Raw genomic sequence first — 228,763 nt, 5'->3', positions numbered from 1 at the left:
GCCCCTGCTGTCCCTGCTGCCCCTGCGGCGGCTGCTGCCCGCCGCCCGGGGTGGCCGCCGGCGCCGTCACCCCGGCCGGCCCGCTCTCGTTCACCGTCTCGTCCACGAACAACAGCCAGGGCTGGAACAACGCCAGTGCCACGGCCGCGACGACCGCGAGCACCACCAGCCCGACCCACACCACAGGCTTCCGCAGCAGCGCGACCATGACCATCTCCCAACTCGGGCGACTCCGCCGTACATCAGACTTGGACGCCGCCATCACACCGGAAGATGCCGCCGGAATCCCTTACAGAACGGTGACATCCTGCGTTCCCGTGAGATGCGGGCCCGTCAGTGCGCGGCGAAGCCGCCGTCGACGAACAGGGTGTGCCCGGTGACGAAGGCGGCGGCCGGCGACGCCAGGAACACCGCCGCCCCGGCGAAGTCGGCGGGCAGCCCGTTGCGGCCGATCATGGTCCGGTCGCGCATCGCGGCCACGCGGACCGGGTCGGCGGCGGCCTCGGCGGTCAGCGGGGTGATGACGAACCCGGGCACCAGGGTGTTGCAGCACACCCCGTGCGGTGACCACGCCTCGGCCTGGGATCGGGTCAGGGCGACCACCCCGGCCTTGGAGGCACCGTAGGCGCCGCTGTTGCCGAACGCCCGGAACGCCTGCTGTGAGGCGACGTTGATGATGCGCCCCCACCCGCGTTCGGCCATCCCGGGCCCGTACCGCTGGCCGAAGAGATAGGGCGCCCGCAGGTTGACCGCCATGGTGGCGTCCCACTGGTCGTCGTCGAGGTCGGGCAGCGGCGGACGCAGGTTGATGCCGGCGGAGTTGACGCAGATGTCGGGCTCGCCGAACACCTCGGCGGCCCGGTCGGCCGCCTCCCGCGCCTCCTCCGGCCCCGTCAGGTCGGCGGCGACATAGGCCGCCTCACAGCCGTGGGCGCGCAGTTCGGCCACGGTGTCCGCCAGCGGCCCGACCCGCCGCGCCACGATCACCACACGCGCGCCCGCACGGGCCAGGGCCTCGGCCATGGCCCGCCCGATGCCCGAGCTGCCCCCGGTCACCACGGCCACACGCCCGCTCAGGGAGAACAACTCAGCGAGATACGACGGCACCGATGTCACACCGGTAACCCTAGAAGCCCGCAACACCCCCGCGAACGCGGTGATCGGTCATCTCGCCCACAGAGGGCGTACCAGGGCGTGTCCCACGGAAAGCCGGCCGCCGTGCCCGCTGCGCGGGCGGTAGCGTTCGGACGGTGAGCGACTTCGAACGCGCCACGAAGGCGGGCTACGACGCCATCGCGGAGCGGTACGCCGAGCATTTCAGCGGGGAGCTGTGGGGCAAGGAGTCCGACCGTGACGTGCTCGTCGCCTACGCCGAAGGCGTCCGGGCGGCCGGTGGCGGCAAGGTCGCCGATGTGGGGTCCGGGCCCGGCCGGGTGACGGCGTTCCTGCACGAGCTGGGGCTGGACGTGCACGGCATCGACCTGTCGTCCGCGATGGTCGCGCTGGCCCGGCGGGAGCATCCGCATCTGCGGTTCGAGCAGGGGTCGATGATGGCGCTGGACCTGGCGGACGGGGCGCTGGCCGGGCTGGTCGCCTGGTACTCGATCATCCACGTCGTGCCGGACCGGCTGCCCGAGGTGTTCGCCGAGTTCGGGCGGGTGCTCGCGCCCGGGGGCCGTCTGCTGCTGGCGTTCCAGGTCGGGAACGAGCCGCTGCATTTCGACGAGGCGTTCGGCCACCGGGTGGACCTCGACTTCCACCGGCTGGATCCGGAACGGGTCACCGGCCTGCTGGCGGCGGCCGGGTTCCGCGTACGGACCCGGCTGGTCCGCCCTCCCGTGGGGCGGGAGAGCACCCACCAGGCGTTCATCGCGGCCCGCAAGCACGATGAACGCCCGGCGGCTCAGCGGCTCACCCGATGAAGCGGATATCGGGATGACGAGGGGACGGCCGATCCAGCCCCTCCCGCGCCACCTGGACGAAGTCGCCCTCGGAGTACTGCATGGTGCCGTCCATGTCGATGCCGGCGTCCACGCGGCGATCCACCCGCATCACCTCGGCCGGGCGAGGGGTGGTGCCCGCGGGTTCCGGAGCCGGGTAGGGTGGGCCGCGGCGAAGGGGAGTAGTCCCGATCCGCTGAGCGGTCGACATGCTGGCGTGCCCTGCCGGAGACGGCGGGGAGGCCCGGTCCTCAGGCCGTGACCTCAGGTCACGGTGGACGAGACCTTCGGCCTGGTCAGACGTGCCCCCAGGGGGCGCACACGTCCGGCCGGGCCGAATCGGTCCTCCCGCGCTGATCCCCCGGCGCGTTCGTCGGCCGGAGCGGTCCGGCCACGAGGGGAAGGCCGCCGCTGCGGATGACTTTCAACCTGGTCACGTTCTTCACCGCGTTCGTCGTCATCTTCCTGGCCGAGCTGCCGGACAAGAGCATGTTCGCCTCGCTGGCCATGGGCACCCGGATGCGCCCGCTGTGGGTGTGGCTCGGCACGACCAGCGCGTTCGGAATCCATGTGGGCATCGCCGTCGCCGCCGGCAGCGTGCTGTCGCTGCTGCCGCGCACCCTGGTCGGGGTGGTGGCCGCGGCGCTGTTCGCGTTCGGCGCCTATACCCTGCTGCGAGGCGGTGACGAGGACGACGACGGCGAGGCCGGCGCCCGGGCGCCCGTGCTGGGGACCTGGGCGACGTACGCCACGGCGTTCACCGTCGTGTTCGTCGGGGAGTGGGGCGACCTGACCCAGATCGCCACCGCGAACCTGGCGGCCACGCGGGAACCGCTGCCGGTGGCGCTGGGCGCGCTGCTGGCGCTGATGGCGGTGTCGGCGCTCGCGCTGCGGGCCGGGCGGTTCATCGCCGACCGGGTCCCGCTCAAGGTCGTGCGGCGGATCGGCGGCCTTGTCATGCTCGTCCTGGCCACCTGGACGCTGGCCGAGGCGGTGTTCGGATGACCTGCCGCCCCGGGGGCACGGCCCCCGGACTCCCGAGACCGGACCGAGGAGGTGCCCGTGGGCGCTGACCACTCCCACTCCCACCACCGGACGGCGCCCGCTCCGCCGGGTGCGGTACGGGCCATGCTGGCGGTCATCGTCCCGCTGGCGGTGGTGACGCTGGCCGCGCTGATCTGGATGTGGCCGGACGGGAACGCCGCCAAGGCCGCCGGGCAGAGCCAGGACCCGGTGCAGATGACCCGGGTCACCGGCACGGTCACCGCGATCGCCCACAAGGACTGCGCGCAGGCCGGGGAGTTCGAGGGGGACTGGCTGGCGCCCACCCCGCAACCCGGCCAGAAGTGCGGCGACGCCACCGTGCGGCTGACCTCCGGGCCGCAGGCGGGCGGCACGGTGCGGGTCTCGCTGCCCACCGGGCCCGGCTCGCTGGAGTACGACCCCGGCGACAAGGTCGTGCTGCTGCACATGCCGTCCGGCGCGGACGGCGGCGTCCCGCCGTACCAGCTCACCGACCACGACCGGTCGAACGGGATGTGGCTGGTCGGGGCGGCGTTCGCGCTGGCGGTGATCGCGTTCGGCCGCTGGCGGGGGGTGACCGCGCTGGTGGGGCTGGCGATCACCTTCCTGTTGCTGGTGAAGTTCCTGATCCCGGCGATCCTGGCCGGACAGCCGCCGCTGCTGGCCGCCATCGTCTGCTCCGCCGCGATCATGCTGGCGGTGCTGTACCTGACGCACGGCCCGACGATGGCGACGTCGATCGCGCTGGTCGGAACGCTGGCCAGCCTCGCCCTCACCGGGGTGCTGGCGTCGGTGGCGATCGGCCTGACCCGCCTGTCCGGCATGGCCGACGAGAGCGCCCTCAACCTGGGCCTCAGCTACGACGTCAACCTGCAGGGCCTGCTGCTGGCCGGGATCATCATCGGCTCGCTGGGCGTTCTGGACGACGTCACCGTCACCCAGGCCGCCACGGTCGGGGAACTGGCGCACGCCAACCCCGCGTACCGGTTCGGGCAGCTCTACCGGGCCGCCGCCCGGGTCGGCCGGGCGCACATCGCCTCGGTGATCAACACGATCATCCTGGCGTACGCGGGCTCCTCGCTGCCGCTGCTGATCCTGATCAGCGTCGGCGAGCAGCCGCTCGGCCAGGTGCTGACCGGGCAGATCCTCGCCCAGGAGATCGTCCGCAGCGTGGCCGGCACCCTCGGCCTGATCGCGGCCGTCCCCATCACCACCGCCCTGGCGGCCCTGGTCCGTTCCCGCAGCGCCCCGGTGGAGGACGACCCGCACGACGCGACGCCCGCGACGCCCCGGCCGCCCGCGCCCGCCGGGGAACCGGACCTGCCGCCGCACGGCTGGCCGTACTCCGACCGGTACGCCTGACCTCACACGGAGGTCTCCGCACGGCCGCGGGCGGGGGTCCTGCCGCGCCACAGCAGCGCGTCCAGGCCGAACCGCCCGCTGCCGGTGCCGGCCAGCAGCAGCGCGGTCGCCGCGACGAGGAGGACGAACTCGAAACCGCCCTCGTTGACGAAGAGCCCGTCGTCCCGGTGCACGAACCAGTACGCCCCCGCCATGTCGAGGGCGATCAGCACCCCGGCGACCGGCACCAGCAGGCCGAGGATCAGGGCGAGGCCGCCCAGGATCTCCACCCAGGTCGCGTAGTAGGCGGCCAGGGTGGGCAGGGGGATCCCCAGGTCGTCGAACCCCCGGGCGACGGCCCCGAGCCCGATGTCGGTGAGCTTCTGCAACCCGTGCGCGAGGAGGATCACCCCGAGGGCCAGACGGCCGATCAGGAGTCCGATGTCGCGGAGGACGGGAAAACGGTCGGCGAAATTCATGGTGGATCCAGGAGAGTTCGGTGTGCGTGGGCCGGCCGGGCGCCTCGGCCCGCCGCCGGCGGTGCGGGCCGCCTGTCCCGGCCCGGCCTGGTTGAAAGAGGAATCACTACCCGGCGCGGGTGCCGTCAAGCGGCCCCGGGCGAAGACGCCGGCACTAGAGGTCGGCGGGCGTGCGCGGGTCCGGGGCGCCGGGGGGCAGGACGCCGTGGCGGCGCAGCACCCGCCCGACCGCCGGGCCCCAGGCCGGGCGGAGCCGGGCCGCGCGCAGCAGCGCCTCGTCGGTGAGCAGGTCGGCGGCCCTCCCGGTGTGCAGGTGGCCCTCGGCCAGGATCGCGGCGTCGTCGGCCCAGCGGTGGGCGAGGTCCACGTCGTGGGTGGATGCCACGATCGTGGTGCCGGCGGCCTGCAGGGCGGCCAGCGTCGCCAGCAGCGCGTCCACCCCGGCCGGGTCCAGCCCGGCGGTCGGCTCGTCCAGCACCAGCACCGCCGGGCGCAGCGCCAGCGCCCCGGCGATCGCCACCCGCTTGCGCTGGCCGAACGACAGCAGATGGGTGGGCCGGTCGGCCAGGTCGGCGATCTCCATGGCCGCCAGCGCCTCGGCGACCCGCGCGCGCACCCGGTCGGCGGGCAGCCCCAGGTTCAGCGGGCCGAACGACACGTCCTGCACGACGCTCGCCGAGAACAACTGGTCGTCGGGGTCCTGCAGCACCAGTTGGACGCGGGTCCGCAACTCGGTGAGGCCCCGCCGCGAGTACGACACCGGCGACCCCCGCCACAGGACCTGTCCCCGTGACGGCCGCAGCCCTCCGGTCAGCAGCCGCAGCAGGGTCGTCTTGCCCACGCCGTTCGGCCCGAGCAGCGCCAGCGTCCGTCCCTCCGGCACCTCCAGCGACAGCCCGCCGAAGACCGGCGGTTCGCCGTCGTAGGCGAACGAGACCTCCCGGGCACTGAGGATCGGCGTCACGGCGGACCTTTCAAGACGAGTCACAGCAGGCGTTCCAGGGCGAGGGTGGCGGTGACCGCCAGGGCGGCGGGCAGCGGGGCGGCCAGCAGGAACGGCGTCCGCAGCGGGATCGGCTCGACCGCGACCGTCAGGGCGCCGGTGTAGCCGCGCCCGGCCAGGCCGATCTCCAGCCGGCGGGCGCGGTCGAACGAGCGCACGAACACCGCCGAGCCCAGCCCGCCCAGGGAACGCCAGGTCGCCTGCAGGGACCGGGCGCCCAGCCGGCCGGCCTGGGCGTCGCGGATCCGCCGGGTGGTGTCCAGCACCACGAACAGCATCCGGTAGATCAGCGCCGCCACCTCCACCAGCGTCGCGGGCACCCCGAGCCGCACCAGCCGGGGCAGGGTGTCGGCCAGCGGGGTCGTCCCGGCGAACAGCAGCTGGCACAGCACCGCCGCCCCGCACCGGGCCACCACCTCCCCGGCCCGCCGCGGCCCCCCGTCCGCCCAGCCGATCCCGTCCGCGCCCACCGTGACCAGGAACGTCAGCGATCCGGTCAGCGCGAACCCCAGCGGCGTCCGGGCGGCCCGCAGCAGCGTGCGGGCCGGCACCCGCGCCCAGCACAGCGCCACCGCCAGGGCGACCAGCGCCGTCACCACCGCCCCCGGCCAGGGCGGCAGCACCAGCGCGCAGCCCAGCAGTCCTCCGGCCAGCAGCGCCTTGGCGGCAGGGTGGTGCCGCCGCCACGGGCTGCGGTAGGCCGCGGCGTCGATGGCGAGCACTCAGCCGTCGTCCCGCCGGGCGGCGGTCAGCCTGCGCCGCGTCCGGACGACCCCGAGGCAGTAGCCGAGCACGCCCGCGCCCAGCGCCGCCTGCAACGCGAACAGCCCGGACTCGATCTCCCCGGACGGGGGCTCGTACAGCGGGGCGAACCAAGGCTCGTAGCCGGGGTCGTTCTCGGTGATGACGGTCTCCGCCTGCCCGTCCGCCCCGGTAAACGGCTCCTCCTTGCCGTCCCCGGCCCCGATCGCCAGCGGCGCCACCGCGAGCGCCACCACCGCCAGCACCAGCAGCAGGTTGACGATGCGGCCCTTCACGCCGTCACCTCCCTACGATCGCGCGGCACGCGGCACCGGCGGCAGTTCACGATGCGGTCCCTCACGCCGTCGCCTCCGTGCGGTCGGGGCGCAGCACGCCGAGGCGGGTCAGGTCGGCGGCGGCGGAGGTGCGCAGCAGCCGGACGACGAGGACGGTCAGCAGGCCCTCGCTGATCGCCAGCGGGATCTGGGTGACCGCGAAGATCCCGCCGAACTTGGCCAGCGCCCCCGCGAAGCCGGACTCGGCGTCGGGGAAGGCCAGCGCGAGCTGGGCCGTGGTGACGCAGTAGGTGGTCAGGTCGGCGACGAACGCCCCGGCGAACACCGCGGGGAGCAGGCCGAGGCGCCGCACCAGCAGGTACGCCCCGAAGCCCGCCCACGGCCCGGCGACCGCCATGGAGAACACGTTGGCGCCCAGCGTGGTCAGCCCTCCGTGCGCCAGCAGCAGCGCCTGGAACAGCAGGGTGATGGTGCCGAGCACCGTCATCGCCGGCGGGCGGAACAGGATCGCGCCGAGCCCGGTGCCGGTCGGATGCGAGCAGCTTCCGGTGACTGACGGGATCTTCAGCGCGGACAGCACGAAGCAGAACGCCCCCGACGCGCCCAGCAGCAGCTTGTCCTCGGGGGAGTCCTTGACGCGGCGGCTCAGCACCGTCGCGCCGTGGACGACGAACGGGGCCGCGGCCACGGACCAGGCGACGGCATGGGAGACGGGGAGATAGCCCTCGGCGATGTGCACGGGCGGACACCGGACCTTTCCAGCACCTCGTGGACGGTGGTCGAGCGCCGTGGCCGGTCTCCTGGCTGACGGGTCCGGCCCGCCGCTCCACCTTCCCAGGCGCGGGCGCCCAGTGGCCTCCATGCGGAGCGAGCGGCGGGATCTCCCGATCACAGTGGCGAGGGCCGCTCCGGTCTTGCACCGGAATTCCCGAACACCACGGCCCGGACAGCCTAGCCATACCTGCCCGGTTGCGCAGGTATGGGGATATGGATCTCTGGCACGATGGACAGGTGCATCTGGTTCCCGCCGACCGTGCCCACCGGACCCCCATCGACGACCACCGTCCGTGCGAGGCGATCGCGGCCATCGGCGACCCGGCCCGCGTGGCGGCCTGGGCCCGCCGCTTCGACCTGCTGTCGGACCCCGGCCGGCTCACCCTGCTGCTGGCCATCGACTCCGCCGGGCCGATCAGCGTGACCGACCTGGCCACCGCCTCGGGGATGTCCGACACGGCCGTCTCCCGCGCGCTGCGGCTGCTGCGCACCGCCGGCCTGGTGGAGCCCGAACGCGACGGCCGGATCGTCCGCTACCGGCTGGCCGACCCCGCCATCCGCCCGCTGCTGGCGGCCGCCGCCTCCTGACCCGTTCCCCGAAGACGCGGGTCAGCCGCGCGGCGCGTACATGATCACCGCGACGCCCAGCAGGCAGATCGCCGCGCCCGCCAGGTCCCACCGGTCCGGCCGGAACCCGTCGACCAGCACGCCCCACGCCAGCGACCCGGCCACGAACACGCCCCCGTACGCCGCCAGGATCCGCCCGAAGTGCGGGTCCGGCTGGAACGTCGCCACGAACCCGTACGCCCCCAGCGCCAGCACCCCGGCCGCGATCCACAGCAGGCCGCGATGCTCCCGCCACCCCTGCCAGACCAGCCACGCCCCGCCGATCTCGGCCAGCGCGGCCAACCCGAACAGCACCAGCGAACGCAGCACGGTCATGGACCGCACCCTCTCATCCCGCCCGTCCCGCCCGTGCCCCGGTCGCCGGGGGCTACAGCGGAACGAAGGTCAGGCCGCGCTTCTTGAGCCGGGGCAGGACCTGGCGGAGGGCGGCGACGGTCTGGGAGCGGTCGCCGCCGCCGTCGTGGCAGAGCATGATCGCGCCCTCCTTGGACTCCAGCAGGGCGCGCCTGATCCGGCCGACCCCGGGCCGCCGCCAGTCCTGCGGGTCGACCTCCCAGCCGATCGGGATCATCCCGAACTCGGCGGTCGTCTCGAACACCTGCTTGGACCAGGCCCCGCCCGGCGCCCGGAAGAACTTCGGGGTGACCCCGGTGGCCTGGGCGATCCGCTCGTGGGCCTCGGCGATCTCCCGGCGGATCCGCCGGGAGCCGATCCGGTCGAACGGCGACGGATGGCTCATGGTGTGGTTGCAGATCTGGTGCCCCGCCTCCACGATCCGCCGGGTGATCAGCGGGTACTCCCTGACCATCTCGCCCACCACGAAGAAGGTCGCCGTGACCCGGTGCTCGGCCAGCAGGTCCAGGATCTGCGGCGTGTACTCCGGGTGCGGGCCGTCGTCGATGGTCAGCGAGATCGTCCCCGGCGGCCGTCCGGGACCCAGCTCCCTGAGGTTGGTCACCGCCTCCTTGCGGCGCGGCGCCGGGGTCGGCTTCCACGCCGGGTGGCCGGGCAGGATCACGGCGGGGGTCACCACCGGGGGCCGCCCGGGCGCGTGCGGCCCGCCGGCCGCGCGCAACGGGCGCGAACCCGAGGGAGCCGGGGTGGGGGTCGGCCGGGCGGCGGGTCCGCGCCCGCCCGTCCCGGCGGCGCCGCGCACGCTGTCGGACGAGGCCGCCACGGCGAAACCGATCGCCCCCAACGTCCACAACAACCGGCGCCGCGTCGGCTCCTTCAAGTCCATGGCCAATAAAGGTATAGGGCGTTTTACCGTCACACCGGCGTGTTCGGCACAGATCGGGCGACGGCGCCCCGGGAAGGCCCGGAACGTCCCCGGGCGAAGGTGAAGGAGGACGATGGCGACGCCCGTGGTGGGGGTGCCGCTGGCGGTGGTGCTGCTCGCGCTGACCGCGGTGGCCGCGCTGCTGGTGCGGGCCGGCGGCATCGGCGCGGCCCGGGAGGTGGCGGTGGCGGCCGGGCGCGCCGCGGGCCAGCTGGCCGCGGTGTCGCTGCTGATCGCCGCGGTGCTGCGGAGCGCGGGCGCCACGGCCGCGTTCGTCGCGCTGATGCTGGTGATCGCCGCGGTCACCGCCGCCGGGCGGATCGCCGGGCGGCGTTCGGCGAGGGCGGCCGGCTGGTCCGGGCTGGCCATCGCCGCCGGGGTCGGCCCGGTGCTGGCGCTGGTGGTGCTGTCGGGGGTGGTGCCGGCCCGGCCGGTGGCGGTGCTGCCGATCGCCGGGATCCTGATCGGCGGGGCGATGACCGCGACCGCGCTGACCGGCCGCCGCACGCTGGACGAGCTGCGCACCCGGCACGGCGAGTACGAGGCGGCGCTGGCGCTCGGGCTGGTGCCCCGGGACGCGGCCCTGGAGGTGTGCCGTCCGGTCGCGGCGCTGGCGCTCGTCCCGGCGCTGGACCAGACCCGCACGGTGGGGCTGGTGACGCTGCCGGGCGCGTTCGTGGGGGTGCTGCTGGGCGGGGCGAGCCCGGTGGAGGCGGGCGCGACGCAGCTGCTGGTGCTGGTCGGGCTGCTGGCGGCCGAGGCGGTCTGCGTGCTGGCGACCCTGGAACTGGTCGCCACCGGCCGGCTGCATGAGGCCGAATGAGCGGGCGGCCGGAGTAACGGCTTTCCAGGCGCATGGGGTGAGGAACGCTGTACGCCTGCTCCGGCCGCCTGCTCCCTCCGGAGTGCCCCTTGCCGTCCCGGCGGTCCGGGGGCGAGTCGGGCCGCGGTCCGGCAAGGGCTTCGACGATAACTCGCGGTATGAAATGCGTGAAGTGACTCACTGTCTACAGTTATTCACAACATGTGTCAGCTTTGGCGGGTCACTCGTTCACGCGTTCCGTCCGGCCGTTCCGTCACGCGGGCGGTGTGCGCGCCGACGCTCCGTGCGCGGTTCCGCAGTCTTGCCGTAACTGCGAACCGTTCGCAATAGTGGCGGCATGGTGTCCCGCCGGGCGGCGCCTCCCGGACCGGGGTCATGCTCAGAACACGTCCCGCACGGTCCGGGAGGCGCCGCCCCGTTCTCTCGGCGGAACGCATCGTCATGGTCTCTCGTTGACCGGGTACGGAAGCGCACGAGAACGCTTCCGCCGACCCCCGGAAGGGGAGGACGACCATGGCCTCGATCGTCACGAAGATCAGGCGATTCCTGCACACCCCGCAGGGCCGCCAGGCCCGCGCCCACGCCGAACGGCTGGCCCGCGACCCCCGCGCCCGCGCCAAGCTCCGCAGCCTGATGGGCAAGCGCGGCGCAGGCGGGCGCCGCCACTGAGGAACCACACGCCGGTGAGCGGTCCGGGGACCGCTCACCGGCCGGCGGGCCACCGCGGTGAGCCCGTCCCCGGAGCGACGGATTTCCCGGGCCTCCCTCTCCAGTGCGGCGGAACTTCTCCGCCCTGCGGCGGAGTCAAAGGGGTGCGGTGTCCCGGTATGGTCCGAAGACCCGGGGAAAGGCGGGGCTGTGGAGCCTGGAGCGGTACTGGACGGCAAATACCGGCTGGTGCGACGGCTGGGCCAGGGCGGCATGGGCGAGGTGTGGGCCGCCGACGACCTGTCGCTCGGCCGGCGGGTCGCGGTCAAGATCGTGCTGTCCAACCTGGGCATCGACCAGGAGCTGATCCGGCGGCTGCGGCGCGAGGCGCAGGCGGCGGCGTCGCTGCAGCATCCGGGGATCACCGTGGTCCACGCGATGGGCGAGCACGAGGGGCATCCGTTCTTCGTGATGGAGCTGCTGGAGGGCCGCGACTTCGGGGCGCTGCTGGAGGCGCACCCGGACGGGCTGTCCGTACCGCACGCGGTGTCGCTGGTCAGGCAGGTCGCCGAGGCGCTGGCGTACGCGCACCGCAAGGGCGTGGTGCACCGCGACATCAAGCCCGCCAACCTGATGGAGCTGGCCGAGGGCGGCGTCAAGATCTGCGACTTCGGCATCGCCCGGTTCGCCGACGCCGCCTCCGACCTCACCCCGATGGGCATCATCGTGGGCACGCCCCCGTACACCGCCCCCGAGCAGTACCGGGGCGAGCGGGGCGACGAGCGCTCGGACCTGTACTCGCTGGGCTGCACCCTCTACGCACTGCTGACCGGCCGTCCGCCGTTCACCGGCCCGTCGATGGCGGCGTTCATGAACCAGCACCTGCGCGAGGCCCCGCCGCAGCCGACCGCGTTCCGGCCGGACGTCCCCCCCGAGCTGGAGGCCCTGACCCTGCGGCTGCTGGCCAAGGACCCCGCCGCCCGGCCCGCCATGTCCGAGGTGCTGGCCCGCCTGACCGCCCTGGCTGCGCCGGTCACACCGGTGATGAGCCCGCCCGCCCCGACCCGCCCGTTCGCCGCGGCCCCGCCGCCCGGCCCGCCGCCGGGTCCCCCGCCGGGCCCGCCGCCCGCCCGGGCGGCCGAGCCGCCCCCGCCGGCGGTGCAGGCGATCAACGGCGCCGTCGCCCGCCTGCAGGGCCGTCCCGCCCGCACCGTGACCCGCGTGTGGAACGCCGTCGCGTCGGCCGTGGGCTGGCTGCTGCGGGCACCCGGCGGCGCCGGCCGTGACGTGGATCCGGCGCAGCGCCGCGACGGCGTCGGCCTGACGCTGGTCATCGCCGCGATCACGCTGGGCGGACTGCTGTGGGCGCGGACGGAGACCACGTTCACGACGGCGGTGGCGGACCTGCTGCGCGGTGCGTTCGGCCTGTGCGCCTACGTGCTGCCCATCGCGGTCGCGCTGCTGGCCGCGCGCGTCTTCCGCCGTCCCGAGCGCCGTACCGGCACCATCCGCATCCTGGTCGGCTCCGCCATCATCGGCATCGGCGTGCTCGGCGTCATCCACGCCGCCGCCGACAGCCCCGACCCCTTCACCGGCATGGACCAGGTGCGCGGGGCGGGCGGCGTCCTCGGCTGGCTCGTCGGCGCCCCTCTGGAGTCGGCCCTGACCGCGTGGGCCGCGATCCCCCTGCTGCTGGCGGTCGGCGGTCTCGGCGTCCTGGTCGCCACCGCCACGCCGCTGCAGAGCGTTCCCGACCGCCTCGGCCGCGTGCTCGGCTTCCTGGCCGGCGGCGGCGACCGCGAGCCCGGGGAACGGAACGCGCAACAGCCCTGAGGGAGCGTTCACCCCAGCCCGCGGGCTGGAGTTTTGTCCTGTGATGCGCTGACCGGCTCAGGTAAGCCGATTCCTGAGATAAAGTTCGTTGGTCTGCGCTTTAGTTGCAGCGTGGAAACTATTCGGCGGCTAGGGTCGGCTGCCGGGAGACGGTTGACGGCGCTGTCTCCCGGCCGACGAGCCGGACAGGGTGAGGACATGGGTGACGCTGCGGTAAGCGAGCGGACCGACGGGACGGTCGGCGAGGCCGAACTGCGGCAGCTTCTGGACGGGCTGACCGCGGTGCGCGACGGGGACTTCGGGACCCGGCTGCCCGACGACGCCGACGGGCTGATGGGCGAGATCGCCACCGTGTTCAACGGGATGGTGGACCAGTTGTCGCTGTTCACCTCCGAGGTGACCCGGGTGGCCCGGGAGGTCGGCACCGAGGGCCGGCTGGGCGGCCAGGCCGAGGTGCACGGCGTGGCCGGCACCTGGAAGGACCTGACCGACTCGGTGAACGCCATGGCCGGGAACCTGACCACCCAGGTCCGCGACATCGCCCAGGTGGCGACCGCGGTGGCCAAGGGCGACCTGTCGCAGAAGATCGACGTGGACGCCCGCGGCGAGTTCCTGGAGTTGAAGAACACCGTCAACACGATGGTGGACCAGTTGTCGTCGTTCGCCGACGAGGTCACCCGGGTGGCCCGGGAGGTGGGCAGCGAGGGGCGGCTGGGCGGCCAGGCCGACGTCAAGGGCGTCTCCGGCACCTGGCGCGACCTGACCGACTCGGTGAACTTCATGGCCGGCAACCTCACCGCCCAGGTCCGCAACATCGCCCAGGTCACCACCGCCGTCGCCAAGGGCGACCTGTCGCAGAAGATCACCGTCGACGCGCGCGGCGAGATCCTGGAGTTGAAGAACACCGTCAACACGATGGTGGACCAGTTGTCGTCGTTCGCCGACGAGGTCACCCGGGTGGCCCGGGAGGTGGGCAGCGAGGGGCGGCTGGGCGGCCAGGCCGACGTCAAGGGCGTCTCCGGCACCTGGAAGGACCTCACCGAGTCGGTCAACGTCATGGCCGACAACCTCACCGCCCAGGTCCGTTCGATCGCCCAGGTCACCACCGCCGTCGCCAGGGGCGACCTGTCGCAGAAGATCCGGGTCGACGCGCGCGGCGAGATCGCCGAGCTCAAGGAGACCATCAACACGATGGTCGACCAGCTCTCGGCGTTCGCCGACGAGGTCACCCGGGTGGCCCGCGAGGTCGGCACCGAGGGCAACCTGGGCGGGCAGGCCACCGTCCGCGGGGTCTCCGGCACCTGGAAGGACCTCACCGACAACGTCAACGTGATGGCCTCCAACCTGACCGGCCAGGTCCGGTCCATCGCCCAGGTGGCGACCGCGGTGGCGCGCGGCGACCTGTCGCAGAAGATCACCGTCGAGGCCAAGGGCGAGGTCGCCGCGCTCGCCCAGACCATCAACACGATGGTGGACACCCTGTCGGCGTTCGCCGACGAGGTCACCCGGGTGGCCCGCGAGGTCGGCACCGAGGGCATGCTGGGCGGCCAGGCCCGGGTCCCGAACGTGGCCGGCACCTGGCGCGACCTCACCGACTCGGTGAACTTCATGGCGCACAACCTGACCAGCCAGGTGCGCAACATCGCCCAGGTCACCACCGCCGTCGCGCAGGGCGACCTGACCAAGAAGATCGACGTCGACGCGCGCGGCGAGATCCTGGAGCTGAAGAACACCATCAACACGATGGTCGACCAGCTCTCCTCGTTCGCCGCCGAGGTCACCCGGGTCGCCCGCGAGGTGGGCAGCGAGGGCCGGCTGGGCGGCCAGGCCGAGGTCGAGGGCGTCTCGGGCACCTGGAAGCGGCTGACCGAGAACGTCAACGAGCTGGCCGGCAACCTGACCCGGCAGGTCCGCGCCATCGCCGAGGTGACCAGCGCGGTCGCCGAGGGCGACCTGACCCGGTCGATCACCGTGGACGCCTCCGGCGAGGTCGCCGAGCTCAAGGACAACATCAACTCGATGGTCCGGTCGCTGCGCGAGACCACCCGGGCCAACCAGGAACAGGACTGGCTCAAGACCAACCTGGCCCGGATCTCCTCGCTGATGCAGGGCCACCGGGACCTGTCGGTGGTCGCCGCCCTGATCATGGACGAGCTGACCCCGCTGGTGCAGGCCCAGGTCGGCGCGTTCTACCTGGCCGAGGAGACCCCCGACGGCGTCGAGCTGGCGTTGCTCGGCTCGTACGGCTACCCGGCGGGCGGGGACCGGCCGGACCGGTTCCGGCTGGGCGAGTCCCTGGTGGGGCAGGCCGCCCGCAGCCGCCAGCCGATCATGGTGGACGAGATGCCGCCCGGCTACCTGACCGTCTCCTCCGGGCTCGGCGAGACCCTGCCGACCAGCCTGGTGGTGCTGCCGATCGTGGTGGAGGACCAGGTCCTGGGGGTGATCGAGCTGGCCTCGGTGCACCGGTTCACCCCGGTGCAGCGCGACTTCCTGCAGCAGGTGCTGGAGACCATCGGGGTCAACGTCAACACCATCATCGCCAACGCCCGCACCGACGAGCTGCTGGCCGAGTCGCAGCGGCTGGCCGCCGAGCTGCAGGCCCGGTCCGAGGAGCTGCAGATCCGGCAGGAGGAGCTGCAGCGCTCCAACGCCGAGCTGGAGGAGAAGGCCGCGCTGCTGGCCAGCCAGAACCGCGACATCGAGGCCAAGAACCTGGAGATCGAGCAGGCCCGCCAGGAGCTGGAGACCCGCGCCCAGCAGCTCGCGCTGGCCTCCAAGTACAAGTCGGAGTTCCTGGCCAACATGAGCCACGAGCTGCGCACCCCGCTCAACAGCCTGCTGATCCTGGCGCAGCTGCTGGCCCAGAACCCCACCCGCAACCTCACCCCCAAGCAGGTGGAGTACGCCAGCATCATCCACTCGGCCGGTTCGGACCTGCTCCAGCTCATCAACGACATCCTGGACCTGTCCAAGGTCGAGGCGGGCAAGATGGACGTGCAGCCCGAACGGGTCAAGCTGCGCCATCTGCTGGACTACGTCGAGGCCACGTTCCGTCCGTTGACCTCGCAGAAGAGCCTCAGCTTCAAGATCACCACGGCGTCCGGCCTGCCGGTGGAGCTGTACACCGACGACTCCCGGCTGCGCCAGGTGCTGCGCAACCTGATGTCGAACGCGGTGAAGTTCACCGAGAGCGGCGGGGTGGAGCTGCGGATCGAGCCCGCCGACCAGGCCGAGCTGCCCGCCGCGGTCCGCGCGCACGGCCAGGCCGTCGCGTTCCGGGTGACCGACACCGGCATCGGCATCGCCGAGCACCAGCTCGACTCCATCTTCGGGGCGTTCCAGCAGGCGGACGGGACCACCAGCCGCAAGTACGGCGGCACCGGGCTGGGCCTGTCCATCAGCCGGGAGATCGCCCACCTGCTGGGCGGCGCCATCCACGTCGAGAGCACGGTCGGGGAGGGCAGCACCTTCACCCTGTACCTGCCGGTCGCCCGGCCCGACTTCGTGGCGTCGGCCGCCGACGCCGACGACACCGGGACCGAAGGGACCGAACCGGCCGAGCCGCCGGCCGAGTCCGTCGTCGTCGCCGAGCCCCAGCCGGCCCGGCAGCGCCGGCTGCTGGTGATCGAGGAACGGGCGCACGGGCTGCTGTCCCTGGTCGCCGAGAGCGCGGTGAACGACCTGGGCGAGGCCGCCGGCGGCGGTCCGGCCGGGCCGGTCGAGGTGGTCGGGGTGGTCGGCGCCCAGGAGGCCGCCGCCGCGCTGGCCGCCGAGTCCTGCCACTGCATCGTGCTGCAACTGGACATGCCCGGCGGGGAGGCGATGACGTTCCTGGAGGCGCTGGACGGCGACCCGTCGCTGCGGGGCGTCCCGGTGCTCGGGCACAACAACCGGCGGCTGGACCCGGCGCAGGAGCGGGAACTGGCCGAACGCGCCCGCAGCCGACCGCTGGAGCTGCTGTCCAGCCTGGACGAGCTGCGCGAGCGCATCACGCTGCACCTGTCGGCCGACGAGCCGGGCAGCGTGCTGCCGCTGGTGCGGCCCGAGGAGCCGCAGCAGCCGGCGTTCCGCGAGGTGGACGGGTCGCTGGCGGGCCGTACCGTGCTGGTGGTCGACGACGACGCCCGCAACGTGTACGCCATCACCAGCATCCTGGAGCTGCACGGGATGACCGTGCTGCACGCCGAGAACGGGCGGGCCGGGATCGAGCTGCTGACCGCCAACCCCGGCATCGACCTGGTCCTGATGGACGTGATGATGCCGGAGATGGACGGTTACGCCGCCACCGGGACGATCCGCCGGATGCCCGGGTACGCGAACCTGCCGATCATCATGGTGACCGCCAAGGCCATGCCCGGCGACCAGGAGAAGAGCCTGGCGTCGGGGGCCAACGACTACGTCACCAAGCCCGTCGACGCCGACGACCTGATCGCCCGCATCCACCGCTGGCTGAACGTCTGAGTCCCCGGCCGATTGGAGCGATGTCGTGTACACCCCCCAACGGTCCGGGCCGCCCGAGCCCGCGTCCGGCGAGCAGGCCGAGGGCGGTCTCGGCCGGCTCGCCGAGACCGTGCGGCGGCTGCGGCGGCAGATCGAGCAGGCGCACGCCGCCGCCGACGGCCGGTCGCTGATCGAGCTGGCCACCGGCGTGCTGGTGGAACGGCTGCGGTGCGGGCCGGCCGAGGCCGCCCGGCAGCTCGACGCGCTGGCCGCCGAGTCCGGCCGCACCCCGCTGGAACTGGCCGCCGAGATCGTCGACCAGGCGGCGCAGGACCGGCTGACCGAGGCGGCCCGGGAGTTCCTCACCCGCACCGTCGCCGCGCGCTCCGGCGTGGCGGTCCGGCTGCGCACCGCCGAGGTGGGCGCGCTGGCCGCCCCCGACACCCAGGCCGCCGCCCAGTCGCTGCTGGAGAACGCGCTGGCGCCGCTGGGCGCCAACGCCGTCGCGGTGTGGGCGGCCGGTCCCGACGCCTCGCTCACCCTGGCCGGATGGGCCGGGTTCTCCGCCGAGGAGCCCGGCCGCTGGCGGTACGTCCCGCCGGGCGTGGCGACCCCGGCCCGCCATGCCCTGATGGACCGGCGGACCCGCTGGTACCCGCTGCTGTCCCAGGCGGGGCTGCCGTCCATCGGCCACCGCGAACTGCCGGACGGCGGCCGGGTCGTGGTGCCCGCCGGGACCGGCGGGCGCATCCTCGGCGTGCTGGAGATCTGCTGGCCGCACCGGCTGGAGCCGCAGCCGCCCGCCATCGAGCGGCAGGTCGAGGCGCTGGCCGAGCTGTGCGCGCACACCCTGGAGACCCGGCCCGCGCCCGTGCTCAGCCCGCTGCCGCCGTGGACGCCGGAGGTCGACCAGAGCCTGGTGGAGCTGGTGGACCTCGCCGACGGGCTGTACGACCCGGCCCTGGTGCTGACCCCGCACCTGGACGCCGAGGGGCGGCTCGCCGACTTCCGCATCCACCACGCCAACGGGCGTTTCGTCGACCCCGCCGGACGGCCGCGCAGCGCGGTGAACGGCGCGCTGCTGCTGGAGTCGTACCCGATGGCCGCCGGGGAGAGCGGGCTGTTCGAGAACGTCGCCCGGGTGCACGCCACCGGGGAGCCGTTCCGGGCCGAGCGGATGACGCTGACCGCCCTGGTCGGCCAGGTGCCGGTGGCGGGCACCGCCGACATCAGCATCAACCGGCTCGGCGACGCCGTCCTGCTGATCTGGCGGGTGGAGGACGAGGCCGCCCGGCTGGCCCGGCTGCTCCAGCACGCCCAGCGCCTGATCCGCCTCGGCGGCTTCGAGGAGAACGCCCTCAGCGGCGAGATCACCTGGAACGAGCAGCTGTTCGACCTGTTCGGGCTGTCGGCGGGCGACGAGCCGGTGCCGCTGCGGCTGCTGCCCGAGCACGCCCACCCCGACGACGACGACGCCATCGGCCGTTTCCTGCGCGCGGTGCTGCACCAGCGCCGCCCGGCGTCGGCGGCGTTCCGGATGCTGCGCCCGGACGGCATCACCCGGCACATGCGGGTGATCGCCGAGCCGGTGCTGGACGCCCAGGGGCACCTGCTCGCCGTCCGCGGCGCCTACCAGGACGTCTCGGCGCAGCACTGGACCGAGGTCGCGCTGGCCGCCACCCGCGACCAGCTCGCCCAGACCGAGCAGCATGCCGCCGAGCGCAACCGGCTGGCCCGCCAGCTCCAGCAGGCGATCATGCCGCCCTCCCGGGGCCCGGTGGACCTGCTCGGCCTGCACATCGCCACCCGCTACCGGCCCGCCGAGAAGGACCACATGGTCGGCGGCGACTGGTACGACGCCGTGACGCTGCCGTCCAAGCAGGTCATGCTGTGCGTCGGCGACGTGGCCGGCCACGGCATCGAGGCGGCGACCGACATGGTCGTGCTGCGCAACGCGCTGCGCGGCCTGGCCACCACCGGCGCCGGTCCCGCCCAGCTCCTCACCTGGCTCAACCAGGTGGCCCACCACCTGACCGACAACGTCACCGCCACGGCCCTGTGCGCCCTCTACGACCCGGGCACCCGCACCCTGCGCTGGGCGCGTGCGGGTCACCTGCCCCCGGTCCTGGTCCGGGGCGACGAGGCGGCCCCCCTGCCCGCGGTGCCGGGCCTTCTGCTGGGCGCCCTGGCCGAGGCCGACTACGAGGAGGCCGAGCTCCAGCTCGAGCCGGACGACATCCTGCTGATGTACACCGACGGCCTGGTGGAGCGGAGGGACCGTTCGGTGGAGGAGTCGCTGCAGCACCTGCTCGACAACGCCAGGACCCCCACCGCCACGCTGGAACAGCGGCTGGACCACATGCTGACGCACAGCAACGCCGACACCGACGACGACACCTGCCTCATCGGCGTCCGCCTGACCTGATGCGGCCCGGATCGGCGCATGACCATTCGTCGCCATTTCGATTGATGACCCTTACCGGAGGTCGGCTCGATATGCCGCAGGGCGTTAGAATCGCTTTCTTCTGAAACCCCACCGCAGAGGTGCTCCTATGGACAGGCTCTGGCTGCGGGCTCTCGCTTACACCGCCCTGGTGATCGTCGTTGTCGGCGCAGTCGGGGCGGTCTTTGTGCTGTTGATGTCCACCGGTCCCGGCGGGACGGTGGTGGGGATCGTGGCTCTGTCGGTCGGGCTTGCTTACGTGGGGACCCTGCTGGCGCTCAAAGGCTACTGACCGAGCACTTCGTCAACGGTTCGCGGGCGAGGTGAACGACGAGCTCGGAATGGAGCGGTCCGCTCTCGTGTTTCGCATTCGTAACGCCTCTTGACGATCTCGGACCGAGGCGGGAGGGTACCGCTGGAAAAACACGACGGGACGGGGGCCCGCTGGACCGCAGGGAGCTCAGCGTGGAACGTGCAGTCGCGTTCGGAGGGCGGTCGCCGTCGAGCGGCCGACGGTCGTCGTTCCGCCGTTCCGGCCGGGCGGGTTGATGGCACGGACGGCTCGGCGCCCGGAGTCCGCTCCGCACCGGCCCAAGCACGCCCGTATCGTTCCACGGCGCCCCCGGCCGGTCGGCGGCTCCCTGGCCACGCTCGGCGGGGTGACCGTCATGGCGGTCGCGTTCCTGCTGGCGGTCGTGTCGGTGGCGGCCGACGACGATGAGGGCGCGCCCGTCACGGCGCCGCCCCTGCCGTCGTCGACACCGTCTCCCCCGCCGAGTGCGTGGGCGTCGCCGACGCCCACGCCGTCGGAGAGCGAGAGCGATCCCGGCCCTGCCGAGACGGCCGACCCGCCCGCCGGCCCTCGACCCGCCGAGGAGCCCCCCGAGCCGGACCGGGAACACCGGGCCAGGGTCACGCTGACGCTCCCCGAGGACGGCCAGCGGCTGGCCGACGACCGCGACTTCATGGTGGAGGGGACGGTTCGCGACCTCGGCGACGACGACCTGCGGATCTTCATCTACGCCGAGGACCGCCGGACGTTCTATCTGGCCGACTACCGGCCCGAGGACATCGCCGGGAACGGCCGGTGGACCATCCGCTCCACCGGCATCGGCCAGGACTGGGGCGGCGACGGCGACACCTACCTGGTGAAGGCGGTCCTCGCCGCCCCCTCCTGCCAGCGGGTCCTGGACGACTACGACCTCGGCCAGGACCAGTACCCGGCGTTCCGCTCCCTCCCGGACGGCTGCCGGATCGCCGCCCGCACCCGCGTCGTCGAGGACTGAGCGGGTCAGAGCGTCTGGTAGCAGGGGGCGGTGAAGACGTACGAGGAGGCGGTGGGACCGGCGGAGAACTCCTTGACGACCGTGATGCCGGTGTACGCGCCGGGGTCCGGGCGGCCCAGCACCGTCTGCCGGAAGGCGTTGGCGTTGGGGTCGCCGGAGAAGTCGCCGGCGGTGGCGGGCAGGATGCCCTCGTAGTCGATCGTGGTGATCTGCTTGAGCGCCCGGAACACGCCCTCGCGGGTGAGGTCCCCGTTCGCGGCGGCCTTCTGCAGCACCGCCTTGAGGGGGTAGGACAACACCCAGCCCGAGGTCATCGCGTCGCTCGGGGTCACGTCGCCGACCGCCAGCCGCATCGCGGCGTGCCCGGGGGAGTCGACGGCGAACGGCTTCCAGGGCGCGGACTGCAGGTAGCGCTGCCGCAGCGCCGGACCCGCCGGGCCGTCCAGCATTTTCCGCTGCCACGTCGGGTTGGAGCCGATGAAGTGCCCCGGATAGCCGCGCCGGACCGTCTCCCCGACGATGGCGGCGGCCTCCTCCGGCCCGGTGGTCAGCAGGACCACGTCCGGGGCCTCCTTGACGATGGCGTCGATCACCGGGGCCTGCGCCTGGCGGCCCCGCCCGGTCACCCGGTGGGCGAAGTCGAGTCCGCGCCGCTCCGCCGCGATCTTCGCGCCCGCGGCGGCGTCGTCGCCGTAGTCCCCCGGGAAGTGCACGGCCATGACGCTCTCGGCGGAGAACGCCTCGACCGCGTAGTCGACGGAGTTCATCGCCTCCACGCAGTAGTTGGCCCCCGACTCCAGGATCACGTCCTCGAACTCCCAGGCCGAGGTCCACGAGACCGGGGTGGCCACGATCTTGTTCTTGCGCAGGTCCGGCAGGATGGCCGCGGTGGTGGGCGAGCCCAGCGTCTGGGCCAGCGCCAGCACCTTGTCCTTCATCTGCTCGTACATGGCCTTGTGGGTGGCCGGGTCGTACTTGGAGTCGCGGGTGTGGGTGGTGACGTCGATGTCGTAACCGCCGATGCCGCCCTGCTGGTTGACCCGGCGCCAGAACGCCTTCTGCGCGTGCGTGATCGGCTTGCCCAGCTCGTGGAACGGCCCCGCGCTCAGGTCGGAGATGATCCCCAGGTAGATACAGCCGTTGTCGGGGTTCACCGCGTTCGGGCACGGCTCCCGCGTCACGCCGGGTCCGCCGGGGGCCGCGTCCGGGTCCGCGCCGCCCCCGCAGGCCGTCAGCCCCAGCACCAGCGCCACCAGTCCGCCGACGATTCCGTGCCCGCGTCGCTTCACTGACCCTCCATCCGCTCGCCATCGGCGTCCATCCCGAGCGCGCCGAGCCCTGGTCTCGGTATCGGCGAACCGAAAGTCTGGCCGGATGTGCGACAGATCACAACCGCTATGCCACAACATGTGCGACCTCGCGGCATACGCGCGGTTTCGTGCGGTCCGCCGTGGGTCAGTCGCGGCGGTGCCCGGTGTCGCGGACGCCGAGATCGCCGGCGGCGCGGTGGATGGCCTGCCCGATGTCGGCGACCCGGTCGGCCAGCAGGCCCAGGGCGCCGACCGCCCGGCTGACGGCGTCGTCGTCGCCCCCGCCCAGGGCCTTGGCGCGCAGGTAGGACTGCTTGACCTCGTGCCAGCGGGCGGCCTGCTCAGGGGTGAGGGTGCCGCGGAGTTCGGCGAGCTTGAGCAGGTTGGCCTCGGCGCCGGAGGCCAGGGTCTGGGACTCGGCCAGGTAGTGGTCGTCGACGAGGGCCTCCAGCTCCTCGTCGTTCATGACCGGGACGATGCGCTCGGCCAGCTTGTTCATGTCGCGGTAGGAGCCCTGGAGCTGGAACGGGGGCTCGGTGCGGGAGTCGTCGGACCGGGCGGCCGAGGCGATGTAGGCCCGGTTGGCGGCCAGCACGATCCGCTGGACGCGCAGCAGCTTGCGCAGCACGGAGACGATCTGGTCCAGCTCGACCTGGGAGTAGGGGTGGGAGAGCCGGTCGGGACGGACGGTGCCGTCGTCCTCGGCCAGCCGGATCAGCAGCTCCAGGTCGCCGCGGTCGCGGGTGGACAGCGGTGACAGGATCAGGTTGGAGGTCAGGGCGTTCTCGATGTAGCTGAGGGCGAACAGGTGCTCCTTGCCGGACAGCACGTCGCCCAGATTCCACACGTCGGCGCGGTTGGCGAGCATGTCGGGGATGCGGAACCTCCTGCCCGCCTCGGTGTACGGGTTGCCCGCCATGCAGACGGCGAAGCGCTTGCCGCGCAGGTCGTAGGTGCGGGTGCGGCCGTTCCAGACGCCCTCCATGCGGCGCTGGGCGTCGCACAGCGAGATGAACTTCTGCAGCAGCTCGGGGTTGGTGTGCTGGACGTCGTCCAGGTACAGCAGCGTGTTGTTGCCGCACTCCAGGGCGAACGAGATCTTCTCGATCTCCTGGCGGGCGGTGGCGCCGGGCGCCTCGGCGGGGTCCAGCGACGTGACGGAGTGGCCGAGCGCGGGGCCGTTCACCTTGACGAACACCAGGCCCAGGCGGCTGGCGACGTACTCCATCAGGGTCGTCTTGCCGTAGCCGGGCGGGGAGATGAGCAGCAGCAGGCCCATCTGGTCGGTGCGCTTGGCGTCGCCGGACGCCCCGAGCTGCTTGGCCAGGTTGTCGCCGATCAGCGGCAGGTACACCTCGTCCAGCAGCCGGTTGCGGACGAACGCGCTCATCACCTTGGGCCGGTACTCCTCCAGCCGCAGCCGCTCCCGTTCCCGCGCCACCAGCTCGGTGCGCCTCTTCTGGTACGCCCGGTAGGCGGGGACGCGCTCGCCGCGGAACGCGCGGGTGCGGGCCAGCACCTCGTCGAGACGCAACTCCAGACGCCGGTCGGCGACACGTGGATGCGCGCCGAGCAGGCCCTCGACGGCGGCGGTCAGCGAGGCGGACGAGTCGTGCCGCTGGACGGCGGCGCCGGCCAGCTCGATCGCGACGGCTTCCGGCAGGTCCATCCGCAGGGCCTCGCCGTCCTGCCCGGCGTCCAGGAACGCCAGCAGCCAGGACTCCACGAGCTGGTGCCGGGCGGCCAGGTCGTCGCCCAGCGCCCGCTGGTCGTCGGTGAACTCGGCCAGGGCACGGGAGCCCGCGCCGCCGAGCGCCCGGCGGAACCGGTCCAGCAGCGTGCGCGCGCCCGCCCCGGTGACGAACCCGGCGGGCGTCGAAGCCAGCTCCTCGAACAGGTACTCCCCGGCCAGCGGGTCGACCCGGCGCGTCGGGGCGTCGGGGGAGCCGGGCCGCCCGTCCGAGGGCGCCGTGTCGGCGCGGTGCCGGTCGGTCGCCGGGAGCGCGGCGTCGCCGGACGCTTCGGCGGGATGCCGGCCGTTCGCCGAGGGCGCCGTGTCGGTGGGGTGGGCGTCGTCCGCCGGACGGACGCCGGGCGGCGAGAGGGGCAGGCCGTATCGCGTGGCGAACGCCGCGATCGCCTCGGAGAGCTCGGCGCACAGCTCTGCGATGGCGGGGGAGGCGCCGAACGCGGTGCGGGCGCGGGCCAGGGATGCGGCCCGGCGGGTCCAGCGGGTGCGGTCGGCCTCGTCCGTTCCGTACGCCCAGAAGAGCTGGGCGGCGGCGCGGGCGGCGGGCGGGTAGCGCAGCAGCCCGGCGGCCGAGTGCAGGCGCAGCAGCGTCCCCAGGATCAGCGCGGCGTCATGGTCGTGGACGCCGCGCTCGTACCCCTCGTCGTAGCGGGACTCGGCGACCCGCCGCACGATCGCCGTCAGCTCCCCCTCGGTGGCCGCGGCCTCGTGCAGCGTCTCCAGGGAGAGCCCGTCCGCCCCGGCCTCCGCCAGCGCCAGGATGGACGTCGCCAGGTATTCGGCCCGGTAGACCTCCGGCGACTCCGACACCAGGAGCTGGTCCCAGAACGCCCGGGTCCGCGCGAACTCCGGATCCCGCACCGGCGACCGGTAGTCCGTCCCGGTGATCGCGTACGCCATGGCCCCGTCGTGCGGGACGAGGGTCAGGTCGATCGGCTGGGTGTTGACCGCGAACCGGTGCCGCCCCAGCCGGATCGACTCGCCTCCGTCGGCGAACAGGTCCTGGCGGTCGCGGAGGGAGCGCCCGGCCTCCTGGCGGGCGGCCTTGAGGCGCCCCTCCAGCTCCTCGGCCCGTACGGCGTCGCCGATCTCCCGCAGCTCGGCGGCCACCCGGCGGAGCTTGGCCACCATCGGGTCGGCGGCGAAGTAGGCGTTGATCTCGTCCAGCGAGGACAGGTTCGCCACCCGGCGCCGCACCCCCGCCAGGGTCCGTGCGGCGGAGGCGGCCAGCCGGTCGGCGCGGCGGGCCCGCTCGTCCAGCAGCGCCTGCTTGCGGGCGGAGAACGCCTCGTACACGTCCTCCCGCTTGGCGGCCAGCTCGGCGGCGAAGTCGTCGAAGTCCCCGAACCGGGTCTCCAGGTCCTCCAGCCGCAGCATCAGCCGGCCGAGCTGCTCGTCGCAGCGGTCCGGGGTGTCGGCGACCGCCAGCGCCCCGGTGACCGCCTGCCCCAGCAGCGCGAACTCGGCGGCGAACGCGGCCCGCCCCTCGGTGGCCAGCAGCTCCCGGCGGCGCGCCTCCAGGGTGGCGCGGGCCCGGTTGAGGCCGCCGAGGACCTCGCTGATCCGTTCCAGGATCCGGGTCCGCACGGTGGCGTCGGCGATCTGCAGCGACCCGACCACGTCGGTCACCGTCTCCAGCGCCGCCGACCGCTCGCCGAGCCGCCGCGCCAGCGGCTCGGCGGCGGCCACCGAGGTGATCCCGGACGCCTCGGCGACCAGCCGTTCCACCTCGTCGTGGTAGCCGGTGAACGCGTCCTCGCCCTGCAGGAACGCCACCGCCCGCCGCCCGGAGGACGCCAGCTCGTCGTCCAGGTCGGCGGCCAGCCGGTCGAGCCGTCCGGTGTCGGCGTAGCGCATCTCGCGCAGCGTCACCAGGTGGCCCTGCTCGCGGCGCAGGGCGGCGAGCCGGTCCACCCAGGCGTCGGCGGTCTGGGGCGCCTCGCCGCGGACCAGCCGGACCAGCGAGGCGATCTCGCTCGCGGCCTCGTCCACCGCGGCGGCGGCCTGCGCGGTCAGCGCCTGGACCTTCTCGAACTCCTCCAGCACCTGCTCGGCCGCCGACCGCACCGCCGCCAGCGGGGCCCGCAGGTCGCCCAGCTCCGGCTCGCCCAGCCAGTGGTAGTGGTCGAACACCCGGACGCAGGCGGCGATCAGCCCCTCGTACACCGCGGCCGACGGGGTCATCTCGCCGACCATCCGGGACACCGACAGGCAGTCGGAGATGCCGCGCACCAGCTCGGCGTTGCCCACCCGCTCCAGCGGGCCGGTGCCGACCGGCTGCGCGGCGGCGTAGGCGTCCGACAGGTACGGCGTCTGCCACACCTGCATCGGATGCACCCGGGTCGGCTCCTGTGACGTCGCCCGGAACACCACCAGCGTGCCGTCGTCGAACAGCGAGTAGCCGTGGCACACCAGCGGCGCCGCGACCTGTTTGCGGATCACGTTGTACGGCAGCAGCAGGGTGCGGCCCTCGGCGTGGGCGTGGAAGACGTACAGCACGTCCTCGCCGTTGGTGGACCTGATGACCCGTTCGAACTCCAGGCCGGTCACGTCGGTGTCGAACGTCCGCGCCGCCCCGGTCGTCAGGTAGTAGCCGCCCGGGAAGATCAGCCCGTGGTCCTCGGGCAGCCGCCGGCAGGACTGCCCGATCCCGTCCAGCCGCACCACGTCCTTGGTGCGGGTGTTGAAGACCAGGTGCCGCCACTCGTCCTCGTTGTACGGGCGGATCCGCAGGCAGATCAGCGATCCGACCCGGGCGTAGTGCACGTCCGCGTCGGCCAGGCTCTGCAGCGGCTCGTCCACCGGTTCGCTGTAGACGCCCTCGCCGGTCTCGGTGTTGTTCTCGATCTTGATGGTGAGGTCGCCGCCGACCGTCTCCACGAACACCTCGTCCTCGATCGAGATGTGCGGATACCGGCCCATCACGTGCTGCTCGCGGGTGGTCTCCACCCACTCGAAGTCGTGCGACGGCGGGAAGACGTGGTCGCGCTCGCCCCGGGCGTCGATGTACTCGACGGTCCCGTCGGCGTCGACCTTCCAGCGCAGCACCCGGATGTCGGTGGTCCGCGCCCCGGTCTGGAAGACCGCCAGCAGCTTGCCGTCCAGCCGCCGCAACTGCATCAGCCGGGTGTCGCGGTAGTACCGGTACAGCTCCGCGAAGTCCTTGCGGAACCGCGGGTCCAGCAGCAGCCCCGGCACCTGGTCGGGGGACACGCCGGTGAACCGGAACGCGTCCCCGTCCCGGGTGAACCGGTGCACCGAGAACACGTCGTCGACCGTGGTCTCCGGCTTGAGCCCGATGAACACGTTGTAGCCGAACAGCATCAGCCCCGACTGCCGCCCCGGCGCCGGGTCCGCCGGGTCCACCGGCACCGCCGCCCCCGCCACCGGCACGATGTCGCGGGGCACGCAGTTGTTGTCGGTACGGATCCGCTCCGTCCCCAGCAGCCGCAGCTCGGTGCCGCCGAAGACCTCGATCCGCCGCGCGTTCAGCCCCTCGGCCCGCCGCGCCAGCTCCGCCGCCTGCTCCTCCAGCCGGGCCCGCAGCACCTCGTACGTCCCGGTGTCCATGCCCGCCTGCACCCCGGCCTCGGCAGCGGTTTCCGTCACGGGCGTCTCCTTGCGTCCTACTCGTGCGGCTGGTCGTTCCAGGTCGTTGTTGGTTGCGGGTGACCCTCAGAGCCTCGCCCCCGAGGCGCTGAGGGCCACCCGCGAGCGGGCCCGCGTGGTCGTGAGGAGGAGCGGTTCAAGATCGCGAGGAACGAGCGATCTTGAACCGCGACGACGAACGGCCGCGCGTCCCCAGGCCCGCGAGCCGCCGCGCCGGAGGCGCGGCCAGAAGCTAGACCACCTTGGCCGTGGTCACCACGGGGGGCTGGAGGGTGCTGACCGGGGTGTCGGCCAGGCCCATCGTGGTGGCGGTGTTCAGCAGTTCGGTCAGCTTCTCGGTGTCGGGGCCGCCCGCCTTGATCAGACGGAGCAGCAGGGCCGACAGGGTGAGGTCGCGGACGCCGGCGGTGTCCAGGCCGGACAGCAGGCGGGTGATGTCCTCGGTGAAGCGGCCGTTGCCCTCCAGCCAGGGGCCGGCGAGGTCGCGGGCGACCTTGGAGTTGTCCACGAACTGGTCGATGCCCTTGCCGAGGGCCACCGAGCCGACCAGCTTGTCGAAGAAGACGCTGTCGCCGCCGACGATGCTGATGTCGGCCTTCTGCAGGCCCGCCGCGATGACGTTGGCCTGCTGCTCGGCGACCTGACGCTGGACGTCGATGCCGGCCAGCCGGATGTCCTTCTCGGCCTCCAGCCGCAGCCGGTACTCCTCGTGCTCGCGGGTGGCGTCGGACAGCCTGGCCATCGCCTCGGCCTTCTCGGTCAGACCCGCGGCCTCGGCCTTGAGCTTCTCGGCGATGCCCTCGGCCTGCGCCAGCGCCTTGTCCTTCTCGCCGTCGGCCTCGGCCTGCAGCCGGTCCCGCAGCGCGGCGGCCTCCACCGCGCGCTGCTCGCGCTCGACGGCGGCCTGGGCGAGACCCTCCTTCTCGATGGCGGCGGCGTTGCGCTCCCGGATCTGGGCCTCGATCAGGCCCTCCCGCTCCCGGATCTCGACGTGGCGGGCGCGGATCTGCGCGTCGGCCATCCCGGCGGCGGCCTTCTCGGCCTGGATCCCCTCGGCGAGCCGGATCTTGGCGCGGGCGTCCAGGTCGGCGGTCTGCTGCCGGGCCTCGGCCAGCGTCAGCTCCTCGCGGGCCTTGAACTTGGCGGCGGCCTCCGCGGCCTCGGCCGCCTTGATGTCCTTGACCAGCGCCTCCTGCGCCTCGGCCTCGGCGGCGATGACCAGGGCCTGCCGCTCGCGCTCGGCCTCCTCGACGGCGCGCAGCCGCTTGATGGCCTCCTCCTGCTCGGCCACCGTCCTCTCCACCGCGATCCGCTCGCGGACGACCTCGGCGATCTCCCGCTTCTCCGCCTCGACCTCCTTGTTCGCGGCGATGCGGGTCAGCTCGGTCTCCCGCTCGCGGGCGATGACCTCGAGCATGCGGTCCTTCTCGATCCGCTCGCTCTCGATCGCGATGACCCGCTCGCGGTTCTTCTCGGCGACCGCGATCTCGCGGGCCTTGTTCTCGTGCTGGACGCCGAGCTGCTCGTCGGTGCGGATGTGCGCGGTCTGCGCCCGCAGCCGCTCCTCGGCCTGCACCCGCGCGATCTCGGCCTCCTCGCGGGCCTTCATGGTCTCGATCTCGCGCTTCTGCTTGATCTCCGCGTCGGCCTTGCGCCGTTCCAGCTCCAGGATCGCCTCGGCGGCGTCCACGTTCTGGCGGGTGATCTCCTTCTCCTCGTTGCGCTGGAACTCGTTGGTGCGCACGTGCTCGATCGCGGTCAGCTCGGTGATCTTCCGGATGCCCTGGGCGTCCAGGATGTTGGCCGGGTTCATCTCGCTGAGCGGGGTCTGCTCGAGGTAGTCGATGGCCGCGTCCTCGAGGCTGTAGCCGTTCAGGTCGGTGCCGATGACGCGGATGATGTGGTCGCGGAACTCCTCGCGCCGGGTGTAGAGGTCGACGAAGTCCAGTTGCTTGCCGACGGTCTTGAGCGCCTCGGAGAACTTGGCGTTGAACAGCTCCTGCAGGGTCTCCTGGCTGCTGGCCCGTTCGGTGCCGATCGCCTGGGCGACCTTGATGACGTCCTCGACGGTCTTGTTGACCCGCACGAAGAACGTGATCCGGATGTCGGCGCGGATGTTGTCCCGGCAGATCAGGCCCTCCCGGCCGGTCCGGGCGATCTCGATGGTCTTGACGGAGATGTCCATCATCTCCGCCTTGTGCAGCACCGGCAGCACCACCGCGCCGGTGAACGTCACGTCCACCTTGCGCACCTTGGAGATGATCAGCGCCTTGCCCTGCTCCACCTTGCGGAACAGCCGGCTGACGACGATCACCATGCCGAGCGCTATCAGCAGGACGACGGCGATGAGCACGCCGAGCCCCAGGGTTATGGATTCCATGCGTACGTCCCTTCGAGGGGTCGGTCGGCCCGCCCGGCGCGCCGTTACGGCGGGCGGTGGCCGCAGGGGTCCAGCGGGTTACCAGGGTTGGTGGGGCATGACCCGGAAGAACTCGCCCGCCTCGTCGTAGTCGAAGATCAGCGCGGTGCTTCCGGTGGTGAGCGGCTCGGCCAGCGGGTCCTCGACGTCCTGGCGCACCTGCACGATGACGGTGGAGCCGTCCTCGGTGGTGACCTCGGCCTGGCCGAACGCGGCGTCGACCCGGGAGGTGCGGATCACGCAGGGCCGCCCGACCAGGTCGCGCCGGGACGCCTCCTTGGTGCGCGGCAGCGCCCGCCGCAGCGGCATCACCACCAGGCAGGCGGCCAGCCACCCGGCCACCACGGCCAGTGCCAGCGCCACCAGGCCGAGCGCGATCTCCAGCGGCGAGGACAGATCGAACGAATCCAGCACGACGGCACCGACCAGAGTGAAGAACCAGGAGAACGCGATCAGCAGGGAGAGCGCGACGGTCACCGGCACGTCACCGAGCCGCAGCGCGCCCAGCACCCCGCCCAGGCCGTCCGCCGCCGCACCGCCCGCGTCGCCGTCCAGCAGTTCCGGGTCCGCCGCGCCCAGCACGACGAACGCCCAGTAGCCGACGACGACCAGCAGCGAAAAGGTGAACAGCACGGTGGGGAAGGAGAAGACCAACCCGATGAATCCGCCCACGGCCCAGCCGACCTCCCCGTGCCGGGCCCGCCGCCCAGGGGGCCCGCACCGTCGCAGGAACCCGGCCGCGGGCCGGGCCTTTCACGGGGACGGCAGAAAGGCGCACGGTCGCACCGGACACGAGCCCGCTCGGCCATCCCTGCCGACCAGACTTCCCGGCACACCGTTGAGCGGACTCTAACGGGATGCCCGATTCGCGTCCATCGATTTTCCGGCCGCGGACCCAGGACCGGGCCGCCGCCGAGGACGTGCCGGCACACCGCCGCACCGTCCCATTCCGCTCATGCACGCCGATTACGACGCGCCCCGGCGGAGAGCGGTTTGAAACCCCTCTGACCGCATATGGCCAGCCGTAGAAAGCCGAAGCCGGCCCTGGCCCACGGGGGCCAGGGCCGGCCGGCGGCGTCGGGGGTCAGGCGTCCCAAATCTTGCGGATCTCGTCGATGGCCGAGGCGGCCTGGTCGAGGCCGGCCTGGAAGCCGGGGCCGTACAGGGCGGGGCTGAGGATGTCGGCGCCGAAGGTCTCGATGGCGGCCTGGTCCGGGCCGATCGCGGCGACGCGGGCGTCGCCCAGCTCGGCCAGCTCGCGCCGCAGCGTCTCGCGCGGCGTCAGGTGCCCCATCGGCTCGAGGATCACCACCGCCGAGGCGCCCTTGGCCAGGTCGGCGTTGGTCACCGAACGGGTGCCGCCGTCCATGTACCTGCGGCCGCCGATCTCCACCGGCGGGAACACGCACGGCACCGAGCAGCTCGCCCGTACCGCCAGCGCCAGCGGCACGCCCGAGCCGGCGTCCCAGGGCGCGAACGAGCCGTCCTCGGCGTCCACCCCGGTCACGATCAGCCGGCGCTCCGGCCACTCCTGGCCGGGCAGCATCCGCCCCAGCTCCTCCAGCACCACGCCGCGCTCGGCGACCGGGGCCTCCAGCGCCATCCGGCCGAGCCGGGCGCGCGCCTCCTGGGGCTCGAGCGTCTTGTCGTACAGGATCGCGAACGCCGACAGGATGACCTCCGGGTCGACCCCGCCGGAGGTCGCGGCCGACTCGCCCTGCGGTCGTTCCCGCATGGCCTTGACCGCCGCCGCCAGGTCCGCCCCGTACGCGGCGAACGTGCCGACCACCGACCCCGCCGAGGTCCCCACGATCAGGTCGGCCGCGGTCAGGTCCACCCCCTGCTCGGCCAGCCCGGTCAGCAGCCCGGCCTCCCAGGCGATCCCGGCGACACCGCCGCCGCCCAGCACCAGGGCGCGCCCGCCGTCCATGGTCATCCCGTGTTCCTCTCCTCGTCCGGGGTCACCCGGCCATCAGTTTCCGCATCGCCGAGCGCATCGGCTCGTCGATCGGGACGGGCCGGCGCGTGTCGCGGTCGACGAACACGTGCACGAACCGCCCCTCGGCGAGCGGCGTCGCACCGTCCTCGCGGAACAGCCCCACCTCGTACCGGACGCTGGAACGCCCCAGATGACCGATCCGCAGCCCGACCCGGAACGCCTCGGGATAGGAGATCGAGCCCTTGTAGACGCACTGCGACTCCACGCACAGCCCGATCGACCGGCCCCGGTGGACGTCCAGCCCCGCCTCCCGGATCAGCCAGTTGTTGATGACCGTGTCCATCACCGAGTAGTGCACGGCGTTGTTGACGTGGCCGTAGACGTCGTTGTCCTTCCAGCGGGTGGGGACGGTCTCCCAGTAACCGAAGTCGGCGCTCACGGCGAGCAGTTTATGTTTCCATGTCCGACCGTGACCGTTCGGCCCCGTGCACGGCCCGGACGGCCCGGTCAGGTCCTCGATGACGCGTCCTGGCGTCCCGCCCGCCTGGCGGGACGGCCCCGGAACGCCCGGTCCCCGTCGCGGCGACCCTTCGCAGGACCGCCGGGCTCACATCGAGATGCGGGAGGGACTGTGGTGAAGTCATCGGAGCCGCTCGACCGTTCGTACGGGGTGGGATCCCGTCCCCACGGGGTGGGGCCCGGCGGTGCGGGCGGCGATCCGTCCGGCGGCCTGAAGGGCCTCAAGCGGTTCGCCGTGATGATGGTGGCGATCATGGTGCTGGCCCCGCTCGGCACCGCGCTGTACATGCATTTCTTCCTGGGGGATGCCGAGGACGAAAAGCCCGCGGCCCCGCCCGTGCGCAAGAGCGCGCCGTTCACGGCCGAGACGTTCTTCGGTACCGGCACCCGGTTCAAGACGCCCGGTCTCGACTACGACCGCACGGCGGCGGCCGTCGCCGACGGGGCGTCCGGTTGCCAGGCCGGCGCCGTCGGCGCCCAGGCGCGTGCGCTGCTGCAGCGGCTCGGCTGCCGGGGCCGCGTCGAGGGCGCGTTCGTGACCGTGGACCGGAAGTTCCCGGTGACCGCTCATGTGCTGCGGTTCGACGACGAGGCGGCGGCCCGCCGCGCCGCCGCGACGCTCAAGGCGGAGCAGATGAGGTTCCTGCAGGACGGCCGGACCTCCGGCGGCCGGCGCCACGGCGATGTCAGGCCCGAGAACCGCTTCGTGGTGGTCACCATCGCGCAGGCGCCCAAGGGGGCCGTCCGCGCCGCGGCGGAGCACCTGAACGCCGAGGTGAACGCCGTCATCATATGGACGTACTGACGATCGGGCCACGCCGCCCGGCGGATGAGCCGCGTCAGGGCGCTGGGTAATGTCTGGGGGCATGACCGTCCCGAACCCGGCGAGACGCACCAGCCCCCGTTCCGACCTCACCACCCCGCCGCCCGACGCGGCCGAGCCCCGGGTGGACCCCAAGGCCGAACTCGACTTCTCCGAGATCGGGGACGTGCTGGGCAACGCCTGTTTCGGGTGCGGGCCGGAGGTGCCGCACGGGCTGCGGATCACCCGGACCGGGCACGAGGGCTCGACCTCGTACGGGGAGTTCACGGTGATCCCCGAGCACCAGGGGGCGCCGGGGCTGGCGCACGGCGGGATCCTCGCCGCGGCGATGGACGAGATCCTGGGGACCTCGGCGTGGCTGCTGGGCGGCCGGTATGTGACGGGACGGCTGGAGACCGACTTCGTGCGGCCGGTGCCGGTCGGCTCGCGGGTCCACCTGACGGCCCGATGCACGGGGGTGCACGGCCGCAAGGCCTACATGGAGGGCGAGGGCCGCATCGGCGGTCCGGACGGGCCGGTCGCGGTGCGGGCCGCCGCGGTGTTCATCGAGGTGCCGCTGGAGCACTTCACCGAGGAGCGCTGAGGTGGGCGGCGTCCGCGTCGAACGCGACGGCCCCGTCACCACCGTGATCCTGGCCCGGCCCGAGGTGCGGAACGCCGTCGACGGGCCGACCGCCGCCGCGCTGGCCGAGGCGTTCCGGGCGTTCGACGCCGACCCGGGCGCGGCGGTCGCCGTGCTGTGGGGCGAGGGCGGGACGTTCTGCGCGGGCGCGGACCTCAAGGCCCTCGGCACCGAACGCGGCAACCGGGCCGACCCGCCCCCCGCCGACGCCCCGATGGGCTGCACCCGGATGCGGCTGGGCAAGCCGGTGATCGCGGCGGTCGCCGGGCACGCGGTCGCCGGCGGACTGGAACTGGCGCTGTGGGCGGACCTGCGGGTGGCCGAGCCGGACGCGGTGTTCGGGGTGTTCTGCCGCCGCTGGGGCGTGCCGCTGGTGGACGGCGGAACGGTGCGGCTGCCCCGGCTGATCGGCGCGAGCCGGGCGATGGACATGATCCTGACCGGCCGCCCCGTGGACGCGCGGGAGGCGTACGAGATCGGGCTGGTCAACCGGCTGGTCGGTGCCGGCGAGGCGCGGGCCGCCGCCGAGGCGCTGGCCGCCGACCTGGCCCGCTTCCCGCAGACCTGCCTGCGCGGCGACCGCATGTCGCTGCTGGAGCAGGAGGGCATGACCGAGGCCGGGGCGCTGGCGAACGAGTACCGGCACGGCATGCGGGCGATGGGCGAGGCGATCGAGGGCGCCGCCCGGTTCGCCGCCGGCGCGGGCCGCCACGGGGACTTCACCGATATTTGAGGTCACCGGGGAAGCATCACGGGCTGCTCTCGACGTGCCGGCCGCACTGGTCACGGCGGTGATGCCGGGGTGTCACGTCTCCCGTCGCCAGCACCTCGGCCAGCGCGGCGGCGAACGCCTCCAGCGCCTCGACGCGCCTGGAGTGGATCACGAAGTCGACGACACCGTGAGCCAGTCGTGCGCCCGGTCCATCAGGTCGGCGACCTCGGGCGTGGACCGGTAGTGGCTCATCCGCCCCAGCAGCACGCGGACGTCGGCGGGTAACGGTCAGGTGCCGGCGGCCAGTGCCTCACCGAGTTCGGCGACGTCCGAGCGGCCCGGCCAGTCATCGGCCAGGCGGCGGTGCAACCGGCGCACGCGGCCGATCAGTGACTCCGAGGACGTGGCGTGTGCCACGGCCAGTGCGTCGGAGGCGACCGCGACGGCCGACTCGGCGTCTCCGGCCTCCAGGTGCGCGGCGGCCTGGTGGCACAGGTAAACGCCTCCCCACTCCGAGCCGCGCATGTCGGCGGGCAGCGCGGCATGGCCGGTGGCCAGTTGCTCGATGGCCTGCTGGGTGCGCGCCGGGTCGTTGCGGCCCATGTACCGCAGCGCCACCCCCCGTTCCAGATTCCAGAAGCCGGGAGCGAAGTAGTAGTACTCCCACTGGCGCGCATCGGCGGGCCGGGCGGCGGCGACCGCCTCACACGCCGCGTTCAGGGCACGGTCCGCAGCGGCCCGATCGCCCACCAGCGCGTGCCCGCGGGCCTCCATGTGCAGGTCGTAGGCGCGACCCGGGCCGCTGCGGTGGCGCTGCGCCGCCTGTGCCATGCCGATCATGGGACCGAGGTGGCCGGCGTGCTCGGCCAGGTACCCCTTCCATGAGGTGATGCTGTCGGTCAGGGCGAGATCGCCGACCTCGATGGACCAGTCGGTCGCCCGGTTCAGCCATTCGCGGGCGGACTCCAGATCGCCGGTGGCGATGTGCAGCCACCCGGCGAACTGCGCCCACTGTGCGGCGACGTTCACGACCTCGGGACGGATCGGGCCGCGCGCCTCGATGACCAGTTCCTGGATGGTGGCGAGCTGGGCGCGTACCGGCTCGATGAGGGCGGCCGATCCGATCATGTCCTCGGTGCGGCGCTGTGCGGCGAGGATCGTCGCCAGCGACTCGACGACGACCGGGTCCGCGCGAACCGGTCGCCGTGCGGCGAGGATCAGACGCTCCTCCTCGTCCGGGCCGAGCTCACCGTCCAACGCCGGGGCGCGCCACAGCGATGGCGGCGCCGAGCGATCCGGGGCGAACAGCTCGTTCTCGTCCATGCCGAAAACGGCGGCGTAGGCGGTGCGGTAGCGGGAGTCGGTGACGGGGACCTTTCCGGACTCCCACCGCTTCACATAGGTGACGAAGCTGGGCAGTTCAGGCTTCTGGGGATCGTCGACGGCATCACGTAGGAAACGGGCCATTTTGCGTTGGCCCCATCCGCGGCGCTCGCGTTCAGCCTTCAGACGCGCTGCTATGGCGCGCTGCTCGGCGGTGGTCATGGTGCACGCACACCTTTCTCACCGAGTTACCCGGGGAACATCCCCAGTGTTACCCATGATGCCGCTTGATGCACGGCGTGTGCCGCGGTTTCACTGAATGCATTCACCGCCCCGACGTCCGGGAGGGATCGTGCATCGCCGAGAGCAGGAATCGTCAGCCACCGGAGGGGCGGCCTTCCTGGACAAGCACGAAATCCCCTTTGGGCGGCCGGGTCGCACCAGGCCACGTTCTCACAGCACTTTGATTGCCGCCGGGCGCATGGTCATTTCCGCATATGCAAGCGGCGCCGGCCCGACGTGCCCGCGTCGGGGGTTCCGGGGCCTGGCCAGGAAGCGAGGTTCCTGACGTGAGCACAACCCTAGCGCCGCCCGTGTGGCCGATCCCCGTCCCCACACCGGATGAGGAGCGGTCGAAGGAGGAGCGACGGCAGCGGCAGCTCGCCGCGCTGCACGCCCGGTTCCCCGACGCTCTCGCCTGGTACGGGCCGAAGTCCGGCCTGTGGCTGGCCGCGCCCAGCGGCGCGGTCGTGCTGATCCAGGCGACGAGCGCCGCGGACCTGGCGGCCCAGCTCGCCGCGTACTACAAGGCGCTCGCCCAGGCATCCCGCCGCCGGGCCGTCACCGCGTCCTCGGCGGCCCCCCAGACCCCCCGCCCGGCGTTCGCGCAGCCGACCCAGCGCCGCACGCCGGGTGGGGCTGCTGACGGCGCGGTGGTGCGGTCGACGCCCCCGCAGCAGGCGTCCTGCACCACCGCGCCCACCAGCCCGCCCCGGCGGCCGACCCAGGCGGGTCCCCGGCACGCCGGTCCCCGGCACGTCGCCGAGCCGACGCCCGGCAGGTTCCGGCGGTTCATGTCCGGCCTCGGACTCGTGGCGGCGGCATGATCACCACCGCCGAGGAGCGCAGCAGGGCACTGGGCGCCCTTGCCGCCGCGCTGCGCGGCCAGGCGTACCGCGTCCTGGTGGTCGGCCACCACCTGACCGTCACCGACCAAGAGGGCCGGAGGGCCGAGGTGTGGGTGCAGCGGCGCGCCTCCGACAACGGGCGGCTGTGGTTCACCCGTGCCGGCGGCGCTCCGATCTGCGAGGTGAGCCGGGTGATGGACGCCGTGGTGGACGTCAAGGGCCGGTTCGCGAACACCCCGGACGGCACCTGAAGGGAGCGCGGCATGAACGCCATCGGACAGGTGACGGATTTCTGCCGGTGACATCTCCAATGACCGCGACCACATTGCCCGCGCAAGGAAGGAACCGACCTATGGGAAAGCACAACGGCCCGCCGACGGATCAGCCTTTCGACCCGTCCAAGGGGCCGCAGCCGTCCAAGGACGGCAGCAGTGGTGACAGCGGCGGTGGAAAGGGCGGCGGGAAGGGCGGCAAATGATCGCCCCTGATCCACGGGCGGCGATCGACGCCCTCGCGGACGCGGCCGACGCCACCCCGGCATGGCGCGACGCGATGCACCGGGCGCCCCGCCACGCCTTCGTCCCGGATCGGATCCTGGCCGGGCCTGCGTCCGGCCCGGACCGGCTGATCGACAAGGCCGCCGATCCCGATGGCTGGTGGCAGGCCGTCTACTCCGACCAGCCGATCGTCACGCAGGTCGACGACGGGACCACCGACCTGCCGGACGGGCGTGACTACACGTCCTCGTGCTCGCAGCCGTCGCTGGTGGTGTCCTTCCTGCGGCTGCTGGAGGTCCACGACCATCACCGGGTGCTGGAGATCGGCACCGGCACCGGTTGGACCGCCGGTCTGCTGTCGGCCGCCATCGGCGACCACAACGTCACCAGCATCGAGGTCGACCCGGTCCTGGCGGAGCGGGCGACGGCGAATCTCGAAGGCGTCGGCCTGCACCCGAACCTGATCGTCGGGGACGGCGCGGCCGGTCACCCGGACACCGTCCCCTTCGACCGGGTCCACGTCACCTGCGGAGTGCGGAGCGTGCCGTATGCGTGGGTCGAGCAGACCCGGCCCGGCGGGATCATCGTGCTGCCGTGGTCGCCGGGCATCGGCTGGGGGCACCAGCTCGTACTGCACGTACAGCCGGACGGCACCGCCCTCGGCCGCGTCGGCGACTCGGCCGACTACATGCTCCTCCGGGCTCAACGGCGCGACCTGTACTTCGGCGGGGAGCACGAGGAGACCACCACCCGGATCGACCCGCGCACGCTGGCGTGGGCGCCCCGGGGCGCCGACCTCGCCATGGCGGCGCTGTTGCCGGGCGTCCGCGCGTTCGAGCGGGAACTCCAGGACGACGTCATCGACTGGTGGCTGAGCGACCCCGGATCGCGGTCATGGGCGGTGGCCCGGTACGTACCCGGTGAGACCGAGTACCCGGTGCGGCAGCACGGCCCCCGCCGCTTGTGGGAGGAAGCCGAGGACGCCTACTTCCGCTGGCAGTCGTGGGGGCGACCGGGCTGTGATCGGTACGGCATCACCGTGAGCGCTGACGGTTTCCATCTGTGGATGGACGGTCCGGCGCACCGCATCGCCTGATCTGGAAAGGGTATGACCGAGGCCGGGGCGCCGGCGAACGAGTACCGGCACGGCATGCGGGCGATGGGCGAGGCGATCGAGGGCGCCGCCCGGTTCGCCGCCGGGGCGGGACGCCACGGCGACTTCACCGGCATCTGAGGCCACATCCGGCCATGTCCGGCCATGTCCGCGACGAGCGGCGATCCGGAAGATCATCGCCGTAGTAGATTTCGGCGATGCTTCAGCGCAGAGATCGTTTCGCCGTTCTGGGGACGGGCCTGCTGCTCGCCCTGACGGCGGCCTGCGGCGGTTCCGGCGGTTCCGGCGACGACGGCCGGGTCACCGCCACCAAGGAGCCCGGCACCGCCGCTCCCGCGACTCAGAGCCCCGCGGCGGGACCCGCGGAGGTCCCGGCGGGCTGGCGGCGGCACGACGGGACGGGGTTCACCCTCGCCCTGCCGCCGAGCTGGCAGACCATCGATCCGACCGCGCACGGCGCGCGGTCGGTGCGCCGGTCGTTCGGCCTGGAGGGCGGGGAACTGCCCGAGCTGGTCGAGGTGGCGCTGGGAGAGCTCAAGAAGCACGGCGCGGTGTTCGCCATCGAGACCGCCACCGAGCAGGCCTCGTACGCCAACCACCTGCAGGCCGTGTGCGGTCCCGGCGGGATCGTCGGCAACGACCTGGAGGCGCTGCGGCGCAAGGCACAGGCCCTCAACAAGGACAGCAGGAACCTGCGGATCACCGACGTCACCGTGGGCGGCAGGCAGGGGCTCCGGATCTCCTACACCAGCACCGGCTCCAACGGCGTCACCCAGGACACCATCGAGATCCAGGTCCCCGGCACCGGCGACGACGTGTGCGAGGTCGCGATCAGCACGGCGCCCGGCAGCCCCGCCAAGGAGGGCGAGCAGATCCTCGCCACGTTCCGCCTGACCTGACGGCCGCTCCGGAACACGCCGGAAGGGGCGGCCACCGTGTCGGCGACCGCCCCCCGGAACGGTGTCGGGATCAGACCGCCACCGCCTGCACGGCCGGGGTGCGCAGCGTGCGCCCGGTGGCGGCCAGGCTGGTGACCATGGCCAGCGCCGCGGCCACCGCGACGATCCCCAGGAACGTGCCCGGCCCGACGTCCGGCACCGCCGTGCCGGTGCGGGCGTAGTTGAACGGCAGGATCGTGAACAGCGAGGCCACCAGCCCGAACAGCACGCCCGTCACGGTCAGCACCGCCGACTCCAGCGCGATCATCCCGTACACCTGGCCGGGGGTGGCCCCCGCCAGCCGCTGCCGGCCGAACTCGCCGCGCCGGTGCACGGTGGTCGCCACCAGCGTGTTGATCAGCATGATCGCGGCGAACAGCACGATCATCCCGATCACCACCAGGTTGAGGGTCTCGATGTTCTTCTGCATGTCGTTGGGGACGGCGCCCTCGGCGGCGATCGCGGCGCTGTCGATCTGCTGCATGTACAGGGTGCCGGTGCCGATCCCGGTGAACAGGATGATCGGCGCCAGCGCCCCGGCGAGCTGGTGGGCGCGCCGCCGGATGTTCTGCACCGCCAGGTGGCCGCTGCCGCCGCCGAACCGGGCCAGCGGGGCCGCCGGCAGCCCGGCCACCCGCCGCACCAGCACCGGGCCGAGCAGCGCGAACCCGATCGACGCCCAGATGGAGGTCTGCCCGGCGGTCTGCATGGCCTCGGTGCCCTCGCCGCGCATCACGGTCGCGGTGATGACCGCCAGGTCGGTCGCCAGCAGCAGGAAGCCGATGCCCCCGACGATCCGCTTCCTGCTGGTGCGCCGCGGCCCGGCCGCCGCGTCCAGCAGCGACTCGGTGACCCGCATCCGGACGGCGCGGCGGGCGGTCAGCAGGGCCGCGCCCATCGAGGCCGCGAACGTCACCCAGAACCCCATGGCCAGTGCCACCGGCCCGAACGCGTGCTGGACCGTGGCCGTCACCTGGTCGGTGTCCTGCAGCAGGGTCAGCAGCGCCCGGCCGCCCAGCAGTCCCGGAACGATCGCCAGCGCGTAGGCGGCCAGCGCCAGCACCGCCGTCTCGCCCAGGATCATCCGCCGCACCTGCGCCGGGGTCGCCCCGACGCTCTTCAGCAGGGCGATCTCGGCGGCCCGCTGCCGCACCGCCAGGGTGAGGGTCGAGGCGACCGCGAACAGCACCAGGATCAGGCCCCAGCCGCCCACCACGGACGCCATGGTGACCAGGGTCTCCTCGTCGGCGGACGAGACCCCCGCGCCGCCCGCGGTGTCCAGCATCGACGCGAACGCCATGATCATCGTCGCGCCCAGCAGCATCGCCAGGAAGCTCGCCGCGAACGCCGGGGCGCGGTGCCGCAGCGAACGCATCGCCAGGGAGAACATCGCTCAGACCTCCGCCATCCCGCGCCGCGCGGCGACCTCGTCGGCCAGGTGGGTGAGCCGTTCGGCGACGGCCTCGGCGGTGGGGTTCGCCAGATGCCCGACGATCTGCCCGTCCGCCAGGAACAGCACCGAGTCGGCGTGCGCGGCGGCCACCGGGTCGTGCGTCACCATCACCACGGTCTGCCCGTACGTGTGGACGGCCCCCCGCAGCAGGGCCAGCACCTCGCGGGCGCTGCGGGTGTCCAGCGCCCCGGTCGGCTCGTCCCCGAAGATCACCTTCGGCGAGGTGACCAGCGCCCGGGCGATCGCCACCCGCTGCTGCTGCCCGCCGGACAGTTCGGCCGGCAGGCGCTCCAGCCGGTCGCCGAGCCCGACCCGGCGCAGGATCTCCACCGCCCGGTCCCGGTCCACCCGCCGCCCGGCCAGCTTCAGCGGCAGCGTCACGTTCTGCAGGACGGTCAGCGTCGGCAGCAGGTTGAACTGCTGGAACACGAACCCGATCCGCTCCCGCCGGAACTCGGTCAGCGCCTTCTCGCCGCCCCCCGTCATCTCGGTGCCGTCGACGAACACCTGCCCCTCGGTCGGCCGCTCCAGCCCCGCCGCGCACTGCAGCAGCGTGCTCTTGCCCGACCCCGACGGCCCCATCACCGCGGTGAACGTCCCGGCCGACAGGCTGAGCGACACCCCCGCCAGCGCCGTCACCGCGTTGTCCCCGCTCCCGTACACCTTGCGCACCGACACCAGCCGGAGCGCCTCCGCACTGCTGTGCTGTCTCGTGTTCATGGCCCCGAGGTTCGAGGACCCCGCTGACCGCCCGCGCACCCGCCGCTGACAACGACTGACCACCGCTGACGGCCCGGCGGCCGGGGACCTCGGGCGTCCGAGGTCAGGGGCGCAGGAGGAGTTCTCCGGCCAGGTGGACGGCCTCGCGTCTGGTGCGTCCGGGATGGTCCGCGGCGATGAAGTGACGGCCGATCGCGAGCGCGAAGGTCAGGATGCTCCGCGCCTCGACCTCGTCGGGGTCCTCGATGAAGCTCCCGAACATCGCGCGCAGGAAGTCCATCCGGACGTTGTCGACCCGCCGCAGCCGCGCCGCGACCGACGGGTCGTGGCGGGCCCACTCGCGGACCGCGAGATCGATCCGGTGCAGGTCGTCGGAGAAGGTCAGCTGGCCGGCGCGCCGGATCCGTCCGGCGGGGTCCCCGCCTTCGGACTCGACCTGCTCGAGGATGTCGTCGGTGCAGCGGCGTTCCCACTCGTCGAGCATCTCGGCGAGCAACGCGGGACGACCGTCGAAGTACCCGTAGAAGCCGCCCTTCGTCACCCCGAGTTCGGCGGCCAGGGCCTCGATCCGGACGGCGTCCGGCCCGCCCCGGGCCAGGGCGTCGAGTCCGGCTTCGATCCAGCGGCTTCGTGGGGTACGGGCGGTGGGAGGCACCTGCTCACCTGTTCTCGGGGATGTCCGTGTCGAGAGAGTGTACGGTACCGTACAAATGAGATGTACGGCTCCGTACAGAACGAGAGGTCCCACTGTGGCACGACTCGCGAAGTCCACTCACACCGAGCATCCGTGGCGCATCCACGAACTCACCGGCGACTTCCGGGTCGAGGACGTGTGGGCGTTCCGCACCCCCGGAGCCGGACCCGGCGACTTCCCGGCGATGCTGGCGGCGATGCGGACCGGCGGCGGGCTCGCCGGACAGCCCCGGCCGGTGCGGTTCCTGTTCGCCGTCCGGTGGAGGCTCGGCGCGCTCCTCGGCTGGGACGACCCGGCGACGGGCGTCGGTGCGCGGGTCGCCTCGCTCCGCGACCGCCTGCCCGACGACCTCCGCGATGCGCCCCGGGGCCGGGACAGCGACGCCATGCCCCTGAAAGGGGTCTACGAACTCGCCACGGAGTCCGCCCGCGAACTGGCGAACAAGACCGTGCACACCGTGATGCACCTCGGCTGGGCGCAGGGCGCGAACGGTGACCACGAGTTGCGGATGGCCGTTCTCGTCAAGCCCAACGGATGGTTCGGGCGGCTCTACATGGCCGCCATCGCGCCCTTCCGGCACCTCGTCGTCTATCCGGCCCTGACCCGCCGGTGGGAACGGGCCTGGCGCGAGCGCGGCGACCTCGCGGCGCGGCCTGGTGAACGGGGCCGGCGATGAACGCCGCCAAGCGACCGCTGCGCTGGGCGAGCGGCATCATGCTCGTGCTGGGGACGGGTCACCTGCTGTTGCTGACCCTGCTCGCCCAGGAGGACGTCACCGGCTGGGTGGATCGGGGGGTGTGGGCGGCCGTCCCGCTCGCACTGGCGGACGGGGACGCCGGGTCCCCGCAGAACCAGCTCGCCTTCTGGGCCGGTCCGGGAAGCTTCGCCGTGCCCCTGATCCTCCTGGGCTGCCTGACATGGCACCTCGCCGGACGCGGGGTGGCCGTGCCCGCCGGGATCGGCTGGGGCCTCGCGGCATGGTGTTTCGTCGGCGGCGTCCTGCTCGTGCCGTCCCCGTACTTCGCGGGCGTCGTCTCCGGCGCCCTCATCATCCTGGCCGCACGGAAAGAACCCCGGCCACAAGCGACCCGAACCCGCCAGAACGACCTGCCGTGATCCCCACCCGCCCGCCGCCGGACGCCGACTGGCCGGGGGTTCGCCACGGGCATCAGGCTCAGGCGGTGCGGATTGCCGGCCACTGGAGTGGCCACCTCCGTGGCCACTTGTCAGGGGGCACTATGGGTGCATGACGCTGGGACCGCTGATCCGCGATCTTCGCGAGGCATTGGGGTACTCCCAGGGCCGGCTGGCCGAGTTGCTTTGTGAATCAGCGGGGCGTGCCACCGTGTGCCGTGAGGACATCTCGCGGTGGGAGAACTCCAAACGCACCCCCGGCCCGTTCTGGCTGCGGCACCTGGCCGCAGTGCTAGAGGTTCCCCTGACCGTTCTCGAGGACGCTAAGTTGCACAGGCGCAGATTCCTCACGGACATGGCCGCGACGGCGATCGCGCCCGTTGTGGCCGCCGACCTGATCAGCTCCGGCTTTTCCGCCGCCCTGGCCGCCGATGGCCTTCCCCTGGACTACTGGCAGGACAGGCTGAACGTTTATGGCCGTGACTACATGTCACTGGGGGCGGCCGAGATCCAGCGGCGCCTGGCCCACGATCTGGTGGTCCTGCAACAGCATCTGGATCAGCCCGGCATGTGGGAGATCGCGGCCAAGCTGATGACGCTCTACGGCAAGACCTTCCCGGGATCCGACGGCGCGAAGGCGGCCAACTGGTATCGCATGGCGGCGAAGGCGGCCGATCGTTCGGGCGACGACGCGGCCCGGGTGTGGGTGCGCGGGCGTGCGGCGATCGCCCTCGGGTACGAGGGCGCCTCGCTGGGAATGGCCGAGATGTTCGCCGAGCAGGCCATGCAGATCAGCGACGTTCCCTCGCTCGGGCGGCTGAACGCGCTGATGGGCAAGGCGCACGTCGCCGCGATCAGAGGTGATCGCGGCACCGCCCTGTCCTTGCTGGATGAGGGCCGCCGGGTGTTCGACAGGGCGGGATCACAGGAGCAGACATCGGACTACGCCGTGCCCTGGTGGCGTATGAACGTCTTCGTCTCCCTGCTGGCCGCCCGGCTGGGTGAAGAACGCCTGGCCGTCACGGCGCAGGACGCGGCCCATGCCGAACTTCCCGAGAGCCTGCCCAGATTCGCAACTCACCTCGAAATGCACAAAGGGCTCATGCTGGTCCGCGCGGGGGACAAGTCCGGCGGAACGGCCTATGCCCGGGCCGCCCTTGATCGGCTTCCTCCCGAGAAGCACTCATTGACGCTGCGGCTCCTCATGCAGGAGATCGAGAACGGTGGCCACTGAATAGGCCACTCCCCGTGCGGAGCCGGGTGCCTACCGTTCCGTTGCATGAGCTTCGACAGAGGACGGCGCGCGGCGGGCAAAGGTGACCGGCCGGTATTGGTCAATGACAGGCGTACCTTTCTGCAGGCGCTGGACGAGGCCGTTCGGGGGAATCCGGGGCTGGCGTGCGGGATCGTGACACGGGACGGCGTTCCGGTGCTGTGCGTGATCAATTCCGAGATGCCGCAGTACAAGGCCGAGATCGGCGCGGACTTCATCGATGGCGACTGGCGGTTCGTCTGGGCGGTGTCGGGGGAGGCGATCGGGCCGGTGGACGACCTCGAGGGGGCGGTGGCGGCGATCGCCCGCGCCGTGCGGGTGAACGGGCAGGCCCGGCCGTGATGGTCGGTCCGGGCGAGCTGGGCGAGATCGCCGTGCTTCTCGGGCTGTACGGCGCGGTGTGCGTGGCGTTCGGGGCCGTCTTCGGGGTGGCCGCAGGGCCGACGATCGCGCGAGCGTTCTTTTCCCTGCTCCGACGTTTCCAGACCACTCCGGGTGTGACTCGTCCTTTCGTGATCGGCATGAGGGGCACGATCAGGGGAGCCGGCCTCGCACCTTCGCAGGAATAGACGCCCCGGCCCGCCTTGACGGCGCGCGGGCGGGCCGGGTCTGTGAAAGAAGACGCGCAGGCGCAAAGCGAAGATGCTGGGATGCCTCGATGGGTGGGTGGAATCGAGACCTGTCCCTGCTGAGGAAACAGCCTTGCTTAAAGTGGGTGAACCGCTGTCCTGATCCCGATGCCGTGGGCTGGATGCGGGGGCGGGCGTACACTGCGGTGAATATGTCGAGGGGAGAGGTGAGGTGGGCAAGGGCAAGGATTGGGGCAAGGACGGAGAAGGTGACCGCGGGAAGCACCGGAAGAAGGTGACGTGTTCGGGGTGCAGGGGTGACAAGACCGTCGAGGAGACCAGGGACGGAAAAGTGGTGAAGCGATCCTGCCCGCTGTGCGGGGGAAAGGGCTACGTGTGAAGTCCGCACGGGAGGCGCTGCGCGCGGTGCCCCGCGATCTCTTCATCCCCGATGTGATCTGGGTGGACGGCGAGGACGGATACATGAGGCCGTTGAGCCGGTCGGCCGAGCCGGACAGGTGGGCGACGCTGGTCCACTCCGACGAGTCGGTCATCGTCCAGGTCGACGACGGTGCGAAGGACCGGGGATTCTGGTCGACCAGTTCCAGCAGCGGACCGCCCATCATGGCGAAGATGCTGGACGCCATGCGTCTCGAAGAGGGGATGCGGGTCCTGGAGATCGGAACGGGGACGGGATACAACGCGGCGGTGCTGGCCCATCTGATCGGCGCGGAGAACGTGACCACGATCGAAGTCGACGCCGCCCTCGCCGAACAGGCGCGGCAATCCCTCCGCAAGGCCGGTTACCCCGTCCAGGTGGTGACGGGGGACGGCGAGGAGGGATATCCGCCGAATGCGCCGTACGATCGGATCGTCGCCACGGCCGCCGCGCACACCGTTCCGTACGCCTGGGTCGAGCAGACCCGGCCCGGCGGGCTGATCCTGGTGCCGTGGGCGGCCACCTTCCATCCGGACTGCCCGCTGGCGGTGCTCACCGTGCGGGAGGACGGGACCGGGACCGCTGAGGGACGCTTTGCCGGCCCGTCCTGGTTCATGCCGCTGCGCGGTCAACGGCAGTCCTACGCGGTCGCCCGGGAGGCAAAGGAGCGGTGGGAGAAGGCGGGAAGGCCCGATTCCACGCGCTTCGGCGTCACGGTGACTCCCCAGGGCCAACGGGTCTGGCTGGACGACCCCGGCAACGTCATCTGACCGTGCCCGCCCACCTGCGCCGGTGGGCGGGCGCAGGCTCCGGGTCAGCGGGAGAGGGCTCCGCCGCCGGTGAGCAGCATGGTCAGCTCGACGCGGGAGCGGATGTCCAGGCGGGCGAAGATGTTGCGCAGGTGGTGCTCGATCGTGCGGGGGCTCAGGGTGAGCTGGGCGGCGATCTCGCGGTTGGTGGCGCCCTCCGCCACCAGCCGGGCGATCTGGAGCTGCTGGGGGGTCAGCAGGTCCAGGCCGGCGGGGGCGGCGGCGGGCTCGACGGTCTCGCCGGCGGCGCGGAGCTCGGCGCGGGCGCGTTCGGCCCAGCGTTCGGCGCCGTACTCGGTGAAGATCTGCAGGGCGTTGCGCAGGTGGTCGCGGGCGGCGCGGGGCTGGCGGCTGCGGCGCAGCCGGTGGCCGTACAGCAGGGCGGTGCGGGCCTGCTCGAACGCCGAGTCGGCCGAGGCGTGCAGCCGCAGCGCCTCCTCGAAGTGCCGGATCGCCGTCTCGTCGTCGTCGGCCAGCAGCGCCCGGCACCGGTTGGCCAGCGCCAGCCGGTTGGGGCTGCGGGTGCCCTCCGCCCACGCCTCGTACGCGGCCAGCGCGCGGGTCGCCTGCCGCCGCTGGTCGCAGCGCACCGCCGCCTCCACGTAGTGCGGGATCGCCAGCGTCCGGATCACCCGGTGCTGGGCGCCGGTGGCGGTGCGCAGCCGCAGCCGGGCGGCGGCGTCGGCGGGCCGGTCGTCGGCCAGGTCCAGGCAGGCCAGCGCCCAGGCCGCGACGGTGGCGGGCCGGCTGAGCCCGCGCACCCCGACCGGCTCGGTGATCTCCGCCAGATGCGCCGTCGTCGTGTCCCGGTCCCCGAGCTGCGCGCTGACCAGCGCCATCAGCGCCAGATGGTCGATCGCGCAGTTCTCCTGCCCGGCCGCCCGGGCCAGCCGCAGCCCCTCGGCCGAGTCGGCCAGCGCGGCGTGGAACCGGCCCAGCAGGCACTCCGACAGCGACAGGATCACCAGCGACCACGGCAGCAGCGAGGTGGAACGGGGCCGCCGGGCCCGGTGCACCGCCTGCGCCGCCAGCTCGTAGGCCCGCTGGTCCTCGCCGAGCGCGATGGCCGCGCTGCCCGCCCAGGTCTTGGCCACCGGGTCGGTGCCGGCCTCGCCCAGTTCCACCACCCGGCGCAGCGCCGCACGGGCCTCCACGTGCCGGCCGTCGAAGACCACCGCCGCCATGCCGGAGAAGTGCGCCAGCATCAGCTCGGTCACCGGGGGCTCGGCCGGGTGCCGCAACCGGGCGGCGCGTTCGGCGGCCTGCCGGTTGGCCCGGCTGTCGCCGATGAGGTCGGCGGCCTCCGCGGCCCGCATCAGCGCGGTCAGCGCCAGGTTGCGGCGCGGCGCGGCCAGCCGTTCGGCGGCCTCCAGCAGCAGCCGGCGGGCGGCCACCGGATGCCCGTCGCGCAGCTCGATCTCGCCGTGCAGCAGGTCCGCCCGGCCGGCCAGCTCGGGGGTGCGGGCCAGCGGCCGGGCCAGGCGCAGCAGCGTCCGGGCGGTGTGCGGGCGGCCGGCCCGCCAGGAGTCCTCGGCGGCGGCCAGCAGCCGGTCCGCCTTGACCCCCGGGTCGGGGGTGAGCGCCGCGGCCCGCCGCCAGGCGCGGGCGGCGTCGGCGTGGTTGCCCGCCGCCCCGGCCAGCGCGGCGCCCGCGCACAGCTCGTCGGCCAGCTCCGGATCGGGACCCTGCACCGTGGCGGCCCGGTGCCAGGCCCGGCGCAGCCGGTGCCACGGCCGGTCCAGCACCCGGGCCAGCAGGTCGTGCACGGCCCGCCGTTCGGCCAGCGTCGCGTCGGCGTACAGGCAGGTGCGGGCCAGCGGGTCGGGCACCCGCACCGTCTCGCCGTCCACCCGGACCAGCCCGGACCGCTGGGCGCGCTCCCACTCGGCCAGGTCGACCCCGGCCTCGGCGGCGGCCCGGGTCAGGGTGTCCAGCTCCAGCCGGTCGTCGGCCACCGCCAGCAGCACCAGCGTGCGGGCCCCGGGCCCGAGCGCGTCCAGCCGCCGCCGGAAGTGGGTGCGCATCCGGCTGTCGCGGGGCAGCGCGGCGGGCGGCGGGGCCTGCCCGGTGAGCTGCTCGGGGGTCAGCTCGGCGGCCAGCTCCACCAGCGCCAGCGGGTTGCCGGCGGCCAGTTCCACCAGCTCGGCGGCCGGGTCGCCGCACACGTCCGGGATGTGGTCGCGCACCACCTTCAGCGCCGCGTCCGGGTCCAGCGGATGCAGCCGCATGGCCGGGATGTCGGCCAGGCAGTCCAGCCGGTCCTCGCCGCGGTCGTCACCGGCGAACAGCAGCACCACCGGCTCGTCGGCCAGCCGGCGCGCCGCGAACGTCAGCGCGTCCAGCGACGGGCGGTCCAGGTGGTGGGTGTCGTCGACCCAGCACAGCACCGGGCCGGACCGGCCCAGCTCGGCCAGCAGCCCGAGCACCGCCCGGCACAGCGCGAACGGGTCGGCGGCCGGGCCGGGCCCGCCCGCGCCGGTCAGGAACGCCAGCGCGGCGGCCTCCCCGGCGGGCAGCCCGGCGGTCGCCGAGAACACCGGCCGCAGCAGCCGGTGCAGCCCGGCCAGCGCGAACCGGGACTCGCCGCGGATGCCGCGGGTGCCGATGGTCTGGAAGTCGGGCGCGGCCTCGCGGACGGCGGCGTCCAGCAGCGCGGTCTTGCCCATGCCCGCGCCGCCCACCACGGCGAGCGCGCCGCCGCGGCCCGACCGGGCCCGGGCGATCAGGGCGCGGACGGCGGCCAGTTCCTCGTCCCGCCCGTACAGCGCGGGACCGGGGGAGGCGACGGGCTCGGCGGCGACGGGGGCCGGAGCCGGCGGTTTGGGGGGTGCGAACAACGAGTCGGGTGGCATGTCGTTCCTTCCCGCTCAGAACTGGACCTCTTCCGGCGTGTCCGGGGGTCGCGGGGTAGCGGACACCGGCGCTCCGGCGGACCGGAACGCTGTGGAAGGGGTTCACCTGCTCAGCTGGGTGGGGTGTATTTCTCCGCCAGCGGGGACTCCACGGGCTGGCGGTGTATCTTCAGCCCGCCGAGTTCGTCGCGGTCGGGCTTGAGCACATAGGCGGAACGGGCCGCCGGGACGGTCCACCGGGAGTAGTCCTGCGCGGGACCGCCCAGCCCGGTGAGGAACTGGGAGTTGGAACGGTGCGCGGCCACGATGCCCTCACGGCTGAGGTCGCGCATGGAACAGGCCTTCTTGAGGGCCTCCCCGACGGTGGCGGCCGCGCCGTACCCCGCGATCACCGCGAGGTCGACCGGCTGCCCCCGGTAGGTCTTCCGGTAGTCACGGGCGACCTGCCGGATGCCCTCGATCGGCGCGGACGGCGGGGCCGCCGCGCTGAGCACGTAGAAGTCCTTCTCGAAGTACGGGCCGACCGGGGTGTCCAGCAGTTGCTCGGCGAACGCCGAGTTGCTGGCCACGAAGGGCACGTTCAGCCCCTTGGCGGCGGAGGCCCCGACCAGCGAGGCCGCCTGCAGCGGGCCGACGCTCACCAGCACCGCCCGCACGCCGGCCCGGCGGAACGCGGCGACCGCCGCGGTCATGTCGTTGTCGGTGGGCGCGACCTCGTGCTCGACCAGCTCCAGCCGGGACTGCCGGGCGGCCCACCGGGAGCCGGTGACGGCGCTGTCGCCGTAGTCGCCCTGCAGGTACAGGTGCCCGATCCTGTCGCCGGCGCGCAGGCCGTGCTCCTTGGTCAGGAACTCGACGCCGTTGACCATGTCGACGTCGTAGGTGGTGCCCACGATCTGCACGTACTTGCTGCCGAGCAGGGTGTGCGCCCACGCCTGGGGCACGGTCAGCACCCGGTCGGCCTCGATCCGGGCCCGCAGCGCCGCGGTGATGGGGGAGCCGATGATCTGCGGGATCGCCGCCGAGTGCGGCGCGACCTCGGTGTAGGCGGTCACCGCCTTGCGCACGTCGTACCCGTGGTCGCGGACGACCAGCTCCACCTTGCGCCCGCAGGCCCCGCCGGCGTCGTTGAACCGATCGAAGTACAGCCTCTGCGCCTGGGTCACCCCCTTGCCCAGCGGGGCGTAGGGGCCGGTCAGGTCGGTCAGCGCGGCAACGGTGATCTTGTCTGCGGCCACACCGGGCCCGGTCCGCATGGAGTCGGAGTACTGCGCCGTCGCCTTGCCGGCGCAGCCCGCGAGCCCGGCCACCACGAGTGTGAGGGCCGCCAGACGGACCGGACCACCGTGGAAGCCGGGGGGGTGGAAACGTGGAGCGAGCACGTTGCCTCCTTCGGGGGTCGGTCGCACACCAGCATGGACGACGATGATGGTCCAGTGTCACGAATGAATTAAGGGAGGCGGCTCAACGGTCCGGGTTCGCGGTTGTGTGCGCACACAATCGTCGCTTTTTGTTGGATCGCTGATATAGCGCGGCCCCTGACGCGGTGGCAGCATGGCCGCACTCATCGAGGGAGGTGGCGCATGGGCGTACTCACAACCTCGCCCGCCAAGGCCGACCGCGAGATCATCAGGCGCGCGGTCCGCAGGCTGTCGGACCAGCTTCCGCAGCTGGCGGACCGGCTGGTCAATGAGATCCTGGCCGGTGAGGGCGGGGATCGTCCAGCCGAACTGCGGGCCGATTTGTGGGAGGTGTCTCACATCGGCCTCGGCCACGGCATCGAGGCGATCCTGGAGCCCGGCCGCGGCCGCCCCGACCTGCGCTGGGCCGAGGAGCTGGGCCGCCGCCGCGCCGAGCAGGGCCTGCCGCTGGACCAGCTGCTGCGGTCCTACCGGCTGGCCGGCTGCGTGTTCTGGGAGGGTCTGGTCGAGGTCGTCAGCGAGGAGGACCCGGCGTACGTGCCGATGCTGGTCCGCCACGCCACCCAGACCTGGCACACCATCGACCAGCAGTCCACCACCGCCGCCGAGGCCTACCACCGCACCGAGTACGAGCTGCTGCGGCGCAGCGAGGAACGGGTCGCCGCGATCGTCGACGCCCTGCTGGAGGGGCGCGGCACCGACCCGGGGCTGCTGCCGTCGGCGACGCGGGCGCTCGGGCTGCCCGCCCAGGGCCGGTACGCCGTCGTGGTGATCGACCAGCGCGACGTGCTGGACGGCCAGCGCTTCGTGCGGCCGGTGGACGGCGGCGGGCTGCGGTTCATCTGGCGGATGCGCGCCGACACCCAGATCGCGGTGGTCTCCCTGGGCAACGCCGACCTGTCGGACCTGGTGGAGACGCTGCGCCCGCGGGTGCACAGCCACGCCGGGATCAGCCCGGTGGTGGACGGCCTGGCCGACCTGGGCAAGGCCCGCTGGCTGGCCGAGCTGGCGCTGCGCACCTGCCGGGAGCCCGGGGCGGAGATCGCCCGGCTGGACCGCCGGCTGCCGGACGCCCTGGTGGTGTCGCAGCCGGAGCTGGCCGACCGGCTCGGCCGCGGGGTGCTGGGAGCGTTCTCCGACGTCAACCCGGCGTTCCGGGACGTGCTGGTGTCCACCCTGACGACCTGGCTGGAGTGCGACGGCTCGGCGTCGCGGGCGGCGAGCCGGCTGTACTGCCACCACAACACGGTGCTCAACCGGCTGCGCCGGATCGAGCAGCTCACCGGCCGTTCCCTGAACCGGCCCCGGGACCTGGTGGAGGTCGTGCTCGCGCTGAGCGCGCTCAAGCTGGTGAACAGCAGGGACCCGGCCTCCCGCGCCTGACGGCGCCGGGGGCCGGGTCCCCGCCGGACCGGCCGGTCCCCGGCGTCAGCACCTGGGCGAGCAGATCCGCCGGGACGTGCCGGCCAGGAAGATCCGCTCCATGTCCTTGGCGGTGTGCGCGATGTGCACGCTGCCGCCGGTGGCCCTGGCGATCCGGTTCAGCTCGTTCCTGTCGACCTCGTCGCCGAAGCCGATGATCACCACCTGGACCGGGCGGGCCGGGTCGGCGCCCTCCCGCAGCCGCCGCAGCGTCTGCTCCAGGGTGGGCCCGTCGGCGTCGTCGTTGCGCCCGTCGGTCATCAGCAGCACGGTGTTGACCATGTCGGGCTTGTAGGTCTCGCGCATGTACTCGACCGCGGCGATCACCGAGTCGTACAGGCCGGTGTCGCCGTCGGGCTTGGGCCGCAGCGAGGACAGCGACGACAGGATCCGCTGCCGCCGGGTGACCGAGCCGGTCCGCTCGCCCAGCGGGCCCAGCTCCACGGTCTGCCGCCAGTCCCGGCGGCCGTCCATCCTGGTGGAGAACACCCACTGCCCCAGCTCGGTGTCGTCCGGCTGGTACGACAGGCCGAGCTGGGCGGCCTGCGCGAGCACCTGCATCCGGGTCTTGCCGCCCGAGCCGGGCACCTTGGCCGCCATCGACCCGGAGACGTCCAGCACCGACAGCATCCGGCTGGTCAGCGACAGCTTGGCCCAGGCCTGCAGGGTGGCGCGGACCTCGGACGGCTCGGGGTCGGGCAGCAGCCGGATGCCCTCGGTGTCCGGGCGGCCGGTGCGGAACCCCAGGCCGCGCAGCGCGGCGCGGGTGCGCTCGGTGCGGATCTCGCGCTCCAGCAGCCGGGCCGCCTCGGTCCGGTCCTCGGCGTCGGCGACCACCGTGTACGGGTAGTCCAGCGCCAGCGTGCCGTCCGCCGGCCAGACCACCTCCAGCGGCTCGGCCGGCCGGTCCCGGTTGTGGCTGCGCACCGCCTGCTCGGAGGCGATCACGAGCCGGCCGCGCGGGCCGGAGAACAGGGTCCTGGTGTCCTGGACGACGCCCTCCCGGGCGCCGCGCACGATGCCGGTGAACTTCTCGGTGGCGGCGGGGTCCTCGGCCAGCAGGGTGCGGACGATCATCAGCAGGCCCATCCCGGCCGCACTGCGGCCCGGGTCGGTGACCCGCGCCTTGGGGTGCTTGCCCGCCAGCAGTTCCAGCCACTTCGGCGGGCTGCCGGCGGTGGGCCTGCCCTTGGCCGACACCGGGACGCCCGCCACGATCGGCGACTGCGCGATGGAGAACCCCGGCTGCGGCATCCGCGCCTCCCCGCCGGGGGCGGCGGCCGACCACAGCGACGAGTCGGGGATCCACACGTCCGGCTTGCGCTCGAGGACCTGGGAGCTGCCGGTGCCGGACAGCATGGCGGCCACCGCGGCGGGCTCGGCGGTGGTGACGACGGCCCGCACGCACTTGCCGCCGGCGACGTGCCGTTCCCCGGTGAAGCGGTCGGCGGCCGGCCGGATCGCGGGCTCGATCTCGGGCGCCACCGCGACGTGCAGGTCGACGGTGCCGCGGGCGGCGCAGCCGAACGACCCGGCGAACGCGTAGCACCCGGCCCCTATCAGCGCCGTCGCCACGGTGGCCGCGGCGACGGCGGTGAGGTTGCGGCGGCCGGGACGTCCCGGCCGGGTGCTGTGGCGTCCGCTCACGGATTGCCCCCTTGTCGACCCGGTCCCTGGCCCCCCGAAGTGCCAGAAGATTCGTGCGTGGGGGTTGGCCGGTCAATCCGAATTCCTCAACACTGTCACCGGTCACCATCGAAAGCGGCCCGGTGGTGTGTTCGCTCACAGTTCCCGCCGCGCTTCCTGGGCCGATGCAGGGCACTGGTGATTTCACCGATGCCGAAGGAGTGTGACGCGTCCAACACTCCTTTCTGCCCCGGCATCCCCCCCGTGCCGGGACGGTCCAGGAAAGGACGCAGATGAAGACGAACCTGGTGCGCAAACTGAAGATGCTGCCGGCGATCGTTGCCCTGGCGGGCAGCGGCATCGCGGTGGCGCCCGGCACCGCCGCCGCGGCCGACAACCCCTACGAGCGCGGCCCCAACCCGACGGAGTCCCTGATCGAGGCGGCGCGCGGCCCGTTCTCGACCTCGCAGACCACCGTCTCCTCGCTGAGCGTCACGGGCTTCGGCGGCGGCGTGATCTACTACCCGACCGACACCAGCCAGGGCACCTTCGGCGGCATCGCCATCTCGCCCGGCTTCACCGCCTCCTGGTCCAGCCTGGACTGGCTCGGCCCGCGCCTGGCCTCGCACGGGTTCGTGGTGATCGGCATCGAGACCAACAGCCGTCTGGACCAGCCGGCCAGCCGCGGCGACCAGCTGCTGGCGGCGCTGGACTACCTGACCCAGCGCAGCTCGGTGCGCAGCCGCGTGGACGCCACCCGCCTGGCGGTGGCCGGCCACTCGATGGGCGGCGGCGGCAGCCTGGAGGCCGCCAAGGACCGCACCTCGCTGAAGGCCGCGATCCCGCTGGCGCCGTGGAACACCGACAAGACCTGGCCCGAGGTCCGCACGCCGACCCTGATCATCGGTGGCGAGTCCGACACCGTGGCCTCGGTGTCCTCGCACTCCATCCCGTTCTACAACAGCCTGACCAACGCCCGTGAGAAGGCGTACCTGGAGCTGGACAACGCCAGCCACTTCTTCCCGCAGACCAGCAACACCACCATGGCCAAGTACATGATCAGCTGGATGAAGCGGTACATCGACAACGACACCCGCTACGAGCAGTTCCTGTGCCCGGGCCCGTCGACGGGGCTGTTCAGCGACATCTCCGACTGGCGGCAGACCTGCCCGGGCAGCTGACCCGCTGACCCCAGGGCGTGACGAGAACGGCGGCCGTGCCCGGCACGGCCGCCGTTTCCCGTTTTCAGCCCCGGGGCCAGATCAGCTCCATCACGCTGCTCAGCCCCTCGAGCCCGTGCCCGGCGGCGTCCGTCCTGGCGTACAGGTCGCGGATCGCCTCGGGCACGCCGGTGTCCAGACCCGCGTCCCGGAACGCCTCCACCACGTGGGCCATGCCCACCGCCTGCATGTGCAGGCTGTTCTCCTCGCCCGGGTACTCGCGGGCGTCGATCTCCCGGGTGAGGACGGACAGGAACCCCATCGGCCCGTCCCCGGTGAGCTGGTCGAAGATCCGCGCCGCGAACGGCTGCAGCTCCTTGGCCGCCGCCCCGGCCGTCCCCACCAGCGCGGCGGCGTGGAAGTAGCCGACCAGCGAGGACCAGAACAGCATCAGCATCGCCTGGTAGAACAGCATCGCCAGGCCGGGGTCGGCGCCCATGTGCCGGACCTCGCCGAGGACCTCCAGCGCCTCGCGGTGGGCGTTCAGGACCTCCTCGGAGCCCGCGTAGAAGACGTAGGAGTCCGGCGTCCCGATCCCCGGCGGAGGCACCATGATCCCCCCCGGTGATCAGCTCGGCGCCGTGCCCGGCCGCCCACCGCGCCGCCTCCCGCAGCTCGTTCGGCGTCCCCGAGCTGAGGTTGACCAGCACCTTCCCCTTGAGCGCCGCCTCCGAGCCGGCGAACGTGTCGTACATGGCGGCGTAGTCCACCTGGCTGATCACCACCAGGTCGCCCGCCGCCAGCGCCGCCGCCGGGGTGGGCGCCTGCTCGGCCCCCTGCTCCACCAAGGGGGCGGCCTTGGCGGCCGTGCGGTTCCACACCGTTGTGCGACGTCCCTGCCCGAGGAACGCCGCGGCCATCGCCGACCCCATCGCGCCCAGTCCGATCACCGTCACCGGTGCGTGCATCATCGCCTCCAAAGTCTGTGTGCGTTCACAACCCTGCGCGCGGGCGCTTCGGGAACCCTTCGGGAGCACTACGGGCGGGTGACTACGCTGGCGGTGTGCGCTTCGGGGTGCTCGGCCCGCCGGTCGTGTGGACGGACGGCGGTGAACCCGTCACGGTGCCCGAGGCCAAGGTCCGCCGCCTGCTGGCCGACCTGCTCGCGCACCGGGGACGGCCCGTTCCGGCCGGCCGGCTGATCTTCGACCTGTGGGGGGACCGCCCGCCCCGCAACCCGTCCGGGACGCTGCAGGCCCGCGTCTCCCAGTTGCGGCGGGCGCTGGAGGACGCCGAGCCCGGAGCCCGCGCGCTGGTGGTGTCGGGTCCGGCCGGGTACGCGCTGCACGTGGAGCCCGAGGCGGTCGACGCCGACCGGTTCGCGGCGCTGCTGTCCCGGGCCCGCGAGGCCGCCGACCCCGCGTCCCGGGCACGGCTGCTGACCGAGGCGCTGGCGTTGTGGCGGGGTCCGGCGTTCGACGGGGTCGCCGACGAGGACTTCGCCCGGGCGGAGGCCGCCGGGCTGGAGGAGCTGCGGCTGCTGGCGGTCGAGGAGCGGGCCGAGGCGCGCCTGGAGCTGGGCGAGCACGCCCAGGTGGCGGCCGAGCTGGCGGTGGAGGTGGCCCGCCATCCGCTGCGCGAACGGCTGCGCGCCGCCCACCTGCTGGCGCTGTACCGGTCCGGGCGGCAGGGCGAGGCGCTGGCCGGCTACCAGGAGCTGCGGGAACGGCTGGCCGAGGAGCTGGGCGCGGACCCCGGCCCCGAGCTGGCCGCGCTGCACCGGGCGATGCTGCGCCAGGACCCCGCGCTGTCGCCGGACCCCGAGCTGCCCGTCCCGCTCACCGAGCTGATCGGCCGGGACGACGAGATCCGCCGCACCGCCGAACTGCTGGCCGGGCACCGGCTGGTGACGCTGACCGGTCCCGGCGGGGTCGGCAAGACACGGCTGGCCCTCGCGGTCGCCGGGCGGGCCGCCCACCCGGACGGCGTGCGGCTGGTGGAGCTGGCCTCGCTGCCGCCCGGCGCGGGCGAGGAGGAGGTCGCCGAGGCGGTGGCGGCGGCGCTGGACGTCCGGGACGACCACGCCCCCGGACCGCGGCCCGCCCGCGGTATGCGGCCGGTCGACCGGCTCGCCGCGGCGGTGCGCGCCCGCCGCATGCTGCTGGTCCTGGACAACTGCGAGCACCTGGTGGAGGCCGCCGCCGTGGTGGCGCAGCGGCTGCTGGCCGCCGCCCCCGGGCTGCGGGTGCTGGCGACCGGCCGGGAACCGCTGGGGCTCGCCGGCGAGCGGGTCCTGCCGGTGCCGCCGCTGGACCTGCCCGGCCCGCAGGACGACCCGGCGGAGTCCGGCGCGGTACGGCTGTTCGTCGCGCGGGCGACCGCCGCCGACCCGGCGTTCGCGTTCGATCCCGGCGCCGCCCCGGCCGTGGCCGCGATCTGCACCCGGCTGGACGGGCTGCCGCTGGCGCTGGAACTGGCCGCCACCCGGGTGCGGGCCCTCGGCGTGCACGAGCTGGCCGCCCGGCTCGACGACCGGTTCCGGCTGCTGGCCGGCGGGCGGCGGGACGCCCCGGCCCGGCACCGCACCCTGCGCGCCGTGATCGACTGGAGCTGGGAGCCGCTGCCCGAGCCGGAACGCGCGGTGCTGCGCCGGCTGGCCGTGCACGCCGACGGCTGCACCCTGCGGGCGGCGGAGGCGGTGTGCGCCGGCGACGGCGTCCCGGCCGCCGACGTCCCCGAACTGCTGGCCCGGCTGGTGGACCGTTCGCTGGTGGTGGTGACGCGCACGCGCGGCGAGACGCGCTACCGGCTGCTGGAGTCGGTCGCCGCGTACTGCCACGAGCGGCTGGAGGCGGCGGGGGAGACCGCACGGGTCCGCGCCCGGCACCTGGACCACTACCTGGACCTGGCCGAACGCGCCGAGCCGGCGCTGCGCGGCCGCGCGCAGCGCCGGACCCTGGCGCTGCTGGACGCCGAGAGCGCCAACCTGCGGACCGCGCTGGAGCACGCCGCCGATCCCGGACGGGCCCTCCGCCTGGTCAACGCGCTGGCCTGGTACTGGTACCTGCGCGGGCGGATCGGCGAGGCCCGCCGTTCCTTCGCGCAGGCGCTGTCGATCGACGGGCCCGTCCCCGACGACCTGCGGGCACAGGCGCTGGCCTGGCAGGCGGGCATGGTGATGGCCGCCGGGGAGGACCCCGGTGAGTTCCCGCCCCCGGCGCCGGGGCCGGGCGGGGCGCGGGCGGAGTGGTTCCGCACGTTCGTCTCCTGGGCCTACCGGGACCTGCGCGAGCACGAGGAACGGGTCGATCACGTGCTGGCGGCGTTCCGTGAGTTCGGGGACCGGTGGGGGGAGGCCGCCGCGCTGGTCGTCCGCGCGAAGCTGGCGCTGGGACGCGGGAGCCTGACCCGGCTCGAACGGGACGCCGAGCACGGCCTGGCGCTGTTCCGCGAGCTGGGCGACGACTGGGGGGTGAGCGAGGCCGTCGACACGCTGGGCATGTACGCCGAGATCGTCGGCGACTACGACCGCGCCGCCCGGCTGCACACCGAGGGGCTGCGGCTGGCCGAGGCGCACGGCATCCGGACCCGGGTGTCGTTCGCGCTGTCCAGGCTGGGGCGGATCGCGATGCTCACCGGAGACCTCGACCGCTCCCGGGACCTGCACGAGCGGGCCGCCCGGCTGGCCGCCGAGCACGCCGACAAGTCCGCCGAGGAGTTCGCCGGGGTCGGGCTGGCCCTGGTGGCGCGCCGCCAGGGCCGCCTGGACGAGGCCGAACGCCGGCTGCGCCAGTGGCTGCCCTGGCTCCGCCAGATCAACGGCGATCCGGGCGTGTCGTTCGTGCTCGCCGAACTCGGCTTCGTCGCCGAGCAGCGCGGCGACGCCGCCGAGGCCCTGGAACTGCACCGCGAGGCCCTCGCCGCGGCGGGCGGCACCCGCCTGCTGGAGGACGGGACCCTGCCCGGCGACGCCGAGCCCCGCGCGGCGGCCCTCGCCCTGGAGGGCCTGGCGGGCGCGTACTCCCTGGCCGGAGACCCGCACCGCGCCGCCCGGCTGCTGTCCATGGCGGCCGGCATCCGCGCGTCGGTGGGCGCGCCCCTGCCCGCCGGCGAACGCGGCGACGTGGACCGCATCACCCGCCGCATCCACGACATGCTCGGCGCCGAGGCCGTGTGACAGGCCGGGGCCGGCGCCTTCCGGTGGACGCGCCCGGCCCCGGAAGGGTCAGCGATCAGCCGGCAGAGGAGTCCAGGGCGTCCAGGACGTCCTGCGGGGCCTTGCCGAGCCGTTCACGCTGCGGGAAACGGCCGGTCGGCACCTGTGCGACCTCCCGGGCGGTGCCGTAGTCCACCACCGAGATCCGGTCCTTGTTGCTCAGCGACACGAAGCAGTGCCCGCCGTCCACGCTGGTCTGCGCCCAGTACGGCAGCGAGTCCGTCGGGTAGTGCACGAACCCGTCCGTGGTCAGGCCGGGCCGCGACACGATCGCCGTGTAGTCGTCGATGGTGCCGGCCATGCACAGCTTCCGCTCGTCCGGAGTGATCGCCAGGCCGTGGTGCGCGGAGTTCATCGGGTAGTCGTCCGGCGACATCTGGCTGGCCTTGGCGCTGTAGGGCATCTGGACCGTCCGCAGCGTCCGGCCGGTGGTCAGGTCGAACTCGATGAAGCCGTTCAGGTACGACAACTGCGAGTACATGTACCTGTTGTCGGCCGTGTAGACCGAGGGCCGGATGCCGAAGTCGAACCTGTGGGTCCGCACGACCTGGAAGGTCCTCGCGTCCACCACCGTGACCTGCCGGGGGCCTTTCAGGGCGTTGAGGGCCCGGGGCAGCGAGACGTTCCCGATCGACTGGTTGTAGAGCAGGGTGCCGTCCGGGCTGTAGTCGTTGCCGTGCGGATACGTCCCGGTCGGGAACGTGGTGACGACCTGCCCGGTGGCGGTGTCCAGCACCTCGACCTTCGAGGCGGTGAGCGCCGACACCACGAATCTCGTCCCGTCCGGCGACAGCGCCGCGTGGTCGGCCTTGAAGCCCTCCACCTTGTGCCGCCACTTCATCTGCCGGGTCCTGACGTCGAACGCCACCACGTCCGCGAGGTTCCCGCGCGACACGTACAGCGTCCGCCCGTCCGGGGACAGCGCGATGTCGTCGACGAACTTCTTGTAGCCCTGCAACTGGTTGACGGTCTCGTACCCGAGCCGCTCCACCAGCGTCATCGAGTCCAGCCGCTCCTGCAGGTCCGGGATCGCGTTCAGCGACCCCAGGTTCTCGAACGTCCGCCCGTCGATGAAGCTGACCGTCCCGGCCTGCGCGTTCCCCACCAGCAGCACGTCCCGCATCGGGGCGGCCTGCGCCCCCGGCACGGTGACGGCGGACAGCGGCAGCAGCGCGAGCACGCCCAGCGCGAGCGCCTTCCATCGGAATCCGACCATGTGCAGTCCTCTCGGTCCGGAAAACACCGTGAGCACCGCGCCGGGACCGGCACGACCCGTCCACGGTCCGGCGGCAGGGGCGTGCCGCCGGACCGGCCGGCACCGGTCCTTTACTCGAGGACGGTAATCCGTCACCGAGCCGCGCACTTGGGCCGCGCGGACAAAAATCCCCGCCCGCTTACTCCGCTCCGGACAAGTCCCCGGCCGGATCCCGGGAAGGCGGCCCGGAAGTGATGAACGGGCGTTCACCGAGATCGCCGGCGGGCATGAATTCCGCACCTGAGTGACAAAAGCCGGTGACGGGTGCTGAGTCCGCCCCATGGCGGGCGGCCGGTCGCGGTGCCTAGTCTCGGCGGTCGTCGGCGGTGGAACGGAGCGCATGGTGTCGGAGGCGGCAGGAATCGGGGAGCGGGCCGCGACGGTGCTGCGGGTCGCGGTCATGTTCGGGCGGACCGGGCTGTGGCGGCCGGGCCCGCCCGCACGGGTCGCCCGCCAGCTCGGCGCGCTGCGGCGGTGGGGCACCACGCTGGGCGGGTCGTGGATCTCGGCGGCGGCGCGCGACCCCGGACGGCCGGCGATCGTCGACGAGTACGGAACGCTGACGTACGGCGAGGTCGACGCCCGCACCGACCGGCTCGCGGCGGCGCTGGGCTCCGGCGGCGGACGGCCCCGGGTGGCGGTGCTGTGCCGCAACCACCGCGGCATGGTGGAGACGCTGGTGGCGTGCGGCAAGCTCGGCTCGGACGTGGTGCTGCTCAACACCGGGATGGGCACCGAGCAGACGATCAAGGTGCTGCACGAGCAGGAGGCCGAGGTCCTCGTCGCCGACTCGGAGTTCGGCGAGATCCTGTCCGGCGCGCCCGGCGGGGTCCGCACGCTGACGGCCGACGGACCCGGCTGTGACCTGGCCGCCCTCATCGACACGCCGGTCGCCGCCGACCTGCGGCCGCCCCCGCGCAACGGCCGCATGATCGTCCTCAGCTCCGGAACGACCGGACAGCCCAAGGGGGCGCAGCGCAACCCGAGCCCCGGCCTGGGCGCGCTGGCGTCGGTGCTGTCCAAGATCCCGCTGCGGGTCCACGAGACGGTGCAGATCGAGGCGCCGCTGTTCCACACCTGGGGGTTCGCGGGCCTGCAGATCGCCATCGGGCTGCGGGCGACGATGGTGCTGCGCCGCCGGTTCGACCCCGAGGGCTGCCTGCGCGCCGCCGCCGGGAACCGGGTCACCGCGATGATCGCCGTCCCCGTGATGCTGCAGCGGACGCTGGAATGGCGGGACGGCGGCGGCGAGCTCCCCGACCTGTCGGCGCTGCGGGTCGTGGCGGTGAGCGGCTCGGCGCTGCCCGGCGGGTTCGCCACCCGGTTCATGGACGCGTTCGGCGACGTCCTCTACAACCTGTACGGGTCCACCGAGGCGTCCTGGGTGACGATCGCCACCCCCGAGGACCTGCGCGCCCACCCCGACACGGCGGGCAGGCCCCCGAGCGGCACCCGCCTGGCGATCCTGGACGACGAGGGACGTCCCGTCCCGCCGGGTGAAGTCGGCCGCATCTTCGCCGCGAACGAGCTGCTGTTCGCCGGCTACACCAGCGGCGCGACCAAGGAGACGGTCGACGGCATGATCGGCCTCGGCGACCTCGGCCGGCTGGACGAGCACGGCCGGCTGTTCGTCTGCGGGCGCGCCGACGACATGATCGTCTCCGGCGGGGAGAACGTCTTCCCCGGCGAGGTCGAGGACGTGCTCACCGAGCTGCCCCAGGTCCGCGAGGCGGCGGTGGTCGGCGTCCCGGACCCCGAGTGGGGCCAGCGCCTGGCCGCCTACGTCGTGCTGCACCCCGGTCAGACCCTCACCGCCGACGAGGTCCGCGACCTGGCCCGCAGCCGGGTCGCCCGCTTCGCCGTCCCCCGCGACGTCCACTTCGTCGACGAACTGCCCCGCAACGCCACCGGCAAGATCGTCCGCAACCGCCTCCCCTGAACGCCCGCCACCGGCGCACGGATCCGACGTACCGAGGCCGGGTTCGCGCCCGATGCGCAACGACGGCCACCACGCTGCCGACGGGTGCGGGGATCCGACGTACCGGTGCCGGGTTCCCGCCTCGGTGCGCAACGGTGGCTACCAAGCCGCCGAGGGGTGCGCGGGTCCGGTGTGCCGAGGCCGGGTTCGCACACCGTGTCGGCGTTCGTTTCCGGCGGCGGAAACGTCTCCGGCCGCGGGCCGTCAGGCCGGGACGGGATGGGGGCGGGGCGGGATCAGCAGGTCCAGGTCGGCGCGGGTGACGCGGGCGTCGGTGGCCAGGCGGTCGCGGTCGGTGCCGGCGGCGGCGGCGAGCTCCACGGCCTTGACGAGCATGGTGGGCGACTCCAGGGGCCGGGTCAGGCCGGGCTCCTGGCGGCGCCAGCCGTTGGCGCTGAGGGTGCTCATCGCGTTCCGGTACACGGACTCCGTCATCACCCGGAGGGTCCGGGCCCGGTAGAGCAGCGCCGCCATGCTGACCCCCCACTCGGCCTTGAGGGCGGCCAGCTGGGACCAGTCCGCGGTGCGGGGGAGGGCGTCGGCGATGTCCTCCTCCGGCATCAGGAACTCGGCGGCGAACCGGTTGGCCTGGTCCTCCACCACCTTGCTGCCGGGCTCGGCGTCGGCGTGCATCACCAGGTGCCCCAGCTCGTGCGCCCCGTCGAACCGGTTGCGCCAGTAGTCGCCCTTGGCCGGGTTGAACATCACCATCGGCCGGGGATGCGCCCCCACGCTGAACGCGTCCACCCGTTCCGTGGACGGGGGCAGCACGATCACGATGACGCCGCGGGACTCCAGCAGCCGGACCACGTGGGGGACGGGCCCCGGCGACGCCGCCATCGCCGCCCGCGCCGCGCGCGCCGCCAGCACCGGCCCGGGCCCGCCGATCTCGTCCGGGTGCACCGGGTGCTCGGGGATGTCCACCGCGGGCAGCTCCACCAGCGCCTCCAGGGCCGCCACGATGTCGGCGGCGATCCGCCCGTACGCCAGCGCCTGGTCGCGTTCGATCTGGGTGGTGGAGCGCAGCGAGCGGAAGTGGGCGTGCGCCGAGTCCAGCACCCCCGTGCCGTGCCCGGCGTGGAAGAACTCCACCGGGACGCCCAGCGCCATCGCCAGCCGCGACAGCGTGACCGGCGACGGGCGGTGCACCCCGGCCTCGTACCGGCCGATGGCCGCCGGGGTGGTGCCGATCGCCTCGGCGAGCTGGTTCTTGCGCAGGCCGCGCAGCCGCCGCGCCAGGGTCAGCCGTTCGCTGTCGAACCGCAGCCCGGCCTCCTCGGCGCGCCGGGCCGCGCGCTCGTGGTCGTGGTCGTTCACCGTGCCGCTTCGGCCGCCGTTCCGTCCGCCCGGGCGCGCAGCCGCAGCGGAACGACATCGTCGTCGTCGCTCCACAGCGGCATGGTGCGCTCGGTGACCTGCCGCGGGTCCGGCCCCAGGGTCTCGGCGGTGATCGGCCGCCGCCAGTGCCAGGGCGGTCCGGCGTCGGCGTTGTAGCGGGGCCGCCCGATGAACAGCTCGGTCTCGATCGGGGCGTCGGTCGCGCTGTGCGCCACCACCAGGGTGACCGGGCCCGCGGGGGCCGGGGCGACCCCCAGGTCCAGGGCGAGCTGCGGGTCCTCGGCGAACTCCTGGCGGGAGACGGCCTGCTTGGTGGGGCTGGACTTGTCCCAGCGGATGGCGTCGACGGCCCCGAACTCGTGCCGCTTGAGCAGGATCCGGTAGTTCCCCAGCCGCCAGCCGGGCGAGCCGTTGAGGTTGTCGCGGACCACCCGCCCGGCGAGCGGCCCGCCGCCGGAGTCGCCGTCCAGGCCGAACGCCTTGTCGAGCTGTGACTCCAGCACGTCGAAGGAGGTGTAGCCGAAGGAGCGCTCCTTGAAGCCGGCCGACCGGCTGAGCGACCCGAGGACGATCCGGGTGGTGGCCTCGTGCGCGTCGCGCACCGCGTGGAGGAAGCCGGCCTCCAGCAGGGTGTCCCAGGCGTCCTGTGCTTCGGTCATGCCCTGGGACTGTAGTCAACGCCGGCGTGCGGTGTCCGGGAATGCAGCGGTGTGTCCCGTCCGCGTGGTCCGCCCGGGGCCGGGAACGCGCAGAGGGGCCGGCGCCAGGCGCCGGCCCCTCCGATGGAACCGAACGTCAGTCGATCTCGGTGTTGCCGATGAGGCAGTTCTGGTCGACCGAGCCGAGGATGCCGCCCAGGGCGTTCACGCAGTTCAGGATCGCGACGGTCTCGTTGTCGACGTCGACGTCCTTCTCGAACGACTTGAAGTCGAGCTCGAACTTCTTGTCGTTGTCGTACTTGTAGTACTTGTCCCCGCCGGCCATCGCGGGCGTGGCGCTCATCAGCACGCCACCCACGGCGACGGTCAGGATGCCGGCCGTTGCCAGTCGCTTGAGCACGATGTCTCCTTCTCGGTGAGTGTGGAATGCCGACGCGCGCTTAATGCAGCCTCGCCGGCCACGTGTCATTGGTAACACCTGCCGCGCCCGGCGTCGACGTGAGATCGGCTGCTCTGACCCATTGTTTCCGAAGTCATTGTCATGACGCCGGTCGCTGTGCCCGAAAATTGCGGAACCAGCGGCTCCGGACGATTCGATCGAGCCGCCGGAAATGTCCAGAACAGGTTCGCGGCGGATACCGAAAAGGGGCCGGCGCGCCGCGCCGGCCCCTCCGCTGGACCGAACGTCAGTCGATCTCGGTGTTGCCGATGAGGCAGTTCTGGTCGACCGAGCCAGCGATGCCACCAGCGATGTTCACGCAGTTCAGGATCGCCAGGGTCTCGTTGTCGACGTCGATGTCCTTCTCGAACGACTTGAAGTCGAGGTCGAACTTCTTGTCGTTGTCGTAGTTGTAGTAGTCGTCCCCGCCGGCCATCGCGGGCGTGGCGCTCATCAGCACGCCACCCACGGCGACGGTCAGGATGCCGGCCGTTGCCAGTCGCTTGAGCACGATGTCTCCTTCTCGGTGAGTGTGGAATGCCGACGCGCGCGTAATGCAGCCTCGCCGGCCACGTGCAATTGGTAACACCCGCAGCGGGCCGCCGTCGACGCAAATCGGCTAATCTGACCCATTGTTTCCGAAGTCATTGCCAGGACGTCGTCCCATGTGTCGTGAAATTCCGGAACCGGGTGCCGTGACCGCTTCGGCCGAGCTGTCCGTAATGTTCGGAGCGCCCTCGGCGGGCAACGAAAAGGGGCCGGCGCGCCGCGCCGGCCCCGGTTGACCACCGCGGTCAGTCGTCGCCGTTGTGGCCGTCGCTCTGGGTGTTGCCGATGAAGCAGTTCTGGTCGACCGTGCCCAGGACGCCACCGACCAGGTTCACGCAGTTCAGGATGGCGATGGTCTCGTTGTCGACGTCGATGTCCTTCTCGAACGACTTGAAGTCGAGGTCGAACTTCTTGTCGTTGTCGTACTTGTAGTAGTTGTCGTGGCCGCCGGCCAGGGCGGGCGTGGCGCTCATCAGCACGCCACCCACGGCGACGGTCAGCACGCCAGCCGTTGCCAGTCGCTTGAGCACGATGTCTCCTTCTTCTGATTGCGGAATGCCGATCTCGACGCGCGGCGTGATGCAGCCCGCCGGTCACGGTTATAGGTAACACTGCGAATACCCGTGTGTCGACGCCGATCGGGGCGGCCGCGAAATCTTTTCTTGCGCATTACCATCGGTGATGTCTCGGACGACGGTAATTGCGGTAAAACGACGTAGATCTGCGAACTGTCGGGTAATCCGGATGGTGCGGATGGGGGATTCGTCCCGGTTTGCGGCGCGCCGGCCGAGGTGCGCGCCAAGATATGGTCAAGTGGAGATCGACCGAGGGTCAAGGACGAGGTCGGTGACGGCGGCGGCATGGGACGCTCGGACGGCCTGTCGGTGACCGTCCGACCTGCGCCGAGCCGGGACCTGGGGTCGCTCCCCCGAACGACAGGAGAACGACGACCACCACCATGCCGTGCCGGCCGTGCCGTGGCCGCAGGACCGTGCGCCCCCGCCGGCGACCTGCGCCGGGCGCCCGCGTCCGCACGGGCGACAAGGAGTGACCCGCAGGTGTTCCAGCGACCCGCGCGCACGCCGTTGATCCTCATGTACCGGGCGGTGGACCGCGTCGCCCGCGACCCGCTCCGGCAGGCGGTCGGCCCCGAACTGTTCGAACGGCAGATGGACTGGCTGCACCGCAACGGGATGCGCGGGGTGTCGGTGGGCGAGCTGCGGCACGCGTACCGGGCGGGCCTGGCGCGCGGCCTGGTCGGCCTGACGTTCGACCGCGGTTACGCGACGTTCGCGACCCGCGCGGTGCCGATCCTGCTGCGCCGGGGGTTCACCGCGACCGTCTTCGTCTCCGCCGCGGAGATCGGCGGCCGCGCCGATCGCGACCCCGGCCCCGACCGCCCGCTGATGACCGAACGGCAGATCCGCTGCGTGGCGGGCAAGGGGATGGAGATCGGCTCGCACGGACTGCACCACGTTCCCCTGCCGAGCCTGGACGACGAGGAACTGGCCGAGGAACTGACCCGTGCCCGCGCCGTCCTGGAGGACGTCACCGGCAGGGCGGTCACGGGCTTCGCCTACCCGTACGGTCACGTGTCCCCGCGCGAGATGACCGCCGTGCGCAAGGCCGGCTACGAGTACGCCTGCGCCGTCCGCCGCGGCCCCCTCGACGGCGACCACGCGCTGCCGCGGACGCGCGTCGACGACCGCGACGGCCGGATCCGCCTGCGGATCAAGGTCCTCCGCCACCAGCTCGCGATCTGAGGCCCGCGCCCGCCGGCCGGTTCGCCCGGTGTGCGGGGGACCGGGCCGTCCGGCGGGTAAGCGGCGCGTCATGTCTTGGTCAGGCCGCGGGGAAGGCGCGGGCGAGGCGCCGGAGGCTGTCAATAGTGTGCCGAGCCGGCCGCCGTGCCAGGACCGACCCGTACCACCGACCACCATCGAAAGGCATCCATGTCGAACTGGACCAAGCACACCGCCCGCGCCGCTCTGTGCGCCGCCCTGATGCCGGTGTTCGCGGCGGCGGGCGGCGCGCTCGCACACGCCGACACCGCCGGAGAGCCCGGCGCGCCGGTCTCCGTTCCGATCGACGTCTGCGGCGGCGCGTACGCGACCAGCGGGCTCGTCGGCGCGGCCTGCGAGGGCCACGAGGGCCTGTCGGACGCGGTCGCGTGGGACGAGTGGACGGCCCTGCGGGCGCCGCGGGCCGGGACCGACGAGCGGCGGGCGCGGCGGTCCGACCGCGATTGGCACCAGGTGGTGCGGACGCCGCTGACCGGGCCGCTGCGGGGGGTGCAGGACACCGCCATGGGGGTCACCTCGCTCCTGCCGCGGCTGGTCGACGAGAAGGTGCGGCAGCCGCTGTCCGGGCTCGGCGAGGCGGCCGGGAGCGCCGGGGCGGCCGGTCCGGCCCGGCCCGTCCGGCCGGGGGCCGGAAAGACCGGCGGGCCGGTGCGTCCGGAGGACGCGGCCGTGCCGGCCCTGCCGGGAACGGGGCTGGGACTGCCCGTGCCGGGCGGTTTGCCGATCGGTGGCGGGCTGCCTCTTCTCGGGTAATGGAGTAATGCGTGAACGGGGCGCCGGAAGGAGACCGGCGCCCCGTTTCTTTTGGGCTCGGGAACCGGGCCTTCGCGGGCGCTCGCGGCATGTGGGGCAAAAGGTGCACATCGCCCGGGTAGGGGGTGTGACCAGCGAGAACTCCGGTCATCAACGCCGCTTGGATCGAACTTGACCCATTGCCGAGTGTCCGTCCCCACCGCGCGGGTATTTTTCCCGTCAATCGATTGCCGCCGCATTCTGGCGATCCCGATTTCACGCGGACGGGCAATCGATAATCGCGTCGGCGAGGTGCGATATCCCGCGGCCTCGTCGGGTTTTCGGTCCATTTGGCTCGCATCCCCCGGGAAGGGTCTTCGAGGGCTCATGAGACACCAGCGCCGGCGTCAGCCGCAGTCCGCACGCACCCACGACGCCGCATGCCCGCCCGCCCTGCGGGTCCGCGTGCACCGGACCGGCAGCGACCTGCTGGTCCAGCTCAAAGGGGAGATGTGCGCGCGCACCGTCGAGATGGTGCGCGCGCCGCTGGCCGCCGCCCTGCGCTCGGCGCCGGCCCCGCGGCTGCTGCTGGACCTGTCCCGGGTCCGGCTGAGCGACCGGTTCGGCCTCGGCCTGCTGGTCGCGCTGCGGAACGCGACGGGCCGGGCGGGCGGCCGGCTGATCCTGGTGCGGCCCGCCCCCGACCTGCAGGCGATGCTGGCCGACACCGGCCTGGACCGCCATCTGCAGGCCTGTGCCTCGCTGGAACTGGCCGGGACGCAGGTGCCCATCAGCACCCGGCCCGGCCGGCTGCTGCCCCTGCGCGGCCCCGGACCGGAGGCCCTGCCGGTCGCCACGCCCCAGGAGGTCGCCCCGGAGGCCGGAGAGGCCTGAGCCACCCACCCCCTCCTCACCGCGACCCGCCGGAGACCCTCCGGCGGGTCGCTCCTTTCCGGCGGGTCCTCAGCGGACGGCCTCGACCAGGGTGGGCCCCGTCGGCAGCTCCGCCGTCCGCACCGGGCGCAGGTCCGCCCGCTCCAGCAGGCCCAGGTAGGCGTCCCGGGTGCGTTCATGGCCGTCGCCGAACATCGCCAGCATCCGCACGTCCATGTCGTAGCCGAGGTGCGGGCGTTCCGGAACGTCCGGCAGCAGGACGTCCAGCAGCAGCACCCGGCTCCCGGCGCCCATCGCGTCCCGCACCGTCCGCAGGATCTCGATCGCGGTGCCGTCCGGCCAGTTGTGCAGGATGCTCGCCAGCAGGTACACGTCCGCCTTGGCCGGGACCTCCTCCAGGAAGCTCCCCGCCACCACCTCGCAGCGGTCGGCCACGCCCTGCGCCTCCAGGTAGGTCGCCGCCGCCCGCGTCACGCTCGGCAGGTCCAGCAGGACGCCCCGCAACCGCGGATACCCGGCCAGCACCTCCGCCAGGATCGTCCCGACCCCGCCGCCCACGTCCACCACCGTCCGGGCGTCCCCGAAGTCGTGCACGGCCAGCAGCCCCCTGGCGAACTCGTGCGACCGGGCCGTCATGTAGGCCGCGAACGCCCGCTCCAGATCCGGGTGGGCGGCGTAGTACTCGTACAGGGAGCCGTACCGCTCGGCCACGGGGGAACGGCCGGTCCGCACGGTGTCGGCCAGCCGGCCCATGGAATGCCAGGACATCTCCTCGCCCAGCACCACGATCCCCGGCGCCATCGAGTCGGGCGCGTCGGAGCGCAGCGCCTCGCCCGTCGCGGCCAGCGCGCAGGTGCCGCGTTCCGGATCGAACGCGACGACGCCGAGGGCCGCCATGGCGCGCACCAGCCGGGCCAGGGACGGCCGATGGGCGCCGCAGCGGGCGGCCAGTTCCGCGACGGTGAGCGGGCCGCCCGCCAGATGGTCCGAGCAGCCCAGCGCGACCCAGGCGTGCAGGGCCGAGAAACGCCACCAGCCGCGGATCAGCTCCCAGATGCGGGCGTGCGGCTGCGCGGGCAGCGGGTCAGACATGAGCGGGCTCCCTGTCGTCGAACCTGGTGTCGAGGGCATGGCGATGGCGGGCCAGCACGACCCGTTCGCACAGGTCCAGCGCGACCGCCAGGACGTACCCGAGCGCGCCGAGCACGCAGATCCCGGCCCACATCGCCGCCATGTCCCAGGTGCGCTGCGCGTCCAGCAGCAGCGAGAACGCGATGCCGTCGGTCGAGCCGGTCATCTCCGACACCACCATCAGGATGACCGCCAGGCCGAGGGACACCCGCAGCCCGGCGAAGATCTTCGGGGCGGCGGACGGGACGATCAGCCACACCGTCCGCCGCAGCGGGCCGAGCCCGTAGATCCGGGCGGTGTCGTACTGCACCGGCTCCACCGACCGGGCGCCGTCCATGGTGTTCAGCAGGATCGGCCAGACCACCCCGAACGCGATCGTGACGAGCTGGGTCTGGGTGCCGACGGCCAGCAGCGCCACCCACAGCGGGGCCAGCGCGGTCGGCGGGACGGCGCGGGCGAAGTGCAGCACGGGCTCCAGCGTCTCGGCCAGCCACCGCACCCGCCCGATCGCCAGCCCCAGCGCCACGCCCAGCACCGCGGCGATCGCCCAGCCCGCCAGCAGCCGCAGCACGCTCGGCGGGACGTTCTCGATCGCCGCGTCGGTCAGCCAGAGCCGTTCGGGCGGGCCGGACAGCCACAGCTCCCGCAGCCGCCCGGCGATCCGCGACGGCGGCGGCGCGAACGGGTTGCCCGCCAGCCGGGTCCCCGCCTCCCAGCAGCCCACGGCGGCCGCCACGGCGGCCAGCCCGGGGAGGTTCATGACGCGCGGGCCGCCGGCTGCCAGTGCAGCAGGCGGCGGGACGCGGCGGACAGGACGGTGTCGAGGACCAGCCCGAGGATCCCGGCCCAGACCACCGCGGCCAGGATGACGTGGGTCCGCCCGGCACCAGCCCCGGCCTCGATCAGCCAGCTCCCGATGCCCTCGCCGCCCCCGGCGTACAGTTCGGCGGTCACCGTGACGATGAGGGCGATCCCGGCGGCCACCCGTACCCCGGTGGCGATGAACGGGGCCGCGCCGGGCAGCGCCGCGTACCACAGCACGGCGGCGCGGCCGAAGCCGAACGTGCGCAGCGTCTCCACGGCGAGCGGGTCGGTGGCGCGCAGGCCGCGGATGGTGTGGATGAGCATCGGCCAGGAGCAGGCGAACGCCACCACCGCCACCGCCATCCGCCCGGTGTTGCCGAACGCCAGCAGCGCCAGCGGGATCAGCGCCACCGGCGGGATCGGCCGCAGCATCTCCAGCAGCGGCCGGGTCAGCCGGTCGACCGGCGGCAGCGCGCCGATCACCACCCCGGCGGGGACGGCCGCGCACACCGCGATGGCCAGCCCCGTCGCCCACACCCGCAGCGTGGTGACCAGGGCGGTGCGGAAGTCCGGCTCGGCGGGCAGCCGGAACGCCTCGGCCAGCACCGTGGACGCGTGCGGCAGGACGTCGGGGTCGATGAGGGCCCGCCCGGCGATCTCGGCGGCCACCAGCAGGCCCGCGGCGCCGGCGGCACCGCGGACCAGGGTGGAGGTGGCGGGTCGGGTCACGGCCCCGAGACCTGCATCGCGGGGATGTTCAGGCCGCCGGGGTTCCTCAGGTAGCCGTAGTTGCCCATCAGCCCGGCCAGCCGCTGCAGCCGGGTGGGGTTCTGGCTGGTGGGGAAGGACCCGAGGGTGACGACCTGGGCGGTCTGGGCGTCCAGGCCCTTGACGAACGTGGGCAGGGTCCGCGCCACCAGGCTGCGGTCCTCGGCGGCCATCCGCTGGGCCCTGGCCATCGCGCGCTGGAACGCCGCCACCGTGTTCGGATGCTCGTCGGCGTAGTCGCCCAGCACGCCCCAGCCGGAGATCGGCAGGTTCTTGGTCGGGCCGCCGGGGTCCATGGTGTCCAGCACCGTCCGGCCGCCCTGCCGGTTGAGCTGGGAGATGAACGGCTCGGCCAGCCATGCCGCGTCCACCCGGCCGGCCTCCAGCGCGGGCAGCATCTGCGGGAAGGCCATCTCCACGTACTGCACCGAGTCGTCGGCGATCCCGGCGGCCCGCAGTGAGGCGCTGACCGCCAGAGTGGCGATGGACTTCAACCCCGGAACGGCGATCTTCTTGCCGGTGAGATCCTGCGCGGACCTGATCGGGGAATCGGCCGCGACCCCCACCACGAAAGCGCCTTTTTCGCCCTGGTAGGCGTCGGCCACGAACTTCCACTTGACCGCTCCGCCGCTTTGCTCCTGGGCCAACAGCGCGGCGACGTAGTTGGTCAGTGAGATGTCGAGTTTGCCGCTGCGCAGCAGCGGGACGGCGGCCGCCCCGGTCTGGATGAACTGGGGCGTGACCTCCAGTCCCTCCGCCTTGAACAGGCCCCGCTGGATGGCGATGTAAAGCGGCGCGCCCTCGGGGACCGGCAGCAGGCCGACGGTCAGCCTGGTCTTCTCCAGGCCGCCCGATCCGCTACCGTCGGAGTCGGTGCCGCCACAGCCCGTCAGAGCCACCGCGGTCACCAGGGCGAGCGCCGCCGCCAGCAGCCTTGCGGGCAGCCGCCCCGGCGGTCCGGTTATTCGGGAGCGCGCCGGCCGCCGCCGCGGCGGCCGGAAGAAGTGATCTTCGTAGGACATGCCCGGGACGTTGGCCCAGGGTCACCTGACATCGCTATGACGTCTTTTTGACATCTGCCGACATTTCCCGACGTATGCGGACGTGTAGGGTTTGCGGTTGATCGCCACCCCTAGCGTGATCACCCGAATCGGACTGCCGGTTTGTGGCCCGAGTGGAGACCGCGCGATGAGCCATCCGACCCTGCTCGCCCAGATCGCCGCGAAGCGGCGGTGGTCCAGTGACGACGGGGCCCGGGCGTTCCGGGCGATGGCCCGGGAAATGGGCGAGGACGTCGAGATCTCCGAACGGACCTGGCACCGATGGTGCCGCGGCGGACTGCGCCGCCGCCCCCGGATGGCGTGCTGCCGGGTCCTGGAGCGCATGTTCGGCCACCCCGTGGAGGTCCTGCTGGCGCCCGTCGAGGTCGCCGACACCGGCGCCGCCCACCCCGGGCCGGACGGCATCCCGGACGTGCTGGCCACCGCCGCCGAGGAGTCCACCGCCCATCTGGCGCAGGTCGAGTCGCTGGCGCTCGGCCCCGTCACCCTGGAGCAGGCCGGGGACGACGTGATCCGGCTGGCCCGGGGGTACGCCACCGCGCCGCCCGCGCAGATGCTCGCCCAGGGGGCGCGGCTGCGCCGCCGGATCGCCGACCTGCTGCCCCAGACCACCCGCCCGAGCCAGCACCGCGAGCTGTACCTGATGCTCGGGGAGCTGTGCGGGCTGCTGGCCGTCGCCTCGTTCGACCTGGGGGACACCGCCGCCGCCACCGCCCACGCCCGCGCCGCGTGGGGCTACGGCGAGCTCATCGAGCACGACGCGCTGCGGGCCTGGGCGCGCGGCACCCAGGCGCTGCTGGCCTACTGGGAGGGACGTCCCGGCGCGGCGGTGCGGCTGGCCCGGTCGGGCCGCGGCTACGTGAGCGGCGGCACCGGCCTGGTGCGGGTCTGCTACATCGAGGCCCGCGCGCACGCGTGCCTCCGCGACCGCGACGGCGCGCTGCAGGCCCTGAACGACGCCCGCCGGGCCGCCGACGCGGGCGGCGGGGACGAACTGCACGACGGCATCGGCGGCGAGTTCGGCTTCGGCCCGGTACGGCAGGCCCGCTGCGAGAGCACCGTGCACGTCCGGCTCGGCGACGGCCCGGCGGCCGTCCGGGCCGCCCGGCGCGCCCTGGCCGCGCACACCGCCGTCCAGCGGAGCGCCAAGCTCCTGCGCCAGGCCCAGGCCGACCTGGCCGCGGGCCACCTGATCCAGGACAACCAGGACGCAGCCGCCGAGCACCTCCAGGACGTCCTGAACGTCCCCGTCCAGCACCGCGTCACCGGCCTGATCGAACGGGTCCGCACCGTGCACCGCCTCGTCGGCGCGACCGGCCGCCCCCCGGCCCGTCCCCTCCGCGCCCTCCTCGACCAGCTCCACGACTTCCTCGCCGCCCCGGCGGGCCGCCCCCTCCACTCCTGAGACGTCCCACGCCGGATGCTCGTCCGGTGGACGGTGGTGCGTGTGGCGGCCGGGGATCGCGACGAGGCGACCGCCGTCCGGAGCGACCGGCAGGACCGTCCGCCGAACGGCGAACGCCGGGCCGGGGACCGGTCGCGGTCCCGCGGCCCGGCGTTCGGGCGCGATCAGTGCGGGTTGGCCGCCAGCAACTGGCCGAGGAGGTCGTCGAGGGTGACGATGCCCCGGATCGTGCCGTCCGGGGCGGTGACCACGCCGAGCTGGGCGCGTTCGCGGCGCAGGCGGGTGGCCGCGTCCAGCACGGAGGTGGCGTCCTCCAGGGAGGGGATCGGGTACGCCATGTCGGCGGCGCGGCTGCCGTTCTCGGCGGTGATCGCGTCGCGGACGTGGGTGACGCCGAGGATGCGGCCGTCGTCGGTGCGGACCAGCATCCGGGCGTGCCCGCTGGCGCGGGCGGCGCGCCGGATGTCCAGCGGCCCGGCGGTCGCCGGGACGGTGGTGACCTGGGCGACGGGCACCGTCAGGTCGGCGATCGGGGCCTCCCGGACGGCGATGACCCGCCCCAGCAGGTCGTGGTCGCGGCGGTCGATCAGGCCCAGACGGCGGGACTCGCCCAGCAGGTGGCCCAGCCGCTGCGGGTCGGTGTGGGTCTCCAGCGCGTCGCGCGGGGTCACCCGGATCAGCCGCAGGAACCCGTTGCTCATCCCGTTCATCAGCGCCAGCACCGGGCGCGCCACCCGGGCGAACGCGCGGAACGGCATCGCCAGGACCAGCGCCGAGCGTTCCGGATGCGAGATCGCCCACGACTTGGGGGCCATCTCGCCCACCACCATGTGCAGGAACGTCACCACCGACAGCGCCACCGTCAGCGCCACCACGTGCGAGGCGCCCTCCGGCAGGCCCAGGTCGTGCAGCGGCCCGGACAGCACCTTCTCGAACGCCGGCTCGGTGACCACGCCCAGGCCCAGCGTGCACATGGTGATGCCGAGCTGGGCCCCGGCCAGCATCATCGACAGCTCGCGGATCCCGGCCACCGCCGAGGCGGCCGGGCGGCTGCCGGCCCGGGCGGCCCGTTCCAGCCGCGGGCGCTTGGCGGCCACCAGCGCGAACTCCGAGGCCACGAAGAACCCGTTCCCGATCAGCAGCAGCACCGTCAGGGCGAGGGCGGTCAGCGGATCCATCAGCCCTCACCCCCCGCGGCCGCCAGCATCCGGATGCGGACCTTGCGCGGCACCCGCCGGGCCACGCTGAGGACCTCCAGCTCGACCTCGCCGGTCTGGCCCTCGATCTCGTCCAGCGCCACGGTCACCCGGTCGCCGCGCCGCGGCAGCCGGCCCAGCCGGGCGATGACCAGCCCGCCGAGGGTGTCGTAGGCCTCGTCCTCGGGCAGCGCCAGCCCGGTCCGCCCGGCGACCTCGTCGATCCGCAGCGCCGCGTTCACCGTCCAGGCCCCGTCCGGCGCGGGGACGGGGGCGGCGTCCACCAGCACGTCGTTCTCGTCGGTGATCTCGCCGACCAGCTCCTCGGCGATGTCCTCGAACGTCAGGATCCCGGCGAGCCCGCCGTACTCGTCCACCACGCAGGCGAACTCCTCGCCGGTCTCGCGCATCCGCTCGATCACCCCGTACAGCGGCTGGGACCCGGGGACCAGCAGCGGGGTACGGGCGACGCGCCCCACGGGGGAGTCCGGCGCGAGGGCGTCGTCGGCCAGCTCGCGCACGCCGACCACGCCCACGACGTCGTCCACGTCGGTGCCGTACACCGGGTAGTTGGTGTGCCCGGAGGTGCGGATCCGCTCGGTCAGCTCGGCCACCGTGGCGTCGGCGTCCACCGCCACCACGTTCGGCCGCGGCACCATCGCCTCGTCGGCGGTCCGCTCGCCGAACGTCAGCGCCCGCTCCAGCACCGCCGACAGGTCCGCGGGCAGGTGCCCGGACTTGTAGGACTCGCCGATGATGTCGCTCAGCTCCTCCAGCGTGGCCCCGTGGTGCAGTTCCTCGGCGGGCTCGATGCCGACCGCCCGCAGCAGCCGGTTGGCCGACGCGTCGAACAGCTTGATCACCGGCCCGGCCACCGCCAGGTACACCAGCGTGGAGGAGGCCAGCGCCCGGGCGATGCCCTCGGCGCGGGCCAGCGCCCAGTTCTTGGGGATCAGCTCGCCCATCACCATCTGCACGACGGTGGCGATCGCGAACCCGACCGTCAGGGCGATCGCCCCGACCGCGCCCTCCGGGACGCCCGCCCAGGTCAGCGGCGGTTCCAGCAGATCGGCCAGCGCGGGCTTGGACAGCAGACCCACGATCAGCCCGGTGACGGTGATCCCCAGTTGCGCGCCGGACAGCATGAACGACAGCCGGCCCATGACCTGCAACGCCCGGCGGGCCTTGGTGTCCCCCCGCTCCGCGGCGGCGGTCAGCGCGGCCCGGTCGGCCGCGACGAACGCGAATTCCTGCGCGACGAAGTACCCCGTCGCCGCCGTCAGCACGAACAGCGCGACGACGCCCAGCACTATGCTCACCATGAGCGACCCGCAAGGGTGCCGGGTCTATGACTGGAAGGGTCCGACATAGCGGACTCTCAGCTCCTTTCCGCTACGGCTGTAATACCGGCAACGTACCATCCGACCTGCGTGTTCCCCAGACCTGCGGGCGTATGAACGTGCCATGCCCTAGAATTCGCGCCCCCCGTCCCCCGCGCCCCGGCGAACGGGCAGGTCGTGCCCTCCGCCGACCCGCGTCCACGCCCTCGGACGCCCTCGGGATCGGCGGCCGCGGGGGGCCGCGCACCGCTCCCGGCGGCCGGCCGCGGGCGGCCGCGGGCGGATCATCTTTCCGCCCGAAACGCCGGCGCCGGACGGTAGGAACGGTCGTGTGGGATATGCGACGGGTTATCTGCTGATCCACGGCCTCGGCCGGGAGGAGGTGCTGCGCCGCCGGCCGTGGTGTCGGCGGTGTGACCGAGGTCGTGGGAGTCGCACGGCGGCACGGCTTGCAGACCCTCGTGGACGGGGCGTGGATGGGGCGGGCTGTGGACGGGGCGCGCCGGGTGGTGTGCTCGTCGTGGCGCCTGTGAGGCGCCTATGGAGATGGTCGTGTGCTCGCTTCGGGTTCTGGGGCGGGGTGGGCTTCGGCCGTCGTCGGATCGGGCCGGGGCGGGTCCTCGGGGCCGAGCGCGGGTGAGGGGGCCGTGGCCGGGGACCGTGCGGCGATGCGGAGGGCCTCGACCAGGTCGCGGTAGAGGGCGTCGTGGGCCAGCAGGTGCTCGTGAGTGCCTTGGGCGCGGATGCGGCCCTCGTGCAGGACGACGATGGTGTCGGCGTCCACGACGGTGGACAGGCGGTGGGCGATGGTGACGACGGCGCCGTGTCCGGCGCGTTCGCGGACGCATTCGAGGACGGCGGCCTCGGTCAGGGCGTCCAGCTGGGCGGTGGCCTCGTCGAGCAGCAGGATGTCGGGGGTGCGCAGGAGGGCGCGGGCCAGGGCGATGCGCTGACGTTCGCCGCCGGACACCGCGGTGCTCGACAGGGGGGTGTCCAGGCCGTCGTCCAGTGAGTCGATCTTGTCGGCGAGACGCACCTCGGTCAGGACGCGGCGGAGTTCCTCCTCTGTGGCGGTGGGGTGGGAGAGCAGCAGGTTGTCGCGGATGGTGCCGGGCACCACGGGGGTGTCCTGCTCCACATAGGCGAGCCTGGCGCGGATCCGGTCGTGGGTCAGTTCCCGGTATGGGCGGCCGTCCAGGAACAGGTCGCCCTCCTGCGGCTCCAGGAAGCGCAGGATGAGGGAGAACAGGGTCGTCTTGCCCGCGCCCGACGGGCCGACGATCGCGGTGTGGCCGCGCCGGGGGACGACCAGGTCGATGCCCTTGACGGCGGGTTCGCCGGCGGGATCGTAGCCGGCGGTGACGCCGCGGAACTCCAGGATGGGGCCCGCCTCGCCGCCGGGCGGGGCGGCGGGGCCGCGGCCCGCGGCGGCCTGGGGACCCGCGGCGGCCTGGGGGCCCGCGGCGGCTTGGGTGTCCGCGGTGTCCGCGGTGTCCGCGGCGTCCTCGGGGGCCTCGGGGGGCGAGAGCGCCGGGGCGCCGCCAGGTGGTGCGGTGGAGGCCGTGCGGGTGTCCGACTCCTGCGGGAGCGCGTCGATGTCCCGGATGCGCCGGGCGGCGGCCAGACCCGACTGCATCGCCGTGACGTTCTGGCTCAGCTCGGTGATCGGCTCCATCAGGCCGAACGCGTACAGCAGGAAGGCGATCAGGCCGGAGACCTCCAGGTCGCCCGCGGAGACCCGCCAGGCGCCGATGCCGAGGACCATGATGATCGCCAGGTTCAGGCCGGACCAGGCGATGACCCAGGCCGTCGCCTCACGGCGGATCGAGCGGACACCGTGGTCGGCGGAGGCCCGCGCCTCGGCGACGAGCCGTTCGGCCAGGCGGTCCTCGGCGCGGCCGACCTTGACGGTCCGGATCGCCCGCAGGGCGCCCTCCAGGATGCCGCCGAGCAGGCCGATGTGGTCCTGGGCCTGCCGCTGGGCCCGGGCGATGCCGGGCATCAGCACGGCGAACAGCAGGCCGACCGCCAGCAGCGCCGCGATGGTGGCGGCCAGCAGCACCAGGTCGAGCACGGCCATCAGCGCCAGCGTCCCCACCAGCATGACCGCGCCGTTGATCAGCCCGACGATGCTCGAGGCGGCCGCCTCGCGCAGCAGCACGGTGTCGGAGGTGACCCGGGTGACGTACTCGCCCGCCGGGCGCCGGGCGAGCGCGGGCACCGAGGCGTGCAGCAGCCGCCGCAGCATCGACTCGCGGGCCTCCCGCACCACCCGTTCGCCCAGCGCGCCCAGCATGGTCCACTGCCGGTGGCCGACCACGGACCCCACGACCAGCAGGCCGAGCAGGGCGGCGATGGGGCCGGCCAGGGACGTCCCGGCGGCCAGGGCGTCGAGCACCTGCTTGGTGACCATCGGCGTGGCCAGGCCCATGGCCGATCCCGCCAGGGCGAGCAGGAGGCCCAGCGCGAGCGTGCGGCGGTGGGGGCGGGCGAACGACCAGAGGACGGAGAGGTCGGAATGGATCGGGGCGGTCACGCTCTCGATTGGAACACATGTGTTCCACGACGGTCAAATCCTTTCCACGGCAGACGGCGGACTACCTTTTCCCCATGGCCGACACCACCGTTCCGCCCGCCGAGACGGGACCGCGGGCCCGAACCCGCCGCGCGATCCTGGACGCCGCCGTCTCCCTGCTGTCCAAGAACCCCGCCGCCTCGCTCGGCGACGTGGCGGCGGCGGCCGGGGTCGGCCGGACGACGGTGCACCGTTACTTCCCGGAGCGTTCGGACCTGCTGACCGCCATCAGCGCCGACCTGCTCGCCAAGATCGCCATGGCCACCGACCGCGCCCGCGTCCACCGGGGCACCGCGCTGGAGGCGCTGGAACGCCTCTGCCAGGAGTACTTCGAGCTGGGCGACGGCCTGCTGCTGGTCTTCGAGGACCCCGAGATCATGAACTGGGAGGGCTGGCAGGAGGAGACCGACGCCGACCGTGCCCTGCTGGGGCTGGTGGAACGGGGACACGCCGAGGGCTCCATCGATCCGGCCATGGACCCCCACTGGGTCCAGCAGGTGATGTGGAGCCTGCTGTACGCGGCCTGGCAGCACTCCCGCGACGACTGCGTCCCGCGGCACGCCGCCCTGGCCGCCTGCCTGCGCACCCTCAAGAAGGCCCTCGCGGCCTGAACCCGCCGGGCCGCGCACGAGCGGGCCAGCGGAGGTCGTACGTGAGTATGAGACGGCGGGTCCGTTCCTGGGCGGGAGGCGTTCCGGCGGGGCCGTCCGTAGCTTCGGCGATGTGATCGGGGTGTTGCGTCGCCGGGGCTCCCGGCCCGTCAATGGGAGTGTGGCGGTGCGCGCGGTGTGGGACGACCTCAGGCCCGGTGCCGTGGGGCCGTTGCTGCCGCTGTCGCCCCGGTCGGGGTGGCTGCCGCACTGGCTGGTGGGGGCGGCGGCCGTGATGCTGGCCGGGTTCTCCTGGCACACGCTGCTGATGGACTACCGGCTGGCGAACGGCGAGGCCGCGGTGCTGGGCGTCACGCATGCGCTGACCCTGGTGATGTGCCTGTTCCGGCCGATGGGCGGCTGGTGGGCGTCGCTGGCGATCGTGGTGGTGACGGCGGTCGCCGCCGCGTCCGTGCCGCCCGTCGCGGCGGGCGGGCCGTTGTGGCCGGGGCCCTCGCTGGCGGTCTACCTGTGCGTGCTGGCGTTGGCGGGCCTGCGCGTACGACCCCGCGTACTGGCGGAGATGTGGCTGCTGACGGTGGTGGCCGGGGCGGCGCTGGCGGCGGCGTTCCCGCAGCGGGAGGCGTTCCCGGGGCGGCTGGAGCCGATGCTGCTGGCGGGCGCGGTGCTGGTGGCGGCCGGCGCGCTGCGGGGACGGGGCGAGGCGCTGCGGCGGCTGGCCCAGCAGGAACGGATCAACGAGCAGGAGCGGTCCCGGCGGGCGCTGCTGGAGGAACGGGCGCGGATCGCCCGTGAGCTGCACGACGTGGTGGCGCACCACATGTCCGTCGTCGCCGTCCAGGCGGAGGCCGCCCCGTACCGGGTGCCGGACCCGCCCGAGGAGCTGACCCGCAGTTTCGAGACCATCCGCGCCAGTGCCCTGGAGGCGATGGAGGAGCTGCACCGGATCCTGGGCCTGCTGCGCGACTCCGCCGCCGAGGAGGAGCACGGCCCGCAGCCCACCCTGGACGGCCTGGACGAGCTGGTCGGCAACGTCCGGGAGGCGGGCCTGGCCGTGGACGTCCGGACCACCGGGCGGCCTCGTGCTGCGCTGCCTTCGGCGGTGGGGTTGTCGGCGTACCGGATCGTTCAGGAGTCGCTGAGCAACGTCCTGCGGCACGCCCCCGGCGCCGACGTGAGCATCGGCATCGCCCATCATCTGGACCGGCTCGAGCTGACGGTGGCCAACGGCCCGGCCGCCGAGACGGCCGTGCTCGGGAAGGGCTCGGGTCACGGACTGGTGGGGATGCGGGAACGGGCCGCCATGCTGGGCGGTGAGCTGGCCGCCGGTCCCCGCCCGGACGGCGGCTACGAGGTCAGGGCGACGCTGCCGCTGCCGGGGGAGGGCGCATGATCCGCGTGCTGATCGCCGACGACCAGGAGATGGTCCGCGAGGGCTTCGCCGTCCTGTTGAACGCCCAGCCCGACATCGAGGTGGTCGGCGAGGCCGCCGACGGCCGTGAGGCGGTGGCCAAGGTCGCCGAACTCGACCCCGACGTGGTGCTGATGGACGTCCGCATGCCCGTGATGGACGGCCTGGAGGCCACCCGCCACGTCGCGGGCCGTGCCCGGGTGGTGGTGCTGACCACGTTCGACATGGACGAGTACGTCTACGAGGCCCTGCGTTCGGGGGCCTCGGGCTTCCTGCTCAAGAAGTCCTCGGCCCGGGAGCTGGCCGACGCCGTACGGGTGGTGGCGGCCGGTGACGCGCTGCTGGCCCCGTCCGTGACCCGCCGCCTGATCGGCGAGTTCGCCCGTCTCGGCGGTCCCCGCGCGCCCAGCCGGAGCCGCCTGGAGGGCCTGACCGAACGGGAGACCGAGGTCCTCGCCCTGATCGCCGGCGGCCTGTCCAACGCCGAGATCGCCGCCCGCCTGGTGGTGGTCGAGCAGACCGTGAAGACCCATGTCAGCAACATCCTCGCCAAGCTGGGGCTGCGCGACCGCACCCAGGCGGCGATCTACGCGTACGAGACCGGCCTGGTCAGCCCCTCCGGCAACGCATGACGCACCCGTTCAGACGCGGGTGTAGCAGGAGTCGACGGCGGGCTGGCCGGTGTAGTTGGGGCCTGCCCGGTCGTCCGCGCCCAGGTAGCGGTAGGGGAGGGTGACCCGGCCCCGGCCCTGGCGACTGATGCGGCGCGTCCGGGGGTCGTAGGTGAAGCCCTGGTCGCGGAGGTGCTTGAGGAGGGGGCGGCCGGCTCGTCCGCCGTTCTCGAGGAGGACGCTGCGGGCGTCGAAGTTGGCGGCGAACCGTCCGTCCTCGGTCAGCCAGGACGCGGCGCGGGCCAGGACGCCGAGCTTGTCGCCCACGTAGTGCAGGCCGTGGACGGAGGTGACCAGGTCGAACGGGCCGTCCGGCGTCCAGGTCGCGATCGAGGCGGTGACCAGGCGCAGCGCGGGCGGCCGGGCGGGGACGGCGAAGGCGTCGACCAGATCCACGCCGACGATCTCGACGCGTTCGGGGAAGAGCGCGGCGGCCTCCGCGAGGGCGCGGCCCGATCCGCAGCACAGGTCCAGCCAGCGGACGGCCGGGCCGCGGGACAGGCGGTCGCGGAGGAACGCCGGGATGTCCAGGCCCAGCTCACGGCAGTAGCCGGTCAGCCGCCGCTCGCGGTTCATGGCGCAGTTGGCGACGACCGGCGACCACTCCAGCGCGTTGTCGTCCAGCAGGTCCACACGGCCATCCAACCGGAGACGGCCCGGACATGGGGGCTACGGCATGTTCTGGGCGGGGAGTTCCGTGACGGGCCGTCCGGGGTGGACGCCGCCCGCCGAACGAGGCCGGCGCATGGCGGGGAGGGACCGCCATGCGCCGGTGCGGGAGGGGAAGGGGATGGTCAGGTGCCGATGACGCCGCCGTCCTTCTTGCGGATGACGACCGTGGCCGAACGGGGACGGCTCGCGGAGTCGTGGTCCGGCCAGGAGCTGACGGCGTTCGGGTTCTGCGGGGTCGGGGCCGCGCCCCAGAAGGGGGTGGCCTCGCCCGGGTGCTGGATGTTGACGAAGAGGGTCCGCTGGTCGGGGGTCATGGCGAAGCCGGTGACCTCGCAGCCCCGGGGGCCGACCAGGAAGCGGCGGATCTCGCCGGTGCCCGGGTCCGCCACCAGCATCTGGTTGTTGCCGATGTTGTCGTGCTGCCGGTCGGGGCGGTTCTGCACGGAGTTGGAGACGTCGGTCTGGATCCACAGCCGCCCGGCGCGGTCGAAGCCCAGGCCGTCGGGGGAGCCGAACACGTCCTCGGCGGCCAGCTCCACCCGCGGGTCGTACTCGGGGTCGCCGGCCAGCAGGAAGATGTCCCACTCGAAGGTCAGGGCGGTGTTGTCGCCACCGCGCTCCCGCCACCGCACGATGTGGCCGTACGGGTTGGGCTTGCGGGGGTTGACCGCGTTGTTCCAGCCGGAGCCGTTGGTGAGGGTGAGGTAGACGTCCTTGTTGTCGGGGTGGACGGCGACCCACTCGGGACGGTCCAGCTTGGTCGCGCCCACGGCGTCGGCGGCCTCGCGGGTGCGCAGCAGCACGTCGGCCTGGTCGGCCCAGCCGTTGGCCTCGGTGAGCGGGCCGGTGCCGTGCTTGAGCGGCAGCCACTCGCCGGAGCCGTCGTCGTTGAACTTGGCGACGTACAGGGTGCCGTGGTCCAGGGGGCTGCGGCGCAGGGCGCGCAACTGCCGCCAGGGGGCGCTGCCGACGAACTTGTAGACGTACTCGCCGTCCTGGTCGTCACCGGTGTAGACGACGATCCGGCCGCGCGACTCGGTGACGGTGGCGCCCTCGTGCTTGATGCGGCCGAGCGCGGTCCGCTTCACCGGGGTGGAATCCGGGTCGAACGGGTCGATCTCCACGACCCAGCCGAAGCGGTTGATCTCGTTCGGGTTGACGGCCACGTCGAACCGGGGGTCGACGGTGTGCCACCGGTAGCCGGAATTGGCGGCGACGCCGTAGCGGGCCTGCTGGGCGTTCGGCTTCCAGGCGGCGTCGGTGGTGCCGAAGTAGCCGTTCCAGTTCTCCTCGCAGGCCAGGTAGGTGCCCCAGGGGGTCTGGCCGTTGGAGCAGTTGTTGAGGGTGCCCATCGGCGGGTTCTCGGCCTGGAGGGCGGGGTGGTCAGGGCCGACCGGGCCGGAGAAGGTGACCGGCGTGGACCCCGTGACGCGCCGGTTGTACCTGGAGTCGGCGAGCTTCCACCCGTCCTTGCCCTGGACGACCTTGGCGATGGTCACGCCGTGCGCGGCCAGCGCCTTGTCGACCTTGGCCTTGGTCATCTGGGCGTCGCCGTCCGGGAACAGCAGCACCTGGTCGACGTACTCGTGGTTGAGCACCAGCAGCCCCTGCCGGCTGCCCAGCGGCCCCGCGCCCAACGGGAAGAACGACATGCCGTCGTGGTGCATCCCGACCTGCGCGGCCTGCTCGGCGGCGGTGTTGGAGGCGTCCTTCCTCCACTGCGGGCCGCGCGAGTGCAGCGGCGTGCCCCACGGGATCAGCACCTGGGCGGTGTAGCCCTCCGGCACCGCGATCGCGTCCGCGGTCCCCGCCGGAACGGCCTTGAACCCCAGCGGCCGGGGCTTGGACCCGCCGTGCCGTTCCGGAGCGGCGGCGGCCGTCCCCGTGCCGACCCCCGCGCCGAGGAACCCGGCCGCCGCCACCACGGTGCCCCCGCGGATCACCGACCGCCGTGACATCCGCGCCTGGGCGACCTCGCGGAACGTGGCGTTCCCCGAGGGGTTGGAACTGATGTCATCAGGGTCCGCGACCGTGCGGACGTCCTGTGCGGTCATGGCGACACCTCGTTGAGCTCGTTCACCTGGGCATTCGGTGCCTCAACGTAGAGCGCTCCAATGGCCGGTCAACGGACGCCAGGTGAACGCGCCCTGACCAAACCCCGTTCGCTCGCGCCGGTGGGCCGCGGGCTTCACGACGGCCAGTTCTGGAGCGTGACGTGGAGGGCCTCCAGGGCGCGTTCCCAGGAGGTCTGGACGTCGCGCGGGTGCCCGAACCCGTCGCCGGTCTCCAGGAGGATGTAGCCGTGCAGGGCGCTGCGCAGCAGCCGTACCGCGTCGGTCACGTCCGGCTCGCGCAGCCCGTAGCCCTGCAGCATCGCGTAGACGAGCTCGCCGCCGCGCATGCTCTGCGGCGACTCGGCGAGCAGCTCGGGATCGACCTGGATCTGCGTCGCCGCGTAGCGCCCGGGGTGTTCGTGCGCGTAGCGCCGGTAGGCGTTGGCGAACGCCACGAGGGCGTCCCTGCCCGACAGCCCGGCCACCGCCAGCGCCAGGCGTTCGCTCTTCTCGCGCGCCGCCAGCAGCGCGACCCGGCCGCGCAGCTCCGTCAGGTTCCGCACGTGGGAGTACAGGCTGGCGTCCCGTACGCCGAAGCGGCGCGCCAGCGCCGACATCGTGACGTTGTCGAACCCGATCTCGTCGGCCAGCTCCGCCGCCGCCCGCACCAGCCGCTCGACGGTCAACCCGGCTCGGGCCATGCCTAGGGCTCCTAAATGATTTGCTAATGCCTCTAGGCAAGATTAGCGTGCCCGGCATGGACATCGCCAACGAACGGGACGTCCGGGCGTCCTTCGTCAACTGCTCCAAGGGAGAGGCGAAACGGCTGGCCCTGCCCCGGGACCTCGACCACCGCCCCTGGGAGGACCTGGACTTCCTCGGCTGGCGAGACCCCGGCGCCCCCGACCGCGCCTACCTGGTCGCCGAACACGGCGAACGGCTCGTCGGCATCGTGCTCCGCCTGTCCGACGCCCCGCGCGGCACCGCCCGGCGCAGCATGTGCTCGCTGTGCCTGACCACCCATTCGGGCGACGGGGTGGCGTTGATGACCGCCCGCCGGACCGGGCAGGCCGGGCGTGAGGGCAACTCGGTCGGGATCTATCTGTGCACGGACCTGGCCTGCTCGCTGTACGTGCGCGGCAAGAAGGACCCCGGACCGGGCGGCCGTCTCGTCGAGACGCTGTCCCTGGAGGAGAAGATCGCCCGCACCCGGGCCAACCTGTGGGACTTCCTGGACAAGGTCACCGCCTCCTGAGCCGCTGGCGCGACGGCCGGGAAGCACGCCAACGGCTTGTAGGGGCTCACCGTTCACCGTGCCGTCGTGCAGGCGGCTCGGGGCCGGTGAGGGTGGTGTGCTCCGGCGGTCGGGGTGAAGCGATCGTGCGGATCGGCCGGGGCGTGTCGTTCATCGTGACGGCCCCTGTCTGGAACGCGGTACGGCCGTGCTCGTGCCGTACTGCGGAACGTGCACCGCCAGGAGGCGGTCCGAAACGGCGTCCGGCCGGTCGGGGACGGTCCCTCCGCCCCTGCGAGCGCGTCGATGGGCCAGCAGGTCGAGCAGGGCGGACAAGAACAGGACGGTGACCAGGCAACCGGCGAATCCGGCCATGAGCCCGAGTCCGCCGCCGAGCTTCAGCCCCTCCCAGAAGGCGTCATCGGTCATCACAAGGTGCTCCCCCCATGCGTTGTCTCGCCGGTCGGCGGTGATCCCGGTCCGCGGAACGGTGGCGTCCCACGGCTGACCTTCCGCCGTACGGCTCGGATCAGGTGCCGGTGTTCAGTGCGGCGCAGACCCACTTGCCGCCCCCCTCGGGGTCCACGTCCATCCAGAACGCCCGGGAGAGGGCCTGCACCAGCGGAAGCCCCCAGCCTCCGGGGTCGTTCGGAACGTTCTCGATCCGCCGGGGATCGATCTCCGGCATGATTCCCGGCACCGGCTTCTCCGGGCTGCCGTCGTGGACCGCCACCACGAGGCAGTGACCCCGCCGGCCACAGAAGACCGTCATCACCTCCCCCGTCCGGTGGACGACCGCGTTCGTCGCCAACTCGGACACGATCAACTCCGCGGTCTCGATGACCTCCCGCGGCTGCCCCAGATTGGTCAGCCGCCCCCGCACGTACGTCCGCGCCAACGGCACCGCCGACGCCCAGGCGGGCAGCCGCTTCGACAGCGCCCGCTCCGGCACCCCCGTCCGTGTCATCCGCGTCCCTTCACCGAATGTGTGGTTCGGGACACAGCGTGCTAGGTTGTCACGTGTTCGTGAAACTTCTGAAATTCGCAGAAACCCGGAGGTGATCGTTGCCCACCAATCCGTCACCGGATCCGCGCAGCAACATGTGGAACCTCATCGCCTATTACCTGCGCTTCTGTCGGGTCCAGCGAGGACTTTCGGGTGAAGACCTAGGGAAGATCATCGGGGCGTCCAAGCCCACAGTTTCTCGAATTGAGAACGGCACGAAGCGCCTGGACGAAACCGACGCGAGCAAGATCGACCGTGCCTGGAACACCGGGGGCCTGTTCGCCTTCATGGTCTGGTACGCCACGCTGGGGCATGACCCGGAGTGGTTCCAGGAGTACGTGAAGTACGAGCAGAGGGCCGAGGTGATGAGGATCTTCGAGGCGAACACCGTCCCCGGCCTCCTCCAGACCGAGGACTACGCCCGTGCTGTGCTGGAGGGAGGTATGCACCCCAACCCCATGGAACTGTTCCGCGAGCGCATGGCGCGGCAGGGCATTCTGAACGCTGACCGCGAGACCCCGCCTCATCTCGTTGTCCTTCTCTCACAGGCCGTCCTTGACTGGCCGATCGGCGGGGTCGACGTGTTGCGGGAGCAACTCGCCCACCTTCTGGAGATGGCCGAACGGCCCCACATCACGATCAACGTTCTGCCCCGCACTGCGGGGGCACATCCCGGCGTGGACGGGTCGTTCAGCATCATGTCGGGAGACTTCGGAGATGTCGCTTACACTGTGTCACCCGGAGGTGGACGGCTGGTGTCCGCGCCATCTGACGTACGGCGCTACGCCCTAAGATTCGACCGGATCAGCGCCAAGGCCCTCCCCGAGGGACCTTCCCTGGACTTGATCAAACAGACGATGGAGGCGATGACATGAGCGGTCCCACCTGGCGCAAGAGCACCTACAGCGGCAGCGAGCAGAACGCCTGCGTCGAGGTCGCCGACCTGGCGGACGGCATCGGCCTCCGTGACAGCAAGAGCCCTGATGCCGGTCACCTGAAGATCTCGGCGGAGTCGTTCGCCGCCCTGCTCCACCAGATCAAGCAGGGCTGACCGAGCTTTCCCAGTGACCGAACGCCCTCCCCGCGGAGGGCGTTCGGTGTTTTCGTCCGGTGTGCCACTGCCCGGTGCGGAGGCCGTGACTCCAGCAACCGCTCGCCGAGCGCGATGTCACGGGGGCCGATGCTTCTCCGTTACGTTGGTGGACGTTCAGACAGGTGCATCCGTCCTGCTCACGAAGGAGCGATGGCAATGGCGTCCCAGCAGTTCGAGCCGCCCTCCGGAACCCGTGACTTCCTTGCGGGCGATCTTCGGCAGCGGGAACGGGTGTTCGCTGCGGCCCGTGAGGTGTTCGAGCGCTACGGGTTCGAGCCGTTGCAGACTCCGGCGTTCGAACGGCTGGAGACCCTTACCGGCAAATACGGGGACGAAGGCGACAAGCTCATATTCAAGATCCTGCGGCGGGGCGAACACGAGGCCACCGGGGAGGCCGACCTGGCCCTGCGGTACGACCTGACCGTGCCGTTGGCGCGCGTGGTCGCCGCGTACGGCAGCCGGCTTCCCACGCCCTACAAGCGGTACGCGATCGGGCCGGTGTGGCGGGCCGACCGGCCGGGCCGGGGCCGGTTCCGCGAGTTCACCCAGTGCGATGTGGACGTGGTGGGCTCGTCCTCCCCGCTGGTGGAGGTGGAGGTCGTCTGCGCGGGGGCCGACGCCCTGGACGCGATGGGCGTGCGGGAGTTCACCGTCCTCGTCAACAGCCGTCGTGCGCTGACCGGTCTGATGCAGGTGTACGGCGTTCCCGCGGACCGGGCGGGGGGCGCGCTGATCACGCTTGACAAGCTGGACAAGCTTGCGCCGGAGGCCGTGACCGAGGAGCTGGTCACCGGGCGCGGCCTGGATCAGGGCATCGCCGAGGAGCTGGTGCGCGACATCACCGCGGACGACGCCGTGGACCGGATGCGGGCCGCGCTCAAGGACAACGCCGAGGGCCGGGAAGGGCTGGCCGAGGTGGACCGGCTGCTGGAGCTGGCCGGGCCGCACGTCGGGACCGAGCGCATTCGGTTCGCGCCGAACCTGGTGCGCGGCCTGGACTACTACACGGGCGCGATCTGGGAGGTGACCGCACCGGGGATGCCCGGATCGATCGCCAGCGGAGGCCGGTACGACCACCTGATCGCCACCCTGGGCGGGCCGGACGTGCCCGCGTGCGGCTTCTCGATCGGGGTGGAGCGCATCATCGGCGCGCTCGGGGCGAGCGAGGAGCACAGGGACCGAATCGACGTTGCGGTCACCGTCATGAACGAGGAATTCGCCACAGAAGCGATCGGTTTCGTGAACGGCCTGCGGCGGGCCGGACTGCGCGCGGAGATCTATCTGGGCGCCAGCGGGAAGCTCAGTAAGCAGCTCAAATGGGCTGCTGATCGAGGAGCGCGGTTCGCCGTTCTGCAAGGGGCGAAAGAACACGCCGACGGAGAAGTCACGGTGCGGGACATGGAAACCGGCGAACAGGAACGGGTTTCGGTCACCGACCTCTTCACACACCTGGCCGACAGGCGTTCGATGTAGGCGTTACCGAGCAGACCGCATGGAGGTTGAGCATGGGCGCTCAGGGAGACCGCATCTTCGCCGCCATCGCCGAAAAGGGGTTCCCCGACCCGTGGGCCGCCTTCGGCGAGCATCTGTCTTGGGAAGCGGCGTACGCCGTCCAGCTCAAGGCGGCCATCGACGCCGCCCGCAAGAACCCCGGCGCGGAAGCGGCCGACGAGGTCCGCGTCCTGTTCGACCGCAAGCAGACCAATCTGGAGGAGGCTGCCCGGCTCCTGGCGCAGGTGACCGCCGAGTACGATTCCAACGGCATGTGGGCGCTCCTGGACGAGCGGGCGGCCCGGCTGGACATCGAGGACGTCTCGGAGCGGTGGGCGATCGGCCTGGTGGCCCATCCGTTCCCCATCGCTCTGCGTTCTCTCCAGTTCAACTGGACCTACATGAAGGAGCACGGCGTCCGCGCGTTCTACGAGATGACCGCCCGGTACGTCAGCGACCTCACCGCCAACAACCGCCGATGGCGGAGCGCGTTCGAGACCGAGCAGCGCACGGGTGTTCTCGACCGGATCACCACCGTGGAAAGCGACCTGGCCTCCGAAGAGGCCCCGATGCACTGCGACATCTGCAAGAAGACCATCACCGCCCTGCTCTACCTGGACGGCTGACGCCCCAGCCGGACACGGCTCGGATTGTGATCGGTGCCCCTTGGCAATGCGGGCGGGCTCTGCATAGTGGATCGCAGGCGACGCGAATGGGGGCCTACGGATGCGGCTGCGGGTGGTGGCGCTGGGGCTGGCGGGGTGCCTTCCGCTGGCGGGGTGCGGGAGCGGGGACGGCGCGTCCATCCTGGCCGAGGACACGCTGGTGGCGGGGGTGCGGCCGGATCTGCCGGGGATCGGGTACCGGCAGCGGCAGGGCGGGGAGCTGGAGGGGCTGGACGTCGATGTCGCGCGGGCCGTGGCGGCGCGGATGGGCAAGAAGGTGCGGATCGTCCCGGTGCTGGCCGGGGACCGGGAACGGATGCTGCGGGACCGGGCCGTGGACATGGTGCTGACGTTCTGGGTGGAGCCCGCATGGAAGGAACGGCTGGCGTTCGCCGGGCCCTACTACGTGTCGTACCAGGACATCCTCGTCCGCGACGACGAGCGGCGGATCCGCCGGGTGCGCGACCTGAAGGGGCGGCGGCTGTGCGCGGTCGCGGGGGCGGGGGCGGCCGGGCAGGTGATCGACAAGTGGCGGATCCCCGCCGTTCCGGTGTCGGCCCGCAGCTACGACGAGTGCGTGACCATGCTGCGCAGCGGCGACATCGACGCGATCAGCACCAACGACACCATCCTGGCGGGGCTGAAGAACCGCGAGGGCGCGGGTTTCAAGCTGCTGAACGCACGGGTCGGGGAACGGCGCACCGGCATCGGGATGCGGCAGGACGACCCCGGCGGCTGCGAGGCGGTCAACCGGGCGATCACGCAGATGTACCAGGACGGGACCATGCCCCGGCTGATGCGCAAGTGGTTCGGCGCGTCGGGGCTGGACCTGTCGGAGGTGGCCGTCCCCCAGTTCGAGGGCTGCTCGTAGGAGCCCGAGGTCAGACCCGGGTCCGCATGGGGCCGCCGTTCAGGGTCATCGCGTCCAGGGCGGCCTGGGCGATGTCGTACGGGACGCCCTTGGCGTCGGAGTAGACGCGGTGGACGTTGAACGCCAGGCGCTCGGCGTCCGGCCAGGTGGCGAACTCGCCCAGGTCCGCGCGCCGGGCGGCCTCCAGGGGCGACAGGCCGCCGTCCATGCCGTCGGTGGCCACCGCGAGCACGAAGCGGTAGTAGCGCTCGTGGGCGTCCAGGACGTCCGGCAGGGTCCGGTCGTCGCACACGGGGCCGTGGCCGGGGACGACGCGTTCGGCGTTGAAGGCGGCTATCCAGTCCAGCGCGCGCATGGCGCCGGTCACCGAGCCCATCCCCAGCATCGGCGTCAACCCGTGGAACAGCAGGTCCCCGGCGAACAGCACGCCTTCCTCCGGCAGCCACGCCACCACGTCGCCGGGGGTGTGCGCGGTGTGCCCCGGGTGCAGCAGTTCCACCCGGCGTTCGCCCAGCGTGACCGCCAACTCCGAGGTCATCGTCAGCTCCGGCGGGCGGCGGGTCACCGCGCCCCAGTCGGGCACCGGCTCCCAGACCGGCGGGCATCCGTCGATGATCGTGTCGGCCAGGATCCCCCGCCGGGTCTCCTCGTGCCCGATCAGCACGGTCGTGTCGGGCAGCAGCGAGTTGCCGTGCGTGTGGTCCCCGTGCATGTGGGTGTTGACCGCGTACCGGATGGCGGCACCGTGGGTGGCCTCCAGCACCGCGCCGAGGAACCGCCGTGTCCGGGTCTCGGTGGCGCACGTGTCGACCACCAGCGTCGTCCCGCCGCCGGTGACCGCGCCCGCGTTGTTGACCCACCAGGTCGCCTCCGGCTGCACCCAGGCGAACACGCCCTCGGCGATCTCGTGCAGCGCGGCGTCCTCAACGGATGTCGTCATACGCCGAGCTTACGACCGGCCCCCCGCGTTCCCCAGAGCACGGTTCGACCGTGCGGCGGAGGCCGGAAGACAGCGCCCGGATCGGGCGTATATACGATCCACTCGCGTGCCGACGGAGGGGGAGCGATGCGAGAGGCGCCGCTGGCGGGGATGCGGGTGGTCGAGCTGTCGAGCTTCGTGGCCGTGCCGCTGGGCGGGATGACGCTGGCGCAGCTCGGGGCCGAGGTGATCCGCGTCGACCAGGTGGGCGGCGGGCCGGACATCGACCGGTGGCCGCTGGCCCCCTCGGGACGCAGCCTGTACTGGGCGGGGCTCAACAAGGGCAAGCGTTCCGTCACCGTGGACCTGCGTTCGCAGGAGGGCCGCGAGCTGGTCGCCGAACTGGTGGCCGACAGCGGGTTCGTGATCACCAACGCGCCCCCGAGGCCCGGACTCCGCTACGAGGAGCTGCGGGAACGGCGGCCCGACCTCGTCCACGTCCAGCTCGTCGGCCGGCGCGGCGGCGGCAACGCGGTGGACTACACGGTGAACGCCGAGCTGGGCTTCCCCTACCTGACGGGCCCGGAGGACGTCACCGGGCCGGTCAACCACGTGCTCCCGGCCTGGGACATCGCCTGCGGCCTCTACGTGGCGGTCGGGCTGCTGGCCGCCGAACGGCACCGGCGGCGGACCGGCGAAGGGCGGCGCATCGAGCTGGCCCTGACCGACGTGGCGCTGGCGACGGCGGGCAACCTCGGATTCCTGGGGGAGGCGCAGCTGTGCGCCGAGCAGCGGCGGCGGATCGGCAACAGCCTGTTCGGCGACTTCGCCCGCGACTTCGCCACCGGGGACGGGCGGCGCGTGATGGTGGTGACCCTGGCGGCCCGGCACTGGCGCGACCTGATCACCGCGACCGGGATGGAGGAGGTCGCCGCCGCCCTGGAACGCGCTCTGGGGGCGGACTTCCGCAAGGCCGGGGACCGCTACGCGCAGCGGGACGCGCTGGCCGGGATCCTCACGCCGTGGTTCGCCGCACGGACCGTCGCGGAGATCGAGGAGGCGTTCAGGGGGACCTCGGTGCTGTGGTCCCGCTACCGCACCATGGCCGAACTGGCCGCCGACGACGCCGCGGTCCTGCGGGCGGAGCCCTTGATGGGGATGCTCGACCAGCCGGGGATCGGGCCCCATCTGGCGCCCGGCCTGCCGCTGCTGTTCGACGGGGTGCAGGAGCCGCCCAGCCCCGCCCCGACCCTCGGCCGGCACACCGACGAGGTCCTGGGCTCGTTCGTGCCGAAGGAGAGGCTGGACGATCTCCGCACCCGCCGCATCGTCGGATGACGGCCCCCGATACCGTCCGAAACGGGAGGTGCGCGTCGTGACCGGAGGACTGGCGGAGCATGTGAAGGGCTGGAGCCCCGGCCCGGTGGCGATGACCGAGGCGATGCCGCCCGGCCCGGCGCAGGCGCTTGCGGCCGTGCTGGACCGGCCGCAGGACGCCCCCGCGGCCGGGGATCCGCTGCCGCCGTTGTGGCACTGGGTCTACTTCCTGGAATGGCCCGCGCAGTCGGAGCTGGGCGACGACGGGCATCCGGCGAACGGGCACTTCCTGCCGCCGATCCCGGACCGCACCCGGATGTACGCCGGGGGCCGCCTGACGTTCCACGCGCCGCTCGAGGTGGGGACCCCGGCGGAGCGCACGTCGGAACTGGCCGGGGTGAACGTCAAGCAGGGGCGTTCGGGCGAGATGCTGTTCGTGACCGTCCGGCACGAGATCCGGCAGGGCGGGGAGCTGCGGATCGTCGACGAGCACGACCTGGTCTACCGGTCCGGGGCCGCGCCCGTACGGCATGAGCCGGACACGGGACCGGCGGCGGAGACCGAGGGACCGTGGCGGCTGGTCCCGGCGGCGGACTCGCGGGTGCTGTTCCGCTTCAGCGCGCTGACCGCCAACGCGCACCGCATCCACTACGACGAGCCGTACGCGCGGGAGGTCGAGGGCTATCCCGGGCTGGTCGTGCACGGGCCGCTGCTGGCGATCCTGATGGCCGAGCTGCCCCGCAGGAACGCCCCCGGCACAAGGGTCGGCAGGCTGGCGTACCGGTTCCGCCGGCCGGTGTTCCTCGGCGAGAACGTCGTGGTGACCGGCGGGCCGGACGGGGCGCTGTCGGTCGTGGGGCCGTCCGGAGAGGTCAGGGCGCAGGCGGAGGTGGCGTTCGCGTGATCGACTACCCGCTGGACGACACGGAACGCGCGATCGTCGAGACGGTCCGGGAGTTCGTGGACCGCGAGGTGCGGCCGGTCGCCCGCGACCTGGAACACGCCGACGCCTACCCCGAGGAGCTGATCGAGCAGATGAAACGGCTCGGCGTCTTCGGGCTGGCGATCCCCGAGCCGTACGGGGACGCGCGGGTCTCCACCCCCTGCTACGCCCTGGTCACCGAGGAGCTGGCGCGCGGCTGGATGAGCCTGGCCGGGGCGATGGGCGGCCACACGGTGGTGTCCAAGCTGCTGCTGGCGTTCGGGACCGAGGAACAGAAGGCCCGCTACCTGCCGCGCATGGCCACCGGGGAGATCCGCGCCGCGATGGCGCTGACCGAGCCCGGCGGCGGCTCGGACCTGCAGGCCATGCGCACGGTGGCGGTCCGCGACGGCGACGACTACGTGATCGACGGGGCCAAGACGTGGATCACCAACGCCCGCCGCGCCCAGCTCATCGCCCTGCTGTGCAAGACCGACCCGGACGCCGAGCCCGCGCACAAGGGCGTCAGCGTCCTGCTGGTGGAGAAGGTCCCCGGGCTGACGATCTCCCGTGACCTGCCCAAGCTCGGCTACAAGGGCGTGGAGAGCTGCGAACTGGTCTTCGAGGACTGCCGGGTGCCGCGTTCGGCGCTGCTGGGGGAGGCCGAGGGGCGCGGGTTCGCGCAGATGATGAAGGGCCTGGAGATCGGGCGGATCCAGGTCGCGGCCCGCGCCACCGGGGTCGCCCGGGCGGCGTTCGACGACGCCTTCCGGTACGCCCGGGAACGGGAGAGCTTCGGCAGGCCGATCTGGCAGCACCAGAGCATCGGCAACTATCTCGCCGACATGGCCACCAAGCTGACCGCCGCCCGCCGCCTGCTGCTGCACGCCGCCGAACGGCTGGACAGCGGCGAACGCTGCGACATGGAGGCGGGCATGGCCAAGCTGTTCGCCTCCGAGACCGCCATGGAGATCGCCCTGAACGCCGTCCGGATCCACGGCGGCTACGGCTACTCCACCGAGTTCGACGTGGAACGCTACTTCCGCGACGCCCCGCTGATGATCATCGGTGAGGGCACCAACGAGATCCAGCGCAACGTCATCGTCAGGCAGCTGATCAACCGGGGCGGCCTGGTCTGACGCCGCCCCGGCCGTCCCACTCGTGCGGGGGCGTCGGGGTGCGCGACCACTGGTGCAGCCCGGCGAGGAAGGCCCGGCAGCGGTGCACCGTCTCGGTCGCCGACCGGTGCTCGGCCTTCGGCCCCTCCCGGCCGAGGCGGTCCGACAGCAGCCGGTCGATCCGGGCCACCGCCGCGCGGTCCTCCTCGGTCGGCTCGGGGTCGGTGATCCGCCGGACGACGCCCTTGTCGAGATAGGTGCCGGCGATCGTGCGCTGCAACCGGGCCAGCGCCGAGGAGAGCGCCTCGGCCGTCGTGCGCAGCGCCGGCTCGCGCTCGGCCGCGACCAGCGCGGCCACCGTGGCCTCGGCGACGTGCCGCAGCGCGGGCTCGGGATCGTACTCGTCGCGGTGCGAACGGTAGGTGAACGCCACCAGCGGATACCGGTGCACCATCTCGTCGAGCGCGCGCAGATGGTCCGCCCAGGCCCGGCAGCGCTCGCGGACCTCGTCGGGACCCGCCTCGGCGAGATCCCCGGCGACCATGGTCGCGCCCCCGCCGCCGCGGACGTCGTCGTACACGGCGAGGGTGAACCGGTTGCGGGCGGTGATGCCGCCGACGATCTCGATGGCGTAGGTCGCGATGCCGGTGAACATGGTGAACCCGGCGGCGGCCCCCGCCAGCGTGACCAGCTGGCCCCGGCCCGACAGCGGGGTGAGGTCGCCGAAGCCCAGCACGGCCACCGTTCCACCGGCGAAGTACAGGGCGTCGGTGAAGGTCGGCGCGCCGAGATCGGTCTGCGCCGCGAACTCGCCGGCCAGCATCGGCCACACCGCCAGGGCCAGGCCCACGACGAGCAGCGTCAGCCAGCCGGTGCAGGTCAGCACGATGATCACCGGTCCGGCCAGCCCCAGCGCATGCCGCCCGAGCCGGGGCAGCCGGGCGTTCAGCGGGGCGGTCACCCGCCACACCAGCCGGCGGATGCCCCCGGCCAGCAGCCCCTCGGCGTCGGAGTGCAGGATGGTGACCGCGGCGTCGCAGGCCACCAGCACCATGAGCGCGCAGCCCAGCGCCAGTACCAGCCCCATGGCGGCCGGAGTACCCGCCGCGGCCCGGATCGATCTCCCGCCGCGCCGAGATCGTCCCTGTCGGTGGCGGATGCCACGATGGCCGGGTGATCGACGAGGACTCCCCGGTGTTCCCCGACTCCTGGCTCGCCGTGCTGCGGCCGCGGCGGGGCGGTGTGCGCACGCCCGAGATCGAGCCGCGTGCGGACGCCGCCGAATGGGCGCGGGCGGCCTGTGCCGAACACCGGCCCGGGATCGAGGCGTCGCTGGCCCATCCCGGCAGCGACCCGGCCCTGGTCGCCGCCCTGCGCCGGCATCTGGACGGTGCGGCGGACCCGCTCGGGGCGGCCGTGCAGGCGCTGTCCCTGCGCGACCGGGGCCGGCGGCTGGACGAGTGGGACTGGCAGCACATCGTGGACTGGTGGGTCGCCGAGCACGGCCTGCCCTTCGCCGCGCACGCCTGCGCCGAGACGTTCCGGGTCTGGGGCGCCCACGACGTGGACCGGGTGCTGGCGCTGCGGTTCACCGCACCGGACGACGAGATCACGCCGTTCTGGGGCCTGGAGCACGGCGCGGTCCGGGTGCGGGCGCTGCTCGCCGCCGCCGGGGACGAGGAGCACCGGCAGGCGGTGGAACGGCTCGCGCGGTGCCGGGAGCACCCCGCGCAGCGGATCGCCGTGTCGTTCCTGGTCCCGGACCGGCAGGACTGGGTGGACGAGTGCTGCACGGCCCCTCCCCACGACCCCATGCTGACCGAGCTGCTGTGGTGCTCGCTGGGATCGCCCGCCCAGCTCGCCGCGCTCGGATCCTGGGCCCGCCCGGGGTGGCGGGAGTGCGAGCTGCGGACGCTGGCCACGATCGCCGACGGGCTCGGGCCCGCCGCCGTCCCGGTCCTGGCCGCCGCCGCGGACCGGCCTCCCGCGCCGGACCTGCGCCGGGAGATCCTCGCGGTGCTCGCCGCGCTGCCCTGCGACGAGGCGATCGAGGCCCTGCTCGAACGGCTGGACCTGCCGTACGCGTACGGCGCGCTCCAGGAGGCGGCACGCCGCCACCCGGTCCGGGCGATGCGGCTGCTGGCCCCCCGGGCGGCGGGTGCGGTGGAGGACATCCTGCTCGCCTGCCTGCGGGAGCGTCCGCGTCTCCTCGCCACCGCCCTGCCCGGCATGCCCGAGGACGCCCGCACGGCCCTGGAGGCACTGGCCGCCCGTCTCGAACGCCTGCCCGAGGCGCCGGTGGAGGAGCTGCCGCCCGTGCTGGCGGACCCGCCGTGGCGATCGGGCGGCCGGGCCGGAACGCGCGGGACCCCGACGATCAAGGGGCTGGAGCCGCCGGCGGAACGGCACGTGGTCTGGAAGCCCGGTGAGCGTGCGGTGTGGCGCCTCACCGGTGGCACCAATCTCGACCTGCGCGCCGTCGCCCCGGACGGGCCGCTGGAGGACGACCGGGAACAACCGATCACACCGACCCGGCTGCTGCTGTGCCCGGCCGAACAGGCCGGTCCGGCACTGCGCGACTGGGCGCCGGCCGACTACGACGCCTGGCCGTTCACGGACTGGGCCAAGTCCCTGGTGGCGCGCTTCGAGACCGACGCGCTGCCGATCGCGATGAGCGTCGCGGAACTGGACGTCCGTTTCCTGGACACGCTGCTGCCGCTGCGGAACGTGGACGTGGCGCGGCTGATGGCCGGAAGGCTCGCCGCCGGGTGGAAGTCCCGGCGGACCGTGCTCGACTGGTTCGCCCGGCACGGGACCGACGTGGTGCCGCTGCTGGTGCCGGACGCGCTGGGCGGTACGGGCGACCGGCACCGCCGCCCCGCCGAGATCGCGCTGCGGCTGCTGGCCTCCCGGCACGGGGCCGACGAGGTCGTTCGGGCGGCGCGTGCGCACGGCGACGAGGCCGCGGAGGCGGTGCGGGCGCTGCTGGACATCGACCCGCTGAAGGCGCGCAGGGTCAGGCCGCCGAAGATCGGGGACTGGGCGGATCCGGCGCCGCTGCCCCAGGTGCTGCTGCGCGACCGGAGCCGCGCCCTGCCCGAGCCGGCGGTCCGGGACCTGATCGTGATGCTGGCGATGGGCCGGCCCGGCACCCCGCACCCCGGGATCGCCCAGGTCGGGGAGGCGTGCGACCCGCGATCGCTGGCCGAGTTCGGGTGGGCGTTGTTCCGCCGGTGGGAGACCGCCGAGGTGATGCCCGTGAAGGACTGGCCGTCGCAGCAGCCGGACAAGTGGGCGCTGCACCAGCTCGCGTGGACCGGCGACGACGAGACCGCCCGCCGCCTGGCCATGGTGATCCGCCGATGGTCGCAGGAGGGGGAACGGTCGCTCGTCACGGACGGGCTGGACGTGCTGGCCGAACTCGGCACCGCCGAGGCCCTGGACCGGCTGCGCCTGCTCGAACGCGATCTGCGGCATGTCGCGTTCAGGAGGGCCGCCGGGGAGCGCGCGGCGGAGGTCGCCGAACGGCTGGGCGTCACCCTGGAGCAGGTCGGGGAGCCGCCGCCGCCCGACTTCGGCCTGGCCGCCGACGGCACGCTGACCCTGGACTACGGCCCTCGCCGGTTCACCGTGGTGTTCGACGCCCAGCTCGTTTCGCATGTGGTCGACGAGGCCGGGCGCCGCCGTAAGACACTGCCCAAGCCCGCCGCCGACGACGATCCCGAGCCGGCGGCCGAGGCCGGGCGGCGGCTGTCGGAGCTGCGCAAGGAGACCGCCAAGTTCGTCGCCGCGCAGACCGGCCGGCTGGAGCGCGCGATGCGGACGGGGCACCGCTGGTCGGTGGCGGAGTTCGAGGCGTTCGTCCGGCATCCGCTGCTGTGGCACATCGTCCGCCGTCTGGTGTGGGTCGCCGAGCCTTCCGGGGGCGGGCCCGTGGCGTTCCGCCTGGCGGAGGACCGGACCCTCGCCGATGTGGCCGACGAGCCGTACGTCCTGCCCCCGGGCGCCCGCGTCGGTGTTTCTCACCCGGTGGAGCTGGGACCGTCCCTGAAGGCGTGGCGGGAGACGTTCGAGGACTACCAGATCCTCCAGCCGTTCCCCCAGCTCCACCGCGCCGTCCACACCCTGAGCGACACCGAACGCGCCACCGGCGTTCTCGACCGCTCCCGCCTGGGGCCCGCTCCCAAGGTCAACGAGCACAAGCTCTACGCCCGGGGCTGGACCAAGAACCACGGCACCCAGGACACCGTCCTCCGGCATCTCCCCGGCGGCCATCTCCTCGTCCTCCACCTCATCGACCTGAACGCCTGCCACGTCGACCTGAACCCCCACCCCATCCGCGGCATCGAACCCGGCTTCGGCCCCATCGACCCCCTCACGGAGACCCTTGTCCTCGAAGACCTCATCGAGGCGACCGCCGACGACTGACCCCGCACTCCCCAGCCCTCCGCCGCCCGGTGACGCTCCCCCGCGTCCGGCTGCGGCAGGTCGCACCGCCGGGTTCGGGGTGAGTCCTGGTGGGGTGCCTGTTCTGCCGGGGGAGCTGCCAGGATGGCCGGATGATCGACGAGGACTCGTTCGTGATCCCCGAATCCTGGCGTGCGGTGCTGCGGCCCCGGCGGGGCGGCGTTCCCGGCCCGCAGATCGAGCCGGACGCGGAGGCCGTGGCGCTGGCGCGCCAGATGATCGAGGAGGCCCGGCCGCGCATCGACGCGGTCCTCGCCCACCCCGGCAGCGAACGGTCCATCGCCGAGGCGGCCGGCCTGCACCTGGGCGGCGTGCCGGATCCGCTGGGCGCGGCGGCGGTGACGGTGCTGGTGTGCAGGCAGGCCGCGGCGGGGCTGGACGAGGACATCTGGCGGCTGTCGGCGGACGCCTGGGTGACCGAGCACGGCCTGCCGTTCGCCGCGGAGGCGTTCGCGGCTGCGGGCGGGCTGCGGGCCTGGTCGGCCGGGGAGCCGGAGACGCTGCGGTTCCTCACGCCCAGTGACGGGCCGTTCTACCTCTACTGGCATGGCCGGCAGGTGGCGGCGGACCGGATCCGTGCCCTGCTCGCGGCGGCGGGCGACGCCAAGCATCGGGAGGCCGTGGAGCGGCTGGCCGGTCACCGTCGTACGCCGCAGCAGCGGATCATCGTGTCGTTCCTGGCCCCGGACCGGCAGGACTGGGTGGACGAGTGCTGCGCCGACCCGCCGCCGGACGACGACGAGCTGCGGCGTCTGCTGTGGTGCTCGCTGGGCCGTGCCGACCAGGTCGCGGCGCTCGGCCACCTGGGCTGGAGCGAATGCCGGTTGCCGGTGCTCGCCACCCTGGCGGAGGGGATCGGTCCCGCCATCGCCCCAGTGCTCGCCGACTACCTGGACCGGGCCCCCGGCGTGGGACCGAATCGTTCGGCCGCGCTGGAGGTGCTGGCCGCGCTGCCCACCGACGAGGCGTTCGAGCTCCTGCTGGAACGAACGGCGCAGAAGCAGGTGCATCGGGCCCTGATGGAGGCGGCGCGCCGCTTCCCGGTGCGGACGCTGCGGCTGCTGGGGCCGCGGGCGGCTGACGACGACTCCGCCGCCGAACTGGTGGACACCCTGCTGCACGAGCGGCCCGATCTCGTGGACGCCGCGCTGCCCCACCTGCCCCGGGAGGCCCGTCAGGCCGTCGAGGCGTCGCGAGCCCGGCGGGAACGGGTGCCGGACGCCTCCGCGGAGGAGCTGCCGTCGTTCCTGGTCGATCCGCCGTGGCTGCGTCGCCGCCGCGAGGCCAGGCCGCCGGTGGTCGACGGCCTGACGGTGCCCGGCGACTGTGCCGTCGTGTGGGCTCCGGGCGAACGGGAGGAGTGGCTGACCTCCAGCGGCACCGGCCTGGATCTCGACGACGACAGGCCCCGGCCGGAGGAGATCGAGGAGCTGCTGGCCGGGCGGATGCCGGAGGACGCCGGGCCGACCCTGCTGCTGCGCTGCTCCCGGGAGCTGATGGGTCCGGTGCTGCGCGAGTACGTCCCGCCGGAGACGAAGATCTGGGGTTACGCGGACTGGACCAGGTCCATCGTGGCGCGGTACGAGACCGACGCGCTGCCGCTGGCGCTGGCCGTGGCGCGGCTCAACTCCACGCGGTTCACCGGCGTGCTGCTGCCGTTCCGGCATGCCGAGGTGGCCCGGCTGATGGCGGACAGGCTGTCCCGGGGGCGCGCGGCCCGGCAGATGGCGGCCGGATGGTTCGCGCGGCACGGGACGCGGGCCGTTCCGCCGCTGGTCCCGGCCGCGCTGGGGCGGCCGGGCAGGGAACGCCGGGACGCCGAGGCCGCGCTGCGCCTGCTGGCCTCCCAGCACGGGGCCGACGAGGTGACTCGGGCGGCCGGGACGCATGGGCGTGCCGCCGCCGAGGCGGTCGCCGTGCTGCTGGCCGCCGACCCGCTGGAGGTGCTGCCCGCCCGGCCGCCGAAGATCGGCGCCTGGGCCGACCCGGCGGACCTGCCGCAGGTGTTGCTGCGGGACCGGCGGCGGGCGCTGCCGGACACGGCGGTACGGCATCTGGTCACGATGCTGGCGATGTCCAAGCCCGACGCCCCGTACGCCGGTGTTCCCCTGGTGAAGGAGCTGTGCGACCCGGAGTCGCTGGCGGAGTTCGGATGGGCGCTGTTCCGCCGCTGGGAGGGGTCGGACGCGGCGCCGGGCGACGAATGGGCGCTCACCCAGCTGTCCTGGACCGGCGACGACCGGGTGGTGCGGCGGCTTCCGGCCGTGATCAGGCCGTGGCCGGATCTGGGGCTGCGCCGCCTCGCCGTCCTCGGGCTCGACGTGCTCGCCGACATCGGGACCCCCGAGGCGCTGGCCCGCCTGCACGCCATCGGGCACCGGCTCAGGTTCGGCGAGGCCAAGGCCCCCGCCCGCGAGAAGGCCCGGGAACTCGCCGAAACGCTCGGCCTCACCCCCGAGCAGGTGGCCGACCGCCTGACGCCCGACCTGGGGCTGGACGCCGACGGGACGGTCACCCTCGACTACGGCGCCCGCCGGTTCGTCATGGGCTTCGACGACCGGCTCACCCCGTACGTCGAGGACGAGCAGGGACGGCGGCGCAAGGCACTGCCCAAGCCGGCGGCCAAGGACGACCCGGAACGCGCGGCCGCGGCCAAGCAGCGGTTCGCCGAGCTGCGCAAGGGCGCCCGCGACCTGGTCGCCGAGCAACTCGCCCGGCTGGAGAACGCGATGCTGACCGGCCGCCGGTGGACGCCGGAGGAGTTCGACGGACTCCTGGTCCGGCACCCCCTGCTCCGGCACCTCGCCCGCCGTCTGCTCTGGACGAGCGAGGCCCCGGACGGCGCGTCGACGGCGTTCCGCATCGCCGAGGACGGCACGTTCGCGGACGTGGACGACGAGACGTTCACCCCGCCCGAGGGCGCGCACATCGCCCTGGCCCACCCGGCACGGCTCGGCGCGTCGCTCAAGGCATGGCTGGAGACGTTCGAGGACTACCAGATCATCCAGCCGTTCCCGCAGCTCACCCGCCCCGTCCACACCCTCGCCGAGACCGGGCGCGCCACCGGCGTCGTGGAACTCCTGCGCGGTCGCCATGTCCCCAGGGGCCGTGAGGAGCTCCTGACCAGGCGCGGCTGGCGCTACGACGGGCGCGAGGACGGCCGCTTCGCCCTTCCCCCGACCTCCGGCGGCCACTACGTCATCGTCGACCTGGACACCCTGGTGATCGGCCACATCGACCTGACCGCCCATCCCGTCCACGGTCCCCGGCCCGGCTTCGGCCCCCTGGACCCCACCACCCTCTCCGAACTCGTCACCGACCTCCTGAAGGCGTCCACCCCCGCCTGACCGCCGCCTTGCGTCCGCGGTGACCACCGCCCTGCGTCTGGGCCGGGACAAGTACCCGGCCCAGGGCATCACCGCCGCAGGCGCCTCCACCACCCTCGACCTGGACGTACGGCAGGCGAGCGCACGCCGCCCGCGCCCGTCTGCGATCACGAAGACGCGCCGCCCGGCGTGAACGATTCGGCGTCCGGACCGCCGGCGGCTTTCCGGAATGTCGGTGGTGACCTCTAACGTCTGGCGGCATGGGCATCCCTGGGGCCTCGGACGAGGACGTTCTGACGATTCCGGACGCGTGGCGGGAGCGGCTGCATCCCCGCCGCGGCGGCGTTCCCGGCCGGCGGATCGACGTCCGGGAAGAGGCTCCGGACGTCATCGCCCGGATGATCGCCGAGGGCCGGGACGACCTCGAGAAGATCTTCGGGCATCCGAACGGCGACCCGGACCTGGCCGGGCGGGCGCGGGCCTACTGCGCCGGCCACGCCGATCCGGCGGGCGCGGCGGTGACCGCCGTCGAGCTGGTCGAATGGAATCCGAACGTCACGGACGCCGTGGTGGACTGCTGGGTGCTGGCCCACGGGCTCGCGTTCGCCGCCTCCGCGTGCGCCGAGATGGCCGACGTGCGGGTCGACGAGGCGGTGCATCGCGGAAAGCCCGGCGAGTGGACGCTGTGGCAGGTGGCCGAGTGCGCCGAGCGGCTGCGCGTGCTGCTGGCCGCCGCCGACGAGGGCGACTACGCCGAGGCGGTGGAACGCCTGGCGGGGAGCCGGCGGACTCCGTTGCAGCGGCTGCTGGTCTCCTATCTGGTGCCGACCAGGCAGGACTGGGTGGACGAGTGCTGCCAGGATCCGCCCGTCGACACCTACGGGCGCTGGTGGCTGCTGTGCGCGCTGGGATCGGAGGAACAGCTCGGCGAGTGGGCGCGGCTCGACCGGTTCCGGCCGGGAGTGGCGGAGACCCTCGCGGAGGGGGTGGGCACGGCCGCCGCGCCGCTGCTGGCCGACGCGCTGGACCGGCTGGACCTGATCGATCGCGACCGCGGGCAGGTGCTGGACGTGCTCGCCGCGCTGCCGGGCGGCAGGCCGTTCGAGCTGCTGATGGAGCGGGCCGGGCGGTGGCTGGTCCCGGGAGCGCTGCGGACGGCGATGAAGCGGTTCCCGGTGCGGACGGTGCGGCTGCTGGCCGGGCGGGCGGACGGGGACGCGATGGCGGCCATCCTGCTGGCCGAGCATCTGCGCGCCCACCCGGGCCTCGGCGAGGCGGTGCTCGCGGAGCTGCCCTCTCCTGGTCGGGAGGTCGTCGGACGTCTGCTGGAGGAGGGGCGGCGGCGACCCGAGGCGGCCGTGTCGGAGCTGCCCGCGCCGCTGGCCGACCCGTCGTGGAAGCGGGCGCCCCGGCCCCGGCCGGTGATCAAGGGGCTGACCCCGCCGGGCGGCCGGGAGCTGCTGTGGGAGCCGGACGAACGGCGGCGCTGGCTGGACGAGCGGCCCCGTTTCGGGCCGCACTACCGCCGTTCCGGTCCGATGGGGCCCGGCGTCACACCGAAGTTCGAGGAGTACGACCCCATTCCGGAATGGCTCGCGGACCACTGCGCGGGCAGGGAGCTGTACACGCCGTACGAGCTGGAGCTGTTCGTGGACGGGCCGCCGGATCGGATCCGGCCGCTGCTGGCCGACTGGTCGTACGACTTCCGCAGCCTGACCCGCTATGACCTGGGCGAGGGCGACGACAGGGACATCGCGCTGCGGGCGTTGCGCTACCTCGTCGCCGTGTACGAGATGGACGCGTTCCCCGCCGTGCTGGCCATCGCCCGCACCGACGTGGGCGGCGCGGGCGGGGCGCTGATGCCGTTCCGCGACGTCGAGGTGGCGCGGCTGATGGCCGACCGGCTGATGCGGGTGCCCTCGGCCGGTGAGGCCGCGAGGGCGTGGCTGCGCCGTCACGGGGCCGCGGCCGTGGCGTTGCTGGTGCCGGACGCGCTCGGCAGGGCCGGGAGGCCGAGGCAGAGCGCCGAGGCGGCACTGCACTTCCTGGCGTCCGCGATGGGCGCGGACGGCGTCGTGGAGGCCGCGCGCGTCCACGGCGACGAGGCCGCGACCGCGATCAAGGCGCTGCTCGCCCTGGGCCGCGACGAGGTCGTCCCCCGCAAGATCCCCTCGGTCGGGCGCTGGGCGGATCCGGAGGCGCTGCCGCAGGTGCTGCTGCGCGGGCGGGAGCGGGCGCTGCCCGCCGCGGCGATCCCGGACCTGCTGACCCTGCTGGCGATGTCGCCGCCGGAGGGCGGCGATCCGGAGCTGGCCGCCGTCCTGGAGGTGTGCGACCCGGCGTCGCTGGCGTCGTTCGGCTGGGCGTTGTTCGGGCTGTGGCAGCAGGCCGGTGCGCCGGCCCGGGACGGCTGGGTGATGACCGCGCTGGGCAGGCTGGGCGACGACGGCACCGTGCGGCGGCTGGTCCCGCTGATCCGGGCGTGGCCCGGGCAGGGCGGGCACGCCAAGGCCGTCAAGGGGCTGGACGCGCTCGCCCTGATCGGCACGGACACGGCGCTGGCCGAGCTGAGCGGGATCGCCCAGCGGGTGCCGTTCAAGGCCCTCAAGGCACGGGCGCGGGAGAAGATGGAGCAGGTCGCCGCCGGGCTGGGGCTGACCGGCGAGCAGCTCGCCGACCGGCTGGTGCCCGACTTCGGGCTGGCCGCCGACGGGACCCTGACGCTGGACTACGGCCCGCGCCGGTTCACGGTCGGCTTCGACGAGGCCCTCAAGCCGCAGGTGACCGGGCCGGACGGCAAGGCCCGCAAGACCCTGCCCAAGCCGGGGGCCAAGGACGATCCCGAGCTCGCGCCCGCCGCGTACGCGAGGTTCGCCGAGCTGAAGAAGGGCGTCCGCACCGTCGCATCCGACCAGGTGCGCAGGCTGGAGGCCGCCATGGTCACCGGCCGCCGCTGGACGTGCGGCGAGTTCCGCCGACACGTGGTCGGGCATCCGCTGGTCTGGCACATCGCCCGGCGGCTGGTGTGGATCACCGGGGACGGCGTGACGTTCCGCCTGGCCGAGGACCGCACGTTCGCCGACGTGGACGACGAGGAGCTGACGCTGCCGGAGCGGGCGACGGTGAGCGTCGCGCATCCGGTGCGTCTGGGGGAGTCGCTGACGGCGTGGCGGGAGGTCTTCGACGACTACGCGCTGGTCCAGCCGTTCCCGCAGCTCCACCGGCCCGTCCACGCGCTCGCCGACGAGGAGCGCGAGTCCGGCCGCCTCGCCCGCTTCGAGGGGATCACCGTGCCCTGGGGCAAGGTGCTGGGCCTGACGCGGCGCGGCTGGGAACGGGGCGTCCCCCAGGACAACGGCAGCGAGTGGTGGATCACCCGTGCGCTCCCCGGCGGCGGTGTGGTGGAGATCGACCTGAACCCGGGCATAGCGGTCGGTGCGGCGGACCTCCTCGACGAGGACCAGACCCTGGAGGCCGTGAGCATCTGCGACCGGCCGGGCGACCACTGGCGGCGCAGGCCGACCTCCCGCGGCTTCGGTGACCTGGACCCGGTGACGGCCTCCGAGATCCTCCTCGACCTCACCGACCTCGTCACCCCGTCCTCCTGACCCTCGCCGTGCGGGATTCGGCGGATCGGCCCGGGACGGCAGGCCAAGGCGTTCGGCCGCGACTGCGCGTTCCAGAAGTCCGACGAGTCCTTCGACTCCCGCACCGCCACCCAGATCCGCTGGAGCACCCGGCGGATCACCCTCCGGCCCGTGACCGGCGGCAACGCCCAGAGCAACGACGTCGACCCCGGCTCCTACCCCGACTGACGGCGACTGGAGCGGGCGTTCCGCAGGCGGGTCCAGTGGCGGCGGTGGAAGATCGGATCGCGGCCGTAGATGTCGAACTCGATCCGCTGCGGGGCCGGGCCGCCGCCGTCCAGGATCGGGGTGAGGGCGCTGAGGACCGCCTCGCCATGCCTGTGGACATCGCGCTCAGGCGACCTTGACCGAGTGAGGGCCGACACTGATGGTGATGTCCAGATGTCCACCGAGCGCGGCCGCATAGGCTCGGAGAGTCTCCAGTTCCATGGCACTGATGTCGCCGTTCTCGATCTGGGAGATCCGGGACTGCGACACGCCCAGGATGCGCGCCACCTCGGCCTGCGTCTTGCCGGTGGACTTCCGCAGCTCCTTCAGATGGTGGCCGGCGACATAGGCGTCGAGTGCCGCCCGTGCCCGAGCCTGGCGCTCCGGGTCGGCGAGCTCTGGGTGAAGACGATGAGCCTCGGCCTTGATGTCCCGCCAGTTACGCCCAGTGCTCATCGTCCTGCCTCCTTGCTCAAAGCGGCGCGGTACTCCGCATACCGGGCCTCGGCCAGAGGAATGGCCTGTTCGTACCACCGAGACCACTGACCGGCCTTGTCGCCTGCGACAAGAAAGATGGCCGCGCGGTCCGGATCGAAGACGAACAACATGCGTATCTCCGAACGTCCCCGTGACCCAGGCCGGAGCTCCTTGAGGTTGTGCAGCTCGCTGTGTTCGAGGGTGTCGACCAAGGGGCGCCCCAGCGTTGGCCCGACCTCCGCAAGCCGGTCGATGGCTTGTTCGACCAGCGCTGCGGTGTCCGGATCGGAGTCGCAGAGCTTGAGAAACCAGCTCTCGACAGGTTCCAGAAGGACAACATCCCAGGCCACCACCCCAATATAACTTACAGCTAATGATCGTTATGGCTTTCGGTGGTCAGAGGATCAGGCCTTGGGCTCGGGCCTGGGTCAGGGCTCGGTGGGCCTCGGGGGTGTCGAGCATTTCCAGGCCGCGGACGGCCCAGAACTGGAGGGGGTCGTCCGGGTCCGGGGTGTCGAGGTGGCGGGTGAGGACGGGGAGGGCCCTGGGGTCGCGGGCCTCGGCGATGAGTTCCAGCAGGAGGCAGCGGAAGTCGGGGTCGGGTTCCTGCGTGAAGGCGGTGATGAGGTCGTCGACGTAGGAGTCGGCGTGCTCGCGGAGGAAGTCGAAGCCCTTCTCGCGTTCGGCGGGGTCCTGGCTGCGCATCCGCTCCAGGGCGCGCGCGAAACGGGGCTCGGGCACCGGGTCCTCCTGGCGTTCGTCGGGGATGAGGGGATTGTCGCAGGGTTCACAGGCTCAGGCGGCAGTACAGATGGGTGATCGCGGGTCAGGGCGGCCGGGTTCGTCGGGAACGGGGTGGCGGCCTCGGGAGGGAAGAGCCCGCAGTCCTTCGGCCAGGGGACGGCGACCTGGGCGAGGACGGCCTCGTCGGCCGTCGCCGGGGCCGTGGCGAGGGTGTCGGCCACGGCGACGACGAAGACCGTGGCGTCGTCCCGGCGGGGCGAAGGGCATGAGAAAGGCCCCGGCAGGTGGGGCGACACGGTCCCGGGGCCAGACCGGGTACTCACGTTCCCCGGCGGCCAAGATCATAGACGTTTCCGAGGCTCAGTGGGGACTGTCCGAAACCCGAAAGCGACACAGACCGATAACGCTGTCGTTTCGCGTGTGCCGGGCCGGGGTCCGCCGTCGAGTCGGCGGAGCGGGGCCGGCGGCAAAGGGTGCGGCAAGGGGCGGCGAATTTGCCCTCCGGCGGACACCTCGTGGCCGGCGGACGGGGACATGCCGTTTCGGGCGCGTCAGGCGGGTAGATCGGCCGCACGCCGGAACGAGGGGGGATGCGTTGAGGGGCCTGCGGTCATGGTGATGCTCGTGGCCTTTCACGCGGTCGTCGCGGTGCTGGTGCCGTGGGCGTTGCGGCGGGACCGGCGGCTGATGGCGCTGGTGGCGGCGCTGGCCCCGGCGGTGACGGTGATCTGGGCGGTCCGCCAGGCCGGGCCGGTGGCCGCCGGCGAGCAGATCGCCGAGATGATCGAGTGGGCCCCGGAGCTGGGGCTGGTGCCGCAGTTCCGCCTCGACGGCCTGGCCTGGGTGCTGCTGTTGCTCATCGGGGCGGTCGGGGCGCTGGTCCTGGTCTACTCGGCCTGGTACTTCGACGAGCCGCCGACGCTGGGCATCGGGGTGCTGGTGGCGTTCGCCGGGGCCATGACGGGGCTGGTGCTGGCCGACAACCTGCTGGTCCTGTACGTGTTCTGGGAGCTGACGACGCTGTGCTCGTACCTGCTGATCGGCGGGTTCACGCCACAGGACAGGGAGCACCGGCGGGCGGCCAACCAGGCGCTGGTCATGACCACCGGGTTCGGGCTGGTGATGCTGGCCGGGCTGATCGTGCTGGGCCAGGCGGCGGGCACGTTCACGATCTCGGTGCTGCTGGCGGACCCGCCGCGCGGCGGGGCGGTGGAACTGGCGCTGGTGCTGATCCTGCTGGGGGCGTTCGCCAAGTCGGCGCAGATGCCGCTGCACTCGTGGCTGCCGGCGGCGATGGTGGCGCCGTCCCCGGTGAGCGCCTACCTGCACGCGGCGGCGATGGTGCAGGCCGGGGTGTACCTGGTGGCGCGGCTGGCGCCGGGGTTCGCCGAGACGGCGGTGTGGCGGCCGTTGGTGATCGCCGTCGGCCTGGTGAGCCTGGTCGTGGCGGGCTGGCACGCCCTCTGGCAGGACGACCTCAAACGGCTCCTGGCGTACGGGACGATCAGCCAGCTCGGCTTGCTCATGGTGCTGTGCGGGGCCGGAACGCGCACGGCCGCGCTGGCGGGACTGGCGCTGCTGCTGGCCCACGGGCTGTTCAAGGCCCCGATGTTCCTGGCGGCGGGCGTTGTGGACCACGCGTATGGAACGCGCCAGGGCAGTGCGCTCCACGGAGTGGGGCAACGCATGCCTCACCTGGGGCTGGCCATGGCCGCCGCCGTGGCGTCGATGGTGGGCATCCCCCCGTTCCTGGGCTTCGTGGCCAAGGAGGCGGCGCTCGAGGCGTTCGCCCATGGGGGCTGGGATCTGCTGGTGTTCGCGGGCGTCGCCGCCGGGTCGGTGTTCACGGTGGCGTACGGGATCCGCTTCCTGCAGAACGCATTCGGCGGCGACATAGGCGGGAGCGGGGAGAAACCCCCCTCGCGTAGGGCGTTCACGTGGGCCTACGTGAAGCGGGTCCTGACCGCCGAGCGGCAGGACCGCGTCAGCAGGCTCGCCTGGTGGCCCATCGCCGTCCTATCGGCCGCGGGCTTCTTCGCGGGATTGGCGCCCGGTGTGTGGCAGGACCTCATCCAGCCTTACGCCGACCGCCTCACGGCCACCAAGCCCTACGAACTCGCCCTGTGGCACGGCATCACCCTGCCGCTCATGACCTCCGTGGTGATCCTCGCGCTCGGCGTCGCCGTCTACTTCAAAGCCCCGCGCGCCCTGCACGAGAGAGCCGAACGCCTCCCCACCGCACAAGGCGGCTACCGCGTCGCCGTCAAGGCGCTGTTCCTGGTGGCGCACAGGCTGACACGGCGTACACAGGTCGGTTCCCTCCCCGCGTACCTCGCGGTCATCGTCCTGACCGTTCTCGCCATCCCCGGCATGGGCCTCGTCGCAGGACTCACCAAGGAGACCGCCCCGCCCCTCCAGGACGGCGGGCTGATCCTCTGGGACAACCCCGTACAGGCCGTGCTCGGCCTCATCGTCGTCGCCGGGGCCATCGCCGCGATGCGGGTGCGCCGCAGGCTGTCGGCCGCGCTCCTGCTCGGCGGGGTCGGGTACGCCATGGTCGGGCTGTTCATCCTGCACGGCGCTCCCGACGTGGCGCTGACCTCGCTGATCGTGGAGACCCTCACCCTGATCGTGCTGGTGTTCGTGCTGCGCCGGCTGCCGGAGGAGTTCCCGCCGCGCCGCCGCCCGCGCCGGCTGCAGGCGGCCTCGGGGCTGGTCAGCGCCGCCCTCGGAACGTTCGTCGCGGTGCTCCTGGCCGTGATGGTGCTCAACCGGCGGGACGCGCCGGTCGGCCCCGAGTACGTGCCCGAGGCCCGCGACGAGGGGGCCGGGAACGTCGTCGACGCCATCCTGGTCGACCTGCGCGCCCTGGACACCTCCGGCGAGATCAGCGTGCTGGCCGTCGCGGCGGTCGGTGTGGGGGCGCTGGTGCTCACCGGCATGCACGAGGGCCGCTTCGAACATCCGGAGGGGACGCCGCGCAGGGGCCGCTGGCTCGCCGCCCCCGGGCGCCCTCCGCTCGGCCCGCCCTCGGTGCTGCTGGCGGTCACGGCGCGGCTGCTGATCCCGACGATCCTGGTGTTCTCCGTCTACCTGCTGGTGGTGGGGCACGTGCAGCCCGGCGGCGGGTTCGTCGGCGGGCTCGTCGCCGGGTCGGCGTTCGTGCTCCGCTACATCGCCGGGGGCATGCGGGAACTGGCCGCCGCCCTGCCCGTCCACCCGAACGTCTTCATCGGCGGCGGCCTGGGGCTCGCGCTGGTCACCGGGGCGGCCCCGTGGGCGGTCGGCGGGGCGTTCCTGGAGTCGGACACCTGGGAGTGGACCTGGCCGCTGCTGGGTCACGTCAAGGTGCCGACCGGCCTGTTCTTCGACATCGGCGTGTACCTGCTCGTGCTGGGACTGGTGCTGAGCCTGACCAGGACCCTCGGCACCAGCCTGGAGGAGGAGCCCGAGCAGCCCGAGCGGGAGGGCGGGACGCGATGAGCCTGGTGCTGGTGGTCGTGGTCGGGGTGCTGTTCGGGGTCGGCTTCCACCTGCTGCTGCAGCGTTCGCTGATCCGGATCGTGGTGGGGTTCGTGCTGCTCGGGCACGGGGCCAACCTGGCGCTGCTGGAGGCGGGCGGACCGGCCGGGGCGCCGCCGCTGCTGGGGCGGCGCGGCGAGGGGCCGATGGCCGACCCGCTGCCGCAGGCGATGGCGCTGACCGCGATCGTCATCACGTTCGGGGTGACCGCGTTCCTGCTGGCGCTGGCGTACCGGAGCTGGCTGTTCCTGGGCGAGGACGAGGTGCAGGACGACGTGGAGGACCGCCGGATCGCCGCCGCCGAGGCCCGCCGCGAGGGCTACGACGAGGAGGACGGCGGGTGAACGACGTCCTGCTCCCGCTCCCGTACGCGGTGCCGCTGGCCGGGGCGGCGCTCGGGCTGCTGCTGTGGCGGTGGCAGAACGCGCTGCGGCTGCTGGGCATCGGGATCCTCGCCGCCACCGTCGCCGCCGCGATCGGGGTGCTGGCGGCCGTCGCCGACCACGGCGTGATCACCACCCAGGTCGGCGGGTGGCCCGCCCCGCTCGGCATCACCCTGGTCGCCGACCGGCTGTCGGCGCTGATGCTGCTGGTGTCGAGCATCGTGCTGCTGGCGATCCTGCTGTACGCGGTGGGGCAGGGCGTCGTCGGGCACTCCGAGGCCGAGCCCAACTTCTTCTATCCCGCGTACCTGACGTTGTCGGCGGGCGTGTGCCTGGTGTTCCTGTCCGGTGACCTGTTCAACCTGTTCGTGGCCTTCGAGGTCATGCTGGCCTCCAGCTACGTGCTGCTGACGCTGGCGCCCAACCCGGCCCGGATGCACGCCGGGATGACGTACGTGGTGGTCAGCCTGACCTCCTCGATCCTGTTCCTGGCCTCGGTCGCCGTCACGTACGCCGCCACCGGGACGGTCAACCTGGCGGACCTGTCGACGCGGATCGCCGACCTGCCGGAGGGGCTGCGCACGGCGCTGGCGCTGATGTTCCTGGTGGTGTTCGGGATCAAGGGGGCGGTGGCGCCGCTGCACCTGTGGCTGCCCGACAGCTACCCGGCCGCCATCACCAAGATCACCGCGGTGTTCGCCGCGCTGCTCACCAAGACCGCCGTGTACGCGCTGATCCGCACCCAGACGCTGCTGTTCCCCGACGGGCGGACCGGCACGGTGCTGCTGGTGCTGGCGGCGGCGACCATGCTGATCGGGCTGCTGGGCGCGCTGACCCAGCAGGACATCCACCGGGTGCTGTCGTTCGCGCTGGTCGGGCACATCGGGTACCTGGTGTTCGGGCTGGCGCTGTTCTCGGTGGCGGGGCTGGCCGGGGCGATCTTGTACCTGGTCCACCACATCGTGGTGCAGGCGACGTTGTTCCTGGTCAGCGACATCATGCAGGACGAGACGGGGGAGACGTCGCTGGAACGGCTCGGCGGGTTGGCCGGGTCCTCGGCGTTCACCGCCGTGCTGTTCTTCGTGCCGGCGATGAGCCTGTCGGGGGTGCCGCCGCTGTCGGGCTTCGTGGCCAAGCTGGCGCTGCTGCAGGCCGGGTTCGGGTCGGGCCGGACGCTGGGGTACGCGGTCGCCGGGGTCGCGGTGCTGGCCGGGCTGCTGACCCTGATCGCGATGAGCCGGGTGTGGACGCTGGCGTTCTGGCGCCCCCGCCCGCCGGCCCCGGAACCCGAGCTGCCCCCCGAGCAGGAACCCGGCGAGGAGCCCGGCCTGTCCCGCCCGCAGCGCTACAGCCGCGGCCTCGTCCGCGGGGTGACCGCCGGCATGGTCGCCTTCGGCCTGGCGGTCGCGGTCCTCGCCGGACCCCTGACCTCGTGGAGCCTGCAGGCCGCGACCGACCTCCTCGACCGTTCGGCTTATCAGAACGCGGTGCGGGAAGGGAGTCGGCCGTGAGGGACGCGCCAGACGACCGCAGCGGAGCGCCGGCGGAGCGAGGATCGTCTGGCGCGTCTTCGGGGGTCTGGGGGTCGTCCCCCAGAGGTGACGGGCACGACCGCAGCGGAGGCAGCGCGTTCCCCAGGTTGACGGTGGCGGCCTGGTTGCTGCTGGTGTGGATGGCGTTGTGGGGGCGGGCCGACCTCGCCGTGGTCGCGGGCGGGATCGTGGTGATCGCGCTGACGTACCTGGCGACGCGGTTCCCCGCGCTGCCGGTGTCCCCGGGGCGGATCGGGCCGGTGGCGCTGGCGCGGGCGCTGGGGGCGTTCGTCGCCGACCTGGTCGTCTCCAGCGCGGTCATCGGCTGGTACGCGCTGCGCGGCGCGAAGGCGGTGCGGGGCGGGATCGTCGGGGTGCGGTTCCGTTCCACCTCCGACGTGATGCTGATCATGGTCGCCAACAGCATCTCGCTGCGGCCGGGCTCGCTGGTGCTGGAGGTCCACCGGGCCGAGTCGCTGCTGTACGTCCACGCCATGCCGGTCCACGACCGGGCCGGAGCCGAACGGGTGCGCAACGAGGTGCTGGAGACCGAGCGCCGGCTGATGCGGGTGTTCGGCCGCCCCCTGGAGAAGGAGGCCCCGTGATGAACGCCGTCTACGCCCTCACCCTCGCGCTGCTGTCGGCGGCGGGCCTGCTGACCATGGCGCGGCTGGTGCGCGGGCCGACCGCGCTGGACCGCATCCTGGCGCTGGACGTGCTGTCGGTGCTGCTGGTCAGCGGGGTCGCCGTGCACGCGGCGACGCAGGGAACCGCCGCCAACGCCGCCTCCCTGGTGGTGATCGCGCTGCTCGGGTTCGTCGGCACGGTCACCGCCGCCCGGCTGGCCGGGGAACGGGGGCGGCGCGAATGATCCTCGCCGATGTCCTCACCGCCGTCCTGCTGCCCGCCGGGGCGGTGTTCTCCGTGCTGGGGGCGCTGGGCATGGCGCGGTTCCCCGACCTCCTGACCCGGCTGCACGCGGCGACCAAGCCGCAGACCATCGGCCTGCTGCTGGTCCTGATCGGGGCGGCGGCGCAGATGGAGTCGGTCGCCGACGTGACCCCGCTGGTGCTGGTGGGGATCTTCCAGCTGATGACCTCCCCGGTGATCGCCCAGACGGTGGGCGCGACCGCCTACCGGGCCGGTGAGGTGCATCCGGCGTTCCTGGTCATCGACGAGTCGGACGAACGGGGGTAAGGAGCCGCCCCATGCCGTTTCGCAGACGCACGAAGACCGCCCCGCCCCAGCCCCCGCCGGAGCGGCCCCCCTCGACCGGCCTGTCCGGGGAGGCCGCACGGGTGCGGCGGGACGGGATGGGGGTGCCCGCCGGGCTGCGGGTCGCCGCCGTCACCGGGGCGTACCTGCTGATCATCGCGCTCGCCGTCTACCTGGTCGTGAACGTGCTGGTGCGGCTGGCCCCGCTGACCCTGGCGATCGTGGCGGCGCTGCTGATGACCGCGCTGGTGCAGCCGGTCTCGAACGGGCTGCGGCGGCTGCGGGCGCCGGCGTGGGCCGCCGCGCTGGGCGGGCTGCTGGCCCTGCTGGGGGCGATCGCGCTGCCGCTGACCCTGATCGCCAACCGGGTGGTGGGGCAGTGGGACAGCCTGAGCCGGCAGACCGAGCAGGGCCTGCACCGGGTCCGCGAGTGGCTGGTCACCGGCCCGCTGCCGGTCTCCGAACGGCAACTGGACGCCGCCGTCGACGGGCTCGTCACCGCGCTCCGCAACGCCGCCCCCGACCCGGTCGGCGGGGCCACCGCCGCCGCCCAGGTGCTGACCTCGATCGTGCTGGCCCTCGTGCTGCTGTTCTTCCTGCTCAAGGACGGCGAGCAGATGGCCCGGTGGACGCTCGGCCTGGTGCCCGACCGGCACCGCCCCCGGGTGAGCGCCGCCGCCGCGGCGGGCTGGCGCACCCTGGTCGCCTACATCCGCGGAACGTTCCTGGTCGCCGCCGTCGACGCCGTCGGCATCGGCACCGGCCTGGCGATCATCGGCGTTCCGCTGGCCCTGCCGCTGGCGCTGCTGACGTTCGTGGCCGCGTTCATCCCGATCGTCGGGGCCACCCTCGCCGGGGCGATCGCGGTGCTGGTCGCGCTGGTCAGCAACGGCATCACCGACGCCCTGCTGGCGCTCGGCGTGGTGCTGGCCGTCCAGCAGGCCGAGGGCAACCTGCTGCAACCCCTGATCATGGGTCGCGCCCTGCGCCTGCATCCGGCCGTCATCCTGGTCGTCGTCACCGCCGGCACCCTCCTGGCCGGAGTCGCCGGCGCCGTGGTCGCCGTCCCCATCGCCGCCATCACCTACCGCGTCACCCTCAGCCTCCGCGAGACCGGCCGAACGCCCCCTCCCGAGCCCGTTCCGGAGGGCTCGGCGTGACGGCCTCCGGCTGCGAGAGCGTCATCAAGCGGAAGCCGACCGGTGTGCCGCACACCCGCCACGCCCTCCAGGACGCCGGCGAACCGGCCCGCGTCTTCGAGGTCGTACTGGAGGCGGGCGAGGAGACGCGCGCGTTCGGGGATCGTTGAGCGAGAGGACCGTCATGGCCGTTTCCGCCGAGGACCGCGTGTCGATCACCGAGCTGATCCGCATGCACGGGCACCTGATCGACAACGGCCGGCTCGACCTGCTGCACGAGGTCTTCACCGAGGACGTGGCCTACGACGTCACGGCCCTGGGCTTCGGGGTCCTGCAGGGCCTGGCGGCGATCCAGGAGGCCGCCCTCGCCCTCGGCGCCGGCAACCCGGTCGGCCACCACGTCACGAACATCGTCCTGACCTCCCAGGGCCCCGACGAGGTCTTCGCCGTCTCGAAGGGCCTGGGGGTGAACGCGGACGGCACCTGCGCGAGCGTCACCTACGAGGACACCGTCCGGCGAGGCCCGGACGGCTGGCGCATCACCCGCCGCAAGGTCCTCCCCCGCCGCGTCCCCCTGGGCGGCTGAACGAGGCGGGTGGCCGGGCCACTACCCGTGTTGCGCGTGAGTCTTGCGCAACCACTCCTCGAGAACGACATAGTCGGCGTCGGTGAGGCCGTGGCGGGCGTCCACGCGGTGGAGAAGGGCCTCACCCGGATGGTGGGCGGCGACCCAGGCCCGATCGACATCGGTGATCTCGTCATCGACCCAGGCGAACGGACGTCCCGCCGCCCAGGAGACGAGGGCGCGGGTCTTCCAGTGCAGCCCGATCCGCTCGTCGTGCTCATGCGGATCCGGCCAGTCCACCACGGCCAGTCGCGGCAGGCCGAGACGCGGGCAGATGCACTCGTTGGCGTCGGCCGTCCAGGTCGTCGCCCAGACCGGTTCGCACGGCAGCGCCCTGATCCGGGTCCCGTGCCCGGGATCGATCCTGTCCAGCAGCGGATGGGGATCGTTCCCGTCCGCCAGGGGGAAGGTCGGATACGGCTGTGCCGCTCCGAAGGGAATGAGCGGGCCGTCGACATCGAGAAACAGCAGTGGTGGCTGCGCCGGGCCTGTCATGTCCGCACGATAACGCGGGTCCGCATTGCCGTCGGGAGGCGTCGGTCCTTCCATGTCGCGTCGCGAAATCACTTTCGGCGGGGCACCGAGGGTGACATCGTTCGTCGTGAAAGGGGGCACGATGAAAGTTGCGTTCTTCGGTGACGTTCACGGTTGTGCGCTGCACGCGCTGGGTGCGGCGGTGCTGCTCGGGAGGCGGCGGGGGATCCGGCTCGACGCGCTGATCCAGGTGGGGGACCTGGGCGCGTACCCCTCGCCCGAGCGGTGGGATGAGCCCAGCCGCCGGTTCGGGGCGGACAACCCCGCACAGCATGACTTCTTCCGCCTGCTCGACCCGCCGCCCCGGATCGCCGAGGGGGTGCGGCTCGCCCTTGCGGAGGTGCCCCCGTTCCTGTTCGTCAGCGGCAACCACGAGGACCACGACTGGCTCGCCTCCCTGCACCAGGCCGGTGACGCCGTCGTGACCCCCGTGGACCCGCTCGGCTCCCACCGCCATGTCGCCTGCGGGAACGTCATCGAGGTCGCCGGGCAGCGCACCGCGTTCCTCGGCCTGATCGAACTGCCGGGCAAGATGGACCTCGACCCGGACGCGTACGCCCGCCTGCTCGCCGCCGAACCCGGCAGCGTGGACATCCTGATCACCCACGACGGCCCGTACGGCATGTCGGAGAGACACGGCACCATCCAGGGCTCACCGAAACTGCTCAAGCTCCTGGAACACCTCCAGCCCCGCCTGCACGTCAGCGGCCACTACCACCACCAGAACGGCCCCCGCCGCTACGGCCGGACGACCTCCTACGCCCTGGCCCAACTGGTCCAGCCCAAGAGACACGGCGAAGACCCCGACCTCGGACCCCGGATAGCCCCCGGCAGCATCGGCCTGCTCGACACCGAGACCTACGACTTCGAGTACATCCACGACCCATGGCTTGCCGAGGTCAACGGCGACGCCCTGGACCTGCCCACCCTCCTCACCACCCACTGAACGCGAGACACAGCCCGCACCGCCCTACTCGCGCTCGGCACCGTCCGGCCACACCACGTCAACCGGTACGCCGATCTTCCGGGCATGCTCCACCACGTCGCCGGTGCCGCCGAGTCTCACGTGCTTCCTTGGGGTCTTGGTCATTGCGGAACCATCCGGTCAGTGCCGCCTGCAGTTCGGCGATCATCGTGGCGTCCGCGTACGGCTCGACCTTTCCGGCGACCCGTTCACGCCACTAGATCGGTTCGGCGCCGTGGCCGGTGGCGATCGCGTCGATGTGCCGGGCCAGCTCGAAGTCCTTCACGGTCAGGCGGTGCCCGGCGTCGTGCGTGGTGATCGCGAAGCGGATGCGCTGCCAGGTGATGTGGATGTCGGGGTGGTGCCCGACCTCCCGCGCTTTGGCCGCGACGTACATCGCCAGGTGCACGCACTCGTGGTACGTGTGCCGGTACGTCCTGGTGATCGAGTCGCCCTCGCGGGTCCAGCCCGGCAACCGGGCCAGCTCGGCGGCGATCTCCTCATCGGTCAGGGGTCTGGGGACCATCGGCACCTCCGGGTCAGACGATCCCTGAAATGATCTCAACCAGTTCCCGGCCATGGCGGCTTTCGCGCCATCGCTCCGCCTGAGTGGGCAGTGCTTTCAGCTCCCGCCGAAGCCGCGCCGACCCTGTGCCGTTCACGATCGGTGCCGTCGATGCCGCGATCTCGATCACCCGCTCAGGCTCGGACAGGGCGGCGAGCGCACTGGCCTGCCGAGCCCAAAACACTCCGTCGTCTCGACGCGCCGATCCCGGCGCGGCCCCGAGGATCTGCTCCCACAGGTCGGCGGCTTCCCGATAGACGCCCAGCCGTACATACGCGGTGGCCCGCTGAACGTCGATGTAGTTGCGGGTCCGGTGGCAGGCGTTCCCCCACGGGTATTCGTCATCGACCTGTTCGATCAGATCGGCCGCACTGTCCAGCAATCGGTCGACGTCGGCACGGTCGCAGCCGGGGAGCAGAGAATGGCCGTGCGCTTGGTGAACGAGGGCCAGAACCCGGACCTTCGAGCACAGCCGCTGCTCGTCAACCATGGCGGCGGTGGCGTAGTCGATGACAGCGCGGCCGTCGCCGAGGTCGATGGCCAGCATCGCCTTGTTGGTGAGGCTGTAGGAAATGAGCTGTGGGTCACCCGATCGGTGCGCCATGTCAAGCGCTGTGGCACGCCAATACGCGGACCGATCGATGTCACCGGCGTCCTGGTACAGCCAGCCCAGCAGGGACGAGTAGGCAACACCAGCGCCGAACAGTCCTTGGCGTACCGGGGCGTCGGCTGCCTGGCTCAACTCCTCGATGAGTTGCGCCTGGGTCATGACGGTCGGGATGAGATGACGTGGCCCCAGCCACATGTCTGCACGGTAGTGACCGGGCAACTGCTCCAGAAAGTACATGACCAGCTCCGGGGCGACAGGTCCCTGATGGGGAACGCAGGGAGGTCGGCTGTCAGCAGAGGAGGTTTCGGAGACCAGGGCGAGGAGTCTGCCGTCGGCGTCGAGGACGGTGTCCAGGCGTTCGGCCAGGGTGCGGGACGGCGTCCAGTGGCCGTTGGCGACCTTGGACAGATAGCCGACGTCGTAATGGGACAGCTTGGCCAGCCTGCGCAGGGACAAGCCGCGTTCCCTCATGAGGCTCCGCAATGTCTCACCGAAGGTCATCGTGCCCGCCCGATCGTGCCGAAGGGGACATTTCGGTGTTGAGTTCGGATGACTCAACACTTTTCAACGGGTTCAACGACTTCCACGGTAACCGGGTGCCGGTTTTCATGAGGGCGTTCCGTCCGGGAAACGCGGCGGTCCGAGGCGGCCGATCCCGGACAGCAGACGGCCCCGGCCCGGTGGGCGAACACCAGGGGGACCGGGGCCTGGCCAGGAGGTGAGTCCTGACGTGAGCAGAACCCTAGCGCCGCCGCCGGCGTGGCCGGTTCCCGTTCCCCGGCTGGAGGAGGAGCGGCGGCGATTCGCCGAGATCCGGGTGCGGTATCCGGACGCCGTTCCCTGGTACGGGCCGAAGTCGGGGCTGTGGTTCGCCGCGCCGCCCGGAGCGCCCGGCCTGTTGCACGCGCCCACCCTCGACGGGCTGGTCTGCCGGCTCGTTCAGCATGAACAGGCTTTGGCGGCGTCTCGTTCTCGCCGGGCCATCGCGCCCTCGACGGCGGGCCGGGTCTCCCAGGCGACGCGGCAGAACACGGCGTCCGGCGCGGGCGGGGACGGCGGACGGGTGCGGTCCCTGGCCTCCCGCACCGCCATGCACTCCGCCCCGCCGTCCGCTCCCTGGGTGGTGCCGGACGTTCCGCCGCCGGGGCGGAACGGGGTGCCGGGGGCGTTCTGGCGGGGCCTGCGCCGCAGGCTGGGGCTGGCCGTGGAGGCGGCGTGATGGGAAACCCGGGGGATGACGAGCGGCGGGAGGCGTTGCAGCGGCTCGCCGGTGTGCTGCGCGGTCAGGGGTACCGCGTCACCGTCGCCGGGTGGCATCTCACCGCCGGTGCCGGTGACGGCCGGGTCGCCGAGGTGTGGGTGCAGCGCCGTCCCTCGGACGCCTGGCGGCTGTGGTACACCGGCCCCGGCGGCGCCCCGATCTGCGAGGTCACCCGGACCATGGACGCCGTGGTGGCCGTCAAAGGCATCCTCGGCGGACAACGGCGGACCCTACCGCCTCCGCCGTCCCGTTGACGCCATACGCCACGGGGGGAAGCCAAGGAGGACAGGCTGTTCGAGTCGCCGAGCCCGGCCGGGGCCGAGGGCGATGATTCATCGACGCTGATCGCCCGGCTCGTGGCCGGGGAATGGGCCGTCGCCCCGGTCGGCCGGCGTTCCGCCCGCCCCGGCCGGGGGGCGCCCATCCGTCATGTGCCCTCCGGTGGGCGGGCGAGGGCGTGTTCGCAGTCCAGGACGGTGGCGATGCGGGCGGCCAGCGAGGCGGCGGTGGGCAGGCCGCCCGCCTCGCATCGGGTGATCAGGGCGTCCGTGGTGCCGACGGCGGCGGCGAGCTGGCCGATGCTGAGGCGGCGGCGCCTGCGCAGGAGGCGGACGGTCTGGCCGAAGGCGTGCGCGGCGGCGGCCTCTCGGTAGGTCTCGGCGACACCGGGTTCTCGCATGCGTCGCGGGACGAACTCCGACCAGAGCCGATGTTCCTGTGGGGGATGAGCGGAACAGTCGCGCAGTGCCTGGCGGGCGCGTGCGGCCTCGGCGGCCTCGGGGATGCGCGCGATCCGCCAGACGGTCAGCAGGACGATGCGGCGTTGCGGCGTACACCAGTAGCTGAGGCCCGTGGGCTCGGTGTCGATGTAGAACCGCAGCACGTTCACCTGACGGAACCGGTCGCCGAGACGCTGTACGCGGTGATCGGCGCGCAGGGCGCCGTAGGAGGCGATCAGGTGGATGGCGAAGGCGGCGAACGCGAACCGTGCCGGGAGGAGCTGATCCAGCCAGTCGGCGATCTCCAGCTCCAGCTCGATGACCCGCTGGTTCATGACCGAAAGGTACGCCCGAATCCGCAGGGGGTCACCACCTCTGCGCGGTAAGCATCGATTTCCGCGCAGGCGTCAAAAAACATCATGGGCGGTGACGTAATGGTCTGCCGGTGAACAGGCCGTGCGGACGCCCGAGCGGCATCCGGACTCCCGCGCCTTGGCCGTGACGTACATCGCCGGGCGCGGTCACGGCCCGCTCTCGACATGCCGCCCGCGGCGGTCGCGGCCGTGCCGCCGGGCGTCGTGTCCCCAGTCGCCGGTCCTTCGGCCGGCCTCGCCTGTCGGTCGTGTTGCCCGAAGGGGTCAGAAGAGGCCGAGGCGGTGGGCCAGGGCGGCGGCTTCGCCTCGGCTGCCGACGTTGAGTTTGGCGAGGATGTTGGAGACGTGGACGCTCGCGGTCTTGGTGGAGATGAACAGTTCCTCGCCGATCTGGCGGTTGCTCTTTCCGGCCGCGACCAGGCGGAGGACTTCGGCTTCGCGTTCGGTGAGGCCCAGGCGTTCTATGGCGGGGGCCTCGTCGGGGGCGGTGTCGGTGAGCGGGAGGCCGGAGCTGCGGGCCAGGAGGCGGATCTCCTCCAGAAGGGGCTCGGCGCCCAGGCGTTCGGCCTGGTCGGCGGCGGTGCGCAGCAGGTCCTGCGCACCCGAACGGTCGCGGGAGGCCAGGGCGGCCTCGGCGGCGCGCAGGCGGGCTCGGGCGGCGGGGAACGGTCTCCGCAACCCGTCCCAGGCGGTGACCGCGTCGGTCCAGGCGTCCTTGCCCAGGGCGGCGGCGAGCTGGGTGGCATGGGCGGACCAGACGGGGGTGTTCGTCGGCAGGCTGGACGCGGCCTTGGCGGCCTCGGCGGCCAGCTCCGGCATCTGCGCGGCGGTGGCCAGCAGGGACCAGTCCTGAACGGTGCCCGTCAGGGCTTCGCCCAGGGCTGGGACGGCGTTCTCCGCCAGCGCCAGCAGCGCCGACTGGCGGAGCACTGGGGCGGCGGCCTCCTGGAGTGAACGGGCGGCCGACAGGTGTTCGCGGGCGGCGTCCATCCGGCCCTGGGCCAGCGCGAGTCCGGAAAGCAGGGCGTGCAGCTCGGCGCCCTGGACTCCCGGTGGGTCCAGGGCCAGCGCCCTGCGGCCCGCCGTCTCGGCCTCCGGCCAGCGCCCGGCGTCCGTCAGGACCGCCACGAGCCGGGCCGCCAGCCGTACGCCGAGGGTGCGTTCCAGGCCGGCGCGGTGGGACGCCTCCAGGCCGGTCCGCGCGACCTCCTCCGCCTCGGCGTCACGGCCCAGGTCGTGCAGGGTCCCGGCCAGGTTGAGGGCGGCGCGCGCCACCGCCTGGTCGTCACCGTCGCGGCGGGCCAGGTCCAGCGCCGTCCGCAGCGATTCCGCCGCCGACTCGTACTCGCCCAGCTCCCACAGCGCCCACCCGTGGGTGATCCGGGCGTTGGTCTCCAGCCGGGTGTCGGTGGCCAGATCCGCGGCCTCACGTGCGGCGTCCCGGCCTCGCGCGGGCTCCCCGGACAGGGTCAGAACGGCCGCCGCCAGATCCAGCACCCGCGCCCGTCCGGCATCCGGCACGGCCAGCGACAGGGCCTCGTCCACGGCGGTGACCGCACCGTCCCGGCCCAGCTCGGCCAGCGCCATCCCGCGCTGGGCCAGCAGCATCGCGGTCCGGCCCGGCTCCCGTGACCGGTCGGCCTCGGCCAGCGCCCGGTCGATCAGGTCCAGCGCGTGCAGGCCCTCACCGGCCCAGCCCGCCGCCATGATCGCCGTCTCGAACAGCCCCAGCCGGTCCACGTCCGCGGGCGGCTCCGGCACCTCCTCCCACAGGTCCAGGGCGCGTTCCAGCAGTTGCGCCCGTTCGGCGAGGGCGTGCAGCCGGTCCGCGACCTCGGCGGCCCGCAGCGTCGCCGCCAGAGCACGGTCCGCCACCCCCGCGCCGTGCCAGTGGAACGCCAGCTCGGCGGCATGCCGGTCCGGATCCACCAGCCCCGGATCGACGGTCAGCGCATCGGCGTACGCGCGGTGCAGACGGGCGCGTTCGGCGGGCAGCAATTCGGTCCGGACCGCCTCGCGGAAAAGACCGTGCTGGAACGCATAACCGTCACCTTGGGGGATCAGCACCCGGGCGTCGGCGGCGGCCCGCAGCCCGGAGAGCAGGTCCGCCTCGTCCAGCCCGGCCGTCGCGGCGAGCAGCCCGTGCGGCACCCGCCCGCCCCCGACCGACGCCACCCGCACCAGGTGCCGGGCGTGCTCGGGGAGCCGCTGCACCCGCGCCAGCAGCAGGTCCCGCAGCGTGTCCGGCATCTCCTCGCCGCCCGCCCGTGCCAGTTCCTCGGCGAAGTACGGGTTGCCGCCCGAACGCCGGAACACCCGTTCCACGAACCGTTCGTCCGCCCCCGGATGCAGCCGCCGCACCAGCTCCGCCGTCTCCGCCCGCGACAGCGGCTCCAGCTCGACGCGATGCACGTTCGGCAGCCGCCCCCACTGCGCCAGGAACGGCCGCAACGGATGGCCCCGATCCAGGTCGTCGGACCGGTAGGCGGCCACCAGCAGCACCCGCGCCGGCCCCAGCGTCCGCGCCAGCACGTCCAGCAGGTCCCGCGTCGACGGATCCGCCCACTGCAGATCGTCGATCAGCAGCAACACCGGCCGCTGTGCCGAAAGCCTCCGCAACAACGCCGCGAAAAGATCGAACGTCCGCGCCCGAGGCTCCGGCCCCCGCCCGCCCGCATCGAACTCCGGCAGCAGCCGCAGCAGCCCGTCCACCCCCGGCAGCAGCCGGGCCAGCTCCTCCGGCCCCGGCGAGGCCGCCAACTGCCGCAGCACCGCCGTCACCGGGGCCATCGGCAGTCCCTCGGTGCCCAGCTCCACGCACGCCCCGCGCAGCACGAGCCGCCCGGAGACCCGCGCCGCGACATGCTCCAGCAGCCGGGTCTTCCCGATCCCCGCGGGCCCGCCCACCACGACGATGCGGAAGTCCCCGCGCGCGGCGTCCCCGTCGATCCGCGCGACCAGTTCCCGGCGTCCCACGAACAGCATCGCCCTAAGCGTAGGGGTCCGGCATGTCTGAGGTAGCGGATAAGGCACCTGACCGAGGTGCGTTCCGGCTGCTCAGCGCGACTCTCGTCATCGTCGGAAAGGAGCGACGATGACAGTGCAGGAGACGACGGGACCGCCGCGGGCGGCCGACCCCAGGCGCTGGGCGGCGCTGGGGATCGTGCTGCTCGGCGTGTTCATGGATCTGGTCGACATCACGATCGTGCTGGTCGCCGCCCCGGCGATCCAGGCGGACCTGGGGGCCGGTCACGCCGGGATCCAGTGGGTGGTGGCCGCGTACGCGCTCGGGCTCGGGCTGCTGCTGATCACCGGGGGGCGGCTCGGGGACCTGTTCGGCCGCAAGCGGATGTTCCTGATCGGGGTCGCCGGCTTCACAGGGGCGTCGGCGGCCTGCGGGCTCGCCCAGGGGATCGGGATGCTGATCGCGGCGCGCGCCGTGCAGGGCGCGGCGGCGGCCATGATGGTGCCGCAGGCGCTGTCCACCATCCAGGTCGCGTTCCCGGTGGCGGAACGGCCCAAGGCGTTCGGGATCTACGGGGCCGTCAACGGGGTGGCGGCCGCGGCGGCGCCGATCGTCGGCGGGCTGCTGGTCGGCGACGACCCGACCGCATGGCGCTCGGTGTTCTGGGTGAACGTGCCGATCGGGATCGCCGCCTTCATCGGGGCGGCGGCGCTGATGCGCGAGTCGCGGGCCGAATGGCGGCCCCGCCTCGACGTGCCGGGCGTGGCGATCGTGACCCTCGGCCTGCTGCTGGCGCTGTACCCGCTGGTGCAGGGCTCGGAGCTGGGCTGGCCCTGGTGGGGCTGGGCGATGATGGCCGCCGCCGTGCCGGTGCTCGCGGCGTTCGCGTACGCGCAGACGCGGCGCGAGCGGGCCGGGGGCATGCCGCTGGTGCCGATGTCGCTGCTGCGGCGGCGGTCGTTCGCGGCCGGGATGGTGATCGTGGTGGCGGTGTTCTCCTCGATCTCCGCGCTGTTCCTGGTGCTGACCTGGCAGTTGCAGCAGGGGCACGGGTTCTCCGCGCTGCGCACCGGGCTGACGTTCCTGGCCTGGCCGGTGGGGCTGGCCGTCACCTCCGGGACGGCGGTGCGGTTCGCCGCCACGGCCGGGCGGAGGCTGGTGGCGGTGGGGACGGTGCTGCTGGTCCTGGCGATGTCGGCGCTGATCGCGACGATCGAGCTGGCGGACGGACTGTCGGCCTGGCATCTGGTGCCGGGGCTGCTGCTCGGCGGCGTCGGGTTCGGGCTGGTCGCGCCGATCCTGGTGAACATCGGGCTGTCGGACGTGCCGGAGGAGGACGCGGGGGCGGCCTCCGGGGTGGCCAACACGGCCGTGCAGGTGTCGAGCGCCGCCGGGATCGCGGTGATCGGGGCGCTGTTCACCGCGTTCCTCGACCACGGCCCGGACCGGGCGGCGCAACTGTCGCTGGGGTTCGTGGCGGTGGCGTTCCTGGTCGGGCTGGCGCTGTGCCGGGCGCTGCCCGGGACCGCGCGGAGCATGTCATGACCGTGCGGGCCACGCCGGACGGCGTCGTCGTCCCGATGCCCGGCGAGCAGGGCAGGCCGGTGGCCCGGCTGTGCTTCGACAACGGGCTGGAGCACGTCAACCTGCGCGCCGACGCGGACATGACCGACCTGATGGAGGCCACGTTCACCGGCTTCCGGCCGGACGTGTGGGCCTACGGGCGCAACGTCCACGTCGAGTATCCGCGCCGCCTCCCGCTGCCCCGCCGTTCCCGCCGCGCCGCCGTGCGGATCAACGCGAACGTCCCCTGGGCGCTCGACGTGCACGGCGGCGCCGCCCACCTCGACGCCGACCTGACCGGTGCGGCGGTGCGGTCCGTGGCGATCCACTCCGGCGCCGCCCATGTGCGGCTGGTGCTGGGACGCCCGGACGCGCCCCGCACCGTCCGGCTGGCGTCGGTGCGGGACCTGGTGATCGAACGGCCCGCCGGGGTGCCGGTGCGGCTGGAGATCGCCGGGGGCGCCACGAAGATCGCGCTGGACGACCGCCGGTTCGGGGCGGTGGGCGGCGGGCTGGCCGACTGGACGCCCGGGGCCCGGACCGCGCCGCCGTACTCGGTGGTCATCGCCGGCGGCGCGGCCGGCGTCACCGTCAAGGAGAGCACCCGATGAACCTCCGTTCACAGCGGCCGGCGGCGGCCGAGACCGCCGGACCCGCGCGGAAGGGCCCGAGGATCACCCGGCGCACCGTGCTGAAGGCGGGCCTGATCGGAGTCCCGTCCGTCCTGGCCGCCGGTGGGGGCTGGGCCGGATGGCAGTGGGCCTCCGCCGACATCAGCACCGCCGGGGAGGTGTCGTTCACCGACCGGCTGTACGTGCCGCCGCTCGCGCGGTCCACCCGGGACCCGGACGGCCGCCGGGTCTTCGACCTGCGGGCCGCTCCCGGTCGGCGGCGGCTCCGGCCGGGCCGGCCCACCGAGACCTGGGGGCTGAACGGGCCGATGCTGGGGCCGACCCTGCGCGCCGCGCGCGGCGAGACCGTCCAGGTCAACGTACGGAACGACCTGCCGGAGACCACCACGATCCACTGGCACGGGATGCACCTGCCCGCCCGGATGGACGGCGGCCCGCACCAGCCGATCGCGCCGGGCGCCACCTGGTCGCCGTACTGGACGATCGACCAGCCCGCCGCGACGTTGTGGTACCACCCGCACCCGCACGGGCAGACCGCCCGGCACGTGTACCGGGGGCTGGCCGGGATGTTCATCGTCGACGACCCGGACGCTTCGGTGGCCGGGCTGCCGTCCCGGTACGGGGTGGACGACATCCCGCTGATCGTGCAGGACGTGCTGCTGGACGACGACAACCGGCTGGTCGAACGACGCCGCCCCATGAACGGCGTCGGCGTCCTCGGCGACCAGGTCCTCGTCAACGGCGTCCTGCACCCGTACCACGAGGTGACGACGGAACGGGTGCGGCTGCGGCTGCTCAACGGGTCGGGGGCGCGGGTCTACCGGTTCGGGTTCACCGACGGGCGGTCGTTCGCGGTGGTCGGCAGCGACGGGGGCCTGCTGCCCGCCCCGTACGAGACCGACCGCATCCAACTGTCGCCGGGGGAGCGCGCCGAGATCGTCGTGACGTTCCGTCCGGGGCGGCGGGCCGTGCTCCGCAGCCACCCGCCGGATCTCGGGGTGGACGTGTGGAACGGCCGGTTCTCCGGCGGCGACGACACCCTCGACGTCATGGAGTTCCGCCCGGCGGCGCGGCTGGCGCCCTCACCCGCCCTGCCCTCGCGGCTGGCCGCCGCGCCCGCCCTGGCCGCCGCGTCCGCCCCGGTCACCCGGCGGTTCGAGTTGTCCGGCTTCAGCGTCAACGGGCGGCGCATGGACATGAACCGCATCGACTTCGGGGTCGTCCGGAACACCACCGAGGTCTGGGAGATCACCGCGATCGACAGCAAGCCCCACAACTTCCACGTCCACGACGTGCAGTTCCAGGTGCTGTCGGTCGACGGCGCACCGCCCCCGCCGGAACTGCGCGGCTGGAAGGACACCGTCTACATCCCCGACCGGAGGCCGGTGCGGATCGCCCTCCGCTTCGGCGAGCACACCGACCCGCGCACCCCGTACATGTTCCACTGCCACGTCCTCTACCACGAGGACCAGGGGCTGATGGGCCAGTTCGTGGTGACCGAGCCCGGCCAGGTCCCGCAGGCCCCTCCCTCCGCTCATCATCACTGAGCGGAACGGGGGCGGTGACGCTCATCCGCTGATGAATTCCTCTGCGGTGTTTCCGCCAGGCGGAAGAGCCCTTGTCGGGGCCGGAACTTGTCGGCGAGCGGGGGAATCCGCCGGAAAACCTGCGGCCGGCGTCGAAGAAAGCGATCAACCGCGGGTGCACGCTGATTCGCGCACGCCGAACCGTTTTCGGCGGTGTCCCGTCCGGGCCCGTCGAAAACGGTTCCCCCGCCCCTTCCGAAAGGAAAGACCGTGCGCAGAAGTCACCGCAGGCCGCTGCGGCTGGCGCTGGCCGCCGCGGCGCTCGCCGTCGCCGGCACCGGCACCGCCGCCACCGCCGCCCAGGCCGCCGACAATCCCTACGAGCGCGGCCCCGACCCGACGGAACGCAGCGTCACCGCCGCCCGCGGCCCGTTCGCCATCGCCCAGATGGAGGTGTCCGGCGGCGTCGGCGCCGGTTTCAACAGCGGCACCGTCTTCTACCCGACCGACACCGGCCAGGGCACCTTCGGGGCCATCGCGGCGATCCCCGGGTTCGTGTCCCCGGAGGCCATCGTGCGCTGGTTCGGTCCCCGGCTGGCCTCGCAGGGCTTCGTGGTGATCACCCTGACCTCCGACGGCGCCACCGACACCCCGGCCTCGCGGGGCGACCAGTTGCTGGCCGCACTGGACCACCTGACCACCCAGAGCCGCGTCCGCGACCGCATCGACCCGACCCGGCTCGCCGTCCTGGGCCACTCGATGGGCGGCGGCGCCAGCCTGGCCGCCGCCGCGGAGCGGCCCACGCTGCAGGCCGCGGTCCCGCTCGCCCCCTGGCACACCGACAAGACCTGGAACGACGTCCGCGTTCCCACCATGATCATCGGTGGCGAGAACGACAACATCGCCCCCGTCCGGACGCACGCCGAAGCCTTCTACACCAGCATGTCCAACGCCCCCGACAAGGCGTACCTGGAAATCGCCCGCGGCGGCCACATGGAGCCGTCGGCCGAGTCCGACCTGGTCGCCAAGTACACGATCTCCTGGATGAAGCGGTTCGTCGACAACGACACCCGCTACGACCAGTTCCTGTGCCCCGCCCCCAGGCCGAGCACCCAGATCAGCGAATACCGCGACACCTGCCCCCATTCCTGAGGCCCCGCCGACCCGGCGGCGCCCGGACGTGCTCCATCGCCTGAACGGCGCCGCCGGTGAGCGCGGGAAACGACGTCACCGGGGGAGTGGGGGCGAGGAAACGGCTCCCCCGGTGGCACGGGAACGCGACCGCGGCGCCCCTCCCGGCCGGTCACCGCCCCCGCCTCTGGAAATCGCGCTCTTAATAATTGATGATGTGCTTATCACCAGGGGCCACGGGTACGGTGGGGCGATCTTCCGCCCAGCCGCGACATATGCCAGGGGGCCGCTGTGAGCAATGAGATCGTCGTGCCCATTCTGCCGTGCCCGGACATCGACGAGATCGTCGACTTCTACCGCATGCTCGGTTTCGAGCGCACCTATCGGCAGACCCGTCCCAATCCCTATGTCGCCGTCCGGCGCGGCGGTGTGGAACTGCATTTCGCCGGCATCTCCGGCTTCGACCCGGAGCAGTCGTACGGATCCTGCGTCATCGGCGTGGAGGACACCGCCGAGGTGTTCGAGGAGTTCGCGGCGGGCATGCGCGCCGTGCACGGGAAACTGCTGCTGTCGGGAATCCCGCGGATCACCCGCCCGCGCAGACGCAAGAACATCGGCAACGCCTCGGGCTTCAGCGTCATCGACCCCGGCGGCAACTGGATCCGCATCCACCAGCACATGAGCACCGGCGCCGCCCCGTCCGACGCCACCGACCCCCTCGCCCGCACTCTGGAGAACGCCGTCGTCTTCGGCGACTCCCGCGGCGACGCCCGCCACGCCGCCAAGATCCTCGACGGCAAACTCGCCAAGGCCGGCCCCGCCACACCGCCCACCGTCCTGGCCGAGGCCCTCGTCTACCGCGCCGAACTGGCGGTCCGCCTCGACGACCCCGACCACGCCGAAGCCCTCCTCACCCGCCTCCGCGCCCTCGACCTGACCGAGGCCCAACGCACCTCACTCACCGAGACCCTGGCCACCGCCGCCGACCTCGAACGCGACCTGCGCGACATCCGAGGCGACAGGCCGGTCTAGGGCGGGAGCATCCCGCGCGGCACTGAGCGGCACGGCGCATCGTGTCCGTTCGGCGCTTCGCCGGGAAAGGCGGTCGACTGGCGCCTCCTGGCGGGTCACCGGACGGGGGTCGCGTTCGGCCAGGTGAAGGTCAGGCTGTCGCCGACGTTGAGGGTGCTCCAGAGGGCGGCGATCTCGTCCAGGCGGGCCACGATCCGCTCGACCGCCTGACGGTCCTCGGCGGGGATCTCCGGCGGCACCACCCACGGAGGGCGTTCAACGCCCTGGGCGGCGGCGCGGCGCTTGCGCCACACGGCGTCGCACACGGCCGCGAGGCGTTCGGAACGCGCCATGTCCGCCGAGCCCGCATGATCCCGCCTGCGCAGATGGGCCTCGCGCTTCTTGGCCCGGCGCTGAAGGCGGCTCCGTTCGCGGCGGCCCGGCATGTCGCCCTGCAGCCGGAAGCTCCCGCCGCCCTCGGCCGCCCGCCCGTACAGTCCCGCCGACAGCTTCAGCTCGGCCTCCACGACGTAGTGGACCAGGTCGTGCGGGATGTGATCGTCATAGCCGGGGGCCGGGTTCATCCCCCGGGGCCTCAGACCGGGGCCGGTGACGGTCACGCCGTAGCGGCGTTCGCCCGTCCGGGTGAAGACGACGTCCATGGCCTCACGGTAGGACGGGCGTCGCGCCGCGAGCAGCTCATTTTCCGGCCAGGCGCTCCAGGACGGTCTCGGCCTCGGTGATGATGCGGTCGATGAGCTCGGCGACCGTGGGAAGGTCGTCGACGACGCCGGCGACCTGGCCGGTGGGCAGGACGCCCGCGTCGGGGCGGCCCTCCACCAGCGCGGCCTTGATCAGCAGCGGCACGTTGACGGCGGCGGCGACCTGGAACAGCGTCAGGCCCTGGCGGCGGCGCATCGCCAGGCCCTCGCGGGCGGCCTTGGCCGGGGACTGGCCGGTCAGCTCGCGCAGCCGGGTGCTCGCGCGCAGGATGCCCAGGCCGCGCCGCCACGGCGAACGCCTCTCCAGCCCGTTCACGAACTCCGTCGCGATCACCCGCTGGGGCAGGCCGTCGACCGCCGTGGTCACGACCGTGGAGGTCACCTCGGCCTTCAGATAGTCCCGCTTGACCTGCTCGGGGACGCGGCTCTCGGCGGTCAGCAGGAAACGGGTGCCCATCGCGATCCCGTCCGCCCCGTACGCCAGCGCCGACACCAGCCCCCGACCGTCGTGGAAGCCGCCCGCCGCCAGCACCGGGATGTCCGCGCCGACCGCGTCCACAACCTGTGGAAGCAGCAGCGACGTCGGCACCGGACCGGTGTGCCCGCCGCCCTCGCCGCCCTGCGCGATCACCGCGTCCACGCCGAGCGCGGCGACCTTCTCGGCGTGCCGCCGCATGCCCACGGTGACCATGCACAGCACCCCGGCGTCGTGCAGCATCGACACGGTGTCCTTGGCGGGGGCGCCCGCGAACGACACCACCTTCACGCCCTCGGCGGCCAGCGCCCTGACGCGCTCGGCGATGTCGGGCTGGTCGGGCCGCAGGTTCACGCCGAACGGGGCGTCGGTGCGTTCCCGCATCTCCCGCACGGCCGCGATCATCTGCTCGTCCGACATCGTGACGGCGGCCAGGATCCCCAGCCCTCCGGCCCGCGCGGTCGCCGAGGTCAGGTGAACGCCCGACACCCAGCCCATCCCCGTCTGCACGATCGGATACCGCACGCCGAACAGCTCGCACGCCCGCGTCCGCAACGCCGGATGCGCCTCCCGCGCCGCCTCGCCGGAGGTCATCGGCCCTTCACCTCGCGGTGCCGCAGGCCCTTGGGGTCGAGGCGTTCCAGGACGGCCAGCTCCTCGGCGGTGGGAACGCGGGTCTGCGGAACGTCGTCGCCGATCGCCAGCTCGAAGCCCGTCGCCGCCACCACCTCGTCCACCGTCACCCCGGGATGCACCGAACGCAGCCGCATCCGGTGGTCGGGGGTCTCGAAGTCCAGCACCGCCAGGTTCGTCACCACCCGGCGCAGCTCGTGGAACCGCGCCGCCTCGCCCAGCTCCGCCGCCCGGTCGTACCCGATCCCGCACACCAGGTCGACCTTCTCCACGAACACGCGGGTGCTGTGGCCGGGGACCCAGTAGCTCGTCGGATTGTTGATCGTGTTGCCCGGCGCACCCCGGAAACCGAGGAGCTGCCGGGCCGGCCGGTCCGGGTCGCCGCCGATCGCCGCGATGTTCTGGTTGCCGTACCGGTCGATCTGGCTGGCGCCCATCATCACGTGCCGGCGGCCGTTCCACACCACGTCGAACATGCGCCGGTACGGGTTCCACCCCGCGATCACCTCGGGCGCCTCGCCGAGCGGGGGAGTGTCGCCGACCAGGTACGCCTCCCCGTCGGTCATCACCAGCCGCGGCTCGTACAGCTCGCGCGCCAGCCGCCCGCCCAGCACCGGCAGGGTCCCGATCGGGTTGGCGAGGATCTCCCCGTCGTCCCGGAAGCAGTCCGCGACGGCGAACGCGCACACGTCCGCCCGCGCCACGTCCGTCATCGCTGCACCCTCTCCTGGTAGGCGCGTTCGTCCAGGCCGTCGATCCACTCCTTGCGGAACCTCGCCCACCCGTCCGGGTCCTTGGCGGAGGCCGCGTAGTCCCGCTGGAACGCCTCGTCGCGCGGATAGTCCGGAACGCAGGACGTCGGATGCGCGCCGCCGGGGGCCTCCACCACGCCGTCCACCATCAGCGACGTCACCCTGATCGACTGCACCGGCCCGGACGCGGTCAGCCCGGCGGTCGGCACGATCCGCTCGCACGACACGAACCGCCGCTCGGCCGCCTCCAGGAACAGGTCGTCGAAGTACGGATCCGGTCCGAGCAACTGGCCGTTGCCGTGCTCGTCGGCCTGGTTGACGTGCACGATCGCCGCGTCCAGGTGCAGCGCCGGAACGGCCACCAGCTCCTCGTGCGTTCCGCCCGGCCCGGGGTACGGCGAGGTCACCGTGCGCAGGCCGGGGTCGATGCGCAGCAGGTCCGAGCCCAGCCCCGCCCGGGTCGGCAGGAACGGCACCCGCCACGCCGCCGCCTGCAGGCCGAGCAGCATCATGCCCTCGTCCATCTGCCGGGCGGCCACCGCGCCGGACTCGCGGGCCCGCCGGAAGTACGGCTCCAGCGGGATGGTGTCCAGCGACACGAACGCGAACACCACCTCGCGCACCTTGCCCGCCGCGCACAGCATCCCCACGTCCGGCCCGCCGTACGAGACCACCGTCAGGTCCCGCAGCGGCGACCGGCAGATCTCCCGCACCACCGACATCGGCTTGCGGCGGCTGCCCCACCCGCCGATCCCGACGGTCATCCCGTCCGCCAGCCGGGAGACGACGTCCGCCTCCGACATCCGCTTGCCGCTCACCAGCACCCCTCACCGATCGAACTTGGCGTCGCGTCCCTCGACGAACGCGGCGCGGGCCTCGTCGGATACGCCGGACAGGTTGAGCTCGAACGTGAAGCCCTGCTCGTAGCGGTAGCTGCGGTGCACGTCCCACAGGTCGATGCCGTTCAGGGACTCCTTGGCCGCCCGGATCACCCGCCCGCTCTTGGCCGCGATCTCCCCGGCCACCGCGAACGCCTCGTCGCGCAGCCGCCGCGCCGGCACCACCGACAGCACCGACCCCCAGGCGTGCAGTTCCTGCGCGGTGGCGGGCCTGGCCGTGTAGACCATCGCCCGCATCTTGTGCTGCGGAACGAGCCGCGCCAGGTGGGTGGCCGCCCCCAGCGCCCCCCGATCCACCTCGGGCAGCCCGAACGTCGCGTCCTCGGCCGCCACGATGATGTCGGCGTTGCCCACCAGCCCGATCCCGCCGCCCAGGCAGAACCCGTGCACCGCCGCGATCACCGGCACCGCGCACTCGTACACGGCCGCGAACGCCGCGAAGCACCCCCGGTTGGCCCCGATCAGCGCCTCGTACCCCGGGTCCGCCTGGATCTCCTTGATGTCCACCCCGGCGTTGAACCCCCGCCCCTCGGCCCGCAGCACCAGCACCCGCACCGCCCGGTCCTCGCCGAGCCGCCGCACCGTCTCCGCCAGCTCGAACCACCCCGCCACGGTCAGCGCGTTGACCGGCGGCCGGTCCACCACGACCTCGGCGATCCCGTCACCGTGGACCACCCACCCGATGGCCCCGCCAGCCGTCCGCTGCACACCGCCTCCTCGACCCGAGCAAGCAGCAAGCATCAGCGCTCCCCACCGATCCCGCCCGCCCTTGTCCCACTGAGTGGGGGACGACCCTCCACGCCCGCCCGCCGTCAGACCGATGATCCGGCCGGGGGCGGCGAGGATGCCCGGATCCGCGTGCGGGGGGTGTGGGGGGTCGCCCCCCACAAGCAACACGCGCGCTCCTACTGGATGGGACGGGCAGGGGAACGGCCGTCGGGGGCGTGCGACAGTTGCCCGGCCACGGTGGTCGAACGGTCGGGGCGGCTCGCCGTGGGCCGGAGCGGAGTGTCGTCGGGATGCAGGGGTGAGGCAGTGGGCGGCTTGCTCGACGGCAGGGTCGTGCTGGTCACGGCGGCGGCCGGGGCCGGGCTGGGGTGGGCGACGGCCAGGCGGTGCGCCGAGGAGGGCGCACGCGTGGTGATCAGCGACGTGCACGAGCGCAGGCTCGCCGAGGCGGCGGAGCGGCTGGCCGAGGTGATGGGGGACAAGCCGGCGGCCATTCCCTGCGACGTGGCGGACACGGGGCAGGTGGACGCGCTGATCGAGCGGGCCGTCGAGGCCGAGGGGCGCATCGACGTGCTGGTCAACAACGCCGGGCTCGGCGGGGACCGGCGGGTGGCGGAGATGACCGACGAGGAGTGGGACCGGGTCGTCGACATCAGTCTCACCAGCGTGTTCCGCGCGACGCGGGCGGCGCTGCGGCACATGCTGCCGCGGCGTTCCGGGGTGATCGTCAACATGGCGTCGGTGTCGGGGTGGCGTGCGCAGGTCGGCCAGGCGCACTACGCGGCGGCCAAGGCGGGGGTCATGGCGTTCACCCGGTGCGTCGCGATGGAGGCCGCCGAGGCGGGGGTGCGGGTCAACGCCGTCGCGCCCAGCCTGGCCATGCATCCGTTCCTGGAGAAGACGGTCAGCCGCGAACTGCTGGAGGAGCTGACCCGCCGGGAGGCGTTCGGGCGCGCGGCCGATCCGGCGGAGGTCGCGAACGTGGTCGTCTTCCTCGCCAGCGACCTGTCCTCGTACATGACCGGCGAGGTCGTCTCGGTCAGCAGCCAGCATCCGTAACGGCGGAAAGGGACATCCAATGACCGAGGAAGTGGTCCGCTACGAGCGGCGCGGCGGGGTCGCCGTCGTCACCATGAACCGGCCGGAGTACCGCAACGCGCAGAACTCGCAGATGACCTACGCCCTGGACGAGGCGTTCTACCGGGCGGTGGACGACGACGAGGTGGCGGTGATCGTGCTGGCGGGCGCGGGGCCGCACTTCTCGGCCGGGCACGACATCGGCACGCCCGGACGCGACGCCGACCGGACGTTCCGGCGCAGGGCCACCCTGTGGTGGGACCACGTCGGCAAGGCGGGCGGGGAGAGCCGGTACGCCCGCGAGTCCGAGGTGTACGTGGGCATGTGCCGGCGCTGGCGGGAGATCCCCAAGCCGACGATCGCGATGGTGCAGGGGGCGTGCATCGCGGGCGGGCTGATGCTGGCCTGGGTGTGCGACCTGATCATCGCCTCCGACGACGCGTTCTTCGCCGACCCGGTGGTGCGGATGGGCATCCCCGGCGTGGAGTACTTCGCGCACCCGTGGGTGATGGGGCCGCGGCAGGCCAAGGAGTTCCTGTTCCTGGGCGAACGTGTGGGGGCCGCCCGCGCGCTGGAACTGGGGATGATCAACCGGGTGGTGCCCCGGGACCGCCTGGAGGAGGAGGTCATGGCGGTCGCGGAGAAGATCGCCGCCATGCCGCGTTTCGGGCTCGCGCTCACCAAGAAGGCCGTCAACCAGGCCGAGGACCTGATGGGCCTGCACGCCGGGATGGACTCGGTGTTCGGGCTGCACCACTTCGCGCACGCCCACAACGCCGAGGTGGCCGACGGGGACTCCCTCGGCGGTCAGGACGCCCGGAGCATGGCCAGGCGCAACAAGGACGGCGGCTGATGGACCTCGCCTACACGCCCGCCGAGGAGGCGTTCCGGCGGGAGGTCCGCGCGTGGCTGACGGCGAACGTCCCGGCCGAGCCGCTGCCGTCGCTGGACACCCCGGAGGGCTTCGCCGCCCACCGGGAGTGGGAGCGGCGCCTGTACGACGCGCGCCTGTCGGTGGTGACCTGGCCGGAGGAGTACGGCGGGCGCGGCGCCTCCCTGGCCGAGTGGCTGATCTTCGAGGAGGAGTACTACCTGGCGGGCGCGCCCGGCCGGGTGGGGCAGAACGGGATCTTCCTGCTGGCGCCCTCGCTGCTGGAGTTCGGCACGGAGGAGCAGCGGCGGCGCTACCTGCCGCCGATGGCCTCCGGCGAGGAGGTGTGGGCGCAGGGCTGGTCGGAGCCGGAGGCCGGGAGCGACCTGGCGGCGGTGCGTTCCCGCGCGGTGCGCACGGACGGGGGCTGGCTGCTGTCGGGGCAGAAGACCTGGAGTTCCCGGGCGGCGTACGCGCACTGGCTGTTCGGGCTGTTCCGCACCGACCCGGAGTCGGCGCGGCATCACGGGCTGACGTACTTCCTGGTGCCGCTGGACGCCCCGGGGGTCACCGTGCGGGGGATCCGGCAGCTCGACGGGGAGCCGGGGTTCGCCGAGGTGTTCTTCGACGAGGTGTTCGTTCCGGACGACCAGGTGCTCGGCGGGGTCGGCGAGGGCTGGCGGGTCGCCATGTCCACCACCGGGTCCGAACGGGGCCTGACCCTGCGTTCGCCGGGCCGCTTCATGGCCGCCGCCGACCGGCTGGTGTCCCTGGCCCGCCGGATCGGCGACCTGGGGGAGGCCGAACGGCTGGAGGTCGCGCGGGCCTGGATGAACGCCGACGCCTACCGGCTGTTCACGTTCCAGACCCTCACCCGCGTGCGGGACGGCGCCACCATCGGCCCGGAGTCCAGCGTCAACAAGGTCTTCTGGTCCGAGATGGACCTGCACCTGCACGAGACCGCGCTGCGCCTGCTCGGCCCGCGCGCCGAGCTGACCGGCGCCGCCCCGGACGCCGTGGCGGGCGGCCGCTGGCTGGACGGCTTCCTGTTCGCGCTGTCCGGCCCGATCTACGGCGGCACGAACGAGATCCAGCGCAACATCATCGCCGAACGCGTCCTCGGCATGCCCCGCGAACCCCGCCCCGCCAAGGAGGCCCGATGAGGTTCGGCCTGACCGCGGAACAACGCCAGTTCGGCGCCGTCGCCGCCGAACTGCTCGCCAAGCCGGACACCGACCGCTGGGCCGCCCTGACCGACCTGGGCGTCCCCGCCGTCCTGGTCCCCGAGGAACACGGCGGCCTGGGCGGCGACGAGATCGACCTGCTGCCCGTCCTGGAGGAGGCCGGCCGCGCCGCCCTGCCCGACCCCCTGGTGGAATCGCTCGTGGCCACCCGCCTCCTGACCGCCCTGGGCGGCTCCCTCGCCGCCGAATGGCTCCCCCAGATCGCCTCCGGCGAGTCCCTGGTGCTCTTCGCCGACGGCCCCTACCTCCCGCATGCCGACCGCGCCGCCCTGATCCTCACCGAACGCGACGGCGCCCTCTGCACCGCCACCCCCGGAGAACCCCAGCCGTCCACCGACCCGGCCCGCCGCCTGCACTCCACCGCGAGCACCACCCCGATGACCGCAGATGCCCTGGGCGCCGTCGAGCCCGGCCCCCCTCGTCCATCTGCCAGCAGTGCATCGGGGGCCGCGGATATGCGGTCTCTCCTCGCCGAAGCCCGGGACCGAGGAGCCGCGCTGACCGCGGTCTACCTGGTCGGCCTGGCCCGCCGGATGATCGACATGGCGGTGGAGTACACCTGCGAACGCACCCAGTTCGGCCGTCCGGTGGGCTCGTTCCAGGCCGTCAAGCACCACCTGGCGAACGCCCTGGTCGCCGTCGAGTTCGCCCGCCCGCCCGCCTACCGCGCCGCCTACTCCCTGGCCCGCGGGTCTCGTACGGCCTCCCGGGACGCCTCCATGGCCAAGGCCATGGCCTCCGAGGCCGCCCTCCAGACCGCACGAGCCGCCCTCCAGGTCCACGGCGCCATCGGCTACACCCTCGAGTACGACCTCCACCACTGGCTCCGCCGAGCCTGGACCCTCTCCACCGCCTGGGGCACCCCCACCCACCACCACCGCCGCGTCGCCACCGCCCTCCTGAACACCGAGGCGACCCCCGAACGCCTCCCCTGACCAGGAAGCCGTCGCCGCGAGGCTCGGCCGGGCCTTTCAGGTGGTCGCGGTGGGTCAGCGGGTGACGCGGAAGAGCAGGTCGGTGGAGTTGGGTGCCTCGGAGAGGCTGATCCGTTCGAGTTTCACGCGGGTGCCGCCCGGGTGGTCGAAGAGGCGGACGCCGTCGCCGAGCATGACGGGCACGACGCCCACGAAGATCTCGTCCAGCAGTCCGGCGTCGAGGCACTGGGCCGCGATCTGGGCGCCGAGCACCCCGACGTTCTTGTCGCCCGCCGCGGCCCTGGCCTCGGCGACGGCGGTCTCCAGGTCCGTCACGAAGGTCACCCCGGGCACCGGCGCGTCCGGCGGATCGTGCGTCAGCACGAACTGCGGCCCCTCCCATCCGCCGCCGTAGGCCTCCCCTTCGTGCTCGGTCCCCTTGTACGGGTCGTCGCCGCCGAACGTCCGCCTGCCGGCCAGCAACGCCCCGGTCCGTTCCATGATCTGATCGACCATCGGGTCCGGCCCCAGATACGGGACCAGCCACGACATGTCCCCGCCCGGCCCCGCGATGAACCCGTCCAGCGACATCGAGCACTGGTACTGCACCTTGCCCATGGGCTCCTCCTGTCGGTCACCCGTGCAGACCACCGGCCCCGGGAAAACTCATCGGTCCCCGGCCACCGCCTCGTGTGGAGGGACGGGCATCGGCCGCGTGCGGGCCGTCTCCGAGGAGACCGCGCGGCGGATCCGGGAACCGGCCGACGAACCGTGCGGTCCGCGCCTCGACGGCCCTGAGCACCCGCCGCCGTCTCAGAACAGTCTCAAAATATGTCGCACAACCCCGTGCGAAATTCAGTCCCGCGGCTCCGCCAGGTGGCGGTAGACGGTGGCCCGGGACACCCCCAGCGCCTCGGCGATCTCGGTGACGGTGTGGGTGCCGGCCGCGTGCAGCCGGCGGGCCTCGGCGGCCCTGGCGGCGTCCAGCGCCGGAGGGCGGCCGGCGCGGCGGTGCCGGGGCCGCGCCGGCCGCCCGGGCTGCGCCGGGACGACCGGGGAGGTCTGCAGCAGGGTGCGGACGCCGGAGAGGATCTCCTCGCGGATCCGCTCGTCGGGGGTGTCGGGGAAGAACACCACCGGGTCGCCGATCATCGCGATGGCCTGCACCGCGCGCACCCGTCCGGGCAGGTCGGCGCCGGGTCCGGCGACGATCTGGTGGATCCGTTCGGCCAGCGTGACGAACCGCTGGAAGGCGTGGTCGTGGGCCAGCACGGTCAGGTCGTGCATCAGGATCCGCAGCAGCCTGCGATGCCGCAGATAGGTGTCCAGCAGCGACTCGATGAGCAGCCAGCGGGCGCGTTCGGCGTCGCCGGTGGTCTCCGCCGCGTACAGGGCGTCCTTGATGGCGACCTCGACGTCCTCGACCAGCGGCTCGCTGAGCGAGGCCAGCAGTTGGGCCTTGGCCGGGAAGTGGTAGAAGACCGCGGCCTTGGTGATGCCGAGCCGGTCGGCGATCTCCCGCATCGACGTGCGCTGGTAGCCCTGCTCGGCGAACAGGTCCAGCGCGGTCTCCATGATGCGCGCGCGGGTGTCCAGGGTCGTCGCGCCGTCCACCCGTCCACACTAAGGCGGCGGGTGGCGGGAACGACGGGAGTGCGCCTAAGCTGAGTACTGACCGGCGGTCAGTGCGACGGCTCCATCCCCGGCGCACGTCCGCACCTACGGCGACGAGGACGACCGCGATGACGGATGCGATCCAGGTGTCCAACCTGACCAAGACCTTCGGCGACGTGCGCGCCCTGGACCGGCTCGATCTCACCGTGCGGACCGGCGAGGTGCACGGGTTCCTCGGACCCAACGGCGCCGGCAAGTCGACCACCATCCGGATCCTGCTGGGGCTGCTGCGCAAGGACTCCGGCGAGGCCACCGTGCTCGGCGGCGACCCCTGGCGCGACGCGGTCGCCCTGCACCGGCGGCTCGCCTACGTGCCCGGCGACGTCAACCTGTGGCCCAACCTGTCCGGCGGCGAGGCCATCGACCTGTTCGGCGCGCTGCGCGGCGGGCTCGACCGGCGCCGTCGCGACGACCTCGTCGAACGGTTCAAGCTCGACCCCACCCGCCGCTGCCGCACCTACTCCAAGGGCAACCGGCAGAAGGTCGCCCTGGTCGCCGCGTTCGCCTCCGACGTGGAGCTGTACATCCTCGACGAGCCCACCTCCGGGCTGGACCCGCTGATGGACGCGGTGTTCCGCGAGTGCGTGCACGAGGCCAAGCGCGCCGGCCGCACCGTGCTGCTGTCCAGCCACATCCTCGCCGAGGTCGAGGCCCTGGCCGACCGGATCAGCATCATCCGCGAGGGCCGCATCGCCGAGTCCGGCACGATGGCCGAGCTGCGCCACCTGACCCGCACCACCATCACCGTCGAGACCGCCCGCCCCCTCACCGGCCTGGACTCCCTGCCCGGCGTCCACGGGCTGCACGTGGACGGCGTCCACGCCAGGTTCGAGGTCGACCCCGAGCACCTCGGCCCCGTGCACCGGCACCTGGCCGAGCTGGAGATCCGCAACCTCACCAGCACGCCGCCCACGCTGGAGGAGCTGTTCATGCGCCACTACGGCGACGTTCCCGCGCAGGCGGACGGGCAGGCCCAGGACGGCGCGGTCACCTCGGGGGAGGCGCGATGAGCCCGTTCACCGGCACCATGCGGCTGGCCCGGCTGGCGGCCCGCCGCGACCGGGTCCAGCTCCCGGTCTGGCTGCTGGCGCTCACCGGGGTGGTCGCCGCCAGCGCCTCCAGCATCCAGGGCCTGTACCAGACCGAACAGGAGCGCGTGGCCTACGCGATGTCCAACGCGGGCAGCGCGGTCTCCCGGGTGTTCAACGGCACCGTCGCCGAACCCGCCGCCGGCGCGATCACGATGACGGAGACGTTCTCGTTCACCGCCGTGCTGATCGCGCTGATGAGCTCGATGGCGGTGGTCCGGCACACCCGGCAGAACGAGGAGACCGGCCGGGCCGAGCTGGTCGGCGCGGCGGTCGTCGGCCGGTACGCCATGCTGACCGCCGCCCTGCTGGTCACCGTCGCCGCCAACGCGGTGCTGGCGCTGCTGCTGGGCGGCATGTTCATCGCGCTCGGCCTGCCGGTGACCGGGTCGCTGGGCGCGGGCCTGGCGTTCGGCGCGGTCGGGGTGGCGTTCGCCGCCGTCGCCGCGGTCACCGCGCAGATCTCGCAGACCGCACGGGGCGCGAACGGCCTGGCCGGGGCGGTCCTCGGGCTGACGTTCCTGCTGCGCGCCCTCGGCGACGGCCTCGCCGAGCCGCAGGCCGGCGGGGTCACGGTGCACAGCCTGTGGCCGAGCTGGCTGTCCCCGCTGGGCTGGGGCCAGCAGCTCCAGCCGTTCACCGGGGGCCGCTGGTGGGTGTTCGGCCTGTTCGCGGCGCTGCTGGCGGCCGGGGTGTGGACGGCGTACCGGCTCACCGACCACCGCGACCTCGGCACCGGGATGATGCCGGTCCGCCGCGGCCCCGCCACCGCCGCCCGCGGCCTGCTCAGCCCCCTCGGCCTGGCCTGGCGGCTGCAGCGCGGCGTGCTGCTCGGCTGGGCGGCGGGCGTGCTGCTGATGGCGGCGTCGATGGGCCCGCTGGGGAACGAGGCCGAGGAGCTGCTGGGCACCAGCGAGGAGATGAAGGAGTACTTCGCCCAGCTCGGCGGCGGCGCGGACCTGCTCGACGCGTTCTTCGCCACCGTGATGGGCATGTTCGGCATCGCCGTCGCCGGCTACACCGTCCAGGCCCTGCTGCGGATCCGCTCGGAGGAGACCGGCCCGCTGGAGGCGGTCCTGGCCACCGCGGTCAGCCGCCCCCGCTGGATCGCGAGCCACATCGTCTGCGCCGTCCTCGGCACGGTCGTCCTGCTGGCGCTCACCGGCGTGGGCATCGCCGTCTCGTACGGGCTGGCCGCCGGGGACATGTCGCGGTCGGCCGGGCTGATCGGCGCCGCGATGGCCCAGCTCCCGGCGACCCTCGCGGTGGCGGGCGCGGTCGTGGCGGTCCTGGGCCTGCTGCCGCGCCGGGCGACGGCCCTGTCATGGTCGGTCCTGGTCGCCTGCCTGCTGATCTCCCAGCTCGGCCCGATCCTGGAGCTGCCGCAGGCGGTGATGAACGTCTCCCCGTTCACCCACGTGCCGTTCCTGCCGGTGGCCGACCCCTCGGCGACGCCGCTGGTGGCGCTGCTGGCGGTCGCCGCCGCCCTCACCGCCGGCGGGGTCGCCGCGTTCCGCCGCCGCGACCTGGCCTTCTGACCCCGCCGGCCTGGAGACGACCCCGGACCCCGCGAGCCAGGTCAGGCGGTCGTCCGAGGCCGCTCCTTCCGGGGCGATCCAGCCCCCGAGGGCGGTCGTCCGGCCGCCGCACCGGACCGCTCCCTGTCACCATGGGGGCGGTCCGGTGCGTGAAGGATGTGGCGATTGGGCGGGGTCATGTACGAAGGGCCGCCGGAGCGGTCGCAGGCGGAGGCCAGGGCGGTCGTCCGGGAGGCCGAGGAACTGCTGGCGGCCGCCCGGGCGGTGCGCGGCGACCACGAGCGGGCCTGCGCGGAGGTGCGGGCGGCGATCGCGCCGCTGCGGGAGGAGGCCGCCCGCCGGGAACTGGCGCGGATACCGGCGACGCGGCTGAAGGACGTCACCGAGGGCAGGCTGCGGCTGGGGGCGCTGGAGCAGTCCGGCTACCAGAACGTCCAGCAGGTCCTCGACGCCGGCCCGTACGGGCTCCAGCAGGTGCCGGGGATCGGCCCGCAGACCGCGATGCAGGCGCACGCCGCCGCCGAGCAGATCGCGCGGGCGGTGCGCGAGGCGGTGGCGCTGCGGATCGACATCGACCGGCAGGACGACCCGGTGATGACGGCGCTGGTGGTGGCGCTGCACCGGCTGGTGGCGGCCGGGCCGCGGCTGCCGCGGGCGGTGCAGGCGGCGGCCTCGGTGGAGGAGACGCTGGACCGGCTGCTGCCCGCCGCCCGGCCGTTGCGCAGCAGGCTGCGGACCATGTTCGCGGGGCGCGCCCGCCGGGAGGAGGCACGGCGGGCGGTCGCCGCGATCGAACGGGTCCTGACCTGGGCGCGCGGCGAGGACGTGCCGACCTGGTTCGCGCAGACCTCGGTGGACCTGCTGCGGCCCGCGGTGTCGGGGATCGAGGCGTGGACCGGCTACGAGCACGACTCCGCCGCCTACCACGGCCTGCTGGTCGAGATCGCGGGCCTGGAACCGGACCGGGCCTCCAGCGAGGGCTTCATCCCGGGCGAGATCGCCGAACGGGTCAACGCACAGCCCCTGGACGACACCCACCTGAGGGTGTCGCTGCGCGGCTACCAGGCGTTCGGGGCGCGGTTCGCGCTGGCGCAGCGCCGGGTGATCCTGGGGGACGAGATGGGCCTGGGCAAGACGATCCAGGCCATCGCCGCCCTCGCCCACCTGCGGGCCGAGGGCCGCACGCACTTCCTGGTGGCCTGCCCCGCCAGCGTTCTGATCAACTGGCTGCGGGAGATCGAGGAGCGCAGCGCCCTGCGCCCCGTCCGCGTGCACGGCCCGGAACGCGACGCCGCGTTCAAGGACTGGATCGCCCGGGGCGGGGTCGCCGTCACCACCATCGACGGCCTGCACGCCCTGCGCGTCCCCGACCAGGCGCCGCTCGGGATGCTGGTCGTGGACGAGGCCCACTACGTCAAGAACCCGCAGACCCGCCGTTCCCGCGCCGTCGCCGACTGGGCGCGGCGCACCGACCGGGTGCTGTTCCTGACCGGGACGCCGATGGAGAACCGGGTGGAGGAGTTCCGCAACCTGGTCGCGCACCTGCAGCCCGACCTGGTCGGCCAGATCGGCGACGGCGCCGGGGCGGCCGGGCCGCAGGCGTTCCGCCGGGCGGTCGGGCCCGCCTACCTGCGGCGCAACCAGGCCGACGTGCTCGCCGAACTGCCCGACCTGACGTGGACGGACGAGTGGGAGGACTTCAGCGCCCAGGACCGGGCCGCCTACCGGGAGGCCGTCGAGGCGGGCAACTTCATGGCGATGCGCCGCGCCGCGTTCCGCCATCCCGGCCGCTCCGCCAAGCTGGAACGCCTGCGCGAACTGGTCGAGGAGGCCGCCGCCAACGACGCGAAGGTGGTGGTGTTCTCCTACTTCCGCGAGGTGCTGGACACCGTGCGGCAGGCGCTCGGGCCCGACGCGCTCGGCCCGCTGACCGGCTCGCTGCCCGCCGCGCGCCGCCAGCAACTGGTGGACGACTTCGCCGCCCGGAACGGGCACGCGGTGCTGCTCGGCCAGATCCAGGCCGGCGGGGTGGGCCTCAACATGCAGGCCGCCTCCGTGGTCATCATCTGCGAGCCGCAGGTCAAGCCCAGCATGGAGCACCAGGCCGTGGCCCGCGCGCACCGGATGGGCCAGGTCCGCAAGGTCCAGGTCCACCGCCTGCTGTCCACCGAGGGCGTGGACGCCCGGATGCTGGAGATCCTGCGGCGCAAGAGCGACCTGTTCGACGCCTACGCCCGCCGCAGCCACGTCGCCGAGTCCGCCCCCGAGGCCGTCGACGTCTCCGAGCAGTCCCTGGCCCGCCAGATCGTCGAGGCCGAGCAGCGCCGCCTGGCCGGCGACGCGGCCTGAACGGCGGGCATACCGATCACCGTGACCGAAGTCGTGGTGATGGTCGGCCTGCCGGGCAGCGGCAAGTCCACCTGGGTGCGCGACCACCTGGCCGCCACCCATGAGGTGGTCAGCAAGGACCACTGGCCCAACGCCCGCCGCCGCGAGCACCGCCAGCGCCGCGTCCTGCACGAACTGCTGTCCGAAGGCCGCGACGTCGTGGTCGACAACACCAACCCCTCCCCGGAGGAACGCGCCCCGATCATCGCCGTCGCCCGCGAGCACGGCGCCGCCGTCCGTGCCGTCCACCTGGACGTCCCCGTGGAGATCTGCCTGACCCGCAACGAACGCCGCCAGGGCCGCGCCCGCGTCCCCGTCGTCGCGATCATGGCCGCCCGCGGACGCCTCGTCCCCCCGTCCCCCGCCGAGGGCTTCGACCGCGTGGACACCGTCCGCCCCGGCCGATGAGGACCGGGGCGTTCACCGCCGTGGCGCCGCCGCGTTCCGCCGCCGGGCCCACGGACCCGCAGGCGTCGGGTCCGTGGGTGCCGGGGCCGTGAGCGTCCGGACCCGCCACGGCGGGGCGGCGGGTCCGGACGCCGTCACCGGTTCCGGCCCAGGGCGAAGACGAAGCCCATCACCACGACCCACAGGGTGCCGGGGAGCAGCGCCATGTACTGGACCGGGGTGAGCTGCGTCAGGGCCACCAGCGCCGCCATCACCGCGCTGAAGATCGCCACCCCGCGGCCGACCGTGCGGCGGCGCAGCCCGGCGACGGCGACGGCCCCGGCCGACAGGCCCGCGCCCGCCCACACCCAGGCCATGGTGTTGTAGATGGCCAGGTCGGCGGCGAGGGTGTCGGGGTCGAACTCGGCGTGCTTGCGCAGCCCGTGGTACAGCTCGGTGCTGATGCCCCCGCCGACCAGCAGCATCACCGCCACCAGCAGCATCCCGGCCAGCGTCAGCAGCGGGACCAGGCCGCCCTCCGGTTCGCCGCGCCGCAGCCGGCGGTACAGCCCCGCGCCGAAGACCACCACCAGCAGCGCCGCCAGCGACGTGCCGGCCTGGACGACCCACACCAGCCACTCGTTGCCGGCCATGGCCGCCACCAGGCGCTCGTTGTCGCGGTAGAGGCCCTCGTCGTTGGGCGCGATCTCGATCGACAGGCCGAACAGCGTCCCGAGGGCCACCAGCCCGCCCGCGATCCCGGCGATCGCCCACCCCCGGCCGTCGGCGGCCGGAGGCGACGCGGTCCTGTGCGCCGGGGCGGGGCGGGCCGCGGAATCTGTGCTCATGATCGAACTCCTCATGTCCGTGCGCCCGCGGTGCGCCCGGGGCGGCCCGCCCACTGTCCCCCCGCGGACACGGCGGGCGCATGATGCCCGTGTCACCTCCTCCACCGGGCATGACCTGGGACGGATTCCGGGTCATTCGAACGTCTCGACCGGACAAATCCTCATTGACGCTCGGCCCCGCGACCGGGAGAACGCCGCCCGGCCCGCCCGCGCCCGCCCGGCTCCGCCCACGCGGACGTCCGTCAAGAGAGGCAAAGGGACGCAGGTCATCTAAGGGACGGCAGCACTTACCGAGGCAGAGGGCGGCTGGTTATACCGGGACGGTCGCCGTTCAGCAGGAAGGGCCGTTCATGGATGCGCAAGTGCCGGTCGCCGTCGAGGGGCTCGACGCCGTCCGGGCGGTGGCGGACGCGATCCTGTACGAGGGGTATCTGCTGTATCCGTACCGGCGGTCGTCCGGGAAGAACAGGGTCCGCTGGCAGTTCGGGGTGCTGCTGCCGCCGGAGTGGGCGCGGGCGCACGGGCTGACGGACGAGGGCGTCGCCGGGTCGGCGGAGTCCTGGTGGCAGCGCACCGAGTGCCTGGTGCAGGCGCCGCCGGACGCCGTCGTCGAGTTACGGGTGCGGTTCCTGCAGGTGCAGCGGCGTTCGCCGGAACGGCTGCGGCCGGACGGCTCGTACTGGCCGGTCGACCGGATCGACTCCGGCGGGCGGCTGGAGCTGGGGTTCGACGAGGCCGTTCCGCGGGAGTTCGGGATCCGGGCGCGCGTCGCCGACCTGCTGGCGGGCGGGCACCGCGAGGCGCTGCGCGCGCCCGGCGGGGAGCGCACCGAGCCGATCACCGACGGCACGGGCCGTCAGGTGGGCCGGGTGATGCGCCGCCGGTGGCCGGTGGAGGCCGCGGTGACGGTGTCGATGGAGGAGCTGCCCACCGCGCACCCGCTGCACCGGTTACGGGTCCGGGTGGAGAACACGGGGGCGACGACCCCGGCCGACGCCACCCGGGACGAGGCGCTGCGGAGTTCGCTGATCGCGGCGCACACGCTGCTGGCGGTGAGCGACGGCGCGTTCCTGTCGCTGCTGGACCCGCCGGAGTGGGCCGGGGAGGCGGCCCGCGGGTGCGCCAACGTCCACACCTTCCCCGTGCTGGCGGGCGAGGTGATGCTGTCGTCGCCGATCCTGCTGTACGACCACCCGAAGGTCGCCCCCGAGAGCCCCGGCGACCTGCACGACGCCACCGAGATCGACGAGATCCTGTCGCTGCGCACCCGCACGCTGACCGACGCGGAGAAGCGGGAGGCGCGCGCCACCGACCCGCGGGCCGCCGAGATCCTCGACCGGGTCGACGCGATGCCGCCGGAGGTCATGGCCCGCCTGCACGGCACCATCCGCGACCGGGACTGGAACCCGGCCGGCGACCCCGGCGTCTCGCCCGAGACCGACGCCGTCACCGTCCGGGGCGTTCCGATCGCCAAGGGCGGCCGGGTGCGCCTGCGCCCCCGCACCCAGGGCACCGACCCGCAGGACCGCTTCCTGGAGGGCCGGACCGCGCTGGTCGAGGCGGTCCTGCGGGACGTGGAGGGCGCCGTGCACCTGGCCGTGACGCTGGAGGACGACCCGGCCGCCGACCTCAACCAGTGGTACGGCCGGTTCCGCTACTTCGCCCCCGACGAGGTCGAGCCGCTGGGAGACGCCCCATGAGCGGGGACGCGCACGGGCGGGTGCTGGTCGCCGGGATCGGCAACATCTTCCTCGGCGACGACGCGTTCGGCGTGGAGGTCGTCCGGCGGATCGACCCGGCGGCCCTGCCGGCGCGGGCCGACGTCGCCGACTACGGCATCCGCGGCGTCCATCTGGCCTACGAGCTGCTGGACCGCCGGCACGACACGCTGATCATGGTCGACGCGATGCCGCTGGACGGGCCGCCCGGCACCCTCGCGGTGCTGGAGGCCGAGCCCGGGGGCGGCACCGGCCCGCCCTGTCTCGACGGCCACGGCATGCATCCCCAGGCCGTCCTGCACCTGCTGCACACGCTCGGCGGCGACGTGGAACGGGTGCTGATCGTCGGCTGCAGGCCCGCCGCCGTCACCGAGCGGATGGGCCTGTCCGAGCCGGTCGCCGCCGCCGTGGACGAGGCCGTCCGGCTGGTCACCGAGCTCGTCCACGAGGTCCTGTCAGATCGAGGAGCGGAGTACGCCAGTGCATGAGATGGGGCTGTGCGAGGCCATCGTCGACGCCGTGCTGCTGCGGGCGGAGGGACGCCGGGTGCGCGCGGTACGGGTCCGGGTCGCCGGCCATCCGGTCGTCCGGGAGGTGGTCGACCAGGGCTTCGCGCTGGCGGCGGCCGGGACCGTCGCCGAGGGCGCCGAGCTCGACCTGGTGGTGGAGCCGCCCGGGGTGGTGTGCCGGCTCTGCGCCGAGTGGTCGCCGGTGACCACCGCGCGGGCGCTGCTGGCCTGCCCGCGCTGCGGCGGTCTCGACGTGGTCCCCGCCGAGGAGGAGCGGCTGGTCGTGGAGGCGATCACCTTCGACACCGAGCCCGCCGCCGTGGCCGGCGGCGAGTCCTGAGGGAGGACCGGATGACGACGCAGGCCGCACGGACCGCGGAACGCCGGGCCGGGTTCGACGAGATCACCATCCTGTGGATCTCCGAGGGCATGAGCTGCGACGGCGACACCGTGGCGATGACCGCCTCGGGCCAGCCCGCCATCGAGGACGTGGTGACCGGGCTGATCCCGGGCCTGCCCAAGGTGAACCTGCACAACAAGGTGCTGTCGCCCACCGTGGGCGGCGAGGAGTTCCTGGCCCCGTTCCGCGCCGCCGTCCGCGGTGACCTCAGCCCGTACATCCTGGTGATCGAGGGCTCGATCCCCAACGAGAAGATCAACGGGGACGGGTACTGGACCTCGTTCGGCAACGATCCCGACACCGGCGAGCCGCTCACGCTGAACTGGTGGATCGACGCGCTGGCGCCGGGCGCCTGGGCCGTCGTGGCGGCCGGCACCTGCGCCACCTACGGCGGCATCCACGCGATGGCCGGCAACCCGACCGGCTGCATGGGCCTGGCCGACTACCTGGGCTGGGACTTCCGCTCGGCGGGCCGGCTGCCGATCGTCAACGTGCCCGGCTGCCCCATCCAGCCGGAGAACTTCATGGAGACGCTGACCTGGCTGCTCTACCACGCCGCCGGGGCGGCGCCCCCGCCGCCGCTGGACGACAAGCTCCGCCCGACGTGGCTGTTCGGCAAGACCGTGCACGAGGGCTGCGACCGCGGGTCGTACTACGAGCAGGCCGACTTCGCCAAGGACTACAACTCGCCCAAGTGCCAGGTGAAGGTCGGCTGCTGGGGCCCGGTGGTCAACTGCAACGTGCCCAAGCGCGGCTGGATGAGCGCGGTCGGCGGCTGCCCGAACGTCGGCGGGATCTGCATCGCCTGCACCATGCCGGGCTTCCCGGACAAGTTCATGCCGTTCATGGACCAGCCGCCGGGGGCCAGCCTGTCCGGCGTGCTGATCAAGCCGTACGGGGCGTTCATCCGGCGGATGCGCGGCATCACCAACCGGACGGTCAACAAGGAGCCCCGCTGGCACCACAACCGCGAGGAGCTCACCACCGGCTTCGACCCGCGGTACCGCCCGTAGCGCTCACCACTCGGAAGGACTGGCATTCTCATGGCGATCACGGAACGGCAGCCCGCTCCGGCCGAGCCCGGGCAACTGGTGGAGATGTCCTGGGACCCGATCACCAGGATCATCGGCAACCTGGGCATCTACACCAAGATCGACTTCGTGAACCGGCGGGTGGCCGAGTGCCACAGCACCTCGTCGCTGTTCCGCGGCTACTCGGTGTTCATGCGCGGCAAGGACCCGCGCGACGCCGGCTTCATCACCAGCCGGATCTGCGGGATCTGCGGCGACAACCACACCACCTGCTCGGTGTACGCGCAGAACATGGCCTACGGGATCAAGACCCCGGTGCTGGGCGAGCTGATCCTCAACCTCGGCGAGGCCGCCGAGTACATGTTCGACCACACGATCTTCCAGGACAACCTGGTCTTCGTGGACTTCTGCGAGGCCATGGTCAAGGACACCAACCCGGGCGTGCTGCGCCGGGCCGAGACCACCGACGCGCCCCGCGCCCACGTTCACGGCATGCGGACCATCGCCGACATCATGCGGAGCTACAACCCGTTCGAGGGCGAGACCTACAAGCACGCCCTGCTCATGAGCCGGGTCACCCGCGAGATGTTCTGCCTGATGGAGGGCAGGCACGTGCACCCGTCCACGGTCTATCCGGGCGGCGTGGGCACGCAGCCGAGCCCCACCCTGTTCACCGACTACCTGACGCGGCTGCTGCGGGTGGTGGACTGGGTGAAGCGGGCCGTCGCGATGAACGACGACGTGTTCGACTTCTGGTACGAGGCGCTGCCCGGCTACGAGGAGGTCGGGCGGCGGCGGATCCTGCTGGGCTGCTGGGGGGCGTTCCAGAACCCCGAGGTCGTCGACTACCGCTACGAGACCATGAACGAGTGGGGCAGGGCGATGTACGTCACCCCCGGCATCGTGGTGGACGGCGAGCTGGTCACCAACGACCTGGTCGACATCAACCTCGGCATCCGCATCCTGCTCGGGTCCTCCTACTACGAGGACTGGGTGAACGAGGAGCCGTTCGTCACCCGCGACCCGCTCGGCAACCCGGTCGACATGCGGCACCCGTGGAACCAGACCACCCTGCCGGTGCCGCAGAAGCGCGACTTCGGCGACAAGTACAGCTGGGTGATGAGCCCCCGCTGGTACGACCGGCGGAGCGGGGAGCACCTGGCGCTGGACACCGGCGGCGGCCCGTTCGCCCGGCTGTACGTGACGGCGCTGTCGAACCTGGTGGACACCCCGTACGTGCGGTCCACCGGCTCCAGCGTGCAGATCACCCTGCCGAAGGGGGAGTCGCTGCCGGAGACGACGCTGGAGTGGCGGATCCCCCAGTGGTCCAACGCGATCGAGCGCAACCGGGCGCGGGTGTACTTCGTCGCCTACGCCGCCGCGATGGCGTTCCACTTCATCGAGCAGGCGATGAACCGGGTGCGGGCCGGCGACCAGAAGGTCTTCCAGGACTTCGACGTGCCGGACGAGGCCATCGGGGTCGGCTTCCACGAGGCGGTCCGCGGGGTGCTGTCGCACCACCTGGTGATCCGGGACGGCAAGATCGCCAACTACCACCCGTACCCGCCGACCCCGTGGAACGCCAGCCCGCGCGACCACTTCGGCACGCCCGGCCCGTACGAGGACGCCGTGCAGGACATGCCGATCTTCGAGGAGAACGGCCCGGAGAAGTTCCGCGGCGTGGACATCATGCGGGCGGTCCGCAGCTTCGACCCCTGCCTGCCCTGCGGCGTCCACATGTACCTCGGCAAGGGCCGCGAACTCCGCAAGATCCACTCCCCGATGTTCGGCGCCGACCATGGCTGACCGCGCGGGGCCGCGGCTCGACGCCGCGGCGGTCGCCGAACGCCTGGACGCGCTGGAGGACCTGCTCGCCCACCTGGAGCAGGTCCCCGGCGCGACCGCCGGGAAGGCCCTGGACGCCGTCGCCCTGCTGACCGAGCTGTACGGCGAGGCCCTGGCCCGCATCATGGACCACCTGCCGCCGGACGCGGCCGGTCCGCTGGTCGAGGACGACCTGGTGGGCCACCTGCTGGTGCTGCACGACCTGCATCCGCTGCCGGTGGCGGAACGCGCCGCCCGCGCCCTGGCCCGCCTGCGCCCGGCCCTCCGGGAACGCGGCGCCGACGCCGAACTCGTCGCCTTGGAGAACGGCGTCGCCCGCGTCCGCCTGCAGGCCCGGGGCTGCGGCTCCGGCCTGGCCCCGATCCAGGAGGCCGTCGAAGCCGCCCTGACCGCCGCCGCCCCCGAACTGTCCGGGGTCGAGCCGGTGCGGCCCGAACGCCCGCCCGCGTTCGTCCCGGCAGACTCGCTGTTCCGCCGCCCCGCGACGACCGCCGCGGAAGGCCCGGCATGACGACGCCCCGCGGCTCCGCCACCCGTGGTCCGGACGTCACGCCGAGCGCAGGGCGGGCGGCGCTGGGACGGGTGATCGCCCGGGGGCGGGCTCGGGAGGCCACGGAGCGGTGCGAGCTGTGCGGGCTGGACGTTCCGGAGCGGCACGCGCACGTGCTGGACGAGGAGCGGGAGGAACTGCTGTGCGCGTGCCGGGCGTGCGCGCTGCTGTTCGAGCGGGACGCGGCGGCGCGCGGGCAGTACCGGCTGGTGCCGGACCGGCGGGTGCGGCTGACCGGACTGACGCCTGCGGAGCTGGGCGTTCCGGTGGGGCTGGCGTTCTTCGTGGTCCGGCCGGACGGGACGGTGTCGGCGCACTACCCGAGCCCGCTGGGGGCGACCCGGTTCGAGCTGGACCCGCGGGTGTGGGAACGCGTGGTCGCGGAATGTGACGTGTTGCGGACGCTGCGGCCCTCGGTCGAGGCGTTGCTGATCAACACGGCACGGGGCGCCGACGAGCAGTGGCTGGTGCCCATCGACGACTGCCACCGGCTCGTGTCGGTGGTGCGCGGCCACTGGCAGGGGCTGTCCGGAGGGACCCGGGTGTGGAAGGAGGTCGCCGAGTTCTTCGCACGACTGGACGACTGACACGTACGTGAAGGAGCAGATCATGGCGCAGATCCGAGTGGGCAGGCCCGACACCAGGCCCGACGCGCCCGCGCACACGCCGGGCGTCCGGGAGGGCAACACCAAGGGCGCCTACCGCCACCAGACGGGCCACCACGGCGACGACACCGTGGACGCGCGCAAGTCGACCGGCATCCGGCCCAAGGACCGCGACCCGATCCTGCCCTCGATGCCCAACCTGCCGCCGGGGTGACCCGGTGGCCCGTCGCGAGGAGGGAGGCGCCGGGGTGCGCCTTTCGAAGAAGACGCTGGCATTGGTGCTCGTCGCCGGGATCGCCGTGCTGTTCTGGCGGGAACTGCCGGCGATGAAGCGGTACGCCAAGATCTCGAGGATGTGAGCGCCTGATGTGCCTGGGCATTCCCGGGGAGATCGTGGCGCTGGTCCCGGACCGCGCCGACCTGGCCACGGTGGAGATCGCGGGGGTCCGGCGGGCCGTCAACATCGGCCTGCTGGGCGGCCCGCTCACCGGCGGCGGCGTCGAGGTCGGCGACTGGGTGCTGGTCCACGTCGGCTTCGCCATGTCCAAGATCGACGAGGCGGAGGCGGCGGCGACGCTGGCGCTGCTGCGGGGGCTGGGCGAGGCCTACACCGACGAGCTGGACGCGCTGGCGGGCTCGGACATCACCTAGAGGGGACCTGGATGCGGTTCGTCGACGAATACCGCGACGCGGACCGGGCCCGCGCGCTGGCGGCGCAGATCGCCGGCCTGTGCGAGCCCGGCCGCGAGTACAAGTTCATGGAGGTGTGCGGGGGACACACGCACACCATCTACAAGCACGGATTGGCCGACTACCTGCCGGAGCCGGTGACGCTGGTGCACGGGCCCGGCTGCCCGGTGTGCGTGATCCCGATGGGCCGGGTGGACGACGCGATCGCCATCGCCCGGCGGCCCGAGGTGATCATGACCTCGTTCGGCGACATGATGCGGGTGCCCGGCGGCCACGGGTCGTTCCTGGACGCCAAGGCCGCCGGCGCCGACATCCGGATGGTGTACTCGCCGCTGGACGCCCTCAAGATCGCCCGGCAGAACCCGGACCGCCGGGTGGTCTTCATGGCCATCGGGTTCGAGACCACCGCCCCGTCCACCGCGATGACGGTGCTGCGCGCCGCCGCCGAGGGGGTGCGCAACTTCTCGGTGTTCTGCAACCACGTGACGATCATCCCGGCGATCAAGGCCATCCTGGACTCGCCCGACCTGCGGCTGGACGGCTTCATCGGCCCCGGCCACGTCTCCACGGTGATCGGCTGCCGCCCGTACGGGTTCATCGCCCGCGAGCACCGCAGGCCGGTGGTGGTGGCGGGCTTCGAGCCGCTGGACGTCCTGCAGTCGGTGCACATGCTGCTCACCCAGCTCGCCCAGGGCCGCTGCGAGGTGGAGAACCAGTACACCCGCGTCGTCCCGTGGAACGGCAACCACCGCGCCCTGGAGGCGATCAACCGGACGATGGAGCTGCGCCCGTACTTCGAGTGGCGCGGCCTGGGCTTCATCTCCCACTCGGCGCTGCGGCTGCGCGGCGAGTACGCCGAGTTCGACGCGGAGGCCCTCTTCGAGGTCCCCGGCGTACGGGTCGCCGACCCCAAGGCATGCCAGTGCGGCGAGGTGCTCAAGGGCGTCCTCAAGCCGTGGGAGTGCAAGGTCTTCGGCACCGCCTGCACCCCGGAGACCCCGATCGGCACCTGCATGGTCTCGTCCGAGGGCGCGTGCGCCGCGTACTACAACTTCGGCCGCTTCACCCGCCGGCGCATCAAGGAGGGCACCCGCACATGATCACCGAGGAACAGGTCCTCGAACGCATCCGCCGCGCCCGTGAACGCCGTCCACGGATCCGCGACGAACGCATCACCCTGGCCCACGGCGCCGGCGGCAAGGCGTCCCAGAGCCTCATCGAGTCGATGTTCGTGGAGGCGTTCCGCAACCCCGCGCTGGAGCTTCTGGGCGACGGCGCGGTGCTGGGCGTGGACGGCGCCCGCCTGGCGTTCACCACCGACAGCTACGTGGTGTCGCCCCTGTTCTTCCCCGGTGGCGACATAGGCGACCTGGCCGTGAACGGCACCGTCAACGACCTCGCCGTAACGGGGGCCCGTCCCCTCTACCTGTCGGCCGGCTTCATCCTCGAAGAGGGCTTCCCCACCGCCGACCTGCACCGCATCGTGACCTCCATGGCCGAGGCCGCGAAAGCCGCCGGAGTCGAAATCGTCACCGGCGACACCAAGGTCGTAGGCCGAGGAAAAGCCGACGGCTGTTACATCAACACAGCGGGCGTGGGCGTCGTGGAGCACACCCTGTCCGTCGCCCGGGTCCGCCCGGGCGACACCGTCATGGTCTCCGGCCCCATCGCCGAACACGGCGTCACCGTCATGCTCGCCCGAGGCGAACTCGACATAGAGGCCGACCTCACCTCCGACACCGCCCCCCTCCACGACCTCATCGCCACCCTCCTGAACGCCGTCCCGCAGACCCGGATGCTCCGCGACGCCACAAGAGGCGGCGTGGCCACCGTCCTCAACGAGATGGCCAGGACCTCCAACACCGCCATAGTCGTGGACGAGTCCGCCGTCCCCATCCGCCCCCAGGTCAACGGCGCCTGCGAACTCCTGGGCATGGACCCCCTCTACGTCGCCTGCGAAGGCCGCTTCATAGCCGTGGTCCCCGCCGAGGACGCGGACACGGCCCTGGCGGCGTTGCAGACCCACCCCAAGGGCCAGAACGCCGCCGTCATCGCCACCGTCCAGGCCGACCCGCCGGGCCTGGTCCTGGCCCGCACCGCCTTCGGCGGCACCCGGGTCATAGACACCCTGGTGGGCGATCCCCTCCCGAGAATCTGCTGACTCGGGGACGGTCACACCCATTCGACGTGCAGGAGACGCACTTCGCGCCGTTCCTCCAACACCAGACACGCGGCGAGACCAGCGGACCACCCCTCGCACGCCGCTTCACGGTGAGGTGAGCGGTTCGGCCCGGTAGGCCCGGTGGAGCAGTTCCACGAAGGACGGTGCCTCCGGCAAGGACACGGAGCCGATCCGGTGCACCGCCACACCCGGGGTCCATGAGTTCATGACCACGGCCCCGGCCAGCGCCGGCAGGTCGGCGAGCGTGACCTCCTGGTCCCGCTGGGGTACGCCGAGGCGGTCCAGTTGCCGGCGGACGATTCCCATCGTGACCCCGTTCAGCATCTCCGCCCTGGGCCACACCACCGCGGTGCCGTCCCAGAAGGCCAGGTTCCAGATCGTCCCCTCGCTGAGCCGGCCCCGGCGGTCGACGAAGGCGGCGTCGTCGAAGCCCCGCCCGGCGGCCTGCCGCAGGAAGTACGTCTTGGCCACCTCGCCGACATGCTTCACCGCGGGGAGGGTCCGCTCGTGCTCCACCGCCGCCAGCGCCAGCGGTCCCCGCGGGCCGGACGCGGCCGGTCCGGTACGGACCAGCACCTCGGGCGGCACATCGGTCCCGGCCACGGTGAACTCCCCGGCCGGCGAGTACACCGTGGCCGTCAGCGACAGGTCGGCCGGACCGGCCTGCACCGCCGCCCGCAGATGGGACCGCACCAGGTCGTCGGGCAGCGCCCGCCCGAACAACTCCACCGAGGCGGCCCGCAGCCGTTCCAGATGCAGGTCCAGGCCCCGGACCCGGCCCCCGCGCACCTGCATGGCGGTGAAGTGGGCGTAGCCCGCGAAGGCGAGCGGCGCCAGTTCCCCGGCGGTCGCGGCCCGCCCGTTGCGGTGAACGACGAAAGAGGTGACGGCAGTGCTCATCGGAGATCCTCCGCCAGATCGTGGTCATGCGCCCCGCCGCGATCCGCCGGGGCCGGGAACGAGCCTGCTACGGCGGGACGGGTTCTCCCAGATCTCCGTTCTGCCTACGACGGGTGGTCCTACCACTGCCAGGGACAGTCTGATGTGCGCCGACGGGCCTACGACCGGAAATAATGATCGGCATGGACGACCGGTCCGGTGCGGAGGAGACCGAGTCCGGCGGCGGGCGGCCGATCGATCCGCGTGCCGAGCTCGGCGAGTTCCTGCGCAGCCGCCGGGCCCGGCTGAAGCCGGAGGACGCCGGACTGCCGGCCTTCGGGCGGCACCGTCGCGTACCGGGGCTGCGCCGCGAGGAACTGGCCCAGCTCGCCGGCGTGTCCGTCGCCTACCTCACCCGGCTCGAACAGGGCAGGGGCCACAACGTGTCGGCCGAGGTGATCGACGCGCTCGCGCGCGCCCTGAGGCTGACGGACGCCGAGCACCGGCACCTCGCCCATCTGGCGGCCCGCCGGCACCGCGGGAGGCGTCCGCCGCAACGGCCGCACGTCCGCGCCGGGCTCCGCGAGATGCTGGCCTGCCTGCAGGGAGTGCCCGCGTACGTGACGGGACGGTGCTCGGACATCCTCGCCTGGAACCCGATGGCGGCGGCCCTGTTCGGCGACTGGGACCGGTTGCCGCCCCACGAGCGCAACTGGGCGCGGCTGGTGTTCCTGCGACCCGACCACCGCCGCCTGTTCGTGGACTGGGAGTCCAAAGCGGCCGACGTCGTCGGCGCCCTGCGCCTGGACGCGGGCCGTGACCCCGACGACCCGCGGCTGTCGGCGCTCGTGGGCGAACTGTCGGTGAAGAGCGAGGAGTTCCGCCGCCTGTGGGCCAGGCACGACGTCAAGGAGAAGAGCCACGGCACCCAACGCCTGCACCATCCCCTGGTGGGCGACCTCACCCTCTCCTTCGAGTCGTTCTGGCTGCCCGACGACCCCGAGCAGTGCCTGACCGTCTACCACGCCAGGCCGGGTTCCACCGCGGCGGAGAGCCTGCGGTCCTTGACCGAACGCGGCGTGAACGCGCTCACCGACCGGGCCGCGGCGACCTGATCAGCCCGGCACCACGGGCCCGCCGCAACGCCTTCCCCTCGGCCGCCGCCGCGGCGACCTCCGCCGCCACCTGGTCGATGCGGCCGAGCCCGGCGCCGGCCGCCCACTTCGGCGATCCCGTACAACCAGGGCCTGGCGTCCGGCCTCCCGAGGTCGTAATGCCGGTGACAACCGATACTCCGGCCGTGCACAGCGTGCGATCACCCGCTTTCCCGAACCCGAGAAGCGGTTCCCTCGGCGTGGACACCGAGGGCTGCCTGCGTCACCGGGAGTTTGGTATTTCTCTTACGGGCATGCCCTCCCGCGCGACAGGAGTTGTCGATGGCGTTCGAGCCGAGGTTCCATCGGGTGGCGGCGCTGGAACGGCGGTTCGTCGATCGCGAAGGGCCGTTGGCGGCGGTGGCCGAGGAACTGGCGCGCATCGGCGGCGGGCCTCGGGTGCTCAACCTGACCGGCATCGGGGGGATCGGCAAGTCCCGGCTGCTGCGTGAGATCCGTGACCGGGTCGAACAGGCCGGGCACCGCACGGCCGTGCTGGATCTCCAGGTGCCGGCGCTGCGCCAGCAGGCCGACGCCCTGGCGGTGCTCCGCGTACGGCTGGGGCAGCAGGGCGTCCGCTTCGATCGTTATGACATCGCCTATGCGGTCCTCTGGCAGCGGCTGCACCCTCACCTGCGGATCAACGAGAGGGATCTGCCGTTCGCCCGGGAGAGCGAGGTGCTGTCCAGCGCGGTCGACGTCGCCTCGGGCGTCCCGGTCTTCGCGACCGCCGTGGGTCTGGTGCGGCTGCTGGACCGGGCGCGTGCGGGGCAGCGGCGACGGCGGACGCTGAGGATCGACGCGGCGCTCAAGCGGCTGGACGAGCTGCCCAACGCGGAACTGGTCGACGCCGTGACGTACTACTTCGCGGAGGACCTGCGCGACGACTCCCGGGAACGCCCGTACACGATCTTCATCGACGCCTACGAGGCGATGCGCGGCCAGGACGACACCTGGCTGCAGGATCTGGTGGCCCAGCTCGACCGCGGGCTGACCGTGATCGCCAGCCGTGAGCCCGTGCCCTGGGACGGCGAGTGGGAACGGGTCGTGCGGACGGTGCCGATCGGCGGCCTGCCGCTGGAGGCCCGGCTGGAGCTGCTGGCGGACGGCGGGATCGACGATCCGCGGGAACGGCGGGCGATCGCGGCCGCCAGCGAAGGGGTACCGTTCTACCTGCATCTCGCGGTGGACACCCGGTCCCGGGGTGCGGGAGGGGTCGTGTCCGAGGCGGAGATCCTGCGGCGGTTCCTCCAGCACGTGGACGCCGCGGAGATCCGTTTCCTGGAGCTGCTGTCGGTGGCGCGGCTGTTCGACTTCGAGGTGTTCCGGAAGCTGGCGGCGGCCTTCGACCTGCCCGGTCACCGGATGGCGTGGGAGTCGCTGACCTCCTATTCGTTCGTCTATCCGGCGGGACCGGAGCACCTGCAGCTGCATCAGCTCATGACCGGGGCGCTGCGGGAGCGCCTGTCGCCGGAGGTGCAACGGGACGTCCACCGCGTGCTGCGCGCGATCTGGGACGAACGCGGGAACCTGCACGAGGCCGCCTACCACGGCCTGGCCGCCGGGGATCTCACCGAGGCCGAGCTGCTGGAGTACGCGGACGAGATCAAGACCAGCGGCGGCGCGCGGGGGATCGGCGGGCTGCTGGCCGACCTGCGCGGCCGGCCCGACATGGCGGACGCCGCCCGCTGCCTGGAGGCCGAGCAGGCGATCCTCCTCGGCAACATCGAGCAGGCCGGGGCGCTCACCCGGGGACGGCCTCTCACGTTCGGGACACCGGCCGGGGAACGGCTGGCCGTCGCGGCGGGGCACGCCCGCCGGATCGCCGGGGACACCGCCGCCGCGCTGGACATCTACACGCGCACCCTCGAGCACGCGTCCGGCGGGTGCCGGCTGGACGCGGGACTGTGGGCCGCCGACCTGCACATGGCGCAGGGCCGGTTCGAGCACGCCCGCCGGATCGTCGCCGAGATCCGCGACGACTGCGGCGACCGGGACGCCGAGCTGCGCGGGGACCTGGCCCGGCTGCTGTACCTGGCCGACCGGTTCTGTTACGACTTCGACGGAGCCCGTCGCCACCTGGACGAGGCCACCCGGTGGTACGCGGAGGCCCGATCGGTCTTCGGGCAGAGCGCCGTCAAGACCAACGAGGCGGAGCTGCTCGCGTGGACCGACCCGCGGGCCGCGATTCCGGCGGCCGTCGAGGCCGTCGAGGTGCAGCGGGAGCTGGGGGCGCTGCACGAGCTGGGGAAGGCGTACACGGCGCTGGCGCAGGCACAGCTCCTGCTGGGGCAGTTGCGGGAGTCGGCGGCGTCGCTGGAACTCGCGTGCGATGCGCTGGAGCGGGCGCGGTACCGGTCCGGGCGGGCTCGGGCGGAGCTGCTGCGAGCGTTCCTGCTGGCGAGGCGCGGACTGCCGGTGAAGGCGGCGGAGTCGGCGCGGCAGGCGGTGGCCGAATTGCAGGCGGTCGAGGTCTACCCGACGTTGATCCTGGTCGCCGCGCGGCTGCTGGAGGTACTGGGGCTGCCCGACCCGGACGTGGAGCGCGCCGCCGGGCGGGCGCGGGCGGTGCTGGGGGAGGCGTTCGACGGCGTCACCGCCGAGCGGGCCGACCAGCTGCTGGGGTTGCGGCCGGGCGTTCTGTACGAGGCCGCGGTGCGGTCGCCGGAGGCCGCGGCCGGGTTCTACAACCGCAATGTCCGGGTCGGTGATCTGCTCGTCCGCGCGCCCATCGCCGGGGCGGACGGGATGGACCTGAAGATCTGGCCGGAGAACGAGGTGCTGGCGGCGATCGGGCCGCATCTCAACGACGGGACGGGCGGGCGCGTTCCGCGGCTGCTGTTCGCCTCGGCGGACCCGCCGTACCAGATCCACGAGTTCGTCACCGGCGAGGTCCTGGACGGGGTCGCGCCGCGTGGGGTGCGGGTGCCCGAGCACGTCGTGGGGGATGTGGCCGATCTGTTCCGGCTGCTGGCGGAGGTGCCGTCGCGGGAGCTGCCGGTGCCGCCGGACGGCTGGCCCGACGACGGCGACACGGTCGCGTTCGCGCGCCGCCTGTCAACGGTGACCGGGCAGGTGTACGAGACGTTCCGGCACGACTACGCCGTCGAGTTCCGGGGGCTGGGCATCCCGGCGGCGCCGCTGGCGCCGGTGCGGTGGGACTCGCTGACCCGCCGCCCGTTCTGCCTGCTGCACTCCGACGTGCACCGCAAGAACATGATCGTCGCCCAGGGACGCACCGTCTTTTTGGACTGGGAGCTGGCCCTGTGGGGCGACCCGGTCTACGAGCTGGCCGTTCACCTGCACAAGATGAGCTACTTCGACGACGAGCGGGACGCCCTGCTGGCCCGCTGGCAGCGGGCCATGCCGCCGGACATGACCCGCGCCTGGCGCGAGGACCTGCAGACCTACCTGGCCCACGAACGCGTCAAGTCCGCGATCGTCGACACCGTCCGTTACACCCAGCTCGTTCGTTCGGGCACCCAGAGCCCCGAGCAGGACCGCCATCTGCTCGACAAGCTCACCGCCAAGCTCAACGCCGCCGGGACCTACTGGTCCTGGACCCGGCCCATCGAACGCGCCCACGTCGAACGGGTGGTGCGGGGCTAGCGGATGCGCCGGGCGCCGGTGAGCGGCCGGCCCGGCCCTCGACTCTCCGGGACGCCGTTCCGAGGCGCCGGGGTTCGTTGCTCACCGTGAGGGGCGGGGTCCCGGTCAGGTCCAGGGGCGGGTGCGGGCGGCGGCTACGACGGCCTGGCCCAGGGAGATGCCGCCGTCGTTGGGGGGGACGCGGTGGTGGGTCAGGACGTGGAAGTTCTCCCGTTCCAGGCCGGTGACCAGGCGGTCCAGGAGGGTGAGGTTCTGGAAGACGCCGCCGGACAGGGCGACGGTGCGCAGGCCGACGCGGTCGCGGAGGATGCAGGCGGCGCGGACGGCGGCACAGGCCAGGCCGTTGTGGAAGCGGGCGGCGATGCGGGCGGTGCCGACGCCGGAGGCCAGGTCGCCGATGACGCCGCGGACCAGGTCGGCGGCGTTGACGACGACCGGGGGGCCCTTGGTGATGGAGGCGGCGTAGCCGCCGCTCTCGTTGGGGTCGATGCGCTGCTCGAGTTCGATGGCGGCCTGGCCCTCGTAGCGGATCTCGTCGCGGACGCCGAGGATCGCGGCGACCGCGTCGAAGAGGCGGCCCGCGCTGGAGGTGGCGGGGGAGTTGGTGCCGGTACGGGCCATCGTCACGACCGCCTGCCAGCGGTCCTGGTGGCGGCGCACCACGTCCAGGTCCGGTACGCCGTCGCCGTAGACCGCGTCCAGGTAGGCGGCGGCCATCCGCCACGGTTCGCGTACGGCCGCGGTGCCGCCGGGCATGGGAACGGGGGCCAGATATCCGGCGCGCTCGTAGTCGGCGAGGTCGGCGATGAGGAGTTCGCCGCCCCACAGGGTGCCGTCGGGGCCGTAGCCCAGGCCGTCGAACGCGATGCCGATCACCGGGCCGGACACGCCGTTGTCGGCCAGGCAGGAGGCGATGTGGGCGTGGTGGTGCTGGACCCCGACCAGCTCCACGTCGGTGCGTTCGAACGCGTACTTGGTCGACAGGTACTCCGGGTGCAGGTCGTGCGCCACCGTCTGGGGGCGGACCCCCAGCAGCCGGCAGAAATGCTCGATGCCCTCGGTGTAGGCGCGCAGCGTCGTGTAGTTCTCCAGGTCGCCGATGTGGTGGGACACGAACGCGTGGTGCTCCCGGCCCAGGCAGAACGTGTTCTTCAGCTCCGCCCCGCACGCCAGCACCGTCCGCGGGAACGGCCACTTCACCGTCACCGGCGACGGCACGTACCCCCGCGAACGCCGCACCGGCAGCTCACGTCCCCGGAACACGCGCACCACCGAGTCGTCCACCCGCACATGGATCGGCCGGTCGTGGGTCAGGAAGCCGTCCGCGATCCCCGCCAGCCGTTCCCGCGCCTCCTCGTCCCGGTGGGCGATCGGCTCGTCCGACAGGTTCCCGCTGGTCAGCACGAACGGGCGACCCAGCTCCTCGGCGAGCAGATGGTGCAGCGGCGTGTACGGCAGCAGCACCCCCAGCTCCCGGGACCCCGGCGCGACCGCGTCGGCCACCCGGGCGATCGGCAGCCGCGGCGCCAGCACGATCGGCCGCCGCACGCCGGTCAGCGCCCGTTCCGCCGCCGCGTCCAGCCGGACCAGCGAACGGGCCGACGCCAGGTCCGGGGCCATCACCGCGAACGGCTTGGCCTCCCGGTGCTTGCGGGCCCGCAGCCGCGACACCGCCTCGGGATGGTCGGCCAGCGCCGCCAGGTGGTAGCCGCCCAGCCCCTTGACCGCCAGGATCCGGCCGTCCCGCAGCCACCGCACCGCCGTGCCGACCGGATCGCCCGGAACCTCCCGCCACCGCGCGTCCACCAGCCGCAGCGCCGGCCCGCACGCCGGGCAGCACACCGGCTGCGCGTGGAACCGCCGGTCGCCCGGGTCGCCGTACTCCGCCGCGCAGTCCGCGCACATCGCGAAGTCCGCCATCGTCGTCCGGCACCGGTCGTACGGCACGTCCCGCACGATCGTGAAGCGCGGCCCGCACGCCGTGCAGTTGGTGAACGCGTACCCGTACCGCCGCGCGGCGGGGTCGGTGATCTCGCGCAGGCAGTCGGCGCAGGTCGCGGTGTCCGGGGCCACCAGCGCGTCATGGTCGCCGGGACCCCGGCTGCTGGGCACGATCCGGAACCCGCGCTCGCCGACCGGCACGGTGTGCTCGGTCGTGATCCGCTCCACCACCGCCAGCGGCGGCGACTTGCGGGCCAGGTCGGCGGCGAACCTGGCCACCATCTGCGGCGAGCCCTCCGCCTCCACGAACACGCCCCGCGAGTCGTTGCCCACGAACCCCGCCAGGCCGTACTGGCCCGCCAGCCCGTACACGAACGGGCGGAACCCCACCCCCTGAACGATCCCTTCCACACGCAGGCGCACCCGCGCCGCGGTCCGCGAACCGGTCACCGGATCACAGCCCCCCGTCCAACGCGTGCTGCGTCAGTTCCCACAGCACGTGATAGAGCGTCGTCTGAGCCTCCTGGATGCGGTGCACGGACGGGGAGGGGACGACGAACAGGTGCCCGACCGTCCCGGCCGCACCCAGCGCGCCGCCGTCGTACCCGGCGAACCCGACCGTCACCAGCCCGCGGCGGGCCGCCTCGGCGAACGCGGCCACCACGTTCGCCGACCCGCCGCTCGTCGACAGGCCCACCGCGATGTCGCCGGCCCGGCCGAGCGCGGCGATCTGGCGGGCGAACACCACCTCGAAGCCCACGTCGTTCGACAGCGCCGTCAGCGCGGCCACGTCCTGGGGCAGGGACGTCGCCGGCAGCGGACGCGCCGGGGCCGGCGGGCGCACGAACAGCGCGGCCAGGGCCTGCGCGTCGGTGCCGCTGCCGCCGTTGCCGAACGCCAGCAGCCGCCCGCCCGCCCGGAACGCCTCGGCCATCCGGCGGGCGCAGGCCACCAGCCGTTCCCCGTGCGCGGCGGCCAGCGACTCCCGCAGCGCGGCGATCTCGCGGGCCTTCTCCTCGGTGGACCGCCGCACCTCGGCGAGCACCCCGTCCGGGTCGGCGGGCCGCGCCGGGTGCAGGAACGGATAGAGCGTCTCGGTCATGACGGCACCACCGCGATCGCCTCCCCGGCGTGCACGAGCACGGTGTCGCCGGGCCCGGCGTCGACCAGCGCGACGCTGACCTGCTCGGGACCGGCCGCGGTGTCCACCAGCGCCAGCCCGTCGCCCAGCAGTTCCGTGATCCGGACGCGCACGGCGGCGTCCGAGCAGGTGACGCACGCCTCGCCGGTGCAGTGCCCGCTCATCGGGCCCGCTCCAGGAAGACGTGCACCAGCTCCCACAGCACGTGGTAGGTCGTCACGTGGATCTCCTTCACCACGGCCGGATCGTCGCAGCGGGCGGCCAGGTGGTGGTCCGCCTCGATGTCGCCGCCGTCGGCGCCGGTCAGCGCCACCGTGAGGGCTCCCAGCCCGCGCGCCGCCGCCAGCCCGTTGCGAACGGCCGGGCGGCACCCGTCCGCCGAGACGCCCAGGGCGATGTCGTCCGGCGACGCCAGCATCCGGAGCTGGGCGGCGAACATCTCGTCGGGCCCGTCCGCGAGGGCGATCGCGGTGAGCGCGGCCGGGTCGGCGCTCAGCGACATCGCGGGCAGCGCCCGCTTGCCGACGACCACCGGATGCACGAACTCCACCGCGATGTGCTGGGCGTCCGCCGCCGCCGCCCCGCCGCCGAACACCAGCAGCCGGCCGCCCCGGTGGAACCGCAGGGCCATGTCGCGGCACGCCCGCGCCACCGCCTCGGCGTCCTCGGCGAGCGCCAGCCCCGGGGCCCGGCGGCGTTCGAACGCCGCCCGCACCCGCTCCGCCGTCGCACCGGCCCCCGTCATGGCCGCACGGTGACGCGGTCCGGCGCGGGCACGGGCCGGGCCGACGGCGGAGCGACCTTCTGCCATCGGGCCAGGCAGGACTCCACGATGTGCCCCAGCCGGGCCAGCCGGGTCATCCACGCCTCCAGCCGCGCCAGGCCCTCGGGGGTCAGTTCGTAGCAGCGGCGGGCCGGCCCGGACTCGGACGGGACCCAGGCCGACACCACCAGCCGTTCCCGTTCCAGGGCCCGCAGCACCCGGTACACCTGCGCGGGCTCCACCCCGCCCGCGCCCATCCGCTCCAGGCGTTCGATCAGCTCGTAACCGTGCCCCGGACGTTCGAAGATGAGCAGAAGCAGAAAGGGATGCAGCAGCCCCCGAACCTCGCCGCCCTCCATGAACGCCCCCCGTCCGCAGCACTCCGAGACGGGAGGGTCTCTTCCCTGCGGCCTTCTCCCCGACACCCGGCGGCCCGATCCCTTACAGCCCCCTGGATCACCCTTTCCCCGCCTCGGCGTGTCGTCCGGCTCTGGCCGTTACGCACGGAACACCCGTGCGATTCCGCAGTTGCCCGCTAACGCGGAAGACGACATTGCGCGGCGGTCTTAGTGTGCGGAGCCCATGCGGGTGGCCCACCATCTCAAGCCGGTTCTCCAAGCCCTTCCGACGAAAGGTGATGCATGCGCACCGCCGCCCGCTGACCCGTTTCACGGCGTTCCACCACGATCGGCGGCCCGTGGCCTGAAAGATTCGCGCGGCGAGGTGGATTCCTTGACCGGGTCGAAGCGCTTCGACGACGCTCGGGCGACCATCCGAGGAAGGAGTTCGCAGTGCGAGGACATCCCGCCCGCCCCGCCGGGCGGCTCGGCCACGGGCTGCTCGCCGCGCTGGGGGCGCTGGTGCTGGCGGCGGCCGTGCTGGTGCCCGCGGTCAACGCGGCGCCCCCGGCCGCGGCCGCCCCGGCCGAGCCGTACACGTGGAAGAACGTGCAGATCGCCGGGGGCGGCTTCGTGCCGGGCATCATCTTCAGCCGCAAGGAACGCAACCTCATCTACGCGCGCACCGACATCGGCGGCGCGTACCGCTGGGACCAGGCGGGCAGGCGGTGGATCCCGCTGCTGGACTGGGTGGGCTGGGACCGCTGGGGCTACAACGGCGTGGTCAGCCTGGCCGCCGACCCGGTGGACGCCGACCGCGTGTACGTGGCGGCCGGCATGTACACCAACGACTGGGATCCCAACAACGGGGCCGTGCTGCGGTCCGCCGACCGGGGGCGTACATGGCAGGTCAGTGAGCTGCCGTTCAAGCTCGGCGGCAACATGCCCGGCCGGGGGATGGGCGAGCGGCTGGCGGTCGACCCCAACGACAACCGCATCCTCTACCTGGGGGCGCCCGACGGGAACGGGCTGTGGCGCTCCACCGACCGGGGCGTGACGTGGTCCAAGGTGAGCAGCTTCCCCAACCCGGGGAACTGGGCGCAGGACCCGAACGACCCCAACGGGTACGGCAGCCACCGGCCCGGCGTGGTGTGGGTGACGTTCGACGAGGGCACCGGAAGCTCCGGCAGCGCCACCCAGACCATCTACGTCGGGGTCGCCGACAAGGACAACACCGTCTACCGCACCACCAACGGCGGTACGTCGTGGGAACGGGTGCCCGGACAGCCCACCGGCTACATGGCGCACAAGGGCGTGCTCGACACCGCCAACGACTTCCTCTACATCGCCACCAGCGACACCGGCGGCCCGTACGACGGCGGCAAGGGCGACGTGTGGAAGCTCAACACCCGTACCGGCGAGTGGACGCAGATCAGCCCGGTCCCGTCCAGCAGCAGCGACGCCTACTTCGGATACAGCGGCCTGACCATCGACCGGCAGAACCCGCGCACCCTCATGGTCGCCACCCAGATCTCCTGGTGGCCCGACGTCATCTTCTTCCGCAGCACGGACGGGGGCGCCACCTGGTCCCGCATCTGGGACTACGCGGGTTATCCGAACCGGAACAACCGCTACACCATGGACGTGTCGGCGGCCCCCTGGCTGACGTGGGGCGCCAACCCGTCGCCGCCCGAGCAGACCCCCAAGCTCGGCTGGATGACCGAGTCGCTGGAGATCGACCCGTTCGACTCCGACCGGATGATGTACGGCACCGGCGCCACCATCTACGGCACCGAGGAGCTGACCAAGTGGGACTCCGGTGAGCGCTTCACCATCCGGCCCATGGTGACCGGGCTGGAGGAGACCGCGGTGCTCGACCTGATCAGCCCGCCGTCCGGGGCGCCGCTGGTCAGCGGGCTCGGCGACATCGGCGGCTTCCGGCACACCGACCTGACCAAGGTGCCGTCGATGATGTTCACCCAGCCCAACTTCACCAGCACCACCAGCCTGGACTTCGCCGAGAAGAACCCGAGCGTCATGGTGCGGGCGGGCAACTTCACCGACTCCGACCGGCCGAACGACTCCCATGTGGCGTTCTCCACCGACGGCGGCGCCAACTGGTTCCAGGGCACGGAGCCGAGCGGGATCAACGAGGGCGGCACGGTGGCGGCGTCGGCGGACGGCAGCCGGTTCGTGTGGGCGCCGCGGAACGTCGCGCCCGTGTACTCGGTGGGCTACGGCAACAGCTGGACGCAGGTCTCCGGGCTGCCGCAGAACGCCGTCGTCGAGTCCGACCGGGTGAACCCGAGCAAGTTCTACGCGTTCTCCGGCGGCCGGTTCTACGTGAGCACCAACGGCGGGCAGAGCTTCACCGCCACCTCGGCCAGTGGGCTTCCCACGTCGGGCGTCAAGTTCAAGGCGGTCGCCGGGCATGAGGGCGACATCTGGCTGGCCGGGGACACGGGGCTGTTCCGTTCGACCGACTCGGGCGCCACGTTCACCAAGGTGTCGGGTGTGACGAAGGCCGTGAACGTGGGGTTCGGCAAGGCCGCGCCCGGCCGTGACTACCACGCGGTGTACGCGGTGGCCACGATCGACGGGGTCACGGGCGTCTACCGTTCCGACGACACCGGGCGCTCGTGGGTGCGGATCAACGACGACCAGCACCAGTACGGCAACATGGGCGAGGCCCTGACCGGCGACCCCCGCATCTACGGCCGCGTCTACCTGGGCACCAACGGCCGAGGCATCATCTACGGAGACACCACCGTCACCCCCGGCCCGGATCCCACGACGCCCGCGCCGGATCCCACCACCCCCACCGCCTCGCCCACCGGACCGGGCGGCTGCACCGCGACGTACCGTCAGGTGAACGCCTGGTCGGGCGGCCACCAGGGTGAGGTCACCGTCAAGAACACCGGCGCCTCGCCCATCAAGGGCTGGAAGGTCACCTGGACCTACTCCGGCGGCCAGACGGTGAGCCAGGCATGGGGAGCGAAGGTGACCCAGCAGTCCACCACCGTGACCGCCGCCAACGAGTCCTGGAACGGCTCCCTGTCCCCGAACGCCACGACGACGTTCGGCTACATAGCCACCGGGGCTCCCGCCACGATCACGCCGTCCTGCACTGCTGTGAACTGACCGATCGGGGGCGTGGCCGCGGCCACGCCCCCCTGTCAGGCCGAGCCGATCAGTACGCGCGCCCCCGGCAGCAGTACGGCGGCCAGCCTCGTACGGTCGGGCTCGGACAGGCCGCCGATGTCGTCGGCGAGGTCGGTGAGCAGGTCCTCGATCACCTCGGCGGCCAGTTCCTCGGGCCGGGCCGCGGGCCCCAGCTTGCTGCGTCCCGCGGCCACCCGCGCCGGGGTCAGCCGGTCGACCGCCTCCGCCAGCAGCCAGCCCGCCACCCCGGCGGCCCCGCCCGGCGGCGGGACGAACGGCCGCGCCCCGTTGTAGCGGGCGTCCTCGGCGAACGCCGGATGCTTCACCTTCAACACCGGACGCTCGCCCTTCTCCCACGACGCCCACGAGCCCGCCGGCTTGAGCACGTAACCCTCCGCGCGGTTGCCCGGCAGCTCCGGCAGGCCCAGCATCGCCGGAACGCGCGTCGGGAACTCGACCGCCGGCTCCCGCAGCTCGTTGCGCCGCCCCCGGCCCAGCAGCGGAACGCACCTCAAGCCCACCCCGGACAGCCGTTCCTCCAGCTCGGCCCGCCCCAGCCACAGCACCCCCGACGACGTGCGCACCACGGCGTCGAACCCGAGCCACACCAGGTCCGGGGCGTACCAGACCCCCGTCTGCACCGGAACGAGCCCGTCCACCACAGGCACATCGGGGTGCGGATAACGCCCTCCCGCCAGCTCCCCGTACACAACGACCTCGGCCACGCCCTCGAGGTCCCGGATCAGCCCGCGGGCCACCGCCACCGCGCCCGCCGCCAGCTCCGCCCAGATCCGCGCCAGCCCGAAGAACGCGTCGAGCGCCTCCTCCTCCAACGGACCCCGGCGGGAGGCGGCGCGGGCGCGTTCCCCGTCGGTCACGATCGCCAGGTTGGCCCCGTGCACCTTCTCCTCGGCCACCCAGACGCCCCCGGGCACCGGCCCGTCCCCGAACTTCTGCGGAATCTTCGGATAGCGCAACGCCCCACCCCCGTCATGCCGACGCGAGACCGCCGCCCACCCGCGTTCCTGCGATGTCCGCCAGCAGAATCCCCGGCCCTCACCGGGAGATCAATTCCTTTACCGGCCGGTGCGGTGACCGCAGACGGTGCCGGGCCGGTCTCGAGGCGCCGTGGTCGCCGTGGGGCGTCAGCGGCCGAGGGCGGCTTTGCGGCGGCGGTGGGCCTTCTGGCGGCAGGCCGGGCTGCAGTAGCGGGCGGGGCGGCCGGGGGAGCCGGTGGCGCGGCGCTGGCGTTCCATGGCCAGGCAGCCGGTCATGGCGGCGCGCACGTCGGCCAGATCGACGTCGGGGCGGACGGCGCCGACCACGTGTGCGTCACCGTTCTGGCGCCCGACCTGGAGTCCACGGCGGACCGGCTCGAAAAGCTCGCTCCCGCCCTGACCGCCCTCTGAGCAGGGAAAAGGAAAGACCGGGCGGAACGGGTCCGCCCGGCCTTCAGGTGGGACAGATCAGTTGAGGGGCGGGTAGGCGTTGCGCATCAGTTCCTGGAACTGGGCGGAGAACCAGTGGCCCGACAGCGGGGCGTCGGGGAGGGCGCCGGACATGTTGTTGCCGTTGCGGGCGTTGCCGGTGTACGTGGGGTCGCACATCCGGTCGAAGCCCTTGCCCTCGTCGTTCTGGATCTCCTTGCTGGCACCGTCGGACTCGCCGGGCGGCTTGATCCAGACGTAGGCGTCGATGCCGGGCTCGGGGGCGGCCTTGGGACGCTCACCGAGGCCCGCGCCGGCCTGGTTGCACCAGTTGCCCAGGTGGATGCGGCGGTCGATGCGCCCGCCGTTGACGTAGGCGTTCACGTCGGTCATCGGGCCGGGGCCGGTGGGCCGGTTGGGGCCGCCCCAGCCGTTGCGGGAGGTGTCGATGAGCATCCCGACGTTCCGGTCGAAGCCGGCCTGGACCGCGCGCTCCCGGAACGCCTGGGCGTAGGACAGCTCGTCGACGAAGCGGTTCCAGTCGACCCACTTGGACTGGCGGACCGAGGTGCCGTTCACCGTGTCGTTGATGGTGAAGTACGGCTCCTTGAGCGCCGAGTAGTTGGCGGTGTTGGTGATGAAGCCGTGCACCTTGGCGGGGGTGCTGCCGGAGGCGTTCGCCGCCTGGTAGATCAGGTCGACGGAGGGGCCGAAGTTGTCGTCCCAGCCGAGCCAGCCGTGGTGCCCGGCGTCGATGTAGTTGTAGACGTTCGGGATGGCGCCCAGCTTGTTGAGGGCGTAGCCGACGCCGTTGACGTAGCCGCCGTTGGCCTTCATCCGGTCGCACATCTCGGTGGCGGTGGGCCGGCCGCTGACGTTGGTGACCAGGTTGGGCAGCGAGTCGATCTCGATCACGGTGACGATCCGCAGGTTCGCGTACTTGGCGTCGTCCATGATCGCGGCGATCGGGTCGATGTACTCGGCCTTGTACCTGGGCAGGTCGTCGGGACCCAGCTCACCGTTGGAGGCCAGCGCGGAGCAGTCCCGGCCGGGCAGGTTGTAGATGACGATCTGGATCAGGTTCGCGCCCTGCTCCAGGGCCTCGTCGAGGTGGTCGCGCAGGCCCATGCCGCCGTTGACGCCCTCGATCGCCGCGATCCGGTCCAGCCACACGCCGGTGGGCTGGTTGGCGATCCGGCTGCCGCCGGGCTCGGCCGCGGCCTTGGCCGACCACTCGGGGTTCACGTACGGCTTGGCGCCGACGTACGGGTTGTCGAGCCGGTTGCCCGGGGAGGTGGGGTCGGGGGTGGGCGTGGTGGGGGTCGGGGTCGGCCCGCCGCCGTCGCCGTTGCAGGGCGTGCCGTTGAGCGTGAACGAGGTCGGGTCGGCGTTGGTGCCGCTGTAGCTGAACTGCGCGCCGACGTTGATGGTGGCCCCCGTGGCCAGGGAGCCGTTCCACGCCTCGTTCTGGACGGTGATCTGCTGTCCGGACTGGGACCAGCGGCCGTTCCACCCGGAGGCCAGGCGCTGGTTCCCGGAGTAGGAGTACCGCAACGTCCAGGAGCTCAGGGCGTCGCCGGTGTTGGTGATCGTGATGCTGGCCGTGAAGCCCGAGCCCCAGTCGTTCTTGGTGTAGGCGACCTTGCAGGACGCCGCGGCGCTGGCCTGCTGGGCGGCGGCGACCACGCCGCCCGCCAGCATCAGCGCGGCGGTCCCGGCGGCCAGGCCGCGCCGCGCCCGGGCGGACCGGGTGGGCGGGCCGGCCGGGGCCGGTGAACCTTGCGATCTCATGCGGGTTTGTCCTCCTCGACACTGCCGCGCCCCCTATGGGAGCGCTCCCATTGAGCGAAGCAGCCTGGCCGCGCGGTGTACAGAACGCTTTCAGCATCTTTCACGCGACGGCTCGGCAACCTTTCGCGCCGCCGTGACGACTAGGGGACAGGAGGTGCCGAGATCGCTTGACAGTGGGAGCAGCGTTCCGCGGCGCCCGATGCTCGCGTGCCCCGCCCGGCATCCATCCGGGTGGGGCGTGCAAAACGCGCCCGTCCGACCGGGAACCGGTCGGGCAATGGCGTTCGCCCGGGCGCGGGATCGGCATGCGAACAATGCCGTCGCGCGGTCCGCGAAACCTTTCGGGCGGCCATTGCCGAACGCCCGCCGGACGGTCGCGCGCAGCGGCCGGGATCGGAGTTCGCCATGATCAGAGCCATGAAGGCCAGGCCAGGGCAGCCGTGCCCACCGGCCGGTGCGACACGGCTCCGCACCGGGACGGTAAGCGGTGCGGGCCGTTCCGGCAACCCTTCTTTCACACCTTTCATGGCGCCCGGTGAGCCCCGGCCGGTTGTGCGGCGCCCCATTTTCCCTGGTCATAACCGGGGCCTTGGAACAACGATGTGTCCAGGCGATGACCCGGTGTTGACATCGGCGCCGCTTTTCCTTGACAGCCGCCGGAGCGGCGCACACTCTGGGAGCGCTCCCACAGAACCTTTTCCGGCGTGCCCGCCGGGGCGCCCGGGAAAGGTTCACCCTTCCCGCCCCGCCATCGCCCGGTCACCGCCCCGGCCGGGCAACCCCGAAGGGAGTGCAGGCGTGACCGTTCCCCAGTCGCCTGTCCGACCGTCGTGCACCCACCGGCCGACCGGTGACCGGCCGCCCACCCTGGCCCACGTGGCCGCCCTGGCCGGGGTCTCCCCGGCCACCGCCTCCCGCGTGCTCAGCGGCTCCGCCCACGTCAGCCCCGACGCCCGGATGCTGGTCGAGCAGGCCGTGGAACGGCTCGGCTACGTGCGCCGCCGCGCCGCGCCGCGGACCCTCGGCCCGGGCGGTTCCATCGCGGTGGTGCTCTGCGAGAACAGCTCGCGGGTGTTCGCCGACCCGTTCTTCGCCCGCCTGCTCGCCGGCGTCAAGCGCGAGCTGGAGGGCGGCCCCCAGCTCGTCGTGCTGATGGTCGGCCGCAACGAGGAGTGGCGCACCGCCGCCGAGTACCTGCGGGCGGGCAACACCGCCGGGGTGCTGCTCGTCGGCTCGCACCGCGACCACCCGCTGACCATGCTGAACGCCACCGTCCGGGTCCCGGTGGTGCTGACCGGCCGCCCGCTGGCCGACACCCGGCTGCCGTTCGTGGACGCCGACAACCGGGGCGGCGCGCGGGCCGCGGTCGAGCATCTGGTGACCACCGGACGCCGCGCCATCGGCACCATCGCCGGGCCGTCCGACATGGGGCCCGGGGTGGACCGGCTGGCCGGCTACCGGGCCGCCGCCCAGGACGCCGGGCTCAACGTCAGCGGCCTGATCGGGCGCGGCGACTTCACCCAGATGTCCGGCGAGCACGCCATGAACCGGCTGCTGGAACGCCGGCCCGACCTGGACGCGGTGGTGGCCGCCTCCGACCTGATGGCGATCGGCGCGATGCGCGCGCTGCGCCGGGCCGGGCGGCGGATCCCCGACGACGTGGCCGTGGTCGGGTTCGACGACCTGCCGATCGCCCGGCGGGTCCGGCCGCGGCTGACCACCGTCCGGCAGCCGGTGGAGGACCTCGGTGCCCGCGCCGTGCGCGAGTTGCTCGGCCTCGTCGGCGGGCGCAGCGCCCCCGAACGGGGCGTGGTGCTCAAGACCAAGCTGATCGTCCGCGACTCCGCCTGACGCCCCGCGACTCCGGCCGCCGGTGCCCGACGCGTCGGCGGCCGGTTCACCCCTGTCCCCAGTCCGCCAGGAGGAGCGGCGATGAGAAAACGGTTCCGATGGCGAGCGCTCACCGCGATGGGCGCCGCGCTGATGTTGTGCGGCACGCTGATGACGGCCGGCTCCGGCCGTGCCGAGGCGGCCGTGTCCTGCAAGGTCGTCTACGGCAAGAACGACTGGGGCTCGGGGTTCACCACGAACATCGAGATCACCAACACCGGTGACGCGGTCAACGGCTGGACGCTGAAGTACTCCTACTCGGGCAACCAGCGGCTGGTCTCCGGCTGGAACGGCCGCTGGTCCCAGTCCGGACAGGAGATCACCGTCCAGAACGAGGCGTGGAACGGCTCCCTGGCGTCCGGTGCGCGCATCAACGTGGGAGCGCAGTTCACCTACAGCGGCACCAACGCCGACCCGGCGTCGTTCACGCTGAACGGGGTCCGCTGCAACGAGACCGCCGGCCCGCCGACCGTCGCGCTGACCAGCCCGGCGGCGGGGGCGACGTTCTCGCTCGGCGGCACCGTTCCGCTGGCGGCCGACGCCAGGGCCGCCGACGGGGCCACGATCAGCAAGGTCGAGTTCTTCAACCAGGACGGCGAGCTGGGCGAGGACGCCACCGCCCCGTACACGCTGAACTGGCAGCCCCGGACGGCCGGCAACCACTCGGTCTACGCGCGGGCGACCGACAGCAACGGCTCGACCGCCGAGTCCACGCCGGTCGGGATCACGGTGGTGCAGCAGGCGAGCGTCGTCGCCAGTCCCGGCACCCTCACCGTGGCCCAGGGCGACACGGTGACGTACGGCGTCCGGCTGTCGGAGCAGCCCAGCGGGAACGTCGTCGTCCGCACCGCGCGCACGTCCGGCAACAGCGGGCTGTCGGTGACCGGCGGGGAGTCGCTGACGTTCACGCCGCAGAACTGGTCCACCGCCCAGCAGGTCGAGATCACCGCCGCCGCGACGGGGACGGGCGAGGCCACGTTCACCTCCTCCGCGACCGGCTTCGCGTCGGCCGAGGTGAAGGTCACGCAGGTCGATGCGACCACCGGCACCTACGTGGAGCGGTTCCTCGACCAGTACAACAAGATCAAGGACCCGGCCAACGGCTACTTCAGCCCCGAGGGCATCCCGTACCACTCGGTGGAGACCTTCATGGTGGAGGCCCCCGACCACGGGCACGAGACCACCTCCGAGGCCTACAGCTACCTGATCTGGCTGGAGGCCATGTACGGGAAGGTCACCCAGAACTGGGGGCCGTTCAACGCCTCGTGGGCGCTCATGGAGAAGTACATGATCCCCACCCGCGAGGATCAGCCGACGAACTCCTACTACCAGCCGAACTCGCCGGCCACCTACGCGCCCGAGCACCCCGAGCCGGACGACTACCCGTCGCAGATCGACCCCAGCGTGCCCACGGGGGACGACCCCATCGCGGGTGAGCTGAAGTCCGCGTACGGGACCGACGACATCTACGGGATGCACTGGCTGCAGGACGTGGACAACGTCTACGGCTACGGCAACACCCCCGGCGGCGGGTGTGAGGAGGGTCCCGACGCCGAGGGCCCCTCGTACATCAACACCTACCAGCGGGGACCGCAGGAGTCGGTGTTCGAGACGATCCCGCAGCCCACGTGCGACCGGTTCGCGTACGGAGGACCGAACGGGTACCTGGACCTGTTCATCAAGGACTCCAGCTACGCGCGGCAGTGGAAGTTCACCAACGCCCCCGACGCCGACGCCCGTGCGATCCAGGCCGCCTACTGGGCCGACGTGTGGGCCAAGGAGCAGGGCAAGGGCGGTGAGGTCGCCGCCACGGTCGCCAAGGCCGGCAAGCTCGGCGACTACCTGAGGTACGCGTTCTTCGACAAGTACTTCAAGCGGATCGGCGACTGCTACCCGGCCTCCTCGTGCCCCGGGGCGAGCGGCAAGGCCAGCGCGCACTACCTACTGTCGTGGTACTACGCCTGGGGCGGGTCGCTGGACGGCAGCGGCGGCTGGGCCTGGCGCATCGGCGACGGCGCCTCCCACTTCGGCTACCAGAACCCGATGGCGGCCTACGCCCTGGTGAACAACCCCGCCATGGCGCCCAAGGGGGCCACGGCCAAGGCCGACTGGCAGGCCAGCCTCACCCGGCAGCTGCAGCTCTACAAGTGGCTGCAGTCCGCCGAGGGGGCCATCGCCGGCGGCGTGACCAACTCCTGGGGCGGCAGCTACAGCACCCCGCCCGCCGGTCTGCCGAAGTTCTTCGGGATGGCCTACGACTGGCAGCCGGTGTACCACGACCCGCCGAGCAACAACTGGTTCGGCTTCCAGGTCTGGTCCCTGCAGCGGGTGGCGGAGCTGTACAACGCCACCGGGAACGCCGACGCCAAGACCATCCTCGACAAGTGGGTCTCGTGGGTGCTGCCGCACATCAGCGCCGACCCGGCCACCGGGGAGTACCGGATCCCGTCCACGCTGCGGTGGAGCGGCCAGCCCGACGCCAACTGGTCCAGCAGCACCGGGATGCCCCCGGCCAACACCGGCCTGCACGTGAGCGTGGTCGACTACACCCAGGACGTCGGGACCACCGCCGCCCTGGCCCGGACCCTCACCGCCTACGCGGCCAGGTCCGGGAACGCGCAGGCCAGGACCGCGGCCAAGAACCTGCTCGACGCCATGTGGAAGCACCAGGACACCCAGGGCGTCTCGGTTCCGGAGCCCAAGTCGGACTACCAGCGGGTCAACGACCCGGTGTACGTGCCGCCGGGCTGGAGCGGGCGGATGCCCAACGGCGACCCGATCAACTCCAGCTCCACGTTCATGTCCATCCGTTCCTTCTACGAGGACGACCCGGACTATGAGCGGGTGTGGGCGTACGCGACCGGAGCCAGCTCCACGGTGCCGGTGTTCCGGTACCACCGGTTCTGGGCGCAGGCCGACATAGCGATGGCGATGGCCGACTACGGCCGGCTGTTCGAGGAGTGACAGAACGCGCGGTGGGACGCGGGCGACCGCGTCCCACCGCGCCCATCTGCTGGGAGGCGACCGGTGGGGTCACCCACGGACGAGATCGCGCGGGCGGAGTTCCGCAGGTTCTTCGAACGGCATCACGGCGAGCTGGCCAGGCTCGCGGCGATGCTGCTGGGCGACTCCGACGCCGCCGACGACCTGGCGGCCGACGCGCTGGCGGCCGCCTGGCACCGCTGGGACCGGGTCCGCCGCGCCGACCAGCCGCTGGCCTACGTACGCCGGATCGTCGTCAACATGTGCAACAGCCGGATCCGGTCACTGGTGCGCGAACGCTCCCGCCTCACCGCTCTGGGCGCCGCCGAGCAGGAGCAGCGGGACGACCCCGACGTGCCGGCGATCGTGGACGTACGGGCCGCGCTGCAGCGGCTGCCGCACCGAAAACGGGCGTGCGTCGTGCTGCGGCTGGCGTTCGACCTGTCCGAACAGGAGACCGCCCGGGTGCTGGGCGTGTCCGTCGGCACGGTCAAGAGCCAGACCTCCCGCGGCGTGACCGAGCTGCTGCGCATGCTGCGGGAGGTTCCGCAGCCGACGGAGGAGGCCCTGAGCGGGGCGGCGCGGCCGGTGATCCGGCCGGGAAGGGGGCGACGTGCACGAGCCTGACCAGGACCGGACCACCGCACTGCTGAGCCGGTGGCTGCACGAGGAGGCGACCCGCCACCAGCCCGACCGCGACCGCATCTGGTCCCGCGTCGAGACCGCCATGCGCCCGCCGGAGCCCCGCCCCGCCCGCCGCCACCGGCGGGCCTGGAGCGTCACCGCCACGGCGACCGCCACGGCCGCCATCGCGGCCGTCACCTCCCTGACCGTCGCCGACCGCGCCGACGTCCTCCCGTCCCTCCCGCTGGCGGGCCAGGGCACCACCGGCGCCTCCGCGCCCCCGAGCCGGGCCGCCGCTCCCGGCCGGCAGCAGACCCGCGAGCCCACCACCGCCCCCACCAGACCCACCCCGGGCCCCAAGGTCACCGTCCGGGCGTCCCTGTCCCCCAACAACTCCCGGTACTGGGCGGAGAACCGCCTGACCCTGCACGTCCACCGCCCCCTGAAGTCCCTCCAGGTGACGATCCAGGTGGCCCGCACCGGAACCCTCGCCCCGGCCGGCGCCTGGTCCTCCCTCCCCGCCTCCGACCACCGCCCCCAGACCCGAACGACCCGGACGGCCGTCATCTACCACTGGACCCTGCACGCGGGCCGCACCCTCCGCCCCGGCACCTACACCTTCGCCGCCCAGTACACCCCGGGCCCCGGCCACCGCCCCGCCGCCGACACCTACACCGTGACCACCCCCACCCCGATCACCGGCCACTTCTGACCGGAGGGCCCGTCACGGGACGCCTCAGCGTCCGCTCAGAGTGGTACAATATCTGGTACCAGATTGGGTGGAGGCCCCAGATGTCCATCACCGCGAGCGAAGCGCGACGCAGGTTGTTCCCCCTCATCGACGAGGTCAACGAGGACGGGGCACCCGTTGAGATCGTCGCCAAGAACAACCGGGCCTACCTCGTGCCCGCCGCCGAGTACGAGGCGCTGGAGGAGACCGCGCACCTGCTGCGCTCTCCGGCCAACATGCGCCGGCTCATCGCGGCCTACCAGCATGCTCTGGAGGGCCGTCATGAGATCCGTGAGCTGATCGACCCCGACGAGCAGCAGTGAAGCTCTCCTTCACCCCCGAGGGGTGGGAGGACTACACCTCCTGGCTCTCGACCGACCGGCAGGTGCTGAAACGGATCAACCGTCTCATCGACGACGCCCTGCGCGACCCGTACGGAGGCATCGGAAAACCCGAACCGCTCAAGCACGCCCTCCAGGGCGCCTGGTCCCGGCGGATCACGGAAGAGCACCGCCTCGTCTACCTTCCCCGCGATGACGAGCTCATCATCCTTCAGGCCCGTTACCACTACTGACGAGTGAGGACCCTCGCCCGCCGGATGCGATGGGCCGAGTTTTCGCGCCCCACCGACGAAAAGGCCCGCCTCCTGCGGAGAGGACGCAGGAGGCGGGCGGATTCACGGGGCGGTCAGGGGGACATGCAGTGGGGTTCGGTGGTGGGCGGGGTGCCGTTGGCGACGAAGCCGAACGTGGTGGAGGCGCCGGGGGCCAGGGAGCCGTTCCAGGCGGCGTTCTTGACGGTGAGGTCGGTGCCGGTCTGGGTGTGGGCGCCGCTCCACAGGCTGTTGACGGTGGTGCCGCCCGGCAGGCTCATGTGGACGGTCCAGCCGCTGGTGGAGTTGGTGCCGCTGTTCTTGACGGTGACCTCGCCCTGGAAGCCGCCGGACCAGGTGCTCGTCGGGCGGAACGTGGCCGTGCAGACCGTGCCCGGCTGCTGGGTCGGCGGCGGGTCGGTCGGGGTGGGGCCGGGCGGCGGGGTGCCGCCGTTGCGGATGCCGGTGACCTCGCCGTTGCCGCCGTCGAAGACCACGTCGGAGCAGTTGTAGAAGGTCTCGTTGCTGTCGGAGCGCTGCCAGACCGAGTAGATGATGTGGCGGCCGGTCTTGCCGGCCGGGAGGCGGGCGTTCCAGTAGTAGTACGAGCCCTCGCTGCCCGGGCCGCCCACGCTCGGCGGGTCGGTGACCTGGTCGAACGGGACCGGCTCCAGGTCGGCCCAGGTCAGCGGGCGGGTCGGGCTCCAGGAGTCCTTGGTGATGTAGGAGCGGAACGTGCCGGGGTGCGCGGCCCACTTGTTGTAGCGCATCTGGATGGTCGCGCCGGCGGTCAGGTGGGTGACGGGCCAGTCGTTGCGGGGCAGGTCGAAGCCGCTGAAGTCGTAGACCCTGGCGTCGGCGCTGCACAGCTTCCCGTCGGGGATGAAGCCCTCCATGCGGCCCGCGCCGTCCGAGCGCAGCACCGCGAACCAGTTGTAGAAGGCGTTCGTGCCGCCCTGCGCCAGGGCGGCGGCGCACGCGGGGTTGGTGGGCTGGATGTTGCCCTGCGGGGTCAGGCCGTCCTTCCAGCACAGGTAGGTGCGGCTGCCGGGGACCATCATCGCGCCGTGCGCCGACGCCGACTCGGTGAGGACGAACACCGAGGTCGCGGTGAGCGCGGTGGCGGCGGCTCCGATCAGCGCCGCCGCGCGGCGTTTGCGCATGCTCTCCTCCTTGGGGATGGTGAGGGAACGATCACTTGCAGGTGGTGCCGTTGAGGGCGAAGCTCGTGGGGGCGGGGTTGGAGCCGCCGACCGTGGCCTGGAAGCCGAACTCGGTGGAGCCGCCGGCGGGGATGGTCCCGTTGTGGCCGGCGTTCCGGACGGTGACGGCCTGGCCGCTCTGGGAGACGACGCCGTTCCACAGGTTGCGGATCTGCTGGTCGCCGCCGTACGTCCAGGTCAGCGCCCAGCCGTTGACCGGGGCGGAGCCGGTGTTGGCGACCTTCACCCGGGCCTGGAACCAGCCCGGCCACGAGCCGGTGACCTCGTAGTCCACGTCGCAGGCGCCCGTGCCCGGGTCGGGATCCGGATCGGGATTGCCGCCGACCGGGATCAGGTAGGGGCTCAGGTAGGACTGCTTGGTCTGGTTGACCGTGGTCCAGTCGTTGTTGAGGATGCCGCCGGTGTCCCCGGAATTGGGGTTCCAGCTCCAGAACGTGAAGTTGATCCCGCCGGTGCCCTTGCCGAGGTATTCCGTCAGCATCCGCAGCCAGGTGCGGTCCTTCTCGGCGGTCAGCGTGGTGCCGAACTCGCCGAGCAGCACGGGAGCGATGTTCTGCTTGTGCAGGTAGCCCCAGTTCTTGTCCCAGTGCGGAACGAGCGTGTTGGGGAAATCGGGGCTGGTGAACCAATCCTGGTCCGGGTACACCGAGGTGGCGTAGTCGTGCGGCGAGTACACCAGCTTGGCGGGGTCGGAAAGCCGCACCGGATGGTCCTTGGCCCCCTGCAGGTTGCCGCCCCACCAGTTGCAGTCGCCGTTGTGGCAGTCGACGCCCTCGACCACGATCAGCCAGTCGGGATTGACCTCCAGGATCGCGTTCCCGGCCCGTTCGGCGGCCAGCCGCCAGTCGCGGGTGGTGTCGCCGCAGCCCCAGCAGGCCGCGCCGTGCGGCTCGTTGTGCAGGTCGGCGCCGATGACCGCGCGGTTGCCGCGGTAGCGCTGGGCGAGCATCCGCCAGTCGGAGATCCACCGGCTCTCCGGGTACGCGGAGGTGTACCACAGCTCCGACTGGCCGGCGGCGTCCGGGCGGTGCCGGTCCAGCAGCACCTTCAGCCCGATCGACCCGGCGTAGCCGATGACCTTGTCCATGATCTGCAGGCCGGACAGCCCCGCCAGGTCGGGGTTCTTGGTGAAGTCGATGCCGTTCGGGGTCGCGCCGGCGTCGAAGAGCTGGTTGGAGTACGGCAGCCGCAGGGTGTTGTAGCCCAGCGACTTGATCTGGTCGAGCATGTCCTTGTAGCCGCGCGCCCACAGCCCGTGCGGCGCGAACGTGTCGGTCTCCATGCCGAACCAGTTGATGCCGGTGATCCGCACCGGATCACCGGCGGCGTCGACGAGCTGCGCGCCCCGCGCCCGCCACGGCCCGTCGCCGGGCGCCGCCTGCGCGGGAACGATCCCGAACAACAGTGACGCCAGCAGCGACAGCACCGCCGCCGAAACTACGGCGCACATCCGCCGTGAACGATTTCGCATTGTCCAGGTCCCGTTCTCGGAAACGTCGGAGCGCTCCCAAAGTCGGCGCGGCCCACAAACCTGTCAAACCGCCGCCGGCGGGACCTGGACTTTTGCGTGGAAGAACGTGAAAGCCGGCGCGCTCAGGCGGAATCGCGGACGATCAGCTCGGTCGGCAGGATGACCGGCTCGGGCCGCTGTCCCGGCTCCAGCGACAGCAGCATCCGCACGATCGCCTGGGCGACCTCCGCGATCGGATGGCGGACGGTCGTCAGCGGCGGATCGGTGTACCGGGCGGCCTCGATGTCGTCGAACCCGACCACCGCCACGTCGTCCGGCACCCGCCGCCCCGCCTTGCGCAGCGTGTGCATCGCCCCGATCGCCATCAGGTCCGAGGCCGCGAACACCGCGTCCAGGTCGGGGTCGTCCTCCAGGAGCTGCCGCATCGCCGCCGCCCCCGACTCGCGGGTGAAGTCGCCCATGGCCACCAGCGAGCGCCGGTCGGATCCCGACACCACCTCGCGGTAACCGGCCAGCCGGTCCAGCCCGGCCGTCATGTCCGGCGGCCCCGCGATCGTCGCGATGCGCCGCCGTCCCTTCCCGACCAGGTGCTCCACGGCCGCGCGGGCACCGCCCACGTTGTCGCAGTCGCAGTACGGCGGCCGGACCGTGGAGACCGGCCGCCCGTGCGAGACCACCGGCACCCCGGTACGGAGCAGGGCGGCGGGCAGCGGGTCGGAACCGTGCAGCGACAGCAGGATGACCCCGTCGACGTGCCCGCCGGCGACGTACCGTTCCACCCGGGCGTGCCCGGCCGCCGACGACGCCAGCATCAGCACGACCTGCTTGTCGGCGTTCTCCAGTTCCTGGCTGACCGCCCGCACCACGATGGAGAAGAACGGGTCGTCGGAGAACACCCGGGACGGGGGCTCGGACACCACCAGCCCGATGGAGTCGGTGCGCTGGGTGACCAGGCTGCGGGCCGCCGAGTTGGGCACGTACCCCAGTTCCTCGACCGCCCGCAGCACGGCGGCGCGGATCTCCGGCCTGACCGTGTCGGAGCCGTTCACCACCCGCGACACCGTGGCCCGGGAGACCCCCGCCCGGGCCGCGACCGCCTCCAGAGTCGGCCTCCTCAAGGAGCCTCCAGTCCGTTGCGCGCGATGACCCCGGCGTACCATCGTGCGCTGTCCTTGGGCAGGCGGCGCTGGTCGGCGTAGTCGACGTACACGATGCCGAACCGCTTGCCGTAGCCCTCGGCCCACTCGAAGTTGTCCAGCAGCGACCACACCAGATAGCCGCGCAGGTCCACGCCCGCCGCCAGCGCCGCGTGCGCCGCCCGCAGATGCCCCTCCAGGTAGCCGATCCGCGCCGGGTCCGCGACCCGGCCGTCCGGTCCGGGGACGTCGTCGAACGCCGCCCCGTTCTCGGTGACGACCAGCGGCACCCCCGGGTGGTCGCGGTGCAGCCGCAGCAGCAGCTCGGTCAGCCCGTCGGGGGCGATCGGCCAGCCCATCGCGGTCGTCGGCAGGTCCACCGAGGGGAACGCCACGCCCGCCGAGCCGGGGAACGCCGGGTTCTCCGGGGCGCCGGGAGCGGCCCGCACGTAGGTCGGGTTGTAGTAGTTGATGCCCAGCGAGTCGATCGGCTGCGCGATGACCGCCAGGTCGCCGTCCCGGACGTGCCCGAGCCGCCGCGCCCGTTCCAGCACCGCGTCGGGGTAGGACCCGCGCAGGGCGGCGTCGAGGAACTGCCGGTTGAGCAGCGAGTCCACCAGCTCGACCGCCGCCAGGTCCGCCTCGCCCGGGGCGTCCGCGGGGCAGAGCACGGGGGCGAGGTTGAGGGTCAGCGAGATCCGTTCCGCCCCCGCCTCGCGCAGCCGCCGCGCCGCCAGCCCGTGCGCCAGCATCAGGTGGTGCGCCGCCCGGAACGCGTCGTCCGCGCTGGTCCGCCCCGGCGCGTGCACACCGGCCCCGTAGCCGAGGAACGACGCCACCCAGGGTTCGTTGATCGTCGTCCAGGTGTCGGCCCGGTCGGCCAGGCGGTCGTGCACCACGCCAGCGTATTCCGCGAACCGGTACGCCGTGTCGCGCACGGTCCAGCCCCCCGCGTCCTCCAGCGCCTGCGGCAGGTCCCAGTGGTACAGCGTGACGTACGGGGTGATCCCCGCCTCCAGCAGCCCGTCCACCAGCCGGTCGTAGAAGTCCAGCCCGCGCGGGTTGACCGGCCCCGACCCGTCCGGCTGCACCCGCGGCCAGGACACCGAGAACCGGTAGGCCCCCAGCCCCAGCGAGGCCATCAGCGCGATGTCCTCCCGCCAGCGGTGGTAGTGGTCGCAGGCCACGTCCCCGGTGTCCCCGCCGGCGACCGCGCCCGGCCGCCGGGCGAAGGTGTCCCAGATCGACGGTCCCCGGCCGTCCTCGTGCGCCGCGCCCTCGATCTGGTACGCCGCCGTCGCCGCCCCCCACACGAAGCCGGCCGGGAAGGCCTGGGAGGCGGTCCGGGCGGTGGTCGTCGAGCCGACCGTCGTCATGCGTACGAGTCCCTCCGATGCGGCGTGCCGTGTCCCGGCCGCCGGAATGTGGTCGTTGTCGGTGAGCGGGCCGGTCACGCCTTGAGGGCGCCGTCCATGATGCCGCCGATGAGCTGGCGGCCGCAGAGCAGGAAGATCACCAGCAGCGGGAGCGTGGAGACCGCCGTGCCGGTGAACATCAGCGAGTAGTCGGTGTAGTAGGACCCGTTCAGCAGGTTCAGCGAGTACTGCACGGTCGGGTTGTCGGGGTCGAGCACCGCCAGCGGCCAGATGAACTCGTTCCACGTCTGCATGAACGTGAACAGCCCGAGCACCGCCATCGCCGGCCGCAGCACCGGCAGCACCACGCTCCAGTAGATCCGCCAGGTGGAGCAGCCGTCGATCCGCGCCGCCTCGATCAGCTCGTCCGGCAGCGCCTGCATCGTGTACTGCCGCATCATGAACACGCCGAACCCGGTGACCAGGAACGGCACGATGACGGCCTGCAGCTTCCCGGTCCAGCCGATCTCGGCCATCAGCATGTAGAGGGGGATGATCCCCATCTGCACCGGGACCATCATCGTCGCCAGCATCACCAGCAGCAGCCCGTTGCGGCCGCGGAAGCGCAGCTTGGCGAACGCGAACCCGGCCAGCGAGGCGAACAGCAGCGTCGAGACGGTCACGGCGGAGGCCGCGACGGCCGAGTTGACCAGCCCGAGCCCGAACCGGGCCTGCTCGTCGCCGAACAGCCGGGCCAGGTTGCGGCCCAGTTCCCCGCCGGGGACGACCGGCGGCGGCACCGAGCCCACCACGTCGTTGGTGCGGGTGGCCACCACCAGCATCCAGTACAGCGGGAACACCGACAGCACGATGGTGGCGGCCAGCGTGATCCGGGTGAGCGGGCCCGCGCCCCACAGGGTCGCCAGGGTGCCCCCGCGCCGCCGCCGGGGACGCCGGGAATTGATGACGATCATGCTTTGCCTCCGCCGACCCGGCGCAGCCACAGGAAGTTGAGCAGGGAACCGAGCAGGATGATCACGAAGAGCATCCAGGAGACCGCCGAGGCGTAGCCGTAGTCGAAGCGGCCGAAGGCGTTCTCGAACATGTACATGGTCACCGTCTGGAACTGGCGCAGCGAGCCGCCCGCCATGTCCCCGTTGCCGAACAGCAGCGGCTCGGTGAACAGCTGGAAGCCGCCGATGGTGGAGATGATCGCGGTGAAGATGATGGTCGGCCGCAGCATCGGCAGCGTGATCGTCCAGAACTGCCGGCGCCGGGACGCCCCGTCGATCGCCGCCGCCTCGTACAGGTCCCTGGGGATGGACTGCATCGCCGCCAGGTAGATCAGGGCGTTGTAGCCGGTCCACCGCCAGTCGACCATCACGCTGATCGCCAGCCACGACGACCAGCGCTCGGCCGCCCAGTCGATGCGCTCCACCCCGAACCAGCCGAGCACGTAGTTGACCAGCCCGAAGTCCCGGCTGAACAGCTGGCTGAACACGATCGCCACCGCGGCCACCGAGGTCACCATCGGGGCGAGCACGCCCATCCGCAGCAGCGTCTGCCCCCGCATCCGCCGGTTCAGCGCGTTCGCCAGCAGCAGCGCCAGCAGCAGCTGCGGAACGGTGGCGACCACGAACATCCCGGCGGTGTTCCACACCGAGTTCCAGAACTGCGGGTCGGTCAGCACCATCCGGAAGTTGGCCAGACCCACGAAGTCCCGCGAGCCCACCAGCTCCCAGTCGTGCAGCGCCACCCACAGCGTGTAGAGCATCGGGAACGCCCCGAACGCCGCGAACAGCAGGAAGTACGGGGACACGAACAGGTACGGGGAGAACTTCACGTCCCAGCGGGCCAGCCGCCCGGCCGACCGCCGCCGCGCGGGACGGTCGGCCGGGGCGGGGAGATCCGCCTTGGCGCGCCGGACGCGGGCCGGAGCGGTCATCGGGCCTCGCGCTCCGCGTCGGCGAGGGCCTTGGTCCAGGCGGCGTCCGGGGTGAGCTTGTCCTGTTCGACCGCCAGCAGCGCGTCCTCGAACCGCTGGTTGACCGGGTTGGTGTCCTCGCCCAGGTACAGCGGCTTGAGGGCCTTGGCGCCACCGGCGTAGATCTCGCCGACCGGCGCGTTGTTGAAGTACTCGTTGCGGAACGACTTCACCGCCGGGTCGTCGAGGGCCTGCGGCGAGGACGGCAGGTTGTTGCGGGCCTTGAACGCCGCGATCTGGCTCTGCGGGCTGGTCAGGAACTTCGCCAGCTCGGCGGCCTCCCTGGGGTGCTCGCTGCCCCTGGGCACCGCCAGGAACGAGCCGCCCCGGCTGCCCGAGCCGCCCGGGATGGCCGCCACGTCCCACTTGCCGGCCGCCGCGGCGCCCGCGTTTTCCTTGATCACGCCGAGCATCCACGACGGGCAGGCGATGGTGGCGAACCTGGCCTCCTTCAGCCCGGTGCCCCAGCTCGGCTCGAACGACTTGAGCCCGGCCGACAGCCCGGACCGCTGGATCTTGAGGGTGGTGTCCCAGGCCGTCTTCACCGCCGGGTTGCCGGCGGCGACGAGCTTGCCGGAGGGGTCGAAGTAGGTGTGGCCGACGGTCTGGCTGGCCTGCTGGGCGAGCATCGAGTTGTAGAGGTTGACCGCGCCGTCGACGAACTTGGCGTCCTTGACCTTGGCCGCGAACCTCTGGCCGGTGGCGATGTAGGCGTCCCAGGTGGGCCACAGCTCGCCGACCTTCTCCCGGTCGGTGGGCAGCCCCGCCTTGGCGAACAGGTCGGTGCGATAGCACATGGCCAGGCCGCCGACGTCGGTGCCGAGCCCGACCAGGTACCTGCCGTCCGGGGTGAGGGCCTGCCTCCACTTCCAGTCCAGGAAGTTGCCCTGCAGCGATCCGGCCCCGTGGTCCAGCAGGTTCACGAACCGGTCGGGCTGGGCCATGAACTTGGTGAGGATGCCCTCCTCGATGGCCACCACGTCGCCGGCCCCGCGGCCGGCGGCGATCCACTTCTCCAGCCGGGGCAGGTAGTCGTCGAGCTGCACCACGTTGCGGTGCTTGATCCGGATGTTCGGGTGCTGCGCCTCGTACTGCTTGAACAGTTCCTCGTACCCGAACGTACTGAAGGTGTCGACGGTCAGCGTGATCTTCCCGTCGTCGGCGCCCCCGCCGCCGCATCCGGCGGCGAGCACGAGCGCGGCGGCGGCGAGCCCGGCGCCGAGCCGGCCGCGCCGCCGGGCGCGACCGGCCGGCCTCGGGTGCGCGCCGGAGGTCTTCGGGGGCTCGCCGTGGGGTGCGCCGGAGCGCCGGAAGTGGGGTGCGGGCATGGTCCGTCCTCGGGGGGGGTGGCGTGCTGGGACTGCTTGAGAGAGCGCTCTCACGAGAGAGTGGAGCCTGGCCGGGTGAGCTGTCAATCCCCGCTTTGGAATGGGATGTTGTGGGCCGCCAACTTAAAAGAGCGCTCTCACGAATTGCGCCGGAGGGGTTGACAGCGGGCCCGGGCGCGGGGACATTGACCGGCACGCGGACGTTCGCAAGGTCCCCCGCCCCTGCGAGTGGAAGGCTCAGCCATGCCCGACACAGCACGACCTTTGGCGCCCGTGCCGGTGCCTTCGGGCGCGTCCCCGTTCCGCGCCCGGATCCGCCGCTGGCGCAGGGCCGCGTTCGCGGCCGTCGCCGCACTGGCGATCCCCGCCGCCGCGCTCGTGGCGGCGCCCGCGCCCGCCGGCGCGTCGATCCCCCCGCCGCCCTCCGGATGGAGCCTGGTGTGGGGCGACGACTTCAACGGCTCCGCCGGATCGCTCCCGTCCTCCGACAACTGGATCATCGACATCGGCCACAGCTACCCGGGCGGCCCCGCCAACTGGGGCACCGGGGAGATCCAGCGGTACACCGCCGATCCGGCCAACGTGAGCCACGACGGCCAGGGCAACCTGCGGATCACGCCGCGCAGGTCGGCCTCCGGCGAGTGGACGTCGGCGCGGATCGAGACCCGGCGCGCCGACTTCAAGCCCGCCGACGGCCGCATCCTGCGGATCGAGGGCCGGATCCAGATGCCGAACGTCACCGGCGACGCGGCGCTCGGCTACTGGCCGGCGTTCTGGGCGCTGGGGTCCCCGTACCGGGGCAACTACCAGAACTGGCCCGCCATCGGCGAGTTCGACATCATGGAGAACGTCAACGGGATCAACTCGGTGTGGGGCGTGCTGCACTGCGGGGTCAACCCGGGCGGTCCCTGCAACGAGTCCAGCGGGATCGGCGCCAGCCGGGCCTGCCCCGGGGCCTCGTGCCAGTCGGCGATGCACACCTACCGGTTCGAGTGGGACCGCAGCGTCACCCCCAACCAGCTCCGCTGGTACGTCGACGGCCAGCTCTACCACACCGTCAGCCAGAGCCGGTTCGACGCCACCACCTGGAACAACATGACCGGCCACGGCGGCTACTTCCTGCTGCTGAACGTGGCGATGGGCGGGGCGTTCCCCAACGGGGTCGCCGGGTTCGGCACCCCGACCGCCGCCACCGTCCCCGGGCATCCGATGATCGTGGACTACGTGGCGGTCTGGCAGAGCGGCGGCGGCACCACGCCGACCGACCCGCCTCCGGGCGGCTTCGACGCCCGCTCCACCATCCAGGCGGAGAGCTACTCGGCCCAGAACGGGGTGCAGGTGGAGACCACCACCGACACCGGCGGCGGGCAGAACGTGTCCCATGTCGCGAACGGCGACTGGATCCGCTTCGACAACGTCGACTTCGGGTCCGAGCCCGCACGGCAGTTCAAGGCCCGGGTCGCCTCCGGCGCCCCGGCCGGGGTCAGCGGCCTGGTGCGGGTCCGGCTCGGCAGTCCCACCGGGACGGTGCTCGGTGACTTCGCGATCTCCAACACCGGGGGCTGGCAGAGCTGGCGGACCGTGCCGGCCAACATCACCCCGACGACCGGCAGGCACACCGTCTACCTGACGTTCGAGAGCGGCCAGCCCGCCGACTTCGTGAACGTCAACTGGTTCACCTTCTCGACGAGCTGACCGAAACGACGCGCGGGCGGCGCCCCTTCCGGGTCGCCGCCCGCGGCGTTCGCGGATCGTCAGCCCTGCTGCTGCGGGGCGGTCCGGCTGGGCTTGCCGGGCGCCCGGCCGGACGGCTGCAGCTTGGGCAGCAGCCCCCGCATCGCCTCCTCGGCCTCCCGGCACGCCTGCATGCAGATGCGGCAGTGCTCGTGCGCGTCGGCGTGCTCGGCGCAGGAGTCGCCGCACGTCCTGGTCGCCTGGATGGCGGCCTGGACCTGCGCGTGGGTGAGCGAGGCGTCGTAACCGGTGTGCCGCGACAGCACCGCCGCGGTGGTGTGGCAGATGTCGGCGCAGTCCATGTTGTCGCGGATGCACCGGGCCAGCCGCGGCAGCTCCTCGGCCGGTTCGGACAGGCAGGCGTCCGCACAGGCCGAACACGCCTGGGCGCACGTGGTCAGGCAGTCGATCACGGACGCCAGCTGCTGATGGTCCAGGTGAACGTCGGCCGGATAGGTCTCCAGCATCTGGGCCGTGTACGTCATGTCGGGACTCCTTCCCGAACGGATTGCTCGGTCCCTACCGCCGTACCCGGCCCTCACCGGCTATGCATGGTCCGTGCCGCCCCGAGGGGAAAAGGGGCGGAGCGGGCGGCACGCCGCGAATGTGCAGACCCGCTCCGCGGGGAGACACTGTACTCTCCCGTCACGGAAGGCTCACCCCGGGTGCCGGGGCCGCTACCCGGCCAGTTCCTCGGCCAGTTCGGGGCCGGTGGACGGCGCCGTCACGGTCAGCGGGCGGACGACCGCCGCCAGGTGCACCGCGTCGGTGAGGTCGGCGACCGGCTGGCCGTCGCGGACGATGACATAGGTGCCCGCCGACGGGCGGACCACGATCTGCTCGGCGTCGGCGGAGTCCTCGCCGGCCACCGTGCAGCGCAGCCGGCCGGTGCCCGCCTCCAGCGACACCACCACGGTGGCCCCGGCCGCGGGCTCGACGGCGCGGCCGTCCACCCGCAGCGCCAGCCGGGCGTCGTCGCCGAGCGGGCGCAGCGCCACGGTGGTCAGCGCGGCGTCGACCAGCTCCTCGCCCTCGGTCATCCCGATCACGGCGCGGACCGGCTCGGGCCCCTCCTCCCGGTCGGTCAGCAGCGGGCAGCCGAGCAGCGCCGCCAGCCGGTGGCCGTCGCCGTCGCGGCGGGTGACGTCGATGAGCAGCTCCACGTCCCCGGCGAACCGGCGCAGGTCGGCCAGGGCGTTGCGGCGGCGCAGCACCGGCGGGATGTCCACGGTGGACAGCCCGCGGGCCGCCAGCATCCGGCGGAGTTGGTCGCCGCGGGTGCGGCCGGCGCGCCCGTAACCGCGGACGATGCCGACCTTGCCGGCGGGCGACAGCAGGGCGGCGGCCCGGTCGCCGAGGCGTACGAGCGTGGTGGCCGGCAGCGTGCCGAGGGTCATGGGACCTCCTGAGGGTTCGGTGGTCTGCGTGACGGGGGCCGAGACTTGGGGGTGGCGCTCAGAGCGGCCCGGCCGACAGGCGCCCGGTCACACGGTCGGGTTCGGGCGGGCGGCCGTGCCCGGACGTGATCCGGTGCGATCGGTTCGGCACGCCGTTGCTCCTGTCGGGAACGCCCTGACAAGCTGGGAGGAGGGCATTCTACCGTCACGTTAGGTTAGGGTCGCGGGCGGGGTCCCTGTTACGCCCGTGACCACGGTGGTCACCGGGGCGGCGCGGTGCTCTCCCGGACCACCAGCCCGGTGGCCAGCTCGACCCGCCGGGTCTCCAGGGTCTCGCCGCGGGCCAGCCGCAGCAGCATCCGGGCGGCCAGCGAGCCCATCTCGGCCAGCGGCTGGCGGACCGTGGTCAGCGGCGGGGAGAACCAGCGGGACACCGGCAGGTCGTCGAAGCCGACGATGCTCAGGTCCTGCGGGATGCGCAGGCCGCGCTCGCGGGCCGCCTCGCAGGCCCCGAACGCCTGCTGGTCGGAGCCGGCGAAGATCGCGGTGGGCGGGTCGGGCAGCTCCAGCAGCCGGGCGGCCTGCACGTAGCCGCTCTCGAGGTGGAAGTCGCCGTGCCGGACCAGCTCCGGGTCGGCCGGCAGCCCGGCGGCCTCCAGCGCGCCCCGGTAGCCGTCCAGCCGGGCGCGGCTGCACAGCACCCCGGCCGGCCCGCTGATGATCCCGATCCGGCGGTGGCCCAGGTCGATCAGGTGCTGGGTGGCGGCCAGCCCGCCGGCCCAGTTGGCGGCGCCGATCGAGGGCACCTGCGGGTCGGGCTCGCCGCGCGGGTCGATGACCACGCACGGCACCCGCAGCGCCTCCAGCCGGGCCCGGCGGGCCGGGTCCAGCTCGTCCAGCACCAGCACCACGCCCTCGGAGCCGCGCCGTTCCAGGTTGTCCAGCCACTGGCGGGCCGGCTCGGAGCCGGCGTGGATGGCCGACACCACGGTGCCGACCCCCTGGGCGTGCGCGACCTCCTCGGCGCCCCGGATGATCTCCACCGCCCACGGGCTGTCCAGCTCGTCGAAGACCAGGTCGATCAACCCGGCCGGCTCCGCGGGGGCGCCGCGCCGGCGGCCCCGCGGATAGGCGTGCTTGGCCAGCAGCTCCTCCACCCGCGAACGGGTGCCCTCCGCGACGTCGGCACGGCCGTTGAGCACCTTGGACACCGTCGAGACCGACACTCCGGCCTCTCGGGCGATGGCGGTGATCGTGACGTGCCCCCGGCTCCGATTCGTCAAGGCAGACCTCACCTTCTCTGGTACCGGCATCCTACTCCGAAAATTTTCGGATCGCGGACTCCTGTGAACCGGGACATATCCAGGTATTGACAGGGCCTTCCCGCGGCTCCTAGTTTCCGAAACATATCGGCAATGTTTCGAGTGCGGCGGTCCGGGGGCGTCGCCTTGGGAGGTGCGAGAGGTGCTCAGGGTTCGTCGCAGAGCCAGGTACCTGGCCCTGGTCGCCGCATCCGCGCTGGCGCTCAGCGCGTGCGGGAGCTCAGGCCCGGCCGGAGGCGGTTCCGGCGAGGTACGGGTGTGGTCGTTGCAGGACGGGGTCAACAGGGCCGAGCGGGAGGCGGTGGCCGCCTACAACAAGTCCGCCGACCCCAAGGTCAAGATGGAGACCTTCCTCAACGACCCGTACAAGCAGAAGCTGCAGGTCGCCATGGGATCGCCGCAGGCGCCCGACGTCTTCATGAACTGGGGCGGCGGCAACCTCAAGCAGTACGTGGACGCGGGGCAGGTGCACGACCTGACCGGCGCGCTGAACGCCGACCCGGCCTGGCGGGACAGGTTCCTGCCGGTCGTGATGAAGACCGCCCAGATCAACGGCAAGTACTACGGCGTCCCCGAGCGCGGCATGCAGCCCATCGTGCTCTTCTACAACAAGGACGTCTTCGCCAAGGCCGGGCAGCAGCCGCCGAAGACCTGGGACGACCTGCTGCGGCTGGTCGACGTCTTCAAGGACCGCGGCGTCACCCCGTTCGCGCTGGCCGGCTCGCAGGCATGGACCGAGCTGATGTGGCTGGAGTACCTGCTGGACCGCATCGGCGGACCCGCTCCCTTCCAGGCCATCGTCGAGCGCAGGCCGGGCGCCTGGAAGGACCCGTCCGTGCTGCGCGCGCTGACGATGATCCGCGAGCTGGTGGACCGCGGGGCGTTCGGCACCAACTACGCCTCCGTCGACTACGACGTGGGCGGCGCCTCCACGATCTTCGCCCAGGGCAAGGCCGCCATGCACCTGATGGGCTCGTGGGAGTACGCCACGCAGCTCGAGCAGAACCCCGACTTCGTCAAGAAGGACCGGATGGGCTGGACGGCGTTCCCGTCCGTGCCCGGCGGCCAGGGCGACCCGAAGAACATCGTCGGCAACCCCTCCAACTACATGTCGGTCAGCGCCGGCTCCAAGGACAAGGAGGCCGCGGTGCGGTTCCTCAAGGAGGGGCTGACCTCCGACGCCTACATCCGCGGGATGATCAGCGTCGGTGAGGTGCCGGCCATCAAGGGCGTGGAGCCCCAGCTGCGCAGCGGCCCCGCCCCCGAGTACGGCACCTTCATCTACGGGCTGGTGTCCGGGGCGCCCAACTTCACCCAGTCGTGGGACCAGGCGCTGCCCCCCAACGTCGCCGAGGCGATGCTGACCAACCTGTCGAAGCTGTTCCTCAAGGACATCACGCCGCAGCAGTTCGCCGACGCCATGGACAAGATCAAGTGAAAGTCCGCTCATCCCGTGGAGCCGGCCCGGTGAAGACCGGCCGGCTCCACGGCCGGAGCCCGGTGCACCAGCGTCCCGGGGTGATCTGGGCCGCGCCCGCGTTCTTCTACTTCCTGGTGTTCGCGGTGGTGCCGCTGGTCCTGGTCGTCGGCCTCAGCTTCACCCACTGGAACGGGCTCGGCATGCCCCGGTGGGCCGGCGCCGCCAACTGGTCCCGGCTCGCCGAGGACCCCACGCTGGGCTCCTCGATCCGGCTGTCGCTGATCCTGACCGCGGTCGCCTGGCTGGTGCAGACCCCGATCAGCCTGCTGCTGGGCGTCTGGGCGGCCGCACCCGGGCGCGGCCGGGCGGCGCTGAGCGCGGTGTTCTTCGTGCCGCTGCTGATGTCCAACGCCGCGGTGGCGCTGCTGTGGCAGTCGCTGCTGGACCCCAACTTCGGGCTGGCCGAGCTGATCGGCCCGCTGCTGGGCGCCCCGGACGGCAACGTCCTCGGCGATCCGGGGCGGGCCCTGGCCGCGATGGCGCTGGTGGTGTCCTGGCAGTTCATTCCGTTCCACATGCTGCTGTACCAGGCCGCGACCCGGCAGATCCCGCGGTCGCTGTACGAGGCGGCGGCCATCGACGGGGCCGGGCGGGTGCGCCAGTTCCGGTCGATCACGCTGCCGCAGCTGCGGCACACGATCGTGTCCTCCAGCGTGCTGATCGTGGTCGGCTCGCTGACCTACTTCGAGACCATCCTGCTGATCACCGGGGGCGGGCCGGGCACCGCGACCCGCGTGCTGCCGCTGCACATGTACATCACCGGCTTCGAGGCGTTCGAGATGGGCTACGCCAGCGCGCTGGCGGTGCTGCTGGTCGTGGCGGGCACCGCGCTGTCGATCGGCATCGTCAGGATGACCGGTTACTCCCGGATGGACAGCAGCCGGGAGGGGATGTGACGACCCGACAGGAGACCCGCAGGGCCCGCACCGCGCAGGCCGGCGCGCACGCCCGGCCCGCCCGGCCGGGCCCGCGCCGGGACGGCTCCCGGTGGCCGCCGTTCCTGCGGCGGGCCAACCCGCTCGCCGCCCTGGGCGCCCTGGCGTGGCTGGTCGTCGTCGGCATGCCGGTCTACTACCTGGTCACGGTGAGCCTGCGGACCCGCGCCGACTACCTGACCGCCGGTCCGCTGGCCCCGCCGACCTCGCCGACGCTGGACAACTACCGGCTGGTGCTGACCGGGGAGTTCGGCCGGTACTTCGTCAACACCGCGATCGTCACCGTCGTGTCGATCGTGCTGGTGCTGGCCCTGGCGCTGCCCGCGGCGTACGCCATCGTGCGCGGCCGGCACCCGCTGATCCGGACCGGCTTCTCGATGATGCTGCTCGGGCTGGCCATCCCGTCCCAGGCGGTGATCGTCCCGCTCTACCTGCTGATCACCCGGATGCACATGTACGACTCGCTGGCCGGGATCATCCTGCCCACGGTGGCGTTCCTGCTGCCGGTGGCGGTGCTGGTGCTGACCAGCACGCTGCGCGAGATACCCAATGAGCTGTACGAGGCGCTGGCGCTGGACGGCGGCGGTCCGATGGAGGCGCTGCGCACGCTGGTGCTCCCGCTGAGCCGGCCGGGCCTGATCACCGTCGCCGTCTACGTGGCGGTGAACGCCTGGAACGGCTTCCTGTTCCCGCTGGTGCTCACCCAGTCGCAGGACCAGCGGGTGCTGACGATGGGGCTGTGGAGCCTGCAGGGCCAGTACACCTCCAATGTCCCGGCGCTGATGGCGGCCATGACGCTGTCGGTGCTGCCCGTGCTGCTGTTCTACGCGATCGGCCGCCGCCGCCTGGTGAGCGGGCTGACCGCCGGGTTCGGCAAGTGACGCCTCTGCCGGACGGCGGGCGACAACGTGTTCGAGAAACGGAGTGCTCATGACCGATGACCAGCGTTTCCTCCGGGTGGCCGGCGCCCGGCTCGTCGACGGCTCCGGGACCCCGGTGCGCCTGCGCGGCGTCGGGCTCGGCGGCTGGCTCAACATGGAGAACTTCATCACCGGCTATCCGGCCAACGAGACGTTGATGCGCCGGACGGTGCGCCAGGTGCTGGGGGAGGAGCGCTACCACCGCTTCTTCGACCGGCTGCTGACGGTGTTCTTCGACGAGGCGGACGCGGCGTTCCTGGCCTCGCTGGGGCTGAACTGCGTGCGGATCCCGCTGAACTACCGGCACTTCGAGGACGACCGGGCGCCGTTCGAGATCCTCGAGGAGGGGTTCGCGCACCTGGACCGGGTGATCGACCTGTGCGCCCGGCACGGCATCTACACGGTGCTGGACCTGCACGCCGCGCCCGGCTGCCAGAACCACCACTGGCACAGCGACAACCCCACCCACCTGCCGGCGTTCTGGGAGCACCGGCACTTCCAGGACCGGCTGGTCAACCTGTGGCGGGTGATGGCCGAACGGTACGCCGACAACCCGTGGGTGGCCGGGCACAACCTGTTGAACGAGCCCGCCGACCCGACCGGGGAGATCATCGGGCCGTTCTACGCCCGGCTGGTGCAGGCCGTCCGCGAGGTGGACCCGCGGCACGTCATCTTCCTGGACGGCAACACCTACTCGACCCGGTTCGACATGTTCGGGGACCCGTGGGAGAACACCGTCTACACCTGCCACGACTATGCGCTGGCGGGGTTCGTGTACGGCGGGCCGTACCCGGGTTACACCGAGGGCGTGTGGGTGGACCGCGACCAGTTGGAGCGCAAGTTCCTGGAGCGGTCCGAGTACCAGCGCCGCACCGGGACGCCGATCTGGGTGGGCGAGTTCGGCCCGGTCTACACCGGCGACCCCGAGCGGGACGAGCAGCGGTACCAGATCCTGCGCGACCAGCTCGACATCTACGACGCCCACGAGGCGGGCTGGTCGCTGTGGACCTACAAGGACGTGGGGCTGCAGGGGCTGGTGCACATCGCGCCGGACAGCGCGTACGCGCGGCGGTTCGGCGACTTCATGGCGAAGAAGGCGCGGCTGGGCGCGGACCACTGGGGGTCGACCGATGAGGGCATCAGGCATGTGGTGGATCCGCTGCACGCGTTCATGGACGAGCAGTTCCCGGACTACGACCCCTATCCGTTCGGGCGCCGCAAGTACACCGAGGACCTGGTACGGCACATCCTGTTCTCGCAGCCGCTGACCGTGGAGTACGCCGAGCTGTTCCGCGGCCTGGACGACGGGGAGCTGGACGCGCTGGCCGACTCGTTCTCGTTCGCCGCGTGCGTGCGCCGCGAGCCGCTGGCCCGGATCCTGGCCGAGCGGTGCAGGCCGCAGGAGGCCGGTTCGTCCGGCGCGCTGCGCGCGGGCTGAGGCTCGGGGGACGGCCGGACCGGCGGGCCGCCGGTCCGGTCACCCGGGCTTCCGTGCGCTGGGCGACGCAGTCGCCACGCTGAGTGATTTTACCTTTGGGGCTCCTTGATCCAGGTTGTCCTATTTTTAATAGGTCTGTACCTTTCCGTGATACCGGTCCGTCGGTAACCGCCATCCCGGGCGGTGCGGATCGGACGCCGAGTCCCGGCGGCGCCGAACCCCTCACATCGCGCCGCGGGAGCCGGGGACCCACGCTTCCTGGGGTGAATCCGCCGTGCGCGGTAGGGCGACTCCTGGCCCGAACCCGTCAGCTAACCCGGTAGGCGGTCTCGAAGGAGAGCGCATGGATCCCATCGGGGAAAAGTTGCTCGACATCGCCAAGGCCGAGCTTGGCTACACGGAGAAATCGGGAGGGTACACAAAGTACGGCGACTGGTACGGCAAGAACGTCGACAACAGCTCCTACTTCGCCACCGCGCCCTGGTGCGACATGTTCCTGGCCTGGGCCGCCGACAAGGCCGGGGTGACCGAATGGGCGGGCCAGTTCGCCTACACGGTCTTCCACGCCCAGTGGTTCGCCCGTAAGGGCGCCTGGGGCACCGAGCCGGAGCCCGGCGCGATCGTCTTCTTCGACTGGTCGGGCACCAAGAGCATCGACAACATCGACCACGTGGGGATCGTCGAGAAGGTCGAGGGCGACCGGATCCACACCATCGAGGCCAACAGCGACGGCATCTACCTCAAGCGGCAGGTGCGTTCCCCCCAGAACATCGTGGGCTACGGCTACCCCGCCAAGGTGCACGTCCCCGGCCGTTCCGTCGAGGAGGTCATCGGCGGCGGCTCCCGCTCCGGCGACACCGCCGTCAAGTACCGGCCCAAGCACGCCGCCCCCGCCTCCGTCGAGCAGATCGGCGGCGACACCGGCGGCAGGCCCGTGCAGGGCGTCGGCGAGGCCCGGGACGGCCTCCTCCCGCCCGTCCCGGACGCACCGGTGTTCGCCGACGTCCTGACCGTCGCCGTCGCCGGCACCGTGGCGCTCGCCGTGGGCAGGAGCGTCCTGACCCGCCTCCCGGCCAGGCTCCCGGCGCTCTCCGCGCCGAAGCTCCCCACGAGTTCCCCGGTCCGGCTCCGCAAGCGCGGCCGCCACCACCGCGCCCCGGTGGAACTGCCCGCCGACCTCGCCCCCGCCGACCTCACCGCGGCCGACGCCCAGACCGTGGCGATGCCCCTGGTCAGCGCCGCCGTCGCGGCCGAGGCCGAGGACCGCGAGTTCTGGGGCCAGATCTCCCGGATGGACACCGAGGACCTGGAGTTCTGGGACTCGATCATCGCCGAGTCCGAACACGGCGCCGCCGTCCGCTGACCGGCTACCCGGCCGGGCCCTCTTCCCCGTCAGGCCCGGCCGGGTCAGCCTTCGAACGCCTCGAAGGCCCGCGACCGGGAACCGCTCGGCGGCGTGCACGACTGTGCCGGGAGACAACACGCCGACCGTCCTGGTTGCGAACTTCCATAAAGCAGGCCGCCCCACAGGCCCTCATCGCCGCCCGCCGGCCCGCCCGTGCCAGACTGAACGCCGTTCGGCGACGACGAGGAGGGCGTCATGGCGGTCGATCCCACGGGCAAGGACCTCAAGCGGCTCATGGACGAGGACCCCGGCGGTCCGGTGGTCATGCTCAACCTGCTGCGCTTCGCCCCCGGCGGCCAGGACTCCTACATGGAGTACACCCGCCGCACCGCCCCGTTCCTCAAGAAGTACGGCGGCGAGCTGCTGTACGCCGGGCAGGGCTCCACCGCCCTGGTGGCCGAGGAGGGACAGGCGTGGGACGCGGTGCTGGTGGTCCGTTATCCCAGCCGCGAGGCGTTCAGCCGCATGGTCGCCGACCCCGAATACCAGAAGGTCACCGAGCTGCGCACCAAGGCCCTCACCGAGGCCGTCCTCCAGGCCACCGTCCCCTGGGGCAAGGGCTGAGCCGGATACGTCCGGCGGATCGCCGAACGGGACGCGCACCGTCCCGTGGGGCAAGGGCTGAGGAGCCTTCGCTCTCGCCACGGCGGATCAGCCCGCTGACGACACCGGCCACAGGACGGCGGGCCGCCCGTCCCCCGGGATTCCGGGTCTCACCACGGGGGGAACAGTTCGGCGGCGGCGCTCGGCCACAGGGTGGCGGCCATCGTCGGCAGCAGGAACATCAGGACGGCGAGCCCCCAGTGCCGCTGGGGGAACCCGGCGGTGTCCGCCGCCAGGACGTTGGCGAGGACGAAGGCGCCCAGCATGGGCAGCGTGAGCACGACCACCAGGACAACGGCCGCCATGGCGCCGTCGTCGACGTCGTTCGGAGCCGGGGAGGTCACGCCCAGAGCGGCGAGCGGGTGGTCGTGCAGGAACGACCAGCCGAAGTGCAACGGCAGCACGCCGAGACCTCCCAGACCGAGGTTGAGCAGCGCGGACTTCAGCGGCCACAACCGTGATCCCGGCCGTGCGCTCTTTGTGGACATAAGAGATTCCTCGTTTCGGTCGGCTCGGAATGGAGGTTCGAATATCGGGCGGTGATGTCGGGCGAACCCGGTGACGGTGGACCGGCGTCGTACCGTGTGTGCAAATGTCCGCGTTCAAGGTTGTCGATTCTCCCTGGACGCTCCGTGGAACCGGCTGCAAGGATGGAACCGGTACACAGGGTCACCGGGTGCGGGGAGTGCCACCGGGTATGCAGACGGAGCGTTTTTGGGCCGGCATCGGCGCGGCGTTCCGGCAATGGCGGCAGCCCCGGGAATTCCGGATCGCGCCCGCCGCATGGCCGCGGGACGCGCTGAGCACGCTGGAGAAACTGGCGTCCGCTCTCGCCGAATCCGCACCGCCGCCCGAGCCCTCGCAGCCCGCCGACACCGCCGGGGAGACCGCCGCCCCCGCGCCCCCCGGACCCGCCGAGTCCGAGTCCGGGTCCGCCGGGTCCGAGGCCGGGTCCGCCGGGTCCGAGGCCGTTGCACAGGCGCCGGAGGCGCTGCCGGACCGGACGCTGGCCGAGCTGGCGACCAACGTCTGGCGGCTGCACACCCGGCTCGGCCGGGACGAGGACACCCCCCGGATCGTCATGCGGCACCTGGAGGGCGCGCTGGACGCGCTGGCCGACGCCGGCGTCGAGATCCGCGACCATCTGGGCGAGCCCTACGACCCGGGCCTCACCCTGGAGGTGCTGACCCTGCAGCCCACTCCCGGACTGGGCCGCGAAGAGGTGATCGAGACCCTCCGGCCCAGCGTCTACTTCCGCGACCGCGCGATCCAGCGCGCCGAGGTGATCGTGGGGACTCCGCTGGAGCCCGGCGCACCAGACGAGCCCGGCGGATCCGGCGAGCCCGGTCTGCCGCAACCCACCCGGGAGTCACGTCCATGACCCGCAGCACCATCGACTTCGGCATCGACCTCGGCACCACCAACAGCGCCATCGCCCGGTTCGCCGGCGTCGGGGCCGAGATCGTCAAGAACAACCTGGGGCACGAGACCACGCCGTCGGCGGTGTGGGTCGACCGCCGCAACCGGATGCACGTGGGCAGCGCCGCCAAGGTGCGGTCCGAGGAGGATCCCGACAACGTCTGCACCGAGTTCAAGCTGCGGATGGGCACCTCCGGCATGGCCAAGCACTTCACCGCGGCCGGCCGGTCGATGGAGCCGGAGGAGATGTCGGCGGAGGTCCTCAAGTCCCTCAAACGGGACGTCGCCCAGCGCCACGGCGAGGAGATCACCGCCGCCGTGATCACCGTGCCCGCCGCGTTCGAGCTGAGCGCCTGCGACGCCACCAAGCGGGCCGCCGAGCTGGCCGGGCTCACCCAGGCGCCGCTGCTGCAGGAGCCCATCGCCGCCGCGCTGGCCTCCGGGTTCCAGAGCACGGCCGACAACGCCTTCTGGCTGGTGTACGACCTGGGCGGCGGAACGTTCGACGCCGCGGTGATCAACCTGCGGGACGGCGAGTTCAACGTGGTCACCCACCGGGGCGACAACTTCCTCGGCGGCAAGCTTATCGACTGGCAGATCGTCGAGCGGCTGCTGATCCCCGCGATCACCGAGCGGCACGCGATGACCGGGCTGGGCCGCGGCGACCGGCGCTGGGCCGCGGCGATCAGCAAGCTCAAGCAGGCCGCGGAGCAGGCCAAGATCCAGCTGTCCCAGATGGAGGTCGCCGAGGTCCTGCTGGAACTCACCGACGAGCACGGCCGGCCGTTCGACTTCGAGTACGAGATGCACCGCGCCGACGTGGAACGGCTGTTCGAGCCGTTCATCGTGCGGTCGGTCAACCTGTGCCGCACGGCGCTGAGCGAGAGCGGGCTCGGGCCAGGCGACATCGAGAAGGTGCTGCTGGTCGGCGGCCCCACGCTGTCGCCCTACCTGCGGCAGCGGCTGGCCGACCCGCGCGAGGGGCTGGGCATCCCGCTGGACCACGGCCAGGACCCGATCACGGTGGTGGCCCGCGGCGCGGCCATCTTCGCCGCCACCCAGCGGCTGGAGACGATGGCCGCGCCCCCGCCGCCCGCCCCCGGCCAGTACGCCGTGCAACTGGAGTACGAGCCGGTCGGGCCGGACCTGCAGCCGTTCGTCGGCGGCCGGGTGTCCGGGCCCGACCTGGCCGGCTACTCGGTGGAGCTGATCAGGGACGACGCCCGCGACCCCTGGCGCAGCGGCCGGATCGCGCTGGCGCCCAACGGCGCGTTCGGCGTCACGCTGCTGGCCGAGCGCGGCCGCCCCAACACGTACCGGATCGAGCTGACCGACCCGACCGGCGCACCGCACGACATCACCCCGGCCACGCTGACCTACACCGTCGGCGTCGTCGACACCCAGCCCCCGCTGACCCACTCGATCGGGGTGGGCCTGGCCGACAACGAGGTCGAGTGGCTGCTCAAGCGCGGCACCCCGCTGCCGGCCAAGCGCCGGGTGACCCTGCGCACCACGGTCCCGGTCCGGGCGGGCGGCGGCGAGGGCATGATCCGCATCCCGCTGCTGGAGGGCGAGCACGACCGGGCCGACCGCAACCGGCGGATCGGGCGGCTGGAGGTCTCGCCCACCCAGGTGCGCCGGGACGTGCCCGAGGGCAGCGAGGTCGAGGTCACCCTCCGGGTCGACGAGTCCCGGCTGATCGTGGCGCGGGCCTACATGCCGATCCTGGACGAGGAGTTCGAGCAGGTCGTCAACCTGCAGACGGAGACCGTCCCGGAGCAGCCCGAGCTGGCCCGCGAGGCCGCCGCCGAGAAGCGCCGGCTGGCCGCCGCCCGGCGGGAGGCCGAGGAGCTGAACGACCGGCCCGCGCTGACGGTGCTGGCCCGGATCGACGCCGAACGGATCGTCGCCGACGTCGAGGAGATGGTGGAGGCCGCCAAGGTCGACCCCGACGCGGCCACCATGTGCGGCAAGCGGCTGCTGGACCTCAAGGCCGCCGTCGACGAGGTCGAGGACGCGCTGGAGTGGCCGCGGCTCACCCTGCAGGCCCACGAGCTGCTCCAGGCGGTCCGCGAGATCGTCGCGGTCAAGGGCGGCCCGCAGCACCGGCAGGCGCTGGCGTCCGGGGAGACCGCCGTGCAGGAGGCGATCACCGCGCACAACGCCCGGCTGCTCCAGCAGCGCCTCGACGAGCTGCGCTCGCTCGCCCTGCAGGTCCTGGACGAGTCCGGCGACCTGCAGTTCATGGCGTTCGAGGAACTGCGCACCATGCAGCCGGAGATGCGCGACCAGGCCGAGGCGGGCCGGCTGATCGCGGTCGGGCGGCAGGCGATGGACCGGGGCGACGCCGACACGCTCCGGCACATCAACGTCCAGTTGCGGGACATGCTGCCCAGCCCGCCGCCGCCCCCCGACCCGTTCTCGACGGTGCGGCGATGACGGCGCCCGCCGCGGCGCCGGACGCCGTCCGCGAGATCACCCTGGCGCAGGCCCGCACGCTGGCCCGCCGCGGCCGCTACCTGGAGGCCGAACGGCTGCTGGACGAGCTGGCCGGTGACGGCGGCGGGCCCGACGTGACCGTGCTGGACCTGCTCGCCCGCGTGTACGCCCAGCAGGGCCGGCTGGAGGAGGCCGACCGCTGCTGGGCCGAGGCCGAGCGGCTGGCCCCGGACGCCCCGGAGATCACCGAGGGCCGCCGCCGCATCGCCGCCCTGCGCGGCTCCCGCCCCCGCCGGGCGACGACGGGCCTGCTGGGCCGGGTGGTCGCGGTGCTGGTCGCCGTGCTGATCCTGGCCCTGCTGCTGGACATCCGCGGCGAGGTCCGCCGGGAGCCCACCGCCGCCTCCCCGCCCCCCGCGCCGCGGCCGGCCGCGCCCGCCGACGCGCTGCCCGACCTGGCCGTCCGGCTGGGTGATATGCGGGGCGTCGGAGTGGAACGGCTGCCCGGCGAGCTGGTCGTCACGTTCCCCGAGGGGCTGTTCCGCAGCGGCGCGACCCTGACCGCGGACGGCCGGGCCGTGCTGGAGGACGTGGGCGGGCGGCTGCGCGCGTACGCCGGCCGGATCACCGTCACCGTGGTCGGCCACACCGACTCCCGGGCGATGCCGCCGGGCGGCGAGTTCGCCAGCAACGCCGAGCTGGGCCTGGCGCGCGCCACCGTCGTCCGCGAGCTGCTGCGCCGGGCGGCGGGCCTGCCCACGGCGGCGCTGCCGGTGTCCACGATGGGCGGCGTGGCGCCGCCGTTCCCGGACGCCGCCGACCAGTCCCGGAACCGGACGGTGAGCCTGCGGATCTCCGCGGCGCGCGGGGGGTGAGCGAATGGCGACCACGACGGCGGAGTCGGTGTTCGGGGAGACGGGCCCGGACCTGTACCGGGACAACCCGTTCCGGATCACCGGGCTTCCGGTGCGGGCGACGGCCCGCGACATCCGGCGGCGGGCCGACCGGCTGCGGGTGATGGAACGGCTGGGCATGGAGGCCGGGGCGGACCCGCAGATCCTGCCGCTGGACCCGCCGCCCGACGAGTCGGCGGTCGAGGAGGCCATGCAGCGGCTGCGGGATCCGCGGCGCAGGCTGGTGGACGAGTTCTTCTGGTTCTGGCCCGCGCCCGGCGGCGGCTCCGACGAGGCGCTGGACGCCCTGCGGCGCGGCGATCCGGAGGCGGCGGCCGGGATCTGGAGCCGGGTGCGGCAGACCTCCGCGGGGGACGCCGCCGCGGTCGCCCTGCACAACCTGGCGGTGCTGGCGCACGCCCGCGCCCTGGACGCCGAGCACCACGGCGACGACGGCCAGGTCGGGGCGCGGTTGTGGGGGCAGGCGTTCGAGCACTGGCGGGCGGTGTGGCACGACGACGACGTGTGGGACCTGCTCGACGACCGGGTCCGGGAGCTGGCCGACCCCCGGGTCACCCTGGCCGTCACCCGCCGGATGCGCGCCGAGCTGGCCGCCATGCTGATGTCGATCAACGCCGGCCTGGCGGTCCGGGCCGCCCGTGCGGGCGACGGAGGGGCGGTCCAGCGGCAGCTGTCGCTGATGATCCGTTCGATGTTCGGCGGCCCGGCGGTCGACAGGGCCGTGGCCGACGCGGTCGAACCCGACGCGGCCCGCATCCGCGCGCTGTGCCAGACCGCCGAACGCGTCACCGAGGCCGATCCGGAGAAGGGCGCCGAGGCCGCCCGGGACCTGCTGGAGCGGAGCGAGCCCCTGCTCGACGTCCTGGAGCTGATGCTGCCCGGCGACGACACCCTGCTGCAGGGCGCCTCGGACGACGTCGCCACCTGGGTCATGCGCTGCACCGTCGCCTACGGCAACAAGACCGGCGACTGGATCACCGCCCAGAGCCTGCTGCAGGAGGCCAGGCCGCTGGCCGCCACCGACCCCGTGCGCTCCCGCATCGACGCCAACCTGACGACCGTCGGGGAGAACGTCGTCTACGCCCGCTGCCACTTCTGCAAGCAGAACCCGGCCGACCAGTCCTCCTCCGTCGAGCAGAAGATGTACGGCGACGTCCAGCACATGGGCTACCGCATCAACTGGCGCACCCTCACCGTCAGCATCCCCCGCTGCACCGTCTGCAAGCAGCAGCACGAGCAGCGCGGCCGGCGCGTCTGGGGCATCGGCTGCACCGGCAACCTGCTCGCCCTGGCCCTCGTCATCGTCCTCTTCGCCACCGGCTCCCCCGGCTGGGCCATCCTGCTGGCCATCGCCGACGTCATCGCCTTCTTCTTCGTGGCGGGCATCGCCGGCCCCGGAATGCCCACCGGCCAGTTCGCCACCATCCGCGAGTTCGAGCCCGTCCGCCGCATGCTCGCCGCCGGCTGGAAGTTCGGCGAGAGACCCCCCAACGTCAACTGACCCCGCACGGAGACGAGCCGGAGGCGAACGCGCCGATCCGCTGCCGGTCGACCCGGCGCGGCTCGCCGGAGAGGAGAAGTAGGCCGCCATGACGCATGAGGTCGTGCTGACCGACGCGGCGAAGGACGGGCGGACCGTCCTGGTGGGATGCCTGCTGATGGCGGCCCTGATGTTCGTCGTCGGGTTCAACGTCGACGGCGGATTCCGGATCGCGTTGTTCGTCGTGGGCGGCCTGGCGGCCGTCTTCGCCCTCTTCGTCGTGAGCGTCATCCTCAGCGGTGCCCAGCAGCGGCTGCTGCTGGACCGGCGGGGGCTGGTGCACGCCCGAGGCGAGCGGGCCGAAGTCCTCCCGGCCGAGGCGATCCGGTCGGTGGGGCTGCTCGTCGACGGCGACCGGACCACGTTCCTGGTCGTCTCCTACGATCCCGCGATCAGGGAGCGACTGCCCAGGTCGCTGCGGGGGTACGAGATCAGGCCCGGGCTGCTGCGGCTCGGAATGGTCGGCGACGACGGCTTCGGGTTCATCCCCCTCGCCAGGATCGCCGAGGCCCGCCGGGTGGTGCAGACCTGCGGGCTCGGCGAATGGCGCGACCACTCCTGACGGCCGCGCCGGGGGTCAGGCGAAGTTCTCCGGGGCCATCGCCTGGATCTCCTCGGCCGCGACGACCACCGCCAGGAACGCCGCCTCCCACGCGCCGGGCATCTCCCGGCGCAGCCGCAGGGTCCAGGTGTGGGCGGCGAGCGAGGCGGTGGCCAGCCGGTCGCCCAGCAGGTCGCGCGCCTCGAACGACTGGTGGGCGTTGCCGGCGGCGATCGTCCCCATCGCCCGGCCGGAGGCGTCGGCGACGTCGAGGGTGCTGCCGGTGAGCCCCCGGCCGCCGCGGCGCTCGACCGTGGCCAGCCGGTCGCCGTCGGCGTTCTTCACCCACAGGCTGTGGATGTCCTGCTCCGTCTGCTGCGGCAGGCTCAGCCAGGTCGTCCCGTCCGGCCGGACGAGCCGGACCTCCTCCTGTGTCCGGGAGAACATCGTGCGCAGGGACCAGCGCGGCCGGACGATCCGGGCGGTTTCCTCACCCGCGGAATCGATGATCCGGTCCCCGGACAGCAGGAGGAGCCGGGGCAGGTCCGCGTCGCTCATCTCTCGAACGCCTTGCGCAGGTTGCCGGAGGGCTCCGTGTGGCCGACGGGTTCCGCCGGCTTGGCCGCGTACGCCTCGGAGCCGCGCATCAGGTCGTCCAGGCCGAAACCGCTCATATGCGGGCTCCATGTGATCGGCGACGGAACGGGTGCGTTCAGGGTAGTCGGTTCCGGATCGGGCGTGGGGCGGTGGCCCGGCCGGGCAGTGCGGCGGCAGGCGATGTAGTGGTCGGCATGGGTTCACCGGGGCGGCGTCGATCGGAACGCACGAGCGGGAACCCACATCGCTGGGTGGCGGGATCAGAGCGTGATGTCCCGGGCGCAGGTGAAGCCCAGGGTTGTGAGGCCTTCGGACTGGTAGAGGCGTTCGGCGGGGCTGCCTGTGGCGGCCTGGAGGATCTTGTAGGCGGCGCCGTTGCGGAGAGCCCAGGTCATGGCGGCTTGCCAGAGGGCACGGCCGTGTCCTTGGCCGCGGTGGGCGGGGTGGACGGCGAAGTACTGGGGTGGCTGGTGTCGCCGGCCAGTGGCGTCGGTCATGGTGGACAGCGGGCCGATGGCTCCGACGATGCGCTGATCCTCAACGGCGACGAGGACGGGGCCGTCGTCGTGCCCGGCCTTCATCCGCTGGTGGAGGAAGGCGAACCCGCCCTCGTCGAGCTGCGCGGCGAAGGTGCCGAACGTGTCGGCCGCCGGGCACTGGGTGAGTGGGACGACTGAGCTGTGTTCGCGCTCGTCGCGTGAAGTGAACGTCTTGAGCATCACCCGCGTTCGGGCACCGTCCGGGGTGCTCTGGAACCAGATGAGCCGGGCGGTGGGCCGCGTTCCGTAGGTCGTGCTCCACTTGCGGGCCCACTCGGCGGCCTGGTCCAGGGGCGGGCGGACCTCGCCGTAGTAGTGGATCTTCAGCAGGCCGCCTCCCCGGGCCGTGAGGGTGGGGATCACGGTCAGGTCCGGCTGGTGGATGACCTCTGGGACCAGGACGTGCTCGTCCTTGGTGGCCGACCAGCGGCGGTCCTTGTCGTAGGGGAGGAAGCGGCCGGTGCCGGCCACGTCCAGGACGGCCTGGAAGAGTTCGGCCGAGAGGGCGTCGGGATGGACGGGGCCGAGGGTGGGGACGTACGGGACGGTCACCACCGGGCTCAGCCAGTCCCACCGCAGCATGTCCGGCAGCGTAACAACGGCCGCGCATGCGTCAGGCCCCGACGCGGAAAGTCGCCGGGGCCTGATTCGGGCTGGTCAGAACGGGTTGTCGTCGCCCGCGCTGCAGGAGCAGACGGCCGACTCCGACAGCGCGTCCAGGTCCTCCACGAGTTCGATCTCGGTGGGATCCGTGGCCTGGGCGTACCTGGGCTTGATCTCGATGTCGACGGTCACCTTGTCACCTCCTCTCGGGGCTCTCGGTGCTGGCAGTAGGTGGCGAGAGGGGCTTTGGCCCGGCGATAGAGCTGGACGAGGGGCATGCATGTTCCGCAGGTTCCGCTCAGCGTGCAGCCGGTGCAGCCGCCCTGGCGAAGGAGCAGCCGGTCGGCGATGCCGCCCAGATGGTGCAGGCTTTCGATGCCCTCGTCCATGAGCGAGACGGACGGGTCGCGGCCGACCTTGCAGATGCTGGCCTTGCCGTGCGGGTCGACGTGGAAGAAGGTGTGGCCGGCGTTGCAGCCGGTGAAGACCTTGCGCTTGCGCAGATGGTCCTTGGACTGGGCCGGCAGGGTCTCGGCGCCGCCGTAGATGGTCGGCACCATGTTGACGTACTCGTCGAACGGCAGGCCGAGACGTTCGGCGAGATCGCGCATCTGGTCGACCTCGTGGGCGTTGTGCCTGGTGACGATCATGCTCAGGGCCAGCGGCAGTCCGGCCTCGCAGGCGGCGTACAGGCCTTTCTGGAAGAGGCGGAACGCGCCCTTGCGGCGGGTCAGTCCGTCGTAGCTGTCGGCGGTGGCGCCGTACACGCTCAGCGTGATCCGGTACGGCGGACGGGAGGTGAGCAGGTCGAGGATCTTGGGGTTCGACAGGCGGGATCCGTTGGACAGGATCGACAGCATCATCCCCAGCTCATAGGCCAGGCCGTAGACCTCGGGGAACAGCCGGTCGATCATTGGTTCCCCGCCGGTGAGCTGGAGCCACAGCACTCCGGCGTCCCGCATGATGTGCAGCAGGCGCTCGCGGTCCTCCCACGGCAGGCCCTCGAAGCGCTTGAGGCCGAGGTAACAGTGTTCGCAGTCGTAGTTGCAGCCGAGATTCAGCTCGTAGGAGGCACGGCCGAAGCCGAACGGGGACTGCTTCCGGACCAGGACCACGTCCGTGAACGACCGGCCGGAAAGGTTCAAGCTCCATGTGCGGCGGGCGGCTTCACGGAGCCATGTCGGGCACGGGCTCTCTGTGGTGACGTTCGCCAGCTCGCGGTAGCGTGCGTGGGAGATCTTGAGGCCCTGCCGGCTGCCCGGCCGCACGATGAGGTGGTCACCGAGGAACGGGCTGGCGATCAGCTCATGCATGGGTTTCCCTTCGGCAGCGACTGCTCACGTCTGGTCAGTGAGAGGGTCCGTCGACTGGGTTCGAGCGCTGACAACTGCGACGGTAAGAAGGCGTTCGGCCGAGGGGCCATGAAGTTGCCCGACGTTGCCCCCTTGAGGGCTATCCGAGCGATTCCAGTGCGTCGGTGATGAGGTCGTGGGCCGCATTGCCGTACACCGCGATGCCGGCCAGGTCGGTGAAGTCCCGTACGTACATGGCGACCTCTCGGGGCTGGGTGATGGACAGGACGCCGGAGACGAGTTCGACGCTCACCAACTCGGTGTCGAAGATGACGAACGCTTCGCGGGGCAGCACTCGTCGGCGGTCCGCCTGGAGAGGGATGACGCCCAGCGAGACCGAGGGAAGCCTGGCGGCCTGGCGCAGGTGGAGGAGTTGACCGCGCATGATCGCGGTGTCGTAGAGCCGGTGCCGGAGTACGGGTTCCTCGATCAGGAAGACGAACCGGCGCCCGGCCTGCCGCAGGATCCGTTGCCGGGCCATTCGTTCCGTGACGGCTTCGGGGATGTCGTCGTGGCCCGCGCCCTGTCGGCTGCGGACGGTCTCCAGCAGGGCGGTGGTGTAATCCGGGGTTTGCAGCAGGCCGGGGATGAGCTTCGGTTGGTAGCCGCGGACCAGCTTGGTGCGTTCGAAGAGAGGGCGGACTGAGGCCTGGGCTTGGCGCAGGCCTGCCCGGTTCAGCCGCTGGTAGGTCACCCACATGCCGGCGACGGCGCGTTGCTCGGCCAGCAGTTCCTCGGTGCGCTCCGGTGATACGCCGCAGACCCGGCACCAGGTGCGTACGTCCTCGGCGGAGATGGGACGTATACCGTGCTCGATCTTGCTGACCTTGGACACCCCGTGCCAGCCGGCCGCGGCCGCGAGGGCCGTGCCGGTCAGGCCCGCCGCCAGCCGGATCTCCTTCAGCTGGTCGGCGAGCGCCTGCCGGGCCTGCTGTGCGCTGGACGACGACGAGGAGGGCACAAGGGGTCAGACCTTGTAGTCCTGGTGGGGGACGGCGCGTTCCCAGACGGCTTCGAACGCCGACCGGCACATCTCGATCGTGTCGGGGTCCTCGTAGAACTGGTGTCCGTGGACCTCGCCGTCTCCGCCGAAGAGGGAGAAGCGGACCAGCCTGTCATCGAAGACCCAGTAGGGGTTGCCGGGCAGCGCGAGCGTCGACGCCAGCCGTCGGGGGAGCCATCGCACCCGTTCACCTGCGGCGATGTTGACCGGCCCGGTGAGTTCATGCTCCCAGCGGACGTAGTCCGACACCGGCTCGGACACGATCCGGGCGCGCCGGATCACCACCCCCCGCGCCACTGCGCTGGAGATCAGGTCCATGTACTGGCGGTACTGCGTTGCGGGGTCTACGGGGGCGGGCCGTCCGGCCAGCCATGCCTGGAAGCTCGGGTCGGAGGTGAGGTGCCGGTCGTGGATCTCCAGGTGCAATGCCGAGGTGGTGGTCGACGCGATCAGTTCAGCGAACGTCGGCGTCGGCTTGTCCGAGGCGTGTTCGGACGTCCTCGTCGGGGCGGGGGTGCTGCCCTGCGGGGAACCTGCGCCGGCCGCGTTCGTAGGTGCCATTGACCGCCTCCAGGATGATCGCCGCCATGCGGTGGGGCAGCCTGACGACCGACTCGCCCGGCATGATCCGGCTGTCGGAGTTGATCCACGCCAGGATCTCCGGATCGGTCACCGTCTCGCCCTGCATGTAGAAGTCCCCGGTGTCCGGATCGACGAAGACCGCCGGGCACTCGTCGGTCGGGTTGTCGGGGTCCACCCCTACGAAATCTAGCGCCATGCGTTCCTCCGGCATCGCTCGTTTGCCCCAGGTTGCCCCTGACCGTCACCCGCCCTGAATGGCTGGTCAAGGCTCAGGGAGATCGCCCCGCAGTTATGGAAATGGCCCCGGCCAGGACAGCTCGACATCTGCGTACGAACCGGCGAAAGCGTCCGCGACCAGGCCGGACGGCTAACGCTGTGCCTGGAGGTGGAGAGGGGAGTCGGCGAGCGGCGGCATGAGGACTCTGCTCGGCGAGTCCTTGAGCAGGGGCCTGTGGCTTGCTTGTCCCGTGGGTCCGCTGCCGGCTGATGGCCTGGTCGATCTGGCGTGCGAGGTCGGCGGGATGCTTCGCCTCGACCAGGCCGCCGTTCACCAGGGCCCACAGCGAGCGGGTGTACTGGCCGAACCAGATGCAGACGCCGGGGAATGCATGCCGAAGCTCCGCGAGGACCAGATCGACGTCCAACTCGGCCATGCACCACGCGCCGGTGATCGGATCGGTCACTGCCACGGTGATGCAGCGCTGTTCGGATGCTCCTTCACCTGCGCGGAAGGGCACCATGCCACCTCCAAGATGAACGCGGCATCGTGCGCGTTCACCACACGTGGAGATCGATGCGGGCGGCCGGCCGAAGGCCGAACGGCCGGTGCAGGCAAGGGACCGGGCACCGGCCGTATGAAGTCCGGCCTGCTGAACAGCGGCGGGACAGACCGCCCAGAGCCCGTCCGCGCGGGGCACGGAGGGGCGAAGCAGATGCTCAGCGGTTGATCGCAGCCCAGGCGACGTGGCCGGTGGGAGTGGCGTGACGGCCGTGCTCGTCGGCGAGGGCGGCGACGAGCATCAGGCCTCGTCCGTGGTCGTCCGGGCATTCGGGCGCCCACTTGCTCGATGCGGTCGGCGCCCCGTCGTCGTGGACGGCGAGCCTGATCCGGTCGGCCGTGACGCCGAGTTCGACGCGAATGCGTCCACCGGGACCGCCGCTGGCGGTGTGCCAGAGCGCGTTGGTGCCGTACTCGCTGGCGATCAGCTCGAACGCGTCGACGTGCTGGGGGACGTCGGTGAGGACCAGCCGCACCCAGCCGCGCAGCAGGGACACGGCCTCCGCAGTCCCCGGCAGGTCGACCCGCCAGCCGTGCTCGGGCTCGTCCGTCGAGGTCTCGGATACGGCGGCGCCGATCGTTCGAGTGGTCTTCCTTCGCCCGGTGCTTCGGGTGCCGGCGTCCGTGTTCACGCCGGTCGTGGCGCCGTCGAGTTTCGTCGTCGCGCCCGCACGTCGACGGGGCGTTCTGAGCCACACCTGCTCGAGGGCAGGCGTGATCTCGGACAGGGACGGCACCGGTGCCGCCGGAAGTATCCTCATCGCAGTCCTCTCTTGGGGACGGATGCCGTGCGGCCGGGCCAGGGGCTCCAATCCGAAACCCGGCCGCACGGCGGTCTCCATGTCCTCGTCATCAGCGGGTTCGCCGGCATTCGTGGCGGTGAGAAACATCCTGCCTACGATCTGTGCTCGCTAACAATGCACTGTGCATGATCCCTTGACCACATGCGGCCAGTGGTGAACACAGAGCAATCACGAGGACAGACTTGGCTGCTGTGGTAGCGACCCAGCACAGCCTCACAGTCCGCGGCCGCCGTCTGGCCCGGGAGCTTCGCGCCTGCCGGGAACGCGCCGGCATGACCATCGAACAGGCCGCGGCCTGCCTCGGCTGGAACCGCTTCAAGCTCAGCCGGATCGAGGCCGGCAAGACGCGGGCGACCCCGGCGGACGTGGCGCGCATCCTCGACCTGTACGGCGTCGACCCCGAAACCCACGCCGCCCTCGTCCAACTGGCCCGCGATGCAGGCCGCCGCGGATGGTGGACCGGCTACTCCGGGGTGTTCACCGGCGGCTACGTCGCTCTGGAAGACGAGGCCTCCGAGATCCGCACCTACCACGTCCAGCTCATCCCGGGCCTGCTCCAGACGGAGGACTACGCCCGAGCGGTGATCTCAGCAGGTATCCCCGACGATCCGGCCGAGGTCGACAAGCGCCTGCAGGCTCGGATGGCCCGCAAGACCCTCCTCACCCGCCCGAACGCGCCAACACTCAAGACCGTGCTGGCTGAGCCGGCGCTACGGCAACTCGTCGGCGGCAAGAGCGTGATGCGGGATCAGCTGTACGAACTCAGGCGCATCGCACGCCGTCCCAACGTGACGATCCGCGTGCTTCCCTACACGGTGGGAGCGGAAGCCGGTGTCGACGGTTCATTCGTCATCCTCGGCTACTCCGACCCGCTCGACCCGGACATCGCCTACTCGGAAGGCATCTACGGCCACATCTATCTCGAAAGCGCCGAGCACGTAGCCCGCTGTAGGGTGGCGTTCGACCGCATATGGGAAGCGGCACTCGACGAGGACGAGTCCCTGAAGTTCATAGCCGACATCGCCACCGAGCCAAGGTAGTCGCCATGCACGCCTCCCCGGATCTCCCCAACGTCACCTGGCGCAAGAGCTCCAAGAGCACCGCCACAGGCAACGAGTGCGTCGAACTCGCCGCGTTCGCCCACGCCATCGCGATCCGAGACTCCAAGGACCCGAACGGCCCACGCCTGACCCTGCCGCCCGTGGCTTTCCAGCGTCTGACCGATGAGATCCGCCGGGGCGGGTACGACATCTGACGCCGGGACGGCCCGACATGAGCGAGCCGCCTGCCATCCCGGAAGTCCACCCGTCGCCCCGGCATGACATGCGTTCGGTGAAGCCCCCAGTGCCGTCGCCTGAATCCCTCGTCCGCGAGGACGCCTGCCGGTGAAACCTCCTGCCGGGTGTCCGGCAGTTCCCGATGCGGCCGCGTGATCCAGGCATCGCCGCCGAGCGTTGCTGGGCCATGGGTGTGGGGCGGTGGCCCGGCCGGGCGGGTGGGATATGCGCCGGGTTCTCCCGGCCCGCCCGGCCGGGGGTCTAGGCGGGGGTTTCGGTGTGGGGGTGGTGGCAGGCGATGTAGTGGTCGGGGGTCAAGGGGCGCATGCGGGGTTCTTCGGTGGCGCACAGGGCGGTGGCGCGGGGGCAGCGGGTGCGGAAACGGCAGCCGGTGGGCGGGGCGAGGGGGGAGGGGGGCTCGCCGGCCATGTGCTTTTCCTCCTCCTCGGGGATCCGCAGGGGGGCCTGGGGGACGGAGGACAGCAGGGCCCGGGTGTAGGGGTGGGCGGGGGAGCGGACGAGGGCGGCGCTGGGGGCCAGTTCGCAGGTCTTGCCCAGGTACATGACGAGGATGCGGTCGCTGATGTTCTTGACCACGGCCAGGTCGTGGGCGATGAACACCAGGGTGAGGCCGTAGCGGGCCTTGAGGTCCTCCAGCAGGTTGAGGATCTGGGCCTGGACGGAGACGTCCAGCGCGGAGACCGGCTCGTCGCAGATGATCACCTCGGGGTCCAGGGCCAGGGCGCGGGCGATGCTGATGCGCTGGCACTGGCCGCCGGAGAACTCGTGCGGGCGGCGTCCCGCGGCGGTGGCCGGGTCGAGGCCGACCGCCTCCAGCAGTTCGTCGATCCGGGCGGTGTCACCGTCCAGGGTGCCCCAGACGCGGGGGCCCTCGGCGACGATGTCGCGGACGCGGCGGCGCGGGTTCAGCGAGGAGATCGGGTCCTGGAAGATCATCTGCAGCCGGCGGCGGGTGCGCCGCAGGGCCTCCCCGCGCAGGCCGGTCAGCTCCAGGCCGTTCAGCCGGACCGAGCCGGCGGACGGGCGGGGGAGCTGCATGATCGCCCGGGCGGCGGACGACTTGCCGCAGCCGGACTCGCCGACGATGCCGAGGGTCTCGCCCCTGGCGACGTCGAAGCTGACCCCCGACACGGCGTGCACGGTGCGCCGCCGCCCGGCCGGGAAGGTGACGGTCAGGTCCTCCACGCGCAGCACCTGCTCGCCGTCCCGCAGGTGCGCGGTGCCGCTACCGGCCATCCTTGATGTTCCCTTCGACGTCGACCGGCCCGGCGGAGACGGCCGGGTGGTCCTGGTGCGAACGCGCGGCGTCGTCCGTGCCGTCCGCGGTGGACACGGCGGGTCCGGCGGGCTCGGTGACAGTGACGGGCTCGGCCGGGTACCAGCAGGCGTACGCGCGGCTCCCCTCGTTCACCAGCGGCGGGGCCTCCGCCGCGCAGCGCTCCCGGGCGAACGGGCAGCGCGGGTGGAAGCGGCAGCCGGCCGGCGGCGCGACCAGGTTGGGCGGGCGGCCGTCGATGACCTCCAGGCGGGTGTGGCTGGGCGCGGTCAGGTCGGGGGCGGCCTTCAGCAGCGCCTCGGTGTAGCGCATCCGCGGCGCGGCGAACAGCTCGGCGGCCGGGCCGTGCTCGACGACCCGGCCCGCGTACATGACGATCACCTCGTCGGCCCAGTCCGCCACCATCGCCAGGTCGTGGCTGACCAGCACCATCGCCATGTCCCGCCGTTCGCGCTGGTCGTGCAGCAGCCGCATGATCTGCTTCTGCACGGTGACGTCGAGGGCGGTGGTGGGCTCGTCGGCGAACAGGATCTCCGGGTCGCACGACAGCGCCATCGCGATGGTGATCCGCTGCCGCATCCCGCCGGAGAGCTGGTGCGGGTAGCCGCGCAGCACCCGGCGCGGCTCGGGGATGCCGACCGAGGCCAGCAGCCGTTCGGCGGTGGCGTACGCCTCTTTGCGGTCCATCCCGCGGTGCACCCGCAGCGGCTCGGTGACCTGGGCGCCCACGGTGCGGACCGGGTTGAGGGCGGTCATCGGGTCCTGGAACACCGCCGCCATCCGGGTGCCGAGGATGCCGCGCATCTGCTCCGGGGACTTGGCGGTCAGGTCCTCGCCGTCCAGGTACACCCGCCCGCCGCGCTCCACCCCGGCGGGCGGCAGCAGCCCGAGGACGGAACGGATGAGCTGGGACTTGCCCGACCCGGACTCGCCGACGATCGCGAGCGTGCGGCCTCGCTCGAGCGTGAACGACACCCCGTCCACCGCCCGCACCAGCCCGTACGGGGTGTGGAACCCGGTGCGCACGTCCACCGCCTCCAGCAGCGGCGCCGGGCCCTTCCGCTCGGGGGCGGCGGGCTCGTCCACGGTGACCGCGGCCTTCTTGCGGGCCCGGCGGGGCTCCAGGCCGCTGTGCCGGATGGTGGTCAGCTCCTGCAGCCGGTCTCCGACCAGGTTGAACGCCAGCACGGTGCAGAACATCACCAGCGAGGGCACCAGCACGATGTGCGGCGCGTCGTCCAGGTTGGACCGGCCCTCGTTGATCATGCCGCCCCAGGTGGGGGTGGGCGCCTGCACCGACAGCCCGAGGAACGCCAGACTGCCCTCGGCGACCACCACCACCGCCATGATCACGAACGCGTAGGACAGCGCGGGCAGCACCACGTTCGGGGCGATCTCCCGCCGCATCACCGTGCCGCCCTTGGCCCCGAGCGCGCGCGCCGCCGTGACGAACTCGCGCTGCGCGTACGCCATCGTCACGCTGCGCACCAGCCGCACCCAGGCGGGCGCCCCGAGCACGCCGAGGACGATCAGCACGTTCCGCACGCCGGCCCCGGCGAACGCCACCACCGCCAGCGCGAACACCAGCGCCGGGAACGCCAGCACGATGTCGTTGGCGGTCATGATGATCCGGTCCACGACACCCCGGTAGTACCCGGCGACCAGCCCGAACGGCGCTCCGAGCAGCAGCCCGATGAGCACCGCCCCCAGGCCCACGCCCAGCGACACCCGCGCGCCGTGCACGATCCGGCTGAGGATGTCGCGGCCGAGCGCGTCGGTGCCGAACGGGTGCCCGAACGCCGGCCCGCTCCGGGGCTCGCCGCTCAGCGTGGCGTCGTAGTGCGGGATCGGCAGCAGGTCGGCCAGCAGCGCCGCCCCGGCGACGAGCACCAGCCACGCCACCGCCAGCCGGAATCCCCAGCCGAACCGCCGTCTCTTGCCGGCCGGCCGCGCGGCCGGGGCCGGGGTCCCGGCCGGGTCGTCGGCCGGGACCTTGGCCGGGTCGGGGCCCGGCTCGACGTCAGGAAGCATGCCGGATCCTCGGGTCCAGGAGGCCATAGACCAGGTCGATGGCGAAGTTGACCAGGACGTAGCCGACCGCGACCACCAGCACCCCGCCCTGCACCACCAGGTAGTCGCGGGACAGGATGGCCTCGACGAGCAGCCGGCCCACCCCGGGCAGGCCGAACAGGGTCTCGATGATCACCGCCCCGCCGATCAGCGCCCCCAGGTTCAGGCCCACCACCGTGACCAGGGAGATCGCCGAGGGCCGCAGCGCGTGCCGCCACATGATCCGGCGCGGCGACAGGCCCCGGGCGCGGGCCAGCGTGATGTAGTCCTCCTGCAGCGTGGCGATCAGGTCGGCGCGCAGCAGCCGCGCGTACACCGCCAGTTGCCCGGCGGCCAGCGTGACCGACGGCAGCACCATCGTCTGCAGGTTGCCGACCGGGTCGGCGTCGAACGGGGTGAACCCGGTCGCCGGCAGCAGCGGCAGCTTCACCGCCAGCATCATGATCAGCAGCACCCCGGACACGAACACCGGGGTGGACAGCAGCCCGAAGCTCACCGTGGTCAGCGCCCGGTCCAGCGCCCCGCCGGCCCGGCGGGCGGCGGCCATCGCCACCGGCACCGCCAGCCCCAGCGAGATGACCTGGGAGAACACCAGCAGTTCCAGGGTCACCGGCAGCCGGGCGGCCAGCGACTCGCGCACCGGGATGCTGCTGGTGTACGAGGTGCCCAGGTCGCCGGTGACCACCCCGCCGAGCCAGTCCAGGTACCGCTCCCAGAACGGCCGGTCCAGTCCCAGGTCCCGGCGGACCGCCTCCAGCGCCGCCTCGTCCCCGGCGTAGCCGAGGATCTGCATCGCCGGGTCGCCGGGCAGCAGGGTGATCATCCAGAACGCCAGCACGGTCACCACCAGCAGCACGAACAGCAGCTGGCCGGCGCGCCGCAGCACGATCCACGCCATGCCGGGGCTACCTGCTGATCCAGATCCGCTCGACCCGGTGCGCGACCGAGCCGATCAGCGGCCTGCCGGTCGATCCGTCCGGCAGCCGGTACTCGGCCAGGCCCTTGACGTTCGGCTTGGTGATGATCGCCGTGGTGGACAGGTGGTCGACCCAGATGAACGGCAGCGTCGCCCGCAGCCGCTGCTGGACGGTGGCGTAGGCCTTCTTGCGGGTGGCCTCGTCCAGGCTGCGGCGGCCCTGTTCGAGCGCCGCGTCGAGCTGCGGGTCGTTGACCCGGCTCATGTTGATGGAGATCTGGCCGGCCGGGCGGGCGAACCGGGAGTGCAGCCAGGAGTACTCGCCGTCCGGGTCGGCGGCGGTGAACTGCGTCCACACGATGGCGCCGTAGGCGCCGGTCAGCGCCCGCTGGATCAGGTCGGCCTGCTCGGCCTGCCTGATGGTGACCTCGACGCCGGCCTTGCCCCACATGTCCTGGACCAGTTCGGCGTTCTGCATCGAGGACTGGTCGGGCACCGACAGCAGTTCGAGCCGGATCGGGCCCTTGTCCCGCTCGTACTCGGCGACCAGGGCCTTGGCCCGGCCGAGGTCGTAGGCCGGATAGCCGCCGGGGGCGTACCACTTGGAGTCGGGGGACCAGGGGCCGTCGGCGGGCTTGGTGAGGCCGGAGCGCAGCGTCTTGATGAACGCGTTGCGGTCGGTGGCGTGCGCGAGGGCCTGCCGGACCCGCAGGTCGGCGGTCGGCCCGGCGGCGGTGTTGAGCATGAACGCCAGTTCCGGCACGGTCATCCCGGCGGCCTTGTAGACCCGGTACTGGCCCTGCTCGGCCAGCGCGCCGAACTTGGTGATGTCGTTGTCCCGCTGGGTGGCCATGGCGTTGAGCTGGCCGGACTCCAGCGTCTGCGCCTTGGTCTGGAAGTCGGGCAGGATGCGGAACTCGATCTGGTCCAGGTACGGCAGGCCCTTCTGCCAGTACCTGGGGTTCTTGCGGACCACGAAGCGGTTGTCGGGCGCGTAGCTGACGAAGACGAACGGCCCGGTGCCGACCGGCCGCCGGCTGGCGGTGGCGGGGTCGGCCAGCGCGGACGGCGGGATGATCATGCCGACCTGGGTGGCCAGCACGTTCGGGAACGCGCCCCACGGCTGGTTGAGGTGGACCTGCACGGTGTGGTCGTCGAGCACCTCGACGCCGCGCATCGGGGCCAGCACCGCCGCGGTCAGCGGCGAGGTCTTCTGCGCCTCCAGGTTGGCCTTGACGACCTGGGCGTCCAGTGCCTCCCCGGTGCTGAACACGACGCCCTTGCGGATCTTGATGGTCCACTGGGCGGCGTTCTCGGCGGGCTCGATGGACTCCGCCAGCAGCGGACGCCAGTTGCCCTGGGCGTCGATGACGGTCAGCGCCTCGATGACGCTGCCGGCCATCGCGTAGGTCTGGGGGGAGAACGAGTCCCGGACCGGGTTGAAGCCGTTGGCGTCCGCGCTCAGCCCGTACACCAGCCTCCCGCCGGGGACGGGACTGCCTTCGGGGCCGTTCGCGGTGCCGGCGGGCGACCCGCCGGTGCAGGCCGCGGTCAGTGTCGCGCCCAACGCGAGAGCCAGCAGGGGAAGTGCGGCCCGAGGGCCCCGGCGTGTGGTCATCACGTGTCGCACGTGCGTGCTGCCCCTCTCAGGTGTCCCGCTGTGTGATCGCCGTCACGGCGGTTCACCGATAGTACTATCGGCGAATTCGACGTCAATGGGTTGACTGATGATCATTTCCGTGCTGTGAACAGGGGAGACCTCGGCTGATCCGCCGGTAGGGTTATCGTCGGGACACAATCGATCAGGGAGTCCGATGCCCGATGTCACACTGAGCCGGCGCGAGGCCAAGGACCTGACCCGCCGCCGGCTCCTGCAGGCGGCCCTGCGCATCCTCGACACCGAGGGGGAGGCGGGGCTGTCGACGGGCGGCGTGTGCCGCCGGGCCGGCGTCGCCCAGTCCACGTTCTACGTGCACTTCCGCAACATGTCCGAGCTGCTGCAGGCGCTCGGCGAGGAGGCCGACCGCCGGGTCGGCCCGATGGTCCGCCAGGCCCGCCGCCGCTCCGGCCGGGAACCGCACAGCGCCGAACGGCTCCGCGAGGCGTTCCGGATCCCGCTGGAGGCGATGTGCGGGCATCCGGAGTTCTTCCGGCTGGGCCTGCGCGCCCGCTTCGACCGTTCCACCCCGCTCGGCGAGTCCGCCCGCCGCCGCGCCGCCGAGACCCGCTCCCGGCTGGTCGAGGACCTGGTCGAGGCGGGCCTGCCGGCCGACACCCCGGAGCAGGCCCGTCGCCTGGAGATGATGGCCGACGGCGTCACCGCCCTCACCGAGGCGATGGCCCTGGGACACCTCGAGGGCCGCTACCCCGACCTGGAGGAGGCGATCGACGTCCTGATCGCCTTCTTCTCCGGTGCCCGCGCCCAGCTCCTGGCCGCCCGCGACCGCACGTCGCCGGACGCCGCGTCCTGACGCGTTCCACGGGGGAGCGTGGCCCGGGGCCGCCCGCGCACCGGAAGGGCCGGGTCAGTGGGTGGCCTGCTCCGCGTTCTCCCGCAGGTTGAGGCGGCTCGCCAGGCCGGTGCGGGTCAGCAGGTGCAGGGGCTGGCCGTGCAGGCCCACCAGGACCAGGCGGCCCCCGCCCGAGTCCAGCCGGCGGTGCAGGGCCACCAGGGTGCCCAGCCCCGTCGAGTCGCAGAACTGCAGCTCCGTCATGTCCAGGACCAGCCGGAGCGTGGGGCGGGTCAGCGTCAGTCCGGTGACGTGTTCCTCCAGCCGGGGCGCGGTCGCCAGGTCCAGTTCACCCGTGATGCGGACGACCGTCCAGCCGTCCCGTTCGGTCTGCGTCCTGATGTCCAGCTGCGCCCACTCGCTCAGCACCGTCCTCACATCCCGTCCGCGCTATCTGGTGAATGTCACGGACCGTACGTACCCCGTGCTCCCGGAACATGCGTGTGGCGTATGTCCGACTCCGGCCGGGACGGGAGCGAGACGAGGGACGGACCGGCATCACTCCCGGTGAGCGGGGGCGGCCGTGAGGTCGCGCCAGCGGAACGTCTCGTCGCAGCAGGCGTCCAGCAGCGCGGCGTCGTGGCTGACCATGAGCACCCCCAGGTCCCGGCGGGTGCGGACGAGATGGACCAGCGCGGCGGCGCTGGAGGCGTCGAGCATCGCCGTCATCTCGTCGCACAGCAGGTAGCGGGGGCCGGAGCCGAGGGCGCGGGCGAGGCAGGCGCGCTGGAGCTGGCCGTCGCTGACCTCGTGCGGGCGGCGGCGCAGCAGCTCCGGGGTCAGCCCGACCAGTTCGGCCAGCCGGTCGGCCTCCTCGGGCGCGGCCCCGGCGGGCAGGTGGGCCGCCACGATCCGGCGCAGCGTGTGCCGGGGATCGACGGACGCCCGGGGATGCTGGAACACCACCCCGATCCGCCGCCGCAGCTCCGCCGGGGCCGCGTACCGGAAACGCGTCACCCGCTCCCCGTCCAGGCGGACCTGCCCGGCGTCGGGCTCGTGCAGCAACGCCAGCACGCGGATCAGCGTGGACTTGCCGCACCCGCTCGGCCCCAGCACGCCGATCATGCGGCCCTGCTCCAGCGTCAGCGACACCCCGCCCAGGACGCGCCGCCCCTTGCCGTATCCGGCGACCAGACCGGTGGCGCTCAGCACGAGACCTCCTTCTCGACCGGATGCGCGCAGGCCAGCACCCGTCCCGCCACCCGGCGGGGCGCGGGATCGTCCGTGCAGGTGTCGCGTCGCGGGCAGCGGGGCCGGAACACGCATCCCGCCGGCAGCGCCGACAGGTCCGGTGGATGACCGGGCAGCGGGCGGAAACCCCGCGCGGGGGTCGCGTCCAGCAGGCCCCGGGTGTAGGGGTGCCACGGGTCGGCGAACACCTCGTCCGCCGGGCCCTGCTCGACGATGCGGGACGCGTACATGACCGCGACGTCGGTGGCGACGCGTTCGGCGGCGGCCAGGTCGTGGGTGATGAGCAGCACCGCCCGCCCGTCGTCGGCGAGGCCGCGCAGCGCGTCGACGGTCCGTTCCACCAGCGGCCGGTCCAGCCCGTTGGTGGGCTCGTCGGCCAGGATCACCTCGGGGTCGCCGGCCAGGGCGAGCGCGAGCACGACCCGCTGCGCCATCCCGCCGGACAGCTCGTGCGGGTACCGGTCCAGGTCGGCGGGCCGCAGCCCGGCCCGTTCGGCCAGCCGGTCGGCCTCGGCGTCCAGGTCGCGAACGTCCGGGCGCAGCTCCCTCAGGGTCTCGGCGAGCTGGCTGCGGGCGGTGCGCACCGGGGTCAGCGCGGTGGCGGCGGACTGCGGCACCAGCGCGATCCGGCGGCCCCGCACCCGCCGCGCCAGGGTCCGTTCGCCCGCCGCCGACAGGTCCTCGGCGCCCAGCAGCACCCGGCCGCGGACCTCGGCGTTGCCCGGCAGCAGCCCCAGCAGCGCGGCGGCCAGCACGCTCTTGCCGCAGCCGCTCTCCCCGACCAGCGCCAGCAGCCGCCCCGGCTCCAGATCGAACGACACGTCGGTGACCGCCCGCACGACCGCGTCCCGCAGCCGGAACCGCACCGACAGTCCCCGGACGCCCAGCACCGCGGTCACAGCGCCAGCTCCGAGCGTCGCCGGGGGACCAGCCGGTCCCGCCACCAGCCCGCCAGGCCCGCCACCGCGAGCGTCACCGCCACCAGCGCCCCGGCCGGCGCGGCGATCGTCCACCAGGCGCCCAGCAGCACGTCGTCGCGGCTGTCGGCGACCATCGTGCCCAGGCTCGGCAGGTGCGGCGGCAGGCCCAGGCCCAGGAAGCTCAGCGCCGTCTCGTGCCACACCGCGTGCGGCAGCAGCAGCGCCGCCGCCAGCGCCGACTGCGGGGCCACGGCGGGCAGCAGGTGCCGGGACAGCACCGTCCACCGGGACGCCCCGCCGGAGATCGCCGCGTCGATGTACGGGCGGGTCCGCAGCGACAGCACCTGCGCCCGCACGATCCGGGCCACCGTCGTCCAGTGGGTCAGCGCGATCGAGGCGATCACCGCGACCAGCGACCCCCGGTACAGCGCCACGATCAGGATGCCCAGCAGCAGGTGCGGCACCGCGTTGATCCCGTCCACCAGCCGCATCACCACGGCGTCCACGAGCCCTCCGGCGGCGCCCGCGACCGCCCCCACCAGGGTGCCGAGCACGGTCGCCACCAGTGCGCAGGTCACCGCCACCACCAGCGAGACCCGGGTGCCGAGCGCGGCCCGCACCAGCACGTCCCGGCCCGCGTCGTCGGTGCCGAACAGGTGTTCCGTCCCCGGCGGCACCAGCACCGCGTCATAGTCGACCCTTCCCGAGGCGGCGTCCCCGGCGAGCATCGGCAGCACGACGGCCGCGGCGACCACCGACACCAGAACGCCCACCGCCGCGCCCAGCCGGACCTTGGCCGGCACCACGGCACCGGATCCGCCCGCGCCTCCGGGCCGCCGCCCGGCGGGCCGCCACGCGTCGGCCGTCATCCGCGCACCGTCCTCGGGTCGATCAGCGCCACCGCCATGTCGGCGAGCAGGTTCCCGGCCAGGACCGCGGCGGTCGCCAGCAGGGTCAGGGCGACCAGCAGCGGATAGTCGACGTTCAGCCCGGCCTCCACCATCGCCCCGGCGACGCCCGGCCAGGAGAACACCTCCTCCACCAGCACCACCCCGGTGACCAGCTCCGGCAGGCGGGTGCCCACGGTCGTCACGAACGGCAGCAGCGCCACCGGCAGGCCGTGCCGCAGCACCACCGTGCGTTCTGGCAGGCCCCGGGCGCGCGCCGCGGTCACGTGGTCGTCGGCGAGCGAGACCAGGAGCTGCTGCCGCAGGGTGAGGATCAGCCACGGCAACTGGGCGATCGCCAGCACCAGGGCGGGCAGCGCGAGATGGCGCAGGGTGGGGACGACGCCGCCGTCGGACGCCCCGCCCGCGGGCAGCAGCGGCAGCGCCACCGCGAACACCGCGATCGCCCCCAGCCCCAGCAGGAACGTCGGCAGGCCCTCCAGCGAGTGCGCCACGGCGACGACGGCGCGGTCGGCCCAGCCGCCGGGCCGCCATGCCGCGGTGACCCCCAGGGCGAGGGCGATGAGGACGGCCAGCGTCAGGCCGGCCCCCGCCAGCAGCAGCGTCCACGGCAGCCGCTGCGCCACCACCTCCGCGACCGGCTGGCCGAAGCTGCGGCTGACGCCCCAGTCCCCGGTGACCGCGCCGTGCAGCCAGTCCAGGTACTGCCGCCAGACCGGCTCGTCCAGGCCCAGCGCCTCCCGGGTGCGGGCGACGTCGGCCTCGGCGGCGGTGAAGATCCGGGTGCCGTAGTACTGGTACACCGGGTCGAACGGGGACGCCGCCCCCAGCAGGAACACCGCCACCGACACGGCCGGCAGCAGCGGAACCGCCACCGCCAGCCGGACCAGCGCCATCCGCCGCAGCGCCCGGGCCCTCATCGGCGCCACTTCTCGAGGTTCCACCAGGGACCCCAGGTGAGGACCCCGTGGACGTGCGGGTCGACCACCGGCTGGTAGCCGGACCATCCGTCGCGCACCACGTAGGTGTGCTCCAGGAAGACCAGGAACACCCACGGCGGGTTCTCGACCAGGCGGCGCTGCATCGTCCGGTAGGCGTCGGCGCGTTCGGACGGGACCAGGCTGGTGCGGCCCCGTTCCAGGGCGTCGTCGACGATCTCGTCCCGGTAGGAGCCCGGATTGTTGAACCCGTCCTCGGCCTGGGAGGAGTGCAGCAGGCCGTAGGCCACCAGATCGGGGTCCAGGGGCGTGCCGCCGCCCATCAGCAGCGCGTCACGGTCCATCCGGGGCTCGATCGCGTCCCAGCCGAGCCCGGCCAGGTCGACCTTGATCCCGACCCTGCCCGCGTCGCTGGCGAACGCATTGGCCAGCGCCTTGCGCACCGAGTCGTCGGCCGGATACATCAGGGTGAACCGGGCCTGCCGCCCGTCCTTGACGCGGATCCCGTCCGGCCCGGCCCGCCAGCCTCCGGCGTCCAGGATCCGCCCGGCCTCGTCCGGGTCGAACCGGAAGACCGCGCCGGGATCGGCGTACTCGCCCAGCGCCGGGGGGAGGGGCGTGTGGGCGGGGGTGCCGCGCCCGGCCAGCAGGGCCTTGATCATCCCCTCCCGGTCGGCGGCGAGGTTGAGCGCCCGCCGGATCGCCAGGTCGCCGGTGACCGGGTGCTTCTGCGGCAGCATGACGCCCCGGTAGTCGGCGCTGTCATGGCCGTGGACCGTCATCCCGTCGCGTCGTGCGAACGTCCCGGCCAGCGCGGGCGGCAGCACCGTGCCGTCGAAGTCGCCGCGCCGCATCCGCTGCGCCCGGGTGTTGTCGTCGGGAACGAACAGCACCGTGACGCGCTTGATCGCCGGAGCACCGTCCCAGTGGCGCTCGTGCGCGGTGAGCACCAGCCGCTCTCCGCGCCGCCACTCCGCCAGCCGGTACGGCCCCGTCCCGACCGGGCGGGTGTTCAGCGGGGAGGACTCCAGCGGCCCGCCGGTCAGCCTCTCCGAGGGCACGATCCCCAGCACGAGTTTGCGCACGAACGGCGCGTACCGGTGCCGCAGCCGGAACTCCACCGTGTCCGGCCCGGTCTGCCGCACCTGTGCCAGCATCCGGTACGACGACGCCAGCGGCGAGGCGGCGGCCGGATCCAGCAGCGTCCGGTAGGTGGCCACCACGTCCTCCGGCCCGAACGCCGACCCGTCGTGGAACGTCACCCCGGTCCGCAGCCGCACCGACCATGTCAGCCCGTCCGCGGACGGCTGCGGCACCTCCGCCGCCAGCGCCGGCCGCACCCTGCGCCGCGCGTCGTGCGTCACCAGCCCGTCGAAGATCTTGCTCATGCCGTCCTCGGCGAACCCCATCAGCGGGTTGAGCGTGTCGTCCTCGTACGGATCCGCCAGCACCACCCCGTCGTCGGCCGGCTCCCCGGGCGCCGAGCACCCCGCCAGCACTCCCGCCCCCACCGCCAGCGCCAGCACGGAACGGGACAGACCTCGCACACCCCTGCGCATGACCCAGGACGGTAATGATCATCCTTTGTTATTGCAACTTATTCGCAAGTGATACTCGTATGCATCAGGTCGTCCGGCGCGGAGGGGACGCCCGGGACGGCGGCGTGCGCGCTGCGGCGGGGCCGTGGCCCCACGGTCGCCGACGACGCGGCGGGACGGGGTAGGTAGGCTCAGAGGCATCTCTGACCGGTGTTTCCCCGCTATCAAAAGCTGCGGAGCGAACTGCATTCGGCCGGACGGGGAAGGAGGCCGCGCGGCGCGATCGCCGCGCGGCCTTCCTGGATCCGGCCCGTCCGCCGGGGGTTCTCGCGGGGGACGGGGCGAGCGGCCTTCGGGAAATCCTCAGGTTCGTTTCAGCCGGGGTTCCGCGTCGCCCGGGACAGTCGGTGAGGTTCCGGCGTTCGCCGTGCTCAGAGGCGCGGCGGCGGCCGGCAGGTCCCAGACCCATCGGCTTTCGAGGACTCATGACGAGTACGACCGGCCAAGTCCGACCGGATGCCGCCGTGCCGTTCCAGCCGCCCGCCGACGTGACGGGGGGAACGGCGGAAACGGTGACGGTGGAGATCGTCGTTCCGGTGCACAACGAGGAACGGGCGCTTGCGGGATGCGTGCGCACCCTCCACGGACATCTGCGAAAACGGCTGCCGTTCCGCTGGCGGATCACGGTCGCCGACAACGCCAGCACCGACCGGACGCTGCGGGTGGCGCGGGAACTGGCCGCCGAACTGCCCGGCGTCGGCGTCGTGCATCTCGACCGCAAGGGGCGCGGGCTGGCGCTGCGCACCGCGTGGAACGCCAGTGACGCCGACATCGTCGCCTACATGGACGTCGACCTGTCCACCGGGCTCGACGGGCTGCTGCCGTTGATCGCGCCGCTCGCCAGCGGGCACTCGGACCTGGCGATCGGCAGCCGGCTGGCCCCGGGCGCGCGGACCGTGCGGGGGCCGCGCCGGGAGCTGATCTCCCGCTGCTACAACACGCTGCTGCGGGCGGGCCTCGGGGCGCGGTTCAGCGACGCGCAGTGCGGGTTCAAGGCGGCGCGGGCCGAGGCGGTCCGGCCGCTGCTGGCGGTGACCTCCGACGACTCGTGGTTCTTCGACACCGAACTGCTGGTGCTGGCCGAGCACAACGGGCTGCGCATCCACGAGGTGCCGGTCGACTGGGTGGAGGACCTCGACAGCCGTGTGGACGTCGTCCGCACCGCCGTCGAGGACCTGCGCGGCATGTGGCGGCTGGCGCGGATGAAGGCGTCCGGAGCCGCCGACGCGGCGGTGCCGCGCAGGCCCGCGCCGTCGGCCGAGCATCCCGACGCGGTGCCGGGGTCCGGGTCGCTCCTGCTGTGGGAGCTGGGCTGCTTCGCGCTGATCGGCGTCTTCTCCACGGTGGGGCAGGCGCTGGTCTACTGGCTGCTGCGGCCCGCGCTGTCCGCGCCCCTGGCCAACCTGGTCTCGCTGGTCATCCTGACGGTCCTCAACACCGAGGCCAACCGGCGGCTGACGTTCCGCGGCTCCACGGCCGGGGCCGGCCGGGCGCATCTGGGCGCCGGGGCGCTGTTCCTCGTGGGGTACGCGGTCACCTCCGTGGCGGTGCTGCTGTTCCAGCGGCTCGTTCCGGACGCCTCGCACGCCGCCGAGGCCGTGGTGCTGGCCGCCACCTCGGTCCTGGTGACCGCCCTTCGTTTCGCCGTCCTGCGCACGGCCGTCTTCCGCCGCCGTTCCCGTTCCGAGAGGGCCTCCTCCTGATGAGCACGATGTCTCCCCAACAGACCGCCGCACCACCGCCCGCCGGTGAACGCGCCCGGCGCGCATGGGCGCCGAGGGCGGCGCTCGGCGCGATCCTCCTGCTGGCCACCGCCCTGTACGGGTGGGCGCTGGGCTCGCTGGGCCGGGGGAACGACTACTACTCGGCCGCGGTCAAGTCCATGGGGCTGAGCTGGACCAACTTCCTGTTCGGCGCGTTCGACCCGGCGGGCGTGGTCACCGTCGACAAGCCGCCCGCCGGGCTGTGGCCGCAGGTGATCGCCGCCAAGGTGTTCGGGCTGCACGGCTGGGCGCTGCTGCTGCCGCAGGTGGCCGAGGGCGTGCTGGCGGTGCTGGTGCTGCACCGGACGGTGCGCCGGTGGGCGGGGGAGCGGGCCGCGCTGATCGCCGCGCTGGTCCTGACGCTCACCCCGATCACCGTCGCCATCACCCGCAGCAACAACCTCGACACGCCGCTGCTCCTGCTGCTGGTGTGCGCGGCGTACGCGTTCACCCGGGCGGTGCAGGCGGCCACGGGCCGGGCGGCGACCTGGTGGCTGTGCGGGGCCGCCTTCCTCATCGGCTGCGGCTTCGTCACGAAGATGCTGGCGGCGTGGATCGTGCTGCCCGCGTTCGCCCTGGCCTGGCTGGCCGGGGCGGGCGGGCCATGGCTCGGCAGGGTGTGGCGGCTGCTGGCGGCGGGCGCGGTGCTGGCGGTGTCGTCGCTGTGGTGGGTCGTGCTGGTGGCGCTGTGGCCCGGCGACCGCCCCTACATCGGCGGCAGCACGGACGGCGGCGCCTGGGACCTGGTGATCGGCTACAACGGCCTGGGCCGGATCTTCGGCCAGGGCGGCGGCCGGGGCGGCGGCGGTGGCGGCCCCGGCGGGTTCGGTGGTGAGACCGGGCCGTTGCGGATGTTCAACGACCTGGTGGCCGGTCAGATCAGCTGGCTGCTGCCGGTGTCCGCGGTGGCGATCGTCGTGGCGGTGGTCCTGGCGGTGCTGCGCCGGCGGGGCCGGCTCCCGGCGGGCTCGACGCTCCCGGCGCACGGCTGGGTGCTGTGGAGCCTGTGGCTGCTGGTGTGCGCGGCCGTGTTCTCCATGCAGGAGGGGATCTTCCACGAGTACTACACCACCCAGATGGCCCCGGCGATCGGCGCGCTGTGCGGCGGGCTGGTGACCGCCCTGGTGCGGGCGCACCGCGCGGGGATCCGGTG

210 protein-coding genes, 1 pseudogene and 2 riboswitches (2 of these 213 cut by a window edge) are annotated in these 228,763 nt (G+C 72.8%); of the genes and pseudogenes, 111 read left to right on the top strand and 100 right to left on the bottom strand.

Annotated features, from left to right (window positions below):
- On the bottom strand, positions 1–208 hold the beginning of the coding sequence (locus HNR21_RS03225) for a DM13 domain-containing protein (protein WP_182703974.1). 353 nt of this gene lie to the left of the window's left edge; the window shows 208 of its 561 coding nt (coding positions 1–208); the start codon lies at positions 206–208; its stop codon lies off the left edge, out of view.
- A 125-nt stretch (positions 209–333) separates the two neighbouring features.
- Positions 334–1,116, bottom strand: a complete 783-nt coding sequence (locus HNR21_RS03220) for an SDR family NAD(P)-dependent oxidoreductase (RefSeq protein WP_182703973.1) — start codon at positions 1,114–1,116, stop codon at positions 334–336.
- 134 nt (positions 1,117–1,250) lie between these two features.
- Here HNR21_RS03220 and HNR21_RS03215 point away from each other — a divergent pair, with 134 nt between their 5' ends.
- A complete protein-coding gene (locus tag HNR21_RS03215; RefSeq protein WP_182703972.1) occupies positions 1,251–1,922 on the top strand; it encodes a class I SAM-dependent DNA methyltransferase in 672 nt (223 codons plus the stop codon).
- Here HNR21_RS03215 and HNR21_RS35845 read toward each other — a convergent pair.
- Positions 1,912–2,046 carry a hypothetical protein gene (locus HNR21_RS35845; RefSeq protein WP_281402023.1) on the bottom strand — a complete coding sequence of 45 codons (135 nt, stop codon included), beginning with the start codon at positions 2,044–2,046 and terminating at the stop codon, positions 1,912–1,914. The genes HNR21_RS03215 and HNR21_RS35845 overlap by 11 nt on opposite strands.
- Positions 2,047–2,357: 311 nt before the next feature.
- Between HNR21_RS35845 and HNR21_RS03210 the strand changes: the two genes are divergently transcribed.
- Positions 2,358–2,945 carry a TMEM165/GDT1 family protein gene (locus HNR21_RS03210; protein ID WP_119727993.1) on the top strand — a complete coding sequence of 196 codons (588 nt, stop codon included), beginning with the start codon at positions 2,358–2,360 and terminating at the stop codon, positions 2,943–2,945.
- 57 nt (positions 2,946–3,002) lie between these two features.
- On the top strand, positions 3,003–4,325 hold the full coding sequence (locus HNR21_RS03205; RefSeq protein ID WP_312880816.1) for a YibE/F family protein: 1,323 nt from the start codon (positions 3,003–3,005) through the stop codon (positions 4,323–4,325).
- A 2-nt stretch (positions 4,326–4,327) separates the two neighbouring features.
- On the opposite strand, the gene HNR21_RS03200 is transcribed toward HNR21_RS03205, so the two are convergent.
- The 5 genes from HNR21_RS03200 to HNR21_RS03180 all read right to left on the bottom strand — a co-directional run bounded on the left by HNR21_RS03200 (position 4,328) and on the right by HNR21_RS03180 (position 7,562).
- Complete coding sequence (locus HNR21_RS03200) at positions 4,328–4,783, bottom strand: DoxX family protein (protein ID WP_182703971.1); 456 nt, start codon at positions 4,781–4,783, stop codon at positions 4,328–4,330.
- A gap of 154 nt (positions 4,784–4,937) precedes the next feature.
- On the bottom strand, positions 4,938–5,747 hold the full coding sequence (locus tag HNR21_RS03195; RefSeq protein WP_182703970.1) for an energy-coupling factor ABC transporter ATP-binding protein: 810 nt from the start codon (positions 5,745–5,747) through the stop codon (positions 4,938–4,940).
- Between the two features lie 20 nt (positions 5,748–5,767).
- Positions 5,768–6,508, bottom strand: a complete 741-nt coding sequence (gene cbiQ, locus HNR21_RS03190; protein WP_182703969.1) for a cobalt ECF transporter T component CbiQ — start codon at positions 6,506–6,508, stop codon at positions 5,768–5,770.
- Positions 6,509–6,823, bottom strand: a complete 315-nt coding sequence (locus HNR21_RS03185) for an energy-coupling factor ABC transporter substrate-binding protein (protein ID WP_119727998.1) — start codon at positions 6,821–6,823, stop codon at positions 6,509–6,511.
- 61 nt (positions 6,824–6,884) lie between these two features.
- Entirely contained in the window at positions 6,885–7,562 is a 678-nt protein-coding gene (locus tag HNR21_RS03180) for an energy-coupling factor ABC transporter permease (RefSeq protein WP_119727999.1), read from the bottom strand.
- A 34-nt stretch (positions 7,563–7,596) separates the two neighbouring features.
- Positions 7,597–7,778: riboswitch (cobalamin riboswitch) on the bottom strand.
- Positions 7,779–7,834: 56 nt separating this feature from the next.
- Here HNR21_RS03180 and HNR21_RS03175 point away from each other — a divergent pair.
- Positions 7,835–8,185 carry an ArsR/SmtB family transcription factor gene (locus tag HNR21_RS03175; RefSeq protein WP_119728000.1) on the top strand — a complete coding sequence of 117 codons (351 nt, stop codon included), beginning with the start codon at positions 7,835–7,837 and terminating at the stop codon, positions 8,183–8,185.
- 21 nt (positions 8,186–8,206) lie between these two features.
- Here HNR21_RS03175 and HNR21_RS03170 read toward each other — a convergent pair whose 3' ends face one another.
- Entirely contained in the window at positions 8,207–8,539 is a 333-nt protein-coding gene (locus HNR21_RS03170) for a YnfA family protein (protein ID WP_119728001.1), read from the bottom strand.
- 52 nt (positions 8,540–8,591) lie between these two features.
- A complete protein-coding gene (locus HNR21_RS03165) occupies positions 8,592–9,464 on the bottom strand; it encodes a polysaccharide deacetylase family protein (RefSeq protein ID WP_119728002.1) in 873 nt (290 codons plus the stop codon).
- A gap of 112 nt (positions 9,465–9,576) precedes the next feature.
- Here HNR21_RS03165 and HNR21_RS03160 point away from each other — a divergent pair, with 112 nt between their 5' ends.
- The 7 genes from HNR21_RS03160 to HNR21_RS03130 all read left to right on the top strand — a co-directional run bounded on the left by HNR21_RS03160 (position 9,577) and on the right by HNR21_RS03130 (position 20,979).
- Positions 9,577–10,326, top strand: coding sequence for an ABC transporter permease (locus tag HNR21_RS03160; protein WP_182703968.1), 750 nt, complete (start codon positions 9,577–9,579; stop codon positions 10,324–10,326).
- 513 nt (positions 10,327–10,839) lie between these two features.
- The gene (locus HNR21_RS03155) at positions 10,840–10,995 is read left to right on the top strand and encodes a hypothetical protein (RefSeq protein ID WP_182703967.1); all 156 of its coding nucleotides are present in this window, start codon (positions 10,840–10,842) and stop codon (positions 10,993–10,995) included.
- 189 nt (positions 10,996–11,184) lie between these two features.
- On the top strand, positions 11,185–12,807 hold the full coding sequence (locus tag HNR21_RS03150) for a DNA translocase FtsK 4TM domain-containing protein (protein WP_182703966.1): 1,623 nt from the start codon (positions 11,185–11,187) through the stop codon (positions 12,805–12,807).
- Positions 12,808–13,005: 198 nt separating this feature from the next.
- Positions 13,006–17,271, top strand: coding sequence for a HAMP domain-containing protein (locus HNR21_RS03145; RefSeq protein ID WP_182703965.1), 4,266 nt, complete (start codon positions 13,006–13,008; stop codon positions 17,269–17,271).
- 25 nt (positions 17,272–17,296) lie between these two features.
- A complete protein-coding gene (locus tag HNR21_RS03140; protein WP_182703964.1) occupies positions 17,297–19,675 on the top strand; it encodes a SpoIIE family protein phosphatase in 2,379 nt (792 codons plus the stop codon).
- 127 nt (positions 19,676–19,802) lie between these two features.
- Positions 19,803–19,985, top strand: coding sequence for a hypothetical protein (locus HNR21_RS03135; RefSeq protein WP_182703963.1), 183 nt, complete (start codon positions 19,803–19,805; stop codon positions 19,983–19,985).
- Between the two features lie 256 nt (positions 19,986–20,241).
- Positions 20,242–20,979, top strand: coding sequence for a hypothetical protein (locus HNR21_RS03130; protein ID WP_182703962.1), 738 nt, complete (start codon positions 20,242–20,244; stop codon positions 20,977–20,979).
- 5 nt (positions 20,980–20,984) lie between these two features.
- On the opposite strand, the gene HNR21_RS03125 is transcribed toward HNR21_RS03130, so the two are convergent.
- The 6 genes from HNR21_RS03125 to HNR21_RS03100 form a co-directional block, all read right to left on the bottom strand.
- Entirely contained in the window at positions 20,985–22,268 is a 1,284-nt protein-coding gene (locus HNR21_RS03125; RefSeq protein WP_312880815.1) for an ABC transporter substrate-binding protein, read from the bottom strand.
- A 166-nt stretch (positions 22,269–22,434) separates the two neighbouring features.
- On the bottom strand, positions 22,435–27,609 hold the full coding sequence (locus HNR21_RS03120; protein WP_182708459.1) for a DNA repair ATPase: 5,175 nt from the start codon (positions 27,607–27,609) through the stop codon (positions 22,435–22,437).
- 271 nt (positions 27,610–27,880) lie between these two features.
- On the bottom strand, positions 27,881–30,028 hold the full coding sequence (locus HNR21_RS03115; protein WP_182703960.1) for a flotillin family protein: 2,148 nt from the start codon (positions 30,026–30,028) through the stop codon (positions 27,881–27,883).
- 78 nt (positions 30,029–30,106) lie between these two features.
- Entirely contained in the window at positions 30,107–30,739 is a 633-nt protein-coding gene (locus HNR21_RS03110; RefSeq protein WP_182703959.1) for an OB-fold-containig protein, read from the bottom strand.
- Positions 30,740–31,151: 412 nt separating this feature from the next.
- Positions 31,152–32,003, bottom strand: coding sequence for a patatin-like phospholipase family protein (locus tag HNR21_RS03105; protein WP_182703958.1), 852 nt, complete (start codon positions 32,001–32,003; stop codon positions 31,152–31,154).
- Positions 32,004–32,028: 25 nt separating this feature from the next.
- The gene (locus HNR21_RS03100) at positions 32,029–32,445 is read right to left on the bottom strand and encodes an acyl-CoA thioesterase (RefSeq protein WP_119728011.1); all 417 of its coding nucleotides are present in this window, start codon (positions 32,443–32,445) and stop codon (positions 32,029–32,031) included.
- Positions 32,446–32,637: 192 nt separating this feature from the next.
- Between HNR21_RS03100 and HNR21_RS03095 the strand changes: the two genes are divergently transcribed.
- The 3 genes from HNR21_RS03095 (at position 32,638) to HNR21_RS03085 (ending at position 34,703) form a co-directional block, all read left to right on the top strand.
- Complete coding sequence (locus HNR21_RS03095; protein ID WP_182703957.1) at positions 32,638–33,330, top strand: hypothetical protein; 693 nt, start codon at positions 32,638–32,640, stop codon at positions 33,328–33,330.
- Between the two features lie 61 nt (positions 33,331–33,391).
- Positions 33,392–33,931, top strand: coding sequence for a PaaI family thioesterase (locus HNR21_RS03090; protein WP_182703956.1), 540 nt, complete (start codon positions 33,392–33,394; stop codon positions 33,929–33,931).
- Position 33,932: 1 nt separating this feature from the next.
- Positions 33,933–34,703, top strand: coding sequence for a crotonase/enoyl-CoA hydratase family protein (locus tag HNR21_RS03085; RefSeq protein ID WP_182703955.1), 771 nt, complete (start codon positions 33,933–33,935; stop codon positions 34,701–34,703).
- A 16-nt stretch (positions 34,704–34,719) separates the two neighbouring features.
- On the opposite strand, the gene HNR21_RS35840 is transcribed toward HNR21_RS03085, so the two are convergent.
- Together HNR21_RS35840 and HNR21_RS03080 are read right to left on the bottom strand one after the other, a co-directional pair.
- A complete protein-coding gene (locus HNR21_RS35840) occupies positions 34,720–34,854 on the bottom strand; it encodes a hypothetical protein (RefSeq protein ID WP_281402022.1) in 135 nt (44 codons plus the stop codon).
- Positions 34,855–34,970: 116 nt separating this feature from the next.
- The gene (locus HNR21_RS03080; protein ID WP_182703954.1) at positions 34,971–36,227 is read right to left on the bottom strand and encodes a helix-turn-helix domain-containing protein; all 1,257 of its coding nucleotides are present in this window, start codon (positions 36,225–36,227) and stop codon (positions 34,971–34,973) included.
- A gap of 347 nt (positions 36,228–36,574) precedes the next feature.
- Between HNR21_RS03080 and HNR21_RS03075 the strand changes: the two genes are divergently transcribed.
- From HNR21_RS03075 to HNR21_RS03055, 5 genes are all read left to right on the top strand, one after another.
- Entirely contained in the window at positions 36,575–37,111 is a 537-nt protein-coding gene (locus HNR21_RS03075) for a hypothetical protein (RefSeq protein ID WP_182703953.1), read from the top strand.
- Positions 37,108–37,383, top strand: a complete 276-nt coding sequence (locus tag HNR21_RS03070; protein ID WP_182703952.1) for a hypothetical protein — start codon at positions 37,108–37,110, stop codon at positions 37,381–37,383. Before HNR21_RS03075 ends, HNR21_RS03070 begins: the two co-directional genes overlap by 4 nt.
- Before the next feature lie 223 nt (positions 37,384–37,606).
- Positions 37,607–38,725: a methyltransferase domain-containing protein gene (locus HNR21_RS03065; protein ID WP_182703951.1), complete on the top strand. Its 1,119-nt coding sequence runs from the start codon at positions 37,607–37,609 to the stop codon at positions 38,723–38,725.
- 12 nt (positions 38,726–38,737) lie between these two features.
- Positions 38,738–38,863: a hypothetical protein gene (locus HNR21_RS35835; RefSeq protein ID WP_281402021.1), complete on the top strand. Its 126-nt coding sequence runs from the start codon at positions 38,738–38,740 to the stop codon at positions 38,861–38,863.
- 77 nt (positions 38,864–38,940) lie between these two features.
- Positions 38,941–39,642, top strand: coding sequence for a hypothetical protein (locus HNR21_RS03055; protein ID WP_182703950.1), 702 nt, complete (start codon positions 38,941–38,943; stop codon positions 39,640–39,642).
- Between the two features lie 70 nt (positions 39,643–39,712).
- Here HNR21_RS03055 and HNR21_RS03050 read toward each other — a convergent pair whose 3' ends face one another.
- From HNR21_RS03050 to HNR21_RS03040, 3 genes are all read right to left on the bottom strand, one after another.
- On the bottom strand, positions 39,713–41,071 hold the full coding sequence (locus HNR21_RS03050) for an FtsX-like permease family protein (protein ID WP_119728022.1): 1,359 nt from the start codon (positions 41,069–41,071) through the stop codon (positions 39,713–39,715).
- A 3-nt stretch (positions 41,072–41,074) separates the two neighbouring features.
- Positions 41,075–41,854, bottom strand: coding sequence for an ABC transporter ATP-binding protein (locus tag HNR21_RS03045; RefSeq protein WP_182703949.1), 780 nt, complete (start codon positions 41,852–41,854; stop codon positions 41,075–41,077).
- A gap of 103 nt (positions 41,855–41,957) precedes the next feature.
- Positions 41,958–42,509, bottom strand: a complete 552-nt coding sequence (locus HNR21_RS03040) for a TetR/AcrR family transcriptional regulator (RefSeq protein ID WP_312880814.1) — start codon at positions 42,507–42,509, stop codon at positions 41,958–41,960.
- A gap of 94 nt (positions 42,510–42,603) precedes the next feature.
- On the opposite strand from HNR21_RS03040, the gene HNR21_RS03035 reads away from it, so the two are divergent.
- From HNR21_RS03035 to HNR21_RS03015, 5 genes are all read left to right on the top strand, one after another.
- Positions 42,604–43,224: a DUF2867 domain-containing protein gene (locus HNR21_RS03035; RefSeq protein ID WP_182703947.1), complete on the top strand. Its 621-nt coding sequence runs from the start codon at positions 42,604–42,606 to the stop codon at positions 43,222–43,224.
- Entirely contained in the window at positions 43,221–43,664 is a 444-nt protein-coding gene (locus HNR21_RS03030; protein ID WP_182703946.1) for a DUF6463 family protein, read from the top strand. The genes HNR21_RS03035 and HNR21_RS03030 overlap by 4 nt, the downstream gene beginning before the upstream one ends.
- 130 nt (positions 43,665–43,794) lie before the next feature.
- A complete protein-coding gene (locus tag HNR21_RS03025) occupies positions 43,795–44,916 on the top strand; it encodes a helix-turn-helix domain-containing protein (protein ID WP_182703945.1) in 1,122 nt (373 codons plus the stop codon).
- Between the two features lie 45 nt (positions 44,917–44,961).
- Positions 44,962–45,297, top strand: coding sequence for a hypothetical protein (locus tag HNR21_RS03020; protein ID WP_182703944.1), 336 nt, complete (start codon positions 44,962–44,964; stop codon positions 45,295–45,297).
- A 623-nt stretch (positions 45,298–45,920) separates the two neighbouring features.
- Positions 45,921–46,733, top strand: coding sequence for a methyltransferase domain-containing protein (locus HNR21_RS03015; RefSeq protein WP_312880813.1), 813 nt, complete (start codon positions 45,921–45,923; stop codon positions 46,731–46,733).
- A 44-nt stretch (positions 46,734–46,777) separates the two neighbouring features.
- Here the strand turns inward: HNR21_RS03015 and HNR21_RS03010 are convergent, their stop codons facing one another.
- Together HNR21_RS03010 and HNR21_RS03005 are read right to left on the bottom strand one after the other, a co-directional pair.
- A complete protein-coding gene (locus tag HNR21_RS03010) occupies positions 46,778–49,624 on the bottom strand; it encodes an AAA family ATPase (protein WP_182703943.1) in 2,847 nt (948 codons plus the stop codon).
- Between the two features lie 110 nt (positions 49,625–49,734).
- Positions 49,735–51,006 carry an ABC transporter substrate-binding protein gene (locus HNR21_RS03005; RefSeq protein WP_312880812.1) on the bottom strand — a complete coding sequence of 424 codons (1,272 nt, stop codon included), beginning with the start codon at positions 51,004–51,006 and terminating at the stop codon, positions 49,735–49,737.
- A 201-nt stretch (positions 51,007–51,207) separates the two neighbouring features.
- Here HNR21_RS03005 and HNR21_RS03000 point away from each other — a divergent pair, with 201 nt between their 5' ends.
- Positions 51,208–52,428, top strand: a complete 1,221-nt coding sequence (locus HNR21_RS03000) for a PucR family transcriptional regulator (RefSeq protein ID WP_182703942.1) — start codon at positions 51,208–51,210, stop codon at positions 52,426–52,428.
- A gap of 45 nt (positions 52,429–52,473) precedes the next feature.
- On the opposite strand, the gene HNR21_RS02995 is transcribed toward HNR21_RS03000, so the two are convergent.
- Positions 52,474–54,114: a substrate-binding and VWA domain-containing protein gene (locus tag HNR21_RS02995; RefSeq protein ID WP_182703941.1), complete on the bottom strand. Its 1,641-nt coding sequence runs from the start codon at positions 54,112–54,114 to the stop codon at positions 52,474–52,476.
- 272 nt (positions 54,115–54,386) lie between these two features.
- Between HNR21_RS02995 and HNR21_RS02990 the strand changes: the two genes are divergently transcribed.
- On the top strand, positions 54,387–55,274 hold the full coding sequence (locus tag HNR21_RS02990) for an alpha/beta hydrolase family protein (protein ID WP_182703940.1): 888 nt from the start codon (positions 54,387–54,389) through the stop codon (positions 55,272–55,274).
- Between the two features lie 64 nt (positions 55,275–55,338).
- Here the strand turns inward: HNR21_RS02990 and HNR21_RS02985 are convergent, their stop codons facing one another.
- Positions 55,339–55,866 carry an imine reductase family protein gene (locus HNR21_RS02985; RefSeq protein WP_182703939.1) on the bottom strand — a complete coding sequence of 176 codons (528 nt, stop codon included), beginning with the start codon at positions 55,864–55,866 and terminating at the stop codon, positions 55,339–55,341.
- A gap of 40 nt (positions 55,867–55,906) precedes the next feature.
- Positions 55,907–56,224: pseudogene (locus tag HNR21_RS36545) on the bottom strand (NAD(P)-binding domain-containing protein); the annotation flags it as partial.
- Positions 56,225–56,316: 92 nt separating this feature from the next.
- Between HNR21_RS36545 and HNR21_RS02975 the strand changes: the two are divergent.
- Entirely contained in the window at positions 56,317–59,430 is a 3,114-nt protein-coding gene (locus tag HNR21_RS02975; protein ID WP_182703938.1) for an AfsR/SARP family transcriptional regulator, read from the top strand.
- Positions 59,431–59,485: 55 nt separating this feature from the next.
- Here HNR21_RS02975 and HNR21_RS02970 read toward each other — a convergent pair whose 3' ends face one another.
- Positions 59,486–60,685 carry a YncE family protein gene (locus tag HNR21_RS02970; protein ID WP_182703937.1) on the bottom strand — a complete coding sequence of 400 codons (1,200 nt, stop codon included), beginning with the start codon at positions 60,683–60,685 and terminating at the stop codon, positions 59,486–59,488.
- A gap of 379 nt (positions 60,686–61,064) precedes the next feature.
- Between HNR21_RS02970 and HNR21_RS02965 the strand changes: the two genes are divergently transcribed.
- Positions 61,065–62,663 (top strand): AMP-binding protein, encoded by a 1,599-nt coding sequence (locus HNR21_RS02965; protein ID WP_182703936.1) that lies wholly within the window; start codon positions 61,065–61,067, stop codon positions 62,661–62,663.
- A 243-nt stretch (positions 62,664–62,906) separates the two neighbouring features.
- On the opposite strand, the gene HNR21_RS02960 is transcribed toward HNR21_RS02965, so the two are convergent.
- From HNR21_RS02960 to HNR21_RS02940, 5 genes are all read right to left on the bottom strand, one after another.
- A complete protein-coding gene (locus HNR21_RS02960) occupies positions 62,907–64,019 on the bottom strand; it encodes an XRE family transcriptional regulator (RefSeq protein ID WP_312880810.1) in 1,113 nt (370 codons plus the stop codon).
- Positions 64,016–64,699: a hypothetical protein gene (locus tag HNR21_RS02955; RefSeq protein WP_119728038.1), complete on the bottom strand. Its 684-nt coding sequence runs from the start codon at positions 64,697–64,699 to the stop codon at positions 64,016–64,018. Before HNR21_RS02955 ends, HNR21_RS02960 begins: the two co-directional genes overlap by 4 nt.
- A gap of 136 nt (positions 64,700–64,835) precedes the next feature.
- Entirely contained in the window at positions 64,836–65,099 is a 264-nt protein-coding gene (locus HNR21_RS02950; protein ID WP_182703935.1) for a hypothetical protein, read from the bottom strand.
- Between the two features lie 286 nt (positions 65,100–65,385).
- Positions 65,386–65,649 (bottom strand): hypothetical protein, encoded by a 264-nt coding sequence (locus tag HNR21_RS02945; protein ID WP_182703934.1) that lies wholly within the window; start codon positions 65,647–65,649, stop codon positions 65,386–65,388.
- A gap of 283 nt (positions 65,650–65,932) precedes the next feature.
- Positions 65,933–66,217: a hypothetical protein gene (locus HNR21_RS02940; RefSeq protein WP_182703933.1), complete on the bottom strand. Its 285-nt coding sequence runs from the start codon at positions 66,215–66,217 to the stop codon at positions 65,933–65,935.
- Between the two features lie 528 nt (positions 66,218–66,745).
- Here HNR21_RS02940 and HNR21_RS02935 point away from each other — a divergent pair.
- From HNR21_RS02935 to HNR21_RS02925, 3 genes are all read left to right on the top strand, one after another.
- On the top strand, positions 66,746–67,450 hold the full coding sequence (locus HNR21_RS02935) for a polysaccharide deacetylase family protein (RefSeq protein ID WP_312880809.1): 705 nt from the start codon (positions 66,746–66,748) through the stop codon (positions 67,448–67,450).
- Between the two features lie 189 nt (positions 67,451–67,639).
- Positions 67,640–68,242 carry a hypothetical protein gene (locus tag HNR21_RS02930; RefSeq protein WP_182703932.1) on the top strand — a complete coding sequence of 201 codons (603 nt, stop codon included), beginning with the start codon at positions 67,640–67,642 and terminating at the stop codon, positions 68,240–68,242.
- Between the two features lie 366 nt (positions 68,243–68,608).
- Positions 68,609–69,115 (top strand): STAS domain-containing protein, encoded by a 507-nt coding sequence (locus HNR21_RS02925; RefSeq protein WP_182703931.1) that lies wholly within the window; start codon positions 68,609–68,611, stop codon positions 69,113–69,115.
- Positions 69,116–69,184: 69 nt separating this feature from the next.
- On the opposite strand, the gene HNR21_RS02920 is transcribed toward HNR21_RS02925, so the two are convergent.
- From HNR21_RS02920 to HNR21_RS02905, 4 genes are read right to left on the bottom strand one after another with little or no spacing between them, the layout of a single operon-like run.
- On the bottom strand, positions 69,185–70,207 hold the full coding sequence (locus HNR21_RS02920) for a methyltransferase (protein WP_182703930.1): 1,023 nt from the start codon (positions 70,205–70,207) through the stop codon (positions 69,185–69,187).
- A complete protein-coding gene (locus tag HNR21_RS02915; protein ID WP_182703929.1) occupies positions 70,200–71,006 on the bottom strand; it encodes an ABC transporter permease in 807 nt (268 codons plus the stop codon). The genes HNR21_RS02920 and HNR21_RS02915 overlap by 8 nt, the downstream gene beginning before the upstream one ends.
- Positions 71,003–71,779: an ABC transporter permease gene (locus HNR21_RS02910; RefSeq protein ID WP_182703928.1), complete on the bottom strand. Its 777-nt coding sequence runs from the start codon at positions 71,777–71,779 to the stop codon at positions 71,003–71,005. The genes HNR21_RS02915 and HNR21_RS02910 overlap by 4 nt, the downstream gene beginning before the upstream one ends.
- Positions 71,776–72,840, bottom strand: coding sequence for an ABC transporter substrate-binding protein (locus HNR21_RS02905; protein WP_182703927.1), 1,065 nt, complete (start codon positions 72,838–72,840; stop codon positions 71,776–71,778). Before HNR21_RS02905 ends, HNR21_RS02910 begins: the two co-directional genes overlap by 4 nt.
- A gap of 166 nt (positions 72,841–73,006) precedes the next feature.
- Between HNR21_RS02905 and HNR21_RS02900 the strand changes: the two genes are divergently transcribed.
- A complete protein-coding gene (locus HNR21_RS02900; RefSeq protein ID WP_182703926.1) occupies positions 73,007–74,284 on the top strand; it encodes an NsdA family TPR-like regulatory protein in 1,278 nt (425 codons plus the stop codon).
- A 164-nt stretch (positions 74,285–74,448) separates the two neighbouring features.
- On the opposite strand, the gene HNR21_RS02895 is transcribed toward HNR21_RS02900, so the two are convergent.
- The 3 genes from HNR21_RS02895 to HNR21_RS02885 form a co-directional block, all read right to left on the bottom strand.
- Positions 74,449–75,462 carry a hemolysin family protein gene (locus tag HNR21_RS02895; RefSeq protein WP_182703925.1) on the bottom strand — a complete coding sequence of 338 codons (1,014 nt, stop codon included), beginning with the start codon at positions 75,460–75,462 and terminating at the stop codon, positions 74,449–74,451.
- Positions 75,462–76,802 carry a hemolysin family protein gene (locus HNR21_RS02890; protein WP_182703924.1) on the bottom strand — a complete coding sequence of 447 codons (1,341 nt, stop codon included), beginning with the start codon at positions 76,800–76,802 and terminating at the stop codon, positions 75,462–75,464. The genes HNR21_RS02895 and HNR21_RS02890 overlap by 1 nt, the downstream gene beginning before the upstream one ends.
- A 556-nt stretch (positions 76,803–77,358) precedes the next feature.
- A complete protein-coding gene (locus HNR21_RS02885) occupies positions 77,359–79,356 on the bottom strand; it encodes an ABC transporter transmembrane domain-containing protein (RefSeq protein ID WP_312880808.1) in 1,998 nt (665 codons plus the stop codon).
- 74 nt (positions 79,357–79,430) lie between these two features.
- On the opposite strand from HNR21_RS02885, the gene HNR21_RS02880 reads away from it, so the two are divergent.
- The 3 genes from HNR21_RS02880 to HNR21_RS02870 all read left to right on the top strand — a co-directional run bounded on the left by HNR21_RS02880 (position 79,431) and on the right by HNR21_RS02870 (position 82,049).
- On the top strand, positions 79,431–80,006 hold the full coding sequence (locus HNR21_RS02880) for a TetR/AcrR family transcriptional regulator (RefSeq protein ID WP_182703923.1): 576 nt from the start codon (positions 79,431–79,433) through the stop codon (positions 80,004–80,006).
- Positions 80,007–80,172: 166 nt separating this feature from the next.
- The gene (locus tag HNR21_RS36280; protein ID WP_220500020.1) at positions 80,173–81,399 is read left to right on the top strand and encodes a sensor histidine kinase; all 1,227 of its coding nucleotides are present in this window, start codon (positions 80,173–80,175) and stop codon (positions 81,397–81,399) included.
- Positions 81,396–82,049 (top strand): response regulator, encoded by a 654-nt coding sequence (locus HNR21_RS02870; protein WP_182703921.1) that lies wholly within the window; start codon positions 81,396–81,398, stop codon positions 82,047–82,049. Before HNR21_RS36280 ends, HNR21_RS02870 begins: the two co-directional genes overlap by 4 nt.
- 9 nt (positions 82,050–82,058) lie before the next feature.
- Here the strand turns inward: HNR21_RS02870 and HNR21_RS02865 are convergent, their stop codons facing one another.
- From HNR21_RS02865 to HNR21_RS02855, 3 genes are all read right to left on the bottom strand, one after another.
- Entirely contained in the window at positions 82,059–82,721 is a 663-nt protein-coding gene (locus tag HNR21_RS02865; protein ID WP_312880807.1) for a class I SAM-dependent methyltransferase, read from the bottom strand.
- Between the two features lie 161 nt (positions 82,722–82,882).
- A complete protein-coding gene (locus tag HNR21_RS02860) occupies positions 82,883–84,814 on the bottom strand; it encodes a PhoX family protein (protein WP_182703920.1) in 1,932 nt (643 codons plus the stop codon).
- Positions 84,815–84,948: 134 nt separating this feature from the next.
- Positions 84,949–85,515: a TetR/AcrR family transcriptional regulator gene (locus HNR21_RS02855; protein ID WP_182703919.1), complete on the bottom strand. Its 567-nt coding sequence runs from the start codon at positions 85,513–85,515 to the stop codon at positions 84,949–84,951.
- A 56-nt stretch (positions 85,516–85,571) separates the two neighbouring features.
- On the opposite strand from HNR21_RS02855, the gene HNR21_RS02850 reads away from it, so the two are divergent.
- On the top strand, positions 85,572–86,069 hold the full coding sequence (locus HNR21_RS02850) for an FBP domain-containing protein (protein ID WP_182703918.1): 498 nt from the start codon (positions 85,572–85,574) through the stop codon (positions 86,067–86,069).
- Between the two features lie 150 nt (positions 86,070–86,219).
- Here the strand turns inward: HNR21_RS02850 and HNR21_RS02845 are convergent, their stop codons facing one another.
- Positions 86,220–86,477, bottom strand: a complete 258-nt coding sequence (locus HNR21_RS02845) for a hypothetical protein (RefSeq protein ID WP_182703917.1) — start codon at positions 86,475–86,477, stop codon at positions 86,220–86,222.
- Positions 86,478–86,577: 100 nt separating this feature from the next.
- Positions 86,578–87,015 (bottom strand): ATP-binding protein, encoded by a 438-nt coding sequence (locus HNR21_RS02840; RefSeq protein WP_182703916.1) that lies wholly within the window; start codon positions 87,013–87,015, stop codon positions 86,578–86,580.
- A gap of 134 nt (positions 87,016–87,149) precedes the next feature.
- Between HNR21_RS02840 and HNR21_RS02835 the strand changes: the two genes are divergently transcribed.
- The 5 genes from HNR21_RS02835 (at position 87,150) to HNR21_RS02815 (ending at position 91,174) form a co-directional block, all read left to right on the top strand.
- Entirely contained in the window at positions 87,150–87,929 is a 780-nt protein-coding gene (locus HNR21_RS02835; RefSeq protein WP_182703915.1) for a helix-turn-helix domain-containing protein, read from the top strand.
- Entirely contained in the window at positions 87,926–88,105 is a 180-nt protein-coding gene (locus HNR21_RS02830; protein ID WP_182703914.1) for a DUF397 domain-containing protein, read from the top strand. Before HNR21_RS02835 ends, HNR21_RS02830 begins: the two co-directional genes overlap by 4 nt.
- Positions 88,106–88,303: 198 nt before the next feature.
- On the top strand, positions 88,304–89,620 hold the full coding sequence (hisS, locus tag HNR21_RS02825) for a histidine--tRNA ligase (protein WP_220500019.1): 1,317 nt from the start codon (positions 88,304–88,306) through the stop codon (positions 89,618–89,620).
- A 32-nt stretch (positions 89,621–89,652) separates the two neighbouring features.
- Complete coding sequence (locus HNR21_RS02820; protein ID WP_182703912.1) at positions 89,653–90,264, top strand: hypothetical protein; 612 nt, start codon at positions 89,653–89,655, stop codon at positions 90,262–90,264.
- A 100-nt stretch (positions 90,265–90,364) separates the two neighbouring features.
- Entirely contained in the window at positions 90,365–91,174 is an 810-nt protein-coding gene (locus HNR21_RS02815; protein ID WP_182703911.1) for a transporter substrate-binding domain-containing protein, read from the top strand.
- Between the two features lie 10 nt (positions 91,175–91,184).
- Here HNR21_RS02815 and HNR21_RS02810 read toward each other — a convergent pair whose 3' ends face one another.
- A complete protein-coding gene (locus HNR21_RS02810) occupies positions 91,185–92,114 on the bottom strand; it encodes an MBL fold metallo-hydrolase (protein WP_182703910.1) in 930 nt (309 codons plus the stop codon).
- A 126-nt stretch (positions 92,115–92,240) separates the two neighbouring features.
- Here HNR21_RS02810 and HNR21_RS02805 point away from each other — a divergent pair, with 126 nt between their 5' ends.
- The 3 genes from HNR21_RS02805 to HNR21_RS02795 are packed head-to-tail and all read left to right on the top strand — an operon-like array spanning position 92,241 to position 95,471.
- A complete protein-coding gene (locus HNR21_RS02805; RefSeq protein ID WP_182703909.1) occupies positions 92,241–93,431 on the top strand; it encodes a CoA transferase in 1,191 nt (396 codons plus the stop codon).
- 37 nt (positions 93,432–93,468) lie between these two features.
- Positions 93,469–94,314, top strand: coding sequence for an HTD2 family dehydratase (locus HNR21_RS02800; protein ID WP_312880804.1), 846 nt, complete (start codon positions 93,469–93,471; stop codon positions 94,312–94,314).
- Positions 94,314–95,471 (top strand): acyl-CoA dehydrogenase family protein, encoded by a 1,158-nt coding sequence (locus tag HNR21_RS02795; RefSeq protein ID WP_312881541.1) that lies wholly within the window; start codon positions 94,314–94,316, stop codon positions 95,469–95,471. Before HNR21_RS02800 ends, HNR21_RS02795 begins: the two co-directional genes overlap by 1 nt.
- Here the strand turns inward: HNR21_RS02795 and HNR21_RS02790 are convergent.
- Positions 95,449–96,537, bottom strand: coding sequence for a potassium channel family protein (locus HNR21_RS02790; protein ID WP_182703907.1), 1,089 nt, complete (start codon positions 96,535–96,537; stop codon positions 95,449–95,451). The two genes, HNR21_RS02795 and HNR21_RS02790, sit on opposite strands and share 23 nt — an antisense overlap.
- 86 nt (positions 96,538–96,623) lie before the next feature.
- Between HNR21_RS02790 and HNR21_RS36275 the strand changes: the two genes are divergently transcribed.
- The 4 genes from HNR21_RS36275 to HNR21_RS02770 all read left to right on the top strand — a co-directional run bounded on the left by HNR21_RS36275 (position 96,624) and on the right by HNR21_RS02770 (position 106,851).
- Complete coding sequence (locus tag HNR21_RS36275) at positions 96,624–99,878, top strand: DUF4132 domain-containing protein (RefSeq protein WP_182703906.1); 3,255 nt, start codon at positions 96,624–96,626, stop codon at positions 99,876–99,878.
- 131 nt (positions 99,879–100,009) lie between these two features.
- The gene (locus HNR21_RS02780; RefSeq protein ID WP_182703905.1) at positions 100,010–103,264 is read left to right on the top strand and encodes a DUF4132 domain-containing protein; all 3,255 of its coding nucleotides are present in this window, start codon (positions 100,010–100,012) and stop codon (positions 103,262–103,264) included.
- Between the two features lie 19 nt (positions 103,265–103,283).
- Positions 103,284–103,436, top strand: a complete 153-nt coding sequence (locus HNR21_RS02775; protein WP_157995852.1) for a hypothetical protein — start codon at positions 103,284–103,286, stop codon at positions 103,434–103,436.
- 67 nt (positions 103,437–103,503) lie between these two features.
- On the top strand, positions 103,504–106,851 hold the full coding sequence (locus tag HNR21_RS02770) for a DUF4132 domain-containing protein (RefSeq protein WP_182703904.1): 3,348 nt from the start codon (positions 103,504–103,506) through the stop codon (positions 106,849–106,851).
- A 372-nt stretch (positions 106,852–107,223) separates the two neighbouring features.
- Here the strand turns inward: HNR21_RS02770 and HNR21_RS02765 are convergent, their stop codons facing one another.
- Genes HNR21_RS02765 through HNR21_RS02755 form a run of 3 tightly spaced genes read right to left on the bottom strand, consistent with a single transcriptional unit; the run spans position 107,224 to position 108,315 of the window.
- The gene (locus HNR21_RS02765) at positions 107,224–107,553 is read right to left on the bottom strand and encodes a helix-turn-helix domain-containing protein (protein WP_119728067.1); all 330 of its coding nucleotides are present in this window, start codon (positions 107,551–107,553) and stop codon (positions 107,224–107,226) included.
- Complete coding sequence (locus tag HNR21_RS02760; protein WP_182703903.1) at positions 107,550–107,924, bottom strand: type II toxin-antitoxin system RelE/ParE family toxin; 375 nt, start codon at positions 107,922–107,924, stop codon at positions 107,550–107,552. Before HNR21_RS02760 ends, HNR21_RS02765 begins: the two co-directional genes overlap by 4 nt.
- 46 nt (positions 107,925–107,970) lie before the next feature.
- A complete protein-coding gene (locus HNR21_RS02755) occupies positions 107,971–108,315 on the bottom strand; it encodes a HEAT repeat domain-containing protein (protein WP_198679456.1) in 345 nt (114 codons plus the stop codon).
- Between the two features lie 627 nt (positions 108,316–108,942).
- On the opposite strand from HNR21_RS02755, the gene HNR21_RS02750 reads away from it, so the two are divergent.
- The 9 genes from HNR21_RS02750 to HNR21_RS02710 all read left to right on the top strand — a co-directional run bounded on the left by HNR21_RS02750 (position 108,943) and on the right by HNR21_RS02710 (position 116,695).
- The gene (locus tag HNR21_RS02750) at positions 108,943–111,801 is read left to right on the top strand and encodes a Na+/H+ antiporter subunit A (protein WP_220500018.1); all 2,859 of its coding nucleotides are present in this window, start codon (positions 108,943–108,945) and stop codon (positions 111,799–111,801) included.
- Entirely contained in the window at positions 111,798–112,184 is a 387-nt protein-coding gene (locus HNR21_RS02745) for a Na(+)/H(+) antiporter subunit C (RefSeq protein WP_182703901.1), read from the top strand. The genes HNR21_RS02750 and HNR21_RS02745 overlap by 4 nt, the downstream gene beginning before the upstream one ends.
- On the top strand, positions 112,181–113,734 hold the full coding sequence (locus tag HNR21_RS02740; RefSeq protein ID WP_182703900.1) for a Na+/H+ antiporter subunit D: 1,554 nt from the start codon (positions 112,181–112,183) through the stop codon (positions 113,732–113,734). The genes HNR21_RS02745 and HNR21_RS02740 overlap by 4 nt, the downstream gene beginning before the upstream one ends.
- A gap of 134 nt (positions 113,735–113,868) precedes the next feature.
- On the top strand, positions 113,869–114,360 hold the full coding sequence (locus HNR21_RS02735; RefSeq protein WP_182703899.1) for a Na+/H+ antiporter subunit E: 492 nt from the start codon (positions 113,869–113,871) through the stop codon (positions 114,358–114,360).
- Positions 114,360–114,626, top strand: a complete 267-nt coding sequence (locus HNR21_RS02730) for an MrpF/PhaF family protein (protein WP_119728072.1) — start codon at positions 114,360–114,362, stop codon at positions 114,624–114,626. The genes HNR21_RS02735 and HNR21_RS02730 overlap by 1 nt, the downstream gene beginning before the upstream one ends.
- Positions 114,623–114,952 (top strand): monovalent cation/H(+) antiporter subunit G, encoded by a 330-nt coding sequence (gene mnhG / locus HNR21_RS02725; RefSeq protein WP_182703898.1) that lies wholly within the window; start codon positions 114,623–114,625, stop codon positions 114,950–114,952. Before HNR21_RS02730 ends, mnhG begins: the two co-directional genes overlap by 4 nt.
- An 11-nt stretch (positions 114,953–114,963) precedes the next feature.
- The gene (locus tag HNR21_RS02720) at positions 114,964–116,130 is read left to right on the top strand and encodes an AI-2E family transporter (RefSeq protein ID WP_246441930.1); all 1,167 of its coding nucleotides are present in this window, start codon (positions 114,964–114,966) and stop codon (positions 116,128–116,130) included.
- On the top strand, positions 116,127–116,279 hold the full coding sequence (locus HNR21_RS02715; protein ID WP_182703897.1) for a hypothetical protein: 153 nt from the start codon (positions 116,127–116,129) through the stop codon (positions 116,277–116,279). Before HNR21_RS02720 ends, HNR21_RS02715 begins: the two co-directional genes overlap by 4 nt.
- 14 nt (positions 116,280–116,293) lie before the next feature.
- Positions 116,294–116,695, top strand: coding sequence for a nuclear transport factor 2 family protein (locus HNR21_RS02710; RefSeq protein ID WP_182703896.1), 402 nt, complete (start codon positions 116,294–116,296; stop codon positions 116,693–116,695).
- 21 nt (positions 116,696–116,716) lie between these two features.
- Here HNR21_RS02710 and HNR21_RS02705 read toward each other — a convergent pair whose 3' ends face one another.
- The gene (locus tag HNR21_RS02705; protein ID WP_182703895.1) at positions 116,717–117,229 is read right to left on the bottom strand and encodes an HAD domain-containing protein; all 513 of its coding nucleotides are present in this window, start codon (positions 117,227–117,229) and stop codon (positions 116,717–116,719) included.
- Between the two features lie 121 nt (positions 117,230–117,350).
- Here HNR21_RS02705 and HNR21_RS02700 point away from each other — a divergent pair, with 121 nt between their 5' ends.
- Positions 117,351–118,214 (top strand): metallophosphoesterase family protein, encoded by an 864-nt coding sequence (locus HNR21_RS02700; protein ID WP_182703894.1) that lies wholly within the window; start codon positions 117,351–117,353, stop codon positions 118,212–118,214.
- Positions 118,215–118,449: 235 nt separating this feature from the next.
- Here HNR21_RS02700 and HNR21_RS02695 read toward each other — a convergent pair whose 3' ends face one another.
- Both HNR21_RS02695 and HNR21_RS02690 read right to left on the bottom strand, forming a co-directional pair.
- A complete protein-coding gene (locus tag HNR21_RS02695; protein ID WP_119728079.1) occupies positions 118,450–118,758 on the bottom strand; it encodes a 4a-hydroxytetrahydrobiopterin dehydratase in 309 nt (102 codons plus the stop codon).
- 13 nt (positions 118,759–118,771) lie between these two features.
- Entirely contained in the window at positions 118,772–119,908 is a 1,137-nt protein-coding gene (locus tag HNR21_RS02690; protein ID WP_182703893.1) for a helix-turn-helix domain-containing protein, read from the bottom strand.
- 229 nt (positions 119,909–120,137) lie between these two features.
- Between HNR21_RS02690 and HNR21_RS02685 the strand changes: the two genes are divergently transcribed.
- Positions 120,138–120,626, top strand: a complete 489-nt coding sequence (locus HNR21_RS02685; protein WP_182703892.1) for a hypothetical protein — start codon at positions 120,138–120,140, stop codon at positions 120,624–120,626.
- Positions 120,626–120,922: a hypothetical protein gene (locus tag HNR21_RS02680; RefSeq protein ID WP_182703891.1), complete on the top strand. Its 297-nt coding sequence runs from the start codon at positions 120,626–120,628 to the stop codon at positions 120,920–120,922. The genes HNR21_RS02685 and HNR21_RS02680 overlap by 1 nt, the downstream gene beginning before the upstream one ends.
- A gap of 173 nt (positions 120,923–121,095) precedes the next feature.
- Here the strand turns inward: HNR21_RS02680 and HNR21_RS02675 are convergent, their stop codons facing one another.
- Together HNR21_RS02675 and HNR21_RS35830 are read right to left on the bottom strand one after the other, a co-directional pair.
- On the bottom strand, positions 121,096–121,722 hold the full coding sequence (locus tag HNR21_RS02675; protein ID WP_182703890.1) for a helix-turn-helix domain-containing protein: 627 nt from the start codon (positions 121,720–121,722) through the stop codon (positions 121,096–121,098).
- Positions 121,723–122,025: 303 nt separating this feature from the next.
- Positions 122,026–124,746: an ATP-binding protein gene (locus HNR21_RS35830; RefSeq protein ID WP_182703889.1), complete on the bottom strand. Its 2,721-nt coding sequence runs from the start codon at positions 124,744–124,746 to the stop codon at positions 122,026–122,028.
- A 109-nt stretch (positions 124,747–124,855) separates the two neighbouring features.
- Here HNR21_RS35830 and HNR21_RS02665 point away from each other — a divergent pair, with 109 nt between their 5' ends.
- The 5 genes from HNR21_RS02665 to HNR21_RS02645 all read left to right on the top strand — a co-directional run bounded on the left by HNR21_RS02665 (position 124,856) and on the right by HNR21_RS02645 (position 130,610).
- Positions 124,856–126,271 carry an MFS transporter gene (locus HNR21_RS02665; RefSeq protein WP_182703888.1) on the top strand — a complete coding sequence of 472 codons (1,416 nt, stop codon included), beginning with the start codon at positions 124,856–124,858 and terminating at the stop codon, positions 126,269–126,271.
- Complete coding sequence (locus HNR21_RS02660; RefSeq protein WP_182703887.1) at positions 126,268–126,900, top strand: hypothetical protein; 633 nt, start codon at positions 126,268–126,270, stop codon at positions 126,898–126,900. Before HNR21_RS02665 ends, HNR21_RS02660 begins: the two co-directional genes overlap by 4 nt.
- Positions 126,897–128,468, top strand: coding sequence for a multicopper oxidase family protein (locus HNR21_RS02655; RefSeq protein WP_182703886.1), 1,572 nt, complete (start codon positions 126,897–126,899; stop codon positions 128,466–128,468). Before HNR21_RS02660 ends, HNR21_RS02655 begins: the two co-directional genes overlap by 4 nt.
- A 249-nt stretch (positions 128,469–128,717) precedes the next feature.
- Positions 128,718–129,599 (top strand): poly(ethylene terephthalate) hydrolase family protein, encoded by an 882-nt coding sequence (locus tag HNR21_RS02650; protein ID WP_182703885.1) that lies wholly within the window; start codon positions 128,718–128,720, stop codon positions 129,597–129,599.
- 288 nt (positions 129,600–129,887) lie between these two features.
- Positions 129,888–130,610: a DUF8817 family protein gene (locus HNR21_RS02645; protein ID WP_312880797.1), complete on the top strand. Its 723-nt coding sequence runs from the start codon at positions 129,888–129,890 to the stop codon at positions 130,608–130,610.
- A gap of 95 nt (positions 130,611–130,705) precedes the next feature.
- Here the strand turns inward: HNR21_RS02645 and HNR21_RS02640 are convergent, their stop codons facing one another.
- Genes HNR21_RS02640 through HNR21_RS02620 form a run of 5 tightly spaced genes read right to left on the bottom strand, consistent with a single transcriptional unit; the run spans position 130,706 to position 134,811 of the window.
- A complete protein-coding gene (locus HNR21_RS02640) occupies positions 130,706–131,251 on the bottom strand; it encodes a hypothetical protein (protein WP_182703883.1) in 546 nt (181 codons plus the stop codon).
- 37 nt (positions 131,252–131,288) lie between these two features.
- Complete coding sequence (locus HNR21_RS02635; protein WP_182703882.1) at positions 131,289–132,380, bottom strand: NAD(P)H-dependent flavin oxidoreductase; 1,092 nt, start codon at positions 132,378–132,380, stop codon at positions 131,289–131,291.
- A complete protein-coding gene (locus HNR21_RS02630) occupies positions 132,377–133,132 on the bottom strand; it encodes a CoA-transferase subunit beta (RefSeq protein ID WP_182703881.1) in 756 nt (251 codons plus the stop codon). The genes HNR21_RS02635 and HNR21_RS02630 overlap by 4 nt, the downstream gene beginning before the upstream one ends.
- Complete coding sequence (locus tag HNR21_RS02625) at positions 133,129–133,974, bottom strand: CoA transferase subunit A (protein WP_182708450.1); 846 nt, start codon at positions 133,972–133,974, stop codon at positions 133,129–133,131. Before HNR21_RS02625 ends, HNR21_RS02630 begins: the two co-directional genes overlap by 4 nt.
- A 24-nt stretch (positions 133,975–133,998) precedes the next feature.
- On the bottom strand, positions 133,999–134,811 hold the full coding sequence (locus HNR21_RS02620; RefSeq protein ID WP_182703880.1) for an enoyl-CoA hydratase family protein: 813 nt from the start codon (positions 134,809–134,811) through the stop codon (positions 133,999–134,001).
- Positions 134,812–135,105: 294 nt separating this feature from the next.
- Here HNR21_RS02620 and HNR21_RS02615 point away from each other — a divergent pair, with 294 nt between their 5' ends.
- The 4 genes from HNR21_RS02615 to HNR21_RS02600 are packed head-to-tail and all read left to right on the top strand — an operon-like array spanning position 135,106 to position 138,926.
- The gene (locus HNR21_RS02615) at positions 135,106–135,858 is read left to right on the top strand and encodes an SDR family oxidoreductase (protein ID WP_312880795.1); all 753 of its coding nucleotides are present in this window, start codon (positions 135,106–135,108) and stop codon (positions 135,856–135,858) included.
- Between the two features lie 19 nt (positions 135,859–135,877).
- On the top strand, positions 135,878–136,729 hold the full coding sequence (locus HNR21_RS02610; protein WP_182703878.1) for an enoyl-CoA hydratase: 852 nt from the start codon (positions 135,878–135,880) through the stop codon (positions 136,727–136,729).
- Positions 136,729–137,910, top strand: coding sequence for an acyl-CoA dehydrogenase family protein (locus HNR21_RS02605; protein WP_182703877.1), 1,182 nt, complete (start codon positions 136,729–136,731; stop codon positions 137,908–137,910). Before HNR21_RS02610 ends, HNR21_RS02605 begins: the two co-directional genes overlap by 1 nt.
- Entirely contained in the window at positions 137,907–138,926 is a 1,020-nt protein-coding gene (locus HNR21_RS02600) for an acyl-CoA dehydrogenase family protein (protein ID WP_182703876.1), read from the top strand. The genes HNR21_RS02605 and HNR21_RS02600 overlap by 4 nt, the downstream gene beginning before the upstream one ends.
- A 54-nt stretch (positions 138,927–138,980) precedes the next feature.
- Here HNR21_RS02600 and HNR21_RS02595 read toward each other — a convergent pair whose 3' ends face one another.
- Complete coding sequence (locus HNR21_RS02595) at positions 138,981–139,523, bottom strand: dihydrofolate reductase family protein (RefSeq protein WP_182703875.1); 543 nt, start codon at positions 139,521–139,523, stop codon at positions 138,981–138,983.
- Between the two features lie 237 nt (positions 139,524–139,760).
- Positions 139,761–140,519: a TetR/AcrR family transcriptional regulator gene (locus tag HNR21_RS02590; protein ID WP_182703874.1), complete on the bottom strand. Its 759-nt coding sequence runs from the start codon at positions 140,517–140,519 to the stop codon at positions 139,761–139,763.
- Positions 140,520–140,647: 128 nt separating this feature from the next.
- Here HNR21_RS02590 and HNR21_RS02585 point away from each other — a divergent pair, with 128 nt between their 5' ends.
- From HNR21_RS02585 to HNR21_RS02570, 4 genes are all read left to right on the top strand, one after another.
- A complete protein-coding gene (locus tag HNR21_RS02585) occupies positions 140,648–141,589 on the top strand; it encodes an ABC transporter ATP-binding protein (RefSeq protein WP_182703873.1) in 942 nt (313 codons plus the stop codon).
- Positions 141,586–143,205 (top strand): ABC transporter permease, encoded by a 1,620-nt coding sequence (locus HNR21_RS02580; protein WP_182703872.1) that lies wholly within the window; start codon positions 141,586–141,588, stop codon positions 143,203–143,205. The genes HNR21_RS02585 and HNR21_RS02580 overlap by 4 nt, the downstream gene beginning before the upstream one ends.
- A gap of 156 nt (positions 143,206–143,361) precedes the next feature.
- The gene (locus tag HNR21_RS02575) at positions 143,362–145,554 is read left to right on the top strand and encodes a DEAD/DEAH box helicase (RefSeq protein ID WP_220500017.1); all 2,193 of its coding nucleotides are present in this window, start codon (positions 143,362–143,364) and stop codon (positions 145,552–145,554) included.
- 21 nt (positions 145,555–145,575) lie between these two features.
- Positions 145,576–146,001 (top strand): ATP-binding protein, encoded by a 426-nt coding sequence (locus HNR21_RS02570; RefSeq protein ID WP_220500016.1) that lies wholly within the window; start codon positions 145,576–145,578, stop codon positions 145,999–146,001.
- Between the two features lie 134 nt (positions 146,002–146,135).
- Here HNR21_RS02570 and HNR21_RS02565 read toward each other — a convergent pair whose 3' ends face one another.
- A complete protein-coding gene (locus HNR21_RS02565; RefSeq protein ID WP_182703871.1) occupies positions 146,136–146,828 on the bottom strand; it encodes a hypothetical protein in 693 nt (230 codons plus the stop codon).
- 350 nt (positions 146,829–147,178) lie between these two features.
- Between HNR21_RS02565 and HNR21_RS02560 the strand changes: the two genes are divergently transcribed.
- From HNR21_RS02560 to hypE, 12 genes are read left to right on the top strand one after another with little or no spacing between them, the layout of a single operon-like run.
- Entirely contained in the window at positions 147,179–148,528 is a 1,350-nt protein-coding gene (locus HNR21_RS02560; RefSeq protein ID WP_182703870.1) for a hypothetical protein, read from the top strand.
- Entirely contained in the window at positions 148,525–149,034 is a 510-nt protein-coding gene (locus tag HNR21_RS02555) for a hydrogenase maturation protease (RefSeq protein ID WP_182703869.1), read from the top strand. The genes HNR21_RS02560 and HNR21_RS02555 overlap by 4 nt, the downstream gene beginning before the upstream one ends.
- 1 nt (position 149,035) lies before the next feature.
- Positions 149,036–149,395 carry a hydrogenase/urease maturation nickel metallochaperone HypA gene (locus HNR21_RS02550; RefSeq protein ID WP_220500489.1) on the top strand — a complete coding sequence of 120 codons (360 nt, stop codon included), beginning with the start codon at positions 149,036–149,038 and terminating at the stop codon, positions 149,393–149,395.
- Positions 149,396–149,406: 11 nt separating this feature from the next.
- Positions 149,407–150,468 carry an NADH-quinone oxidoreductase subunit B family protein gene (locus tag HNR21_RS02545; RefSeq protein ID WP_119728105.1) on the top strand — a complete coding sequence of 354 codons (1,062 nt, stop codon included), beginning with the start codon at positions 149,407–149,409 and terminating at the stop codon, positions 150,466–150,468.
- Between the two features lie 30 nt (positions 150,469–150,498).
- On the top strand, positions 150,499–152,292 hold the full coding sequence (locus HNR21_RS02540) for a nickel-dependent hydrogenase large subunit (RefSeq protein WP_182703867.1): 1,794 nt from the start codon (positions 150,499–150,501) through the stop codon (positions 152,290–152,292).
- Positions 152,285–152,842 (top strand): NifU-related iron-sulfur-binding protein, encoded by a 558-nt coding sequence (locus tag HNR21_RS02535; protein WP_182703866.1) that lies wholly within the window; start codon positions 152,285–152,287, stop codon positions 152,840–152,842. The genes HNR21_RS02540 and HNR21_RS02535 overlap by 8 nt, the downstream gene beginning before the upstream one ends.
- Entirely contained in the window at positions 152,839–153,468 is a 630-nt protein-coding gene (locus tag HNR21_RS02530; protein ID WP_220500015.1) for a DUF5947 family protein, read from the top strand. Before HNR21_RS02535 ends, HNR21_RS02530 begins: the two co-directional genes overlap by 4 nt.
- 22 nt (positions 153,469–153,490) lie before the next feature.
- Positions 153,491–153,700, top strand: a complete 210-nt coding sequence (locus HNR21_RS02525; RefSeq protein WP_119731762.1) for a hypothetical protein — start codon at positions 153,491–153,493, stop codon at positions 153,698–153,700.
- Between the two features lie 34 nt (positions 153,701–153,734).
- Complete coding sequence (locus tag HNR21_RS36540) at positions 153,735–153,845, top strand: DUF6893 family small protein (protein WP_376766571.1); 111 nt, start codon at positions 153,735–153,737, stop codon at positions 153,843–153,845.
- 7 nt (positions 153,846–153,852) lie between these two features.
- Complete coding sequence (locus HNR21_RS02520) at positions 153,853–154,137, top strand: HypC/HybG/HupF family hydrogenase formation chaperone (RefSeq protein ID WP_119728109.1); 285 nt, start codon at positions 153,853–153,855, stop codon at positions 154,135–154,137.
- An 11-nt stretch (positions 154,138–154,148) separates the two neighbouring features.
- Positions 154,149–155,276: a hydrogenase formation protein HypD gene (gene hypD / locus HNR21_RS02515; RefSeq protein WP_182703865.1), complete on the top strand. Its 1,128-nt coding sequence runs from the start codon at positions 154,149–154,151 to the stop codon at positions 155,274–155,276.
- Positions 155,273–156,337, top strand: coding sequence for a hydrogenase expression/formation protein HypE (gene hypE / locus HNR21_RS02510; protein ID WP_182703864.1), 1,065 nt, complete (start codon positions 155,273–155,275; stop codon positions 156,335–156,337). Before hypD ends, hypE begins: the two co-directional genes overlap by 4 nt.
- 105 nt (positions 156,338–156,442) lie before the next feature.
- Here hypE and HNR21_RS02505 read toward each other — a convergent pair whose 3' ends face one another.
- Positions 156,443–157,258 (bottom strand): aminotransferase class IV family protein, encoded by an 816-nt coding sequence (locus tag HNR21_RS02505; RefSeq protein WP_182703863.1) that lies wholly within the window; start codon positions 157,256–157,258, stop codon positions 156,443–156,445.
- Between the two features lie 182 nt (positions 157,259–157,440).
- Here HNR21_RS02505 and HNR21_RS02500 point away from each other — a divergent pair, with 182 nt between their 5' ends.
- Together HNR21_RS02500 and HNR21_RS35825 are read left to right on the top strand one after the other, a co-directional pair.
- Positions 157,441–158,352 carry a helix-turn-helix transcriptional regulator gene (locus tag HNR21_RS02500; RefSeq protein ID WP_182703862.1) on the top strand — a complete coding sequence of 304 codons (912 nt, stop codon included), beginning with the start codon at positions 157,441–157,443 and terminating at the stop codon, positions 158,350–158,352.
- A gap of 321 nt (positions 158,353–158,673) precedes the next feature.
- On the top strand, positions 158,674–162,000 hold the full coding sequence (locus HNR21_RS35825; protein ID WP_182703861.1) for a phosphotransferase: 3,327 nt from the start codon (positions 158,674–158,676) through the stop codon (positions 161,998–162,000).
- Positions 162,001–162,105: 105 nt separating this feature from the next.
- On the opposite strand, the gene hypF is transcribed toward HNR21_RS35825, so the two are convergent.
- Genes hypF through HNR21_RS02470 form a run of 5 tightly spaced genes read right to left on the bottom strand, consistent with a single transcriptional unit; the run spans position 162,106 to position 166,204 of the window.
- Positions 162,106–164,352 carry a carbamoyltransferase HypF gene (gene hypF / locus HNR21_RS02490; protein ID WP_312880793.1) on the bottom strand — a complete coding sequence of 749 codons (2,247 nt, stop codon included), beginning with the start codon at positions 164,350–164,352 and terminating at the stop codon, positions 162,106–162,108.
- 43 nt (positions 164,353–164,395) lie between these two features.
- Positions 164,396–165,043, bottom strand: a complete 648-nt coding sequence (locus HNR21_RS02485) for a D-sedoheptulose-7-phosphate isomerase (RefSeq protein ID WP_182703859.1) — start codon at positions 165,041–165,043, stop codon at positions 164,396–164,398.
- The gene (locus HNR21_RS02480) at positions 165,040–165,246 is read right to left on the bottom strand and encodes a HypC/HybG/HupF family hydrogenase formation chaperone (RefSeq protein ID WP_182703858.1); all 207 of its coding nucleotides are present in this window, start codon (positions 165,244–165,246) and stop codon (positions 165,040–165,042) included. Before HNR21_RS02480 ends, HNR21_RS02485 begins: the two co-directional genes overlap by 4 nt.
- Entirely contained in the window at positions 165,243–165,827 is a 585-nt protein-coding gene (locus HNR21_RS02475) for a D-sedoheptulose-7-phosphate isomerase (RefSeq protein ID WP_182703857.1), read from the bottom strand. Before HNR21_RS02475 ends, HNR21_RS02480 begins: the two co-directional genes overlap by 4 nt.
- Complete coding sequence (locus HNR21_RS02470) at positions 165,824–166,204, bottom strand: PadR family transcriptional regulator (RefSeq protein ID WP_119728118.1); 381 nt, start codon at positions 166,202–166,204, stop codon at positions 165,824–165,826. The genes HNR21_RS02475 and HNR21_RS02470 overlap by 4 nt, the downstream gene beginning before the upstream one ends.
- A gap of 432 nt (positions 166,205–166,636) precedes the next feature.
- Between HNR21_RS02470 and HNR21_RS02465 the strand changes: the two genes are divergently transcribed.
- The gene (locus tag HNR21_RS02465; RefSeq protein WP_312880792.1) at positions 166,637–169,324 is read left to right on the top strand and encodes a cellulose binding domain-containing protein; all 2,688 of its coding nucleotides are present in this window, start codon (positions 166,637–166,639) and stop codon (positions 169,322–169,324) included.
- A gap of 35 nt (positions 169,325–169,359) precedes the next feature.
- Here HNR21_RS02465 and HNR21_RS02460 read toward each other — a convergent pair whose 3' ends face one another.
- The 3 genes from HNR21_RS02460 to HNR21_RS02450 form a co-directional block, all read right to left on the bottom strand.
- Complete coding sequence (locus HNR21_RS02460; RefSeq protein ID WP_182703856.1) at positions 169,360–170,322, bottom strand: RNA ligase family protein; 963 nt, start codon at positions 170,320–170,322, stop codon at positions 169,360–169,362.
- A gap of 168 nt (positions 170,323–170,490) precedes the next feature.
- Positions 170,491–170,670, bottom strand: a complete 180-nt coding sequence (locus tag HNR21_RS02455; RefSeq protein ID WP_182708996.1) for a hypothetical protein — start codon at positions 170,668–170,670, stop codon at positions 170,491–170,493.
- Positions 170,671–170,811: 141 nt separating this feature from the next.
- Positions 170,812–172,563: a glycoside hydrolase family 6 protein gene (locus tag HNR21_RS02450; RefSeq protein WP_281402018.1), complete on the bottom strand. Its 1,752-nt coding sequence runs from the start codon at positions 172,561–172,563 to the stop codon at positions 170,812–170,814.
- 798 nt (positions 172,564–173,361) lie between these two features.
- Between HNR21_RS02450 and HNR21_RS02445 the strand changes: the two genes are divergently transcribed.
- From HNR21_RS02445 to HNR21_RS02420, 6 genes are all read left to right on the top strand, one after another.
- A complete protein-coding gene (locus HNR21_RS02445) occupies positions 173,362–174,414 on the top strand; it encodes a LacI family DNA-binding transcriptional regulator (RefSeq protein WP_312880791.1) in 1,053 nt (350 codons plus the stop codon).
- A gap of 81 nt (positions 174,415–174,495) precedes the next feature.
- The gene (locus HNR21_RS02440; protein ID WP_182703854.1) at positions 174,496–177,417 is read left to right on the top strand and encodes a glycoside hydrolase family 48 protein; all 2,922 of its coding nucleotides are present in this window, start codon (positions 174,496–174,498) and stop codon (positions 177,415–177,417) included.
- 63 nt (positions 177,418–177,480) lie between these two features.
- A complete protein-coding gene (locus HNR21_RS02435) occupies positions 177,481–178,062 on the top strand; it encodes a SigE family RNA polymerase sigma factor (protein WP_119728124.1) in 582 nt (193 codons plus the stop codon).
- Positions 178,049–178,771: a hypothetical protein gene (locus tag HNR21_RS35820; protein ID WP_182703853.1), complete on the top strand. Its 723-nt coding sequence runs from the start codon at positions 178,049–178,051 to the stop codon at positions 178,769–178,771. Before HNR21_RS02435 ends, HNR21_RS35820 begins: the two co-directional genes overlap by 14 nt.
- Before the next feature lie 80 nt (positions 178,772–178,851).
- Entirely contained in the window at positions 178,852–179,112 is a 261-nt protein-coding gene (locus HNR21_RS02425) for a type II toxin-antitoxin system Phd/YefM family antitoxin (protein ID WP_182703852.1), read from the top strand.
- Positions 179,109–179,363, top strand: coding sequence for a Txe/YoeB family addiction module toxin (locus HNR21_RS02420; protein WP_182703851.1), 255 nt, complete (start codon positions 179,109–179,111; stop codon positions 179,361–179,363). Before HNR21_RS02425 ends, HNR21_RS02420 begins: the two co-directional genes overlap by 4 nt.
- A 113-nt stretch (positions 179,364–179,476) precedes the next feature.
- Here HNR21_RS02420 and HNR21_RS02415 read toward each other — a convergent pair whose 3' ends face one another.
- From HNR21_RS02415 to HNR21_RS02385, 7 genes are all read right to left on the bottom strand, one after another.
- On the bottom strand, positions 179,477–180,544 hold the full coding sequence (locus HNR21_RS02415) for a lytic polysaccharide monooxygenase auxiliary activity family 9 protein (protein WP_182703850.1): 1,068 nt from the start codon (positions 180,542–180,544) through the stop codon (positions 179,477–179,479).
- A gap of 31 nt (positions 180,545–180,575) precedes the next feature.
- Positions 180,576–182,054, bottom strand: coding sequence for a cellulase family glycosylhydrolase (locus HNR21_RS02410; protein ID WP_182703849.1), 1,479 nt, complete (start codon positions 182,052–182,054; stop codon positions 180,576–180,578).
- 143 nt (positions 182,055–182,197) lie between these two features.
- Positions 182,198–183,193, bottom strand: coding sequence for a LacI family DNA-binding transcriptional regulator (locus tag HNR21_RS02405; protein WP_220500013.1), 996 nt, complete (start codon positions 183,191–183,193; stop codon positions 182,198–182,200).
- Positions 183,190–184,587, bottom strand: coding sequence for a GH1 family beta-glucosidase (locus tag HNR21_RS02400; RefSeq protein WP_182703847.1), 1,398 nt, complete (start codon positions 184,585–184,587; stop codon positions 183,190–183,192). The genes HNR21_RS02405 and HNR21_RS02400 overlap by 4 nt, the downstream gene beginning before the upstream one ends.
- 74 nt (positions 184,588–184,661) lie before the next feature.
- The gene (locus HNR21_RS02395; protein ID WP_182703846.1) at positions 184,662–185,540 is read right to left on the bottom strand and encodes a carbohydrate ABC transporter permease; all 879 of its coding nucleotides are present in this window, start codon (positions 185,538–185,540) and stop codon (positions 184,662–184,664) included.
- The gene (locus HNR21_RS02390) at positions 185,537–186,511 is read right to left on the bottom strand and encodes a carbohydrate ABC transporter permease (RefSeq protein ID WP_182703845.1); all 975 of its coding nucleotides are present in this window, start codon (positions 186,509–186,511) and stop codon (positions 185,537–185,539) included. Before HNR21_RS02390 ends, HNR21_RS02395 begins: the two co-directional genes overlap by 4 nt.
- Complete coding sequence (locus HNR21_RS02385) at positions 186,508–187,878, bottom strand: ABC transporter substrate-binding protein (protein WP_119728132.1); 1,371 nt, start codon at positions 187,876–187,878, stop codon at positions 186,508–186,510. Before HNR21_RS02385 ends, HNR21_RS02390 begins: the two co-directional genes overlap by 4 nt.
- Before the next feature lie 273 nt (positions 187,879–188,151).
- Here HNR21_RS02385 and HNR21_RS35815 point away from each other — a divergent pair, with 273 nt between their 5' ends.
- The gene (locus HNR21_RS35815) at positions 188,152–189,573 is read left to right on the top strand and encodes a carbohydrate-binding protein (RefSeq protein ID WP_312880790.1); all 1,422 of its coding nucleotides are present in this window, start codon (positions 188,152–188,154) and stop codon (positions 189,571–189,573) included.
- Between the two features lie 59 nt (positions 189,574–189,632).
- Here HNR21_RS35815 and HNR21_RS02375 read toward each other — a convergent pair whose 3' ends face one another.
- From HNR21_RS02375 to HNR21_RS02365, 3 genes are all read right to left on the bottom strand, one after another.
- Positions 189,633–190,097 carry a four-helix bundle copper-binding protein gene (locus tag HNR21_RS02375; RefSeq protein WP_198679463.1) on the bottom strand — a complete coding sequence of 155 codons (465 nt, stop codon included), beginning with the start codon at positions 190,095–190,097 and terminating at the stop codon, positions 189,633–189,635.
- A 192-nt stretch (positions 190,098–190,289) separates the two neighbouring features.
- Positions 190,290–191,009, bottom strand: a complete 720-nt coding sequence (locus HNR21_RS02370; RefSeq protein WP_182703844.1) for a hypothetical protein — start codon at positions 191,007–191,009, stop codon at positions 190,290–190,292.
- Positions 191,010–191,269: 260 nt separating this feature from the next.
- Complete coding sequence (locus HNR21_RS02365; protein ID WP_119728135.1) at positions 191,270–192,322, bottom strand: LacI family DNA-binding transcriptional regulator; 1,053 nt, start codon at positions 192,320–192,322, stop codon at positions 191,270–191,272.
- A gap of 151 nt (positions 192,323–192,473) precedes the next feature.
- Here HNR21_RS02365 and HNR21_RS02360 point away from each other — a divergent pair, with 151 nt between their 5' ends.
- From HNR21_RS02360 to HNR21_RS02335, 6 genes are all read left to right on the top strand, one after another.
- Entirely contained in the window at positions 192,474–193,769 is a 1,296-nt protein-coding gene (locus tag HNR21_RS02360) for an extracellular solute-binding protein (RefSeq protein WP_312880789.1), read from the top strand.
- 29 nt (positions 193,770–193,798) lie between these two features.
- Positions 193,799–194,707: a carbohydrate ABC transporter permease gene (locus tag HNR21_RS02355; RefSeq protein WP_312880788.1), complete on the top strand. Its 909-nt coding sequence runs from the start codon at positions 193,799–193,801 to the stop codon at positions 194,705–194,707.
- Positions 194,704–195,627 (top strand): carbohydrate ABC transporter permease, encoded by a 924-nt coding sequence (locus tag HNR21_RS02350; RefSeq protein ID WP_312880787.1) that lies wholly within the window; start codon positions 194,704–194,706, stop codon positions 195,625–195,627. Before HNR21_RS02355 ends, HNR21_RS02350 begins: the two co-directional genes overlap by 4 nt.
- Before the next feature lie 49 nt (positions 195,628–195,676).
- Positions 195,677–197,104, top strand: a complete 1,428-nt coding sequence (locus HNR21_RS02345; protein ID WP_182703843.1) for a glycoside hydrolase family 5 protein — start codon at positions 195,677–195,679, stop codon at positions 197,102–197,104.
- Between the two features lie 201 nt (positions 197,105–197,305).
- Positions 197,306–197,445: riboswitch (cyclic di-AMP (ydaO/yuaA leader) on the top strand.
- Between the two features lie 2 nt (positions 197,446–197,447).
- On the top strand, positions 197,448–198,467 hold the full coding sequence (locus HNR21_RS02340) for a CHAP domain-containing protein (protein WP_182703842.1): 1,020 nt from the start codon (positions 197,448–197,450) through the stop codon (positions 198,465–198,467).
- 237 nt (positions 198,468–198,704) lie between these two features.
- Positions 198,705–199,073 carry a DUF1330 domain-containing protein gene (locus HNR21_RS02335; RefSeq protein ID WP_119728138.1) on the top strand — a complete coding sequence of 123 codons (369 nt, stop codon included), beginning with the start codon at positions 198,705–198,707 and terminating at the stop codon, positions 199,071–199,073.
- 149 nt (positions 199,074–199,222) lie between these two features.
- Here the strand turns inward: HNR21_RS02335 and HNR21_RS02330 are convergent, their stop codons facing one another.
- Entirely contained in the window at positions 199,223–199,600 is a 378-nt protein-coding gene (locus HNR21_RS02330; protein WP_182703841.1) for a hypothetical protein, read from the bottom strand.
- 209 nt (positions 199,601–199,809) lie between these two features.
- On the opposite strand from HNR21_RS02330, the gene HNR21_RS02325 reads away from it, so the two are divergent.
- From HNR21_RS02325 to HNR21_RS02305, 5 genes are all read left to right on the top strand, one after another.
- Positions 199,810–200,493 (top strand): nucleotide exchange factor GrpE, encoded by a 684-nt coding sequence (locus HNR21_RS02325; RefSeq protein WP_182703840.1) that lies wholly within the window; start codon positions 199,810–199,812, stop codon positions 200,491–200,493.
- Complete coding sequence (locus tag HNR21_RS35810) at positions 200,490–202,970, top strand: Hsp70 family protein (protein WP_182703839.1); 2,481 nt, start codon at positions 200,490–200,492, stop codon at positions 202,968–202,970. The genes HNR21_RS02325 and HNR21_RS35810 overlap by 4 nt, the downstream gene beginning before the upstream one ends.
- Positions 202,967–203,845, top strand: coding sequence for an OmpA family protein (locus HNR21_RS02315; RefSeq protein ID WP_182703838.1), 879 nt, complete (start codon positions 202,967–202,969; stop codon positions 203,843–203,845). The genes HNR21_RS35810 and HNR21_RS02315 overlap by 4 nt, the downstream gene beginning before the upstream one ends.
- Before the next feature lie 4 nt (positions 203,846–203,849).
- Positions 203,850–205,385, top strand: a complete 1,536-nt coding sequence (locus HNR21_RS02310) for a hypothetical protein (protein WP_182703837.1) — start codon at positions 203,850–203,852, stop codon at positions 205,383–205,385.
- 88 nt (positions 205,386–205,473) lie between these two features.
- Positions 205,474–205,986 carry a hypothetical protein gene (locus tag HNR21_RS02305; RefSeq protein ID WP_182703836.1) on the top strand — a complete coding sequence of 171 codons (513 nt, stop codon included), beginning with the start codon at positions 205,474–205,476 and terminating at the stop codon, positions 205,984–205,986.
- Positions 205,987–206,001: 15 nt separating this feature from the next.
- Here HNR21_RS02305 and HNR21_RS02300 read toward each other — a convergent pair whose 3' ends face one another.
- From HNR21_RS02300 to HNR21_RS02265, 8 genes are all read right to left on the bottom strand, one after another.
- Positions 206,002–206,523, bottom strand: a complete 522-nt coding sequence (locus tag HNR21_RS02300) for a hypothetical protein (RefSeq protein WP_182703835.1) — start codon at positions 206,521–206,523, stop codon at positions 206,002–206,004.
- A 299-nt stretch (positions 206,524–206,822) separates the two neighbouring features.
- Entirely contained in the window at positions 206,823–207,683 is an 861-nt protein-coding gene (locus HNR21_RS02295; RefSeq protein WP_182703834.1) for a GNAT family N-acetyltransferase, read from the bottom strand.
- 75 nt (positions 207,684–207,758) lie between these two features.
- Positions 207,759–207,896 (bottom strand): hypothetical protein, encoded by a 138-nt coding sequence (locus HNR21_RS02290; RefSeq protein WP_182703833.1) that lies wholly within the window; start codon positions 207,894–207,896, stop codon positions 207,759–207,761.
- Positions 207,893–209,017, bottom strand: coding sequence for a radical SAM protein (locus tag HNR21_RS02285; RefSeq protein WP_182703832.1), 1,125 nt, complete (start codon positions 209,015–209,017; stop codon positions 207,893–207,895). The genes HNR21_RS02290 and HNR21_RS02285 overlap by 4 nt, the downstream gene beginning before the upstream one ends.
- A gap of 139 nt (positions 209,018–209,156) precedes the next feature.
- The gene (locus HNR21_RS02280) at positions 209,157–210,017 is read right to left on the bottom strand and encodes a DUF5753 domain-containing protein (RefSeq protein WP_182703831.1); all 861 of its coding nucleotides are present in this window, start codon (positions 210,015–210,017) and stop codon (positions 209,157–209,159) included.
- Between the two features lie 6 nt (positions 210,018–210,023).
- Entirely contained in the window at positions 210,024–210,485 is a 462-nt protein-coding gene (locus HNR21_RS02275) for a DUF6879 family protein (protein WP_246441927.1), read from the bottom strand.
- Between the two features lie 28 nt (positions 210,486–210,513).
- The gene (locus HNR21_RS02270; protein WP_182703830.1) at positions 210,514–210,816 is read right to left on the bottom strand and encodes an RNA-binding protein; all 303 of its coding nucleotides are present in this window, start codon (positions 210,814–210,816) and stop codon (positions 210,514–210,516) included.
- 761 nt (positions 210,817–211,577) lie between these two features.
- Positions 211,578–212,051 (bottom strand): ATP-binding protein, encoded by a 474-nt coding sequence (locus HNR21_RS02265; RefSeq protein WP_182703829.1) that lies wholly within the window; start codon positions 212,049–212,051, stop codon positions 211,578–211,580.
- Positions 212,052–212,413: 362 nt separating this feature from the next.
- Between HNR21_RS02265 and HNR21_RS02260 the strand changes: the two genes are divergently transcribed.
- Positions 212,414–213,262, top strand: a complete 849-nt coding sequence (locus tag HNR21_RS02260; RefSeq protein ID WP_312881540.1) for a helix-turn-helix domain-containing protein — start codon at positions 212,414–212,416, stop codon at positions 213,260–213,262.
- Positions 213,263–213,267: 5 nt separating this feature from the next.
- A complete protein-coding gene (locus tag HNR21_RS02255; RefSeq protein WP_182703827.1) occupies positions 213,268–213,477 on the top strand; it encodes a DUF397 domain-containing protein in 210 nt (69 codons plus the stop codon).
- 283 nt (positions 213,478–213,760) lie between these two features.
- On the opposite strand, the gene HNR21_RS02250 is transcribed toward HNR21_RS02255, so the two are convergent.
- Genes HNR21_RS02250 through HNR21_RS02235 form a run of 4 tightly spaced genes read right to left on the bottom strand, consistent with a single transcriptional unit; the run spans position 213,761 to position 219,349 of the window.
- Positions 213,761–214,756: an ABC transporter ATP-binding protein gene (locus HNR21_RS02250; protein WP_182703826.1), complete on the bottom strand. Its 996-nt coding sequence runs from the start codon at positions 214,754–214,756 to the stop codon at positions 213,761–213,763.
- On the bottom strand, positions 214,746–216,827 hold the full coding sequence (locus HNR21_RS34890) for a dipeptide/oligopeptide/nickel ABC transporter permease/ATP-binding protein (protein WP_182703825.1): 2,082 nt from the start codon (positions 216,825–216,827) through the stop codon (positions 214,746–214,748). The genes HNR21_RS02250 and HNR21_RS34890 overlap by 11 nt, the downstream gene beginning before the upstream one ends.
- The gene (locus tag HNR21_RS02240) at positions 216,817–217,764 is read right to left on the bottom strand and encodes an ABC transporter permease (protein ID WP_182703824.1); all 948 of its coding nucleotides are present in this window, start codon (positions 217,762–217,764) and stop codon (positions 216,817–216,819) included. The genes HNR21_RS34890 and HNR21_RS02240 overlap by 11 nt, the downstream gene beginning before the upstream one ends.
- Positions 217,765–217,771: 7 nt before the next feature.
- The gene (locus HNR21_RS02235; RefSeq protein WP_182703823.1) at positions 217,772–219,349 is read right to left on the bottom strand and encodes an ABC transporter substrate-binding protein; all 1,578 of its coding nucleotides are present in this window, start codon (positions 219,347–219,349) and stop codon (positions 217,772–217,774) included.
- 247 nt (positions 219,350–219,596) lie between these two features.
- Between HNR21_RS02235 and HNR21_RS02230 the strand changes: the two genes are divergently transcribed.
- The gene (locus HNR21_RS02230) at positions 219,597–220,253 is read left to right on the top strand and encodes a TetR/AcrR family transcriptional regulator (RefSeq protein WP_182703822.1); all 657 of its coding nucleotides are present in this window, start codon (positions 219,597–219,599) and stop codon (positions 220,251–220,253) included.
- A 54-nt stretch (positions 220,254–220,307) separates the two neighbouring features.
- Here HNR21_RS02230 and HNR21_RS02225 read toward each other — a convergent pair whose 3' ends face one another.
- The 6 genes from HNR21_RS02225 to HNR21_RS02200 all read right to left on the bottom strand — a co-directional run bounded on the left by HNR21_RS02225 (position 220,308) and on the right by HNR21_RS02200 (position 225,808).
- A complete protein-coding gene (locus HNR21_RS02225) occupies positions 220,308–220,670 on the bottom strand; it encodes an STAS domain-containing protein (protein ID WP_220500011.1) in 363 nt (120 codons plus the stop codon).
- Between the two features lie 120 nt (positions 220,671–220,790).
- Positions 220,791–221,444 carry an ABC transporter ATP-binding protein gene (locus HNR21_RS02220; RefSeq protein ID WP_182708995.1) on the bottom strand — a complete coding sequence of 218 codons (654 nt, stop codon included), beginning with the start codon at positions 221,442–221,444 and terminating at the stop codon, positions 220,791–220,793.
- The gene (locus HNR21_RS02215) at positions 221,438–222,382 is read right to left on the bottom strand and encodes an ABC transporter ATP-binding protein (protein WP_182703821.1); all 945 of its coding nucleotides are present in this window, start codon (positions 222,380–222,382) and stop codon (positions 221,438–221,440) included. The genes HNR21_RS02220 and HNR21_RS02215 overlap by 7 nt, the downstream gene beginning before the upstream one ends.
- Positions 222,379–223,272 carry an ABC transporter permease gene (locus tag HNR21_RS02210; protein ID WP_182703820.1) on the bottom strand — a complete coding sequence of 298 codons (894 nt, stop codon included), beginning with the start codon at positions 223,270–223,272 and terminating at the stop codon, positions 222,379–222,381. Before HNR21_RS02210 ends, HNR21_RS02215 begins: the two co-directional genes overlap by 4 nt.
- Positions 223,269–224,231: an ABC transporter permease gene (locus HNR21_RS02205; RefSeq protein ID WP_220500010.1), complete on the bottom strand. Its 963-nt coding sequence runs from the start codon at positions 224,229–224,231 to the stop codon at positions 223,269–223,271. The genes HNR21_RS02210 and HNR21_RS02205 overlap by 4 nt, the downstream gene beginning before the upstream one ends.
- Positions 224,228–225,808 carry an ABC transporter substrate-binding protein gene (locus HNR21_RS02200; protein ID WP_182703819.1) on the bottom strand — a complete coding sequence of 527 codons (1,581 nt, stop codon included), beginning with the start codon at positions 225,806–225,808 and terminating at the stop codon, positions 224,228–224,230. Before HNR21_RS02200 ends, HNR21_RS02205 begins: the two co-directional genes overlap by 4 nt.
- A gap of 503 nt (positions 225,809–226,311) precedes the next feature.
- On the opposite strand from HNR21_RS02200, the gene HNR21_RS02195 reads away from it, so the two are divergent.
- Both HNR21_RS02195 and HNR21_RS02190 read left to right on the top strand, forming a co-directional pair.
- The gene (locus HNR21_RS02195; protein ID WP_312880785.1) at positions 226,312–227,550 is read left to right on the top strand and encodes a bifunctional glycosyltransferase family 2/GtrA family protein; all 1,239 of its coding nucleotides are present in this window, start codon (positions 226,312–226,314) and stop codon (positions 227,548–227,550) included.
- An 8-nt stretch (positions 227,551–227,558) separates the two neighbouring features.
- Positions 227,559–228,763, top strand: partial view of an ArnT family glycosyltransferase gene (locus HNR21_RS02190; RefSeq protein WP_220500009.1) — the 5' portion only. Its footprint extends 886 nt past the window's final position; the window shows 1,205 of its 2,091 coding nt (coding positions 1–1,205); its start codon is at positions 227,559–227,561; the stop codon falls past the right edge of the window.

Origin of the sequence: Thermomonospora cellulosilytica, assembly GCF_014138835.1 — a bacterium.
GTDB classification, from domain to species: Bacteria; Actinomycetota; Actinomycetes; order Streptosporangiales; family Streptosporangiaceae; genus Thermomonospora; species Thermomonospora amylolytica.
This window is presented reverse-complemented; position numbering and strand designations above follow the sequence as displayed.

Coding starts and splice junctions, on each gene's coding strand:
- HNR21_RS02985 (WP_182703939.1), bottom strand. CDS start 55,866: ATGGTGCCTCCGCCGGGGATCGGGACGCCGGACTCCTACGTCTTCTAC.
- HNR21_RS03135 (WP_182703963.1), top strand. CDS start 19,803: ATGGACAGGCTCTGGCTGCGGGCTCTCGCTTACACCGCCCTGGTGATC.
- HNR21_RS02680 (WP_182703891.1), top strand. CDS start 120,626: ATGGGAAACCCGGGGGATGACGAGCGGCGGGAGGCGTTGCAGCGGCTC.
- HNR21_RS02965 (WP_182703936.1), top strand. CDS start 61,065: ATGGTGTCGGAGGCGGCAGGAATCGGGGAGCGGGCCGCGACGGTGCTG.
- HNR21_RS02780 (WP_182703905.1), top strand. CDS start 100,010: ATGATCGACGAGGACTCGTTCGTGATCCCCGAATCCTGGCGTGCGGTG.
- HNR21_RS02605 (WP_182703877.1), top strand. CDS start 136,729: ATGGACCTCGCCTACACGCCCGCCGAGGAGGCGTTCCGGCGGGAGGTC.
- HNR21_RS03160 (WP_182703968.1), top strand. CDS start 9,577: ATGGCGACGCCCGTGGTGGGGGTGCCGCTGGCGGTGGTGCTGCTCGCG.
- HNR21_RS03120 (WP_182708459.1), bottom strand. CDS start 27,609: ATGGACACCGGGACGTACGAGGTGCTGCGGGCCCGGCTGGAGGAGCAG.
- HNR21_RS03050 (WP_119728022.1), bottom strand. CDS start 41,071: ATGTTCTCCCTGGCGATGCGTTCGCTGCGGCACCGCGCCCCGGCGTTC.
- hypE (WP_182703864.1), top strand. CDS start 155,273: ATGATCACCGAGGAACAGGTCCTCGAACGCATCCGCCGCGCCCGTGAA.
- HNR21_RS02790 (WP_182703907.1), bottom strand. CDS start 96,537: ATGGGGCTGGTACTGGCGCTGGGCTGCGCGCTCATGGTGCTGGTGGCC.
- HNR21_RS02925 (WP_182703931.1), top strand. CDS start 68,609: ATGAGACACCAGCGCCGGCGTCAGCCGCAGTCCGCACGCACCCACGAC.
- HNR21_RS03115 (WP_182703960.1), bottom strand. CDS start 30,028: ATGGAATCCATAACCCTGGGGCTCGGCGTGCTCATCGCCGTCGTCCTG.
- HNR21_RS02415 (WP_182703850.1), bottom strand. CDS start 180,544: ATGCGCAAACGCCGCGCGGCGGCGCTGATCGGAGCCGCCGCCACCGCG.
- HNR21_RS02550 (WP_220500489.1), top strand. CDS start 149,036: ATGGGGCTGTGCGAGGCCATCGTCGACGCCGTGCTGCTGCGGGCGGAG.
- HNR21_RS03170 (WP_119728001.1), bottom strand. CDS start 8,539: ATGACCGTGCTGCGTTCGCTGGTGCTGTTCGGGTTGGCCGCGCTGGCC.
- HNR21_RS02810 (WP_182703910.1), bottom strand. CDS start 92,114: ATGACGACATCCGTTGAGGACGCCGCGCTGCACGAGATCGCCGAGGGC.
- mnhG (WP_182703898.1), top strand. CDS start 114,623: ATGATCCTCGCCGATGTCCTCACCGCCGTCCTGCTGCCCGCCGGGGCG.
- HNR21_RS02820 (WP_182703912.1), top strand. CDS start 89,653: ATGGGCGCTCAGGGAGACCGCATCTTCGCCGCCATCGCCGAAAAGGGG.
- HNR21_RS03155 (WP_182703967.1), top strand. CDS start 10,840: ATGGCCTCGATCGTCACGAAGATCAGGCGATTCCTGCACACCCCGCAG.
- HNR21_RS02345 (WP_182703843.1), top strand. CDS start 195,677: ATGACCGATGACCAGCGTTTCCTCCGGGTGGCCGGCGCCCGGCTCGTC.
- HNR21_RS02770 (WP_182703904.1), top strand. CDS start 103,504: ATGGGCATCCCTGGGGCCTCGGACGAGGACGTTCTGACGATTCCGGAC.
- HNR21_RS02745 (WP_182703901.1), top strand. CDS start 111,798: ATGAGCCTGGTGCTGGTGGTCGTGGTCGGGGTGCTGTTCGGGGTCGGC.
- HNR21_RS02390 (WP_182703845.1), bottom strand. CDS start 186,511: ATGACCGCTCCGGCCCGCGTCCGGCGCGCCAAGGCGGATCTCCCCGCC.
- HNR21_RS02370 (WP_182703844.1), bottom strand. CDS start 191,009: ATGACCCTCGGCACGCTGCCGGCCACCACGCTCGTACGCCTCGGCGAC.
- HNR21_RS02335 (WP_119728138.1), top strand. CDS start 198,705: ATGGCGGTCGATCCCACGGGCAAGGACCTCAAGCGGCTCATGGACGAG.
- HNR21_RS02655 (WP_182703886.1), top strand. CDS start 126,897: ATGAACCTCCGTTCACAGCGGCCGGCGGCGGCCGAGACCGCCGGACCC.
- HNR21_RS03010 (WP_182703943.1), bottom strand. CDS start 49,624: ATGCCACCCGACTCGTTGTTCGCACCCCCCAAACCGCCGGCTCCGGCC.
- HNR21_RS02375 (WP_198679463.1), bottom strand. CDS start 190,097: ATGACGTACACGGCCCAGATGCTGGAGACCTATCCGGCCGACGTTCAC.
- HNR21_RS03145 (WP_182703965.1), top strand. CDS start 13,006: ATGGGTGACGCTGCGGTAAGCGAGCGGACCGACGGGACGGTCGGCGAG.
- HNR21_RS02560 (WP_182703870.1), top strand. CDS start 147,179: ATGGATGCGCAAGTGCCGGTCGCCGTCGAGGGGCTCGACGCCGTCCGG.
- HNR21_RS02480 (WP_182703858.1), bottom strand. CDS start 165,246: ATGAGCGGGCACTGCACCGGCGAGGCGTGCGTCACCTGCTCGGACGCC.
- HNR21_RS02525 (WP_119731762.1), top strand. CDS start 153,491: ATGGCGCAGATCCGAGTGGGCAGGCCCGACACCAGGCCCGACGCGCCC.
- HNR21_RS02240 (WP_182703824.1), bottom strand. CDS start 217,764: ATGGCGTGGATCGTGCTGCGGCGCGCCGGCCAGCTGCTGTTCGTGCTG.
- HNR21_RS03030 (WP_182703946.1), top strand. CDS start 43,221: ATGAACGCCGCCAAGCGACCGCTGCGCTGGGCGAGCGGCATCATGCTC.
- HNR21_RS02385 (WP_119728132.1), bottom strand. CDS start 187,878: ATGCCCGCACCCCACTTCCGGCGCTCCGGCGCACCCCACGGCGAGCCC.
- HNR21_RS02815 (WP_182703911.1), top strand. CDS start 90,365: ATGCGGCTGCGGGTGGTGGCGCTGGGGCTGGCGGGGTGCCTTCCGCTG.
- HNR21_RS02850 (WP_182703918.1), top strand. CDS start 85,572: ATGGACATCGCCAACGAACGGGACGTCCGGGCGTCCTTCGTCAACTGC.
- HNR21_RS03045 (WP_182703949.1), bottom strand. CDS start 41,854: ATGAACACGAGACAGCACAGCAGTGCGGAGGCGCTCCGGCTGGTGTCG.
- HNR21_RS02440 (WP_182703854.1), top strand. CDS start 174,496: ATGAGAAAACGGTTCCGATGGCGAGCGCTCACCGCGATGGGCGCCGCG.
- HNR21_RS02200 (WP_182703819.1), bottom strand. CDS start 225,808: ATGCGCAGGGGTGTGCGAGGTCTGTCCCGTTCCGTGCTGGCGCTGGCG.
- HNR21_RS02585 (WP_182703873.1), top strand. CDS start 140,648: ATGACGGATGCGATCCAGGTGTCCAACCTGACCAAGACCTTCGGCGAC.
- HNR21_RS35830 (WP_182703889.1), bottom strand. CDS start 124,746: ATGCTGTTCGTGGGACGCCGGGAACTGGTCGCGCGGATCGACGGGGAC.
- HNR21_RS02610 (WP_182703878.1), top strand. CDS start 135,878: ATGACCGAGGAAGTGGTCCGCTACGAGCGGCGCGGCGGGGTCGCCGTC.
- HNR21_RS02720 (WP_246441930.1), top strand. CDS start 114,964: ATGCCGTTTCGCAGACGCACGAAGACCGCCCCGCCCCAGCCCCCGCCG.
- HNR21_RS02955 (WP_119728038.1), bottom strand. CDS start 64,699: ATGACCGAAGCACAGGACGCCTGGGACACCCTGCTGGAGGCCGGCTTC.
- HNR21_RS02890 (WP_182703924.1), bottom strand. CDS start 76,802: ATGGTGAGCATAGTGCTGGGCGTCGTCGCGCTGTTCGTGCTGACGGCG.
- HNR21_RS02450 (WP_281402018.1), bottom strand. CDS start 172,563: ATGAGATCGCAAGGTTCACCGGCCCCGGCCGGCCCGCCCACCCGGTCC.
- HNR21_RS02990 (WP_182703940.1), top strand. CDS start 54,387: ATGAAGACGAACCTGGTGCGCAAACTGAAGATGCTGCCGGCGATCGTT.
- HNR21_RS02255 (WP_182703827.1), top strand. CDS start 213,268: ATGCACGCCTCCCCGGATCTCCCCAACGTCACCTGGCGCAAGAGCTCC.
- HNR21_RS02305 (WP_182703836.1), top strand. CDS start 205,474: ATGACGCATGAGGTCGTGCTGACCGACGCGGCGAAGGACGGGCGGACC.
- HNR21_RS02710 (WP_182703896.1), top strand. CDS start 116,294: ATGGCCGTTTCCGCCGAGGACCGCGTGTCGATCACCGAGCTGATCCGC.
- HNR21_RS02535 (WP_182703866.1), top strand. CDS start 152,285: ATGGCTGACCGCGCGGGGCCGCGGCTCGACGCCGCGGCGGTCGCCGAA.
- HNR21_RS02285 (WP_182703832.1), bottom strand. CDS start 209,017: ATGCATGAGCTGATCGCCAGCCCGTTCCTCGGTGACCACCTCATCGTG.
- HNR21_RS02690 (WP_182703893.1), bottom strand. CDS start 119,908: ATGACCTTCGGTGAGACATTGCGGAGCCTCATGAGGGAACGCGGCTTG.
- HNR21_RS02640 (WP_182703883.1), bottom strand. CDS start 131,251: ATGGACGTCGTCTTCACCCGGACGGGCGAACGCCGCTACGGCGTGACC.
- HNR21_RS03055 (WP_182703950.1), top strand. CDS start 38,941: ATGCTTCAGCGCAGAGATCGTTTCGCCGTTCTGGGGACGGGCCTGCTG.
- HNR21_RS02205 (WP_220500010.1), bottom strand. CDS start 224,231: ATGAGGGCCCGGGCGCTGCGGCGGATGGCGCTGGTCCGGCTGGCGGTG.
- HNR21_RS02860 (WP_182703920.1), bottom strand. CDS start 84,814: ATGACCGCACAGGACGTCCGCACGGTCGCGGACCCTGATGACATCAGT.
- HNR21_RS02635 (WP_182703882.1), bottom strand. CDS start 132,380: ATGACCTCCGGCGAGGCGGCGCGGGAGGCGCATCCGGCGTTGCGGACG.
- HNR21_RS02840 (WP_182703916.1), bottom strand. CDS start 87,015: ATGACACGGACGGGGGTGCCGGAGCGGGCGCTGTCGAAGCGGCTGCCC.
- HNR21_RS02580 (WP_182703872.1), top strand. CDS start 141,586: ATGAGCCCGTTCACCGGCACCATGCGGCTGGCCCGGCTGGCGGCCCGC.
- HNR21_RS03165 (WP_119728002.1), bottom strand. CDS start 9,464: ATGGACTTGAAGGAGCCGACGCGGCGCCGGTTGTTGTGGACGTTGGGG.
- HNR21_RS02340 (WP_182703842.1), top strand. CDS start 197,448: ATGGATCCCATCGGGGAAAAGTTGCTCGACATCGCCAAGGCCGAGCTT.
- HNR21_RS02900 (WP_182703926.1), top strand. CDS start 73,007: ATGAGCCATCCGACCCTGCTCGCCCAGATCGCCGCGAAGCGGCGGTGG.
- HNR21_RS02905 (WP_182703927.1), bottom strand. CDS start 72,840: ATGTCCTACGAAGATCACTTCTTCCGGCCGCCGCGGCGGCGGCCGGCG.
- HNR21_RS02695 (WP_119728079.1), bottom strand. CDS start 118,758: ATGGTCCCCAGACCCCTGACCGATGAGGAGATCGCCGCCGAGCTGGCC.
- HNR21_RS02505 (WP_182703863.1), bottom strand. CDS start 157,258: ATGAGCACTGCCGTCACCTCTTTCGTCGTTCACCGCAACGGGCGGGCC.
- HNR21_RS02630 (WP_182703881.1), bottom strand. CDS start 133,132: ATGACGGACGTGGCGCGGGCGGACGTGTGCGCGTTCGCCGTCGCGGAC.
- HNR21_RS02530 (WP_220500015.1), top strand. CDS start 152,839: ATGACGACGCCCCGCGGCTCCGCCACCCGTGGTCCGGACGTCACGCCG.
- HNR21_RS03065 (WP_182703951.1), top strand. CDS start 37,607: ATGATCGCCCCTGATCCACGGGCGGCGATCGACGCCCTCGCGGACGCG.
- HNR21_RS02250 (WP_182703826.1), bottom strand. CDS start 214,756: ATGGCCGGTAGCGGCACCGCGCACCTGCGGGACGGCGAGCAGGTGCTG.
- HNR21_RS02835 (WP_182703915.1), top strand. CDS start 87,150: ATGTGGAACCTCATCGCCTATTACCTGCGCTTCTGTCGGGTCCAGCGA.
- HNR21_RS02500 (WP_182703862.1), top strand. CDS start 157,441: ATGGACGACCGGTCCGGTGCGGAGGAGACCGAGTCCGGCGGCGGGCGG.
- HNR21_RS02600 (WP_182703876.1), top strand. CDS start 137,907: ATGAGGTTCGGCCTGACCGCGGAACAACGCCAGTTCGGCGCCGTCGCC.
- HNR21_RS02665 (WP_182703888.1), top strand. CDS start 124,856: ATGACAGTGCAGGAGACGACGGGACCGCCGCGGGCGGCCGACCCCAGG.
- HNR21_RS03025 (WP_182703945.1), top strand. CDS start 43,795: ATGACGCTGGGACCGCTGATCCGCGATCTTCGCGAGGCATTGGGGTAC.
- HNR21_RS02620 (WP_182703880.1), bottom strand. CDS start 134,811: ATGCTTGCTGCTTGCTCGGGTCGAGGAGGCGGTGTGCAGCGGACGGCT.
- HNR21_RS02895 (WP_182703925.1), bottom strand. CDS start 75,462: ATGGATCCGCTGACCGCCCTCGCCCTGACGGTGCTGCTGCTGATCGGG.
- HNR21_RS02930 (WP_182703932.1), top strand. CDS start 67,640: ATGTCGAACTGGACCAAGCACACCGCCCGCGCCGCTCTGTGCGCCGCC.
- HNR21_RS03090 (WP_182703956.1), top strand. CDS start 33,392: ATGACCGTCCCGAACCCGGCGAGACGCACCAGCCCCCGTTCCGACCTC.
- HNR21_RS03105 (WP_182703958.1), bottom strand. CDS start 32,003: ATGACCATGGACGGCGGGCGCGCCCTGGTGCTGGGCGGCGGCGGTGTC.
- HNR21_RS34890 (WP_182703825.1), bottom strand. CDS start 216,827: ATGCTTCCTGACGTCGAGCCGGGCCCCGACCCGGCCAAGGTCCCGGCC.
- HNR21_RS02310 (WP_182703837.1), top strand. CDS start 203,850: ATGGCGACCACGACGGCGGAGTCGGTGTTCGGGGAGACGGGCCCGGAC.
- HNR21_RS35835 (WP_281402021.1), top strand. CDS start 38,738: ATGACCGAGGCCGGGGCGCCGGCGAACGAGTACCGGCACGGCATGCGG.
- HNR21_RS02330 (WP_182703841.1), bottom strand. CDS start 199,600: ATGTCCACAAAGAGCGCACGGCCGGGATCACGGTTGTGGCCGCTGAAG.
- HNR21_RS03070 (WP_182703952.1), top strand. CDS start 37,108: ATGATCACCACCGCCGAGGAGCGCAGCAGGGCACTGGGCGCCCTTGCC.
- HNR21_RS02395 (WP_182703846.1), bottom strand. CDS start 185,540: ATGATCGTCATCAATTCCCGGCGTCCCCGGCGGCGGCGCGGGGGCACC.
- HNR21_RS02300 (WP_182703835.1), bottom strand. CDS start 206,523: ATGAGCGACGCGGACCTGCCCCGGCTCCTCCTGCTGTCCGGGGACCGG.
- HNR21_RS03020 (WP_182703944.1), top strand. CDS start 44,962: ATGAGCTTCGACAGAGGACGGCGCGCGGCGGGCAAAGGTGACCGGCCG.
- HNR21_RS02295 (WP_182703834.1), bottom strand. CDS start 207,683: ATGCTGCGGTGGGACTGGCTGAGCCCGGTGGTGACCGTCCCGTACGTC.
- HNR21_RS02545 (WP_119728105.1), top strand. CDS start 149,407: ATGACGACGCAGGCCGCACGGACCGCGGAACGCCGGGCCGGGTTCGAC.
- HNR21_RS02470 (WP_119728118.1), bottom strand. CDS start 166,204: ATGGAGGGCGGCGAGGTTCGGGGGCTGCTGCATCCCTTTCTGCTTCTG.
- HNR21_RS02915 (WP_182703929.1), bottom strand. CDS start 71,006: ATGAACCTCCCCGGGCTGGCCGCCGTGGCGGCCGCCGTGGGCTGCTGG.
- HNR21_RS02485 (WP_182703859.1), bottom strand. CDS start 165,043: ATGACCGAGACGCTCTATCCGTTCCTGCACCCGGCGCGGCCCGCCGAC.
- HNR21_RS03200 (WP_182703971.1), bottom strand. CDS start 4,783: ATGAATTTCGCCGACCGTTTTCCCGTCCTCCGCGACATCGGACTCCTG.
- HNR21_RS02410 (WP_182703849.1), bottom strand. CDS start 182,054: ATGTGCGCCGTAGTTTCGGCGGCGGTGCTGTCGCTGCTGGCGTCACTG.
- hypD (WP_182703865.1), top strand. CDS start 154,149: ATGCGGTTCGTCGACGAATACCGCGACGCGGACCGGGCCCGCGCGCTG.
- HNR21_RS02210 (WP_182703820.1), bottom strand. CDS start 223,272: ATGACGGCCGACGCGTGGCGGCCCGCCGGGCGGCGGCCCGGAGGCGCG.
- HNR21_RS02705 (WP_182703895.1), bottom strand. CDS start 117,229: ATGACAGGCCCGGCGCAGCCACCACTGCTGTTTCTCGATGTCGACGGC.
- HNR21_RS02830 (WP_182703914.1), top strand. CDS start 87,926: ATGAGCGGTCCCACCTGGCGCAAGAGCACCTACAGCGGCAGCGAGCAG.
- HNR21_RS02870 (WP_182703921.1), top strand. CDS start 81,396: ATGATCCGCGTGCTGATCGCCGACGACCAGGAGATGGTCCGCGAGGGC.
- HNR21_RS02555 (WP_182703869.1), top strand. CDS start 148,525: ATGAGCGGGGACGCGCACGGGCGGGTGCTGGTCGCCGGGATCGGCAAC.
- HNR21_RS02425 (WP_182703852.1), top strand. CDS start 178,852: ATGTCCATCACCGCGAGCGAAGCGCGACGCAGGTTGTTCCCCCTCATC.
- HNR21_RS03000 (WP_182703942.1), top strand. CDS start 51,208: ATGGGCGTACTCACAACCTCGCCCGCCAAGGCCGACCGCGAGATCATC.
- HNR21_RS02700 (WP_182703894.1), top strand. CDS start 117,351: ATGAAAGTTGCGTTCTTCGGTGACGTTCACGGTTGTGCGCTGCACGCG.
- HNR21_RS35825 (WP_182703861.1), top strand. CDS start 158,674: ATGGCGTTCGAGCCGAGGTTCCATCGGGTGGCGGCGCTGGAACGGCGG.
- HNR21_RS02325 (WP_182703840.1), top strand. CDS start 199,810: ATGCAGACGGAGCGTTTTTGGGCCGGCATCGGCGCGGCGTTCCGGCAA.
- HNR21_RS02920 (WP_182703930.1), bottom strand. CDS start 70,207: ATGTCTGACCCGCTGCCCGCGCAGCCGCACGCCCGCATCTGGGAGCTG.
- HNR21_RS02625 (WP_182708450.1), bottom strand. CDS start 133,974: ATGTCGGAGGCGGACGTCGTCTCCCGGCTGGCGGACGGGATGACCGTC.
- hisS (WP_220500019.1), top strand. CDS start 88,304: ATGGCGTCCCAGCAGTTCGAGCCGCCCTCCGGAACCCGTGACTTCCTT.
- HNR21_RS02400 (WP_182703847.1), bottom strand. CDS start 184,587: ATGACGACGGTCGGCTCGACGACCACCGCCCGGACCGCCTCCCAGGCC.
- HNR21_RS02730 (WP_119728072.1), top strand. CDS start 114,360: ATGAACGCCGTCTACGCCCTCACCCTCGCGCTGCTGTCGGCGGCGGGC.
- HNR21_RS02660 (WP_182703887.1), top strand. CDS start 126,268: ATGACCGTGCGGGCCACGCCGGACGGCGTCGTCGTCCCGATGCCCGGC.
- HNR21_RS03210 (WP_119727993.1), top strand. CDS start 2,358: ATGACTTTCAACCTGGTCACGTTCTTCACCGCGTTCGTCGTCATCTTC.
- HNR21_RS02365 (WP_119728135.1), bottom strand. CDS start 192,322: ATGCCGGTACCAGAGAAGGTGAGGTCTGCCTTGACGAATCGGAGCCGG.
- HNR21_RS03130 (WP_182703962.1), top strand. CDS start 20,242: ATGGCACGGACGGCTCGGCGCCCGGAGTCCGCTCCGCACCGGCCCAAG.
- HNR21_RS02765 (WP_119728067.1), bottom strand. CDS start 107,553: ATGAGCACTGGGCGTAACTGGCGGGACATCAAGGCCGAGGCTCATCGT.
- HNR21_RS02970 (WP_182703937.1), bottom strand. CDS start 60,685: ATGGTCGGATTCCGATGGAAGGCGCTCGCGCTGGGCGTGCTCGCGCTG.
- HNR21_RS02675 (WP_182703890.1), bottom strand. CDS start 121,722: ATGAACCAGCGGGTCATCGAGCTGGAGCTGGAGATCGCCGACTGGCTG.
- HNR21_RS03080 (WP_182703954.1), bottom strand. CDS start 36,227: ATGACCACCGCCGAGCAGCGCGCCATAGCAGCGCGTCTGAAGGCTGAA.
- HNR21_RS02575 (WP_220500017.1), top strand. CDS start 143,362: ATGTGGCGATTGGGCGGGGTCATGTACGAAGGGCCGCCGGAGCGGTCG.
- HNR21_RS02565 (WP_182703871.1), bottom strand. CDS start 146,828: ATGAGCACAGATTCCGCGGCCCGCCCCGCCCCGGCGCACAGGACCGCG.
- HNR21_RS02595 (WP_182703875.1), bottom strand. CDS start 139,523: ATGGGCAAGGTGCAGTACCAGTGCTCGATGTCGCTGGACGGGTTCATC.
- HNR21_RS35810 (WP_182703839.1), top strand. CDS start 200,490: ATGACCCGCAGCACCATCGACTTCGGCATCGACCTCGGCACCACCAAC.
- HNR21_RS02540 (WP_182703867.1), top strand. CDS start 150,499: ATGGCGATCACGGAACGGCAGCCCGCTCCGGCCGAGCCCGGGCAACTG.
- HNR21_RS02880 (WP_182703923.1), top strand. CDS start 79,431: ATGGCCGACACCACCGTTCCGCCCGCCGAGACGGGACCGCGGGCCCGA.
- HNR21_RS02845 (WP_182703917.1), bottom strand. CDS start 86,477: ATGACCGATGACGCCTTCTGGGAGGGGCTGAAGCTCGGCGGCGGACTC.
- HNR21_RS02855 (WP_182703919.1), bottom strand. CDS start 85,515: ATGGCCCGAGCCGGGTTGACCGTCGAGCGGCTGGTGCGGGCGGCGGCG.
- HNR21_RS02475 (WP_182703857.1), bottom strand. CDS start 165,827: ATGACGGGGGCCGGTGCGACGGCGGAGCGGGTGCGGGCGGCGTTCGAA.
- HNR21_RS02315 (WP_182703838.1), top strand. CDS start 202,967: ATGACGGCGCCCGCCGCGGCGCCGGACGCCGTCCGCGAGATCACCCTG.
- HNR21_RS02805 (WP_182703909.1), top strand. CDS start 92,241: ATGCGAGAGGCGCCGCTGGCGGGGATGCGGGTGGTCGAGCTGTCGAGC.
- HNR21_RS02520 (WP_119728109.1), top strand. CDS start 153,853: ATGTGCCTGGGCATTCCCGGGGAGATCGTGGCGCTGGTCCCGGACCGC.
- HNR21_RS02230 (WP_182703822.1), top strand. CDS start 219,597: ATGCCCGATGTCACACTGAGCCGGCGCGAGGCCAAGGACCTGACCCGC.